This window comes from Bradyrhizobium sp. 147, from assembly GCF_023073935.1.
In the GTDB taxonomy this organism is placed as follows: Bacteria; Pseudomonadota; Alphaproteobacteria; order Rhizobiales; family Xanthobacteraceae; genus Bradyrhizobium.
The window spans coordinates 173,015-349,452 of sequence record NZ_JADPKL010000077.1 but is presented as its reverse complement, the minus strand read 5'-3'; the positions used below and the strand labels follow the sequence as shown (position 1 = coordinate 349,452).

Genomic DNA, 176,438 nt, shown 5'->3' with positions numbered 1-176,438 from the left:
GGCGGCGTCGCCCTGCTCCGTGCCTCCGAGCAGCTCAAGGGCCTGCGCACCAAGAACGACGACCAGAAGACCGGCGTCGAGATCGTGCGCAAGGCGCTATCGGCGCCCGCTCGCCAGATCGCTATCAACGCCGGCGAAGATGGCTCGGTGATCGTCGGCAAGATCCTGGAGAACAAGGCCTACAATTACGGCTTCGATTCCCAGACCGGCGAATATGCCGACCTCGTCAAGAAGGGCATCATCGACCCGACCAAGGTGGTCCGCACCGCGATCCAGAACGCAGCCTCGGTGGCCGCGCTCCTGATCACCACGGAAGCCATGGTCGCCGAGCTGCCCAAGAAGGGCGGCGCCGGTCCGGCGATGCCGCCCGGCGGCGGCATGGGCGGCATGGACTTCTGATCGGCCGTTCAGGCAGACAACTCATGCGAAACCCCGGCAGCGATGCCGGGGTTTTTGTTTGGGGCAACTCCCCGCCACCATCATTCCGGGGCGCGCCCTCTTGGGCGCGAGCCTGGAATGACGAGCGGACGGGGCGCAGCGCAATCCGGCCACGTACACCGTCTGGATGCTGGCAGCCTCACTTCACCTTGCCCAGCCGCTCCATGTGCGGCTCGCCGTCTTCGTCGAGCGACCAGAAGATCCGCGTCACCTTGCCGACGAGATTGTCCATCGGCACGAAACCGAACGTCGACATCATGCGGCTGTCGGTGGAATTGTCGCGTTGTCGCCGAGCACGAAGAAGTGGCCCGGCGGCACCGTGAAGACATCCGTAACGTCCAGGAAGCCGTTATCGATGCAGTCATAGGTCACATAGGACACGCCGCTCGGCAGCGTCTCGCGCCAGCGCTTGACCTTGAAGCTGCCATCCACACCGCAGGCGATGCCTGCGAGCCCGTGCTCGAGCGCGACGCGCGTCACAGGAGGATCGTTGAGGATAAGCTGACCCTGCCGCACGCGGATGCGGTCGCCGGGCAGCCCGACCACGCGCTTGACGTAATCGACCGAACTGTCCTTCGCAGTCCGGAACACGACGATGTCGCCATATTCGGGTTCAGCGGCGAACACGCGGCCCGAGATCCAGGACGGCGCGAAAGGAAAGGAATAGCGGCCGTAGCCATAGGCATATTTCGCGACGAAGACGTAGTCGCCGACCATCAGCGTCGGGACAATCGCCTTCCATTCACGCGACTGCGCCGACGACCGCGGCCGGAATGTTTCCTGAATGGTCATGCACCTGCCCTGATCAAGTCCGTAGCCGTCGCGAGACTACGCAACTTTCGCGCGCGTGCAATCCCGGCTCTCGGTCGCATAGGCGCGGCCACGCATTCATCGCAAGGGCGACACAACGGATATGTGAAGGCCGCCCATGGGCAGCCTTCGGGTTTTCACACGCTCTCGGTTATCCCCGCGCAGGTTCGGTGAAACACGCCCGCAGCCAATCGATCGTCACGCGTGTCGCGGCGTCGCGCTTGAGATGGTTTTGCACGAGCAGCCAGACGTCGCGGCGTTTCGGCAGCAGCGTGGCGCGCAGGCGGCGATCGCCGAGCAAGTCGGTGCAGCTGTGCTCCGGCAACACGCCAGCGGCCTGATGCGAGCGGATCAGGGCGCGGATGACGCGGACATTGTCGGTCACGCAGCGAGGGCGGATTTTCTTCGTCCGCAGGAATTGCATCTCGGGAATGGCGCCGAGCTCGTCCGGATAGGCGCATAGCACCGGCTCGCCTTCAGTCGCGACCGGTTCGAAATAGTAGATGCGGATATCGCCGAGCCTGGAGATCGAAAAGTCGCCCTTGTCGGGCTTGCGCAGGCGGATCGCGAGATCGGCCTCCCAGCGCGAGAACCTGACGTTCTCGCTCGAGGTCAGGAATTGCAGCGTTAAGCCGGGATTGGCGCGCAGGAACTCGCTCGCATGCGGGGACAGCACCTCCTCGGCGACCGCATTGGTCGCGGCGATGCGCAGCCGCCCCACCGGGCCGGGCATCCTCTCACTGATGCGACCGATCTCGGCGGCATGCGCGGCCATGGCTTGGACGTGCGCCAGTACCGCCTCGCAATGACGGGTCGGCTTGCGGACACCGTCGGCAGCCTCAAACAGGCGCAGGCCGAGCGCATGTTCGATGCGCGCCAGCCGACGTCCGACCGTGGTCTCGTCGATCCGCAGCCGCGCGCTGGCGCCGGCATAGGTGCCCTCGTCTCTGACCGCGGCGATGATGCGAAGGTCGTCCCAATTCATGGCTTCAAGGCTACATCGACTGGCATTGGCCTGCAATATCGCAGCCATCGGCTGCAATTTCCCTGCATATCGGCAGGCTGCCGACGAGCTATGCTCGGCCAACCTTACCGCTTGGAGATTCTGAAGATCATGATGCCCGCAAAGACCCTGCTGCAGCTCGCCGGTGCGGACCTCACTCCGCCGCGTCTTGACGACGTCGCGCTGGTGCTGATCGACATCCAGAATGAATATCTCGCAGGTCCCCTCGCCCTGCCGGACGCCAAGCCTGCGATCGCGCGGGCGAGCGTCCTGCTGGCGCGGGCGCGCGAGCGCGGATCTGCGATCATCCATATCGCCCATCGCGGCAAGCCCGGCGGCCTGTTCGATCGCTCTGCCGATCGCGGCGCTATCGTTGCCGAGCTCGCGCCGCTTGCGGACGAGCGCGTGATCGAGAAGGAGTTGCCGAACGCTTTCGCCGCCACCGGCCTGCAGGCGCAGCTCGCCGCGAGCGGACGCAAGAACATCGTGTTGGCCGGATTCATGACGCACATGTGCGTCAGCTCCACCGCCCGCGCCGCACTCGACCTCGGTTTTCGCACGACCATCGAAGCCGATTCCTGCGCCACGCGTGATCTGCCCGACGGCCGCGGCGGTACGCTGGAGGCCCGGACCATCCACGAGGTCGCGCTGGCCGAGCTCTCGGACCGCTTCGCAATCATCGCGCGCGGTGATGCGCTGGCGTGAAGGAGTTCACGATGCTGCAGCTCTATTTCTTCCCGATGGCCTGCTCGCTCTCGAGCCGTATCGCGCTGATCGAGGCGGGCGTCGAGGCTCAGTATCACCTTGCTCATATCTGGACGAAGAGGGTCGTGGACGACGACACCGACTTCCGCGATGTGTCGCCGAAGGGCGCGGTGCCGGTGCTCGTCCTGGAGAACGGCGAGCGGTTGACCGAAAGCGCGGCGGTGCTGCAATACATCGCCGATGTGAAGCCGCAGGCGGGCCTTGCGCCCCGGTTTGGCGATCCCGACCGCTATCGCCTCCAGGAATGGCTGAGCTTCGTCGGCGCCGAGATCCACAAGGCGTTCCTGTTTCCGGCCTTCTGGTACAAGGACGACGGCTCGCTCGCCAAGCCGCGCGCTAGAATTGTGCAGACATTGTCGGTGCCATCAGCGCATCTGGCGGACCGCGAATTCCTGGTCGGTCAGCGCTTCACCGTTGCGGATGCGCATCTCACCTGGGCATTGCTGCTGCTCCGTCACGCAGGAATCGATATCGCGCAGTGGCCATCGTTGGCGGCCTATCTCGGGCGCATGCAGGCGCGGCCCGCCGTGCGTGAGGCGATCGCGACCGAGATGGCGCTGCGCAAGACGATGGCGAGTTGACCGCGTCTCACTCCACCCGCGCCAGCACCGCGAGCTTGCGGATGCCCTTGTTGCGGTAGGCGTCCAGGAACGCGTAATAATCCTTGAACGAGACGCAGCCGTTGGAATCGCCGTTCGGACCGAGCATGAAGGTGTGCGCGAGCAGGCCGTCGCGGCCGTAGATCGCGCTCTCGCCGCCGATCGGGGTCAGGCGCAGCGCCGGCACGCCGTGGAACAGCGCCTCACGCGGCTTCAACGTGTAGATGTGCGGCGGCGTCACACCGCGCATGCGCTGGCGCTGGGAGCGCGGATCGTCGAGATTGGAGCCGAGGCCGGAATGCGCCTCGAGCTTGGTGCCATCGGGCAGATAAACCGTCTTGGCGGTGATGTCGTAGACCGCGGTGTCGCGCTCATAGGGCGGCGCACCGCCAAACATCGGATTCTGCTCCTTCGGCGCGATGGACGCTGTGATGCTGGCATCGGCCGAGGCATACGCCAAGAGCCCGCCGGACGGCTCACGCTTGCCCCAGAGTTTCTCGACCATCGATTGGCGCGGACCGGTGATCGACATCACCGCGGCCTTGGCGCGATCGGCGAAGGATTTTGGTTTAGCCTCGGGCGCCGGCACGATCTCGGCCGGATCGGCCGAGGCCAGCTGCACACCTGCGTCAGCGCGCTTGGCCTTGGCAGCGTCCACGATCTTGGCCGAGCCCTGCGGCTTCAGCGCGTCCGCGACCTTCGCCATCACGTTCGGCTTCGCGGCTTCCTTCGACGCATCCTTGATGGCGTCCTTGGCCTCGGCAACGCTGATTGCGGGCGCGGCAGGCGCGGCGCTGGCCGCGTTCGAGGCCACGCCTTGCGTTGCAGCTGCGGCAAAGCGCTCGTTGAACATCTCGCGCGAGATCGGCGCGGCCACCTGCAACCGGTCCGGCAGGAGCGCGAAGGTTTCCTTGACCGCCTCGCCCGCCTCGCGCAGCACCACCTTGGGTGCGCGCTTGATCACGGGCTCGTCGTAGCGGCTGTTGCCGACGGTCGGATAGACGCTGGCGCCGAGGATGTTGTTGTAAATGGTCCAGCCGGCGCCAATCACGATGCAGCCGATCGCCGCGGCGCCGAGCCAATTACGGGTGGTCATTTTCCGGGAAGATTTCCGCGAATAATTCTTCGAGAATTTCTTGGACTTCCGTGCCGCGTTACTCTGCGCAGCGATACTCGTACTCATTCGCCTTGCGTCCAGGACGGTGTCACTCAGTCCCCCTTCGAAGCGCCGCTGGTCACGATCCGGGACCAGCATCTCGCAGAGGGTCGGAGCGTCATTAAGGCGACTTTTAGTTAAATGCAGATTAAGTTCAGGCGGATGTGGGGCAACTCGTTAACGTCGTCCCATTTCGGGAAAAAATCCCGCAGAATTACGGTCTTAGCCGAAGTTGTTAACCATGATTCTCGACCGGTTCAGGCCGGCCACCCGACGCCTCCGCCCGCAGCCAAGACGCACCCAACAACGCCCTTTTCGTGATCATCAAAACTGGGTCTGACCATAGCGCCGAAGGGTTGCGAGGCTGGTGGCCTCCCGCCGCGCCCAAGCCGGCCAGTCGCGGCAACGGCTCATGCAGGTCACGCACCGCGGACGGAGGTGCTCACGCGCCGTGACTTAAAGTTGATCGCGCCGGCCTGGAAATCGCCCCGACGAGAAAATAGCTCCTAACCCAGTACTTTTCGGCAGCCTCTGCGTGTGATACGGTACCGTATCAACATCGCCTTGAACTGTGCCGAGCACGCAAACGGAGGCAGGCATGAGAGGCTTTTCGCGCGCCGGGTTTTGCGCCCTGGCGTGTTTATTGTTGTTGATTGGGTTTGCAAAGGCACAGTCTGCTGCCAATGCGGGCTGTACGGCATCGCCGTCGGCCGCGGGCACGCAAGTTTGGCGCTGCGACAACGGCATCACGATCGTTGCGGAAAACGGCGCCCGATTTGAACTAAAGGACGCCAACCGCGACGGACATATAGACTCCGTGGAGTTGAGCAGCAAAGCCCTGCTGATCGAGGTGCCCAAGAAGCCCGGCGGCAATCCCTTCAAGGTGCTGACCCCGCAAGCTATCGCAGCGGTGCGCGGCACGAAATGGGCGGTCGATGTCGCGGACGCCAAGACCTCCGTGTTCGTCGCTGGCGGCCGCGTCGGCGTGACCCGCAGGGCTCGTGGACGCGGTGTCGTGCTCGGACCTGGCGAAGGGGTCGATGTCGAGGCAACCGGCCCGTTGACCGTCAAGACGTGGGGCCAGCCGCGCGTCGACGCGCTGATGGCACGACTCGGACAATAAGGGCTGGGTCGATAAGGCTCAGCTCAATAAGATTTGGACAGTAGAAGATTGCAAACCGACCGCATGCGTAGCCGACGCGTTCAGATCCTGGTGGCACTCGTTCTCACCGCGCTATGGGGCGCGGGCATCTTTGCCGCGCACGCCAACGGCCATCTGCGCTTTCTCGACCGCCTCGAAGCGACGTTGACGGATTGGCGGACCCAGGTCCGCGGCGTGCAGCGCCCGCCCGATCTCGTCACCATCGTCGCGATCGACGATACTGTGGTGAAGCGCGGCGGCAGCTATCCGCTGCCCCGGGCCGATCTCGCCCGCGTCGTCGACACCCTTGTGCAATTCAAGCCGAAGGTCATCGCGATCGACTTGCTGCTGGTCGACCGCAGCGCCGCGATCGGCGATGCGACCCTCGCCAACACGCTCGCCACCGGTCCGGTGGTGCTCGCGGCGGCGGCGATCTTCCCGACCGACAGCGAGACCGTAGCGCCGAGCAGCGAAGGTCCCCTTGCGGTCCTGCCGCAGGCCGAGCGCTTCCTGCTGCCGCTGCCCGCCTTCGCCGAGCATGCCGAGGTCGGCGTCGTCAACGTCGCGACGGGACAGTCGGGCTCGCCGCTCTCGGTGCCGATGCTGTTCCGGACGGCCGACAAGGTCGAGCTGTCGTTTCCTTTGCGCGTGGCGGCCCGCGCGCTCGACAAGCCGCTGACGATCGCGCCGGATCATCTCAGGCTCGGCGACCGCGTGGTGCCGACCGATACCGATTTCGCGCTGCCGATCACCTATTACGGCCCGCGCCGCACCATCCGCACCGTCAGCGCGCAGAGTATTTTCGACGGCACGCTCAACCGCGCCGCCATCGAGAACCGGATCGTCGTGATCGGCGCCGCGGTCGCCGGCGGCGGCGACTTCTACCCGACGCCGTTCGATTCGCTGATGCCCGGCGTCGAGGTGGTCGCGACCGCAATCACCCACCTCGTCGCCGGCGACGGCATCGTGCGCGACCGCAGGGTGCATGCCGCCGACGCATTCGGCGCGATGCTCCTGCCAATGCTGTTGGTCGGCCTGCTTGCCTGGCGGCGCAGCGCGCTCGGCATCATGGCGGCGGCCGCGGTGGTGATCGCCTGGGCCGGGCTGAACCTGTTCGCGTTCACCCACGGCGTCTGGCTGAATGCCGCGAATACGCTCGCCGCGGCCGTGCCGCCGGTTGCGGTCTTTGCCGGCGTGCAGCTGTGGGCGGGAGGCCGCCGCACGCAATATCTCGCCGCCAAGAGCAGGTCGCTGGCGCAATTCCAGGCGCCGGCGGTGCAGGACTGGCTGGCGCACGATCCGAATTTCCTGTCCAAGCCCATTCGGCAAGACGCCGCCGTGGTTTTCATCGATCTCTCCGGCTTCACAGGCTTGAGCGAACGGACCGATCCGGACGCGCTCCAGGACATCCTGAAGGCATTCCACGCGCTGCTGGACAAGACCGCAGCCGATTGCGGCGGCTTGATCACCGGCTTTCTCGGCGATGGCGCCATGATCCTGTTCGGACTGCCGCGCGCAATGCCCGATGACGCGGCGCGGGCGCTGAAATGCGCGATCGACCTGCATCGTGGCGTCGAGCGCTGGATCGCCTCGTTGGCGCCTGCCATCGGACATCAGCTCGGCTTCAAGATCGGCGCGCATTTCGGCGAGATCGTCGCCTCCCGCCTCGGCGAAAGCCACCAGCACATCACGGCGACCGGCGATACCGTCAACGTCGCTAGCCGGCTGATGGAGGTCGCCGCCCGGAACTGCGCGCGGCTTGCGCTGAGCGATACGCTGCTGAACACCGCCGACTTCCACGGCGCTCCCGACGGCATCCTGTCAGGCCCCCTGCTCACGCAAGTCCGCGGCCGCTCCGGCGTCGTGACCGTCTGGTTCTGGCGCGATCGGGACGTACCGGGCCAGGCCGCCACCAAGGCCGAGATGATCGGCTGAAGCCTTACCGCGCTTCCGGCGGCGGGGAGCGGTCGAGCACGTCGCCCTTGGCGCCTTCCAAGAGGTCGATGCCGTAGGTCTCGACCACCAGCGGTCCGCGCTTGCGCTGCAATTGCGCAATCTGCGTCACGGTCGCGAAGAGGTCGTTGAGGGCGGGATGACCATCGCTGCGCAGCTCGTCGACATAGAGCAGCTTACCGGCGAGGAGCTTGGGATCGGGCTCGGGCATGTTGACCCAGCGGATGCGCTGGGTCTGCTGGGCCACGCAGGTGCCGCGCGGCAGATAAAAGGCCAGCCAGCCCGTGGTGCCGTAGTCCTGCGCGAGCACACAGGTCGCGCCACTGCGCGCGCGCACCGCTTCGATCTGCGCGGCAAGCTCACGCCAGCCGACGCCGACGCTGCGCACAGTGGCATCGCGGCGATAGCCGGACAGCCAGCCGGTATTGGCCTGCACGATCAGGGCCGCAAACATCACGATGCCGACCGGCGCGGCCCACCGCAGGCAGAAATCCACCAGGCGCCGCTGGCGCGGCTTCCACTGCACGAGGTTGGCGGCGGCGGCCGCGGCGACGACGAAGGGCGGGTAGACCGGCGCAAACCAGTTGGCCTCGACGCGGGCGTGTAGCGAATGCCAGACGAAATAAGCGACGATGGTCCAGAACATCGTCGCGATCAGCACGCGCGAGGCCAGCGCGCCGGCCCGGTGCCAGGTCAGCGCATGCAGCCCCATCGCGCCCAGGATGAAGACGAACGGGGTCGCAAACGCGATCTGGGTCGGGATCAGCTCGGCGATGAAGACGGGACGGAAGTCCTCGATTCTGGCGCGGCCGAGCTGCTTTGCGAACGACACCCAGTGATGGTCCGCATTCCAGAGGATCACCGGCGAGAACAGCGCGAGGGCCACGAGACCGCCGAAATAGGGCCAGGGCGAGAGAAACCAGTGCCGCAGTTTCGGGACGAAAGCGAGCCAGATCAGGATCGCCAGCCCAAAGAACATTGCGGTGTATTTCGACAGCAGCGCCGCACCGACCGCCGCGCCGGCCGCAAGCCACCATGCTCCGCGTCCGGTCTCGAGCACCTTTGCGAGGAAGAACAGCACGAAACTGGAGGCGACCAGCAGCGGCGCATCCGGCGTGACGATCAGCGTGCCGACCGCGGCCATCATCGTCACGTTGAGCAGGATGGCGCTGATGGCGGCCACGCGCGCGCCGCCGAACAGGATCGCGGCCGAGCGGTAGACCGCATAGCTCATCGGCAGCGCCAGCAGGATCGAGACAAGGCGAACGCCGAGCTCGGTGTCGCCGGCAATCATGGTGCCGGCGCGGATCACAGAGGCCACCATCGGCGGGTGGTCGTAGTAACCGCCCGCCAAATTTTTCGACCACATCCAGTAATAGGCTTCGTCGAAGGTGATCGGCGTGAAAGCGGCGGCGACCAGCCGCAACACGACCAACGCAAGAATCGTGAGCGCGGTGTTGCGGACGATCCGCGCGTCAGCTCCGCCCATATCGTGCTATTTCTTGCGCCAGACGAACAGTCCGGACATTGCGTAATTCCACACCACGCCCATCAATGCACCAGCCATGCCGGCCAGCCACCAGATCGGCTCCTGGTCGTAGACCGAGAAAGCGACGCCGACATTGGCGAGCAGACCGACGCTGCACACAATGTAGAAGGCGATCAAGCCGCGCAGCAGCGCAAAGCCCTTCAGCCGCTGGTCGCGATAGGTGAGGAAGTTGTTGAGGATGAAATTGCTGGTCATGGCGACGATGGCGCCGGCGGCCTGCGCTTCCGCGAACGGCGCCTTGAACAGCTGAAGCGCGATGAAGAGCGTGGTGAGATGCACCACGAGGCCGATGCCGCCGACCATCGCGAACAAGATGAAGCGCAGCGAGACGATGTCGTTGCTCAGCTTGGCCAGCACGAGGCCAAGAAAGTCCAGCGCGACCATGGAATCGAGCTTGCTCTCGCCGTGCTGTCGGGCGCCGAAAGTGTAGGGAATCTCGACCGCACGTAAGTTGCCATGCGCGGTCGCGACCAGGTCGAGCAGGATCTTGAAACCGTGCACCGACAGCTTTGGCGCGAGCTGCTCGAAACGATCGCGGCGGATCATGAAGAAGCCGCTCATGGGATCGGCGATCTCGACCCGCAGCATCTTCCGGGCGAACTCGGTCGCCAGCGCGCTGGCCCCCGCGCGCTGCTTGTTGAAGCCCTCGCTCTTGTAGCCCTCGATGTAGCGGCTGCCGACCACGATGTCGGCTTGATCGCTCGCGAGCAGCAACAGCATCTTCGGCAGTTGCGTCTCGTCATGCTGAAGGTCGGCGTCGATCACGGCCACATAGGGTGCGCTCGAGGCGAGGATGCCCTCGATGCAGGCGCCCGACAGGCCGCGGCGGCCGATGCGGCGGACACAGCGCACACGGCTGTCGCGCTGCGCCAGTGCACGCACAACGTCCCAGGTGCCGTCGGGCGAATTGTCGTCGACGAACACGACTTCCCAGGCGACGCTGGCGAGCGTCGCCTCCAGCCGCCGGTACAGCACCGTGACGTTGTCGCGCTCGTTGAAAGTCGGAACGATCACCGACAGTTCCGGCCCCTCTTGAGCCTGCGGCAGGTTGTCGGCGCCCGGTCTGATCGCTTCATTCATGACGGAGCGTATAGCCGCCGCGTCTGGCGCTGCCAAGTTGTTGCGCTACCAAGCCGGGGGTTGTGTGGGCAACGGCCCAAAAGAGGCCCTAAAATGCCAACGACCCCGGAACGGCGGGCCGCACGTACATCCGGCGCAGGCCTGAGCTATTCCAAGGTCGTTCCAACGACGGAGAACGTCACTCAACGTCGCCGTTAGAAGTTAGATAGGAATGGCGAGGCCGCTCCGCAAGGGCCCCTTCAGGGCACTTTCCGCCTCCTATTGGTTCGGCACTTCCCGAATCACTGGCCCTCGGGGCGCCGGCGCGGCCGGGGCGGCGGGTGCCGCGGCAGGGGCTGATTCGACTTTTACCGGCTTGGGCGGCTTGCCGTACTGGCCAATCGGGCCGAATACGACGGCGACCGCAAGCACGGCCGCCGCGACGATCGCGCCCAGAATGCCCCCCACTGACTCAGACGACATGGACCCATCCCTGTTCCAGATGCGCCCAGTGATATCATGGATGACCGCGCAGCCGGAAGGGTTCGCCGGGCCGCAACGCTCAATGGAGCTATTTCTGCGGCGGCCGGTGCTTGATGTAGGCCATCACAATGTCCTTCTGCGCCGACTCCACCGCCCTGTTTGCGGTAGCGAGATGGGCGCCGGCATCGATGTTGGGGTACTGCGTGGTGAGATAATCGAGCAGCACCACGCGGTAATATTGCCGCTCCGATGGACAGGCGCCCGCGACCGAACGGCCAAAATCCTGTTCCGACAGGCCCTGATTAGAGTCGCGGGAATATTCCCGCGCCAGGCAATGCCAGTAATCGTCGCGGCCCTGCTGGGCAAGTTTCTGTGCGCTTTTGGCGTCGTCGTCATCCGCCAAAGCAGAGCATGTCATGGCAGCAGATGTCATCATGACGAGCGCGGCTCCCAGCAACAGCATCCGCATCTTGTTCTCCTTTTTTCGCGGGTCCAGGCGCGAGCTTAGACAGGGCCGGCCAACTGGCCAATCACAACTGGTTTGATTAGGATGAGGTCCCTCCCCGTCGATGCGAGATCCTTCCGTGGCCAAAGCAAAAACCGCGTCAAAAAAATCCGGCAACATTTTCATCGGCATCGGCGGCTGGACCTTCGAGCCCTGGCGCGGCGTGTTCTATCCGGAGAAGCTGACGCAGGCCAAGGAGCTATCGTACGCCGCCTCGAAGCTGACCTCGATCGAGATCAACGGCACCTATTACGGCTCACAGAAGCCGGAGAGCTTTCGCAAATGGGCGAGCGAGGTGCCCGAGGGTTTCGTGTTCTCGGTGAAGGGACCGCGCTTCGCCACCAATCGCCGCGTGCTCGCCGAGGCGGGCGATTCCATCAAGCGGTTCTACGATTCCGGCGTGCTGGAGCTCGGCGACCATCTCGGGCCGGTGCTCTGGCAGTTCGCGCCGACGAAAAAATTCGACGGCGCCGATTTCGGCAAGTTTCTGGAGCTGCTGCCGCGCCAGCTCGACGGACGCGCGCTGCGCCATGTCGTGGAAGTGCGCCATGACAGCTTCTGCACGCCGGATTTCGTTGCGCTGATCCGCGAATTCGAGACGCCGGTGGTGTTCGCCGAGCACGGCAAATATCCGGCGATTGCCGACGTCGCCGGCGACTTCGTCTATGCAAGGCTTCAGAAGGGCAATGACGAGATCAAGACCTGCTATCCGCCGAAGCAGCTCGATGCCTGGGCCGCGCGCTTTCGGGCCTGGGCTTCTGGCAGTGAACCTGATGACCTGCCGAAGATTGACAAGGCCAAGCCGAAGAAGGAGCCGCGCGACGTGTTCGCCTACGTCATCCACGAGGGCAAGGTGCGCGCACCGCATGGCGCCATGGAACTGATCGCGCGGGTGAGCTGAGGATGGGTCCATGGCGAAGGCGAAAAAGCTCTTCACCATCGGCTATGAGCAGACACCGCCCAAAGCGGTTCTCGACGAGCTGGAGCAGGCCGGCGTCAAGCTCGTGGTCGACGTGCGCGCGGTGACGTCCTCGCGCCGGCCGTGCTTTTCCAAGAAGCAGCTGTCCGCGGGCCTCGATGAGCGCGGCATCGGCTATATCCACCTCGCCGCGCTCGGCACTCCGAAGGAAGGCCGGCTCGCCGCGCGCAGCGGGCAATACGACGTGCTGGAAAAGATCTATTCAAAGCACCTGAAGACGCCGCAGGCGAGGGAAGAGATGGACGAGCTCTCGGCGCTGGTGAAGAAGGCCGGCCCGGTGTGCCTGCTCTGCTACGAGCGCGACCACACCCATTGCCACCGCCAGATGATCGCGGAGATCATCGAGGAGCGCGATGGCGTGGCGGTGACGAATCTGGTGGGGCGGCAGGTGTAGCGCTTCGCCATTCCGGAGCGTGCGTCAGCGCGAACTACGGTGCGCAATTGCGCACCTGAGAATCCAGCGGGCGGCAGAGTTGGTGGACGGCTTCCGGGCTCAGCGCTACGCGCTGTCCCGGAACGACAAATCAGCCCTCCCCCGCAAGCTTGAACGTCCCTTCCATCATCTGCACGCAGCTGCCACCGACATGGGCGGAGCGGATCTTGCCGTTTTGCTTGCATACGCGCGTCAGCAGCAGGCTCGGACGGCCCATGTCAAAACCTTGACCGACCGTGAGCTTGAATTCGCCGTCGCGCGCGGGGTCGAGCTCGGCGAACAGCGCGGCCGCCGCGACCGTGGCACTGCCGGTGGCAGGATCCTCGGCGAGACCGCCGGCACCGCGCATGAACATCCGCGCTTGAAGCTCACAGGGCGCCTCCGCCGCGGGCACATCGCGCGTATAGAACCAGGCCGAGACCGCGCCGTCGCGCGGAAATACCCGGCCGAAGGCCGCCGCATCGGACCTCGCCCGCTTGAGCGCATCGCGCGAATGCAGCTCGATCACCAGAAATGGCGTTCCAACGCCGACAACCTGCGGCATGTGACGCTCGACCTTGATATCCTCCGCGCTGAGCGAAATGCAGCTCGCGGCATCCAGGGCAGACAATTGCGACAGCCGGGACAGCGGCTGCGGCGCGGTGAGCTCGGTGCTCACCACGCGCCCCTGCTCCCGCCGGATGTCGACCGGCACGAGTCCGGCCTTCTCTTCAAACAGCAGGCGCGGCTTCGGCTCCTTGGCGATCGTCGCCAGTACGAAGGCCGTGCCGACATTCGGATGACCCGCAAAGGGCATCTCCCTGACGGGGGTAAAGATGCGCACCTCGGCATCATTCGCCTTGTCGCGCGGCGGCAGCACGAAAGTCGTCTCGGAGTAGTTGAACTCGGTGGCGATCGCCTGCATCTGCCCAGTGGAGAGCCCGCCGGCATCGAGCACCACGGCGAGCTGATTGCCGCCAAAGGCGCGGTCGGTGAACACATCGACGGTGATGTAGCGGCGCTGCATCTTTCGTTTCCCCATGCAAGTCGAGGCCGCAACCGGCCGCGTCTTCGGCAACACTACAGGCCGGCGGCATCGCCCGTCATGCCCCAAAATTCGGAGCAATCGGAGCATTCGCGGAGGAGACGGTGAGCGCGCCTTGCCTACGCCCCATTCCAGACAGCGCTCACCCCAGCTGAAACACCGCGACCGGCCGCTCATAGCCGCGCACCTCGACCTCGCCCAGCGCCACGGCATCGCTGCCGTCATCGCCCAGCACTTCGCGGACGGCTGCGGAAATCAGGAGCTGGGAGCCGAACTCCTTGTTCAGCGCCTCCAGCCGCGAGGCGAAGTTCACGGTATCGCCGATGACCGTGTATTCCTTGCGCCGGGGCGAGCCGATATTGCCGGCGACAACCTCGCCGAAGTGGATGCCGATGCCGATCCGCAGCGGCCAGCTGGTTTGCGCGTTGATGCGATTCATTGCGGTCAGCATCTCGCGGCCTGCGGCGACCGCGCGATGCGCGGCGTCGGAGGCTTCCAGCGGCGCGCCGAACAGCGCGAGAAAGCCGTCGCCCAAGAACTTGTTCACGATACCGCCGTGGCGATCGAGAATGTCGACCAATATTGCGAAGGCGCCATCGAGCCGGTCGACCACCTCCCGAGGCGTGCGCGACTGCGCGCCGGCCGTGAAGCCGCGGAAGTCGACGAACATCACCGCGACGCGGCGGAGATCACCGCTGGCGCTCGTTCCCGCCGTCATCAGCCGTTCCACCACCTGCGGGGAGACGTGTTGGCCGAACAGATTAGTCACCCGGTCGCGCGCGGTCGCCGCCGCGATGCTCGCGGCAAATTGCCGCCGCAGCTGCGCGCCGACGGCGCCGGCGAGCACGCCGCAGATCATGATGACAAGGCTGCGCACGGCGTGGAAATAGATCTGGGGCTCGCCGGCTTCGCTCGCCGAATTGTAATAAAGCGCGACGGTCAGAAGTCCGGCGGCGGCCACGAAACCCGTGAAGGTGGAGAGCCAGAAATCGAGCCGCAGGGTCGAGAGGATAACGAAAATGAAGTACATCAGCGGCACCGCGAAGCCGAGCGCCTGGCTCGCGCCCATGGTCCGGATTTGCAGGATGAGAATCGCCGTGGGCAGCGAGGTCTCGATCAGCGTGCCGATATAGCGCCTGATCACCGGCAGGTCGCGATCGAGGCGGAGGTTCTTCCTGATCTGGGTGTGGACCCAGACTTCGAACAGGATGAAGCCGGCCAGAAGGCCATAGACCTCGATCAGCCCTTCCGTTCCGCGCCAGACCCGGTTCACGACAGCCGGATCGATCAGATAGATCGCGGTGAGGAACAACATCATGACGCAGCCCGTCATGATCAGCGCGCGCACCCGCAACAGCTCGGTGCGCAGCACCTCCCGCGTCAGCTCACGCTCGAAATCGTCCGATAGCACGGCATGCTGCCGCGTCTTCCTGCTCGCAAATTTCGCCATTCCGCCCCTCGATTTCGGGGGCATCTTGCCTCAATCCAGCGTGCGGCGGAAGCGCGTCACGGCGATGGTCATGGCAAGCAGCATCAGGGCCGCCAGCGCCATCGTGTCGAAGCGCAGGTTCTGCATGGTCGCGCCCTTCAGCATGATGGCGCGGACAATGCGCAGATAATGGGTCAGCGGCAGGCCCTCGCCGAGATATTGCGCCCAGGCCGGCATGCCCGCGAACGGGAACATGAAGCCGGAGAGCAGGATGCTGGGCAGAAAGAACATCATCGACATCTGCATGGCCTGAAGTTGGTTCTGCACCAGCGTGGAAATCGTGTAGCCGATCGACAGATTCGTGGTGATGAACAGCGTCGAGAGCAGCGCCAGCAGGAACAGATTGCCAAGCAGGGGCACGCCGAACAGGCCGACACCAATGCCAATGATGAGGAAGGCCTGGAGGAAGCCGACCAGGACGTAAGGCACGATCTTGCCGAACATCACCTCGATTGGCTTGATCGGCATCGACAACAGGCTCTCCATGGTGCCGCGCTCGACCTCGCGCGTGACCGACAGCGCGGTGAAGATCAGCATGGTCATGGTGAGGATGGTGCCGACGAGGCCCGGCACGATGTTGAGGCTGGAGGCCGCGGCCGGATTGTAGCGGGCATGGGCGCGGATCTCGAACGGCATCTCCGGGGGATCGCCGATATAGAGATCGTGCTTGAGCGCGGTCTGCACCACCATGCCGAGCGAACCGATCGCCGAGCTTGCCGCAACCGGATCGGTGGCGTCGGCCGCGACCAGCAGCGCCGGCCTGTCGCCGCGCCGCACCGCCCGCTCGAAGCCGCGCGGGATCTCGACGCCGAACAGCACCTTGCCGGATTTCAGCAGATTGTCGAAATCGTCGACATCGTGCACTTCATAGAGGAAGCGGAAATAGGCGGTGTTCTCCAGCGCCTTCAGGATCGAGCGGGCGAGATCGGAGTCCTCCTGGAGCAGCACCGCGCTCGGCAGGTTACGTGGTGTGGTGTTGATGGCATAGCCGAACAGCATGAGCTGCATCACCGGCAGCATCACGATCATGGCGAACGAGACGCGGTCGCGCCTCAGCTGGATGAACTCCTTGACCAGCATCGCATAGGAGCGCTTCCAGAAGCCGAAGCGTTCCCGGATTTCGTGGGCGGGCGCGGGATGATCGACAGCGCTCATTGGAAATGGTCCTTACTGGAAATTGTCCTTGGAGCGGCTCATCAGCTCGATGAACACGTCTTCGAGCGATGGCGACGATTTCTGCCAGTGCAGGCCGCTTCTCTCGCGCCACGGCCCGATGCTGGCCTCGAGCGCAGCGACGTCGCGCCCCGAAACGTGCAGCGAGGTGCCGAACGGCGCCACCATGTCGATGCCGGGCTTGCCCGTGAGCGCGGCCGCGAGCTCATTGAGGTCTTCGCCCGTGACCGTGTAGGTGGTGAGCGCGGATTTCGCGATCACCTGCTCCACCGTGCCATGCGTCAGGAGATGACCATAGGCGATATAGGCGATCTCGTGACAGCGCTCGGCCTCGTCCATGTAATGGGTCGAGACCAGCACGGTGAGGCCGTCGGCGGCGAGCGCGTGAATCTCGTTCCAGAAGTCGCGCCGCGCCTTGGGATCGACGCCGGCGGTCGGCTCGTCGAGCAGCAGGAGTTGCGGATTGGGCAGCGTGCAGGCCCCGAGTGCCAGGCGCTGCTTCCAGCCGCCGGAGAGCTCGCCGGCCAGCTGCTCCTCGCGGCCCGACAGTCCGAGCCGCTTGATCATGTCTCGCGCAGCGCCGCGCGCGTCAGTGAGGCCATAGAGCCGCGCGACGAATTCGAGGTTCTCGCGCACCGAGAGGTCCTGATACAGGCTGAAGCGCTGGGTCATGTAGCCGACCTGGCGCTTGATCTTTTCGGCATCGCGGCGGATGTCGTAGCCGAGGCAGGTGCCCTCGCCGCTGTCGGGCGTGAGCAGGCCACAGAGGATGCGGATGGTGGTGGTTTTGCCCGAGCCGTTCGGCCCGAGGAAGCCGTAGATCGAGCCGCGCCTCACCTGCATCGACAGATCGTGCACCACCTCGCGGCCCCCGAACGACTTGCTCAGGCCCTTGACGTCGATCGCGATGCCGTTGCCGCCGCTCATCGCCTGTCTGCCACCGGTGTCTTCGGATCGAGGTAGACGTTGATCGGTTGTCCGACGCGCAAGGCGTCGGGGCGCGAGGGCCGCGCCTGGATCAGATAGACCAGCTTGTTGCGCTCATCGAGACTGTAGATGACGGGCGGGGTGTATTCGGCCGAGGTCGCGATGAAATAGATCTTTGCGGTGAGATCGGCCGCGCAATTGTCGCAGGCGATGCGCACCGTGTCGCCGATCGCGAGCTTCGGCAACTCAGTCTCCGGCACGAAGAAGCGCAGCTTCATGTTGCCGGGCGGCATGATCGAGAGCACCGGCCGCTGCGCCGCCACCATTTCGCCCTCGCGGAAGTAGATCTGCTGGATGGTGCCGGCGACCGGCGCAAAGCCCTTGCGGCGCGCTAGCCGCGTCTCCGAAGTCGCCACCCGCGCTTGCGCCACCCGTAAAGCCGAAACAGCAGAATCGAGGTTGGCCTGCGTGCCGGAGCCGGTTTTGCTCAGCGAGGCCGCCCGGTCATAGGTCTGCTGCGCATTCGCCAGCGTCGCCTTCTGCTGGTTGAGATCGGCAAGCTGGAGGTCGTCATCGACGGAATAGAGGTGATCGCCGACCTTGACCTCGTCGCCCTCGCGGACGTTGAGCTTGGTCACGCGGCCGGCTTCGTCCGGGCTGACGAAGATCATGTCGGCCTCGACCCAGCCCTGGAAGCCGGGATCGCGCTTCTCCTGGCAGCCGGCAAGCGAGGTTACGATCGCCAGCACCACGATCGAGCAAAGGCGCGACAGCTGTCGCTCCCTGACCCTGAGGAGCCGCCAACGGGTCCGCGCGGAGCGCGGCCCGATGACAGGCTCCGCGGCGTCTCGAAGGGCGAGGAGCCACAGCCGAGCCTGCATCCTTCGAGACGCGCCTTCCGCGCTCCTCAGGATGAGGTGAGACATGATTTGTGACGACCTCATGTCGTCCTCCGTTCGCCAAAAATCAAATCGAGATGGACGCGCAGCATCTCCTGCGCGTCGAGCGGCGCGTGCCGTGCGAACAAGCTCTGCCAGATCACTGCGATCATGGCGGGCGCAACCATGATCTGGGGAAACCGCGCGAGATTTTTCTCGCGGATCTCGCCACGGGCGATGCCGAGCTCGATCAGCGCGCGCATGCCCGCAATTCCGCGCGAGACGACCTCGCGGTAGTAGAAATCGGCGACGGACGGAAAGCGCGGCCCCTCCGCCACGATCAGGCGCACGAGGTCGCCGCGCCTGGTGCCGATGACCTCCTTCAGAAAGTTGCTGGCAAAGGTCTCGACAAGGTCGCGGACCGTTCCGGTCGGCGGCGGCAGCGTCGTGAGGCGTGTGACCACCGGCACGATCACGGTGCGCACCAACTCCTCGAACATCGATTCCTTGTCCTTGAAGTGCAGGTAAATCGTGCCTTTGGCGACGCCGGCCCGTTTGGCGATGTCGTCGAGCCGGGTCGCGGCAAAGCCGCGGGCGATGAACTCGTCCATCGCCGCCTCCACGATCGCCGCGCGCCGCTCCGCGGCCCGGGCGGCCCGATTTGAAACGCGGGGCTCGGCCTCAGCGCCGACTTCGGGTGTCTGGCTCGCGGCTTGAGCCGCGGATGCGATCGTTCTGGCTGGCTTCTTCGTCATGGTTAGCTTATGACTGACTAGTCAGTCATTGTCAACAGGTGGAGGAATAGTGCCGCGCGCGACAAATTAGTGTTTGCTAATTGATTAGCGTGTGCTAATGCGTCTCTCATGATGGAAGCCACCCCCAATCCCGTAACGGCCGTGATGCGCGCCCTCGCCGATCCAACCCGCCGCGCCGTATTTGAACGCGTCTTCGACAGCCGGGAAATCAGCGTCGCCGAGCTGACACGCGGCAGCGGCGTGACCCAGGGCGCGATCTCGCAGCACCTGAAATCCCTCAAGCAGGCCGGCCTCGTCGCCGAGCGCGCCGAGGGCCGCAATGTCTACTACCGCGCCGCGCCGCAAGGGCTCGAGCCCCTGGTCACCTGGATGGACCATTACGGCGTGTTCTGGCGCGAGCGCTTCCAGAACCTGCGTGACCTCTTGAAGGAGATCGATCCGTGAGTGCAGCCGAGTTGAAAGCCGAGAGCCAAGATATCGTCCGGGACATCGTCGTTGACGAAGTGCTCCCTCATGCGCCGGACACGATCTGGAAGGCGCTGACCAGTGCCGAGTTGATCGGGCGTTGGCTGATGAAGCCGACCGGCTTCGAGCCGGTTGAAGGCAACACCTTCACATTCCAGACCACCCCGGGCGGTGCCTGGGACGGCGTCATTCATTGCCGGGTTCTCGAGGTGGTGGCCAACAGGCGTCTTGTCTACGCCTGGAAGGGCGGCGATGAGCGCAACACCGGTTACGGCGCGCCGCTCGACACTGTCGTGACGTGGTCCCTCGCCCCGGTCGAAGCCGGCACGCGGATCCGCCTGATCCATGCGGGCTTCGTCATGCCGAGGAACGAGTCGGCCTACAACGTGATGAGCGGCGGCTGGAAAAAGGTCGTCAGACAGCTCGACGAGATCAGCGGCGAGACGTGAGGAAATATCGCGATGGACAAACCCTATACCGGTGGCTGCGCCTGCGGCGCGATCCGCTATTCAATTGCCGGCGAGCCGTTGTTCAGCAACCACTGCCAGTGCCGGGACTGCCAGCGGGAAAGCGGCAGCGGGCATGGCTCGTACGCGACGTTCGCACGCGCCGGCGTCACGGTGACCGGCGAGGCTAAGCATTGGGACATGGTCGCCGACAGCGGCAACGTCAAGACGCGTGGTTTCTGCACGCAATGCGGCGTGCCTGTGTACATGACCTTCGCGGCACAGCCCGACGTCTTCACGATCCGCGCCGCAAGCCTCGACGAGCCCGCCCGCTACAAGCCGCAGGCGGTCACTTTCGCCGCGCGCGGCCATGACTGGGACGGCCTCGACCCCAGCCTGCTAAAGTTCGATGGCATGCCGCCGGGGTGAGGTGCGTTCCCTCTCCCGCTTGCGAGCGGGAGAGGTGAAACACCAGCAGCTAAATTCAACTGTGAAACTTCAGACCGTCGACGATCTTGTCGATCACCTTGCGCTCGGCACGCATCGCGATGCCGACGAGATTAAGCTCGGCGCGCGCCACGCCCCTCACCGCCTCGCGATTGGCGGCATCGTGCGTGGTCTTGAACATGTCCTCGGTATAGACCGCCGGCTTGACGTTGCGCGTCAGCGCCCGGTCGAGCGCGCGCGATAATGCCGGACCATCGGCGCCATAGATCAGGATCGGCTGGCCGATCAGCGCGTGATATTTCGTGCCCGAGGCGTCTTCATAGTCTTCGCCGATACATTCCGGAAAGGCCGCGGCGATGCCGCTGGTGAGGAAAGACGCGACGTTGAGCTTCTGCCAGGCCTGGAGATCGGTGCGGATCACGATGGCGATCTTGGTGTCGAACTGCATGTGTATTCCTAACTGTCATTCCACGCGCGATGCTACGCATCGCCCCGGAATGCCAGCAAGAAGATTCAGCGCTCGAGGGATCAACCCTTGGCGTCGCAGGCCCAGGCGCGGATCACGCATTCCTTGCCGCCGTATTTGTAGCATTCGCGCGTCGCCGCATTCAGCGACGCCGAGATCTTCGGCTTGACGGCATAACCATAGGCGCCGCACGGGTTGGCGAGATCGACCGACATCGCAGCACAGGCGCGCTTCATCGTGACGGTGGTGCAATCACCCTTGCACTGCTTCTGTGCCGCGGCCCGGGCCTCGTGCTCGGCGCCGTAATCATAGGCATGGCCATAGGCGCCGCACTTGCCGACCGCGATGGCACCGGCGGCGTGAGCTTCGGTGATGTGACGGGCGCCGGAGACACAAACCGAGAGCGCAAAGAAAAACATCGCGCAACGGCGCGCGACGACGTTCGAAGCCATGGAAAAACCCCTCCCCCCAAGGCAGGCGAAGGCGACTCTAAGCGGCGGTCGTTTCCAGATGGTGAACGGGTGGTTGAAATGGGCGACTTGCGAGGGTTGCTACGACACTGTCATCCGCGCCGTGCCGCTTCCAGGGCCTGCGGGGTGTCGATGTCGAGGAAGGCGCTCTCGCCGTCGACGGGCACTTCGGCCACCGCTTCGGTGTGCTTGGCGATCAAGTGTCGCGCGCCAACGTCGCCATCGAGCGTCATCAACTCCTTGAAGAAGCGACGCGACCACAGCACCGGGTTGCCGCGGCGGCCTTCGCTGACGGGCACGACAATGAGGTTGCCGCGGTCCGGCGCAAAGCCGTCGATGAGGCGGTCGATCAGGCCGGCGTCGATCAGCGGCATGTCGCCGAGGCAAACCACGGCGCCATCGCAGGCCTCGGGCACGGCCGCGATGCCGGCCTTGACTGAGCTCGCGATGCCGCCGGCGAAATCCGGGTTGCGGACGAATTTGACCTTCAGGCCTTGCAGCGCCTGCTCGACCAGCTCGGCCTGGTGGCCGGTGACGACGATCACCTCGGATGCCCGGGAGGCCAGTGCCTGCTCGGTGGCGATCCGCACCAGCTTCTTGCCTTCGAACTCCGCGAGCAGCTTGTTCGGTCCGCCCATCCGGGTGGAGCGGCCCGCCGCCAGCACGATGGCGGCGACCTGACTGTTGCCCTCGGTGTCGGGTTTTGCGCGCGGCTGCGGCCGCGTCACGATCTCCATCAGGAGGCCGCCGACGCCCATGCCCATCAGCTCGGACCGCGTCACCTTGATGCCGGCGAGCAGTCGCATTAGCACCCAGTCAAAACCGTTCTCGACCGGCGAGCGCGCGCAGCCGGGTGCGCCCAGCACGGGGACTTCGCCGGCGCGGGCGATCAGCAGCAGATTGCCGGGATCGACCGGCATGCCGAAATGCTCGATCTCACCACCGATGCCGGTGACGGCCGCCGGAATCACGTCGCGGCGATCGGCGATGGCGGACGCGCCGAACACGATCACGAGCTCAGCGCCCAGCCCGAGCAACTCCTTGATCGCAGGCGACAGCGCCTGCTCCTCATGCGGGACCCGCCGCTCGGCGATGATGCTGGCGCCGGCCGGTGCAAGGCGCTCGGCAGTGACGCGCAGCGTCTTGTCGATAACCTTGGAAGACAGGCCCGGCAGGAGAGTCGAGACCACCCCAACACGCTTGATGACGTAAGGGGCGATTCTGAGAACGTCCTTGCCGGCGGCCTTCACCGCGGCATCGCGCAAACTCTCCCCGATGCCAAACGGGATGATCTTGACGGTGCCGACCATCTCGCCCTCGACCACCGGCTTGAACGCCTGCAGCGTGGCAAAGGTGATGGCCTCGTCGACATTGTTGATGCGGTCGACCGCGGCGCGGTCGATCACCAGCACGCCCGCCCGCGCGGCGAACAAATTGGCGCGGCCGGTGAAGGCGCGCTCGACCTGGATGCCCTCGCCGCCGACGGCAAGCGCGATGCTGGCGGCCGCAACGTCCTCGGAGACGTCGCCCGGCTCCATGCGCACCACGACAATCTCCTTGATGCCGGCGCGCTCCAGCGCTTCGACCTCGGTGGGGCCGATCGTCGTGCCTTTCTTGAGCACCAGCGGTCCCTGCCGCAGGGTGTGGACGGTCACCCCACCGATCGCATCCCTCGGACTCGCCGGGCCGAACTTCATGCCGCTTCTTCTTTTTCTTTCGGAGGCAGGCGCAACACCGCCGTGATCTCGGCCATGATCGCCACCGCGATCTCGGCCGGCGAGACCGCGCCGATCGCCAGGCCAATGGGCGCATGGATGCGCGCGATGTCGCTTTCTTTCGCGCCCTGCGCCCGCAGCCGGTCGCCGCGCTTGGCGTGCGTCTTCCGCGAGCCGAGCGCACCGATGTAGAAGCAATTGCGCTCGAAGGCGTGCAGCAGCGCGGGATCGTCGATCTTGGGATCGTGCGTTACCGCGACGAAGGCGGTGTAGGCATCGACATTGAGCGGCGGCAGCGCGGTGTCGGGCCATTCGGCGATCAGCGGAATATCGGGGAAGCGCTCAGGGCTTGCAAATGCCGTGCGTGGATCGACCACAGTGACGTCGTAGCCGAGCGAGCGCGCCAGCGGCGCCAAGGCCTGGCTGATATGCACCGCGCCGACGATGACGAGCTTGGCGGTCGGCGCATAGACGTTGAGGAACAGCTTCTTGCCGCCGGCCTCGACATTGGCGCTCTTGCCCGTGCGAAGCTGCTTTTCCAGCTCTGCGCGCAGCGGATCTTTGGCAAAGTCCTTCGCCTTCACCAGGCGCTGCTCGCCGCTTTCGGTGTCCGTCACCAGAATAACCGGCCGGCGCGCGGCGCGCTCGGCGTTGAGTTCGTGCAGGATCGCGAGCTTCACGGCTAGCCGACCTTCTCGACGAAGACGCGGATGGTGCCGCCGCAGGACAGCCCGACATTCCAGGCGGTCTCGTCGGCCACGCCAAACTCCAGCATCTTGGGCTTGCCACTCTCGATCACGTCCATGGCTTCGGTGACCACGGCGCCCTCGACGCAGCCGCCGGAGACGGAGCCCAAGAACGTGCCCTCGTCATTGATGACGAGACTCGAGCCCGCCGGACGCGGCGCCGAGCCCCAGGTCTCCACGACGGTGGCGAGCGCAACGCCACGGCCCGCCTTCTGCCAGTCCTCCGCCGCCTTCAGAATATCCTCGTCGCGATCGAGCATGGGTGGCCTCTCAAGCTGCGGAGCGGATCAGGCTGCGGTGATGCGGCGGCAGCGGCTTCGAGAGCGTGGTGATCAGCTCCTGGATCGAACTCAAATTATGTACCGGGCGGAATTCGTCAACGTGGGGGAGCATCATTTTGATGCCCTGCGCCTTGGCCTCGAAACCGCCGAACCGGAGCAGCGGGTTCAGCCAGATCAGCCGCCGGCAGGACCGGTGCAGCCGGTCCATCTCGAAGGCCAGTTTGGAATCGGCCTCTCGCTCCAGCCCGTCGGAGATTAGCAGCACAATGGCACCCTGGCTCAGCACGCGCCGCGCCCACAATTTGTTGAAGTTGTGCAGCGAGGCAGAGATCCGCGTGCCACCGGCCCAATCCTCGACCGAGGCCGAGCAGCTCGCCAGCGCCTCATCAGGGTCGCGCTGGCGCAGGGCGCGGGTGACGTTGGTCAGCCGGGTGCCGAACAGGAATACCGAGACGCGCTTGCGCGCATCGGTGATGGCATGGAGAAAATGCAGGAATAGGCGGGTGTATTCGTTCATCGAGCCCGAGATATCGAGCAGCGCAACGATCGGCGCGGGCTTCTCGATCCGTCCAAGGCGATGGATGTCGATGATGTCGCCGCCAGTGCGTAAAGATGCTCGGAGCGTGCGGCGCAGGTCGAGGCGTAGCCCGCGTGCATCGGGCCGGCGCCGGCGCGTCAGGAGCTCGGCTTGCGGCAGCCGCATCCGCTCGACGGCGCGAAGCGCCTCAGCGATTTCGGCCGCGCTCATCTGCGCAAAGTCCTTCTTCTGGAGGATCTCCTTGTCGGAGACCGACAGGCGCAGATCCTGCTCCTGGTGCTGCGGCGTCTCCGTCATGCGCGGCTGCGACATCGCCTCCTGCACGCGGCGGGAGCCTGCCTGCGGCTTCTTCCTGGCCTGCTCCGGCAGCGGCACCGAATCCAGCATGTGCTTCCACTCCTCGGAGGCGCGGAAGAACAGGTTGAAAGCCTGCTTGAAGATCAGCGCATGCTCGTGGCGCTTGACGAAGATGGCCTCAAGCGTGGCGAAGACATCGGTGCGGCTGCCGATATCGATCACCTGGAGCGCGCTCATGGCATCGATGACGGCGCCTGGGCCCACCGGCATTCCCGACGCACGCAGCGCGCGGGCAAAACCGACGATATTGTCGGCGAACTGCTCGGTCTGCTCGGGGGCAAGATGGTTGATAGCCATGGCCTAATCCCTCTCTCCGTCATTCCGGGGCGCCGCTCAAGCGGCGAACTCGGAATCCAGAGATTGCGGCGCGAGATTCCGGGTTCGCGACTGCGTCGCGCCCCGGAACGACGGCCCCTACGACTCGCTCGTGGCGTCCTTCAGCACCTTCTGCATGGCATCGCCCTGCATCCGGGTGATGTCGTCCTGGTATTTGAGCAGCGCGCCCAGCGTATCACCGACCACTTGCGGGGTCAGCGAGCGGGCGTCGAGCTCCGATAAAGCGGTGGCCCAATCGATGGTCTCGGCGACACCCGGCGACTTGTAGAAGTCCTGGTTGCGCAGCGCCTGGACGAAGCGTACGACCTGCTGCGAAAGCTTCGCCGAGATGCCGGGCACGCGCGTCTTGACGATCGCGAGCTCCCGCTCGGCGGCGGGATAATCCACCCAGTGATAGAGACAGCGCCGCTTCAGCGCGTCGTGGATCTCGCGGGTGCGGTTGGAGGTGATGATGACGATCGGCGGGTGCGGCGCCCTCACGGTGCCGAATTCGGGGATCGTCACCTGGAAGTCGCTGAGGATTTCGAGCAGGTACGCCTCGAACGCCTCGTCGGCGCGGTCGAGTTCGTCGATCAGCAGCACCGGCGGACCCGCGACGTCGGGCTCCAGCGCCTGGAGGAGCGGCCGCTTGATCATGTAACGGTCCGCGAAGATGTCGCTCGATAGCTGGTCGCGATCGGTGTCGCCGGCCGCTTCCGCCATCCGGATTGCGATCATCTGCGCGGCGCTGTTCCACTCATAGACCGCGGAGGAGACGTCAAGGCCCTCGTAGCACTGAAGGCGGATCAATTTCCGCCCCAGCGCCGCCGAAAGCACCTTGGCGATCTCGGTCTTGCCGACGCCGGCCTCGCCTTCCAGGAACAGCGGCCGGCCCATGCGCAGCGACAGATAGGTCACCGTGGCCAGCGACCGCTCGGCGAGGTAGCCGCGCGAGGTCAGGAGTTCGAGCATCGCATCGACCGATGCCGGCAAAGCACCGGAAGAATTGGCCGCTGAAGTCATGAAAAAGCCAGTCTCACTACGCCCTCACCGGGGACAGTTTGGGCCGCGGAATGAGGTCAGCTCATTCCTTGGCATTGGCGGCATCGACGGCGCGGCGCGTCAGCACGCCGATGAGATGCGCACGGTACTCGGCGCTGCCGTGGATGTCGCTGTTGAGGCCTTCGGGCGGCATCACGATGCCGTCAAGCGCCTTCGACGAGAAGCGCTTCTTCAGGGCCTCCTCGAAGGCGGTGACGCGGAACACGCCTTCGGAGCCGGCACCGGTGACGGCGACGCGCACGTCCGACGGACGCCGCGCCACGAACACGCCGACCAGCGCGTAGCGCGAAGCCTGGTTGCGGAATTTGACATAGGCCGCCTTCTTCGGCAGCGGAAACATCACCTTGGTGATGATCTCGTCGGCTTCCAGCGCGGTCGAGAACAGGCCCTGGAAATACTCTTCCGCCTTCAGGCGGCGCTTATTGGTGACGATGGTCGCCCCTAACGCGAGGACCGCGGCCGGATAATCCGCGGTCGGATCGTTGTTGGCGAGCGAGCCGCCGATCGTGCCCTTGTGACGCACGGCGGGATCGCCGATTCCGCCCGCAAGGTTGGCGAGCGCCGGGATCGCCTCGCCGACGATCGGGGAGCTTGCTACCTCGGCATGCTTGGCGGTGGCGCCGATCACCAGCGAGCGCCCCTTCATCTCGATCGTGTCGAGCCCCTCGATATGAGAGAGGTCGACCAGATGCGGCGGGCTGGCGAGGCGCTGCTTCATGACGGGAATCAGCGTGTGGCCGCCGGCGATCACCTTGGCGTCTTCGTTCTTCACCAGGAGATTGGCCGCCTGGCGCACGGTGCCCGGGCGATGATATTTGAATTCATACATGGGTGTGTCCTGATCGCGGAATGCGCGCGTGGTCTACGCGAGATCGGATTTGGCCATCGCCTTCGCACCGGCGGTGATCGAGGCGACGATGTTCTGATAGCCGGTGCAGCGGCAGAGATTGCCTTCCAGCTCTTCGCGGATAGTGTGGTCGTCGAGCTCATGGCCCTTGCGATGCACGATGTCGATTGCGGTCATGATCATGCCGGGCGTGCAGAAGCCGCACTGCAGGCCATGATGTTCGCGGAAGGCCTCCTGCATCGGATGCAACGGCGCGCCATCCGCGGCGAGCCCCTCGATCGTTTTGACCTCGTGGCCATCGGCCATCACCGCCAGCGTGGTGCAGGACTTCACGGCCTTGCCGTCGAGATGCACGACGCAGGCGCCGCACTGCGAGGTGTCGCAGCCGACATGGGTCCCGGTCAGCCGCAGATTCTCGCGCAGGAACTGCACCAGAAGGGTGCGGGGATCGACATTGGCCGTGACCGGATTGCCGTTCACGATGAGGGAGATTTTTGCCATAAGCACTCTCTATCAGCGCCCCGACGGGTCCCATCGAAGCGGTTCTTATAATTATTCCGACCCATCATATGGGCCATTATGCCCGGGGGCAACATCGCCCCGGACGCAAGGCGCCATGTCCAAAGGCGATAGCCTTCAGCCCTGTACCGCCTTGGCGAAGTTCGCGAAAAATTCGTCGGCCAGCTTCTTGGCGGCGCCATTGATCAGGCGCTGGCCGAGCTGCGCCAACTTGCCGCCGATCTGCGCCTCGACGTCGTAGGAGAGCAGTGTGCCGCCGTCCTTCTCCGCGAGCCTGACGGCCGCGCCGCCCTTAGCGAAGCCGGCCACCCCGCCCTCACCCTCACCGGAGATCTTGTAGCCGTTGGGCGGGTCGAGATCGGAGAGCATGACTTTGCCCTTGAAGCGCGCGGACACCGGGCCGACCTTCATTTTCGCCGTTGCGCGAAAGCCGCCGTCGTCGGTCTTCTCCAGCTCCTCGCAGCCGGGGATGCAGGCCTTCAGCACCTCGGGGTCGTTGAGCTTGTCCCACACGGCCTCGCGCGGCGCCGCAAGCTGGACTTCGCCGTTCATCGTCATGGCCATGGGTGCCTCCCGGATCGCACAACTATAATGCTGCTCAAGTAACGCACGAACGCCGTAAAGGAAAGGGCGGCCCCCGGTCACGTGCAATGCATATTCGCAACTGCAAAAAGCTTGCGCCGATGGTTTGGGATTGGCACAGGCGGGCCATGGTGGTTAGGTCCCGCACAATATGAGCACATCCCTCTCCCCCCTGCTCGCGCCGATGCTGTCAAGCGCCGCCATGCGCGCGGTCTGCGACGATCGGTCGACCCTCCAGAACATGCTCGATTTCGAGGCAGCTCTGGCACGGGCCGAAGCCGCCACAGGTGTGATTCCCCCATCCGCGGTGGAGCCGATCGCGTCCGCCTGCAAGGCTGATTCCTTTGATATGGCAGTCCTGGCCGAGGCCGCGACGCGATCAGGCAATCTCGCGATTCCGCTGGTCAAGGCGCTGACCGCCAATGTCGGCAGGGCCGATGCGGAGGCCGCGCGTTACGTGCATTGGGGCGCGACCAGCCAGGACGTCATCGACACCGCGACCATGCTCACGCTGCGCGCCGGCATCGGTGCGCTGGACGCGAACCTCAACCGCGCCATCAAGGGTCTTGCCGCATTGGCGCGCGCCCATCGCGCCACCGCAATGGTCGCGCGCACCTGGCTCCAGCACGCGCTGCCGATGCCGTTCGGGCTGAAGGCTGCCGAATACGCCGCAAGCCTTGCCCGCAGCCGCTGCCGCCTCAGGCGGCTCTCCCGCGAGGGTCTCGCGCTGCAATTCGGCGGCGCCGCTGGCACGCTCGCCGCGCTCGGCGACAAGGGACTCGCTGTTGCAGAGCGGCTGGCGCAGGAGCTGAACCTGCCATTGCCGGATGCGCCCTGGCACACCCATCGCGACCGCATCGCGGAAGCCGCGTCCTGCCTTGCGATTCTCGCCGGCAGCTGCGGCAAGATCGCTCGCGACGTCTCGCTGCTGATGCAGACCGACGTTGCCGAAGCGTTCGAGCCCGCCGGCGAAGGCCGCGGCGGCTCCTCGACTATGCCGCACAAGCGCAACCCAGTCGCCGCCGCCAGCGCGCTCGGCGCGGCGACCATGGCCCCGCAACTCGCCGCGACGATTTTTGCCGCGCAGGTGCAGGACCACGAACGCAGCGCCGGCCCCTGGCATGCGGAATGGCCGACGCTGCCGCAATTGATGCTGGTCACCTCGGGCGCGCTTGCCGCCGTCGTTGATATCGCCGAGGGCCTTGACGTCGACACCGCGCGCATGCGCAGCAATCTCGATGCGACGCACGGCCTGATCATGGCGGAAGCGGTCACCTTTGCACTGGCAGAGAAGATCGGCAAGAGCGATGCCCATCATCTCGTTGAGGCCGCCAGCAAGCGCGCGGTCGCCGAGAAGAAGCATTTGCGCGAGGTACTGTCGGCTGATTCGCTTGTGACCGCTCATCTGCCGCCGGAAAAAATTGCGGCATTGTTCGAGCCGATGGCCTATCAAGGAGCTTCCCAAGCGCTGATCGACCGGCTGCTCGACAGCCTCGATCGCGAATAAGCACCGCGAATCCGACGGAGACGCCGCATGCCCATGATCGATGCCGACGGTTGCCTGCTCAACGTCTCGGTCGAAGGCCGCGACGGCGGCCCGACCTTGATGCTCTCCAACTCGCTGGGCTGCACGCTGCAAATGTGGGAGCCGCAGATGAAGGCGCTGACGCAGGTGTTCCGCGTCATCCGCTACGACCGCCGCGGCCATGGCAAGTCCAACGTTCCGCCTGGTCCCTACACGATGGAGCGCTTCGGCCGCGACGTGCTCGCGATCCTCGACGATCTCAACATCGAGAAGGTGCATTGGTGCGGCCTGTCGATGGGCGGCATGGTCGGACAATGGCTGGGCGCGAACGCCCCGGAACGCTTCGGCAAGATCATCCTCGCCAACACCTCCTGCTATTATGCCGAACCGACCAAATGGCTGGAGCGCATCGACGCTGTGAAGAAGGGTGGCATCGCGGCGGTCGCCGATGCCGTCATTGCAGGCTGGCTGACCCAGGACTTCCGCGAGCGCGAGCCCGAGATCACCGCGACGATGAAGTCGATGCTGCTTGCTTCGCCAGTCGAGGGCTATCTCGCCTGCTGCGAGGCGCTGTCGACACTGGACCATCGCGCGCTGCTTCCCAAGATCAAGAGCCCGACGCTGGTGATCGCCGGCCGCCATGACATGGCGACGCCGATCTCGGCGGGCGAGCTGATCCGCTCGAACATTCCCGGCGCCGGCATGACCATCATCGATGCCGCCCACATTTCCAACGTCGAGCAGCCGCACGCGTTTACAGATGCCGTGGTGGGATTTTTGACGCAGCGCTGATCTCACCACGCGTCATTGCGAGCGCAGCGAAGCAAATCCAGACTGTCTCCGCGGAAAGATTCTGGATTGCTGTCGCTGCGCTCGCAATGACAGAGAGGAGGATAGATATGGACGACCAGAACCGCCGCGATGCCGGCATGAATGTACGCCGAAAGGTACTGGGCAATGCCTGGGTCGAAAAGTCGATCGCCAGCCGCAACGCCTTCAACACCGACTTCCAGGACCTGATCACCCGCTACGCTTGGGGCGAGATCTGGACGCGGCCGCATTTCGACGAGCGCACGCGACGGGTGCTGGTGATCGGCACCATGGTCGCGCTCGGGCAATGGGACGAATTCCGCCTGCATGTGCGTGCGGCGCTGGCCGAAGGCGGCTTCACCCCCGACGACATCAAGGAAATCCTGCTGCAGCAGGCGATCTATTGCGGCGTCCCGGCGGCGAACCACGCCGTGAAGGAAGCCTCAGCGATTGTGCAGGAGCTCGGCCTGCTCAAGACCTAGGGGAGCGGCGATCTCGACCGTCTTCGGCGCTGCCGCCGGCTTCTCGACCACCACGACGATGGCCGCGCCGAGCAGAAGCAGAAGCTCGGTCGCGTGCAGCCGGAGCGCGGCCATCTCGCCGACCTTCGAGGCCATCACCATGCTGGCAAACGAGATCAGACTGCCGATCGCCAGGGCAATGCCGAGCGCCTCGTCACTGCCGCCATTCTTCCGCGTGCGGCGGATGCAGAGCAGCGCGAGATAGATCAGAAAGAACGCCACGACGGTCAGCCGTCCCAGGGCCAGCAGCCAGGCGGCCCGCACCGTGCTCATCCCCGCCATGTCGAGATGGTCGCTGAGGAACAGGGCGACCGCGACGCTCGGCCGCTCGTAGAGGCCGTGCACCGGTGCGACCATGATGTTGAAGGCCACCAGCGTCCAGGCCGGGATGAAGTAGGCCGCCAGCAGCGCGCCGTTGACCGAGCCGATCCGCCAATTCCTGAACATGCCGCTTCCCGCTTGCTTTGCCGAAGGCCCTCAACGGAAGGCAATGGCTTTGCCGGAGCTAACTCGCATCAGAGTGTGGCGGCAATTTAAACCCTTTGTTTACCTTAACCGCCCGGCGGACCGGGCGCCCACAAAAAAGGCCCCGCCTTACGGCAGGGCCCCTCTTCACGTCTGGGCTCCAAACTACTTGTCCTGACCCTGTTGCTGACCGGGGCGGTCGCCCTGGCGCATCGGATCCTGCTGCTGCTGTCCGGGTTTCTGGCCGCCGCCTTGCTGTTGCTGAGGCGTGCGCTGGCCGGGGTTCTGACTCTGCTGACCCGGATTCTGGTTCTGCTGCTTCGTCATTAGGGGGAACTCCCTTGTTGAACGTCAGAGGCGAGACAACGGCCGCGCTCCATTTTGGTTGCTCAGGAACCCGATTCCTCGCTGTTCGAGGGAGCCGAAGGCGAAAATGACCTCTGTACAAGCCTGGATGTCGAGATCTGGCCAGTTGCAGCGTCCAGTTCCCTCCTGTTACAAACTGGAAGAACGCTCAAGGGCTGCCGGGGCCCGAGGAGAACTTGCGACCTCTCTCTCGAAGAGCTCCCTTTGAGCCGCGTCAGGTTTGGTAACGGCAGCCCATGGATTATTTCGCCCAGCAGCTTATCAACGGTCTCGTCCTGGGCTCGATTTACGGCCTGATCGCGATCGGCTACACGATGGTCTACGGCATCGTCGGCATGATCAACTTCGCCCATGGCGACGTCTTCATGATCGGCGGCTTCATTGCGCTGATCACCTTCCTGATCCTGATCTCGCTCGGCCTCACCGCAATCCCGGTGATCCTGCTCGTGGTTCTGCTGGTCTCGATGGTGATCACCGCGCTCTACGGCTGGACCATCGAGCGCATCGCCTACCGGCCGCTGCGTCATTCCTTCCGCCTCGCCCCGATGCTGTCGGCGATTGGCATGTCCTTCGTGCTGACCAACTACTCGCAGGTGGCGCAAGGCGCGCGCGTCAAGCCGATCCCACCTTTCATCACCGGCGGCTACACGCTGCATGAGAGCCCGGACGGCTTCGTCATCCAGCTTTCCAACATCCAGATCATGGTGGTCATCACCACCATCGCGCTGCTGGCGATCTTCACCTGGCTCGTCTCACGCACCCGTCTCGGACGCGACATGCGCGCCTGCGAACAGGACCAGACCATGGCGGCGCTGCTCGGCGTCGACGTCGACCGCACCATCTCCATGACCTTCGTGATCGGCGCCGCGCTCGCCGCGGTCGCAGGCCTGATGTACCTGCTCTATTATGGCCTGGTGGATTTCTTCATGGGCTTTGTCGCCGGCATCAAAGCCTTCACTGCCGCCGTGCTCGGCGGCATCGGCTCGCTGCCCGGCGCCATGCTCGGCGGACTTGCGATCGGCCTGATCGAGACGTTCTGGTCGGCTTATTTCTCGGTGGAGTACAAGGACGTCGCCGCGTTCTCGATCCTGATTGTCGTGCTGATCTTCATGCCGACCGGCCTGCTCGGCCGTCCCGAAGTCGAAAAAGTCTGACGGACCGGCCCGCGTGACGACTCCCTCGACCATGTCCGACCATCGCCCAGCAGGCATCTCCTACATTTTGAAGAAATCCTTCCTTAGCGCGCTGATCGCACTCGTGCTGTTCTCGCTGATGGTCGGCGTGCGCACCGAGGCAGGATCCTCCGGCCAGCTCACCTATTGGACGCGATTCGGCGAGGTCGCCTCGCTCGTCGCCGTGGTGTTCGGCGGCTCGATCGTGATGGAGCTATTGCGGCAATGGATCGGCTCGAGCGGTGCCGAGAAGCTGGTGCCCCCGGCGGTGCAGAGCGGCATATCCTTCATCGGCCGCTACCTCGCGCCGGCGCTCCTGATCTTCACGCTGCTGGTGCCCGTGATCTTCTATAACCAGCGCTACATCCTCGACCTCGCGATCCTCGTGCTCACCTATGTCATGCTGGGCTGGGGGTTGAACGTCGTGGTCGGCCTCGCCGGCCTGCTCGATCTCGGCTACGTCGCCTTCTATGCCGTCGGCGCCTATTCCTACGGGCTGCTCGCCACCAATTTCGGCTGGTCGTTCTGGATCTGCCTGCCGCTCGCCGGCATCCTCGCCGCATTCTGGGGCGTGCTGCTCGGCTTCCCCGTCCTGCGCCTGCGCGGCGACTATCTCGCGATCGTGACACTCGCCTTCGGCGAGATCATCCGCCTCGTCATCATCAATTGGCAGGAGCTCACTGGCGGCCCCAACGGCGTCTCGGGCATTCCACGGCCTTCTTTCTTCGGCATCCCGCTCGACAACAGCGACGACGGGCTAGCTGCCAAGCTCGGCATCGAATATTCGCCGACCCACCGCATCGTCTTCCTGTTCTATCTGATCCTGGCGCTGGCGCTTCTCACCAACTGGGTCACGATTCGCCTGCGCCGCCTGCCGATCGGGCGGGCCTGGGAAGCCTTGCGCGAGGACGAGGTCGCCTGCCGCGCGCTCGGCATCAACACCACGACCACCAAGCTCACGGCATTTGCGACCGGCGCCATGTTCGGCGGCTTCGCCGGCGCGTTCTTCGCCACGCGCCAGGGCTTCATCAGCCCGGAATCCTTCACCTTCCAGGAATCGGCGCTGGTGCTCGCCATCGTCGTGCTCGGTGGCATGGGCTCGCAGCTCGGCGTCGCGCTCGCGGCGCTCGCCATGATCGGCGGCTTCGAGCTGTTCCGCAGCCTTGAGACTTACCGCATGCTGGTGTTCGGCATGGCGATGGTGCTGATCATGATCTGGCGGCCGCGCGGCCTGATCGGCCATCGCGCCCCCACCGTGTATCTGACAAAGGCGCACGCGATCTCCTCCGATCTCGTCAAGGAAGGGCACGGATGAGCGGCGACCAGATTCTCAGCGTCGACCGGCTCACCATGCGCTTCGGCGGCATCGTCGCCGTGCAGGACCTGTCGCTCTCGGCGGAGCGAAAGAAGATTACCGCATTGATCGGCCCGAACGGCGCCGGCAAGACCACCGTCTTCAACTGCATCACCGGCTTCTACAAGCCGAGCGGCGGCAGCATCCGCCTGAAGCATGACGACGGCAAGCTGATCGCACTGGAGAGCCTGAACGATTTCCGCATCGCCAAGCAGGCCAAGGTCGCGCGCACCTTTCAGAACATTCGCCTGTTTCCCGGCATGACCGCGCTGGAGAACCTGATGGTGGCGCAGCACAACGCGCTGATGCGCGCATCCGGCTTCACGCTCCTCGGTCTCCTCGGCGTGCCCGCCTACCGCGACGCCGAAAAGCGCGCGATTGATCTCGCCACCGACTGGCTCCGGCGGGTCAACCTGCTCGAGCGCGCCGACGACGCTGCCGGCAATTTCGCCTATGGCGACCAGCGTCGGCTCGAGATCGCCCGCGCGATGTGCACCGAGCCCGCGCTATTGTGCCTGGACGAACCCGCCGCTGGCCTCAATGCACGCGAGAGCGCGGCCTTGAGCGAGCTCCTGCTCTCGATCCGCGACGAGCTCGGCACCTCGATCCTGCTGATCGAGCACGACATGTCGGTGGTGATGGAAATCTCCGACCACATCGTGGTGATGGACCATGGCGTCAAGATCGCGGAAGGCTCCCCGCGCGACGTCCGCGACGATCCCAAGGTGATCGCCGCCTATCTCGGCGCCGACGAGGACGAGGCGGTGGCTGTGATGGAGGGCGGGACGTGACGTCTGCGCCCACTCCCCTGCTCGCGATCCGCAGCCTTCGCGCCGCCTACGGCAAGATTGAGGCGCTGAAGGGCGTCGACGTCGAGATCAATGCCGGCGAGATCGTTGCCCTGATCGGCGCCAACGGCGCCGGCAAGTCGACCCTGATGATGACGATCTTCGGCAAGCCGCGCGCCCGTGCCGGCCAGATCCTGTACGAAGGCCGCGATATCACCGACGTTCCCACCCACGAGATCGCGCATTTGCGCATCGCGCAATCGCCGGAAGGCCGCCGCATCTTCCCGCGGATGAGCGTTGCGGAAAACCTTCAGATGGGAGCGGATGCCACTGAATGCACGGATGTGGAGCGCGAGGTGACGCTCCAGCGCGTGTTCACGCTGTTTCCGCGGCTGAAGGAACGCAATGCCCAGCGCGGTGGAACCCTGTCCGGCGGCGAGCAGCAGATGCTGGCAATTGGCCGCGCGCTGATGAGCCGCCCCCGCCTGCTCCTGCTCGACGAGCCCTCGCTCGGGTTGGCTCCGTTGATCGCCCGTCAGATTTTCGATGCGATCCGCACCCTGAACCGACAGGATGGTCTGACCGTTCTGATCGTCGAGCAGAACGCCAACCATGCGCTCAAGCTCGCCCATCGCGGCTATGTCATGGTCAATGGCCTGATCACCCTGGCCGGCACCGGCGCCGAGTTGTTGCAGCGCCCCGAGATTCGCGCCGCCTACCTCGAAGGCGGCCGGCGCGGCTGACGCCGGCCGAAGCCGGACAAGGGCAGACCCACGTGCGGGCCGAATGTGGCGAGATATCTCCGCCGATGCCCGTATTTTGCCGGTGACTTCTCCTCAAATTCATTCGAGAATGGCGCCGGTTTGAACCGGGCAAGCCCGGCAACTTCCACAGGCGACCACCCGCGAGGTATCTCATGAAATCACTGAAGCTCATCGGTCTGGCATTCGGCGCATCGCTCGCGCTCTCGAGCGCGGCATTCGCGCAGGATGTCACCGTCGCAGTCGCAGGCCCGATGACCGGCGGCGAGTCCGCCTTCGGCCGCCAGATGAAGAATGGCGCCGAGATGGCCGTGGCCGACATCAACGCCGCCGGCGGTCTCAACGGCAAGAAGCTGGCCCTATCCGTCGAGGACGACGCTTGCGATCCGAAGCAGGCGCGCTCGATCGCCGAGAAGATCGCCGGCGCGAAAATCCCGTTCGTGGCCGGGCACTATTGCTCGTCCTCGTCGATCCCGGCTTCGGAAGCCTATGCCGACGGCAACGTGCTCCAGATCACGCCGGCCTCGACCAACCCGCTGTTCACCGAGCGCAAGCTCTGGAACGTGGCGCGCGTCTGCGGCCGCGACGACCAGCAAGGCCTGATCGCGGCGCAATACATCGCCAAGAATTACAAGGGCAAGAACATCGCGATCCTCAACGACAAGACCACCTACGGCAAGGGTCTTGCCGACGAAACCAAGAAGGCGCTCAACAAGGCCGGCATCACCGAGAAGATGTACGAGTCCTACAACAAGGGTGACAAAGACTTCAACGCCATCGTCTCACGCCTGAAGCGCGACAACATCGATCTCGTCTATGTCGGCGGCTATCATCAGGAGAGCGGCCTGATCCTGCGTCAGATGCGCGATCAGGGCCTCAAGACCGTGCTAATGGCCGGCGACGCGCTCGCCGACAAGGAGTACGCCTCGATCACCGGTCCGGCCGGCGAAGGCACGCTGTTCACCTTCGGCCCCGATCCGCGCAACAAGCCGACGGCGAAGAAGATCGTCGAGGCGTTCAAGGCCAAGGGTATCGATCCCGAGGGCTACACGCTCTACACCTACGCGGCGATGCAGGTCTGGTCGCAGGCGGCCAAGAAGGCCGGCACCACCGACGCCAAGAAGGTCATGGAGACGATCAAGGCCGGCAAGTGGGACACCGTGATCGGCCCGATCGAGTATGACGCCAAGGGCGACATCAAGCAGATCGACTACGTCGTCTACAAATGGGATGCCAAGGGCGGTTACGCCGAGATCAGGGGCAACGGCACCTAACCCCGCCGGTGGCCTCAGACCGACCAATCATCACCACGCCCCGGCTCGCCCCGGGGCGTTCTTCTTGCGTGAGGTCAGACGGCGGCCGGCAGTTCGCCGCCGGGCGCCGCCTCGGCCTTTCGCAGAGCTTGCAGGAGATCATTCGGTCGAAACGGCTTTTGCAGGCAGACCACATTGGCGAGGTGGGGCGATTGGTCCATGAAATCGAGCGTCGTCACTCCGGACACCGCAATGACGGGGAGCGCAGGCGCGCGCTCGCGCAGGGTCGCGATGACATCCAGGCCGTTGGTATCACCGAGGAAGATGTCGACGATCGCCGCGTCAAAGGGGCTTTCCGCGAAGGCTTTCAGCCCGGCCGCACCGCTTTCGGCCTCCACGACCTCGAAACCATTGACCCGAAGCACGATCGCGACCATCGCGCGGACGTCCTTTTGGTCGTCGATGACGAGAACGCGGCGCATGGGACAACTCTCGATATCGAAATCAAATCGTCTGATTTAAACTTGGAACCCGCCGCGGCGGAGGGGCATTATGACACCGTCCAGTAAAGCGCATCTTACCCATCCCTGCTCCGCGTTCTCTCCAGAATTAAGTAAGCTGTAACCCTCGGTTGAGTCGTAAACCGGTTCCATTCACGATGAGCGCCAGAACCCCGCTACCATGAACGGGCTCGCAGCCGAATGAGACCAGCGGAGATGCTCAAGACCCAGCTCAAGACCGACCAGCACAAGACCGACCAGCTCAAGATCGACTTGCGAGAGGTGGACGTGCCTGCAACGATCGACCGAAGCACATTTCTTTCGACCCTGCCGGCCACCTCGACCGACCGCGCTGCGGCATTGACGATTGTCGGCGTGTCCTCGATCCTGTTCGCGGCGGCTGTGCCCTACGCGGGTATCCCGCTACTGCCGGTCCCCGCCTTCGTCGCGAGTTACCAATCGGCGCTCGCCGTCAGCGACACCGTCACGGCAGTGCTGCTGCTGTCGCAATTCGCAGTCTTGCGGACTCGTGCATTGCTATGGCTCGCGACCGGTTATCTCTTCACCGCCGCGGCGGCACTGGTCCATGCCCTCACCTTCCCCGGCCTGTTCACACCGACCGGGCTCTTCGGCGCGGGCCGGCAAACCACGGTCTGGCTCTACATGGTCTGGCACGGCGTCTTCCCGCTATGTGTGCTGGGCTATGCCTGGCTGAAGGAAAAGGACGGGGGCCCCCAGGTTCGGGGTGCGACGAGCAGTGCGATCTATGCCTGCGTGCTCGGAATCATCGTCGCGATCGCCGTCTTCACCTGGATCGTCACCGCGCAACACGATGTGTTGCCGGTCCTGCTGCGCGACGGCCACTACACGCCGACCATGATCGGCGTCGTGTCCTTCGTGTGGTCGCTGAGCTTTGCCGCGCTTGTCTCGCTCTGGTTCCGCAGACCGCATACGGTGATCGACGTCTGGCTCATGGTCGTCATGTGCGCCTGGCTGTTCGACATCGCGCTGTCGGCGATCGTCAACGTCGCGCGCTTCGACCTCGGCTTTTATGCCGGCCGGCTCTACGGCCTCGCCGCAGCAACCTTCGTGCTCGCGGTGCTCCTCATCGAGAATGTCCGTCTTCAGGCGCACACGATGGGCCTCGTCGGCAGGTTGCGCCAGCAATCGGCTTCGGAACGCGACTATTACGGCAAGCGCCTCGCGCTGTATGGCGCGGTGATCGAGTCCTCCAACGACGCCATCATCACGAAAACGCTCGACGGCATCATCACAGGCTGGAACAAGGCCGCCGAACATCTGTTCGGCTATTCCGCTGCGGAGGCCGTCGGCCAGCCAATCGACATCATCGTGCCGCCGGACCGCAAGGGCGAAGTCAGGAGCATCCTCAATCGTGTCGCCAGCAACGAGTCGATCGCCCAGCACGAGACGGTCCGCATCCGAAAAGACGGACGCCCACTCGACGTCGTCCTGAATATCTCCCCCCTGCGCACAGATCAGGGCGAGATCATCGGCGCCTCCAAGATCGCCCACGACATTACCGAAGAGAAGCAGGCGAGAGAGAAGCTGCGCCGCGAGACTGAAGAACGCCAGCGCATCTTCGAGACATCGCAGGACCTGATCCTGGTCACCGACGGCTATGGCAATTTCGTCCAGGTCAGCCCGAGCGTGAAGAACATTCTCGGCTACAGCCCTGAGGACATGGTCGGGCACAGCGCGACCGAGTTCATCCATCCTGACGATCTCGAGAAGACGCGGAGCGAGATGCGCGCAGCCCGGCGTGGCGCGGTCAAGCGCAGCTTCGAGGCGCGCTACTACCATTACGACGGTCACGAGGTCACGCTGAACTGGATGGGCACCTGGTCGGAGCCGGTGAAACGCCATTTCTTCATCGGCCGCGACCTCACCGACAAGCAGGCCGCCGAGGCCCAGCTCCGGCAGGTCCAGAAGATGGATTCGATCGGCCAGTTGACCGGCGGCGTCGCTCACGACTTCAACAACGTGCTGACCGTCATCACGGGCACGATCGGCATTCTCAGCGACGCCGTCGCCGACAGGCCGGAGCTTGCCGCCATCACCAAGTTGATCGACGATGCGGCTGAACGCGGCGCGCAACTGACCAAGCACCTGCTCGCCTTCGCGCGCAAGCAGCCGCTCCAACCGCGCGAGATCGACGTCAATGCACTGGTGCTCGAAGCTGCCAAGCTGCTGCATCCGACCCTGGGCGAGCAGATCACGATCTTGCCGCAGCTCACCGAGGACGCCTGGCCCGCGCTGGTCGATCCGGGCCAGCTCTCCACCGCGATCCTGAATCTCGCATTGAACGCGCGCGATGCCATGCCCGACGGCGGCACCTTGGTGCTGGAGACGCGCAACATCTTCCTCGACGACGGCTATGCCAGTATGAATCCCGACGTGGTCGCCGGCAATTACGTAATGATCGCCGTCAGCGACACCGGCAGCGGAATTCCGCCGGACCTGATCGACCGGGTATTCGATCCCTTCTTCACCACTAAGGAGGTCGGCAAGGGCACCGGCCTGGGCTTGAGCATGGTGTTCGGCTTCGTTAAGCAGTCGGGCGGCCACATCAAGATCTACAGCGAGCAAGGCCACGGCACCAGCGTGAAGATCTACCTGCCGCGCTCGACCGGAGTGCAGGAGACCGCGTTCGAGGCGCTCCAGAATGCGCCGATCGCAGGTGGCAATGAGAAGATCCTGATCGTCGAGGACGACGCCCTGGTGCGGCAATATGTTGTGACGCAGGTCAGAAGCCTCGGCTATACCGCGCTCGAGGCCGCCAGCGGCGCCGAGGCCCTCGCCATCATCGACAGCGACAAGACCATCGACCTGCTCTTCACCGACATCATCATGCCGGGCAACATGAACGGCCGCCAGCTTGCCGACGAAGCGCACAAGCTCCGCCCCGACCTGAAGACGCTATTCACCTCGGGCTACACTGAGAACGCCATCGTCCATCACGGCCGGCTCGATTCCGGCGTGCTGCTGCTGGCCAAGCCCTACCGCAAATCCGAGCTCGCCAAGATGCTCAGGGCGGCCCTCGCCAGTTGAGCCTGCGACGTCTCTGCGCTATCGCAGATGCGAACTCCTCTCAGCTCGCGAGGCCAGTTTGAAGAATCTCCTCACAGACGTTGCCGGCGTCCGCGTCGGCCATGCCGAAGACGCAAAAGTCGCCTCTGGCGCGACCGCGGTCATCTTCGATTCTCCCGCGATCGCCGCGATCGATGTTCGCGGCGGCGGACCCGGCACACGCGAGGAGGCATTGCTCGATCTTGCCAACACCATCGAGCGCGTCGACGCCATCGCGCTGTCGGGCGGTTCCGCCTTTGGCCTCGATACCGGCGGCGGCGTGCAGGCCTGGCTCGCCGAGCAGGGCCGCGGCCACCGGGTTCGCGAAGCGCTGATCCCGATCGTGCCGGGCGCGATCCTGTTCGACCTCCTCAACGGCGGCGACAAGGCCTGGGGTCGCTTCTCGCCCTATCGCGAGCTCGGCTACGCCGCGGCAGCCGCCGCCGACACGGACTTCGCGCTCGGCAGCGTCGGCGCCGGCCTCGGTGCCACCACCGCGACGTTCAAGGGCGGGCTGGGCTCGGCCTCGGCGGTGACGCCCGAGGGCGCCAAGGTCGCGGCGATCGTCGCCGTCAACGCGGTGGGCAGCGTCACCGTCGGCAACGGACCGTGGTTCTGGGCGGCGCCGTTCGAGGTGGACGGCGAATTCGGCGGACGCGGCCTGCCGGACAAGTTCACCGACGACATGCTCCGCATGCGCATCAAGGGCGGTCCTGCCGCGAGCGCGCGCGAGAATACCACGATCGGCATCGTCGTCACCGACGCGGTGCTGACCAAGCCCCAGGCCAAGCGGCTGGCGATGATCGCGCATACCGGCTTTGCCCGCGCGATCTATCCGGTGCATGCGCCGACCGACGGCGACGTGCTGTTCGCCGCCGCGACCTGCGTGAAACCGATCGAGCCCCTGGTCGGCCTCACCGAACTCGGCACGGTCGCAGCCAACGTGGTCGCGCGCGCCATCGCCCGCGGCGTTTACGGCGCGACGGCCCTGCCGTTCGCCGGGGCGCAGCCGGCGTGGAACGATCGCTTCGGAGAGCAACGAAACGACTGAGATAGCGTTATTCCGACGGGCCAAGGTGCACCGTCATGCCGTCGTCAGTGATCCGCTTCTTTCGCTATGCGCCCGATACGCGTGAAGGTGACTTTCGTCAGCGGTCGCCTGTATGTCTACGAGGACGTTCCGGCCGATGTCGCGGCCGCGTTCAGTCAGGCCCGCTCAAAGGGGTCGTTCTTCAACCGCGAAATCCGCGATCGCTATGCCTATCGTGACATTACCCACGAATACGCAGGCTAAAGCGCGATGAGATCAGGATGAATCGTCATTGCGCTTTGGGTTATTGGTTGAGCATGATCTATTCGGAGAACCGCTACACGCTTTCCCAGATCATGCTCTAGCCTGGATCCCGCTCACACGCTCATTGACGTCGAGGAAGCGGTGGACGCGGTCTGCGCCTGGCGCTGCATCATCTGCCCCAACCAGTCATACGGCGAATTGCCGCCACCATTCGCGGTTGACGAGCGGGACGCGCCAGGGACCATCGTCGACATCTTGAAGCCGTCCGCATAGGTGACGGTCGTGATGGTCGAGCCATCGGCATTGGTCGTCGTCGAGGTCGATCCTCTGCTTGCCTTCGACGAGGACTCCGATCCGCCGCCCGACGCATCGCCCGATCCGCTGGCGCCTTGCGCCTGATGGCGGCCATGACCGCTCGTCAGCGCCTTCGTCATTTCGCCGAGGTTGATGCTGCCATCCGAATTTGCATCCATCTTCGAGAACACGTCATCGGCCTGTGCGAGATTGGTGCCGCCGGCACTGAGCGCGTCATCGAACTCGGCCTTGGTGATCTTGCCGTCGCCGTCCGCATCGATCTGCGAGAACAGATCTTTCAGCGCCGCCTCCCGGCCCTTCGAGGTCGAGTGCGCCGAACTCGATGAGGTCGAACCGGTCGCGCCGCTCGCACCATCGGTCGACTGACTCTGCGCGGCGAGCAGCGCCGTCATGGTCACGGGCGCGATCTGTGGCGGACTGGCTGAGCCGACCAACGAGGTCGTCATGCTGCTGCTGTCGATCGCGAACGGGTTGGTCGCGCCTTGCGAAGTTCCGATCTTATGCGTCGACCCGGCCTTCTGCGTTGCCGACGACGACTTCGAGTTCGTCAACGACTGGATCGCGTCGAGCGCACTCGATACCGCGCCAAGGGCAAACAACATTGCACAACTCCAAGCGATGCGGCATGCCGCGGCCAATGTTCCGACGACGTCAGCAAGCGTCGTGCCAGCGTGAAAAGCTCAACAAAATCCGCCTTCGCTGCGCCTTGCACGGCCCGGGAACACCGGCAATTCGTGCCGGTCGCGGCAGAAATTTCCGCCCACAGGAAGCAGCCTCCCCCTGCATTGCCCGCCGCAGAGGCCCATGTTAGGCGAGGCCATTCTTCTTCGGCCGCCACCCGGAAAACGCGCCATGACCCAAGCTTTCGCCCCCCGTCCCCTGGCCATCGCGCCCTCGATCCTGGCCTCCGACTTCTCAAGGCTCGGCGAGGAGGTGCGCGCGGTGGACGCGGCAGGCGCCGACTGGATCCATCTCGATGTGATGGATGGACACTTCGTTCCCAACATCTCCTACGGTCCCGAGGTCATCAAGGCGATGCGCCCGCATACGAAGAAGATCTTCGACGCGCATCTGATGATCTCGCCCTGCGACCCCTATCTTGAGGCATTCGCGAAAGCCGGCTGCGACCACATCACGGTGCATGCGGAGGCAGGTCCCCATCTGCACCGTTCACTCCAGGCCATTCGCGGCCTCGGCAAGAAGGCGGGCGTGTCGCTCAACCCAGGCACGCCGATCAGCGCGCTCGAATACGTCCTCGACCTGGTCGACCTCGTGCTGGTGATGTCGGTCAATCCCGGCTTCGGCGGCCAGGCCTTCATCCCCTCCGCGATCGGCAAGATCCGCGACATCCGCGCGATGATTGCGGGACGCCCGATCGACATCGAGGTCGATGGCGGTGTTGGTCCTGACGTTGCCGGCGCGCTCGCGGCCGCCGGCGCCAACGCCTTCGTCGCCGGCACCTCCGTGTTCAGGGGCGGCACGCAGGAGGCCTACAAGACCAACATCGCGGCCATCCGCAACGCGGCTGCAGGCGCACGCGGCGAAGCGATTTGAGCTGGATCGGGAGTCCGCAAACCTGCGGCTCCCAACTCTTGCGGCGGGCAATGCCCAAAACGGAAATCTTGATCCGTACTCATCCGGACTTCCCTGATTCGCGCAAATCACCGCAAGTGACTCCTGCCTGCTTTTGACGGGAGCACATCATGACGACGACCCTGGTTTGGACTGGCGTAGCGTTATGGTTTGGATTGAATGCTGCGATTGCAGCTCGCAGCCTCTACATGGCGCGACCGGTGAAGGCCGCATCCTCTGCCCGCATCATTCACCTTCAGCGTCGCCGGGAGTGATGCCATGCAGCTCGCACTCGTGAAACGTCAGCCGAAGCGCAGGTGCCGTATTCCGCGGCGACCGCATCCGAATCTCGACTACTTCTTCGGCCGCCTCGAACGCGCCGATCGCACGCGGAACGACGATGCCCGGCCCGACAATGCGGACGTCGACCATTCGCTTGCCGCGCAGCGCAGACACTGAGATCTCCTTTTCTGGACCGTCCCATGAGACCGCATTGCCCGAACTGCCTGAAGGAAATGACCAAGGCATCCGCGTCGCGTAACCTGTTCAATTGCGAACCCTGCCGCGAGATCATCCAGTATTTCGGCGGCAGCGCGGATCAGGGCGAGGCCGGCCCGCAATTCTCCTGGCCCATCCGCCGTAAGCACGCGGCTCACACCGCCCACGCGGCCTGATCCGCCGTTTGAAGGCGCAGCCCTATCCGGCCGCCTCACCGTCATCCGCTTCAGCCACATCCCCCGCCATGCGCGGCGGCCGCACAATGGTGACGGTACAGCTCGCCTCCGAGGCCACCTTGGCCGAGACGCTGCCGAGCAAGGTGCGCCTGAACGAGCCTTGCCGCGCGCCGATGATGACATGGTCGACATGGTTGACCTCGGCGAACTCCAGGATCGCAGCGGCGGGATCGACGGCCTCCAGCACATGGACCGACAACCGGCTCTCGTCCAGCTTGAGCGGCGCCGCCCAATGCCGGAGCGCCACCAGGCGGTCGATATGCTTGTTGGAGCCCTGCTCGTCGAGCGTCCGATCGATCGCGATGCGATTGAGCTTGAGCACGTTGAGGCAGGCCAGCCGCGCCGAGGGCAACGTGGCGAGAATGCGCTCGGTCGTCACGCGCAGTGCCTCGTTTAGCTCCGGTGCGCCCTCCACCATGTCGAGCGCGATCGCAAGAATTGGGCTCGACGCGATCTGCGCCGCGACATCCGATTTCGCTCGTGGCTGCATGACGCCTTGATTGAAGCGGCGCCGCCACACCACGCCAAGGGAATCACGCTTCAGCCGTTCCGCGCGCGCGGTGAGCTTGACCTGGTCCGGATGGGTGAGATCGAAGGCGAACTGGGACGCCGTCGGATAACGCCACACCGGCTCGATCTCGAGGCAGCGCAGCACCACCTCCTGGAGCCAGGGCGGATAGTCGGCGCGCAATGCGCGCGGCGGATAGGGATCGCGCCACAGCCGGCGCCGCATCGCGCGCAACGTTTCACCCTCGCCGAAGGGACGCTCGCCCGTGGTGAAGAAATAGAGCAGCACGCCGAGCGAGAACAGGTCACTGCGCGGATCGTCGCGCACGCCTAGCAGCCGCTCGGGTGCCATGTAGGGCGCGGTTCCGTAAGGCAGACGAAATTCTTCCTGCAACAGGTCAGGCAGATGGTTGTGGTGCGACAGGCCGTAGTCGATCAGCACCGCCTCGCCACTGTCGCGGAACATGATGCTGCTCGGCTTGATGTCGTGATGAATCACGTTCTGCCGATGCAGGTCGGCGAGCGCGGCCGCGATCTTCGCCACGAGCTGCCGCGCCTCGTCATAAGGCAGCGGCAAGTCCGGCAGTCGCTTGTAGAGCGTCGCCCCGGGGATACGCTCGATCACGACATAGGCCTGATGCGCGAAATCCCCGGTGCCGAAGCAGGCCGGCACGTGCGGCCCCGCAACCCGCGGCAGGATCATCATCTCCATCTCGAACGAGACGATCGCCGCGGGATCCTCACCTTCCGACACCCGCGGGATCTTCATCAGCAAGGGCATGTCGATGCCGGGATGAGTGACGGTCCACAACGTCGCCATGCCGCCGGCATGAACGCATTCGCCGATGGTGAAACCGTCGATCTCCGCACCTGATCTGACCAGGGATTTCGGCATCGCCGTCAGCGCCCCTGCGACAGGCGGTCGGCCAGCCAATGCGGCAGGCCGTTGTCGCGGATCCTGCCGGCCGCGGTCGCGACGTCATAAGGCGCGCGGCAATAGGTGATCTGGCACGAGACCGTGTCGAACAGCACGAAGGCCGCGGACGGATCGCCGTCGCGGGGCTGGCCGACCGAACCGAGCACGGCAAGCCATTGCCGCCCGCGCAGGAGCTGCACGGAGACATCGGTCTTCGGCACGAAGCTCGTCATCTTCGCCGTCACCGACATCGAATAGAGCGCAGGTCTGTGGATGTGACCGCAGAAGGTGATATGCGCGGGTGTCGCGATCAGGCTCTTGGCGGCATCCGCCGTCGACCGGACATAGTGCCAGCGCTGCGGGCTGGAGGCTTCCGAATGCACGAACAGGCGGCCGTCGTTCTCCACCAGCATCGGCAATTCGGCCAAAAACCGACGCTGCGCGCTGTCGAGCCGGCCGCGAGTCCATTCGATCGCAACCTGCGCCTCGGCGTTCATGGTCTCCGCCGAGGAATTGACCGCCTGGTCGTGATTGCCGCGCACGGCGATGGCGCCGCCGGCAACGAGCTCCATCGCGGTGTCCACGACCCATTCCGGATCGGCGCCATAGCCGACGAAATCACCGAGCAGGATGAAGCGCTCCGCGCCTTTCGCGCGGGCCATCTTCAGGCACGCCTCGAACGCCTGCCGGTTGCCGTGGATATCCGAGAAGATAGCTAGGAGCACGCACCCTCCACCCTCAAAATCTTATCGGAAGCCGATAAGGCCAAATTGAGGGACGTCAAGAACATGCGCCGGCGCGTGCCGGTTTTCCAGCGGGACGCTGCCGCGATGGTGAAGGGCCTATTGCTCGTCCTTTGGCGGCATCCGCGGCGGCGGCAGCGGCGTGAACACGACGCCCTGCGCGCCGGCCGGCGGGGCGTTGAACTCGCCGGTCGAAGAATCGCCGCCGCTGGTCTCCAAAATCGTCTTCGGCGTCACATATTCTCGCACCATGTCGATCAGGCTGCCGTCACCGCCGCCGAAGTCGGCGGCGCGCCCGCCCTGCGGATGCCCAGCCGCGATCTCGTTCTGCGCTGCATGGGTCTTGTCGGCCAGCCTGTCGTCATAGGGCACCCGGAAGGCCCGCGGAATGCCGCTCGGCCGATTGTCCTCGTCGAGCGCCTCGACCCAGAGATAGATCGAGCCGGGATCGCCCTCCAGCGAATGCGGCTCGACGATACGGGCCTGGAGCAGCTTGAAGGCGGTCGGCATCCGGTCGGAGCTGGCCCAGCCGAGCAGCCCGCGCATTTCGGTGAAGCTGACTATATAGAAGGCGCTGGTGATGACGACGGCCGTCGCCTTCAGGACCCAGTGCAGCCGCGCATAGACCAGCACCACCAGCAGCAGCGCGCCGATCACGGCATAGGCGACCGACAAGGTGAGGATGACCGTTTGCAGATTACTCACGGCGCACCCTCACCCGGGTCTTCGGATCGACATCAGCGCCGTTGCGCCAGCTGCTGCGGAACGTCTCCAGCAGCGATTTCGGCCGCTGGTCCACATTGACGACCTTGCCTTCGGCATCGAGCCGGAACCGGACCGCGGTCTTCTCGTCGCCGGTGTGATCGAGCGTGAACTTGTTGTCGAAGACGACCTGCGCGGTCGGATTGAGCTTCTGCACCTTCACATTGGCAGTCACGGGCTCGCCGGTCGTCGCCACGAAATGCGAGACGTTGACGGTGTATTCGCCGGCGACGATGCCCCGCACCGTGACAATCTCCTCGCGGATGGGCGAGGCGATCTTCTTGCCGTTGACGATGATGAAGTCATTCGCCCCGCCGCGGTCGTCGCGATCGAGGGTGAGGAAGCCGGCCTCGCGGTGGCGATACCAGGCGATGTTGCCGGCGGGGTCCTGCACGAACAGGTCGAGATCATCGGGGTGGTTGTCCGGCCAGTCCAGCGTGATCATGAACTCGGCCTTGGAGTCGATCTTGCCCTCCTTGGCGTCCGGGGAGACCGCGAGCAGCGCCAGGAAAAACAGGAAGGCGATCACCTGGAGCGCCTTGAACAGCATCACGCCGAGCGGATCGAACGGCTCCTCGCGCGGATAGAGACCGAAATCATCCATCATGACGGCGATCCAGCACCCTTGTGCTCCAGGACCGGCGTCACATAGGTCTCGGTCAGCACCACCGCATCCGAGAACACACGCTGGGTCGCGGCATCGAGCATGTAGTACTGGATGCGGACCAGGATCGAGCCGACGAGGCCGGCCAGCGTCGTGTACATCGCCACCGCCATGCCGTCGCTCATCAGCCCCATCGAGGACCGCATCGCGGCCTTGTCGGCGGCATCGAGACCCGCGATGGGCGCCAGCATGATGATGAAGCCGATGATGGTGCCGAGCAGGCCGAGCTTCATCAAGGTGTCCGAGACGAAGGCGCCAAAACCGTTGGAGCCGCGCAGCCGGTCGGCGAGCGTCCGCAGCAGCAGCGTCTGGTCGACCGGCCGGTAGCCTTGCGCAGCGGCCTTGGTCACAAGGCTCTCGATGTGATCGCGCACCAGGCCGCGCGGAAGCGCTGTCGCGCTAGTATCGAGCGCCTTGCTGCCGCCGGCGGCCGACAGCACCGCCCGGCAGCGCCGTGCCGCTGCTCCCTCCCGCGCGATCGCGCGCGTCCGCAGGAAGCAGTGGCCGCAGGTGACGACGTAAAGCACCGCGATCACGCTCGAAATGTAGGTGCGGTCCGAGGTCAGCATCAGGTGAATCAGTCCGAAGCGCCACAACAGCACGATGGCGAAGATCGAGAGCCCGGTGAAGATCATCCAGAACAGCAGCGCGCTGCGCTCGGTCGGGTCGGCAGCGTGGCCCGCGATCGGCCCAATCGTCATCGAACTCATGCTGCACTGCTCCTGGCTTGCGACGATTGGCCAAGAAAGATTGGCCTAGAAGGATTCTTCGGCCGATTAGATCAAAACCGCCGCGCCAGGTCCAAAGAGCCATGCCCAATCCGGCTTGGGAAATTTGCCCGAGCTGCCATCCTGCCGTTCCCCGCAATTGGCAAGGCGCGGCGGCGTTGTTAGGCTGAGCTTACCAAAGGTTGGGGGTGATCGCATGCGCCTCGTGCTTCAGCTCGTCGCCCGTCTGCTGCTCATCGTGGCGCTGTGCCTGGGAGCAGCGACGGTATGGGCGACGTTCGACGCCTATCGCAGCATCGACCGGGCGACCGCGGCTTCCGCACAAAGGGTCGCGCAGGCGCTTCAGGCGCTATATTGGCGCGAGCTCTTGTTGCGCAGCAGCAGAGCACGTGAACATCTGTTGCCGGTTCCGGACTGGCGTTCGCTGGAGACAATGAAGCTGATATCGCCCGGTGTCTGCGTCGAGTTCCAGCCGGCTACGGCGTTCGAGAAGCCGCTCTGCGGTCAGAGCCAAGGCATCGGCAAGACACCGCCGCATTGGTTCGCATCGATCGTGCCGACCTTCCTCGGCAGCCATGCCGAGGTGGTGCGGCCCGTTAGTCCGCGCGCGGCGGCCGCCGGCACGGTGGTTGCAACGCCGGACGCCGCCGCCGCGATCTCGCTCGCCTGGGAGTACATCCTCAACGTGATCGACGTTGCGCTCTTGATGGCGGCGGCAATCGCGCTGCTGGCTTCGCTCGCGATCGCGCACGCGCTGGCGCCGGCACGCACCATCGTCATCGCGTTGCAGCGCATGGCGCGCGGCCAGTATCGCACGAAGCTGCCGCGCTTCCGCTCGATGGAGCTTGCGATGATCGGCAGCGCCGTCGATGCGCTCGGCGGCCGGCTGGAGGAAGCGACCGAGCAGCGCGCGGCGCTGACGCGGCGGCTGATCGAGATCCGCGACGACGAACGCCGCGCGCTCGCCCGGGAGCTGCACGACGAATTCGGACAAAATCTCTCCGCCATCCTCGCCTTCGCCAACACCATCGAGACGGCGAGCGCGAAGGATAACAGGGATAAAGGCATCGCGCAGGATGCGCGGATGATCTCACAGGCCACCCATCATCTGATGGCCTCGCTGCGCGATGCGCTGAAGCGGCTGCGCAATCCCCTGCCCGAGGAGCTCGGGCTCGAGGCAAGTCTCGTAAATTTGGTAGATAGCTGGCGTTCGCAGAGTGCGGCGCGGCCGACAATCCAGCTCGACCTCAGGGGCGATCTTACCGATATCAGCGGCCCGGCGGCCATCACCGCCTATCGCGTGGCGCAGGAATGCCTGACCAACGCCCTGCGCCACAGCTCCGCGCGCGAGATCTCGCTACGCGTTGAGCGGCGCGCGGGCGAGCACGACGCGCTCCTGATCCGGGTCGAAGACGATGGCGGCGGCGATGCCAAGCGCGTCGCGCAATCGGCCGGACTCGGCCTCACTGGCATCCGCGAACGCCTTGCAGCCGCCGGTGGATCACTCTCGATCCTGCCTGCGAATCGCGGCCTCAGCGTGGCCGCCACCATCCCGCTCGCCGCATGAGGCCGACGTGAACGATGTCGCGGCAACAGGCATCTCCGTGCTACTGGTCGACGACCACCCGATCGTGCGGCAGGGCTACCGGCGCGTGCTGGAAAGCCAGGGCGATCTTCGTGTCGTCGCGGAAGCCGACAACGCTGCGGACGCCTATAGCGCCTTCAAGGCGCATGACCCCGACGTCGTCGTGCTTGATATCTCGATGCCCGGCGCGAGCGGGCTGGAAGCGATCCGCAACATCCGCGCACGCAGCCCGCGGGCGCGGATTCTGGTTTTCACCATGCACAACGAAGCCGTGCTGGTGAAAGCCGCCTTCGGCGCCGGCGCCTCTGGCTTCGTCACCAAGAGCAGCGAGCCGTCCGCGGTCGTGAATGCGATCCGCAGCGTGGCGCGCGGCGAGCGCGCCATGAGCGACGACATCGCGCATATTCTCGCCGAGGACAGCCTATCGCCGACGGGTTCAGCGCTGGATCAGCTGGGCGAGCGGGAGATCGAGATCCTACGCCAATTCGCCGGCGGCGCTACCACCGAGCAGATTGCAGCGCATCTCAATCTCAGTGTGAAAACAGTCCAGAACTACCATTATCTGATCAAATCAAAGACCGGCGCACGCACGGATGCACAGCTCGTGCGGCTCGCAGCAACGTGCGGACTGACGAGGATCTAGCAGCAAAGCTGCCGCACTCCGTCTTGAAGCTCGTCAATCTGCCGAACGAATTGGAACGGAGCCCATCCGGCTCCGGTTAGTACGGCAGAAGGAGTAAAGGGTCATGAGTAAGGGTCATCACAACGCAGTCGACCATCCCCCGATCATCACTGTAGGCGAGCTCATCGACGAACTCTGCCGTCTGCCGGACACCGCCGTCGTCCACTTCCGCTGCCCCATGCTCGATCAGGAGCTAACCTTCTACCGCCTGCGCAAGCGGTCAAAGGACGCCGTCGAAATCGCAGTCAATGCATACCCGGAAAGTCCCCCGGTGGTGCCATCGTCCGACCCGAACTTCCATGCGCGGAGACGCTCGGCTTCGGCGCCCCCGGCTCGCAATGGTAGCTTTCTTCACAAGGCGAGAGGTTGATGGCCCTCGCGCCAATTGGGCAGGTGGGTGGCCTAACCCGCCTTCAATCCGCGCAGCAGTAGCGCCAGCGTTGCATCGACCCGCGCGGAAAGATCGGCGTCCTTCCACTCGTCGGCATGGGCCGGATGGTGGAAGCGGACGGTGGCATCGAAAATGGCGCGCGCGGTCGTCTTGACGTCGTCCACCTCGAATACGCCCTGCTTGATGCCGTCGGCCAGGATCGCCGCGATCTGGTCGATCATGGTGTCCTTGTGACATTTGACGGCTGCGCAGGCCTCGCGCGCCAGCGTCAGATAAGTCTGGAACATCTCGGGGTCGTCGAGGACGCGCGAACGCTTGGCGGCGAACAGCGTGCGCAGCCAGCGGCTGAGCCTATCAGGCGCGGGGCCCTGCTCCTCGGCGATCGCGCGCAACGGCGCGTCGATGCGGTCGAGCCAGCGTTTGGCAACGGCTTCGCGCAGCGAGGCCTTGCTCGGGAAATGGCGATAGACGCTGCCGTGGCTCACATCGAGCGCACGGGCAACGTCGACCACGGTGGCCTTGGCAAGTCCGAAGCGCCTGAGCACGTCCTCGGTGACTTCGAGAATTCGCTCCGGCGTCAAGACAACAGCATCATTCATGCCAGCACCATTGTTCCCGTTCAGGGCTCAGTTACCCGGCAGTAGGGCTGTTTCCGAAGCGCCCTCGCCGGTCGTTTCGGAAAGCCTATGCCTTAATGAGGCAGTTTTGCAGCCTGCGCCGCGATCTGGCGCGCCACCAGTAAATTGAGCCAATGCCCAATCATGCCGGTGAAATTGAGGATTTCGGTCGTCATGTCTTAAGTCTCCATTCGTCCGCTTTCCCCGTTCTTCAATCGGCCCTCCGATCCGAGCTTGCTTCGGATGTCGGGCTCCCCGGGGCTTATCGCGGGACGCCCAATCGGAGCGTCCGGAGACGGATATACACATAGCGCTGACAGATTTCAATATCTGTCAGTCAATGATCCGTGATTGATAGCTGATCTTTGGTCCGGCGCGGGCCGGCTTCGCCCCACCGGTGGATAGTTGCCCCGTACCCGGGCCCGGATCGTTTGTTTCGTCCTCCCCGCTCTGCTAAATCGCGGCGTAAAAAGCATTTTGGCCGGAGCCCGCGCCCCCAGATCCCCAGGGGTGTCCCGCCCACCTCTTGGAGCCGTCAGATGATCCCCCGCTATACCCGCCCGGAAATGGCCTCGATCTGGGAGCCGCAAACCCGGTTCAAGATCTGGTTCGAGATCGAGGCGCACGCGGCGGACGCGCTCGCCGAGCTTGGCACCATCCCCAAGGAGGCTGCCAAGACGGTCTGGGCCAAGGCCAAGGACGCCATTTTCGACGTCGGCCGCATCGACGAGATCGAGCGCGAGACCAAGCACGACGTCATCGCCTTTCTCACCCACCTTGCCGAGATCGTCGGTCCCGAGGCACGCTTCGTGCACCAGGGCATGACCTCCTCCGACGTGCTCGACACCTGCCTCAACGTCCAGCTCACCCGCGCCGCCGACCTGCTGCTCGCCGACATCGACAAGGTGCTGGCCGCCCTGAAGAAGCGCGCCTTCGAGCATAAGATGACGCCGACCATCGGCCGTAGCCATGGCATTCACGCCGAGCCCGTCACCTTCGGCCTCAAGCTCGCTTATGCCTATGCCGAATTTACGCGCGCGAAGGAACGTCTGGTCGCGGCGCGCAAGGAGGTCGCGACCTGCGCCATCTCCGGCGCCGTCGGCACATTTGCGCAAATCGATCCGCGCGTCGAAGAGCACGTGGCCAAGGCCATGGGCCTCGTACCGGAGCCGATCTCGACCCAGGTGATCCCGCGCGATCGCCACGCGATGTATTTCTCGACCCTCGGCGTGATCGCCTCTTCCATCGAGCGCATCGCCGTGGAGATCCGCCACATGCAGCGCACCGAGGTGCTGGAGGTCGAAGAGTTCTTCTCGGAGGGGCAGAAGGGCTCGTCCGCGATGCCGCACAAGCGTAATCCGGTGCTGTCGGAAAACCTCACGGGCCTGTCGCGCATGGTGCGGGCCTATGTAACGCCGGCACTGGAGAACGTCGTGCTCTGGCACGAGCGCGACATCTCGCACTCTTCCGCCGAGCGCATGATGGGCCCGGACGCGACGGTGACCCTCGACTTCGCGCTGGTGCGCCTCGCCGGCCTGATCGACAAGCTCGTGGTGTACCCCGCCAACATGCAGAAGAATCTCGACCGCCTCGGCGGCCTCGTGCACTCCCAGCGCGTCCTGCTGGCCTTGACGCAGAAGGGCGCCAGCCGCGAGGATTCTTACAAGCTCGTGCAGCGCAACGCGATGCCGGTCTGGCGCGGCGAAGGCGACTTCCTTCAGCTTCTGAAGAAGGACACTGAGGTGAAGAAGTATCTTACCGACGCCGAGATCGAGGAGCAGTTCGACCTCGGCTATCACCTCAAGCACGTCGACACGATCTTCAAGCGCGTGTTCGGACAGAGCTGAATTTTCTTCGTCATTCCGGGGTACGCGAAGCGTGAGCCCGGAATTTCGCGCTACAATCTCCAGATTCTCTGGTGCACAGATGCGCACCATAGCTCGATGCTTCGCATCCCCCCGGAATGGCAAGAACCCACAAGAGACGGATCCCTCATGCCCATCGTCAATCGCGTTGCCGCCCTCTCCGACGAAATGGCCGCCTGGCGCCATGACTTCCACGAGAATCCGGAGCTGCTCTACGAAGTCCACCGCACCGCCGGCATCGTCGCCGATAAGCTGCGCGAGTTCGGCTGCGACGAGGTGGTGACGGGCATCGGCCGCGCCGGCGTGGTCGGCGTGATCCGCGGCCGCAAGTCGGCGTCTGGCAACACGATCGGCCTGCGCGCCGACATGGACGCGCTGCCGATCATGGAGACCTCGGGCGTGCCCTACGCCTCCAAGGTCCCGGACAAGATGCACGCCTGCGGCCATGACGGCCACACCGCCATGCTTCTCGGCGCTGCCAAATATCTCGCCGAGACGCGCAATTTCGACGGCACGGCCGTGTTGATCTTCCAGCCGGCCGAGGAAGGCGGCGGCGGTGGCAAGGCCATGGTCGAGGACGGGCTGATGACGCGCTGGAACATCCAGGAGGTCTACGGCATGCACAACATGCCGAACCTGCCCGAAGGTCATTTCGCAACTACCCCTGGCGCGATGCTCGCCTCGTCCGACAACATCCAGATCACCGTTCACGGCAAGGGCGGTCACGCCGGCGCGGGTCCGCACAAATCGATCGACAGCGTGCTGATCGGCTCGCAGATCGTGGGTGCGCTACAATCGATCGTCGCCCGCAACGTCGATCCGCTGAAGTCGGCCGTCATCTCGATCACGCAATTCCACGCCGGCACGGCCTTCAACATCATCCCGGAGGTCGCCGAGCTCGCGGGCACCGTGCGCACGCTCGATCCAGAAGTGCGCGATCTCGTCGAGCGCCGCATCGGCGAAGTCGCCGACAGTGTCGCCCGCGCCTATGGCGGTTCGGCCGACACGAAGTACACGCGGATGTATCCGGTGACGATGAACCACGCACGCGAGGCCGGCATTGCCGCCGACGTCGCCCGCGACATCGTCGGCACCGAGCGCGTCAACGACAAGTTCATTCCCATAATGGGCGCCGAAGATTTCTCATTCATGCTGGAAGCCCGCCCCGGCGCGATGATTTTGGTCGGCATGGGCGACGGCAACGAGTGCCACCACCCGGCCTATGTCTTCAACGACAACATTTTGGGCCACGGCGCCTCGTTCTGGGCGCGGCTGATCGAGACGCGGCTGCCGGCGTAGAGTCTGTAGTGGACTAGCCGAAGGCGTAACCCACCATTTTTCTGTCGACGCGGACGTAAAGTGGTCGGCTACACTTGCTAACTCACCCGACTCAATCGCAGACGTCTCTCGTCCGGCCAACCCTCACTGAACTCGCATCAGCGGTGCTAGCGCGCTCCATTCTGCATCCGTTGCCGACAAGCTGGCAGCATTGCCTCAACCTGGGCGCGCTCGGCAACGAGCCTCACCTTCTCCTGCTCGGCCGCCTTCGCCTTTTGCTCGGCTGCGGCACGCGTGTCTTCCGGCAGTGCTCTTCAGCACATCATCGCGCACGAAGCCAAACGCTTTGCGCAGGTCCAGGCCGAGAGCTCTAAGCGCGACGAGTACGCTCGAAATGAACGCTTGATCATCAGTTGCATATTTCGGCAGGTATTTTAGACGCCGGATTGGAAGGATGATTGGCCGTCCCGAGCCGGCACCCTTTGGCAATCGGCCTGCACCCGGCCGCGTTGCAGATCACCTGACCAGATGCCTGCGGCGCTGAGGGCGCGGCTTCCGTTTGTTTTCGGTCCCGATCCCGCCTCTTCGAATCCTCGCGCGTCGCAACCGGCTTCTTCTCCGGGATCTTCTCGCACTCATTGTCGTCACCGACGCGATAGCCGGCACGGCAGGTGATCTTCACGCATTGGTCGCCGTCGGCCTTGAAGCCGAAATTGCACACCAGCGGGCAGACGCGCCCCGGCTTCGCCTTCAGCGCATCGAGTGCGTCGCTGCTTGCGAGCTTCACGTCGAACTGGGTGCCGGCATATTTGTTGAACAGCGTCAGCGAGCGCTGCGCGGCCGAAGTCCACTCGCCCTCTGCAGCCGAGGTGAGGCAGCCGACCCGGCGCATTTCGCTCTGCACCGATTTGGCGAGCTCAGCTGCGGATAATGTCGAGGTCGGTGCAGGCGAGAGCGCGGCCACCTTCTGGTTCTCAACTTCGGGAATCTGCCGGTCGGCCGCCGGCTTTGCGGCCTGCTCCGCTTTCCCTGCCGCCTGCTTTGCAGCGAGTTCGGCCTTGGCTTTCTCCGCTGCTTGCTTCTCGGCCAATGCCTTCGCCGCCGCCGCTTCGGCCACCTTGCGCTGTTGCTCGGCGGCCTCGGCCCTCGCCTGCTCGATCTGCTTCTGCTTCTCGGCCGCAATCCGCGCCTCCTCGGCGGCCTTGGCCGCCGCGGCCGCCTTCTCCTGCTCGGCCTTCTGGGCGCGCTCGGCAACGAGCCTCGCCTTCTCCTGCTCGGCGGCCTTTGCCTTCTGTTCGGCCCCCGCGCGCGTCTCCTCGGCGGCGATCTTGTTCAACTGCCCCTTGGCGAGGTTGGCGTAGAAGCCGTCCGGATACGCCGCCAGAAACGCTTCCCAGCCGTCGCGCGTGCCGAGTTGGAGCGCCAGCTCGTAATCCCTGCGAACGGCCTCCTGCGGGTTAGCCTGCGGACCGGTCGCGGCCGGCTTGACCGCGACTAACGGCACGTCGTCGCCGCCGAGTGAGCCGTAGACATAGGGCTCCTGCTTGTAGCTGGTCGCCTTGAGCACGTCGTCGCGCACGAAGCCGAAGGCCTTGCGCAGATCAAGACCCGGCTTCGGCAGGTGCTCGACCAGCGCGGCGGCGAACGGGCTGTTTCGGGAATCGCCATCCGATGCCGTCGATCCTGCTTTGGCGGCGAATGCGATCATCGTATTCGGGCTGGTGGGCTCGACCTTGGCCAGGCCGCGCCCGACCGCGCGCGAGGCCAGCGTGCGCTTCATCGTTTTCGCAAACGGATTGTCCCGGCACGCATCCAGGATGATCAGGCGCAGCTGCTTGGCCGGCTCGACTGCGAACAATGCCCGCTCGACTGGGATGGTCTCGTCGAGAACGTCGCCGTCCGTCTCCAGCGTGGCGTCGGTCGGAATGAGATAGTTGTTGCCGTCGAGCTCGATACCGTGGCCGGCGTAATAGATCACCGCCATCTCCGCATCACGCGACCTGCCGGCAAATTCGCGCAGCATACGCCGCATCTCGCTGGCGCTGAGGTCGAGCCTGACGTCCACAGAATCGAAGCCAGCCTTCTTGAACATGCCGCCGACCAAGGTGGCGTCGTTCACGGGATTGCCGAGCTTCGGTGCGCTCTTGTAGGCGGAATTGCCGATGACGAGCGCGACCCGGCGGTCGGCATGCGCCGGTCCGCAGGCAAGGCCCATCGCAAATATCAAAAAAGCAAACAGCCGAAACGGAATCACTTGCGTCCCCCCGGATGCAATTCCCTGAGACTATTCGGTAGCGTCGCCGATTGCTAATTCTTCCTATGTGATACCGGTCACAGAGAGGTCCTCAAAACAGGGGTATGGATAATGCGGCGAAGCGTCGCCCTGCTGCCCAGCTGACCCCGCGGCCTTTCGGGCCGCTACGCTTGCACCACCTCGTGGCGCATCACGAATGGTGCCAGCAGCGCGTGCACCTCGCCCGCGACCGCTTCGCGCTGGCCCGCCGGCAAGCCGGTCAGCGTCACGATGGCGATGGAGCCGTGGCTGCCGTGCGGACCGACCTTGACCTTGCAATCGATGCCGCGCTCGACCAGCGGTGCCAGCACCTTAGTGAACACACGCTGCGCTGCGTCCCAGCGCAGCTGCGGCTTGAACACTTTGCCGACGCCCGTCAGCGGCATCGGATCGATCGGAATGACCTGCACCGGCACGGCGGCGCGCTCCGGCGTGCGCTCGCGCACCCACGCTTCGAGCTCGCCCGGCTCGACGCTCGCGCCGGGCTTCAACTGCACGTACCCCACCGGCAATTCGCCAGCATAGGCGTCGGGCTGGCCAACCACGGCGGCGAAGCCGACGGCGGGATGTCTGAACATGATCTCCTCGATCGGCGCCGGATCGATGTTGTGGCCGCCGCGGATCACGAGGTCCTTGGCGCGGCCCGTGATCCAGAGATAGCCGTCAGCATCGAGGCGACCGAGATCGCCGGAATTGACCCAGACCTCGTCGATGAAAGCGCCCTTGTTGTGCTCGTCGTTGAGATAGCCGCCGAACACGCCGGGCCCGGCCATGATGACGACGCCGATCTCGTCGGGCGCGCAATCGCGGATCAGGCGTCCCTCGGCATCGAGCTGCACGATGCGCACGCGCGCGTAAGGCATGGGAAGGCCGACCGAGCCAAGCCGGATCGGCCGCGACGGATAGGCCAGCGTGTGCACGCTCGAGGTCTCCGTCATACCGTAGACCTCGATCACCGGCAGCTTCAGTTTCTCCTGAATCGCCGAGCCGACCGCGACCGGAATCGCCGAGCCGCCACCTGCCGCATATTTCAGGCTCGAAATATCCGCGTTACCCGGCGGCACCGCCAGCGCGGCAGCGAGCACCGTCGGCACGCTCGACAGCGCCTCGGGCTTGAAGCGCTCGACCAGCCCCCAGATGTTCTTCACCGCATTCGGATTGCGCCAGCCGCTCGGCGACAGCACGACCAGCGAGCCGCCGCTTGACAGCGTCAGCAACGCCTGTGTCAGCGAGCCCCCGACGTGGAACAGAGGCATGCCGAACAGCAGGTTTGCGCCGGGCTTGGGCTTCAGCAGCAGATTGAGCGCCCAGGCCTGATAGACCTGGTTGGCATGGGTGTGCCGCACCAGCTTCGGCGTGCCGGTGGTGCCACCGGTGTGGAAATAGGCGGCGATGTCGCTGCCCAAGATCTTGCGGCCGCTGATAAGCCGGTCCGCCGGTTGCTGCTTGATCAGGTCGCTGAAGGTAAAGATGCCATTCGCCGGATCGCCGCCGCCGAACACCTGCACGATTGCCTTGAGATGCTTGAGTTGCGGCCGGATCTGCTCGACCTTCTGCCAGATGTCGGTGCCCGGCATCGGCCCAAGCGCCACCAGGATTTTCGTGTTCGCAGCCTCCAGGATCTCCGCGATCTGGTGCGGCTGGAGCAGCGGATTAACGGGATTGGCGATGCCGGCGGCTTCGGCGCCGAACAATGTCACGAAGGCGTCCGGCACCAGCGGCAGCATGAAGCTGATGACGTCGCCCTTCTCCGCGCCCAGCGCGTGAAACATGTTGGCGGCCTGCGTGACGCGCGCCATGAAATCGCGATACGTGACCACGACCGGCGTGTCGGCAGGATCGGCGTTTTGCAGGAACTGGATCGCCGCCCCGTCGGGGTTGCGCGCTGCACCCAGCCGGATCGCGTCATACGTGCTCTCGGCTGCGACGCGATCGGCGTAAGGAACCTGCTCGAAGGCCCGGACCTCCGCGTCCGTCAACAAATCCGGATAGTCGTTGCCGATGAGCCGATCGAGCGCATGGATGCCCGCCATGGATTTCCGTCCTCCCTCAGATGCATGTCCCCACCCTTCTTGTGACATTTTGGTTCGGCGGGGCCTCGACCGATGACCCGTCGAGCGCGGACAGAATGATGGATGATTTGGCGTTCGTCCATGGCCGATGCCATTGGCCACACGCTGCGACCCGCCGTTGTCCCCTTGAGGAGTTACGGGCGGTCGGGCGTCCAGCCCACCGCGTTGAAATCGGCTGGAGCCGGCATCACTTCCGGCTCGGCAGTCGGCTTTCGCAGGATTGCATTCGCGAGGTCCGAATCTGCGACCTCGAGCGGGACGCTCGCCTTGCTTACGGCAAGTATCCCGATCAGCTCCGCCGGCGCGGCCATCACGTAGCGGTCCGCAATTTCAATCAGACGAAGCACCTCGTCACGAATGAAAGGCGCCGACCATTCCGACGGCAGGCCCCTTACGGCGGCAAATTCCTCGGCCGGGATCGACAACGCATGCCGACGGACTTCTTCGATGGTTCGACGCGGAGAGAAATTGGGCGGCTTGCCCGCCGCAGCGAGCACGAGCGGCCCGAGCGGACAGTAGTCGCGACCGATGGCCACGAGATCGGCGATGTCGCGCGCCTTCGAACGACCTGCGGCGGCTAGCACCTTGTTGACGGCAAGATCGGCTTGATGAAGGCGGGCCCCCCATTCCTCATCTCGAATGAGCGGAAAGAATCGGAGCTTCGTCTCGGCGAACCATTGAATGATTGTCGACTCGCCATCGCGCGAAACGGTTGCATCGACGCAGCCATAGATGATGAAGTCCCGCTGCGCCTTGAAGCCGGCTGCATCGAGGGCGGCCAGATCGGACTTTGCCGCCTCGGTCACTTCCTCATCGCTGTCGTGGAAAATGTCGATGCCGTCGGATCGTCTCTGCCAATCCTTGTTGAGCATCAAACCGCCGGCAAGATAGCTGCTCTCTGAGCGGTTCTTGGCAAGAAGCCGCAGGATGTCGCTCTGTAGCTTGCTTAGAGCCATCTTAGTCCTCGCACGCGTTGACCCGATCCAGCATCTTCCTGCCCATCGCAAACGCCCTTGCGTCGCCGCGATCGATCATTGCGCGGGCAGCGACCGCGGCACGTGACCGGAGATCGGGAAGCCGATCGAGATCGACATTGTCGAGTATGCGCGGTCCATACAGACGAAGCGCATTGTCGAGGAGTGATTGGAGCTCTTTGGTCAGGCGATATTCCGCCCGCATGCGCGAGGCCATCACCAGAAGCTCGTTGCGAGCAGTCGGCGGAATCAGGACCTCGACACGCACCAGATCTGCGGCGCCGCCTTCGCTTCGGTATTTCCTAACACGCTTGTTCGCGGGAACCACGTCGGCCTTGCTCCTTTGAACAAGATCTATCACGCGTATCCCGGTTACGCAACTTCGCAACCTGGTTACGTCATCAAGTATTTGAGATGCTGATGAAAAGTGCGAGCTGCGATGAACCTCCTCGACCGATTGCGGGACCAAGAATTGCCCCGACCGCAACACGCGAGAACATTATGCCTGCGCATCTGCGGAACCGCATCACAAGGCTGCTCGTCGTGCTCGCGATGGCATCGGCGATCGTGCTGCCTCGCGCGGCGTTCGCCGACACTCAATTCGACAAGATGCGCGCCAAGGTCGCGGCTTTCGTCGCCGACACGATGGAGAAGCTGGGCGGATCCCGCATCATTTACAAGGTGGACACCGACGCTCTGCGCGAGGCGGTCGTCACGGATCTGCGCGACGACGTTTACAAGATCCTGCGCGAGGGCCGGATCGCCTTCTCCGGCCTTGCGATCCGTGACGGCGGCGTCGAGGTGAAAATCCCGGACGCGAAGGGCCGCGAACAGCTCATGCGCAAGCTCGCATCGGCGGCGGAGGGGCTGGCCACGCAAGCGCTCACCGTGACCGATGCCGGAGACGGACTGATCAGGCTCGCGCCCACCGACGCCGCATCTGCCGCACGGCTGCACGACCTCGTCGAAGATTCCATCGCCATGATCGAGCAGCGCCTCAAGGACGCCGGCATCACGCTCGCCAGCGTCCAGGCTGAGGGAACAGACCGCATCCGCATCTTCCTGCCGGGCACGATGGAGCCCGAGCGCATCACCGCGTCTTCGCCAAGAAGGTGCGGGTCAGCTTCCGCCTGATCGATCTCTCGATGTCGCCGGAGCAGGCGCAATCCGGCACGCCGCCCGCTGGCACGGAAGTCCTGCTCGGCTTCAAGGACAAGCTCCCCTATCTGGTGAAGGCCAGCGTGCTCGACGGCGACGACATCAGCTATGCGGGACCGGGATTTGCGAGCAGCACGAAAGAGCCGATCGCCTCGTTCCGTTTCAACGGCCGCGGCACGCGGCGTTTCGCCCACCTCACCGCAGAGAACGTCGGCAAGCCCTTCGCCATCGTGCTCGAAGACAGGGTGCTCTCCGCCCCCGTGATCCGCGAGCCCATCACCGGCGGCTCCGGCCAGATCTCCGGCAACTTCAGCCTCGAAGAGGCCAACAGCATCGCCATGCTGTTGCGCGCGGGCTCGCTGCCCGGACGCCTTGGCCTCGTCGAGCAGCAGGTCGTGCAGCCCGCCGCCAGGCCCTGAGGCGGAGATCGGGCGGCCCCGCCTTGTTGCGGCGCGCGGGTCCATCCCCAGCACCAAAGCCCGCCCCAGGCCTCGAATCATCGGCCAGACGCGCAAACCAACGAGCAATTGCCGAAACGCCCGATCAAGCTAAAATTTGCCTCTTGCGGCGTGACGGCCAAAGGCTTCATTTCAGCCGGCCGTCATTCGATTTGGGCTACACGTGTCGAGCATACCGACCAGGACTGAAGGCCTTACGCGGGGTTAGTATCATGCCGTCCGGCAGCGCAGACGTTTCGTCGATCCTCGACCGCATTCTCGATGCGGCAACGGACAATCTCAGGATCGCGAAGATCCTGGTCCAGATGGGCCTCGATCCAAACAACGTCACCTACGACGCCATCTTCAATCGGCTGCTGGAGATCTTTGTCCAGAACATCACGCTGGCCAATCTGTTTGCCGCGGTCGGCGCCGGCTTCTTCGTCGCCACCCTCTTGATGCGGACGATGGTGCCGCTGCGCGTCGCGAACATGGTCGGCTGCGCGTTGTTCGCCGTTTTCGGCGCGCTCTCCGCCAACGTCGCGACGTTCCTGCTGTATCTTCTGTTGCTTCCGATCAACGCCCTGCGCCTGCGGCAGATGCTCAAGCTGGTCAAGAAGGCGCGCCATGCCGCCGAAGGCGACATGTCGATCGAATGGCTCAAGCCGTTCATGACCGAACGCAAATACCGCCGCGGCGACATCCTCTTCAAGCTGCGCGACCCCGCTAACGAAATGTTCCTCACGGTCACCGGCAAGTTTCTGGTCAAGGAGATCAACGTCGAAATTTTGCCCGGAGCTCTGATGGGTGAACTGGGCTTCCTCACGCCGGACAACCGGCGCACCGGAACGGTCGAATGCATCGAAGACGGACACGTGCTGACGATCACCTATGACCGGCTGCTCGAGATTTATTTCCAGGATCCGCAGTTCGGCTATTACTTCCTGGTGCTGACCAGCCAACGCCTCTTGCAAAACATCGAGCGTCTGCAGAGCCAGCTCGCGGCCGAGCGGGCGGCAACGACGAACAGGATTGCGTGATCGCTGCGCCGTCCCCGCCGATACGAATGGCAGTGACACATCTACTCCGTCGTTGAGCGTGCCACATTTCCTCCTGCGCCGGACGCAGCGCAGCGCTTCAGCGGTGCCCCCGGAATTTTGCGGATGTGTGCCCTCCGCGGCGCATTCATCGATCCAGATCCGCCCCAAGCGGCCCCGCCGCAATACCGCCCTAAAAACAGATTGGTAACCATGGCGCCTTAGGATAATGACGTGACCAATTCTCCGACGATTCTGGTGTTCGATTCCGGCCTTGGCGGACTCACGGTGCTCCGTGAGGTCGTCGCCGCACGCCCGGACGCGCATTACGTCTATGTCGCCGACGACGCCTTCTTCCCCTATGGCCACCATGGCGAGGACGAGATCATCGCCCGCGTGGTGCCATTGATGGGGGAATTGATCGGCACGCATGATCCCGACCTCGTCGTTATCGCCTGCAACACGGCATCCACCCTGGTGCTGTCTCACTTGCGCGCCGCTTACTCCCTGCCCTTCGTCGGCACGGTGCCGGCCATCAAGCCGGCCTGCGCGCAGTCGAAGACCCGCCGCGTCTCGGTGCTCGGCACCAAGGGGACGGTGAAGCGCGAATATACGAAAGCTTTGATCCGCGAGTTCGCGCAGGGCTGCGAGGTGACGCTGGTCGGCTCGCCCGAGCTTGCCTCGCTGGCTGAAGCCGAGCTGAGCGGCGTTCCGATCAGCGACGAGGCCATCCTTGCCGAACTCGCTCCTTGCTTCGTCGGCGACGCCGGGGATGCGACATCGCGCACCGACACGGTGGTGCTCGCATGCACGCATTATCCGCTGCTGCTCGACCGACTCAAGCGGCTGGCGCCGTGGCCGGTCGACTGGATCGACCCGGCGCCCGCGATCGCGCGCCGCGTCTCGGATCTGCTTGGCCCGCGGATCGTCGGCATCGCGCAGTCCGGCGCCGAGATGATCTTTACTTCGAACCGCGTGCATAGCCTTTCGGCGATGCTGACGCCGTTCTTCGGCGGCCGCGCCCTGGCCTGACTTTGCGCAGCAACGGCGCGCTGCTAGGCTTTGCCGTCGTCACCTTGCCGCAGGCCTTTCCATGTCGGTCCCGTCCACACCACTCAACCGTCTTCGCCAGCTCTGGCGCGAGGGGCGACCCGCCTTTGGCGCGATCGCGACGATCCCGAGTGTGCAGATGGTGCAGATCATGGCGCGCTCGCTCGACTGGATCATCGTCGATCTCGAACATGGCCCGATTGGATTGACCGAAGCACATGCGATGATCGCCGCGACCACAGGCACGCCGTGCACGCCGCTGGTTCGGATTGCCGCGAACGAGCCATGGCTTGCGAAAGCACCGATGGACATCGGTGCCTTCGGCATCAACTTCCCGATGATCACCAACCGCGATGATGCCGAGAAAGCGGTGCGCAGCGTGCGCTACCCGCCGCGCGGCGATCGACTCTGGGGTCCCTTCCACGCGCCATTCCGCTGGGGACAGTCGATGCCGGACTATATGGCTACAGCCGACGACGAGATGATCTGCATGATCACCATCGAGCATGTCGATGCCGTCAACCGCATCGACGAGATCATGGCGACGCCGGGCGTCGACGTCGCGGTCATCGGTCCCGGCGATCTCGCCACCTCCATCAACAAGCGCGGTCAGATGGACGATCCGGAGCTGCTCGAGCTGGTCGCCCGTGCGGAAGCCGGCATCCTCAGAAGCGGCGTGCCGATCGGCGGCGTGGCCCGCACCGCCGACCAGGCCAACGCTCTGATTGACCGTGGCTACCGCGCGATCGCGCTCGGCTTCGACTGGTCGCTGTTCCAGCGCGGCATCATGGCGGCGTTCGACGGGGTCAGGCGCTAAATCGCCGATACGGCCTTGCTGGGCACCGCGGCGCTGCTAGGGTCGTCGGCTCCAGGGAGGAAAAACCATGCTCAGAAAGACTTTGCTTGCGCTCGCTTTCACTGGCATCGCCGTCGCGGCCTCCGCCCAGCAATCCGGCATCAAGCGCACCCCGCTCCAGAAGATCGACTTTCCGGAGGGCTACACGACCGTGACCGCCATCGCCGAAGTGCCGGCCGGCGGCGCCGCCGGCCGGCATACCCATCCGGGGATCGAGACGGGTTATGTCCTGGAGGGCGAGCTCGACCTCCTCATCGAGGGCCAGCCGGACAAGCGCCTGAAAGCCGGCGATTCCTGCCAGATCCCGGCGGGTGCCGTGCACGACGCCAAGACTCATGGTGACAAATCATTGAAAGTGCTTGGAATTTACGTCGTCGACAAGACCAAGCCGCTGGCGTCGCCGGCCCCCTGATGCGGCGAACCGACTGGGTCCAAATCCGTTGGTTCGTGCTAGAGCACGCGGCGAGCGGACGACCGCTCGCTGCACATATTTTAATCCTTGATCCCCAGGACCCGGAGACCAATGCGCGGGACGCCCAAGACCATCTCCCTGCGGCGCCGTCTGATCTGCGACCTTATGCATGCTTCGATGGGTGTGCCCTTCGTCTCGCTATCCCGTTCGCTCAATGTCCGCCCTCTGCTGGAAGCTCGCGCGGGCGCAACGGCGCCCGCCGGCTGGGCAGCGATGTTCGTGAAGGCTTTCGCTCTGGTCGCAAGGGAGGAGCCGATCCTCCGCACGGTCTACGCCAAATGGCCCCGGCCAGCCCTCTATGAACTGCCCAGGAGCGTGGCACTGGTGGCGGTCGCCCGCGTCGAAGATGGCGAGGAATGCGTGATGCCGCAGCGGATTGTGGCCCCCGAGGCCATGACGCTGGCGGCGGTCGATGCCGAGATCAGGCGTGCCAAGACGGCACCGGTTGAGGAGGTTCCCATGTACCGCAAGATCATGCGGGCGACCCGCCTCCCGTTGCCGCTGCGACGCCTGTCCTGGGCGGTGGGGCTGAATTTCGGCCGGCAGCGCGGCAACTGGTTCGGCAGCTTCGCGGTGAGCTCGGTGGCCGCCTATGGCGGCGGCGAGCTCCACCCCATCACACCGGGACCCTTCATCGTCAGCTATGGGGTGGTCGAGGCCGACCAGACCATCCATGTCGTGATCCGCTGGGACCATCGGGTGACGGATGCCGCCCCGATCGCTCGGGTCCTGACCCGGCTGGAACAGGTCCTGAACACTGAAATCGCTAGCGAATTGCGTGCGGCCGGGCCAAAGCCGGTCCGGGCGGTGGGTACCTGATTCCGGGTCCATTCGCATTGACAGCGAGCCCCAAACTCCCCTAAAAGCCGCCTGCTCGCGGGCCGATTTCGGCCCGCGAAGCGTTTCGCGACCCGTGGTCCTATCCCCCCGCTTTGGGGATCGGACCTGTCGGTGCCGGGATCTCCCCGTCACACAGGAGGGCGCGTTTCCTCAAACCATGTACCTGAAGAGGACGCGATGACTAAGCGCAGTGAGGCGAAGTACAAGATCGATCGCCGTATGGGCCAGAACATCTGGGGCCGCCCGAAGAGCCCCGTGAACCGCCGCGAATACGGCCCTGGCCAGCACGGCCAGCGTCGCAAGGGCAAGCTCTCCGACTTCGGCGTGCAGCTGCGCGCCAAGCAGAAGCTGAAGGGCTACTACGCCAACATCAGCGAGCGCCAGTTCCACGGCATCTACGTGGAAGCCAGCCGCCTCAAGGGTGACACCGGCGAGAACCTGATCGGCCTCTTGGAGCGCCGTCTCGACGCGGTCGTGTACCGCGCCAAGTTCGTCTCCACCATCTTCGCCGCGCGCCAGTTCATCAACCACGGCCACATCAAGGTGAACGGCCGCAAGGTCAACATCTCGAGCTACCAGCTCAAGGTCGGCGACGTCGTTGAAGTCAAGGAAGCCTCCAAGCAGCTCGCCCATGTGCTTGAAGCCAGCCAACTCCCCGAGCGTGACGTGCCCGACTATCTCGAAGTCGACCATGGCAAGATGACCGCGAAATACACGCGCATCCCCAACCTTTCCGACGTGCCGTTCCCGGTGCAGATGGAGCCGCATCTGGTCGTCGAATTCTATTCGCGCTAATCGTTTCGGCAGATCGAAGTTCAAAGGCCCCGGTTTCCGGGGCCTTTTTCGTTCAGGCAGCCACTCCGATGTCTCAGCCTATCCGCATCCTTATGCAGGACGGCAGACCACGCGTGCATACGTCCGTCGCTTGCCGCTCAACGCTTATCCTCATCTGATCGATTATCGTGTGACCGAGACAGAAATCGCTATTATGCGGTTTCGTCACGCCGCCGGCGTCCACCTAGAACTCGCTGACCGCGAGTGAATGCCAATCCCTCAGGGAGCAAGTTGATGCTCTACACCCCTCCCCCCATCGACCCGAAGGCACCCCCGGTGCACATCAATCTGCTCTCGGACACCCAGACCAAGCCGACGGCTGCGATGCGCGAGGCGATGGCACGGGCGGAGGTCGGCGACGAGCAGGTCGGCGACGATCCGACGGTGAACGCGCTGTGCGAGCGCGTGGCGGATCTGCTCGGCAAGGAAGCGGCGGTCTACATGCCCTCGGGCACGATGTGCAACGTCACCGCGACGCTTGTGCATTGCCGTCCCGGCGACGAGATCCTTGCGCACGAGACCGCGCACATCATCGCCCGCGAAGGGGGCGCGCATGCCGCGATCGGCGGCTTTCAGGTGAGGCAGCTCAAGGGCGCCAACGGCCAGTTCACGCCGGAGACTCTCCGTCAGGCGCTGCATCCACGCACGCGCTATCAGCCGCCGCAGACCGTCGTCAGCGTCGAGCAGACCGCCAATATCGGCGGCGGCACGATCTGGAAGAAGGCGGCGCTCGACGAGATCGTCGCGATCGCCAAGCAGCACGGCCTCATCACGCACATGGACGGCGCGCGCCTGCTCAACGCCACCGTGGCGAGCGGAATCTCGCCGCGTGACATGACCGTGGGATGGGATTCGGCCTGGATCGACTTTTCCAAGGGCCTCGGCGCGCCGATTGGCGGCGTGCTTGCAGGCTCACGCGTCTTCATCGACGCGGTGTGGCAATGGAAGCAGCGCCTCGGCGGCTCGATGCGGCAGGCCGGCATCTGCGCGGCCGCCTGCATCTACGCGCTCGACCATCACGTCGAGCGTCTTGCCGACGATCACGCCAATGCACGCGCGCTCGCCCGCGGGCTGTCGCAGATCGCAGGCATCGAGGTGCAGGAGCCCGAGACCAATCTGGTGTTCTTCAAGCCCGACGGCGCCGGCATTCCCGGCGACAAGATGGTCGCAGCGTTGCGCCAGCGCGGCGTGACGCTTGCGATGATGGACGGCCGCATCCGCGCCTGCACCCATCTCGATGTCAATGCGCACCAGATCGAGGAGACGATCGGACACGTGCGCGAGATCGTGCGCGGGGCGTAAAGTCGCGTAGATGGAGTAACGGGCCGACCAACCAACGCTCGCGATCATCGCCCCATTGCTTGATAGATCAGCGTCTTCAGCGCCAGCTGGATCCGGCCGCGCTGCGAGGGGGTCTGCACCATGAAGATCCCGAACAGATCGTCTTTGGGATCGATGAAGAAGAATGTGCCGCCGACGCCGTCCCAGCGATATTCGCCAAGCGGCCAGGAAGTACCCGACGGCACTGCGGTACGTACGGCGAAGCCGAGGCCGAATCCGCTTGTGGCGCCCGGGTAATAGTTCTGGTCGCGCGCGATCTTCGTCTCAGGTCCAATGTGATCGGATGCCATCAGCGCGATCGTCTCGGGCTTGAGATAACGCCGTCCCTCATATGTGCCGCCACTGAGCAGCATCTGCGCGAAACGGGCGTAGTCGCCGACCGTGCCGACCATGCCGCCGCCGCCCGATTCCCACTTCGACGGCCGCCTGATGTCGCGAACCGGCGTGGTCGGGTCGATGTTGCGATCCTCCGGCATCGGCTCGGCAATGCGCGGGAATTTGGCGGGATCGGCGACGAAGAACGCGGTCTCGGTCATGCCAAGCGGATCGAGCAGCCGCTCTTTCTCAAACTGAAGCAGGGTCTTTCCCGCGACCACCTCGATGACGCGGCCGAGCACGTCGGTGGAAAAGCCGTAATCCCACGCGGTGCCCGGCTGCTCGACCAGCGGCAGCGTGGTGATCTTCGCGACGAAGTCGGCATTGCTGAGATTGCTTTGGAACAGATTGGCCTCGGCATAGAGCTCCCGCACCATGCCGCCACCATAATAGCCATAGGGCAGACCCGACGTGTGGCGAAGCAGGTCCTTGATCGTGACGGGACGATTCTGCGCTTCCAACGCCAGCGCGACCTTGCCGTCCTCGGCCTTCTTCTCGACGCCGACCTTCATCTTGGCAAAGGCCGGAATGTATTTCGAGACGGGATCGTCGAGCGAAAGCTTGCCCTCCTCGACCAGCATCATCGCCATGACAGAGGTGATCGGCTTCGACATCGAATAGAGCCGGAAGATCGTATCCGCGCTCATCGAGATCTCGGTCGCGACGTCGCGGACGCCGAAATTTTCGTAATAGACCGGCTTGCCGTGCTGCTGAAGGAGCAGGATGGCGCCGGGGATCTTGCCGGTGGCGATCTCGTTTCGGATGTAGTCGGAAACCTTCGCCAACCCTTCGCGCGAGAAGCTGCGCGCGGCCCGTCCCTCAGAGCCGGCCTTCGCACCGCAGGCACCGACCAGAACAACGAGCCCCGCGATCAGCGCGCGGCGCCCGCGCACTTCACTTCTCCATGGCTTCATAGACCAACTGCTTCAATGTCCGTTGCACGCGCTGGCGCTCGGTCGGGGTTTGTTCCAGGAGGACGAAGAACATGTCCTGCTTGGGGTCGATCACGAAATAGCAGCCGGAGGCGCCGTCCCACTTCAATTCGCCGAGATTGCCCGGCGGCGGCGGCTTGGCATTGCCGGGATCAGTGCGGACGGCAAGGCCGAGGCCGAAGCCAAACCCGTCACCGGGAAAGTAGAAGTAGTCGCGCTCGACGCCGGAGCCTGGTCCGACCTGATCGGTCACCATCAGCTTGAAAGTCTCGGGTTTGAGAATGGTCTTGCCATGGAGGCTGCCGCCGTTGAGTAGCATCTGCGCAAAGCGCTCATAGTCGGCCATGGTCGTGACCATGCCGCCGCTGGCGAATTGGATCTTCTTGACGACTGTTGGATCGTTGATACGGCCGACCCGGAAATCGCCGTCGTTCGGCACCGGCTGCGCTAGCAGCTTCTGCTTCTCCGGGTCGGTGACGAAGAACCCGGTATCGACCATGCCGAGCGGATCGAGCAGCTTTTCCCGCATGATATCGATCAGCGGCTTGCCGGCCGCGATCTCCATCACGCGCGCCAGCACGTCGGTGGAATGGCCATATTGCCAGAGCGCACCCGGCTGGTTGTGCAGTGGCAGTTTTGCGATCCGCTCGGCGAACTCGGCAAGATCGAAATCGCCGGCATAGATGTTCGCCTCGCGATAGGCTTTGCGCACCAGGCTGTCGCCATAGAAGCCATAGGTGATGCCCGAGGTGTGGCGCATCAGGTCGAGCACCGTCATCGGCCGGTTGGGCGGCACCAGTTCGAGCGACCTGCTGCCGTCCTCGGCCTTCTTCTCGACGCCGACCTTCACATTGGCGAAGGACGGGATGTATTTCGCGACGGGATCGTCGAGCTTGATCTTGCCCTCCTCGACCAATTGCATCGCGACCACTGAGGTAATCGCTTTGGTCATCGAGAACAGGCGGAAGATCGTCTTATCGGTGATCGGCGCCTTGCTGACCACGTCCTGAACGCCGAACGCTTCGTGAAAGACCGCCTTACCGTGCTGCTTGATCAGCACGGTTGCGCCGGCGATCTTGCCGGTAGCGACTTCGTTCTTGAAGAACTCGCTGATCCTCGCGAGCTTGTCCTGGTTGAGATGCGCGCCGGCTGGAATCTCGTAGGTGCCCTCCGCCCGCGCCAGCGACACGGGGCCAAGCGACATCAGCGCGCCGCAGACCAGCGCACGCAATCCTGATTGTGAAATCATATCCCCTCCCCGGAACATGGCCCGCGGAGTGTACCGACCGCGTTGTCAGGCACAAGGGCTGCCGTATCGCGCCAGAACGGCCGTGTGAAGAGCGGCGCTTATCTCCGAGAAACAACAGAATATGACGCGGGTGACCGAGGGCGTGGCCGGCAGCGTGTCGATGGTCGTATGAACTGCAATCGTCGCGGCCTGGTCGGCCGGGAAACGATACACGCCGGTGGAGATCGCGGAGAAGGCCAGCGAAGTCAGCCCGTTGGCCTGACAGAGCTCGAGCGCGCGCCGATAGCACGAGCGCAGCGCCTCCGCCTCGCCGCGGCCGCCGCCGTGCCAGACGGGGCCGACCGCATGGATCACATGCCGCGCAGGCAGAAGATAGCCCTTGGTGATCTTGGCATCGCCGGTCGGGCATCCTCCGAGCGTCCGGCACTCGGCGAGAAGCTCGGGACCGGAAGCGTCGTGGATCGCCCCGTCGACGCCGCCTCCACCAAGGAGAGACGAATTTGCGGCGTTGACGATGGCGTCAACGCCGAGCGTGGTGATGTCGGCAACGATGACCTCGAGCTCGGCGCCGCCGATCCGGCGCGTCAGCTGGGCCATGCATCAAGCCGCGACGACGACGCCCTTCTCAGAGAGGAGCTGCTGCAATTCGCCGGCCTGAAACATCTCGCGGACGATATCGCAGCCGCCGACGAACTCGCCCTTCACATAGAGCTGCGGGATGGTCGGCCAGTTCGAGTATTCCTTGATGGCGTTGCGCAGCTCGGCGGATTCGAGGACGTTGAGGCCTTTATAGCCGACGCCGATGTGGTCGAGGATCTGGACGACCTGGCCGGAGAACCCGCATTGCGGAAATTGCGGCGTGCCCTTCATGAACAGAACCACGTCGTTCGACTTCACTTCGTTGGCGATGAATTCCTCGATGCTCATATCCGTGTCCTTCTGGGGCGGAGCCCTTCTTTCACGTCGGGCCGGCTCAGCCGATCTAACCCGATATCTGTCATATATGTAGCCCAAACCGTTGTGCATCCAAAGCAAAATGGCGCCGAACGGTCGGCGGCGGCCGGTCTGAACCGCCCCCGGTGCATAGGCTGATGACAACAATATCATCGCCGGGGAGGACTTTCATACCGTAACGGAGCCCCTATCTAGGACGAACCCTGGTCATGGAACCGGGAAACGCGAACAACGTTCTCTTGTCCTGTCTGGAGAAAACCGTGACGAAACCAGCCTCCGCTACGGCCGCCCCTCAGCTTTCGTCGCTGTCCTCCGACCCGGGCAAGTTCGCCCAGCGGCTTCAAGACGCGTTTCTGACCGTACGCGACGAGACCGAGCGCCGTGCCGCCCCGCTGTCGCCGGAGGACCAGCAGATCCAGTCCATGCCCGATGCGAGCCCGACGAAATGGCACCGGGCGCATACCACCTGGTTTTGGGAGCAATTCCTGCTCGGCGAGCACTGTCCTAATTACCGGCCCTTCCACCCCGATTTCGCGTTCCTGTTCAATTCCTATTACGTCAGCGCCGGCGCGCGTCATGCCCGGCATCGCCGCGGCGACATCACGCGTCCCAACGCCGACCAGGTCGGCGCCTATCGCAGCTATGTCGATGCAGCCGTCGTCAAATTCTTCCGCGAGGCCGGCTGGGACAAGCTGCGCGAGATCGCACCGCTGGTCGAGGTCGGGCTCAATCACGAGCAGCAGCATCAGGAATTGATGTTCACCGACATCCTGCACGCCTTCGCGCAAAACCCGGTCTCGCCGGCCTACGATCCGAACTGGCGTTTCCCGGCCGCGACCCGGGGCGGCGAGGACTGGCTGACGCTGAACGAGGGCATCCACACCGTCGGCCACGTCGACGACAGCTTCCATTTCGACAATGAGAAGCCGCCGCATCGCGCCCTCGTCGGCCCGGTCAAGATCGCCCGCCATCTCGTCACCAACGGCGAATGGCTCGCCTTCATGCGCGACGGCGGCTACCGGACCGCAACGCTGTGGCTGATGGACGGTTTTGCCACCGTGAGCAATGAGGGCTGGGACGCTCCGGGCCATTGGCGCGAGGTCGATGGCGCCTGGCACGTGATGACGCTGGCCGGCCTCAAGCCGATCGATCCGAACGCGCCGGTCTGCCACGTCAGCTATTACGAGGCGGATGCGTTCGCGCGCTGGGCCGGAAAGCACCTGCCGACCGAGATAGAATGGGAGGTCGCGGCCCGCACGGGCCAGCTCAACGATGCTTTCGGCATTGTCTGGCAATGGACCCGCTCTTCATACGCGCCCTACCCCGGCTACCGCGCCGTCGAAGGCGCGCTCGGCGAATACAACGGCAAATTCATGGTCAACCAGTTGGTGCTGCGCGGCTCCTCGCTTGCAACTCCCGAAGGCCACAGCCGTATCACCTATCGCAACTTCTTCTATCCGCACCACCGCTGGCAGTTCACGGGGCTGCGGCTTGCCGACTACGAGTAAAAAAACTTCCGACGACAAATGCGCGCCGGACAGCGCGTTCAGGAGAGTATCATGAATGTGCACGCCAGCGCTTTGGCCGAAGCCCATCTCCCCGACGAGCAGACGACTGCCTTCGCCCGCGAGGCGATCGAGAATCTCTCGCAGCAGCCGAAAAAGCTGTCGCCGAAATATTTCTACGATGCGACCGGATCGGAATTGTTCGAGGCGATCACGCGCCTGCCGGAATATTATCCGACGCGCACCGAGCTATCGATCCTGAAAGAGCGCGGCAGCGAGATCGCGAAGATCATCCCAGAGCATGCGGCCCTGGTCGAGTTCGGCGCCGGCGCGACCACGAAGGTCCGGCTGCTGTTGAACCACTGCAAGTTTGCAGCCTATGTGCCCGTCGACATCTCCGGCGATTTCCTGAAGGCGCAGGCAAACGGCTTGAAGCGGGATTTTCCCGCGCTCGGCATCCACCCGGTGGCGGCCGACTTCACCACGCCGTTCGAGCTGCCCAGGGCGGTCGCGTCCATGCCCAAGGTCGGCTTCTTCCCTGGCTCGACCATCGGCAATTTCGAGCCGCAGGAAGCCGAGGGCTTCCTGAAGAGCGCACGCAAGATCCTCGGCCGCGGCGCGCAGATGATCATCGGCGCCGATCTCGAGAAGGACGAGCGGGTGCTCTTTGATGCCTATAACGATGCCGCCGGCGTCACTGCGCGCTTCAACCTCAATGTGCTGGTCCGCATCAACCGCGAACTCGGCGGCAATTTCGATCTCTCCGCGTTCACCCATCGCGCCATCTACAATCGCGAGCGTCATCGGATCGAGATGCACCTGATCAGCAAGAAGAGCCAGATCGTGCGCCTGCTCGGCACCAGCTTCTCGTTCCGCGCCGGTGAGAGCATCCACACCGAGAACAGCTACAAATACAGCCTCGAGCGCTTTGCTGCGTTGGCGCAAGACGCAGGCTGGCGCGTGCGCGAAAGCTGGACCGATGCGGCCAAGATGTTCTCGGTGCACGCGCTGGAGGTCGCCGACTAGGCCTCCGCGCTTAGGCCTCGGTTGCCGACCCGAGCGACACCGATTCCCACACCGCAACGACAATCATGATCACGGACGTCGCGACCGACAGCCAGAGCGGCGAGAGGTCGGCGGCGAACCACCACAGCACCAGCAGCAGGATGATGCCGATGCCGTGGGAGAGCTGAAGGAAGCCGCGAATGGCGTGCTTGAACAGGATGGTGCCGACCAGGAATACCAGCGGCCCGCCGATCGTGCTCAGGATGATCCGCAGGTCGGAATGACCGGTGGGATGCTTCAGCACCAGTTCGTCCGAGACCGCGGTCAGGATGATGCCGGCGACGATCGGCATGTGCAGATAAGTGTAGGCGAGCCGCGCCAGCCGCCCGGATTCGGTGGACTTGGAGATGCGCTCGGAGCCGGCCTCCGCGCCCTTGTGGAAATAGACCCACCACATCGCGATGGCGCCGACCAGGGCCGAGACGAAGGCGAGGATGTTGCCCGCGGTCCAGGTCAGCTCAGCAAAAGTGGCGCCGTTGACGACGACGGCTTCGCCAAGCGCGATGATGACGAACAAAGAGCAGCGCTCGGCCATGTGCGCGCCTTCGACGGCCCAGGCCTCGACCGACGAGAAGCCCAGCTTCGGGACCCAGAAGCGTGCGGCCGGCGAGATGTACTCCCAGGTCACTGCTGCGATCCACAGCCATAGCCGGGTGTCTCCCTCGGACAAGCCGCCTGCGATCCACAACACAGCGGAGAGCGACAGCCAGGTCAGGATGCGAATGGCGTTGTGCCGCACCGCGGTGCGATGATGGGGGGTCGCGAACAGCCAGAACGCCGTGCGTCCGACCTGCATGGCCGCATAGGCAATCGCAAACCACAGGCCCCGGCCCTCGAAGGCGGTTGGGATGGTCGTCGACAGCACGAGGCCGCCCAGCATCATCGCAAACAGCAGGATGCGGACCGGCGTCAGCTCGGGATTGAGCCAGTTGGTGACCCAGGCGGTGTAGACCCACACCCACCACACCGCCAGAAACAGCACCGCGACATGGACCGCGCCGAGCGGCGTGAAATGGTGCAGCAGCGTGTGGGAGATTTGCGTGACGGCAAAGACGAAGACGAGGTCGAAGAACAGCTCGGCATTGGTGACGCGGCCGTGCTGGTTCGGACCGATGACGCGAAACATTGCGCCGCGCGGGTTGTCCGCAGCCATCATCGTCCCCCGTCGCGCCGAGATCAGGTGCCGTTCAGATCAGGTGCCCGGCGCCCCGGGTCCGCCAGGTACCCCGGTTTGCAGCGCCAGGGCGTGCAGGACGCCGCCCATCTGCCCGCGCAGGGACTGATACACGATCTGGTGCTGCTGGACGCGGGACTTGCCGCGGAAGGATTCAGAGATCACGGTCGCGGCATAGTGATCGCCGTCGCCGGCGAGGTCTCGGATGGTCACCTCGGCATCGGGGATCGCTGCCTTGATCATCGCCTCGATATCGTGGGCGTCCATGGGCATTTCGGGTCTTGCTCCTTCTGGTCTCGAATCGCTTGCCGGGGTCCCCTCACCGGCTCGGCCAAACTTAGCGTGAACGGCCTTCACCGTCACGCCGTCCGGCACTATATCCCTGATCGCAACAGGAAGGCACGATAAAGTGCCGCGCGCGGCAGGTTGATCGAAAAGGCGTGACATCATGAAGCTTCCAGGGCCCGACCACCCCATCACCATCACCCAAAATCCCCGGCGCGTCCGCGTGTCGGCCGGCGACATCGTGATTGCCGAGACCAGCAAGGCGCTGACCCTAAAGGAGGCCAAATATCCGGCGGTACAGTATGTACCGCGGGAGGACACCAATATGGCGCTGCTCGAGCGCACCGACCGCGTCACCCACTGCCCGTACAAGGGCGACGCGAGCTATTACAGCATCAAGGCCGATGGCAAGACGCTGGACAATGCGATCTGGACGTACGAGACGCCCTTCCCCGCGATGACGGAGATTTCCGGCCATCTCGCCTTCTATCCGGACAAGGTGAAGATCGAGGAAGTGGGCTAGCCCTGGCTAGACGCCGCCGTCACGGCCGGGCTCGTCGCCGGCCATGACGAGTGTAAGCATGGATGCCGCAGGGCTACGCCCTGAAGATCGTGAGCCCCAATATTAGCAGCACCAGGAAGATCACGACGAAGACGTAGAACAGGAAGCGGGCGATATCGGCGGAGGCGGCCGAAATGCCGGTGAAGCCGAGCACACCGGCCACGATCGAGACAAGTAAGAAAATCAGCGCCCACTTCAGGATCGTCATCGCCGCCTCCGAATTGGTGCCGCCCCCTCGCGGCCCTCACACCTTTTTCGCGAACGCTAACTTCGCTGCGCGGAACTGGTTCCTAGGTGACCCAAAGGGCCCTTGATGAATCTGGTTCCCGGCGGCACAGTCCGCACCGGGAGCGGGAGCGCGGGGCAACGATGATCACGATGTCACATTCAGCGACGATCGGCGCGGAGGCGCATGCTGCGCCCAAGAGCAAGGCGCGCAATTTGTCGCTCGATCGCGCCCGCACCTTCCTGACGCTGGTCGTGCTGCTGCATCACGCGGTGATCCCCTACACGCATTTCGGTCACACCGATCCGGCCTCCTGGGCCGGCTTCGACGTGATCGTGCTCGCCACCGACAGCTTCTTCATGGCGATGTTCTTCTTCCTGTCGGGACTGTTCACCTGGCCGGGCATCGCGCGCAAGGCGCCGTCAGTCTTTCTCCGCGACCGCCTGTTGCGCCTCGGGCTGCCGTTCGTGATCGCGGCCTTCACCGTCATTCCGCTCGCTTATTACGCGATCGCGCTGCGGCAGGAGCCGGAGCTGACCTTCGCTTCGTTCTGGTGGAAGACGGTGACGGCGGGCCCGTGGCCGAGCGGCCCGATCTGGTTCGTCTGGGTGCTGCTGGCGTTCGACCTGACGGCGAGCCTGCTCTACCGGGTCTCGGCGCATCTGGTCGATCCGGTCAACCGCATCTCGGTGCGCGGTTTCGAGCAACCGGCCCTATTCTGGCTGCTGCTCGCGGCCATCAGTGTCATCGTCTACGTGCCGGCGCTGGTCTATTTCGGGGCCAACAAGTGGTTCGAGTTCGGGCCGTTCTCGGTGCAGGCGAGCCGCATCCTGCTCTATTTCGCGTATTTCTTCATAGGGGTCAGCGTCGGTGCGGCGAACTTCGACCGCGGTGTGCTCAGCGCCGAGGGCCAGTTGCCGAAAACCCGCTGGCTGTGGGTGGTCGTCACGCTGATCCCCTACTGCCTGATGTGGGGCATGATCTATGTCAAGCGTGAGATCCTCGGGAATCCGGATCCGCTGCCGCACTGGTATCATGTGTTCTACGGCACGTTTCTCGTGCTGTTCTCGGCCTCGATCCTGCTCGCGATTCTCGCCTTCTTCCTGCATTCGAAGGCGCCAGGGCCGACCCTGCTCGATCGCATGCAGGCGGATGCCTACGGCATGTTCCTGGTGCATTATCCGATCGCGCTGTGGATCCAGTACGCTCTGTTCGACTATGCGTGGCCTGCGATCGCGAAGGCGGCGATCGGCTTCGTGCTCACGGCGATCCTGAGCTGGGGCCTGACTGCGGCGTTGCGGAAGATTCCGGGCGCGTCGCACGTGTTGTGAAGCGTAATCCGGGTCTGAGTATGCGGAAGCCGCTCAGGCCACCTTCCCGCCCATATACTCCGGCAGCCAGCGCTCGAACGACTGACGCAACACGTCGATCGCCACCGGCGCTTCACCTGAGATCGCAACCGCATCGCCACCAGTGGTGCCGATGCGCACGCAGGGCACCTCGCAGCCGCGCATCTTGGCGAGCACGCGGCCGGCCTCCGTTTCCGGCACGGTGACGAGATAGCGCGCCTGGTCTTCGCCGAACCAATAAGCCTGCGGAACGAGCGCGGTCGGTGCTGCGAGCAGTCTTGCGCCGATGCCGCTCGCCATCGCCATCTCGGCGAGCGCGACCAGCAGACCGCCATCGGAGAGATCGTGCACGGCCGTCGCTGTGCCCGCATGGATCATGCCGCGCACGCAATCGCCGTTGCGCTTTTCGGCGCTAAGATCGACCGGCGGCGGGGCGCCCTCCTCGCGACCGCAGATGTCGCGCAGGTACACCGACTGGCCGAGCCAGCCATGGGTCTCGCCGATCAGCAGGATCGCTTCGCCCTCGGCTTTGAAGGCCAGGGAGGCAGACTTGGTGAAATCGTCGAGCAGACCGACGCCGCCGATCGAGGGCGTCGGCAGGATCGCCCGGCCGTTGGTCTCGTTGTAGAGCGAGACGTTGCCGGAGACGACCGGGAAGTCGAGCGTACGGCAGGCTTCCGAGATGCCCTGCAGGCAGCCGACGAACTGGCCCATGATCTCGGGCCGTTCAGGATTGCCGAAATTGAGGTTGTCGGTAATCGCCAGCGGCTTGCCGCCGACCGCGGTGATGTTACGCCAAGCTTCCGCCACCGCCTGCTTGCCCCCCTCGAACGGATCGGCTTCGCAATAGCGCGGCGTGACATCGACGGTGAGCGCCAGGCCCTTCGGCCCGTCCTGCACGCGCACCACGGCGGCATCGCCGCCGGGACGCTGCATGGTGTTGCCGAGAATGACGTGGTCGTACTGCTCCCAGACCCAGCGCTTAGAGCACATGTCCGGCGTGCCGATCAGCTTCTCCAAGGCCGCACCCAGGCCCATCGGCGCCGGCACGTCGCGGGCGTGCACGATCGGCGGCGCGGCGGAGGGGACATGCGGGCGGTCATAGACCGGCGCCTCGTCGCCGAGCTCCTTGATCGGCAGATCGGCCATGACGTCGCCGCCATGCTTGACCACGAAACGCTTGCTCGGCGTGGTGTAGCCGACGACAGCGAAGTCGAGCCCCCACTTCCTGAAGATCGCCTCGGCCTCTTTCTCCTTCTCGGGCTTGAGCACCATGAGCATGCGCTCCTGGCTCTCCGAGAGCATCATCTCGTAGGCGCTCATGCCGGTCTCGCGCGTCGGCACCGCATCGAGATCGAGATCGACGCCGAGGTCGCCCTTGGCGCCCATCTCGACCGCCGAGCAGGTCAGGCCCGCCGCGCCCATGTCCTGGATCGCGATGACGCAGCCCTTCTCCATGATCTCGAGGCAGGCCTCGAGCAGCAGCTTCTCGGCGAAGGGATCGCCGACCTGCACGGTCGGGCGCTTCTCCTCGGACTTATCGTCGAACTCGGCCGACGCCATCGAGGCGCCGTGAATGCCGTCGCGGCCGGTCTTGGAGCCCAAATAGACGATCGGCATGTTCACGCCGGAGGCAGCCGCATAGAAGATCTTGTCGGCATCGGCGAGGCCCACGGCCATCGCGTTGACGAGGATGTTGCCGTCATAGCGGGTGTGGAAGCGCACCTGGCCGCCGACCGTCGGCACGCCGAAGGAATTGCCGTAGCCGCCGACGCCGGCCACCACGCCGGACACGAGGTGCCGCGTCTTGGGATGTTCCGGCGCGCCGAAGCTCAGCGCGTTGAGGCAAGCGATCGGACGCGCGCCCATAGTAAAGACGTCGCGCAAAATGCCGCCGACGCCGGTGGTCGCGCCCTGGTACGGCTCGATGTAGCTCGGGTGGTTGTGGCTCTCCATCTTGAAGACCACAGCCTGCCCATCCCCGATATCGATCACGCCGGCATTCTCGCCGGGCCCCTGGATCACCCAGGGCGCCTTGGTCGGCAGGCCGCGCAAATGGATGCGTGAGGACTTGTACGAGCAATGCTCGTTCCACATCGCCGAGAAGATGCCGAGTTCCGTGAAGGTCGGCTCCCGCCCGATCAGCTTGAGGATGCGCTCATACTCGTCGGGCTTGAGCCCGTGGGCGGCAACCAGTTCTGGGGTGATCTTGGGTTCATTCTTCATGGATTGGGGGCTTTCGGCAGCGTTTGGCCGTTCTTAGGAACATCGGGGGCTCACGAAAAGCCCTTTATGGCGCATTTTCCCGCTGTCCCACGTTTTGCGGCAGGCGAGCTGCGGGAACAGGAATTGCACGGCGCGGACGGATCGGATTTAAGGGCTAAAGACCCGCAATTGAAGGCCCACGTCCGTGCACGAATTGACCAAAGCGCCCCCGCTCCGCCGCCCCGACCTCCACGTCGCCACAGACGGCGAATTCAAGGGCTGGCGGACCTGGATTCGCGACAGTTTTGAATCCCATGTCGGCCCCTTCTGGCACCGGATCGAGGCGGACGGCAGCGTCCGCTGCGCCTTCCGGGTGGAGAGGAAGCACCTCAACGGCTCCGGCAACGTCCATGGCGGCTGCTTCATGGCCTTCGCCGATTATTGCCTGTTTGCAATCGCCACACATGAGTTGGATGGACCTGCCGTGACCACCAATTTCGCCTGCGACTTCCTCGATGCAGCACGCGAGGGCGAGTTGATCGAATGCGTGGGCGAAGTGTCTCGCGCCGGCGGCTCGCTGATCTTCCTGCGTGGCAAGCTGGCCTCCGACGGACGGCCGCTGTTCACCTTTTCCGGGACGATCAAGCGGGTGAAGCGGAAGCCGCAGCCCCAGCCAAACGCATAGCTCGAGGCCTTCCCTTTTCACGCTCCCTCGCCCAGAGTTGGTCAAGCGCTTGTGCGCCGGGGAGCAAGAACAAGGTGCCGCACAGCACATCGGAGGCGGGTCGCACGACGGCGTCCGCATCAACGTTGCCGTCAATCGCCACCACCGGCGCACGCAGCTGGCGCGACTTCGCGCTGCTGCTGGCGCTGGCCTGCTGCTGGAGCTCGACCTATCCGCTGGCCAAGCTGGCGCTGGACACGATCCCACCCATCACCTTCATCGCGGCGCGCTCGCTGATCGCGGCCGCCTTCCTGTTCGCGATCCTGTGGATGCGCGGCGTCACGATCCCGACCGACGCGAAAGCCTGGAAGCTGTTCGCGACCCAGCAATTGATCAACTCGACCTTTCCGTTCCTGATCATCACCTGGTCGCAGCAATATGTGCCGGCGTCGAACACGGTGGTGCTGGCTTCGACGACGCCGATCTTCGCCTTCCTGATCACGTCGCTGATCACGCGGCACGAGCCGGCGACGCTGCTCAAGCTCGCGGGCGCGATCCTCGGGCTTGCCGGCACGATTCTCATCGTCGGCCTCGATGCGCTGCGCGGGCTCAGTCGCGAGATCATCGCGGAGGTCGCGATCCTCTTCGCCACCATCTCGTTTGCCTGCGCCACGATCTTCGGCCTGCGCCTGTCCGATTACGACCCGATGGTGGTGGCGGCCGGTTCGCTGCTGTTCGGCGGCATCATCCTGCTGCCGCCCTCGCTTCTCATCGACCAGCCCTGGACGCTGCACCCGACCCGACCGCGATCACCGCCACCATCGTCATGGGCATCGTGTCGAGCGCATTGGCTTGATGCTGTTCTATGTTTGCCTCGGGCGGCTCGGCACGCTCACGACGAACGCCCAAGGCTATTTGCGCATCCCGATCGGCGTCGGCCTCTCCGTGCTGCTGCTCGGCGAGAGCGTGCCGTCGAACCTCGCGCTGGGTCTGCTGCTGGTCATGGCCGGTGTTGCGGCAATGACGGTGCCGACCGAACGGCTGAAGCTGCGCTAGAGCGGGATGAGATGGGGCGTAGCGGCCGCCACGAGGAAGATGCGCCCCCTTCTTCCGCTCCATTTTTGTGACGAGCCCGACCCCTCCTGATTGAGCTGACTTTCGGTCTGGCGCCACTGATGCGCAACCATAGCTGCGCCGCCTGCAAACAAATGAATGATTGTCGATCGAAGGCTGGCCGCTACTTGGCGTCGTCCGCGAGCATTTTCCGGTATTTTTCCACGTCGCGCGTCACGAGCTTTTGCAGCACTTCCGGCGTGTGCTCGTCGGGATCGGGCGCAACGGTCGAGAGGTCAGCGAAGCGCTTCTTCACCGCGTCGGATTCCACAGCCGTGCGCGCGGCGGCATTCAGCTTGGCGATCACGGCCGGCGGGGTGCCCTTGGGCGCGAACAGGCCGTTCCAGCCCTGCGCCTCGAATTCGGCTAGGCCGGCTTCGGCTGATGTCGGCAGATCGGGCAACGAGGCCAGCCGCACGGTCGAGCCGACCACGAGGCCCTTTACCAGCTTGTCGTTGATTGCCTGCGAGACGGAGGCGGCCGCATCGCAGACGCCGTCGATCTGGCCGCCGATCGCATCGGTCAGCGCGGGCGCGGCACCGCGATAGCCGACCAGCGTCGCGTCGATCCCGGCGGCGGTGACGAAGCTCTTGCAGATCAGATAGTTCGAGGAGCCGACGCCGGCATGGCCGAGATTGATCCTGCCTGGATTGGCCTTGACGTAGGCGATGAACTCTTTCAGGTCCTTGGCCGGAAAATCCTTGCGCACGGCGACGACGCCGAACGTCTTCGCCACCATGGCGATCGGCACGAACGATTCCGGCGTGAACGGCAGCTTTGGATAGATCGTGTAGGTCGCCGCGTTGGTGCCGGCATTGCCGATCGCGATGGTGTAGCCGTCGGGCTCGGCGCGGGAGGCGCGTGCCAGCGCCGTCGAGCCGCCGGCGCCGGCGACGTTCTCGATCACCATGGTCTGGCCGAGCGCGATGCCCATCTGCTCGGCCACGGTCCGCGCGATCACGTCCGAGGTGCCGCCGGCCGCGAACGGCACGATCATGGTGATTGGACGCTTGGGATAATCCTGCGCGAACGCAACGCTCGCGAACGACAGCGCCGCGAGCGCGGCGAGCGACCGCTTCAGCACGAACCAGATCACGCGGCTTTTTCCAGATGCTGGACGAGGCCGGCGAACAGGCCGCGGCCGTCAGTGCAGCCCATGATGTCTTCGACGTGGTTTTCCGGATGCGGCATCATGCCGAGCACGTTGCCCTTGTCGTTGACGATGCCGGCGATGGAATGCGCCGCGCCGTTGATGTTATGGGTCTCATCAACCACGCCCTCAGGGGAGCAGTAGCGATAGAGCACCCGCCCCTCGCCTTCGAGCCGCTTGATAGTCTCTTCGTCCGCCTCGTAATTGCCCTCGCCATGCGCGACGGGCACGCGGATCACCTGCCCGGCATTGTAGCCGCGGGTGAACGGCGTGTCGGAACGCTCGACCCGCAGATGCACGTCGTGGCAGATGAATTTCAGCCGCGCATTGCGCATCAAGACGCCCGGCAACAGGCCGGATTCGCAGAGGATCTGGAAACCGTTGCAGACGCCGAGCACGAGGCCGCCCTTGGCTGCATAGTCGCGCACCGCGTCCATTACGGGCGCGCGCGCCGCGATCGCGCCGCAGCGCAAATAGTCGCCATAGGAGAAGCCGCCCGGCACCACCACGAGGTCGGTGCCCGCAGGCAGTGAAGTCTCGGCGTGCCACACCATCGCGGGCTCGCGGCCGGAGATCAGCCTCAAGGCACGCGCCATGTCGCGCTCGCGGTTGATTCCGGGAAAGACGAGGATGGCGGCTTTCATGGCGTAAGGTTCCGACGGTGGCTGGAATCGAGATGGCAGGGAGGGCCAATTCGCCAAGAGACATAACCATTTGACGGGGATTTTACCAGTGCTAGCCTCGGCAAAGGGCCTTGTACACAGGCCATGGCCGCATGCGGTTTGGCCGCTCGAATTGCCCGGGATTGAAGCCATGAACGTCCCGTCGCTGTCCGCATCTCCTGCCGAACCGGTGTCCGCCGAGGGCGTCGTCGCGGCCGGCGCCTATGTCGACGGCCGCCGCGTTGCCAATATCGCCATCAGCGAGGCCTCGAGCTGGCGGGCCAAGCCCGGACACGTGGTCTGGATCGGCCTGCACGAACCCGACATGGCGCTCCTCGGCGCCGTGCAGAAGCAGTTCGATTTGCACGAGCTCGCCATCGAGGACGCCAACCACGCCCATCAGCGGCCCAAGATCGAGCAATATGGCGAGGCTCTGTTCATCGTCGCGCGCACCGCGCAATTGATCGAGGGCCGCATCGCCTTCGGCGAGACGCACATCTTCGTCGGCGAAGGCTATCTGGTGTCGGTGCGCCACGGCGCTTCGACCTCCTACACGCCGGTACGCGAACGCTGCGAAAGCTGCCCGCGGGCGCTGGCGCGCGGCGAGGATTACATCCTCTACGCCATCCTCGATTTCATCGTCGACAATTACTCGCCCGTGCTCGAAAGCATTCACGATGAAGTCGAGGCCATCGAGGACGACGTGCTCTCCAAGCCGATCAGCAAGGCGCAGATCGAGCGGCTTTACATGCTGCGCCGCGACCTGTTGCGGCTCAGGACCGCGATCGGCCCGCTGGTGGAGGTTTGCCGCCGGCTGGAGCACGACGAACTCGCCATGGTGCGCCAGGCCATGCAGCCGCTGTTCCGCGACGTCACGGACCACGTCCGCAACATCCAGGAGCGCATCGATTCCATGCGCGAGGTGCTGGCCTTCGCCTTCGAGGCGAGCCTGCTGGTCGGCCAGGCGCAGGAAACGGCGGTGTCCAAGAAGCTCGCCTCCTGGCTCGCGATCATCGCCATCCCGACTGCCCTCGCCGGCATCTACGGCATGAACTTCAAGCACATGCCGGAGCTGGAATGGGAATACGGCTATTACATGCTGCTCGGCGTGATGCTGACGGCATGCGGCGCGCTGTACTGGCGTTTTCGGCGTGTCGGGTGGCTGTGAGCGGCGCGCGCGTTAGACGATCTCGACCCGATAATTCTCGATCACGGTGTTCGCCAGCAGCTTGTCGGCGGCTTCCTTCAGCGCGGCTTCCGCCTTGGCCTTATCGGCGCCGGCGAGCTCGATGTCGAACACCTTGCCCTGCCGGACGCTGGCGATACCGTCGACGCCGAGCGACTTCAGCGCGCCTTCGATGGCCTTGCCTTGCGGATCGAGGATACCCGTTTTCAAGGTAACGGTAACACGTGCCTTCACGTCAAAGATCCTCTTTCAGCTTTTCACCAGCACCGGGCCGGAGCCCTGCGGACGCTCGTTCTCCATGAGGATGCCGAGGCGCTTTGCGACTTCGGTATAGGCCTCGAGCAGGCCGCCGAGATCCCTGCGGAAGCGGTCCTTGTCGAGCTTCTCGTTCGACTTGATGTCCCACAGACGGCAGGAGTCCGGCGAGATCTCGTCGGCGACGATGATCCGCATCATCTCGTTCTCGAACAGGCGCCCGCACTCCATCTTGAAGTCGACGAGGCGGATGCCGATGCCGAGGAAGAGCCCGGTGAGGAAATCGTTGACGCGGATGGCGAGCGCCATGATGTCGTCGATCTCCTGCGGCGTCGCCCAGCCGAACGCAGTGATGTGCTCTTCCGACACCATGGGGTCGTTGAGCTGGTCATTCTTGTAGTAGAACTCGATGATCGAACGGGGCAGTTGGGTGCCCTCCTCGATGCCGAGGCGCTGCGACAGCGAGCCGGCGGCAACGTTCCGCACCACCACTTCCAGCGGCACGATCTCGACCTCGCGAATCAACTGCTCGCGCATGTTGAGCCGGCGGATGAAATGGGTCGGCACCCCGATGTCGTTGAGGTGCTGAAACAGGTACTCCGAGATCCGGTTGTTGAGGACACCCTTGCCCTCGATCACCTGATGCTTTTTCGCATTGAACGCGGTGGCGTCATCCTTGAAGTGCTGGATCAGGGTACCGGGCTCCGGGCCTTCATAGAGAACCTTTGCCTTGCCTTCATAAATGCGACGCCGACGGCTCATTGGGATGTACCGTGTTTTGTTGAAATCCATGAATCTGGTGTGCTCCGGTTGACTAGGATTACGACCCACAGCGGAGCTGCCGTGAACGGCGTGGAACCTCTGGAAACAGAACAGGAACCAAACCTTCAGGCAACCTATCCGATTGGCTGTCCCAGCACAATCGATCCGGTCCATCCGACGCCGACTTATACCGCCTTGACTGCGGCTTAACGGCCCGTTGTTTTGCCGATATGTGCTATCTATGTAGGCATGCAGTCGGGGCGCCGCAACGGAAGGCTCCCGCTCCATTCAGAGGGATTTGGAACAAGGCATGAGCGAGTTCGACAAGCGGCAGGAAGGTTTCGAGAAGAAGTTCGCCCTCGACGAGGAGCAGAAATTCAAGGCAGAGGCCCGTCGCAACCGGCTGCTCGGCCTGTGGGCGGCGGAAAAGCTCGGCATCACCGGCGATGCCGCCACTGCCTATGCCAAGGAGGTGGTCGCGGCGGATTTCGAGGAGGCCGGCGATGCCGACGTCCTGCGCAAGATCATGGCCGATTTCGCCGCCAAGAACGTCACCGTCACCGAGCAAACGATTCGCGCCAAGATGAGCGAATTGCTCGCGGTGGCGGCCGCCGAGGTGAAGGCGGGGAAATAAAATAGGCGAATAGGGAGTGGCGAATGGCGAATTGGGCGTCCCCATTCGCTACTCGCAATTCGCCACTCGCCTCTATCACTCCTCCCTAAATCCGTATTCCGGCACGTTGCCGCTGGCGCCGTAATATTTGTACGGCAGGAACTTGCCGCTCATAGTGATCTTGACGCGGTCGCCCTTCGGGTTCGCAACGCGCTCGATTCCCATGTCGAAGTCGATCGCCGACATGATGCCGTCGCCGAACTCTTCCTCGATCAGCGCCTTCCAGGCCGGGCCGTTCACCATCACCATCTCGTAGAAGCGGTAGATCAGGGGATCGGTCGGCGGCATCGGCGTGCCGGTGCCGCGCATCGGCACCTCGTTGAGCATCGCAACTTCCGCCTTCGACAGACCGAACAGCTCGCCGGCGTTGGCGGCCTGCGGTTTTGTCAATTTCATCTGGCCGAGGATCGCGCCCGTAATCAGCACTTCGGAATAGCCGCCGATCTTCTCGCAGATGTATTTCCAGCTCCAGCCGTTTTCGCGCTTGATGTCGAGCAGCTTTTCGGTGAGGTCTTCGCGTTTCATGCCAGGGTCTCCTTTTGGTTCGGCATCGTGCCGGCCTGCCGCTTTGGGAGGCACGAAGCGTGCCAATAAATGAGGCTAGCGCTTCACACCGGCGCCTCGCCTCGTGACGGCAAAGTCCGAGAACTGCCCGACCGCCCGCTCGTCGATGATGTCCCTCCCCGCGCGTTCTCCAGCGTCTGCGACAAGAGCAACGTTATCGCGAAGACACTGCTCGACGAAGGCAGCCAATAGTCTTCATTCGACGGTGGCACCCAGTCTGAGGTTACCTGCTACGAAGCGCTCGATCCTTCCGACATCATTCCCTGCAGCCGCACCAGCTCCGCCTCCATATCACGCTCCACATCGGCCGCCCGGATCTCCAGCACGCGATAATCCCGCGCCTCGAGCCAAGCCCGCCGCGACGCGCGATCTGCCGCGATGGCTTCCCCCTCGCCCGCGTTGACGAGCTCGATCGCGATCCGGTGCGGGAACGAGACGAAGTCGGGAATGTGCCGCCCCACCGGGGTCTGGCGCTTGAACTGGCCGGCGAAGCGGCGGTCGCGGGTCAGCGCCTGCCACAGCAGGCGCTCGGCGTCGGTCGGGTTGCGGCGGAGCAGGCGCGCGAGCCCGCGCACAGTCGAGCCGCTGTCAGGCACGCTGCCGCCCTGCCCGTGCTCGGCCAAGACCGCGCGCAGGCGCGTCGCCTGCTCGCCGTCGAGCACGCCGCCCTTGGCCGGGCCCTTGCGGCCTTCCGCGATCGCCATCACCACGCCGTGCAGCGTGTGCATGTCCTGCTTGGTCGGCTCCATCCGGGTGAAGATGTTGCGCAGATTCACCAGCATGGTGTCGCGCTTCTCGGCCGGGCGCAGGAATTCGACCTTGTCGAGCTCGCGCACGAGGTTGTCGAAGAAGGCCTGCATCTGGTGCTGCGAGGCGCGCTCGGAGCGCTCGGGCATGCCGTGCGGCAGTTCGCCTGACGTGGCGCGCTTGAACCATTCATAGCCGACCAGCAGCACGGCCTGGGCGAGGTTGAGCGAGGCAAAGCCAGGATTGACCGGGAAGGTGATGATACGGTTGGCGAGCCCGACCTCCTCGTTGGTGAGGCCCCAGCGCTCCCGGCCGAACAGGATACCAGCCTTGCCCCCTGTGGCGATGTGACCCGAGATCTCGGCCGCTGCCGCCTCCGGCCCGACCACCGGCTTGGCCTGGTCGTGGGCGCGCGCCGTGGTGGCGAACAACAGATCGAGATCGGCGACGGCCTCTTCCACCGTCGCAAACAGTTTGGCCTTTTCCAGAATGTGGTCGGCGCCGGCCGCGGCGCGCTGCGCGGCGATGTTGGGCCAGCCGTCGCGGGGATTGACGATGCGCAAGGCGGCAAGCGCAAAATTGCCCATGGCGCGCGCGGCCATGCCGATGTTTTCCCCGAGCTGCGGCTCGACCAGGATCACGATGGGGCCGTCGAGGGAAAGCCCCGCTTTGCTCTTGTCAGTCCCCGACATCTCACTTCGCTTTCACGCTGTCTCTCAAGGCCTTGCAGAGGCCGCTTCAGGAGTTGATTCAGGCCGGCCCAGCGGACCGGCCGCATCGCCGCTTGTCGTTTGCCTGTCCTGACAGAATTCTCAAGGGAAATAACGGGTTGGATTCGACTTTTGAATCTCGCCTGGAACGTCAGTCCCCGCCCGGCCGGGAGCCGGCTGCCGCTTCCCATCTGCGGAAGCTGGATGGGCTAAAAGTGCATAATCCCTTGGCTTTCGCCCGCCGCGCGGCGGTGCTAAGAGGCGCCGGATATACCCGTGGCGCGCCCAAAGCGCCGTTTCCAAGAGGCTTCCCCGATCATGGCAAAAATCAAGGTATCCAATCCCGTCGTCGAACTCGATGGCGACGAGATGACCCGGATCATCTGGCAGTACATCAAGGACAAGCTGATCAACCCGTTCCTTGACGTCGAGCTGCTCTATTTCGACCTGGGGATGGAATACCGCGACCACACCAACGATCAGGTCACCATCGACGCCGCCGAGGCGATCAAGAAGGTCGGCGTCGGCGTCAAATGCGCCACCATCACCCCTGATGAAGCCCGGGTGAAGGAGTTCAATCTCAAGCAGATGTGGAAGTCGCCGAACGGCACCATCCGCAACATCCTCGGCGGCGTGATCTTCCGCGAGCCGATCATCTGCAAGAACGTGCCGCGTCTCGTTCCCGGCTGGACCAAGCCGATCATCATCGGCCGCCACGCCTATGGCGATCAGTACCGCGCCACGGACATCAAGTTCCCGGGCAAGGGCACCCTCTCGCTGAAGTTCGTCGGCGAGGACGGTACCGTGATCGAGAAGGAAGTGTTCAAGGCACCGGGCGCCGGCGTCGCCATGGAGATGTACAATCTCGACGACTCCATCATCGACTTCGCCCGCGCCTCCTTCAATTACGGCCTGCTGCGCGGCTACCCCGTCTATCTGTCGACCAAGAACACCATTCTGAAAGTCTATGACGGCCGCTTCAAAGACATCTTCCAGGACATCTTCGACCGCGAGTTCAAGAAGGAATTCGACGCCAAGGGCCTGACCTACGAGCACCGCCTGATCGACGACATGGTGGCCTCGGCGCTGAAATGGTCCGGCGGCTATGTCTGGGCCTGTAAGAATTACGATGGCGACGTGCAGTCCGACACGGTTGCGCAGGGCTACGGCTCGCTCGGCCTGATGACCTCGGTGCTGCTCACCCCCGACGGCAAGACGGTGGAAGCCGAAGCCGCCCACGGCACGGTGACCCGCCACTACCGCGAGCACCAGAAGGGCAAGGAGACCTCGACCAATTCCATCGCCTCGATCTTCGCCTGGACGCGCGGCCTGTCGCATCGCGCCAAGCTCGACAACAATGCCGAGCTCGCCAAGTTCGCGAACACACTGGAGAAGGTCTGCGTCGACACCGTCGAAGCCGGCTACATGACCAAGGATCTCGCGCTCTTGGTCGGCGCCGACCAGCGCTGGCTCTCGACCACCGGCTTCCTCGACAAGGTCGCCGAGAACCTCACGAAGGCGCTGGCAGCGTAAGCCGGCGTCTCGCCTCAACCGTCATTGCGAGCGAAGCGAAGCGATCCAGACTGTCTCCACGGCGGACACTGGATTGCTTCGTCGCATCAGCGCAAATTTGCTCTGCAATTTTGTCGCGAGCTCCTCGCAACGACGAGACCTGTGCCCGAGGAAGCATCATGCGGGGGGGGGACACGGGGTTTTAAGCGCCTGCCATCGCCTTTTCGATCGCCGAGAGCGCCGCGGCCGCATTGGCGCCGTCAGGGCCGCCGGCCTGCGCCATGTCGGGCCGGCCGCCGCCGCCCTTGCCACCGAGCGCTTCGGACGCGATGCGCACCAAGTTCACGGCGTTGAAGCGCGCGGTCAGATCCTGTGTCACGCCGACCACGACACCGGCCTTGCCGTCCTCGGTGACGCCGACGATAGCGACGACGCCGGAGCCGATCTGCTTCTTGCCGTCGTCGGCAAGGCTCTTGAGATCCTTCATCTCGATGCCCTCGACCGCGCGCGCCATCAGCTTGACGTCGCCGACCTCGCGCACGCCCGCCGCCGCGCCGTTGCTCGATGACGCGCCGCCGCCCATCGCGAGCTTCTTGCGTGCGTCGGAGAGCTCGCGCTCGAGCTTCTTGCGTTCCTCCATCAGCGCGGCGATGCGCGCCGGCACGTCGTCGATGGAGGTGCGCAGCTCGTTCGCCGCAATCTTCGCCAGCGCCATGGTGTCATTGGCGTGCTTGCGCGCATAATTGCCGGTCAGCGCCTCGATGCGGCGCACGCCTGAGGCGACCGCGCTCTCGCTCGTGAGCGTGATCAGACCGATGTCGCCGGTCCGCTTCACATGCGTGCCGCCGCAGAGCTCGACCGACCAGCCGAGCGTGTTGGCGCCGCGCTCGCGTGCGGTCCTGCCCATCGAGACGACGCGGACCTCGTCGCCATATTTCTCGCCGAACAGGGCGCGCGCCCCCGCCTCACGGGCTTCATCGACGCCCATGATACGCGTGGTGACCTCGTCGTTCTCCAGCACCACGTCGTTGGCGATGTCCTCGACGCGGGCGAGTTCCTCCGCCGTGATCGGCTTCGGATGCACGAAGTCGAAGCGCAGCCGGTCGGGCGCGACCATCGAGCCGCGCTGAGCGATGTGGTCGCCGAGCACCTGGCGCAGCGCCTCGTGGAGGAGGTGCGTCGCCGAGTGGTGGGCGCGGATCGACGCACGACGCGAATGATCCACCTCGAGCTGGAGCGCGGTGCCGAGCTTCACTTCGCCGCTCTCGACCGTGCCGATATGGACGAAGAGATCGCCGAGCTTCTTCTGCGTGTCGGTGATGCGGACCTTGATGCCGCCCTCGCCGAGCAGCACGCCGGTGTCGCCGACCTGGCCGCCGGATTCCGCATAGAACGGTGTCTGGTTCAGCACGATCGCGCCGGTCTCGCCGGCCTTGAGGCTGCCCGCCTCCTTGCCGTCCTTGACCAGCGCGGAAACCACGCCTTCGGCGCTCTCGGTCTCGTAGCCGAGGAATTCGGTCGCACCCAGCTTCTCACGCAGCGGGAACCAGATCGCTTCGGAAGCCGCCTCGCCAGAACCCTTCCAGGACTCGCGCGCCTTGGCCTTCTGACGCTCCATCGCATCAGAGAACGCCGCCTGGTCGACGCCGATACCGCGCGACTTCAGCGCGTCCTGCGTCAGGTCCAGCGGGAAGCCGTAGGTATCGTACAGCGTGAAGGCGACGTCGCCGTCGAACATGTCGCCCTTCTTCAAGGACGCGCTCTTCTCATCGAGGATGGCAAGTCCGCGCGACAGCGTCTTGCGGAAGCGGGTCTCTTCCAGCCGCAGCGTCTCCTCGATCAGCTTCTCTGCGCGGACCAGTTCCGGAAGGGCCTGGCCCATCTCGCGCACCAGCGCCCAGACCAGGCGATGCATTAGCGGTTCTTTCGCGCCCAAAAGCTGGGCATGGCGCATCGCGCGGCGCATGATCCGGCGCAGCACATAGCCGCGGCCCTCGTTCGAGGGCAGCACGCCGTCGGAGATGAGGAAGGCCGAGGAGCGCAGATGGTCGGCGATGACCCGGAACGAGGCGACGGTCTGCTCGTTCGGCCCGCTGCCGAGTGCGGACGCCGCCGCGTCGATCAAATTGCGGAACAGGTCGGTCTCGAACACGCTCTCGACGCCCTGGAGAATGCAGGCCATGCGCTCCAGGCCCATGCCGGTGTCGATCGAGGGACGCGGCAAGCCCACGCGCTCCTCCTTCGTCACCTGCTCGTACTGCATGAAGACGAGATTCCAGAATTCGAGGAAGCGGTCGCCGTCCTCCTCGGGCGAGCCCGGAGGCCCGCCCCAGATGTGCTCGCCGCGGTCGATGAAGATCTCCGAGCACGGGCCGCACGGGCCGGTGTCGCCCATCGCCCAGAAATTGTCCGAAGTCGGAATCCGGATGATGCGGTCGTCGGAGAAGTCGGCGATCTTCTTCCACAGGCCCGCCGCCTCGTCGTCGGTGTGGTAGACCGTGACGAGCAGCTTGTCCTTCTTCAGCCCGAACTCGCTGGTGATCAGTTTCCAGGCGAGCTCGATCGCGCGCTCCTTGAAATAGTCGCCGAACGAGAAGTTGCCGAGCATCTCGAAGAAGGTGAGATGGCGCGCGGTGTAGCCGACATTGTCGAGGTCGTTGTGCTTGCCGCCGGCGCGCACGCATTTCTGCGAGGTGGTGGCGCGCTGATAGGGCCGCTTCTCGACGCCGGTGAAGACGTTCTTGAACTGCACCATGCCGGCATTGGTGAACATCAAGGTCGGATCGTTGCGCGGCACGAGTGGCGAGGACGGCACAATCTCGTGGCCGTTCTCGGCAAAGAAGTTCAAAAAGGTCGACCTGATCTCGTTGACGCCGCTCATGTTCATCCAATCGGGTATGCTTGGGCCCGCTTCTCGCCATCCAAACAGACGCTAAAGGCTGATATCTGCGGGCCAAAGCGCTTTTAGACAAGGCCAGCTTCGCTGTCCAGAAACTGTGCAAGGAGATGTGCAAGCAGATCAGTAGGTTGCCGCGGTCGCGCAATCCCGGTTGAAAGCCGATGCCGGCCGCGTTGACAGGCTTGGCCAGGCTGTGGTCTTTACATATCTCTATCGTACGGCCACGTCGGGAGAGACCGGCTTTAGGCAGCCGGCGCCGAAGGAGCAACCGCCCCGGAAACTCTCAGGCAAAAGGACCGCGTGGCTTTGACGACATCTGGAAAGAGGCGCCGACGGGGTTAAGACCCGGACAGCGTCCGCCGACGGGATAATACTCTCAGGCACAGCGACAGATGGGGCTTCGATGGGTTGCTGCCGGGGAATCGTCCCCGGGGAACCGCCGAGGGCCCCTGTAATGCCTGCACCCGACGACCACGATTCCCTCCGACACACCCCGCTCCACGCCCTGCATGTGTCCCTGGGCGGCAAGATGGTGCCGTTCGCGGGCTATGACATGCCCGTGCAGTACCCCGCGGGCGTGCTGAAGGAGCATCTCCACACCCGCGCCTCCGCGGGCCTGTTCGACGTCTCCCACATGGGACAGATCGCGCTCCGGCCGAAATCCGGCAAGGTCGAGGACGCCGCCCGCGCGCTGGAGCGGCTGGTGCCGCAGGATATCCTGGCGATTGCACCGGGACGGCAGCGCTACGCCCAGTTCACCAATGCGGATGGCGGCATCCTTGACGATCTGATGGTTGCCAATTTCGGCGACCACCTGTTCCTGGTCGTCAACGCCGCCTGCAAGGACGCGGACGAGGCGCATCTGCGCGCGCATCTCTCCGACGACTGCGTGATCGATCCGCTGGACGGCCGCGCGCTGATCGCGCTCCAGGGCCCGAAGGCGGAAACGGCGCTGGCGAAATGGTGTGCAGAGGCGCCGTCCATGAAATTCATGGATGCCGGCCCGCGCGAGGTCGCCGACCTCCCCTGTTTCGTCTCGCGCTCGGGCTATACCGGCGAGGACGGGTTCGAGATTTCCGTGCCCGCTGGCGATGCCGAGCGCCTCGCCAAGACGCTGCTCGAAAACCCGGACGTGCTGCCGATCGGGCTCGGGGCCCGCGACAGCCTGCGGCTGGAGGCCGGGCTCTGTCTCTACGGCCACGACATCGACACCACGACCACGCCGGTCGAAGCCGCGCTGGAATGGTCGGTGCAGAAGAGCCGCCGCAGCGGTGGGACGCGCGCCGGCGGCTTCCCCGGCGCCGAGAAGATTCTCGCCCATTTCGACCAGGGTGCATCCCGCCGCCGCGTCGGCCTGCGCACTGAGGGACGCGCGCCGGTGCGGGAGGGCGCGCTGCTGTTTGCGGATGCGACGGCGGGCGAGCCGATCGGCAAGGTTACATCGGGCGGCTTCGGCCCGAGCCTGAATGCGCCGGTGGCGATGGGCTATGTGCCCACGAGCCAGAGCGCGCTCGGCACCAAGCTGTTCGCCGAGGTGCGCGGCCAGCGCCTAGCCGTCGAGGTCGCCGCCATGCCCTTCGTGAAAAACACCTACAAACGCTGAGGATTCGACCATGACCACGACGCTGTACACCTCCGACCACGAATGGCTCGCCATCGAGGGCGACATCGCCACCGTCGGGATCACCGATTACGCGCAGCAGCAGCTCGGCGACGTCGTGTTCGTCGAGCTGCCCAAGATCGGCCGCGTGCTGAAGAAGGCAGAAGCCGCCGCGGTCGTGGAATCCGTCAAGGCCGCCTCTGACGTCTACGCGCCCGTTACGGGCGAGGTGCTCGAGACCAATCCCGCACTCGCGGCCGAGCCCGCGCTGGTGAACACGGATGCGCAGGGCGCGGCCTGGTTCTTCAAGATCAAGATTGCCGACAGAAACGAGCTCGGCGGCCTCATGGATGACGCTGCGTACAAAGCGCATACGGCGTGAGATGAAGCAAGTAGCCGCCTCACACTCACTGTCATGCCTCGCGAAGGCGGGACATCCAGTCGACGCAGCCGCTTCGGCTAGAGCCGAGGGGCCACGGCGTACTGGATCGTCCGCCCCTGTGCGCAAGTGCGCACAAGACGGACGATGACAGCAACTCCTAGCGAGGACCCTATGATGACCGCGCACCGCAAATCCAACGGCGACACCGCCGCCAACTTCGTTCGCCGCCACATTGGCCCCTCGACGCGCGACGTCACCGCAATGCTCGAGGCCGTCAGCGCCAAAAGCGTTGATGCGCTGATGGGGGAGACGCTGCCGGCCTCGATCCGGCAGGCCGCCCCGCTCGATCTCGGCAAAGCCTTGAGCGAAACCGAGGCGATCGCGCATATGGGCGAGCTCGCGCGGCAGAACAAGGTCTTCACCTCGCTGATCGGCCAGGGCTATTCCGGCACGATCCTGCCCGCGGTGATCCAGCGCAACATCCTGGAGAATCCGGCCTGGTACACGGCGTATACGCCCTACCAGCCCGAAATCAGCCAGGGCCGGCTCGAGGCGCTGCTCAATTTCCAGACCATGATCTGCGACCTCACCGGGCTCGACGTTGCCAACGCCTCGCTGCTCGACGAGGCGACCGCGGCGGCCGAAGCCATGGCGCTCGCCGAGCGGCACTCACAGGTGAAGGCAAAAGCCTTCTTCGTCGACAAGGACGTGCATCCGCAGACGCTCGCGGTGATGCGCACCCGCGCCGAGCCGCTCGGCTGGAGCCTGATCGTCGGCGATCCCCTCACCGATCTCGCTAAGAGTGACGTGCTAGGTGCGCTGCTGCAATATCCGGGCTCGTCGGGCGCGGTGCGGGACCTGCGTCCCGCGATCGCGACACTGCGCGCCAAGGGCGCGCTCGCGATCGTCGCCGCCGATCTGCTGGCACTGACGCTGCTCGCCTCGCCCGGCGAGCTAGGGGCCGACATCGCGATCGGCTCGGCGCAGCGCTTTGGCGTGCCGATGGGCTATGGCGGACCGCATGCGGCCTATATGGCGGTGCGCGACGCGCTGAAGCGCTCGCTGCCCGGCCGCATCGTCGGCCTCTCCGTGGATTCGCGCGGGATGCCGGCCTATCGCCTCGCCCTCCAGACCCGCGAGCAGCACATCCGCCGCGAGAAGGCGACCTCCAACATCTGCACCGCGCAGGTGCTCCTCGCCGTGATCGCCTCGATGTACGCGGTCTATCACGGCCCCGAGGGCCTGACGCAGATCGCGCAAGATGTGCATCGCCGCGCGACCGTGCTCGCCACCGGCCTGCGCAGGCTCGGCTTTGCGCTCCAGTCGGAGACCTTCTTCGACACGCTCAGCGTCGATGCTGGCGCCAAGCGTGCCGAGATCATTGCGCGCGCGACCGCCGAGACAATCAATCTCGGCATCAGTGAAACCGCGCTTCGCATTGCGCTCGACGAGACCACGACGCCTGCAACGGTGGAAGCGGTTTGGCGCGCCTTCGGCGGCACACTTGCCTATGCCGAGATCGACGCCGAGACGCGCGAGGCGCTGCCGGACGACTTGAAGCGCACGACCGCTTTCCTCACCCATCCGGTGTTCCATGCGCATCGCTCGGAGACCGAGATGCTGCGCTACATGCGCAAGCTCAGTGATCGCGACCTCGCGCTCGACCGCGCGATGATTCCGCTGGGATCCTGCACCATGAAGCTGAACGCGACCACCGAGATGATGCCGCTGACCTGGCCGGAGTTTGCGACGCTGCACCCGTTCGCCCCGCGCGAGCAGGCCGCCGGCTATCACGCGCTGTTCGCGCGGCTTGAAAAGTGGCTGTGCGACATCACCGGCTATGATGCGATCTCACTGCAGCCGAATTCCGGCGCGCAAGGCGAATATGCCGGGCTGCTCGCGATCCGCGGCTATCATGCCGCGCGCGGACAGAGCCACCGCAAGATCTGCCTGATCCCCTCCTCCGCTCATGGCACCAACCCGGCCTCGGCCGCGATGGTCGGCATGGACGTGGTGGTGGTCGCCTGCGAGAAGAACGGCGACGTCGACGTTGGTGATCTCCGCGCCAAGGCCGAGAAACATTCGAACGACCTCGCCGCTGTGATGATCACCTATCCCTCGACGCATGGCGTGTTCGAAGAGCACATCCGCGAGATTTGTGACATCGTCCATGGCCATGGCGGCCAGGTGTATCTCGACGGCGCCAACCTCAACGCGCAGGTCGGGCTGTCACGGCCCGGCGATTACGGCGCCGATGTCAGCCACCTCAACCTGCACAAGACCTTCTGCATCCCGCATGGCGGCGGCGGCCCCGGCATGGGCCCGATCGGCGTAAGAGCACATCTCGCCCCGTTCCTGCCCGGCCATCCCGCGACCAAGGCGGATGCACCGGTCGGCCCGGTGTCGGCCGCGCCGTTCGGCTCGGCCTCGATCCTCACGATCTCCTACATCTATATCTTGATGATGGGCGGCGAAGGGTTGAAGCGCGCGACCGAGATTGCGATCCTCAACGCCAATTACATCGCGGCAAGGCTCGATCCGCACTTCCCGGTGCTCTACAAGAACGCCAAGGGCCGTGTCGCGCATGAGTGCATCGTCGATCCCCGGCCGCTAAAGACGACCTCAGGCGTCACCGTCGACGACATCGCAAAACGCCTGATCGATTATGGCTTCCACGCGCCGACCATGAGCTTCCCGGTGCCGGGCACACTGATGATCGAGCCGACCGAGTCGGAATCGAAGGCGGAGCTGGACCGCTTCTGCGACGCCATGATCGCGATCCGGAAGGAGATCGCCGAGGTCGAAGCCGGCCGCTTCAAGATCGAGGCCTCGCCGCTGCGCCACGCCCCGCACACCGTGCACGATATCGCCGATGATGCATGGAATCGCGCCTACACCCGCAGCGAGGGCTGCTTCCCCGCGGGCACCTCGCGCAGCGACAAGTACTGGAGCCCGGTGGGGCGCGTCGACAACGTCTATGGCGACCGTAACCTCGTATGCTCCTGCCCGCCGGTGAGCGATTACGCGGAAGCCGCGGAGTAGCGGCTTACGGCGCGATCAACGAACGGGCATCGGCGTCCCAACGCCAGAGCCGTTCGTTGGTCAGCTCGGTACCACCCCACCAACGTGTGAGCGGGTTGTGGCGCCACAAATCGTCTTCGCGGGCTACAAGTGAACGCCCGAGCTCTGTCAGCGTGACCTTCCACTCGCTCTCGCCGCGGTACTGCCGCTCTCATCGCCGCAACGGTCAAGCAGCCACAGCAAAATCAACTGCGCATTCGGCTCAGGTCCTGTCCATAATTCGACCGATTCGCATTCCGCCATCAGCTCGATCAATCCACGCCCCGTCATCCCCGAGTTTTCAAGACGCCAGGATGGTGTGTCGTCCAGCCAATGGAGGCTATGCGGCTGCGTTGTGCGTGGCGCAAAGAACGCCTCGAGTTCGGCATCCGACGGCAGCGGTCCCCAGACCAGCCGACGCTCGATCGCAATGACGAGATCGGCGAGACCGGCGCGTTGTATCCCGCCGGCAGTGGACGAGTCTGTTGTCACAATGAACCGCGTCATGCCTCAGGGCCTCGTCAAACCAGGGCCGTACCGCCACAGCCGGTCGTTGGTCAGATGCGTGCCGCCCCACCAGCGATCGATCGGATTGTGGCGGCTGAAATCATCCTGATGGGCCAGGACGGCTTTACCGAATTCGGTCAGCGAAAGGCGGCTGCGCAGATAGACTTTATGCCGAGCCCTCAAATTCTTAAGGTCGATTGTGCGCAGTTCCTCGCCCAAACCGGCCACTGCGGGATTGGGGCCGAGCGCCCGCCCCTCGAGCAACCAAGCCAACTCGGTCTCTCCGAACACGAACGTGCGCCGATGCGAGCGCAGGTGAAACAACGAATTCGTGTTCGCAAACCCTCTGGAAAGAAGTTCCAGAAATCGCATCTCCGTCGCACCAAGCCCTGTCGAGGGTGACGGCAGTTCTGGCAGCAGATTGAGCAAAGCCGGCCTCAGCATCGGTAATGCACTGAGGTCGCTGTGGAGGAGATTGACGCAGCTTTCCGGTGTCGGTTCGCAATAGGCCCGCCACGCCGCCTCGGCGGTCCCGAATTCCCTGGCAGAGACATTAAAGGCGGGAATATGCGACGCAGACTTTCGCAGGTTTTCGCCCCTCATCGCGATCAGATCGTCCACCACAAGGCGCACTTTGAGTTTTTGCGCCGGCCAGGAATGAGATCTGAGGTGATCGAGCAGCCAAATAAGTTGCAACTGATCCTCGGGATTTGGATCGAACCAGAGTTCGATCGCATCGTAAGGTTCGCAGAAATCGACAAGCGACAGATCTTTGCGACGACTCATGGCGCGAGGCCAATGGATGCCCCAGTCCGACCAGTGATCACCCGGCCCAAGACTCTCCGAACGTGCCGCAAAATAGGCCGCACGCATTTCAGGTGGAGGCACGGGTCCCCACTGAAAGCGAAACGAGAACATTATGACGAATTCGGCCAGTCTCGATCTTGCGAGAGCAAAGCCCGACGAACTGGTCAGGACCAGACGCTTCATCACACTACCGATCACGACAACGCAAAACGAAACGGGCGCTGACGACGTCGGCAACTCAACGTCCTCAGCGCCCGCTCCTCGCGAAAATTCTTCGCGGTAAGTCTTACTCCTCCGTCGGCTCCTCGCCGTCGGCGTCGCGCTCGGGGGTGCCGGCGAGAATCTGCTCGGCGATCAGGCCGGAGTTCTGGCGGATCGAGGTCTCGATCTTGGCGGTGATGTCGGGATTGGCCTTCAGGAACGCCTTGGCGTTCTCGCGGCCCTGGCCGAGGCGCTGGCTGTCATAGGAGAACCAGGCGCCGGATTTTTCGACGATGCCGGCCTTGACGCCGAGATCGAGGATCTCGCCCATCTTGGAGACGCCCTCGCCGTACATGATGTCGAACTCGACCTGCTTGAACGGCGGCGCCAGCTTGTTCTTCACCACCTTGACGCGGGTGGTGTTCCCGACGACTTCGTCGCGCTCCTTGATAGCGCCGATGCGGCGGATGTCGAGGCGGACGGAGGCGTAGAACTTCAGCGCGTTGCCGCCGGTCGTGGTCTCGGGCGAACCGTACATCACACCGATCTTCATGCGGATCTGGTTGATGAAGATCACCATGGTATTGGACTTGTTGATGGAGGCCGTGAGCTTGCGCAGCGCTTGGCTCATCAGGCGGGCCTGCAAACCCGGCAGCGCATCGCCCATCTCGCCCTCAAGCTCGGCCTTCGGCACCAGCGCTGCGACCGAATCGATCACCAACACATCGACCGCGCCGGAGCGCACCAAAGTATCGCAGATCTCCAGCGCCTGCTCGCCGGTGTCGGGCTGCGAGATCAGGAGCTCATCGATGTTGACGCCCAGCTTGCGGGCATAGACCGGGTCGAGCGCGTGCTCGGCGTCGATGAAGGCACAGATGCCGCCCTTCTTCTGCGCTTCCGCCACCGTATGCAGCGCCAGCGTGGTTTTGCCCGAGGATTCCGGCCCGTAGATCTCGACGATGCGCCCCTTGGGCAGGCCGCCGATGCCGAGCGCGATATCGAGCCCGAGCGAGCCCGATGACACCGCCTCGATGTCCATGGACCGGTCGTTCTTGCCGAGCTTCATCACCGAGCCCTTGCCGAACTGACGCTCGATCTGGGAGAGCGCGGCGGCCAGAGCTTTACTCTTGTCCATGGAAGATCCTTCGACGATACGCAAGGCAGTGGCGGACATTGGGTCGTGCTCCTTATGGCGAGGATTCGCTAGGGGGACAAACGATTGAGATGCGGGCCGGCAATAACAGCAATGTACCCCATTTGTTCTAGGTTCGCAATATGTTCTTTCCGAGAGTCCCTAATTCACTCACCGCCTGAATCGAAAAGGGGCCGCCTTTCAGCGACCCCTTGCCGGTTACAATCTCGTTTCGGGATGAAATGCCAGCCCCGACGGGAGCCATCGTACCGGTACCCCGATGCCAAGTGGATTCCGGGCAACTACCGTTCGTATCACTGTCCTATCTGCCCAGGATCTCTCGCTTAGCCGTCACAATCCTTAATCCTGAGGCACCGAACCTTTTCGCGGTCTATGGCCTTCTTCGGGAGGAGACTGCACCTCCGGAGCCTCTGCCATGACTGAAGACGCACACCGAGACGTCATCGGGCGCAATCCACTCCTGAGGCCGCGCAGGAGGAGAGATGATCAAGTTCGAGCGCAAGGAGAACGCGTTCCGCAAGAAGGACCGCGACGAGCGCGCCGCCGAGCTGCGGCTGCCCTGGGACGAGGTCAAGCTCCACTAGCGCTCGCCAGGGCCCGCTGCGCACGGCTGCCGTGAACCCGAGGGAACCAACATCGCGCGTCGGGGTGCGCTTCTCGCTCGATTAAGGTGTCACGATACCTCCGGTAAGTCATTGATGGAATGACGAAATCATCCCAGAGCCTACTGTGCATGGGGTTGTTTTTCCATTTTTGAAAGACAAAGCGCCGGTTCATCATCGGCAAACCGCGACGATACGGACCCCGGTCGCTCCCGCACCTGCGCTTGCGCTGCCTTACAGCACCGCCAGCAGCACGAGGCTGATCACCAGCACGACGAAGCCAGCCGCCGTCGCGGCGGCGAATGACCGCTCTACGTTATCCATGATGCCACCCCGTTGCCGCCGCGCCACGTTCCCCCATGGCCGCGCCGGACGGTGTGGAATCTTGCCGACCCGTGTGTCGCCAGTTGTGCGGCCGGATGTCGAAATTGGGACGGGCGCGGGGCCAGTCTGCGGCCTCGCGACCGCGACTTTCACTGACACCCGTCAGGCGCGTGTCAGCCTGATCGCCTATTCTCGTCGTGCTCGGTGGACCAACACTGGGCCTCCATACCCAGCCGACGACCCCGCTCCCCCGAGCGGGGTTTTCTGTTTGCGGCCCATGGACGAAGGCGATTGCCGACGCGGCTTCGATTTGGCCCTGTCAGGCTGTCGTAAGCCGAACCGGCTAGGGTCGCTTGGCTATGGTGTTGCAGCCCAGCACCTCAGCCTCCAATAACTTTCTCCCCGCTTGGCTCTCCCCAGGCGGGGTTTTTTTCATGCCTGCCGGCCGGGTCGCAGGTCCTTCTCCTCGCGCGTCAGCCGCAGCGAGACGGCGCGGATCGCGGGCGCAGCCAGCAGCACGATCGGCAGCATCGCGGCCCATGCGATCAGCCACGAAACCATCCAGTGCCCGAGGAAGGCCATCGCGCTCCCCGCGGGAACGCTGGCGATGCCGGCCGCGATCAGCGAGGTCAGTCCGGACTGGATGATGCCGAAGACGAAATGGGAGTAGCGGCGGGGAATGCCGAGCATGAGGCGCCCATGGTTTGCCTGCCGTCATGAGGCCAAGCAAGGCACATGCCGTCGGCGCGATGGACTCCGTGGTTCTCCGACCATGAACAGAGTTCCCTTCCCGCGCGCGAGGCCACGATGGGTTTACCGGCAGATTTTGCTTGTCCCCCGGAATATGACGGCGCCCAACATGCTGCAGGCATGGAAAGTGAGTCGTGGGAGGTGACCATGAATCACAGGGGTGTCGAATTCACCGTCGCCAGGACGGCAATTCCCGGAATCTGGCACTGGCGATTCCGCATCGGTGAGCAGATCAAGATCGGCCGAACCTCGATTTGTTGGCGATTCGACGGGTGCAGCTGCGCATCGACCGCGAGCTCAAGGCGATCGAGCGCAAGACGGCCTGAGCAAGACCGCCGGTGAGATCAAGCGGCTAGTGCGGCGCCTCGCCAGGGGCGTATCCCGTAGCCGCCCGGAATTGATCTGATCGGGGTTTGGGATTGCACTGCGCGCCCGTGGCCTTGGGGGTTGGGCCGTCACGCGTGATCGGTGCCAGCCATGCCGCTCTACTTCTTTCGAATCCGGAACGGCCGTTATTCCGGCTGCGCGGACCAGGCGAGCGAATTTGCCGATCGCGACTCGGCCTGGAAGGAGATGACCAGCGTCTGCGCCGACATGGCCGCCGGGATCGCCCGCAAGCTCCAGGAAAATTCCGAATGGCACATGGAGCTGCTGGACGAGGCCAAGGAGCCGGTATTCCGGATCCGCATCGTCGCAGAAACGCTCGAAAAGGTGAGACCCTAATCCGCGCTGGGCAGCCGCCGCATGGTGAATTCGATGTCGCCGCCGGGCAATTCGCGCCAGCTCTCGACCGCGCTCATATAGCCCGCCTTGGGGTAGCGGGCGAAGAAGGCCTCCGCCCTCGCCCGTGCCGCTGCGCGTGGCAGCGTGAAGGTCTCGCGCAGATAGCCGTCGCCGGTCGCGTGGTCCGGCTTGCCGCCCATCTTGCGCCGGCGCGCCATCCGTTCGGCGAGATCCCGCGGACGATCGGCCATGTCCCGCCCTCCTCTACGCAAATACGCTCTTGCGAGATGTAAGAGGCCTGTGGGGCAAAGAGGAGTCCCCGGCCGGAGGCGTCCACCGCCTCCGATCGGCGGAAAGGTCAATTGGCAGCCGTGCCGGATTTCTTCTTCGGCGCACTGGTCGCGGCCGATGCCTTCGGCGCCGCCGACTGCTTCGGCGGATCGGAGCGCATGCCGCCCCAGGGATCGTTGGAGGCCTTGGAGTCCGGAATCTTCTTCAGCGTTTCCTTGTAGGCCTTTTCACGTTCGGCTTCCGCAGCCTTCTCCTCGGGGCTCTTGCTCGGACCGTCCTGCAGCAAATTGAGATTGGGCATTTGCGCATAGGCCGGTCCCGCCAGCACGGCCAGCACCGCGGCCATACGGAAAAGCTTCATCATTCGCTCCTTGATCATCCACGAAGCGCGGATCGCCCGCGCCTTGTCGTCCTTGTGGCGGCCGACCGCAAGCTCAGGGCCGCATAGCCGCTAGATCCGGTCCGATCTGCATGATTTCGGCGCATGTAGCCAGTCGTCCCAGATCGGGCCGCATCTGGTGCAGCCGTTCAGCGCAAGGGCGAGCGCGGCCAGACAAAAGACCAGGACACATCGACGCAACATCATCCACCCTACCCAAGCAAGGCCATCATATCGGGCAAAGTCGGGCATTTTCAAGCCGACGCGGCCGGCAGCAGACCGGGTGACTTTGCCGCGCCGATGCGCGCAGAATGAGACCAAACATCCGGCAACAATGGAGGGAACGACAGCAATGCAAACGCAGCCAGACGTCGAGTTCGGCATCACCGATGCGCAACGCATCCTCGGCGAGGTCTTTGCACCCTGGGTCCAGGATCTCGACCTCTCGGTCGAGCGCATCGAGCACGCACAGCCAGCGAATGCGCCGGACTGGCAGCCGGGCGCGCTCTTGCGCATGCCGTTCTCGGAACGGCTGTGCCGGAACGGCGGCGTGGTCTGCGGCCAGGCGCTGATGGCGCTCGCCGACACCGCGATGGTGATCGCGATCCTCGCCGCCAATCGCGGCTATCGTCCGATGACCACGGTCGACCAAACCACGCATTTCATGCGCGCAGCCTCCTCGTCGGACGTGCTGGCGGACGCGCGCGTGGTGCGGCTCGGCCGCACCATGAGCTTCGGCCGCGTCACGCTGCTCTCGGCCTCCGACAACAAGCCGGTTGCGATGGTGTCGAGCGCGTTCGCGATGCTGCCGGGGTGAGCACGCGCGATGTGAACGATCGTTCGCATCGCCTCCATAACACGATCATGATCGCGTGACACGACGGCGGTGGCGCCAGCGCAGGCCCGTGATCACAAGCGCGACGACCGCGAGCGCGATGGCTGAGAACGCCGCAAGAAAACGTCCACCGGGACGATCGACGGTGCGTGACCACAACGATGGCCCCTCGCCCGGCCGCGCCAGACGAAACGCAACGACGCTGTCGCCGATCGACGTGCCTGCCTCGGAGTGGCCGCCGGCGCCGATCGCGACATATTGCTCCCCCTGCCAGAGATAGGTCATGGGGTTGGCGACGCCCGGGACGGGCAACCGGCCCTGCCATAGCTCCCTGCCGCTCTGCGCATCGAATGCGCGCAAATAGGCGTCCATCGCTCCGGTGAAGACGAGCCCGCCTGCGGTGACCGCGAGCCCGTTGACGAGCGGCGCGCCCCAGGGCAGCGGCACGCCGAGCGGCGCAAGATCCTCGGTGGTGCCGACCGTCGAGCGCCAGAGGATTTTTCCGGCCTTCAGATCAACCGCGACCATCTCGCCCCATGGCGGCTTGTTGCAGAGCAGGCCGAGCGGCGACGTCACCATGGCGCGCGTCATCGCGAACGGCGTGCCACGCTGCTGGCCGAAATCGTGACCGGGCGGCGGATTGAACCCGACGGCGTCCGCGCGCGGAATCAGCTTGATGAGATGAACGGCGCGGCTGGTGTTGGCGTAGAGGACCTGGCTGACCGGATCGAAGGCCGCACTGCCCCAGTTCACCCCGCCACCGGTGAACGGAAACAACAGCGTGCCCTGCACGGAAGGCGGCGTGAACAGGCCCTCATTGTGAGCCTCCGCGAATTGGCGCTCGCAGGACGAGCGACGCAGTGCAGGTATTAGCGAGAGCGCATCGTCGGTCGAGATCGTCTGCGACGTTAGTGGCGGTACATGCGTCGGGAATGGCTGCGTTGGTGATAGCGCTTCACCTTCCGCGCCGCCCTGCGGCACGGCGCGCTCCTCGACGGGCCACACCGGCTTGCCGGTGTCGCGATCGAGCACGAAGACGAAACCCAGCTTGGTCGGCTGGATCACGACGTCGCGCTCGCCATCACCAATGTCGAGGCGCGCCAGCGTCGGTTGCGCCGGCAGATCGTAGTCCCAGACGTCGTGATGCACGGTCTGAAAGGCCCATACGAGCTCGCCGGTCTCAATCTGCAGCGCGACTACCGAATTGGCGTGCTCGTTATTGCCCGGCCGCCTACCGCCCCAGAAATCCGGCGAGGGCGACGACGTCGGCAGGAACACGAATCCGCGCCTGTCGTCGACCGACATCGGCGCCCAGACATTGGCGTGACCGGCTTCGATGCCATCGCGCTTGAGCGGCTCGAAGGTCCAGCGTGGCTGGCCGGTTCGCGCATCGAACGCACGCACCTGGCCGCTCGGCGCGTCGACGCGGCGGTTGTCACCGATTGCAGACCCGACCACGACGACACCGCGGCCGACCGCCGGCGGCGAGGTGATCTGGAATTCGCCCGGCCATTCCAGGGTCATTCCGATATCGAGCTTGATCTGCCCGCCATTGCCAAAACCGGCACAGGGAACGCCTGTCTTCGCATCGAGCGCGATCAGGCGGACGTCGTTCGTGCCCATGAAGATGCGCGCGCGGCAGGCAGCATCCGGCGGCGCCGTGTCGTCGACCCAATAGGTGACGCCGCGGCAGACATAGCGATTGGCCGGCCGCTGGTTGATCGCGATCTTCGGATCGTAACGCCATTTCTGCACGCCGGTGCCGGGATCGAGCGCGATGACCTCGTTGAAGGGCGTGCAGAAGATCAGGCTGTCTTCAACGAACAGCGGCGTCGCCTGGAATTTGGTTCGCCGCATCAGCTCGGGCGCGCGTGCTGTGAGATCGCCCGTGTGATATTCGAAGGCGCGGACGAGTTGGCCGATATTGCCGGGCGAAATCTCCCGCAATGGCGAGAAGCGCGAGCCGCCGGGATCGCCGCCCCAGCTCTCCCAGGCGAAGCATGGCGGCACGGCAAGCAGCAGGAGCGTAACGAATGCGACCGCAGCGCGCAGGTGGATCCGCAACGCCCGCCCCGTTCTATTTCGGCTTCTTGGTGGGCTCGCCAGGGCGGGCCCCGCCCCACGGATCGTACTTTTCCTTGGGCTCGGGAATGCGCTCGAGCGCAGCCTTGTAGGCCTTTTCGTCGATCTTGGGTTTGGTGTCAGCCGGCTTTGCACCCTCACTGGGCTGGCGCCGGCCCTGCGCCTCCGCCGATCCAGCCGCCAGCGCCAGCACCGCGGCCGCGATGACCAAAATCCTCATCCGTGCAATCCCCCTGATGTGGGATACAAACTAGCCCGCAATCCCGTATTCGCAAATGCCCCGGTTTCCGCGTCTTCAGCAAATTTTGAACGGAGCGGACTTCGCCGGATCGCATTCGTGCCTATCTGTTGGCCCGCAGGGGACCTTCAAGGGATGTTGCGGATCATTGCTCATGCGGCGCTGCTCGCCGGCGCGCTCGCGCTCGGTGCCTGTGGCTTTGCCGACAGCCGCGCGCCGGTGCCGGAGTTCATGCGCATGAAGGAGGCCGAGCAGCCGCCGCCCGAGCCGCCCCCGGACGTCAAGCGCCTGGTGCGCGAGCAGATCGACGTCGTCTTCCTCGCCACCTCCTATCCGCGCGAGGTGCACGTCGCCCCGCCTCATCGCGAGCTGCGAGGGCCGGGCTGGACGGCCTGCGTCCGCGCGCAGCTCACCTCCGCGACCGGCACGCCGCTTGGCGCCCAGACCTACATCGTGACCATCAACGCCGGAAAGGTCGTCGACCGCCGGCGGGCGGACGCCGACGACATCTGCGGGACCGAGACTTACGAGCCGATCTAGGAACAAATCGCTGTAACGAAGCTGCGGTTCCGGGAAAAACCAGCATCGCGGACGGGAACGATCACCGCCTCCCCTTCTTGTTACCGCCGAGGGCAGTTTCGAGGAGGACATGATGAGGATGTTGACTATTGCGCTGTTGGCGGGTGTCGGTGCTTTGGCAGCCGCATCGGGTGCGAAGGCTTCCGATATCTATACGAGCAGCGAGTACACCAATCCGGATCTCGTCCAGCAGGTACGACTTGTCTGTGACGACGCTGGCCGCTGCTATCGGACGCGCGGCGGTTCGCGCGTGATCGTGCGGGATTCCTATAACTACATGCCGCGCGAGCGCTATTACGAGCGTCGGACCTATCATCGCGATTGGGATGACGGACCGCGCGCCGGCGTCGGCATTCGCGCACCTGGCGTCAGCGTCGGCGTCGGTGTCGACGACCGCTGGTAATCCATGAACGCTTGATGGCCGGGACCGGACGAGACGACTCGCCCGGTCCCTTCATATCAGGTTTCGTGCGGATCGGCCGGCGTCATGACGCGCGCCCTCGATGGCAAATGCGCGGTGAACGGCGCAAGCAACATGCCGGCAAACATCGCCGCGGCGAAAATGAGGGCGGAGCTCGAGCCAAATCCGAGCGCCGTCAGCGCCGGTCCCGGGCAGAACCCCGCCAATCCCCAGCCAATGCCGAAGATCGCCGGACCAACCACTATTCTCCGATCGACGTCTGCTCGCGTGGGAAGATAAAATCGCTCGGCGAAAAATGGACGTCCCAGCCTCAGGACGCGATTGAAGCCGACGAAAGTCACGGCCACAGCGCCGGCCATCACGAACGCGAGGCTCGGATCCCACGTCCCTGCCGGGATGCCGGCGGCATCGAGGAAATTCAAGACCTTTGCTGGATTCGACATTCCGGAGACGATGAGGCCGACGCCGAAGATCAGGCCGATCGCGAACTGAACGAAAATTGCCATCGCCGTCAGCTCCCGTGCCGCATCACGAAGACGGTCGCCATGCCTGCCGCCATGAAGATGATGGTCGCGACCAGCGAGCGCACCGACAGCCGCGACAGGCCGCAGACGCCATGGCCGGACGTGCAACCGCTGCCCCACACTGCGCCAAATCCCGTCAGTAATCCCGCAACGATCAGCACCGGCGTTCCCGCCAGTATAGTCTGCTCGGGCAGGCCTCCGGTGGTGAATCGAACCAGCACAGGCGCGAGGATGAGACCCGCGACGAAGGCGAGCCGGCCGGGGAATTCGCGATCCTCATAAGGCGGGAACAGCCGCGCCGCGATGCCGCTGACGCCGGCGATTCGTCCCGTCGCCCACATTAGAAGCACCGCGGACATTCCGATCAGCGCCCCGCCCAGAAGCGAAGCCAGCGGCGTGAAAGGTGTGGCGATCATCTTAATCCCTCCGGTCGAGCACCCCTCGCCCATCCGCTACAACCGGCGCAGTGCCGCCGGAATGTCAACGAGACGTTAACACGACCGCTCGAATTGACGCAGCATCCCAACGGTATCTTTCCAATCGTTGCGCTAAGCATGGCCGTAACGCGGCCTTGGCCTGCGTGAACGGGGAACGACGGGACGTGGTCGACATCGCGCAGCAGGCAGCGGTCAAGCCGGCATCGGCAAGGGATGCTGTGGCCGCGCGCGCGCTCGTTCCGCTCACCTCCATTGACCCCGGTCAATGGCGCGCGCTCGCGCAGCGGGCGGTCGAGCCGAACGGCTACTACTTGCCCGGCTGGGAGCTTGCCGTCAGCGCAACCGCGCGCGGCCGCAGCTCGGCCTCGGCACTGCCCGCATTCGACGGATCTTCGGCGCGGCTGATCGGACTGATGCCGGTGATCTCGCTCTGGCGCGCCTGGAAGATTCCCCTGCCCGCGCTGGTGAGCGCGCATCCCTATGGCACGCTGTGTAGCCCGCTGATCGACCGCGACGCCCCGATCGAGGCCGCTATGCGTCTGTTGCAGCAGGCGCGCGAGGCGGGAGCCCATGCGCTGGTGCTGAATGACGTTGCGCTCGATGGCGCTGCGATGATCACCCTCAATCAGGTTCTCAATCGCGACGGCCTGAGACCGCGCGTGCTCAGCTCCTACATCCGTGCCAGCCTCGATGCGACGCAAGACGGCGATGCGCTGCTGCGCGAAGCGCTCGGCGCCAGGAAGCTCAAGGAGCTGCGGCGCCAGCGCCATCGGCTCGAAGAAAACGGCGCGGTCGTGTTCGAGGTCGCGCGAGGGCGCGACGAGATCGGGCCCGCGCTGGAAACGTTCCTGCAGCTCGAGGCCAGCGGCTGGAAGGGCAAGCGCGGCACCGCGCTGATCCAGCATGCGGGCGATGCGACCTTCATCCGCCGCGCCGTCGCGGCGCTGGCGGAAACCGCGCAATGCGAGATCATCACGCTGCGCGCCGGCACGACACCGGTCGCCGCCGGCGTCGTGCTGCGCCATCAGGACCGCGCCTTCTTCTTCAAGCTCGGCATCGACGAGCGCTTTGCAAGATATTCGCCGGGCGTGCAGCTCACGCTCGACCTCACTCGCCATCTCTGCGCTGATCCGGCCATTGCCAGCGCGGATTCGATGGCCAGCGCCAACCACCCCATGATCAACCCGATCTGGCGCGGGCGCTTCGCAATCGGCGACGTGCTGGTCCCGCTGCGGCGGAATGATCCGGTCGTCGCGCTCATTCATGCCGCGCTGGCCGGCCTCAACGTCGCGCACCAGGCCGCGCGAGGCGTGGTCCATCGGCTCCGCAAATAAGAGAAAGCTACTCCGCCGCCTGCGCGTTGACCTCCGCCGAGACCTGGCGGATGGCGCGCGCGAGCAGGTTCGGATCCTGCGCGCCGGAGACGGCGTATTTCTGTGCGAACACATAGGTCGGCACGCCGGAGATGCCTTTCTCGGCGGCCTCCTGTGCGTCCGCCGAAACGCGCGCGACATCCTCGTCGGTGGCAAGGCGCTTGCGCACGTCGTCGGCATCGAGGCCAACATCGGCGGCCGCCTGCACCAGCACGTTGACGTCGGTGAGGTCGCCGCCGTCGCGGAAATAGAGCTCCATCAGGCGCTGCTTCATCTCGGGCGCCTTGCCGATCGCCTCGGCCCAGAGGATCAGGCGATGGCAATCGGTCGTGTTGGGCTGACGCGCCACGAGCTCAGGCCGGTAGACGAGCCCCTCCTCGCTTGCGGCCGCGACGACGCGCCCGGCAATGCCCTTATAGGCCTCGACCGAGCCAAACTTCTGGGTGAGATAGTCCTCGCGGCTGATGCCCTCGCGCGGCACCCAGGGATTGAGGAAGAAGGGCCGGAAGTTGAGCTTGACCGGAACATCAGGCACGAGCGCCAACGCGCTCTCGATGCGGTGTTTGCCGATATAGCACCAGGGGCACACCACGTCGGAGACGACGTCGATCTGGAGCGGTTTCAGCGTGCTCATGGCGGCGCTTCCTTCGGGCAGTCTACGGGTCCATCGGAAGATAAGCCGAACCAGAGGCCGCGCAAGGCGCCCGTCCCGCATGGCTCACGACTTCACCTCTGCGGTTATTGTAGGAAACGCAACCCGCCCCGATACTCGCTGCACGATCGAGCCAGCGGGAGACTGCAATGACAGCCATTTTCAGGCCGGAAGGTCATCAATTTCGGGCTACGGAGCATGCCGGCGGTCCGTGGTCGCCGGACATGTTGCAGGGAAGCGCTACCACCGCGCTGATGGCCCGTGAGGTCGAGCGGCTCGCAACCGAATCGGGCTTTGCGGTGCGGCGCCTGACCTTCGATCTCTGGCGACCGGCAGGCCTGCGCGCCTTCAGGACCACCGCTGAACTGCTGCGCGACGGGCGCAAGGCCAAGACCGCGCAAGTGCGGCTGATGGACGGCGAGACCGAGATCGGCCGCTGCACGGCGCTGCTGACGGCGCAGAGCGGAAAATCGCCGGTCGATCCCTTCGCGGCGCCCGCAGCGCTCGACCAGGCGCCCGAGGCAGGCACGCCGCCGCCGGCCTTCGCGCAGAAATGGAGCCGCTATTTCCAGAATGTGACGGTGCGGCTGATCGAGGGCGCACTGGAGAAGCCGGGTCCGGCCGCCGCCTGGATGCGGCTCGACGCCGCGCTGGTCGAAGGCGAGCCGAACACGCCGCTGCTCCAGGCGGTGCAGGCCGCTGACTTCTCCAGCGGCGTCGCGCAGATCGTCGATATGCGCCAATGGACCTTCATCAATCCCGAGATCAGCCTCTATTTCGTCCGGCCGCCGGAGGGCGAATGGATCCTGATCCGCGCGGCGACGGGCGTCGGCGCCAACGGCGCGGGCCTGACCACGGCGACGCTGAGCGATCGCAACGGTCCGTTTGCCGAGGTGATGCAGGCCCTGAGCTTCGAGCGGCGTGAGGCCGTGCAGGCTCAGGCGTCCTGAGACGCAAGCGCGATCAGCGTGGTCTCGGACCCTGCATCCGCCGGCATGAACATCTCGACACGAAGCTCCTGGAGCGTGACGTCCTGCGGCGTGCCGAGCGTCAGGACCGCACCGATCAGGCCGATGCCGACCTCACCTTTGCGCAGGCGCACCTCGCACAACGGCCCCGGCACGGCCTCGTCCTCGAGTTGAGGCGCCGGCAGCTCCGGCAAGCGCATCAATTCGCGCCAGGTCGATTGCAGGGCATCGTCGAGCGGGGCGGCCATCGCTTCATGACGCGCCCGCGACAACAGCGCTGCCGCGACAATTGGCCAGTTCTCGACGAACGGCTTGAGCTCGTCCGGCGCGAGGAACATGCGCATATGGTTGAGCGGACGCTGCATACGTTCAGAGCCAAGCAGCATCGTCATCAGACGCGAGGCGGCGCGGTTGGCCTGTTTCACGTTCCAGCGCCGGTCGGTGACGATCGCGGGAAATGGCTCGTGACGGCTGAGCAGAAGATCGATGGCACGCCGCGCATCGGCAAGCTCGGGCGCGGCGAGGTCGCGCTCGCCATATTGCCGCGCGAAGCCGCCGGCCTCGAGCAGCGCATTGCGGTCGCGCAGCGACAAATCGAGCGCGGAGGCGAGCTGGAGGAGGATGTCCCGACTGGCCGCCGCCTTGCCGGTCTCGACATGACTGAGATGCTTGACCGAGATGCCGGCCTCGAACGCCAGCTCCGCCTGGCTCAACTTACGGCGCATGCGCCAGGCGCGCAGGAGATTGCGGACCGGATTGGCCGGCCGCAAGGACCGGGACGAGCGTGTATCCATCCGCCGATTATGCGGGCCCTCGTGCACCCTGTAAACGCGGCTAAGAAAGTGTGGCCGCCATCTGCTTCAGCCGCTCGGCAGTGCGCTCGTCCGCCGGGAAGAAGGTCTCCAGCGCCAGCTCCGACAGAGTGATGTCGACGGGCGTGCCGAACACCATGGTGGTGGAAAAGAAGCTCAGGATCTCACCCTGGTGGCGCAGCTTGAACGGGATCGCGACATTGTCGCTCGGCAGCGGCGCCGCACGCGCCGGGATGGGGTAGCTTTTTAGATCGTTATACAACTTGATCAGTTCAGGATCGGCGGTCGCCTCGCATTGCCGGTGCAGCCGCTCGAGCAGATGCCCGCACCATTCCGCAAGATTGACGGTACGCGGCGCCAGCGCCTCGGGATGAAAGGCAAGTCGCAACACGTTCAAGGGCTGGCCGAGCAGATGCTGCGGGATGCCGTCGAGCAGCGGCGCCATCATGCGGTTGGACGAGACCAGGTTCCAATGCCGGTCCACCGCCAGTGCCGGATTGGGCTCATGTGCCTTGAGGACGAGGTCGATCGCCTGGCGGGCTGATGTCAAGGCGGGATCCTCCAGCGGGCGCTGCGGGAACGCCGGCGCATAGCCGGCCGCGACCAGCAGCACGTTGCGTTCGCGCAAGGGCACGTCGAGGCGCTCGGCGAGCCTGAGCACCATGTCGCGCGAGGGCGCGGCGCGGCCGGTCTCGACGAAGCTCAAATGGCGCGCGGAGATCTCGGCCTCGCCGGCGAGATCGAGCTGGCTCATGCGGCGGCGCTGCCGCCATTCTCGCAAATGGTCGCCGATATGGACCGGTTGGCTGCGTTCAGTACGTGCCGTGGATGCATGTGCCTTCATGATCGAAAACCTAGCATGCGAATTTCGGCCCTTCCATTACCCGCGAGGTAATCGAATTGAGGCGCGGACGCGCGCATCGTCGGTCGCAACAGGAGATGACCATGATCGCGCTGCTGCTCTACCGGACCATCGCTGACCACGTCTTCCCCTGGGCCATGGCCTTCGCAACCCGGATGCTGGCGCGCAGCCTCAACGTCCCGGAGCCGCTCGTGCATTCGACCGGCGACTATGTCGTCGCGCAGGTCATCGCCTTCGAGCACGGCGTCGGCAGGAGCCTGTGCCCGTTCCGCCTCGCCCGCCTCGTCCGCGCCTGGTGGCGCGGATTGCGGTGATGTCCCTCGACCTCAACCAAGGAGAACCACGATGATCGAAGCGTCCACTTTCCTGCGCCGTGCACTGCTCGCCGATGCCGTCTTCAGCGGCGTCGCCGCGCTGGGTTTCACTTTCGGCGCGAGCACGTTCGCCTCGCTGTTCAACCTTCCCGAAGCGCTGCTGGGTGAGACCGGCCTGTTCCTGATTGCCTACACCGTACTGGTCGGCTGGCTCGCCGCGCGTGCATCTGTTTCCAAGGCGCTCGTGCTGCTGGTCGTGATCGGCAACGCGGCCTGGACGGTCGGCAGCATCGCGCTGCTGCTTTCAGGCGCGGTGTCGCCGAACCTCATGGGCGAGCTGATGGTTGTGGCGCAAGCCATCGCGACCGGCGTGTTCGCGGAGTTGCAATATGTGGGGTTGCGGAGGAGCGCGAGTGCGGTGGCGGCGTGACCTACCGATCACTGCCATTCCGGGCTGGTGCGGCAGCACCAGACCCGGAATCTCGAGATTCTCAGGTGCGCAAGGGCGCACCGTAGTTCGCTGCGCACCGCCCCGGAATCTTGGATTCCTACGCCCGCGCGCGGCCGTTCGTCTTGGCGGCGGCGTGACCGTTGAGCTGGTTCTTTTTGGGAGCCTTCTTTTTCGCACTCTTGGCGCCCGCCTTCGCGGCCTTGCGCTCGGCCCGCGCCTTCGCCTTGGTGCGTTGGGCCCGCGCCTCGGCGCGCAGCTTCTTGCGCTTCTTCTCGCAGGAATCGCACTTGCAGCCGATCGGCTTCAGATAGGCTTTGAAATAGTCGGTGCCGTAGTCGTAGTTGATCTCGTCGCCCGGCTCGATGTTCTTGATGGCGCGGATGAAGACCTTGCGCTCGCGCGGGCGGACGTCGGACTCGGCGTTGGGCCGGCAGGAATGATTGATGTAACGGGCGAGATTCTTGCGCACCGATCCGTCGATGGTCCAGCGCCCGTTGAGCTCGAACAGATATTTGTTCTCGATCTCGTCGTGCGCCGGAATCCGCGAGTCCAGGATCGGCCCGAAATAGCGGATGATCCGGGTGCCCTTCTTGATCGGCTTGGTGGCAAAGAGGCCGAGCCCTGTCTTGGAACGGCCGACGCGATAAGGTTTGTTCGAGGATATGGCTGGCATGATCAAGAGAACGAGGACGCGAACGGGGCCGGAGCGGCCCAGGCGAGCCGCTCTTCTAGAACGATTCCGCGCCGCTGTCAGGTGCCTGGAGGCGCTTTTGAACCTTGCCCACAGTCAAGACGTCTGATGCTACGAAGTTCCAGCTGCATCGAAGCGTCATCATGATCCGCATCGTCACCACATGCCTATCCGTGTTGCTGATATGCGCCGCCGTCAATTGGGCCTGCGCCGAGTCCGTGGGCGGCATCTACACCTCGACCGCGCCGAAAGATTGCCGCCAGATCGGTAAGCCCAGCGCGCTCGACGGCAGCACCATGCGGGTCTGTCCGGGCAAGTCCGGCCTCGTAGTGCTGATCGCCGAGGATGATCTTCGCGAGGTCGTCTCGGTCGGCCGCAATCGCAAGGAAGCGGCCGAGGAGCCGGCGGCCAAAGTTTGGTTCGCTCCCTTCAATTCATCGGACACGACTGTCGAATGGCGAGCTGCGGGCGCCAAGCCATTTGCGATCATTCAGCGCTGGCACATCGCCGACAGCAGCGATCCCGACAAGCAGGGGCGGCCGAACACCAAAGCCATGCTGGTCGTGACCCGGCTGCCGCCGGGTCCGGTCTGTCACGTCGCCTATGTCGATGCGATCGCGAATCCCACCGCCAATGAGCTCGCGCGCAAGGCCGCCGACGATTTCGCCCGCGGCTTCAGGTGCGGCAAGGACGAGGTCAAGATCATCGGCACAAGAGGCCGCGCCGTCGAGCTCGCGACCATGCGCTAGGTCTTCGCCGGGGGCAAACAGCCGCCAGGCGGCAATTTCGTGGTCACGGGCGACGTCAGCATCGCCTCGAGCAGCCGTTCGGCCGTCGTTCCCTCGGGCAACCTCTCCAGGATATCTTCGAGCCGGCCATCGAGCAGCAGCATGGTGAAGCCGTGCACCAGCGACCAGGCCCGCGCGATCGCCGCGCCCTGGTTCAAGGTCAGCGCATCGCCGCTGATCTGCTCCTGGCGCATCATGCCGACGGCATTGGCGAGCCCGGCAAAGGAGGCTTCGGCCGCCTCGCGCAGCGAGGGCCTGGAATAATCGAGCCGCTCGGTGCGAAACATGATGCCGTACATGCCGGGATGCGCCTGCGCATAGGCAACATAGGCTTTCGGCCGCGCCAGTGCGTGTTCAAGCGGCGTGGACGCGGCATCGGATGAAGCTGCCATCGCCTCGTTGAATTGGCGGAAGCCGACCGCCGCGAGCTCGCTGAGCAGGCCCGTGAGGTCTCCGAAATGATGGGTGGGAGCGGCGTGCGAGACGCCCGCCTCGCGTGCCACCGCACGCAATGTCAGGCCGGCAAGCCCGTCGCGCTCCAGCACCCGTTCGGCGGCCTCGAGCAACGCCTCCCGCAGAGCGCCGTGATGATAGGGTGTCTCAGCCTTCGCAACTGCCGGGCGCCGCGCGAGACGCGGCAAGACGTGCGAGGTCGACGATGTCTTCTTCGGGGGGCGCAGGCCGCGCGCCGCCCTGGTTTCGCTTTTGCCCATGCACAAGCTATAAGGCGCCATATTGACAGTGTAAAGATTTCCCTTGACCGCAACGGCAATCGGCACTATCTGATCTTTACGATGTAAAGATAGGGAAGGATACGCCGTGCAGCAGGACGTCGTCACCGAGCAGCGCAACAATATCGCGCCGATTCCCTTCGAAGCCGACGCGGCGTACCTCAAGCTCATCGGCGAATTGCCGCGCGAGTTGAACGGCACGCTCTATCGCAACGGCCCCAATTCGCAGTTCTCGTCGCCCGGTGCGCACTGGTTTGTGGGCGACGGCATGCTGCACGCCTTCCACCTCGAGAACGGACGCGCGAGCTACCGCAACCGCTGGGTCCGCACGCCGAAATGGCTGGCCGAGCACGACGCCGGCCGCGCTTTGTTCGGCGGCTTCGGCCGCAAGCTGCCGGATGCCCCGGCGGATCTCTCTGACGGCGGCGTCGCCAACACCAACATCATCTTCCATGCCGGCAAGCTGCTGGCGCTGGAAGAAGCACACCTGCCGACCGAGATCGAGCCGGGTACGCTGGCAACGCGCGGCTATCACAACTACCAAGGCCGCATCGCCGGCAGCTTCACGGCGCATCCGAAGATCGATCCTGTGACCGGCGAACTCGTATTCTTCGGGTACAATGCGGCCGGACCGCTGACCCCTGCCCTCTCCTACGGAGCGATCGATGCGTCAGGACGGGCGACGCGCTTCGAGCGTTTCGAGGCGCCCTATGCCAGCATGGTGCACGACTTCATCGTCACCGCGAACCATGTGCTGTTTCCGATCCTCCCCATCACCGGCAGCATGGAACGCGCGATGAGCGGACGGCCGCCCTATGCCTGGGAGCCGGACAAGGGCGCCTATGTCGGCGTGATGAAGCGCAACGGCACGGCAAAGGACATCGTCTGGTTTCGAGCTGAGGCCTGCTACGTCTTCCACGTCATGAATGCGTGGGAGGAGGATCACCGCATCATCGCTGACGTCATGCAGTTCGAGGAGCCGCCGTTGTTTCCGCATCCCGACGGTCGGCCGACGGATCCGGAGAAGTCGCGCGCCCGCCACTGCCGTTGGACGTTCGATCTTTCGGGAAAAACCGACCGCTTCCAGCAGACTTATCTCGACGATCTCGCCGGCGAATTCCCCCGCATCGACGATCGCCGCGCCGGACTGAAGAGCCGCCATGGCTGGTACGCCTGCGCCAATCCACGGCTGCCGATGTTCGACGCGCTCTCAGGCATCGTCCATGTCGACGGCAGCGGCCGACGGCTCGGCCATTATCTGCTGCCGGCCGGCGACACCATCTCCGAGCCGGTGTTCGTCGAACGATCGAAGGATGCGGCCGAGGGCGACGGGTGGCTGCTCGCATTGGTCTGGCGCGCGCGGGAGAACCGCAGCGACCTCGCCGTGTTCAACGCCACCGATGTCGAGGCCGGTCCCGTCGCGCTTGTCCAGCTCGGCCACCGCGTGCCCGACGGCTTTCACGGCAATTGGGTGGGGGCGGCGTAACGCCCTCCTCGTCATTCCGGGCGCGCATTCACGCGAGTCCGGCATGACGGCGCGGATGCATCACCAAGAGGTTCCACATGCACATGCCCTCGATCACAGCAGCCTGCCTCGCCGTCCTCGCTCTCTCCTGCGCCGCGCTCGCATTCGAGATGATCCGACTGAAGCGAAGCAGCCATACCATCTTCAACGGCGGCATCTTGCTCGCCGCGGCTCTTTTGAGCGCCGCAGCGGCGCCGATCCTGTCGCGCCTCCCCTGGGCGGAATTGGCCGAGGAGGCGTCCGAACAAGCCACTGCAGCAATTCATCTTCTAGAGGCCGCCTTCGTCATTTTGACACTGTAAAGATTTCGCTTGACCCAATTTTGGCGTTCGGCTACGTATCTTGACGTTGTAAAGATTCGGCCTGACCGAGGTGGCACATGGCGATTTTCCTGATCCTCGCGCCCTACGCCGTCTTCGCGTTGCTGATGCTGGTGACCTCGGCGACGATCAGCGTGTTCGCGGCCTCCGCGATCTGCCTCGCCACCGTTGCAATCGATGTCGCGCGCGGCCGCTCGGTGAAGATCCTGGCCGCAGGCTCGGCGGCCGTGTTCGCCGCAATCGGCCTCTATCTCGCACTGGTCCATCCCGGGCTCGGCACGCTCAGTGTCAAGCTGTCGGTCGATATCGGCATCTTCGTCATTTCACTCGGCTCGATGCTAGCCCGCCGTCCCTTCACGCTGCAATATGCGCTTGAATCGGTCCCGGCCGAAACCGCGGCGATGCCTGGCTTCCTTTACGCCAATTACGTCATAACCGGCGCCTGGACCGCAGCCGCGCTGTTGATGGCCGCCGCCAATCTCGTGCTGCTCTACGTCCCCGGGCTGCCGCTCTGGTCGAGTGTTGCGGTCGCCTTCGCCGCGCGCAACAGCGCAATCTACTTCACAAAGTGGTATCCCGAGTATCGCCAGATCAAGTACGGTACGCCCGCCCGCGCATTACGCAGCGCCCGCTGAACAGGGATCGACGATGAAGGACGTATTCGCTCGCCTCGCCTCCGACCTCTTTTCCGCCATCGTCTTCCTCGCCGTCTACCTCATCACCGACAACGTCATCCTGGCGACATCGGTGGCGATCGCCGGCGCAATCGCGCAGGTGATCTATGCCCGCGTCAAGGGCCAGCAGCTCAACTACATGACTTATGCGAGCCTCGCGCTCGTTGTTGGACTGGGCGCGATCACACTCTTGACCAATGATCCCCGCTTCATGCTGGCAAAGCCCGCGATCGCGCATTTCGCGATCGGCCTCATCATGCTCAAGCGCGGCTGGATGCTGCGCTACCTGCCGCCGATCGTCGTCGAGACCGTTCCGGAATATGTGACGGCTGCGGGCTATGCCTGGGCGGTGCTGATGTTCGTGATCGGGATCGGCATGATCGCCGTCGCATCGACCGGCGATCTGAAGCTGTGGGCGTTCTATCTCACCGTCGTCGCAGGCGGCGCCAAGATCCTGGCCTTTGCCGTGCAGTACGTCGTGCTGCGCCTCATCGTCACCAGCCGCCGGCGCGGCGCTGCCCGCGCCTAATTGCCCCATCGGAGCGTTAGGCAGGAGCTGCGAGTTGGGTTATAGGCTCGCCACAGGACTGGCCGCGGATCGTCGCGGCCCGCCGGGCTTTGTTTGGGAGACGGGAATGGCCGTGGACGGCAACTGGAATCTGACCATGACGACGCCGATGGGCGAGCGCCAGGCGACGCTCAGCCTGAAGGCCGCGGGCGGCACGCTCACGGGCACGCAGGGTGCCGAAGGTAGTACCGCCGAGATTTTCGACGGCAACGTCAGCGGCGACAACGTCTCCTGGAAGGTCTCGATCACCAATCCGATGCCGCTCACGCTCGAATTCACCGGCACCGTCTCGGGCGACAGCATCAGTGGCGAGATGGGCATCGGCCCGATGGGTAGCTTCCCGTTCACGGGCACGCGCGCTTAAGGCCGGTCTGCCGTCCGCTGAGGGCGACAGGGCGCGCCTAAGCTTTTCCGCATCGTCATGGCCGGGAATGCTCGGCCATCCACGGGCTCGCAGCAGCAGAAGGTCCGTGCAATCCCGGGCATCACGGACTTGCGTAAGAGCACATGCACGCTCACCGGCGCCGCAAGCGAGGTGAGGCCGCTAGCCCAAATTCAATTCCTTGAAGAAATCATTCCCCTTGTCGTCGATGATGATGAACGCCGGGAAGTCGACGACTTCGATGCGCCAGATCGCTTCCATGCCGAGCTCGGGATATTCGAGCACCTCGACTTTCTTGATGCAGTGCTCGGCAAGGTTCGCGGCGGCGCCGCCGATCGAGCCGAGATAGAAGCCGCCATATTTCTTGCAGGCCTCGCGCACGGCCGGAGCACGGTTGCCTTTCGCCACCATCACCATCGAACCGCCCGCAGCTTGGAACTGGTCGACGAAGGAATCCATGCGGCCTGCGGTTGTCGGGCCGAACGCGCCGGAGGCATAGCCTTCGGGCGTCTTGGCTGGCCCGGCGTAATAGACCGGATGGTTCTTGAAATAGTCCGGCAGCGGCTCGCCCCTCTCCAGCCGCTCGCGCAGCTTGGCATGCGCGGAATCGCGCGCGACGATCATGGTGCCGGTCATCGAGACCCGCGTCTTGATCGGGTACTTAGAGAACGTCGCCAGAATGTCCTTCATGGGCTGGTTGAGATCGATCTTGACGACCTCGCCGCCGAGCGACTGCTCCACCTGCGGCAGGTATTGCGCCGGGTTGTGCTCGAGCTCCTCGAGATAAACGCCATCCTTCGTGATCTTGCCGAGCACCTGGCGGTCGGCCGAGCAGGACACGCCAAGCCCGATCGGCAGCGAGGCGCCATGACGCGGCATCCGGATCACGCGCACGTCGTGGCAGAAATATTTTCCGCCGAACTGCGCGCCCACTCCCAAGCTCTGCGTCATCTTGTGGATTTCCTTCTCCATCTCGACGTCGCGGAAGGCATTGCCGTCGGGCGAGCCGTGGGTCGGCAGCGCGTCGAGATAGCGGGCGGAGGCAAGCTTCACCGTCTTCATGCAGAGCTCGGCCGAGGTGCCGCCGATCACGATGGCGAGGTGATAGGGCGGGCACGCCGCGGTGCCGAGCGTCAGGATCTTTTCCTTCAGAAACGCGAGCAGCCGGTCCTTGGTCAGGACGGACGGCGTGGCCTGGAACAGAAAGCTTTTGTTGGCGGAGCCGCCGCCCTTTGCCATGAACATGAACTTGTAGGCGTCGTCGCCCTCGGCGTAGATCTCGCACTGCGCCGGCATGTTGTTGGCGGTGTTCTTCTCTTCAAACATCGAGAGCGGGGCGACCTGCGAGTAGCGCAGATTGCGGCGCAGATAAGCATCGCGCGCGCCCTCCGAGAGCGCCGCCTCGTCGTCGCCGTCGGTGATGACGTTGCAGCCCTTCTTGCCCATAATGATCGCGGTGCCGGTGTCCTGGCACATCGGCAGCACGCCGCCCGCGGCAATATTGGCGTTCTTCAAAAAGTCGAGGGCAACGAACTTGTCATTCGGGCTCGCCCCGCCGTCCTCCAGGATCGCGCGAAGCTGCTTCAGATGGCCCGGCCGCAGGTAATGGTTGATGTCGCCGAAAGCCGCCTCCGACAACGCCCGCAGCGCCTCGCGCGACACCACCAGCATGTCCTTGCCCAGCACCTTCTCAACCCTGATACCCTCGGACGAAATCTTCTTGTAGGGCGTCTCGTCCTTGCCCAGCGGGAACAGCGGGGTGTGCTTGTAGGGCGGAACGGGTTTTGACTGGTCGGGAAAGGCGGTGGGAGCGTTCATAGCGGATCTCGGGGTTTGGGGCCTCGTGGGCCCTCGGCATAGAAGCGTTCTAAGCCCATTTTGGACGGAAAAGAAAGGGACCGGGGCGCATGGGAGAGGGTGGCTAGGGGCTCGGGAAGGCATTGGCACGGCACGTGGAAAGGCCGGCGCCCACCCTTGCGCTTCGCGCCCGCCGACGCTTGAATGCGCGCCGCAAGAGGCTTTTCATCATGACATTGAACTTGAACCTCCGCGGCGCGATCCTGGTCGCCGCCGCCATCACCGGCCTTGTGGCCCTCACCTTCCCCGCGCGCGCCGACCGCTGCGACGACAGCGCCAAGGAGCTGGCGAACCAGGTCGATCGGCTCAAGGTGAATTTCCGGGCCGCCAACATCGTGTATTTGACGCACCCGGCGGCCAAGGAGCTGTCCGTTGGCTGCCGCGGCGACAAATATTCGATCGAGCTCTATGCCAAGGGCGATCGCAAGCCCAAACCAGAGTTCTATGCGCTGGTGGGGTCGATGGCGGCGATCGTCTTCACCGTGACGAAGGACGACACCACGACGGGCGCGACACGCTGCCTGAAGCGGATGGGCCTGCTGCGCGGCGATAAGATCAGCATGCGCTACCGGCGGCTCAACATGGAATGCACCCGCACCAAGTCGGACGCCTCCATCGCGATCACGCGCGGCAAAGACGAATAGGAGCCTTGCACGTTCTTGCCGCCGCGGTGCGAGCATCACGATGTTGCTCGCCGCATACGTCGTCATTGCGAGCCAACGGCGTCCGCGCCCCTTTCAAATCTTGCACTCGCGGAAGCAAAGAGAGCGCATCCACCGCGCCAATTCCCTCGCATTTTAGCAATTGCCTTGAAGGAAATTTCGCTCCTCACAGGGCAGGCTCGATTGCTTCCATGTGTGAGGATTGCGGATGAAGGTTTCCACCGTTGCGCCGCCGCCGATCGCGATCGTGGTTCCGAACTACGACACGACCAAGCAGCAGGACGATCAGGCCAAGGTTAAGGACGAGGATCCGACCTATAAGCCGCAGCCGCCCGCGCCGCTGCCGCCCGGTCAGGGTACGCGGATCGATCAGCTCGCCTGATCAGGCTTGCCAAGGCTGAAGCGCCCGATCCGGTCGATCGGGCCTTTGGTGCATCCGGCCGCATCTTTGCCGGATAGCGGGACCATGATCGTGCGGTCATCCCGGGATCCTGCGCATGATCGCACGCTTCCTGTTGCAGAACACGATCGTCGTCGTCGGCATGGGCGCGCTGTTGTTCGCCTCCGCCGGAACGTGGCACTGGCCTTCGGCCTGGGTGCTCCTCGCCACCTCTGCCCTGCTCGGTCCGCTCTGCGGCTGGTGGCTCTACCGGATCGATCCGGCGCTGCTCGCCGAACGTCTGCGGCCGGTTCTGCAACGGGATCAGCCCGTCGCCGACAAGATCTTCGTGACTGTCTTTGTCATCACGATGCTCGCCTGGCTGGCGCTGATAGGATTTGACCGACGCATTGGGTCCTCCGAGATGCCGGTTGCGTTCCAGGTCCTCGGCCTCGTGTTGTTCCTGGCCTCGACGCTGTTCACGATGTGGGTCTTCCGCGAGAACTCCTTTGCCGCCCCCGTGGTGAAGCTCCAGGCCGAGCGCGCACAGCGGGTGATCTCGACCGGCCCCTACGCCCACGTCCGCCATCCCATGTACAGCGGCATGATCCTGTTCTTCACCGGCGTGCCGCTGCTGCTGGGGTCGTGGTGGGGACTTGCGATGCTGCCGCTTTTCGCCGCTTTGTTTGCGGTCCGCATCGGGATCGAGGAGCGCACCTTGCGCGACGGCCTGCCGGGCTATGCCGACTATGCGGCGCGGGTGCGCTATCGCCTCGTGCCGGGGCTCTGGTGAGGGCAATCCCACTGCCGTCCGACCGGCTAATTATCCAGCTCGCGATAGCGGCGGAAGATGCCCTGCTCGTTGAAGGGAATGCGGCGGTCGCTTTCGAGATAGGCCTTGATGTTCGGCCGCGCAGCGATGCGGTCGTGCAGGCCGACCAGGCCCGGAATATCCGTCTCGAACGCCTTCATGCGCCTGGGGAAGGCATAGCGCAGCCCCGCGACGATCTGGAACAGCGAGAGGTCGACATAGGTCAGTCGGCGGCCGGTGACATAGGTGCCGCCACTCTCGGTGAGAATCTGCTCGAAATAGCCGAGATATTTCGGCACGCGCTCGCTCCAGAAATCGGCGGTGCGCTTCTTCGCCGCTGGCTTCTGGTCCTCGTAATAGAGCGAGGGTCCGAGCGGATGATGGGTGTCGTGGATCTCGACGACGAGGTCGGCGACGGTGAGCTGGAGCTGGTGCACCCAGAGCCTGCCGCCTTCGGTCTTCGGCGCAAGGCCATGGCGGGCACCGAGATAGAGCAGGATGTTGGCGGTCTGGCCGATGACGAGCTTGCCCGCTTTCAGGAACGGCGGGGCAAAGGGCGGCGTGCCTTCACGCGCATTCATCATCTTCATCATCGCAGCCGTTCCGCCCGGCCCGCGTACGACGTCGACATAAGCGGCGCCCGCCTCCTCCAGCGCCAGCCGCACATATTCACCGCGGCCCTGGATCTCGGGCCAGTAATAGAGCTCGTATTTCATGGAGACCGTCCGTGATTGCGTTGCGGCAAGTGCAGTACGCAACCACGAACGCCATGACGTGAGAAGGAGTTCCGCGCCTCAATTCGCCGCAAAACAATAGAACAGGCCGTCGCCGCCGGTGCTCTTCAGATCGGCCTGCGAGCAGCCGCCGTCGGGACCGCGGGACGGGTGAGAGCTGTTCCACGATTTCGAGGCCTCATCGTCGCGCAAGCCTCGTCGATCGAGATGGCCGACCATCGCCGCGCCTTGTGTGCTCGATGTCCAGTTCTTGCAGGTGCGATCGTCCGGACCGCCAAACGCGGTGCCGTCTGGTTGCGATCCCGTGAGGACGTCATGCCGGTTTGGCTGGTCGCCAACACCATTGATCCCCTCGCCCTTCTCGCTGAGGGCGGTCTGCTTGGTGAGGTTGTTGGCCGGGCTGTGCAGATCGGCAACGTCCTTCGCAATCACCGCGCCCTTGGCGTTCTGCCACGGTCCCTTGCCGATGCGGTCTCGGGCGTTGATTGCCGGCTTGCCGTCGGCGGCCTGGGTCGAGAGATAGGCGCGCCAGGTTTTGTTGCCTGCGCCGGCGGCCTGAGCGAGCTTCTGGCAGTGCGCGTCGGCTCCCTCGAGGCCGCCGAGATCGGCGCCCTTGCCGAGGCCGCTTGAGGTCACGAAAAAGGTCATGTCGGCCGATTGTGCCAGCGCCGATGGGGCCGCAAGCAAGGCCAATACGAGTGCGAGGCCTGAAATCGCCAGGGATTTCTCGGTGCGGATCATGGTGTCCTCCTGTTGTGGTTGTCGTTGGCCGCCTGATTTCAACCCGACGCACGCCTGCTTATTCCGATGCGGCGATGCGAGGCGCCGCAAAGAAGAGACGCGCAAAAGAAAAGGCGCCGTGCCGGAGCACGACGCCTTGGTTTCTCATGTCACGAGCGATCAGTTGGTCTGCTGGATCGCCGACAATTCCCAGCCGGTGCCCGGCCGGCGGGCGAACGTCCAGATTTCGGTCGCCTCGCCCGGCTGCTCGCTGCCGGCAACGACTGCGCCGGTGTTGCGGTCGACCGTCTTGTCGGTGAGAGCGAAGCGCAGCGCCACCGTGGCGTAGTCCGTCTCGCCTTCGCGCCAGGCCTCCGCGAGGTCGCCCTGCAACAGCTTGACGTTGGTCACCTTGTTGACGACGTTGCGCGCGCGGTTCTGGGCGAGGTCCTGCTCGAAGTAGGAGACCATCTCCGGCGTCGCGAGCGTGTGCAGCTTGGCGACGTCCTCGTTCGACCATGCGGTCTGGACTTCGCCGAGCAGGCGCTCGAATGCTTCATAGTCGTCAGGCTTGATCTCGAGCGGCGCGTTGTTGGCGCCGAAGCCCAAGCCACCGAGACCGCTGCGATAGTTCGGCTGGGGTCCGGGACCTGCGCCCGCATCAGCATTGGCATAGGCCGCCTGCGGCGAGTGACGGCGCTGCCACCAGGACATCGCCAGCCGCACCACGAGCACCACCAGCGCGATCTGGATGATCAGGCCCAGGATCGAGGACAGGCCGCCGAGGCCGCCGAACAGACCGCCGCCGAACAGCATGCCGAGCAGGCCTGCGCCGAGGAAGCCGGCCGCAAGGCCGCCCAGGAAGCCGCCGCCGCGACCGAACAGGCCGCCGCGCGCCGGCGCGGTCGCGGCCGAATTCATGCCTGCGCCCGGCTGGGTGTAAGTGCGGTTGAACTGCGAGGTCGAGCCCGGCGCGGTCGTGGTCGATGGCGGCGCCGAATACGTCCGCGAGCCGCGCGAACCCGAGGAGAAGCCGCCGCCGGCGCGGGCGTCGGCAGACGAGATCGCCAGCGCGGTCGGCAGCGCAAGCGCCAGCACGACGGCAATCGCCTTGAAGACACTGCGGGAGCGTTGCGAGAAAGTCATGTGCGTTTCCCAAATCCCCGGCATGGGGACGTGCGCTTAAGATGGGCAGACTTCCCGAAAAGTGAAGCGGGTTTCGGAACCTGTGGCTGCGGCCCTCAGTCGCGGGGATGTGGCAAAAGCCCATATTTGGCGAGGGTTTGGCCGGGTAAACGGGAACGGGGGGTCGCCGGATACCGGCGGTTTGCAATGCGATTTCCGCTTTCTCCCTCGTCATTGCGGAATGACTGGAGAGGGCGCGCCTCACCCCGCCTTCGTCATCGTCTCCTTCACCGCCGCCACGAGCTGGCTGAGCGTGAACGGTTTTGGCAGGAAGTCGAACTGCTGGCCTTCGGGGAGGCTCTTCTCGAACGCATCCTCGGCGTAGCCGGAGACGAAGATGAACTTGATATCCGGGTTCTTCTCCCGCATCGCCGTCAGCAGCGTCGGGCCGTCCATCTCCGGCATCACCACGTCGGAGACGACGAGATCGATCGCGCCGCTCTGCTCCTCCAGCACCTCCATGGCCTCGACGCCGTTCTCGGCCTCGACCACCGTGTAGCCGCGCGAGCGCAGGCCGCGTGCATTGAGGGCGCGCAGGCCCTCTTCGTCTTCGACGAGAAGGATGGTGCCCTGGCCAGTGAGATCGGTGCGCGGCTTGGCCTCCGCCACAGGTGCGGCGTCCTTCGCGGCGCCATTGCTCGCGCTGACCACGGCTGCGGGCTGCTCGACCTGTAGCTCCGGCTCGGCATGATGGCGCGGCAGGAAGATATGGAACGAGGTGCCCTGCCCCGGTTCGGAATCGACGTAGATAAAACCGCCGGTCTGCTTGACGATGCCGTAAACGGTGGAAAGCCCGAGGCCGGTGCCCTTGCCCACCTCTTTCGTTGAGAAGAACGGCTCGAAAATCTTGTCGCGGATATCGGCGGGGATGCCTGTGCCGGTGTCGGCGACCTCGATCCGGACATAGTCCGCGGCCGGCATGCCCTTGTAGGCGAGCTTGCCGGCATCGTCGCTGGTGACGTTGGCGGTGCGGATGATCAGCTTGCCACCATCAGGCATGGCATCGCGCGCGTTCACCGCGAGGTTGACGATCACCTGCTCGAATTGAGAGACGTCGACCTTTACCGGCCACAGGTCGCGGCCGTGGACGAGATCGAGCTTGACCTTCTCGCCGATCAGCCGGCGCAGCAGCATGGTAAGATCGCTCAAAGCATCGCCGAGATCGAGCACCTGCGGCCGCAAAGTCTGCCGACGCGAGAACGCCAGCAGCTGCCGCACCAGGGTGGCGGCGCGCGTCGCGTTCTGCTTGATCTGCATGATGTCCTGGAACGACGGATCGGTCGGTTTGTGCGCGTTCAGCAGGAAATCGTTCGCCATCATGATGGCGGAGAGGACGTTGTTGAAGTCGTGGGCGATGCCGCCAGCGAGCTGGCCGACGGTCTCCATCTTCTGCGACTGGTTGATCTGGTTCTCCAGCGCGCGCCGCTCGGTGGTCTCGAGCATGTGCACGATGGCGGCTTCCGCGTCATTCTCGGCCGAATCGACCGGCGTGACGAAGAACTGGCCCCAGCGCTCCTTGGTCCCTTCCAGCGCCACTTCGACCGGCGCGACGTCGGCCTGGCCTTCGGCGGCCTGGTTGATGGCCGCGATCAAAAGGTGCCTGTCGCGCGAACTGACCGCGCGGAAGATCGACTTGGAGGCGCTGTCGAGCCCCAAGGCCTGCCCAAGCTTGGCGTAGCGGGCGTTGGCGCGCACGACGTTGCCGGCGCGGTCGACGGTCGCGATTGCCATCGGCGTGTGGTCGAAGAAGCGCATGAAGCGCACTTCGGCGGCGCGGTCGGGATCGCTGCGCTCGTCGCGGGCACGGCTGATCACGAGCGTGCGCGACGGCCCCGGCGTGCCGTCGGCGCCGAAGGCAAGCTTGTGATAGAGCCGCACCGGCATGGTCTTGCCCGTGCGCATGCGCAGGTCGATATCGAAGACCTCGATCTTCACCTCGCCGGGTACCGCCACGATCGAGGTCAGCAGCGAGGCGCCGTCGCCGGAGACGATGTCGGTAAGCTTCAATCCGCCCGAGCCGATCTCGGCGAGGTCGTAATCGAGCCAGTTCGCCAGCGTCGCGTTGACATAAGCGAGCTCGCCGGCTGGATTGACCGAGAAGAAGCCGCACGGCGCGTGATCGAGATATTCGATCGCGTGCTGGAGCTCCTGGAACACGTCCTCCTGGCGCTCCCGATCGCGGGTGATGTCGGCGATCGACCACACCGCATATTTCGCTTCGCGTTTGCCGGTGCCGAGCGGGCGCACCCTCATGCGCAGCCAGCGGCCCTGGTTGCCGTCATGACCGGAGATGCGCACCTCCTCCTGCTGCCGCTTGCCTTCGCGGGCGGCTTTGAGCAGGCGGAACACGGCTTCGGAGACGTCGGGGTTGCCGATAAAGACGCGCTCGACCGGACGCACGTCCTGTGGACCGGTGGCGCCGGTCAACGTCAGATAGGCCGCGTTGGAATAGACCACATGGCCGCGCGCATCGGTGACCGCGAGCCCGTCGAACGCGTGATCGGAGATGCGGCCGATGATGGGATCGTCGAGATTGCGGTCAGCGAAGCGGATGATGCCGGCGGCGAAAGCGAACAGGTTGAACAGGCCGACCATCGCCAGCACGGCGAGGATGCCGAGAATATAGGGCTGCGCCTGCGCGCGCCCGAGCGTCATTAGCCCGACGGCGACCGCGACGAGCCCGGCGGCCACCAGCAGCACGAGCGCGATGCTGCCCGAGCGCGGCGACGGCTCATGCGCCGCAACGGGCTCGCGTGACAGGTCGTGGTCGGTCTCAGCAGTCATTTCACGCTGGCGTAGCCTGTCGGCAGAGAATCAACGCGCTACAGGGCGCGCAGGGTCCTCCCTGCCTGAATCGGACCCGAAGGCGCAAGGGCAGCAGGGGCGAAAGGTACGCTGATTCCCAGATTACGGCCATTCCCGGTACTTTCCGCGCATTTTATCCCCGCCCGACGCTGAATCCGCGCTTCAGCCGCATCACGTAGCCGATGACTTCGGCGACCGCATGGTAGTGCTCGGTCGGGATTTCCTCATCGATGTCGACAGTAGCGTAGAGCGCGCGGGCGAGCGGCACGTTCTCGACGATCGGAATGTCGTGCTCGCGCGCGATTTCCCGGATCTTGAAGGCGAGGTTGTCGACGCCCTTGGCGACGCAGACCGGCGCCGACATGCCGCGCTCGTAGGACAGCGCCACCGAATAGTGCGTCGGGTTGGTGATGATCACGGAGGCCTTGGGAACCGCCGCCATCATGCGCTTCTTGGCGCGCTGCTGCCGCAGTTGCCGGATCTTGCCCTTGATGTGCGGGTCGCCTTCGGACTGCTTGTACTCTTCCTTGATCTCCTGGAGCGACATCTTCTGCCGCTGGAACCAGCTTCGGTACTGGAAGAAATAGTCGGCGATGGCGACGATCGCGAGCGCCGCCACCACTGCCCCGAGCAGATGGATGGTCATGCTGGTGGTGGCTCCGAGCATGGCGGCCGGATCGAGCTTGACCATCGCTTCCATGCGGTGCCGCTCCGGCCACAGGATCATGGCCATGACCACGCCGAGCCCGATCAGCTTGCCGAGACCTTTCAGGAAGTTCGCCGCCGCCTGCTTGCCGAAGATGCGCTTGAAGCCAGCACCGGGCGAGATTTTGCTGAATTTGGGTTTCAGCGATTCGGCGGACCACACCAGGCGATGCTGGAGCATGTTGCCGGCAATCGCCGCCAGTATCAGCATCAAGAGGGGCACGCCGATCGCGGCGAGCACGGCGAACTCGATCTGCTGCATCAGCGCGAGCAGAGCCCTGCCGTCGGTCTTGATCATCCAGGAATTGGCGAGCAGGTTGCGCATCGGCGTCAAGAGCCCGCTGCCGACCGAGGCCGAGAAGGTCGAGACCACGAGCGTGCCGCCCGCCATCATGAACCAGGTGTTGATCTCCTGGCTCTTGGCGACGTCGCCGCGTTCGAGTGCATCGTCGAGGCGCTTTTGCGTCGGGTCTTCTGTTTGACTCTCGGGATCGTTGTCGTCCGCCATCGATCGATCCCTATTACTTGAGCGGCATCATCTGGTGCATGACACCGATGAAGTAATCCAGATACGTACCCATCATCGCCGTGAGCACCACGGCGAGCACCAGAAAGCCCGCGAAGATCGACAGCGGCACGCCGACGAAATAGACCTGCATCTGCGGCATCAGCCGCGCCAGCACCCCGAGCCCGATGTTGAAGACGAGGCCGAACACCAGAAACGGTCCGGAGAGCTGCAAGCCGAGGCGAAACGCGGCGGCGAAGGCCCGCGTTGCCAGCGAGGCGACATCGCCGCTCGAGACGGTCTCGCCCGGTGCGAAGATCGTGTAGCTGTCGTTCAGCGCCGCGATCACCAGATGATGGCTGTCGGTGGCAAACAACAATGTCACGCCCAGCATGGTCAGGAAATTGCCGACCAGCACGCCCTGCTGTCCCTGCGTCGGATCGACCGAGGTGACGAAGCCGAGTCCCATCTGCTGCGCGATCACGGAGCCGGCGACTTGCAGGGCCGAGAGCGTCACACGAGCGGTCGCACCCAGCACGATGCCGATCGCGATCTCATGCAGCATGAGCACCAGGAGCGGCGCGAGCGAGCCCATGTCGACCTGGTAGGCATTGCGATGCAGCGGCAGGATGATCAGCGTGAGCAGCAGCGCGATCGACAGCTTGATCCGCGTCGGAATGTTGGTCTCGCCCAGACCCGGCAGCAGCATCACCATCGCACCGACCCGGGCGAAGGCGAGCATGAAGGAAGCGGCAAGCGCCGGCAGCAGCGAGATGTCGATGCGCATGACCGACGCATTGTGCCTCAGCCGCCGATGATTCGCGACGAGATCCGCAGCATGTGGGCATGGAGCGAGTCGGCCATGAACGGTAGCGCCAATAGCATCGTGGCGAAGATGGCCAGGATCTTCGGCACGTAGATCAGCGTCTGTTCCTGGATCTGCGTCAGCGCCTGGAACAGCGACACGATGACGCCAACCACGAGGCCGACCACCATCAGCGGTGACGACACGATCACGATGGTCCAGATCGCATCGCGCGCGACGTCGAGGGTTTCGGGTCCGGTCATGACACAGTTCCTTTGTTCAAGTCTCATCCTCATCATTCTGACGGGACGGAATGTTCTCTCCCCGTCATTGCGAGCGTAGCGAAGCAAATCCAGACTGCCGTCTGCGGAAAGATTCTGGATTTGCTTCGCTGCGCTCGCAATGACGACGGAGGCCGAAATCAGATCGGCATCTTCATGATGTCCTCATAGGCCGCGATCACGCGATCGCGGACCGAAACCAGCGTGGACACCGCGACGTCGGTGTCGGCAACCGCCGTCACTACGTCCATCACGTTGGCCTTGCCAGCGGCCATCGCCACCGTCTGCGCGTCGGACTTGCGGCCGGACTCCATGACGCTGCCGACCGCGTCTTTCAGCAGTGAAGCGAAGGATTGCCCGCTGGGCTCGCTGCCCTTGCCGGCGCCGCTGTTCTCCAGCACGCGGGCGAGATTGGCGTAAGCATTGGCGGCGATTGTCGGTGATGCCATGACTCAGATGTCCTGTTCAGCTCTTGAGGATGTCGAGCGTGCGCTGGATCATCCGGCGCGTCGCACTGATGATGTTGAGATTGGCCTCGTAGGACCGCTGCGCGTCACGCATGTCCGTCATCTCGACCACCGAGTTCACGTTGGGATATTTGACATTACCGCTCGCATCGGCGGCCGGATTATTCGGCTCGTATTTGACGCGGAAGCTGGACTGGTCCGGCTTGATCCTGCCGAGGGTGACAACCTGCGCGTCGAGCGTGCGGTCGAGCGCGGACGAAAAGGTCGGCACCTTGCGCCGGTAGGGCTCGCCGCCAGCGGTCTGCGAGGTCGAATCCGCGTTCGCGATGTTCTCCGAGATCACCCGCATGCGGCCGGCCTGCGCCCGCAGGCCGGAGGTCGCGATCGCCATCGAGCGGGCAAAGTCGCTGCTGTCATTCGCCATGATGCGTCTCTAGCTCTTCCGTTCCGGGATCATGCTCTAGCCCTTGCCGATCGCGGTCTTGAGCAGACGCAGGCTCTTGGAATAGAGCGAGGTCGCCGCCGCGTAGTCCATCTGGTTGCTGGCGGCCTTCATCATCTCCTCTTCAAGATTGACGGCGTTGCCGGCAGGGCGAGTCTCAAAACCCGCATTCTTGTTCTGGTCGAATGCGGAGGCCGCCCCTAGCGGCGTCATGTGAGAGGCGCTGGTGCGGGCCAGGGCCAGCGGCCCCATCGAGCCCGTGACGGCGCCGGTCCTGTCGAACTTAGGCTCGACCAGGTCGCGCGGCCGGAATTTGGGGGTATCGGAGTTGGAGACGTTCTCGGACAGGACGCGCTGGCGCTCCTGGTGCCACTGCATCTTGGTCCGAAGCGCTGACAGCACCGGGAGGTCGTTAATGGACATCGTTGCGGCTCCTTCCGCCCCTTGCGGACCTTGAGATCCGAAGCTAGGCAGAATTTGCCGCCTGTATGGTTAACAGCTGGTTAAAGATATCACAGGCACCGGTTCCCCGATGGACACGACAGGCGGGCAGTTCCGATTCGGCCTTTCCAAAAGTGGCATTAACCCAACCATTTGGCGGCGCGTACACGGGCCAAGAAGTCGTTTTGGATCGAGCGATTCATGGGTTATTAAGAGTTGGGGACGGCAAAACTTGCCGTGGAACGTTAAGAGATCGCAGTTTGGGGCATCGTATGCCGGTGGTTGGCGCGTCTGACCACGGGCACGAGAAAAGCGCCATTTGTCGGGGACAAGTATGCAAGGCAGCCCTATCACCTTCATCGTCGCGTTCATCGTCGTTCTGGCGTTGATCGGCGTCGCTGCATGGCTGGTTCGCCGATTCGCCAGCAGCCGGCTGGGCGCCAACACCCAGCGCGGCAGGATGCCCCGGCTCGCCGTGATCGATGCCGCCGCCGTCGACGGACGGCGGCGCCTAGTGCTGGTCCGGCGCGACAATGTCGAGCATCTCCTGATGATCGGCGGCCCGACGGACATCGTTGTCGAGCCCAATATCGTTCGCGCCGGGTCCGGCCGCGACCAGTTTCCGCAGCGCTCCAGCGCTGCCGAAGCGCCGCGCCTCGCCCCCATGCCCGATTCCGGCGCCTGGGCCGACGAAGCGCCGCGACCCGAACTGCTCGATCACCCCGAGCCGCAAATGCCCGAGCCGCCGCCACGGCCCGCGCGGCCGTCCTTCGTCGACGAGGTGCGCCGGCCCGCTCCCGCGCCGGCCGAACGCCGCAGCGATCCCCTGGCCGGCTTTCCGCCCGAGCCGATCGCGCCACGGCCCGAGCGCGAACCACGGCCCGAGCCGCTGCCGCCGCGCATCGCCCGCAGCGAGCCGCCGTTGATGCCGCGTCCGCCGCGCCACAACGACCCGGGAAAGGTGCCGCCGGTGCGCGCCGAGCGTGCGGCGCCGCCGCCACCGATTCCGCAGGCGGCTCCGCCGGCCCCTGCCCCGGCCGCTACGCCCTCGAGCGCCGAGCAGAATCTCGCCGAAATGGCCCAGCGGCTCGAAGCTGCGCTGCGACGCCCGGCTGGCGAAACGGTCGCGCCTCCGGTTGCGCCGGAGCCACCGGCCGCTCCCCCGCGCGCGGCACGCAGCGAGCCGCCGGCGCCACCGGCCCCGCCGGCAAAGCCCGCCACGGAAAAGACCAGCTTTGAAAATCTCGAAGACGAGATGGCGTCCCTGCTCGGCCGTCCGAAGCCGTCTTCGTGAGGTTGCCGGCCCTCCCGCGTAGAGTTCTTTTTCTTTCTGTCCTGATCGGCGCGGTCTCCCTCGCGAGCCTTTCGCATGCGCAGGACGTCAGCATCAATCTCGGCGGAGGTCCGGGTGGCGGCGGCGTCACCGAGCGGGCGATCCAGCTCATCGCCCTGCTCACGGTGCTGTCGATCGCGCCGTCGATCCTGATCATGATGACGTCGTTCACGCGCATTGTGGTCGTGCTGTCGCTGCTGCGCACCGCTATGGGCACGGCGACCGCCCCGCCGAACTCGGTGATCATTGCGCTGGCGATGTTCCTCACCTTCTTCGTGATGGGGCCGGTCCTGCAGAAATCCTACGACGAGGGCATCCGGCCGCTCGTCGCCAACCAGATCGGCGTCGAGGACGCACTCCAGCGCGCCTCGGTGCCCTTGCGCGGCTTCATGCAGAAGAACGTGCGCGAGAAGGACCTCAAGCTGTTCCTGGATCTCTCCGGCGAGGCCCTGCCGGCCACGCCTGACGATCTCGCACTGCGCATCCTGGTCCCCGCCTTCATGATCTCCGAGCTGAAGCGCGCCTTCGAGATCGGCTTCCTTTTGTTTCTACCCTTCCTGATCATCGACCTCGTCGTTGCCTCAGTGCTGATGTCGATGGGCATGATGATGCTGCCACCAGCAACGATCTCGCTGCCGTTCAAGCTGATCTTCTTCGTGCTGGTCGACGGCTGGTCGCTGGTGGCGGGAAGCCTGGTGCAGAGCTACGGGGGATGATGGGGCGTTCGGCGGCAGCTTCGCGCGACGGATCCTCTCCACTCCAGCGCTGGCCTCTCCCCGTCATGTATGGACGGCCCCCTCTCGGCAAGGGCTTTTTGCTGCTTCGGCAAACGGATCGGGGAGCGGTCATGTATATGGCCTCGAGATGCGGCCATTGACCGCGGGCCCTGATGGAGATCGCAGATCGAATTCCAATCATTGCGGCGCGCTGTAACGCGCGATGACGGCGCGGAGTGTTTCGATCTCGGTTTCCTGACCATTTGCCATCACACCTTAAGTGCCCTTCCGATAGGCGTGGAGCGCGAGCGCGGCGGCTGTTGCCCCTCAACTAGGCCGCAGCCGGCGCGCTCGCGCGGTCTCGGTAAGCTTCTCCTTTGACCAGCATGGCCCAGATGATCCGGGCGGTTTTTGCGGCGAAGGCCACCATGGCGACCTTGTAAGGCCGCCGCGCCAGCAGATCACGCAACCACGGATCGGTGACGCCGCGCGCCTTCTGCTGTCGCAAATGGGCACTGGCTCCGCTGATCAGCAGCGCGCGCAGCACGCGGTCGCCCCGTTTGGAGATGCGCCCCGGGCGATGCTTGCCACCGGTGCCATGATCCTTGCCGGTGATCCCGATCCAGGCCGCAAAGTCACGCCCAGAGCGGAACACTGTTGCGTCGGGCACTTTGGCCAGGACCGTGCTGGCGATGATCGGGCCGACGCTTGGAACATCCATGAGCCGCTTGGCGTCGCGATCGCAGCGGGCAGCCTTGGCGATCTGCCGTTCGAGCCCCCGTTCATCGGCATTGAGCGCCTGCCAGTGCTTGGCCAGCATCAACAGGGCGCCGCGCATCATCTCCGGAACCTCCTCGCTCGGTTCTTCGAGCCGGGCCATCAGCTCACACAGCCCCTGATATCCTTGCGCAGCAACGATCCCGAGTTCACTCAGCGCGGCTCGCAAGGCGTTTGCCACCATCGTCCGCTGCCGGACCAGCAAGGCACGCGCGCCATGAACCGCCAGCATCGCCTGTTGTGCGACGCTCTTCACCGGAACAAACCGCATCGTCGGTCGGGTCACAGCTTCGCAAATCCCCTCGGCGTCACGACCGTCGTTCTTGTTGCGCTTGAGTAGAGTCGAGGAGAGGCGCGGTGATGCGCTTGTTGCGCGTTCCGTTTCCTCTCCCCGCTCATCAAACCGGACGTGCAGTTTTCCCGCATCCGGCTTTCCGACAGGTTTCGTCACAAGCCGCACGTCGGCGACACTTTGCGCACGCGGTTCAGCACGAGTACGCCAGGGTTCCCATAGATCTGATCAGAGAACCGTCTGACGCCACGTCCTGGCGTCTTATGTCGTCTGCGCAGAAAGGCGAGCACGCGGTCGAAGACGTGTCGATCAACGGCCTGATGAGCCGTAGCAAGAGAGCCATAGCTGAAGTAAGCGGACCAGCCGCGCAGAAGGCGGTTCAGTCGCGCCTGTACTTCGGGCCAAGCGCCCTTGTTGCCCGGCGTCAGCAGCTCGCTGACCTTCCTCTTGATCCGCAGCACGCTTTTCTTGGACGGAGCCGCGCCAAGATACCACCGTCCCCCATTGCGGAAGCGGCGGGGTCCGAGCGTGTACCCAAGAAAGTCAAAGCTTTCCAATCGGGCATTCTTCACCGAGGTTTTAGTCTCGTTGAGCGTCAACCCAAGCTTGGTCATCACCGCTTTCGTCCACGTCAATGCCTCCTCCGCGTGGCCGCGGCTGAGAATGACGAAGTCGTCGGCATAGGAGATAACCTGGGCATGGAATGCTTCACGCCGACCGCTGAGACGCCAATGTTTCAGGAACCGGTTCATGTAGATGACGGAGAGCAGCGGACTGATGACACCGCCCTGTGGCGTGCCACGCTTGTTGCTCTTACCGCCGCTCATGCGCCGTTTCCCATCGCTATCCCGCTCCTCGACCGGTACTCGCAGCCATAACTTAATCATCCGCAGCACATTCCGGTCGACGATGCGTCGGGCCACCGATTTGAGGAGGTCCGAGTGCGGAATCGTGTCGAAATATTTCGACAAATCGGCGTCAACAACGTCCGTGTAGCCCCGGCACACAAGCCGGTGCACTTCCTTGACTGCATCGACCGCGCTGCGACGCGGGCGATATCCATAAGCACCGTTCTCAAAATCCGCCTCGAAGATCGGCTCCAACACGATCTTTGCGGCAGCTTGGACGACCCGGTCCCGGATTGTTGGGATACCGAGTGGACGTTCGCCGCCGCCGGGCTTCGGGATCATCACCCGCCGCACCGGATCGGGCCGGTAAGTCTTCGTGACGAGTTCATCGCGCAGGCCGGCCAACCATGCTTCGAGTCCCGACGCGTCGATTTGCTCGAAAGTTGTTCCGTCCACTCCTGGCGCACCCGCGTTGGCGCGGGCCAGCTTGTAGGCATGGTTCAGAATGTCCTCGCGGCAGATCTTGTCGTACAGCACGTAGAAGCGGAAGGCAGGCTCCGCCTTCGCCTTGCAATAAAGCTTTCTCTGAAGGCTCCTGATCTTATCGGGCGTTTCAAGGCTCATCGCCAATCGACCCTTCCCCTCGCCATCTTCAAAAGCGCACCTGAAGTCAGGGTCCTTTCCTCCACCGGAATTACCCGGTTTCATCGGTACCTATGACCCTGTCCGACTCCCATCCGGTCCATCGACTACTCAATGCTGAAGGCGCGACCTTCGACCAAGACGGGTCTCCCCCGATTACCCGCACTACCTTTCCAGCGTGCCATGCCCATTACCCCGGTGAACCAGACAGGTGCATGTGTCGATTGCTTCCCTGTCCACACGGCCTTCCCCGCCATACGATCGGGTCGGCATTCACATCGTAACTTTCGAGGCGTGCTCAGACTTCACTCACGTTACGGCCCGCTGGATTGCTCGGCCGCCCAAGGCGACCTTTGTCACGAGGCTTCGGTCCGTCCGATTGCTCGTCCAAACCGCTCGTCAGCTACCAGATCAATCGACAATTCTCTGGGTGGATCCTTCCTCCACTGGTAATACGCGCCGTCGGGGCGCACCATAGGGCTTCACATACGCCGGCGGCATCAGCCGCACCTCATGGCCATAGCGGCTGATGACGCGCGCCCAATGATGAGCGCTGCCGCAAGCCTCCATGCCCACCAGGCAAGGCGGCAACTGCGCGAAAAACCTCTCGACCGCGGCTCGCTCAAGCTGGCGCCTCACCACCACAGCTCCCGACGCATCAACCCCATGAACCTGAAAAACGTTCTTCGCCAGATCCAAACCAATTGTGCTAATCTTCGACATGGACGGCTCCCTTTGTCTGGTTCGACTCAACATCACCAGTCTGGCACATCGATGCCGTTCGGGGGCCGTCCACCCCATCATTGCGAGCGTAGCGAAGCAATCCAGTCTATCACCGCGGAGGACTCTGGATTTGCTTCGCTGAGCCTGTCATCGGACCGCGCTTCGCGCGGGCCCGTGGCTCGCAATGACGGAGAATGCGGCGCTCTCACAGGCCGCGCTTCGCGCGGCATCAGTCCCCTACCGCGCCATCTTGATCTGCCGCACGACCGGGATCGTGGGCAGCGAGCCGGTGTGGTCCGTCTCGTCCTTGGCCTGCGGCGCGCTAGGTGCGCGGGCGGTGGCGTCGGGGAAGCGCTGCTTCATCTCCCGCAGGAAGCCGTCGAGCGTATCAACGCTGGCGGCAAGCTTGGCGATCTCGGCGAACTCGGCGCTCGAGGCCGCGGCGGGCTTGCTGGCGATATCGAAGGCGAGACGGTCGGCGCTCTCGCTCATCAGCGGGGCGTATTTCTCGCGGAAGCGCGACAGGCCGATCGAATCGTCGGCGAGCGCGTAGCCGACTGCGGCACGGATGATGTCGCTCTTCTCGACCGCATTGAGCGGCTTGAAGTCACGGAAGCGCTCGCCGTAATAGAGCTCGATCTGCTCGGCGGATTCGCGCCAGCGCCGCGCGGCCCAGAAGATATCGGAGCGCAGGCGCAGCACTTCGCGCCCGGAGACATTGGAGACGATGTCGAGCGCGAGATCGTGACGGCCGACGTCGCTCTGCGCCCGCCCTTCCAGGAGGAGGCGCTGCTGCCTGAGCTCACCGGCGAGATCGCTGATGCGGCTCGCGCGCAGCGCGGTGATCGCCATGTCGGGCTTGCGGTTGGCGAGATAGATCATGGCAAGGCGCGCGGCGACCTGGGCGCGGGCGGCGCCTTCGAGGCGGTGATCGACCTGGTATTGCAGAAGCTCGGCGGCCTGGTCGAGCAGATCGACCGAGGCGAGACGATCGGCGAGACGGCGGATCAGCTCGTCGCCGCGGCGGCCGATCGGTGTGAGCTCGCGGAACTCGTAGAACATCCCGAGCGCCTCGACCGGCGGCAGATCGTCGCCCTTTGGTCCTAAGAAGATCTGCGTGAACAGGTCGGAGGCGAGATCCTGCGCCTGGCGCGAGGCTTCCGCGTTCGGCTGGAGCTTCGTCGCGGTGCGCGCCGCCGTGAGCGCGTCCCGGTAGCGCCCGTTCTCGGCATAGAGCTGCGACAGCATCTGCAGCGTCTTGACCTCGATCGCATCGCCGCGCCAGGTCATCGATAGCGTCTCGAGCTCGCGCAGCGCTTCTTCCTTGCCGATCTCGTCACGCTTCTGGCGCAGCGCGACCTCGAGCTGCTTGGCCTCGGCCGCTGCCGGTCGGTCGCTCGAGGCAACCGCGTATTTGTAGTCGTCGAGCGCATCCTTGTCGTGGCCGAGTGCCTCGGCGAGCCGGCCCCGCAGCACGGCAAAGCCGGGCGCAGCTTCGGGCGAGACGCCGACCACCTCGAGCTCGCTGCGGCGCTTGGAGGCGCCGGCATAGTCCTTCACCTCGAGCGCGGCGCGCATCGCGTCCATCGTCACGATGCGCTGGATGTCGAGCGGCAGCGAGGCGATGGCGAACTCGACGTTCTTGAATTTCTCGCGCGCGTCCGCCCATTTGCCCTGGCGCGCATAGGCGAGCGCCTTCCAGAGCTGGGAATCGTGGCTGTTGCCGATCACGGGACTGGCGAGGTCCTTCAGGCCCTGCGCCGGCCGGCCGATCAGGATGTTCGCGATTGCATGCATGATCAGCGCGCCGCTCTCCTCCTTGTTGAGGGGATCGCTCAGCATCAGGTCCGTCACGGCCTTGGCTTCGTGATACATGGCCCGCGACATGTAGAACTGCGCGAGGTCGAGCCGCGGCAGCGAGCGCAGCGCGGGCTCGACCGCCGAGATCGCCGTCGTCAGCTCGCTCTGGCGGGTCCAGAAATTCTCCGACTGGCCCTTGCGCCAGCCTTCAGGACTGAAGATCGGGCGCACCGCGGTCGGGGCGCGCTCGGCCGAGATGTCCACCGGCGACAGCGTCAGCCCGCCCTTTTTGCCCAGAATGACCTTGTCGGCGCCGACCTCGACGCCGACCTCGTCGGAGTTCGGCCGGATCGCGATGCCGTGCGCGGATTCCAGCAGCGAGAGATCGACGAGGTCCTGCCGCTTGATGAAACCGCGCACCGGCCGCTGCGCGGTGACGACATAGAGCGTATCGCCGGCATCAGGGTCGGTGAGCTTGTGGAGCAGGCCCGGATTGGCGAAGGGGATCGCGATGTTGGCAAGCGCAGGATCGGTGATGTTGCGCGACATCATCAGCGGCAGCGGCGTCGCCTGGATCTTGTCGGCGAGCGTCAATAGCCAGTTGGTCTCCTTGCCGACCTCCTCGCTCGTCAGCGAGTAGACCAGCGGACGGGTGAGGCGGATGCGAACCGCCTGCCCCTTGTCGAGCGGCACGCAACCGACCTCGCCAATCATCGCCCCGCCCTTGCTGCGGATCGCCTCGACATCGATCGGCCTCAGTGTATCGAACACCAGCCAGACCGTATCGCCGCGGCGGAACGCCGCCGCAGGCGTTGCGACCTGAAGCGGGAACGTGACGCGCAGGCCGTCGCTGTCACGGCGCAGATCGACGCCGGCAATACCGGGCTGCACTGCCGCCGGCGCCTGCGCAGCAGCAGCTTTCGGAGCTTCCTTGACGGATTCCTTGGCCGGCTCTTTCGCAGCTTCCTTTACAACCTCTTTCGGTGCTTCGGCAGGGGCGGCTTCGGCAACGTGCGGCGCCGGCTTCGAGGCTTCCATGGGCGCTGCAGGAGCGTGCGCAGCCTCAGTCGCGTGCACCGGTTTCGGCCCTTCGACCGTCGGCATCGCGGCGAGCGCTTCCGGCTTCACCTCGGGCTTGACGTCGGGCTTTGCCTCTATTCTGGCTTCAGGCGCGATCGTCTCGGACGTCGGCGGCGCGATCTCGCGATGAGCGTCCTTCGGCTTCTCGGCCGCCGGCTTTTCAGACGCAGGCGCAGGTCCGTGAGGTGCGGGCTTGACCTGCGCGATCGCCGCCTCGGGGGTCGCCGCCGCTCTGCCCCTGTCCGGCTGGAAGGCGATGTCGACGATATAGTTCTTCTCGTCGCGGAACGAGTGCACGTCGGAATCGCCGATCAGAGCGATCTCGACACTGGTCTGGTCGATGTCGGCCTTCTGCTTGATCGAGGCGACGTTCGGCGGCGCAGCAACGACCGCATCCGCCAGATCGAAATTGAGGTTGGCGTTGAACGCGAGCGTGAGCTTCTGCTCGTTGAGCACGGAGGACACGCCGACGCCGTCGGGCATCTCGAACACGAAGCGGACGAAGGTCGGCTGCACCGAGGCGCGGACGCGGATCTGCGGACGCTTCTTGGCCTCGGCCGCGGCGCGCTGGGCGCGCAGCGCACGTTCGGCGACGCGCGCGCGCTCGGCCAGCTCCTTGACCACCTCCATCGGCAGGCTCGGCGGCGGCCCCTTCCAACCCTCCGGCAACAGGTCGATGAAGGTGCGCTCGCCGGCATTCATGGTGTTGACGGTGACCCGGCGCGCCAGCGACAGGCGGATGGCGCCGCCATCGGGATCGCGCCGGGCGGAGTTGACGTAGTCGGGCGCGCCTTCCGGAACGCGGTCGACGGGAACGTCGACGGACCGGTCGAAACGGATCACGAGAATGGAGCCGGCCGTCGTCACCTCGGAGGGAACGTCCTCGCCGAGCTTGATCACGAGACGGGCAAAACCGCCACCGGCCGAAAAGCTCGCTTCGCCCCTGACAGGATCGGCCGCCCGGGCGGGCGCAGCGAAACCGATCAGCAGGCAGGCCGCGAGCACCGCGTTGCGGATATGACGCGACAGCCCCAGCGCCAGGGCGCGGGCTCGCGATACAAATCCAGCGGCAGCCTTTCGCGCCATTGGCGGCATTTCTTCCGGTCTGACAATCCATGCCGGCAATCGCGCCGGCCGGTGCCGTCGACTGTAGGTCTCGCCAATTAAGGACTTGTTAATGCTATATCTTGATTTGCTTTGGAGAGAGCACGCCTCGTCAAATCGAGCGTGGGCGGTCCGCCAGCTTTGGATTTGAGACGCAGGCGGTTAAGGAATTGTTCACACCTGCACAACTGCGCTGCCGCCACCAGTCAATCGTTCGAGGGCACTCCATAGCGGGCAAAGTCCTCGCGGACTCCAGCGTCGATTCTTCTTGCCGCCGAAATATCGCTATCGCCGCCAGCTCTGTCGCCGAGCTTGAGTCTGGCAACCCCGCGGCCGTAGAGCGCGCTCGCAAGCTTGGGCATGAACCGCAGCGCCGAGTTGTAATCATCGATCGCCGCGGAGAGTTGCCCCATTTTCAGCTTTATCAGAGCTCGCGAATCGTATGTTGCGGCGTTGTTTGCTTCGAATCGAAGCGCTCTGTTGCAGTCTTCCAGCGCAGCCTGCAAAGCCCCGAGGACGGCCCGGGCCCAACAGCGTCCGCTCCACATCGCCTCGAGATTCGGATCGAGGCGAATTGCCTCGTCATAGTCCTGCGCTGCACGGTCGTACGCATTCCTCTTCAGGTAGGCCGCCGCACGGTTGGCAAAAGCAGCGGCATAGTTCGAGTTGAGCTTGAGCGCCTCCTCAAAAGCGCCAAGGGCCAGGTCGTACGCGCCCGTTCTTAGATAGGCCACGCCGAGGTTGTTGAAGGCTTTCGCATAATTCGGGTTAAGCCTGGTCGCTTCAACGAAATCCTTGATCGCGCGTTCATAGTTGTTTTTGGCGCTGTAGGCATTGCCCCTGTTGTTGTGGGCGACAGCGAAGCCGTTCGCGGTCCCATCGCCCGCATCGATAAAGGCCGTGCAAGCATCGATCCGAGCTTCGGGCGACACGCGGTCTGAGCCGTTACACAGTTCAACATTCTTCAGGGAGCTGCCCTTCTTCTTCTGCGCCCAGCCCGACGAACCGGACAGCACAAGAATAACAATGAGCATCACGGCCTTGATGAAACTGGCTCTTGCGGTCATTTCCACACCAGGCGTCCGACTCCGACAGCGAGCGAAGCGCTAATCCTGATCTCTCTGCCCGGCCGGCGCTGCGCGCGCATTACGCGGCCTCGGGCCAAGCAAAGTTCTCAGCATCCCCGACAGATGTTGAGCCTGCGATTGCTGCTTCGATCAGGCTCCGGCGCCGCGGATGTCGCCGGCTTCTTCAGGAGCTTACTTTTGCCCTCTTCGATCAGGGTCGAAAACTTGACCGACCCATCATCCGAAATCTCGATATGCGGCGTCGTGCCTCGGATTCCCAGCGTGGCGACGGGAGTCTCGACCTTCATGTCGCCGGTCTTTGCGACACTGCCAGCAACGAACGTGAACGTGCCCCTGGCGAGATTGAACAGGGTTGCATTGGAATTGCCGGCCGGCTCATACACATAATGATCCAACACCATACGGGCGTTGCTCGATAGATTGAACGAGCTGCCGTCGGTGAAGTTGATTCCCACTCGGCCATCGGCCCCGGTCAACACCACATCACCGAGATATACAGGATCACCGGTGTTGGCCCGGCCGGGCTCACTCGAGACATTCGCCTGAACGACCACTGCGCTCGCATGCTCGATGGTGACCGAGCCTGTGGCCACCACCACCTTTCCAATCGGTTTCGATGACGAGGTAGCAAGGGCGGGCTTGGCGGAATCGATTTGCCCTCGAGCCGCACTCGGCAAGAAATTGGCAAGCGCCAAAACAAGGCCGGTTGCCAAAGCGACCATCGTAGGTTTGCACATGATCCCCCCTTTCTGAGAAGATCTTGTCGGCATCGGCGGCGCATTGAAGCCGCGAACTCAGCACAACAAATATAATTGTTGTTTAATTCGTTTAATTGACTTAATTTATATCCAATATTGCGAAAGCGCCACCAATTTAAATCGTTTGTCAATGCAATCACTTTGGCGGGAGGGGCATGTCGGGAATGACAGTACGGCATCGCCGTCCCCGAGAATGCGTCTCTCTCTAGAGCGGATTTGATTCTTTCGGCGGGCAAGCCTCGGCTGCCAGCGCCTAGGATATCTGTCCCTTGGCGAGGGTCGCCCTGACAAGATCATGGCAGCACGCCGAGCCTGAATCGATCACCCAGGCGAGGTCGAGCCATGTTAGTTGCATCCGGCATCGAGGTTGGTAACGGGCCCGCCGTGGCCCTGCCCGTCGAAATCATCGGCCATATTCATAAAGTGATCGGTTGCGGTACGCTTACGCGAGCGACCGGCATCGCCACACAGGCGGCAGCTGGTGCGCTTGTCTACCGGGGCGACGCGCTGGAGACCGATGCCGACGGACAGATCACAATTGGCTTCCTCGACGGTACTTTCTTCAACATCGCCTGCGGCACTCGCGTCGTGCTGAGCGAGTTCGCCTTCGACGTCGAAGGCATGTCACCTGCAGCCTTGTTCGAGGTGACCCGAGGGAGCTTCAGTTTCGTACCAGGCCGGCTCGTAGAAACCGGGTCATTCCAGCTGGATACGCCCATCGCAGCCATTCGCGCCCGGAGCCACGCGGGCGGCTTCGGGATGCTGACGCTTGCAGCATTGACCTTCTCGACCGCGCACAATGCCGAGGCCGCGGATCCTGATGTCACATTCTTGGATGACGATTCCATCACTTACAAGGACCTCGCGCACGGTGCATTTGAGCTCGTGACCAAGGAACCGATCCCGCGCCACATCATCGTCGAGGATCCGGGCGAGACGATCGTCCTCAAGAAGGTGGGATCCACCATCAGCGTCAATCAGGTCGCGAACACGGCCGCTCGCATGGACGAGTTGCGCGCCGCGCAACAGGATGTGCTCGCCAATCTCACACAAGGGCAAGGGCCGCATGGCTCGAGCACCCCTCCCTTCGTCAAATCCCAGCCGCTGCAGCCGATCAACTTCGTTCCGCCTGATACGCCGGAGCTGCAGACTTTGCCGACTGTGTTGCCCTTCGCCACTCTGGAGCCTGTGGGACGTCTACCGCCGACGCTCAGCACCGGGGCTGGGCCAGCTGAACGCGACACGGTGGTGTTTGACACATTCACTGCGACAACAGGAACTTTCAGTGCCAGTAGCACCAACGGCGGCGGCCAGCTGACTTTCGGCGTCATCGGGGCGAACGCCGCTCAGACGGTCCTGGATGGGGTGACGTACGATCTGTCGAAGACAAGCCCCTACGGGATACTCTACGTCAACAGCACAAGCGGCGCCTATACGTTCGTGCCTAACGACGCTGCGATCAACGCGCTGAAGGCGCCCACGACTGACGGTTTCGTTATCACGGTCTCTGATGGATTCACCTCGGTCAATCAGACGTTCACGGTCACCATTAACGGTGTCAACGACGCTGCAGTCATCTCCGGCACCACGACCGGTTCGATCATCGAGGCTGGCGGAATCGCGAATGGAACGCCCGGCACGCCGATTGCGACCGGCACCCTTTCCGATACCGACGTCGACGATCCGCCCAACACGTTCACGGCCGTGAGCTCGCCAACGACGAGCGCCGGCGGCTATGGCACTTTCACGATGACGGCGGCCGGCGTGTGGGTCTACACCTTGGACAACGCCAACGTCGCTGTGCAAGCGCTCAATGCCGGCGAGACGCTGATCGACAGCTTTACGGTGACTACGATCGGAGGCACCGCCCAGGTAGTGACGATCACCATCCACGGAGCCAGTGACGCGGCGGTCATTTCCGGCACGACGACCGGCGCAGTGATCGAGGCTGGCGGCATCGCCAATGCAAATCCCGGCACGCCCACCGCGACCGGCACGCTCACCGACACCGATGTCGACACGACCGCAAATGCTTTCACGGCAGTCGGCTCGCCAACAGCGAGCGCAGCCGGCTACGGCAACTTCACCATGACGGCAGCGGGCGTGTGGACCTACACGCTCGACAACACCAACGACGCGGTGCAGGCGCTCAATGCCGGCCAGACACTGACCGACACGTTCACAGTGACCACGCTGGACGGATCCGCCCAAGTGGTGACGATCACCATCCACGGCAGCAACGATGCTGCCGTCATTTCCGGCACGACGGCCGGTTCGGTGACCGAGGCCGGAGGCGTTGCCAACGCCACACCCGGCACGCCGAGTGCAACAGGCACGCTCGTTGCCATCGACGTCGACAATACGTCCAATACCTTCACAGCTGTGAGTTCGCCCAAGGCAAGCACGAATGGGTATGGCACCTTTACGATAACCGCCGCCGGCGTGTGGACCTATACGCTCGACAACGCCAACGGCGCGGTGCAGGCCCTCAATGTCGGCGGCGCGCTCACCGACAGTTTCTCTGTCACAACCCTCGACGGCACGCCGCAGGTGGTGACGATCACTATTCAGGGCAGCAACGACGCGGCTATCATTTCCGGCACCACGACCGGCTCAGTGACCGAGGCAGGAACTTTCTCACCCGGCATTCCGATCGCGACCGGCACGCTCACCGATACAGACGTGGACAACGCGCCGAACACGTTCACCGCAGTCTCCTCGCCTGCTCCGAGCGACGATGGATATGGCACGTTCACCATGACGGCGGCCGGCGTATGGACTTACACCCTCGACAACAACAACAGCGTGGTTCAGGCGCTCGAGGTCGGCGACACGTTGACCGACACTTTCACCGTAACTGCCATGGACGGTACCACGCAGGCGGTGACCGTCGCGATCCATGGGGCCAGTGACGCAGACCCGAATGACTTTGATTATCTGGCCACCGGATCTGTCGTGATCTCCGATCCACCCAACGTGTATGGGACGCCGGGGCCCGAAACCATCGCGGGCGGCGGCGACACAGGTCAGATCATCTACGCGGGGGCCAGCGATGATACCGTCAATGGCACCGGCAAAGCGGACGTTCTCTATAGCGGCTCCGGCAATGACACGATCAAAGGTAACGACGGCGATGACGCCATCTACGGGGGCTCGGGCAACGATACAATCAACGGCAATAACGGCGGCGACACCATAACTGGTGGATTTGGTGCGGACCAACTCACCGGCAGCAATGGGAAGGACCGTTTCGCTTATTTGTTCGTAGCCGATTCCAACGCAAGCCAGTTCGACACCATCACCGATTTCGCATCGGGGTCCGACAAGATCGACTTGACCGCTCTTGGCGCGCTTGGGTTCGTCATCTTGGCCTTGAGCTCAACCAGCACGGCCGTGCCGGCACATACGATCGCCTGGCTCTATGACAGCGCGGCGAATGAAACCATCGTGTACGTCAATCCAACGGACCAGACCCTGCACATCGGCGATTCCGGTCTGCTCGAAATCCATTTGCAGGGGATCGCAACCATCGACGCGTCAGACTTCCTCGTGGCGCCGGTTGCGGCACCTGTGATGGCGGCTGCCAGCGAACCGCTCGACCTCACCGCAACCGCGCAGAGTGACGCGACCGCCGTGATGATCGCCACTTCCGAGGTCTCGTCCGATTCCGCAAGCGGCGACGGCACGCTATCCGCCCATGGGAGTTCCACAATCCCCTCAAGTGAGGCGACCTACAGCCTGCATTGGAGCTGGGACCAGATCGGACCGACCGAATATTCCAGCCTCTCCAGTTCAGACGACGTGCAAACGCACCTGACCGAACCGCCCCGCAATGACGCATTAGCTCCCGCAGCCAGCGGACTGTCTACGATCTTGCACCACATGGCCGCACCGACGGAGGTCACTTTTATCTTCGATCAGATCGATGTGGCCGACACAGGGACTATCATTGGCAAGAATGGCGAGCTCGCCGGAAGTGCCCACATGCCTGATGTTGCTCTTGCAGCACTGGACATGGCCCACAACCCCGCTGAACAGCACGCCGGGCTTGCGCTGGGGAGCGTTGCCGGGAATCATGGCGCCGCGAGGTCGGAAAACGCTGACAATGCCGCTCTTGCTCACGGCCACACCGGCCATGACGGCGTAGGCACGACGCCCAACCCGAGCCTGCTGAAATCGGCTGGCGGCGTCAATCATTCGCCCTCAAGTAAAGCGGCCGACGAGCAGCATGATCCGCACCATGCACCGTCTGGGTCAGCGCCTGCCGATCCCCAGCAGCTCGGCGAATCATTCGAATTCAAGGATGACACTTCACACGGCCGGCGGTTACTGCCCAACGCAGAGCTCGATGATCTTTCTAACCCGGCCGATCATCACGACCACGCTGGAGGGGCCCACGGATCCGAGCTGGTGGCTATGCCTGAACTGTCCCCGCCAAATGTTGATCCAACTGACCGGGCAGGTACAGCTCACGGCCACGTGCTGCACGATCTGATCGTGTGACGCCCAACTGCGTCTTCAGTGCTGTTTTCCGCTGCCATCCGGCGCGGAGGAGTTCTGTTGATCGGGAGAAGATTCATCATCGTTGCCGTCGTCTCCTTCGGGCGGCGCTGCATGCTGATGGCTTAGCGCCGATATCCAGGCGGACGTCATCGCCGCTATGAGGACCCGGTTGACGGCCTCAATTACGCGTTCTGCTGCGGACGAGTAGTTCATGGCCTCCTGCTCCCGCGCTGCTGATTGCGAATGGCCCAAGCCTACGACGATCCCTCGAGTGCCACTGTCCGCTGCTTCACACCCGCGCGCGTCAACTCACCGCAGTCTCAGAAGATGCCGCGTGCGGCAGCTGCAGCCGCGACGGGAGCTTGATGTTCTGCATTGATGAGTTGCTGAGCGCGCGCACTCACAACCTTGGGGGCGTTGCGCTTCGCACGCGACTCTGAATCAGATGTGATCTCGGCGATGCGAATCGATTGGTTAGCTTTGGGGGTAATCAATGAGCGGAGAAGCCGGTTGCATTGTGTGTAGCAGGGCAAGAGCGGTCGTAGCGATCGTTCCGATCGCCAGAGGATATGCCCTGAAAGTATATGAATGCTCCTGTTGTCATAGCACGCTGCAGCTCGTGACTCGCGTCACGAAGGCCGCGCTGATCAAGCAGCAGCTCAATACTCTTCCTCGCGTTGAGAAGCAGTTGCGCCCGCCTGTTCGCAGGGTGCAACAGGCGCTTGCAAACTAACCAAGCAAGGGCGTCTCGCTGGGCTGCAGTCGGACAACCGCGCGAACGCAGGTTGCCAAGGCACGCTTCGCCTCGCGCCCTCAATTCGGCTTTTGCGTCGGCTTGCCGTCGATCTTGGGCAGATCGCCGGCCGAGGCGGACTGATCTCCGCCGCCATTGGCCCGCCGGGCCATCTCGACGGTGAGCCGCTCGGCCGCCTCGGGCGACATCAGTCCGAGGATGTCCGACATCTTGCGCGGCGCGATGGCCGAGGCGATCTCGATCAGCACGCCCATCTCGAGCCGGTCGAACACCCGCGCGGCATCCTTCGGCTTCATGCCCTCATACATGGTGACGAGGCCCTTCATGCGCTGGGCTTCGGCCGCCTTCTGCTCGGCCTGGGTTGCGGAGATGCGGGTCTCCACCGCCTTCATCTCCTCGACCTTGTTCTCGATGCGCTTCTCGGCCGACTTCAGCAGGCTCTCGCGAATGTCGATCTCGCGCTGGCGGGCCTCGATCTCCTGGCGGCGCGCCTGCAATCGCTCGAGGATCGCGCGCTCGGCGGCCGAGACCTGCGGCTGGGCCTCGTCCATCTTGATCACGGTGCCTTCGGGCTTGCTTTCGGGAGCAGCCGGCTTCGGCGCCTCCTTGGGCGCGCCATGAGTCGATCCGGTGATGTCAGGATCCTCGCGACCGGTTGGGAAGTTCAGATTCTCCTGCGCCCAGGATTTCTTGGCTTGGTTCGGCTTGTAGTCGAACACATAGCCGCCATTGATCGCGAGGCCCGCGACCTTCAGCGTGGCGAGACCTGCGACGGCCACCAGAACGACGGGGATGACGCGGATGTTACGAAAGGACTTCATACCCCTGACTTCATGCGGCAAGGCCGTTGGATCGCCGGCGCTCGGAGAAAGCTTCAGCCGCCGCCGCGACCGCCTTCGCCGTCGTAGGCTTGGCCGCGGGGACGGCAACCGTTTCCTGATTGGTGACGGGACGCGCGGCGATCGCGATCTTGGACAGGCGCCGCACCACGTTGTCGGCCTCGCCGAGCTGCTTGTGGAGCTGGTCAGACATTTGCGTCGCTGCTGCGAGCTGGCTGCCGAGGTTCTCGTTGACGTCGCGCACGGCGAGCTTCAGTCCGCCGATCGCGCGCTCGGCGATTTCAGTCGCGGTGATCAGCTCGCCGATTACCGCCTTCAGCGAATGCTCGTCCGCCTTCAGCCGCGTCAGCCGCTTGTTGAGCATGACGCAATAGACGATCGTCAGCATCAGCAGGATAGCCACCAGCGACTCGATCGCCATTCCCAGGGAGTGGTTCATGGGGCCTCTATCATCTTGTTCTGCTCGTCAACCTTCTCGAACATCGCAAGTGTCGTACTTGGCTTGCGCAGGGGTTTCGTCACCCGGATCGCGACCCGGTCGCCGACCCGGCCCATCCGTCCTTCGGTCAGGGTGACGCTGCCGCAGCGCACCGACACGTTGGCATCCGCGCGCATCTCAAGCGGCAGCGTGTCGCCGACCTTGAGCCGCATCAGCTGCTTAAGCGGAATGTCGGCCTCGTAGAGCACGGCGTCGACGGCGATCTCGGCCTGCACGATCTCGGTGGCGAAATGCCCCTCCCACACCGGGTCGCGGCCGAACTTTTCGCCCATGAACATCTGGAGCAGGACGCCCCGGATCGGTTCGATGGTCGCGTAAGGCAGCAACAGCTCGATGTTGCCGCCGCGGTCTTCCATGTCGATGCGCAGGCGCACTAGGATCGCGGCGTTGGCGGGACGGCTGATCGCGGCGAAACGCGGATTGGTCTCGAGCCGGTCGATCGTGAAGGTCACCGGGGAGAGTGGCCGGAACGCCTGCTCGGCATCGGCCAGCACCACCTCGACAAGCCGCTTGACCAGCTCGGTCTCGATCGTGGTATAGGGCCGCCCCTCGATGCGGAGCTGGCTGGTGCCGCGGCGGCCGCCGAGCAGCACGTCGATCATCGAGTAGATCAGGTTGGAATCGACCGTCGCCATGCCGAAGTTTTCCCACTCCTCGGCCTTGAACACCGAGAGCACGGCCGGCAGCGGGATCGAGTTCATGTAGTCGCCGAAGCGCACCGAGGTGATGCGATCGAGCGAGACTTCGACGTTGTCGGAGGTGAAATTGCGCAAGCTCGTCGTCAACAGCCGCACCAGGCGGTCGAAGACGATTTCGAGCATCGGCAGACGCTCGTAGGAGACCATCGCCGAATCGATGATCGCGCGAATGCCGGAATGATCGTCGAGCGTGACATCGCCGACGGTGAAGCCGAGGAGATTGTCGATCTCCTCCTGCGACAGCACCCGCTCGCCGGAGTTCTTGCCGCTGCCGAGATCGCGGCTGCCGTCCTCGACCATCGCCGCCCATTGCAGGGCCATGGTCTCGGAAAGTTCGTTCTCGGCGGCAGCCTTGGCGGCCTCCGCCGGATCCTCCGAATCGAGCGAGGCCTCCCATTGGGCGGCAATCGCATCCTGGTCCATCTGCTCGGTGCCGGCCATGGCGCTAGCTCATTCCCCTCACTGCACCACGACTTCCTTGAACAGCACCGCGCTGACCTGGATCGGGGCGACCGCCGCGTTGACGCGCTTGGTCAGTTCCTCCTTGAGGCGGAAGATGCCGGCGGAGCCGCTGAGGTCGGAGGGGCGAAGCTCGCGCACATAGGTCTGGAAGATGTCGGTGACGCGCGGCATCGTCGGCTTGATCGCCTCGATCTGCTTTTCTTCCTTCAGCTCCAGGACGATCTTCAACCGCAGATATTGCACGCGCTCGCCGGGCGCGCCGGCGAGGTTGACCATCATGTCGGGAACGTCGACGAAAGCCGGCGGCTTCGGCGGCGGCGCCGCCTCGGCATGGTGCTCGTCGTCGCCATGACGGAAGAAGAAGAACCAGGTCGCAGCACCGCCGCCGAGGACGGCGAGCAGGCCGACGGCCATGATGATAAGCTTGAGCTTGTTCTTCGGCGGAGCCGCTTCCGCGCCGTCAGCGGCTGCGCCGCCTTCCGCTTCATTCTCTGCCATGATCGCCGCGCCCGGATCTCTCAAAGGGGTCGAAAGAGCGAAGCCTCAGACAGTGACGCGATACAAATGCCCCAGCGCGATGCGCTCCTCTTCATGGCAAACGCTACGGTAATAATGGTTAACGGAACCTTTCGATTGGGCGTCCGCTAGGAAAAATCTGCCGGGCAAACATGGCTAACAGAACCTTTCTGCCGCCCTCCCGCACCTCTCAAATTTCACCAAGTGCTTTAAATAACACGACTTTTAGAGTTGGCACGGCTTTCGCTGAGAAAGGGCCGAGACCCGACGGTTTGGGAGAACCAGACGGTCTCGTTCACGGGGTCCGCCAAGGCGCTTGGGAGAGCGAGGTGGCAGATCTCACTCAGGGGAGAATTCCGATGCAGAACGCGCTTCTGATCGGCTTGTCACGGCAGATGACGTTGGAACGGCAGATGGATGTCATCGCCAACAATGTCGCCAATGCCAATACCAACGGCTTCAAGGCCGACCATTCGCTGTTCGAGGAGTACCTCAACTCGAACGCGCGTGAGGACAATTTCCTCGGCTCCGACCGCCGGGTCTCCTATGTGCAGGACCGCGGCACCTTCCGCGACGTCGGCCAGGGGCCGATGGAGCCGACCAACAACCCGCTCGACATGGCGATCGACGGCAACGCCTATTTCGCGGTGCAGGCCAATGGCGGCGAGCGTTACACCCGCGACGGCAAGTTCTCGCTCAACAGCACCGGCCAGCTCGTCACCTCCGACGGCAACCTCGTGCTGGGCACCGCCGGCCCGATCACCTTCCAGCCGACCGACCACGACATCAACGTTGCACCCGACGGCACCGTCACCGTGCTCGAGGGCACGGCGAAGACCGACTCCATCCGCGGCAAGATCCGCATGGCCTCGTTCGACGATCCGGCCAAGCTGACCAAGCTCGGCGCCAACCTCTATGACATCGGCTCCGCCGTCCAGCAGGCCGACACCAAATCCAGCGTGCGCCAGGGCTACGTCGAGAAGTCGAACGTCAATGCGGTCGGCGAGATGAGCCGCATGGTCGAAGTCATGCGCAGCTACACCGCCATCGCCAGCCTGCTCCAGCAGCAGAGCGACCTCCACAAATCGGCGATCGAAAAGCTCGCCGACGTTCCGGCCTGATTGAAGGAGAACTGACATGCAGGCGCTTCACACCGCAGCGACCGGAATGGCGGCACAGGAACTCAACGTTCAGGTGATCTCCAACAACATCGCCAACCTCCGCACCACCGGCTTCAAGAAGCAGACCGCGGCGTTTCAGGACCTGATCTACGAGCACGTCCGCCGCGTCGGCGCGCAGTCATCCGACCAGGGCACCATCCTGCCGGTGGGCGTCGACATCGGCGGCGGCGTCAAGACGGTCGGCACGCCGCGCAGCATGACGCAAGGCACGCTGTCGCAGACCGGTAACGATCTCGACCTCGCGGTCTCGGGCGACGGCTTCTTCAAGATCCTGATGCCCGACGGCACCTACCAGTACACCCGCGACGGCACCTTCCAGATGGACAATCAGGGCCGCATTGTCACCGCACAGGGCAACCCGGTGCAGCCGACGATCACGATCCCGAACAACGCCTCGGGCCTGACCGTCAACGTCCAGGGCCAGGTCTCGGTGACCCTGCCGGGCTCGTCGACCTCGACCATCCTCGGCCAGATCGGCCTAACTCGCTTTATCAATAAGGCCGGCCTCCAGCCCGTCGGCAGCAATCAGTTCACCGAGACACCCTCCTCCGGCCCGCCGCAGGACGGCACCGCGACGGCCGAAGGTTACGGCAATATCACGCAAGGCAGCCTCGAGCAGGCCAATGTCGACGTCGTCTCGGAAATGAGCGACCTGATCGCGGCCCAGCGCGCCTACGAAATGAACGCCAAGGTGATCAGCGCCGCCGACCAGATGATGCAATCGACGACGGCGCTGTTCCGCTGAGGTGATGACCATGATACGGACCACCCTCGCCACGATCTTCGCTCTGCTCGCGCTGGCGCTGCCGGCAGCTGCGGCCGACGATTTCATCGCAGCGCCGACGCTGCGCGCGAGCATCACCGTGACCGCGGACGTGGTGCGGGTCGGCGATCTCATCGACAATGCAGGATCTGCCGCGCTGATCCCCGTCTACCGCTCGCCCGATCTCGGCACCACCGGCGCACTGCCGGTCGCGCAGGTGTTGTCGGTGCTCCGCGCAAAACAGGTGATCGGCGTCATGACCGGCGACATCAAGGAGGTCCAGGTCACCCGGCTCGCCCGCACGCTCGCCAGCAAGGACCTCGAAACCGCGGTCGCCTCCGCGCTCGAGCGCCGCTTCGGCCTTGGGGAAGCCGCCAACATTACCGTCACGTTCGATCGCGGCATCGCCGACGTGCGGTTGGATGCCTCCAACACCGGCGCGCTCCAGCCGGTTGCAACCCGCTATGACGCCCGCAGCGGCCGTTTCGACGTCGCCTTCGAGATCAACAACGACAACAATCCGACGCCGACTAAGCTGCGCTTCACCGGCACCGCGATCGAAACGGTGGAAGTGGCCGTGCTGACGCGCGACATCGACCGCACCGAGCTCCTGAAATCCTCCGACGTCGCGCTGGAGCGCCGGCCGAAGGCCGAGGTCACCGGCGAGCCCGCCTCGCGCGACCGCACTGTCGGGATGCAGCTGCGTCGGCCGATGCGGGCCGGCATGCCGATCCGCATCGCCGACATCGTAAAGCCTGATTTCGTGGTGCGCGATCAGACCGTCACCATCATTTACCAGGTGCCCGGCCTCCACCTCACCACGCGCGGCAAGGCGATCGAGAACGGCGCCGAGGGGGACACCGTCAGCGTGCTCAATTTGCAATCCAAGCGTACGCTGACGGGAACCGTCACCGGCCGCGGCCAGGTCACCGTCCAGGGCGCCAGCCAGTCCGCACCGATGACGCCCGCGATCGAGCAGACCTCGTCGATCAAGCGTGACGACGTGCCGGCGGCCGCAGCCCTGGCGCAGAGCCTGATCCAGGCGCCGGCGTCTCCCGCCCAGATCGCCCAAGCCCAGATTCCGCAAGTTCGCGTCTCGCAAGCTCCAGCCAAGTCAGAGTAAGTCATGTCTCCGTTCAGTTCGGCTTTCCACCTTCGTCGCATCGCGATCTCTGCCCTGCTGCTGGCGACTTGCGCCCTCGCAACCGGCTGCTCCTCGATCGACCGCCTGTCGCAGATCGGCGAGCAACCGAAATTGTCGGCGATCGACAATCCGACGACGCAGCCCGGCTACAAGCCGGTGCAGATGCCGATGCCGAAGCCGGAAGTCGCCTCCTACAATCCGAACTCGCTGTGGCGCAACGGCAGCCGCGCTTTCTTCAAGGACCAGCGCGCCCGCCAGGTCGGCGACCTCCTGACGGTGACCGTGAACATCACCGACAAGGCCAACCTCTCCAACGAGACCCAGCGCAGCCGCACCAACCAGGAAAACTCGGGCATCGACGATTTCATCGGCGCGAAGACCCTCGGCGTGCAGGCGCAGAAGGTGCTGCCCGGCCGCATCTTCGCCGCCGACTCGACGGCCTCCAGCGATGGCAAGGGCTCGGTCAACCGCCAGGAAGCGTTGCAGACCAACGTCGCCGCGGTAGTCACGCAAGTGCTGCCGAACGGCAACCTCGTGGTCGAGGGCAAGCAGGAAATCCGCGTCAACTACGAGATCCGCGAGCTCGTGGTCGCCGGCATCGTCCGCCCCGAAGACATCCAGAGCGACAACACCATCGACTCCACCAAAATCGCGCAGGCCCGCATCGCTTATGGCGGCCGCGGCCAGATCATGGACGTGCAACAGCCGCGCTACGGCCAGCAGGTCATGGACGTGCTGTTGCCCTTCTAAGCTTCTTTAAGAGCTCCCACATCGTGTTCGCGAACCTAGGCGCGAACGACGATGTACGACGCGGCCTCCGGTAGCTCCCCTGCCGGAGGCCGCATGTATTTTGGAGGTGGATGCTGGCGGGCTGTGAGTCAGGTCGCGCCATAGAAACGACGCCGCTGCCTCAAACACCGTTGCAATGACGAGCTTGGCCGGGTGCTATCTACTCTCCCCCCTGTCATCGTCCGCGAAGGCGGACGATCCAGTACTCCGAGGCCCTCGTTGCTAAATCGATGCGGCGCGGCGTACTGGACTCGCCGCCGTCGCGGGGAATGACAGCATAGAATGCCGTAGCCCCCTCACGTAAACTCCGCCTCCACCGTCCCCAATCCGTCCAGCTCCATGCGCACCTTGTCGCCGGCCTTCAGCCAGAGCGTCTTCACCAGGCTGCCGGTGAGCACGAGCTGTCCCGCATCAAGGCTCTTGCCTTCGGCCGCGAGATGGTTGGCGAGCCAGGCGAGTGCGTTGTGGGGATGACCGAGCACGTCGGCGCCGGTGCCTTGGCTCACCTCCTCGCCGTTGACGATGGCCCGCCCCTTCAACGCGTTCAGATCCGGCACCGACGAGCGCGGAACCAGGGGTCCCAGCACGCAGCCCGCGGCGAAGAAATCGTCGGCGATCAGCGTCGGCGCCCCCATCGTCTCCCACTTCACGTAGCGATCGTCGACGATCTCGATCGCGGGATGGTAGGCGTCGACGGCCTCGCCGACCCATTCGGCCGTGAACGGCGCCTCGCCGGCGGCAAGATCGCGCTTCAGCCGCACCGCGATCTCGCATTCGACGCCGACGCGGACATAGTTGGAGGCGGCGAGCTTGGCGCCGCTGTCATGGACGCCGTTCTGGAACACGCCGCCGCCGCAAGGGTGCGGGATACCGATGTAATCCTGCATCACCTGGCTGGTGCAACCGATCTTGTAGCCGACGAGCGGCCCGATATGAGGCAGCAGGAGATCGTGCAGCGCGCGCTGGACTTGATAGCCTTCGGCTTCGTCCGTAGGGGGGCGCTTCAGCGCCGCGAGCGGCGCATGGTTGCGGCGCGCCTGCGCGATCGCCTTTGCGGCTTCGAGAATCCTGTCCATCGGCGCCGCCTCCCACGCTACGCATTCGAGGGCGGCACTTCAGCATCCCCGCTCCGGCCTGACAAGCACGGCTGGCGGGCAGATTACGGCCTCGTGCCGGCGTTTAAGGAAATATTGATTTGGTCCAGGCTTCATGGGATGCACGCCCCATGGCGTCGCAGCAGGCCTGACCGCAGCGATGCTTGATGCAGCTCGATCAGCGCTTCAGCAAGCGAGTCGATCTCGTTGATGCGACTCGCAAAACCTCCCGCGCCTAAATTGAAAGCTGTTTCTCATCCGAACTCACGTGAGCTTGGAGGAACTGAGTCTAGCCCATTGAGCGCGATTCACTTTTCGCGATTGCGCAAGCGCGTTGAGGCGCGCGGCTTTCAAGCGCGAGGCAAAACGCCGACCACGACGCCAAACGGCGCGTTGCCTCCAAAAACAAAGAGCCGCAACTCTGCGGCTCGGGCTCTATTCGTCGCGATAGACCTTCTCGCGCTTCTCGTGGCGCTCCTGCGCCTCCACCGAGAGCGTCGCGATGGGCCGGGCCTCGAGCCGCTTCAACGAGATCGGCTCGCCGGTTTCCTCGCAATAGCCGTAGGTGTTGTCCTCGATGCGCTGAAGCGCGGCGTCGATCTTCGCGATCAACTTGCGCTGGCGGTCGCGGGCGCGGAGTTCGATGGCACGGTCGGTTTCAGACGAAGCCCGATCGGCGAGATCGGGGTGGTTCACGTTCTCCTCCTGCAGGGCTTGCAGGGTGAGCTTGGACTCTTTGAGGATCTCATCCTTCCAGGCGAGGAGCTTCAGACGAAAGTACTCCTTCTGCCGGTCGTTCATGAAAGGCTCTTTGTCGGTCGGACGGTAGTTTTTCAACTTTTCCAAAGGGCGGCCTATCTGTCTAAGCAACGACTCGCAAACGGAACGGGGTCCGTCGAGCGGGGCGTTATATAGCGGCCTCCTGTGACAGACAATATTTCCCTGCCGCCTCGGTCGCCGCCCCCAAGCCCTTGCACAGGAAAGGTTTATCCGCAAACGCTCGGGGGCGGCTGACGGCTCAGTAGCCGACCGTGAAACGCTGCCTCGGATGGGCCGGCCGCTCGATCTCGTCGGCGAGCGCAATGGCGTAGTCGGCGAAGGTGATCCAGCTCTTTCCGTTCGCATCTGCGAGAAGCTGGTCGGTCCCGAGCCGGAACTTGCCCGTCCGCTCGCCCTCGACGAACAGCGCCGACGGCGAGATGAAGGTCCAGTTCAGGTCCTTTTCCTGCCGCAACAGGTCCAGAAAGGCCCCGCCCTTTTCCGCCTCGGCCTTGTACTGGGCGGGAAAGTTGGAAGTCGTCACCAGTTTCACGCCCGGCGCCACTTCCAGGCTGCCGGCGCCACCGACAACGAGGTAGCGGCCAACCTTGGAGTCCTTCGCAGCGCCGATCAGCCTGGGGGGATCGCTGGCCAGGAAATGCACGGAACTCACGGCGACGTCGTGCCCAGCCCACAGCTTGGCAAGGCCGGCCTGATCGAGCACGTCGCCCTTGGTGGGCGTGACGTTCGGCAGGGCCGCGATCTTTTCGGGGTTGCGAGCAATGGCGGTGACGCTATGGCCGCGACGAGACAATTCCCTGGTGATTTCCGATCCGGCCCGGCCCGAGGCGCCGGCAACTGCGATTTTCATGGAGGCTCCTTTGCTTGGTTAGTAACTAGTGGCGACTAGATATCGCAAAGAATGCTGGTGTTAAGAGAGCACTTTGTGCTTACCTGATAACGCTGGAGTAACCGCCAAGCATATTCGCAAAGCACCAGGAAGGAATCCGAGGACTCGACGATGAAGCCAGACGTCTATGCAGCGAACTGTCCGACGCGCCAGATCCTCGATCGCGTCGGCGACAAATGGGCGGTGCTGATCCTCTTGCTGCTGCGCGAGCAGCCGATGCGTTTCAATCAGTTGCGCCGCACGATTGAAGGCATTTCACAGAAGATGCTGAGTCAGGTTCTCAAATCGCTCGAACGCGACGGCCTGATCAGGCGCCGCGCCATCGCGACGGTGCCTGTCACGGTGGAATATTCGATCACGCAGCTCGGGCTGACGCTGGCGGCGGCGGTCGATCCCCTGCGCGATTGGGCCGAGCAGAATCTGAAGGACGTGCTCGCCGCCCAGCGCCGCTACGACGCACAACAGAAACAACAGAAGGAGGAAGCGGCGGCCTAGGCGCTCTCGCAGGAGCGCGCTCTGCACCCCAACCTCTTTTGCTAGAGTGTTACGACGACCGATTGAATCCGCCCAGTACGCCGCGGCTTCTTGAATCAACAACGTCTATCTCTGGAATACTGGATCGCCCGCTTCGCAGGCGATGATAGCCTGCCTGACTTACGCCCGGCCGGCTTTCGCCAGTTCGACCTCCACCCGCAGCTCGATCTCTGAGAGTACGGAATCCAGTCCGGGATCGCCCGAAGACGATTTCAGGTTCGCCGCCGCGTCGCGCAGCCGCATCACGGTCGAGGCGTCGAGATTGCCGGACAGGAGCCCCATCTTGAGATCGTCGAGCACGTCGAGCGCAGTCTTGCCGCGCGCGACCGAGCGCTTGCGGCGCGCGACCGGATCTTCTTCGACGCCTTGCAGTGCGAGCAACGCATCGATGTTGGCGGCGGCTTTCGGCGCGGCAGCGCTGCGCGTCTCCTGCGCCAACGAGGTGTCGGGCAGGACGAAGGTGCCGGAACCCGTCCGCCGGGCCTGACTGGCCGGCGTTCCAAGCGTGGTGCCGTTCGGTCCGTAGATGCGCATCGCAGCAATCCGGGTGATCGATGCCTCACCTTCGCCGCTTTATGGTTAACGGCGCGTAAACGGCTCGGCAAAATCTGCCGACAGACGGCAGTTTCGCACCTGAAGGCGAACGCCGGCTGACACCGGTCGGAACAGATTTATTCAACCTATTCAGCCACCTACCCTGCTGCCCTCGCTTGGCACGGCGCTCGCAAGGAAAGCGCCGGACCAGCTCGTCATGGGAGTGTCGCAGACGGTCCTTTGATTTGAGGAGCCCTTTTTAGGGGACCTTTGGGGAGCAGAGGATGCCAGGCGTTCGTTGGGTGAGGATTGTTGGGGTGGCCTGTGCCGCGCTGTCGGCGCTGGCGCTCTCGGTCACGCCTGCAAGCGCGACGTCGCGCATCAAGGACCTCGCCAATATCGAGGGCGTGCGGCAGAACCAGCTCATCGGCTACGGCCTCGTCGTCGGCCTCAACGGCACCGGCGACACGCTCAACAACATCCCCTTCACCAAGCAATCGCTGCAGGCGATGCTCGAGCGCATGGGCGTCAACATCCGCGGCGCCACCATCCGCACCGGCAACGTCGCCGCTGTGATGGTGACGGGCAATTTGCCGGCGTTCGCCACCCAGGGCACGCGCATGGACGTCACCGTCTCCGCGCTCGGGGACGCCAAGAACCTCCAGGGTGGCACCCTGCTTGTCACCCCCCTGCTCGGCGCCGACGGCAACGTCTATGCGGTTGCGCAGGGCTCGCTCGCGATCTCCGGCTTCCAGGCCGAGGGCGAAGCGGCGAAAATCGTGCGCGGCGTGCCGACCGTCGGGCGCATTGCCAACGGCGCCATCATCGAGCGAGAGATCGAGTTCGCGCTCAATCGCCTGCCGAACGTCCGCCTGGCGCTGCGCAATGCCGACTTCACCACCGCCAAACGCATCGCGGCCGCCGTCAATGACTATCTCGGCGTCAAGACCGCCGAGCCGATCGACCCCTCGACGGTGCAGCTGTCGATCCCGCCGGAGTTCAAGGGCAACGTCGTCGCCTTTCTCACCGAGATCGAGCAGCTCCAGGTCGATCCCGATCTCGCCGCCAAGATCGTCATCGACGAGCGCAGCGGGATCATTGTGATGGGCCGCGACGTCCGCGTCGCCACGGTGGCGGTGGCGCAGGGCAACCTCACCGTGACGATCTCCGAGAGCCCCCAAGTGAGCCAGCCCAACCCGTTGTCGCGCGGGCGGACCGTGGTTGCGCCGCGCAGCAGCGTCACCGTCACCGAGGACGGGAAAAAACTGGCCGTCGTCAAGGACGGCGTATCGCTCCAGCAGCTCGTCGACGGCCTCAACGGCCTCGGCATCGGTCCCCGCGACATGATCAGCATCCTCCAGGCGATCAAGGCCGCCGGCGCGATCGAAGCCGACATCGAGGTGATGTGATGCAGATCGGCGCAATCAACACCCCGCGCGTCGCCAACGCTTCGGCCTTCTCGGTCGAGAGCCGCAACGGCCGGCCGGATTTCGAGCTCGCGAGTGCCTTGCAAAAGGTCTCGCCGCAACAGCAGGCCAAGGCGCAGAAGACCGCCACCGATTTCGAGGCGATGTTCCTCAACAGCATGTTCTCGCAAATGACCTCCGGCCTGAAGGGCGAAGGCCCATTCGGCGACACGCCTGGAACCGGGGTGTGGCGCTCGATGCTGACGGAGCAATATTCGAAGAACTTCGCCAGGGCCGGCGGCGTCGGCGTCGCCACCGAAGTCTACCGCACCCTGATCATGCAGCAGGCGAAAACGATCCGCACGGCATAAGGTCAACCGAGATGAACCATTCCCACGCCTCACGTCAGCCAGTGCAAGCGCAGCGCCCGAGCCCCGCGCATGGCAGCGCCGAGGCACGCAAGATCGGCGAGAACCTGATGGATGCAATGAGCGCCCTGCTCGGACTGATCGAGCGCGAGACCGAGCTCGTCCGCGCCGGCAACGTCCGCGAGGCGATGACGCTCGAGGGCAAGAAGCAAGAGTTGTCGCGCAACTATGTTGGCGCTGTCAGCCAGCTGAAAGCGAACCAGGCCCAGCTCGCCAAATCCGCGCCCGAGTTGCTCTCGACGTTGCACCGCCACCACGATGCGTTCCGCGCCATGCTTCAGGTCAACCTCACCGTGCTCGCCACCGCACACGCGGTGTCCGAGAGCGTTGTGCGCGGCGTCAATGCCGAGATCCAGAAGCGCAACGTGCCGAACACCTATACGGCTGCGGGTCGTCGCGCGGCCCCCGGCCCGCGCCACATCACGCCGCTCGCGGTCAGCCGCTCGCTCTGAGCGCCCGCAAGAACAAGAGACAATTTTACGAAAAAGCGCGCGGCGATGTCGTCGCGCGGTTAGGCACGTTTGCTTACCCGGTCTTCAGTCCTGGTGTTCCATGCTTGCGCAATGAGAGGGGTTGGGATTTGACTCAATACTAGGCAACCAGGAGGCTGCCAATGAGTACAGATTTCAGCATCAGGCCGGTGGGGATCCCGGCCCCCGTGCAGATCGTACCGACGTCCAACGCGGCGGCGAACGAGGCTGTGCAAACTGATCTTCCGGTGCGGCAGACGGTCGCCGCCAGCGATACGGGCGCGCCCGTGCGCAATGATCCGCCAAACCACGAGAACGTCTCGCGCCAGGTCGTGTTCGACCAGGCGGCCGCATCCTTCGTCTTCCAGGTCGTCAACGACAAGACCGATGCGGTGGTCAACCAGTTCCCCGATGAAGCGATGCTGCGCCGGCGGGCCTATTTCCATGCGCTGGATCTGAAGTCCGAACCCTCGCGCCCGCTCAGCACCGACCGCAGCGCCTGACGATCAAGCGTCGAGCGGCGTAACGGCAATATCGAAATAAGATCTGGCTTGCCACATCTGTCGGCGTGACCTTGGCCCGCACTCGACAGATTGCTCGACTGACGCAGGCGGCTTGCTGTCACGGCCTTCCGGACAGACCAGCTGCGATATTGCGGTTGATCTCGATCAGCGGACGGAAGTGATCGAACTGCGGGCTCATCTGCAGCGCGGCGGTCTGGCTCAGCACGAACACGCTGATGTTGGCGATCTTCTGCCGGACGTCGATCGGCTGCGGATTGTTGTCGCGCATCGCCTCGCTCAAGAAGATGGTCCAGAGCTTGCGGTTGAACATCAGGGCCTGCATGGTCTGCTCGCTAAGCGGATCGGCGTTGTTCACCGCATCCTGAAGCTTGTTCGCGGCCTTGAGCAGGGTTTGCGCCTCGATGTCGCGAGGAGATGCAGTGGTCGTTGCAACACGCGCGTAGGCCGAGGCAGCGGAATTCGACATCAATCACACCCTGGAGGTTACCTAGCGCGTTGAACACGCTTAAGGATTTCTTTTCCGACCCTAGGCAGCACCGCTTAAGATTTTGCTTACGTGACGAGTGGAAGGACTCCGGATTATTACGGTCGCGGAGTCCTTCGTCACCGCAAGGCTAGATGCGCGCACGCATGCTGTAAACACGCCTCGCACGACGCGCATCAATCTCGGCTAATCCTGCCTTAGCGATCTCCATAAAAAAGGCGGAGCGTGAGCCCCGCCGTGAAATCTTGAATGGCGATCTTGCACCGTGAATTAGCGGAGCAGCTGGAGCACGCTCTGCTGCGACTGGTTGGCCAGCGATAGCGCGGAGACTGCGATCGACTGCCGGGTCGACAGCGCCTGGCTGTTGGCCGCTTCCTCGTTGGTATCGGCGAGCGTCAGGTTCGACGAGCCGGTCTGGAGCACGTTGATCAGGTTTTTGGAGAAGTCCTGACGCACCTGCACGATCGAGAGGTTCGAGCCGAGAGCAGAGCCTTCCGAGCGTAGCGTGCTCGAGGCCGCATTGAGGCTCGCGAGCACCCTGTTGGTGGCGCCGTTGTCGATGAAATCGACGCCGTTGACGAGATTGGACAGGCCGAGGCCCGCCGCGTTGAACACGACGCCATTGATGCCGAGCGTCGAGCTGCCGGTCTCATTGAAGATCAGCTTCAGCGTGTCGCCGTTGAGCAGGTTGACGCCGTTGAAGGAGGCGTCCTGCGACGTCGTGTCGATCTGGGCCAGGATGTTGTTGAACTGGTTGACGAGGTTCGAGCGCGCCGTCTGCGCGACCGGATCCTGGATCGGCGGCTGGGCCGTCGTAAAGGCAACCGTACCGGTGATCGTACCACCGACGACGCCGCCGGCCGTCACCGAGCCGAGCGTCGAAGACGCGTATTCGTTCACGGTGGTGATCGTGAGCACGCCGTTGGCGTCGATTGTCGCCGTGAGGTGATTCGCCTGAAGCTGCGAGTTCAGCTGATCGAGTGTCTTGACGGTGCCGTTGGTGCCGTCGCCGAAGGTGACGTTGACCGCCGTGCCGCCGTTGAAGGAGGTAAACGTCAGGGTCTTGCCCGAGATGCTGCCTACTCCCGGCGCGCGTCCCGCGGTGAAGGCCGTGCCGGTGCCCGTGGGACCGGTCAGACCGAACGAGGACAGCGCGTTGCCGGTTCCAGTGATCGACAGATCCGCCGTGGTGCCGGTGCTGAGCTTGAGAGCGCCATTCACGACCGAGGACAGCGACGAACCGCTCGCCGCAACCACGGCGCCGCCGCTGACGATGCCGGCCCCCGAAGCCAGATCGATCGCGTTCAACGAATCCTGAACGTTTCCGCCCTGGAGATACACGACGGAGTTGCCGTTGTTGTCCGTCACGATGTTGCCGATCTTGGTGAAGCCTGTCGGCGCGGCAGCAGGAGCGGCCGCATTCTTGAACGTGACCGTCTTGCCATCCACATTGAGCGTGGAGCCGTCCTGAACGAGAGTGCCGAGCGTCGCCGAAGTCGTCAGGCGCGCCTTGGTCACATTGACATTGCCGGACCCGGTCGCGGTCGTCAGACCGAGTGCCTTGAGGAAGTCGGCCTTGCCGGTGATGCTGAGGTCGGCGCCGGTACCAGTGGTGAGGGTGAGAACACCAGAGGTGATGGAGGCGTTGGCGCCGGACGAGCTCGACAGCGTCGCGGTGCCGCCCGTGATGGCAGCCTTTTGCACGCCACTTGCAAGGTCGATCGCATCCATCACGTCCTGGACGGTTGCGGCCGGAGCGGCGTTTGTCCCGAGATAGACAGTCGAGTTGCCATTGCCGTCGGTGACGACGTTGTTGTTCTTGCCGGACCCGGCAGGAACGTTGGCCACCGCGGGCGCAGCGCCGGCCCTGAATGTGATGGTCTTGCCGTCCACGACGAGCACATCACCATCCGACGGAGCACCGTTCGCCGCGATAGTGCTCGCGCTGGGCGTGCCGAGCAGCGTCAGACCCGCAGCAAGGCTGGCGGCGGTGCCGGCACCATCAGGAGCAGCCGAACCGACCAGCGACTGCGAGATGCCGCCGAGCGTGGTCGTGGTGGTCGCCGGTGTCGTGCCGCCAGCGGTACCGTTGGTGACCACATTGCCGGTTGCCGTTGCGTATGTATAGCTCGTGGTGCCGCGCAGATCAGCCGGCGTCGCGCCAGGGATCGTGGTCGAGATGTTCGACTTGGTCGAGTAGCCGACTGTGGTCTGGAGCGCCTGGTTGGCGATCGACTTGGCGCTGTCGATCAGCTTTTGCAGCGAGGTGATGCCGGTGTTGGCGGCCTGCAGCACCTGCACACCGTTGTTGATGCCGTCGAGGAGATTGCTGATGTCGCTCGCCCGGTTGTCCAACCCCTGCGCGGTAAAGAAGTTGGTCGGGTTGTCGAGCGCGGTGTTGACCTTTTTCCCGGTCGAAAGGCGCTGCTGCGTCGTGGACAGCAGGTCGGCCGTCGACTGCAGCGACAACAGGTTCTGGCGAACCGACGCCGAGAGAACGATGTTGGACATTGGCGGGTCTTCCTTTTGAACCGGATACGAATCGTGGCTCGCCGATCTGGAAAGCGGGCTTTTGTCCAGTTTTAGGGGCTGTCCTTTAAAGTAAGGTTAACGCCGGTTTAAGGGACAAGGTTAATGCCGGGTTAGCGCCCCTCCCGGCTCGGAGCACGGGTTCGATCGAGCCCTTGCACGAACGAAAAAAGCGGCGGGGCCGAAGCCCCGCCGCCGGTTTTAGTTCCGTGATTTCAGTCGCTTATTAGCGAAGCAGCTGGAGCACGCTCTGCTGCGACTGGTTGGCGAGCGACAGCGCCGAGACTGCGATCGACTGGCGGGTCGACAGCGCCTGGCTGTTGGCCGCTTCCTCGTTGGTATCGGCCAGCGTCAGGTTGGACGAGCCGGTCTGGAGCACGTTGATCAGGTTCTTGTTGAAGTCCTGACGCACCTGCACGACCGAGAGGTTCGAACCGAGCGTCGAGGCTTCCGAACGCAGCGTGCTCGAGGCTGCGTTCAGCTTGGCCAGGACCCTGTTGGTCGCGGAGTTGTCGATGAAATCGACACCCTGCACCAGGCCAGCCAAACCCAGACCCTTCGAGTTGAAGGTCACGCCGGTGATGTTCAGGCTCGATTTACCGGTCTCGTCGAACACCAGCTTGAGTTGATCGCCGTTCAAGAGGTTCACGCCGTTGAAGGAGGAGTCCACCGACGTCGTGTCGATCTGCGACATGATGTTGTTGTACTGGGCAACCAGGTTCGAGCGGGTGGCCTGGGCAACTGCGTCGACGATCGGGGTCGTCGCGTTCGTCCAAGTCAAGGCTGTCGTGATCGTGCCGCCGATCGCACCGCCCGCGATGACGGATCCGATCGTCGAGGACGCATAGTCGTTGGTCGCAGACACAGTGAGCAAGCCGTTGGCATCGATCGTGGCCGTCAGGTTGTTGGCCTGAAGCTGCGTGTTGAGCTGATCGAGCGTCTTGACCGTGCCGCCGGTACCATCACCGAACGTGACGTTGACCGCCGTGCCGCCATTGAAGGAGGAGAAGGTCAAGGTCTTGCCCGAGATGCCACCCGACGCCGCGGCGCGGCTCGCCGCGAAGGCAGTGCCGGTGCCGGTGGAGCCAGTCAGGCCGAGCGCGGACAATGCGTTGCCCGAACCTGTGATCGACAGGTCCGCGTTCGCACCGGTCGAGAGGTTGAGCGCACCGGCCACGATCGACGAGTTCTTGGCGCCTGCGGTCGTCTGCAGAGCACCGGAAGCACCCGCCGTCTTGACGGTCTGCACACCGGTCGCGAGATCGATGGCATTCAGAATGTCGTTGACGTTGCCGGCCTGAAGGTAAACGGTCGAGTTGCCGTTTCCATCCGTGACCAAATTGCCGACCTGGGTGGAACCCGTTGCGACGGTGGTGGGCGTCTTCGCGTTCGAGAACGTGATCGTCTTACCGTCCACGTTCAGCGTCGATCCGTCCTGGATCAGGGTCCCGAGCGTGGTCGAAGCGGTCGAACGCGCCTGGGTGACGGTGACCTGGCCGCTGCCGGCCGCGCCCGTCAGGCCGAGGGCCTTCAGAAGGTCGGACCGGCCGGTGATGCTGAGGTCAGCGCCGGTACCCGTGTTCAGGGTAACCTTGCCGGCGGCGATGCTGTTAGCAGTGCCGCCGCCGCTCAGGGTAGCAGCGCCACTGGCGATCGAGACCGTCTGAGCTCCGCTGGCAATGTCGATGGCATTCAGCAGGTCCTGCGCAGTACCCGTCGCAGCCGTAGCGCCAAGATAGACGGTCGAGTTACCGTTACCGTCCGTGAGGACATTGCCGACGGTGCCGGATCCCGACGGGATATTCGTCCCGGTCGGAACGTCCGCGGCCTTGAAAGTGATCGTGTGGCCATCGACGGTCAGCGTTTCGCCATCGGTAGGTGCCGCGTTGGCAGCGATGGTCGTCGCACCGGCGGTACCGGCCAGCTTCAAGGCGCCGCTGAAGGCGGTCGTACCGTCGCCGGCAACTGCAGCCGAGCCGGTCAGCGCAGCCGAGACACCGCCGAGCGTCGTCGTTCCGCTCGCAACGGTCGCGCCGCCGGCAGCGCCGGAGAACAGCACGTTGGAGAGCGCGGTCGTGCTGGTGTAGGTCGTGGTGCCGCGCAGGTCGGACGAGGTCGCACCCGCGATCGTGGTCGAGACGTTGGACTTGGTCGAATAGCCGACCGTGGTCTGCAGCGCCTGGTTGGCGATCGACTTCGCGGAGTCCAGCAGCTTCTGCAGCGAGGTGATGCCGGTGTTGGCGGCCTGCAGCACCTGCACGCCGTTGGCGATGCCATCGAGCAGGTTGTTGATGTCGCTGGCGCGGTTGTCGAGCGACTGGGCGGTGAAGAAGTTGGTGGGGTTGTCGAGCGCCGAGTTCACCTTCTTGCCGGTCGACAAACGCGACTGGGTGGTGGCGAGGAGGTCGGCGGTGGACTGGAGAGAGAGCAGGTTCTGACGAACCGACGCAGAGAGAACAATACCGGACATAACTCTTACCCTTCTGGTTTACGCGTCTTCGTTCGATCGCTTCGGATCGAGTGACACGCGAAGGGTGCGTCGACATGGCTAACAAAGAGTGAAACGCAATCACGAACCGCGAGCGCCGGTTCACCATAAGGCGGCAGGAGCGCGTCGGCACAGGTGCCGATGGGCCTGAAACTACTCGCCTTTTCCTGGCGTTTGCTTCCGGTTAACCATAACCGGCGGTTACTTTCGGGAGCGGCCTGGTAGCCTCTCGATCGCCGGCGGCAAAACGGCGGGACCGAAGCCCCGCCGCCATGACTTGATTGCGATGTCAGCCGCTATTAGCGGAGCAGCTGGAGCACGCTCTGCTGCGACTGGTTGGCCAGCGACAGCGCCGACACCGCGATCGACTGGCGGGTCGACAGCGCCTGGCTGTTGGCCGCTTCCTCGTTGGTGTCGGCCAGCGTCAGGTTCGACGAACCGGTCTGCAGCACGTTGATCAGGTTCTTGTTGAAGTCCTGACGCACCTGCACGACGGAGAGGTTCGAACCCAGCGTCGAGGCTTCCGAACGCAGCGTGCTCGAGGCCGTGTTCAGCTTGGTCAGCACCTTGTTGGTCGCGGCGTTGTCGATGAAGTCGGTGCCCTGCACCAGACCAGCCAGACCCAGACCCTTCGAGTTGAAGGTCACGCCGGTGATGCTCAGGTTGGACTTGCCGGTTTCGTCGAACACCAGCTTGAGCTGGTCGCCGTTGAGCAGGTTGACACCATTGAACGACGCGTCCAGCGAGGTCGTGTCGATCTGCGACATGATGTTGTTGTACTGGGACACTAGGTTGGTACGGGTGGCCTGGGCAACAGCATCAGCAACAGGCGCGGTCGCGTTCGACCAAGTCAGGGTCGAAGTGATCGTGCCGCCGATCGTGCCACCAGCGGCGGCCGATCCGATCGTCGAGGACGCATAGTCGTTGGTGGCCGATACCGTGAGCAGGCCGTTGGCATCGATCGTGGCCGTCAGGTTGTTGGCCTGAAGCTGCGTGTTGAGCTGATCGAGCGTCTTGACCGTGCCGCCGGTGCCGTCGCCGAAGGTGACGTTGACCGCCGTGCCGCCGTTGAAGGAGGAGAAGGTCAAGGTCTTGCCCGAGATGCCACCCGACGCCGCGGACCGGCTCGCCGTGAAGGCGGTGCCGGTGCCGGTGGAGCCAGTCAGGCCGAGCGCCGACAGCGCATTCTTGGTGCCGGTGATCGACAGGTCCGCGTTCGCTCCAGTCGAGAGGTTGAGCGCACCGGCCACGATCGACGAGTTCTTGGCGCCTGCGGTCGTCTGCAGGGCACCGGAAGCACCCGCCGTCTTGACGGTCTGCACACCGGTCGCGAGATCGATGGCATTCAGAACGTCGTTGATGTTGCCGGCCTGAAGGTAAACGGTCGAGTTGCCGTTGCCATCCGTGACCAAATTGCCGACCTGGGTGGAACCCGTTGCGACGGTGGTGGGCGTCTTCGCGTTCGAGAACGTGATCGTCTTACCGTCCACGTTCAGCGTCGATCCGTCCTGAATCAGGGTCCCGAGCGTGCTCGTAGCGGTCGAACGCGCCTGGGTGACGGTGACCTGGCCGCTGCCGGCCGCGCCCGTCAGACCGAGGGCCTTCAGAAGGTCGGACCGGCCGGTGATGCTGAGGTCAGCGCCGGTACCCGTGTTCAGGGTAACCTTGCCGGCCGCGATGCTGTTAGCAGTTGCGCCGCCGCTCAGGGTAGCAGCGCCACTGGCGATCGAGACCGTCTGAGCTCCGCTGGCAATGTCGATGGCATTCAGCAGGTCCTGCGCAGTACCCGTCGCACCCGTCGCGCCAAGATAGACGGTCGAGTTACCGTTACCGTCCGTGAGGACATTGCCGACGGTGCCGGATCCCGACGGGATGTTCGTCCCGGTCGGAACGTCCGCGGCCTTGAAAGTGATCGTGTGGCCATCGACGGTCAGCGTTTCGCCATCGGTAGGTGCCGCGTTGGCAGCGATGGTCGTCGCACCGGCGGTACCGGCCAGCTTCAAGGCGCCGCTGAAGGCGGTCGTACCGTCGCCGGCCACTGCAGCCGAGCCGGTCAGCGCAGCCGAGGTACCGCCGAGCGTCGTCGTTCCGCCCGCAACAGTCGCGCCGCCGGCAGCGCCGGAGAACAGCACGTTGGAGAGCGCGGTCGTGCTGGTGTAGGTCGTGGTGCCGCGCAGGTCGGACGAGGTCGCACCCGCGATCGTGGTCGAGACGTTGGATTTGGTCGAATAGCCGACCGTGGTCTGCAGCGCCTGGTTGGCGATCGACTTCGCGGAGTCCAGCAGCTTCTGCAGCGAGGTGATACCGGTGTTGGCGGCCTGCAGCACCTGCACGCCGTTGGCGATGCCATCGAGCAGGTTGTTGATGTCGCTGGCGCGGTTGTCGAGCGACTGTGCGGTGAAGAAGTTGGTGGGGTTGTCGAGCGCCGAGTTCACCTTCTTGCCGGTCGAGAGACGCGACTGGGTGGTGGCGAGCAGATCAGCGGTGGACTGGAGGGAGAGCAGGTTCTGGCGAACCGAGGAGGAGAGAACGATACCGGACATACTGTTACCTTTCTGGTAGCTACGCGTCCTGTCTGACCGAGATTGATCAAACGACCGGCGGACGGTGCCTCCGAGCCTCTAACAATCCGTGAAGTGAAACCTCGGGTTTGTCCGCGTCGCGCGCAAAATGTCCTCGGGCGAACTTTCGAACCTCTCCCTTGTCATCGCGCACAGTATTGACATCATTCGGCTTTTTAGCGCAGAGGTCGGTGTTTACGATCCGTTAACCACATTCGGCAAGGATTGGACCCAAATCAGAGCCGGCAGCCGCCCTGACTGGGCGCGCGCGCCACTCGGTTACAAAAGCGTTGATGGAGAACAGGCATGGCCCTCAAGGTCGAGCTCAGACCGCACGAACGCATCATCGTCGGTAACTGCGTGATTACCAACACCGACCAGCGCGCCCGCCTCCTGATCGACGGCGACAACGTGCCGATCCTGCGCGAGCGCGACATCCTCACGCCGGAGACGGCAAACACGCCCGCCAAGCTGGTCTATCTGGCGGTCCAGCTCATGTACATCTCGCCGGATCCGCAGACCCAGCACGGCACGTATTTCAACCTCGTCCGCGACATCGTCACCGCGGTGCCGAGCGCCTGGCCGATCATCGAGGGCATCAACAACAACATCATGAGCGGCGATCTCTATCGGGCACTGAAGGAAGCCCGCAAGCTGATCGCCTACGAAGACAAGCTGCGTGAGCAGTTCGAGGCCACCCATCCCAAGGACGAGGTCAAGGGCGATGTCAGCTCGGCCGCCTGAGCGCTTCGCAACATCTGAAGCAAAAACGCCCCGGACCAGGTCCGGGGCGTTTTGTTTTGAAGGTTCCTGATGCTACTGCGCCGTGAGCGGCGGCGCCTCCACCTCGATCACGCCGCCACTGCGCCGAGCGCCGAACTCCAGCACGGCCGCGACCAGCGCATCGATGTCCCTCTCATCGGTGCGGTGATTGACGATCGCGGCACGGATCGCAAACCTGCCATCAAGCGTCGTGCTCGACGGTGCCGCGACGCCCGACTCCTGGATGTCGGCGACGATCTCGCGATTGACCGCGTCATCGGCGCGATAGCGGAAGCAGACGATGTTGAGATTGACCGGCGCCAGCAATTCCAGCCGCGGCTCGGCCAGGATGCGCGCCTCCAAATATTTTGCGAGCGCGCAGCTTCGCGCGATCACCGCACCGAGCCGATCGGTGCCGAACGTCTTCAGAGTGAACCAGGTCTTCAGCGCACGGAAGCCGCGCGACAGATCAGGTCCGAGATCGCAGGGCCAGACCGCACCCGCCGCAAGTCCCCTCGCCTCCCGGCGCAGATAGGCCGCGGGCTGCGCAAACGCCTGCCGATGCTGCTCGCCGTCGCGCACCAGCAGGAAGCCGGCGTCATAAGGCACTTGTCCCCATTTGTGGAAGTCGAGCGCAATGGAATCCGCGAGCTCGATGCCGCCAAGCAGCGGTGCGAGCTCGGGTGACATGATCGCGAGCGCTCCGAAAGCACCGTCAACGTGAAACCAGATCCCCTCCTCGCGGCACAGCTCCGCGACGGCCTTGAGATCGTCGATCGCGCCGACATCGACCGCGCCCGCCGATGCGACCACCAGGAACGGCTTGAATCCGACTTCGCGATCAACAGCGATCTGCGCGCGCAGCGCGGCAACATCGATGCGATGATCGGCATCGACACCGATCTTGCGTAGCGCGTCCGTACCGAGCCCGGCAATGTCCATCGCCCGCGGGATGCAGCCATGTGCGGCGTGCGACGTATAGGCCGTGAGCAGCGCGCCGTCATTGCCGATACCATGCTGGCGCGCGAGCGCGCCGAGCGCGTTCGTACGTGCCACTAGCACCGCCATCAGATTGGCCATCGACGTGCCCGTGACGAAGATGCCGCTCGCGTCGTCCGGAAACGCGAACAGGCGGCGCATCCACGCGACGATCTGGCGCTCAACCTCGATCGGCATGTGGTCGCGTCCGCCAAGATTGGCATTGAGGCCGGCTGCGAGCATCTCCGCGAGCATGCCGACCGCCGTGCCACCACCATGGACCCAGCCCATGAAGCCCGGATGGACGTTGCCGGTCGCATAGGGCGCGACATGCTCGGCAAAATCGCGATAGACATCGGGGAGGCCGCTCGCCTGGCGCGGCACGTCGGCCTTGAATGCCGCGCGGACCTCGTCGGGGATCGGCTGCCAGACCGGACGCGCCCGAATGTTGGCGACGCCGTCGATCGCCTCGTCCAGCATGCGATGGGCCAGCGCGCGAAACTCGCTCCAGTCCTGCGGATCGAGTGATGTGTGGGTGACCGAGCCGGGCGTGTTGCGGATGATCTCGTTCATGCTGCGCTCTCCTTGCCCGCGCATGCATGCCGCGACAGCATCGCCGTGAACGCCGCAAATATCTTGCGCATCTGCGGCGGCTTGTAGGGAAACACGACCGGCGAATCCATGTTGTGCACGACGGCGGTGTTGTCGGCTTCGAAGACCAGGAGCTCACGGTCCTGGTTCTCGGCGCAATCGACGATGAAATAGTCGAGCCCGACGCGTCTGCTCATCTCCTCGAGCGCGCTCCTGTGGCGCACCGCGAAGGTGTGGTCGAAGTCGAGCATGAAGATGGCCTCCTCGGCCCGCTTCTCCTCGCTGAATGCCATGTAGGCGTTGAGATACCAGATGTCCCAGCGATCGGCGATCGCCATGTGGCAAGCGTAAGGCTTGCCGTCGATCATGGCGAGGCGATATTTGCGATAGAGCCCGTCGGGGCTGACATAGTCGACGAAGCGTGCGACGAAGAAGTCCTCCTCCTGCCGTTCGCCGAGATAGGCCGATAGCGCCGCCGCATCAGCGAGCTTGGCGAGCCCGACGCCGGCATGCGAGCCGCGCGGTCGCGCGATCATCGGAAAGTGCAATTCTTCCGCGATGGAATTGCAGGCGATCCGCCCCAGCGCGAGCTCCGACAATTGCGCGCGCGTGGCGTGGAGGGTCGCGGGAATGTCGAGGCCGGGCACACCCGTCAGCAGCCGGTACAGCTTGTCGCGATCGAGGTTGCCGATGAGATCGGGGCGATTGAGCAGCGGCCGCGGCCAATGTGGCGCGGCCTTCTCGATCAGCGCGAGCGCGTCCCGGCATTCCTCGGAATCGGATGCAACCACGATGGCGACGTCGTGCTCGGGCAAGTTCTCCGGCAGACCGACGCCCTTGACCACATAGAGCGTCAACAGCTCGATGTCGGACCCTTCGAGCAGGAAGTCGATCGGCGTGTTGCCGCCCATGTCGATGTCGGCTGCAAGCGCGAGCACGCGCAAGCCCGGCTTCGGGGCAGCGCTGGGCGTACGAAACAACTGATGGAAGGTCAGCACCTCCGACTGGATCGCAAGCCCTGCCTCCTTGTCGCCAAGAAGCTGGACGATCAGCGACAGATCCAGGCCTTCGCCCGCCTGCGCCGTCCCCTCTCTGATCCGGACCACGAGCTGGTCGCGCAACGGCTGCAAATCGACACCTTCGAAAGCCTGGCGCGTCAGCTGCGCAAAGCCGATACGGTCGGCGTACGCGCCGGCGCTCATCCCGAAAGGCTCACGCCGCATGGGCCGCCGCCGCTGTGGGCGCCGGCGCGAATTGCGAGGCGATATCGCCGTGGAACACCGACGGTCCAACGTGATCGAGCGAACTCTGGATGTCGGCCCAGATCTCGCCGCCGATGTCGGTCCAGCGCTTGCAGAAGGCGAAGTCCTCGGACAGATACGTTCCGGTCGCTGGATCGATCATGCATTCGAACAGCGCGAACCGGTTCAGGCTCGCCGCCAGCGTATCGTGCGAATGCTCGCGGAAGAATTGCAAGTTGGCGTAGTCGGGGTGGCGGCACATCGCTTCCAGCACGTGGCGCCGGATCATCAGGAAGCCGGTGCCGGCATAGCGCACGCGGGTGAAGCCGTTAACAACCACGATGCGGTCGGGATCCTCGATCTCCAGCACATAGTCGAGCGCGGCCGCCGGCACGTCAGCGCGGCCGGCCTCAATCGCATGCTTCGCCTTGTCCCAGTTGACCCGCTTGATCGGATAGCAGCCGGCCACGACGTCGGCGCCGCATTCGATCAGCCGGAACACCTGCTCCGGCCTAAAGCCGATGTCGGCATCGATGAACAGGAAATGCGTCGCCATGGGATCGTCCAGGAACAGAGCGACCAGATTGGCCCGCGCGCGCGTGATCAGCGCGTCGCCGTCGCGGAAGTGCACCTTGAGCTCGAGATTGGAGATGCCGTGGACGGCGCGCTGGAGCGCGAAGATCGAGCTCGCATAGATGCTCGACACCTGCCCGCCGAAGCATGGCGTGGCCACCACCAGTTGCATCTTGTCCGACATCCCCAGCTCCGCCCCGCTCCAATCCTCACCAAAAGGTAAAGAGGCATGGTTAACGGCGCCTTAACGCGTCCTTACAGGAACTTGACGAGCGAGAGCTGCGCCAGGTTCGAGGTCACCTGGTAGGACGCCTGGAGCGCATTCTGCAGCGCCAGGATCTCGCTCGCGACCTGGTCCGGCGAGGCCGACTCCGCCTGGTCGATGATGCTCTGGAGCTGCGCCTTGGCCTGGGTCTGGCGCGTGGACGCATCCTTCATCGTGTTCTGGGCCATCGCGATGTCGGTCTGGATGTCCTCGATGCGCTGCTGCCCGGGCTGCTGGGTCAGCGCCTGCGTCACCCGCAGGCTCAGCGCGGAAACCTGCCCGCCCGAATATTGGCCGGTCGGCGAGGTCGAGAAAGTCCCGAACACCGCGATCGCCTGCAATTGCCGGCGGATCGCATCCTCATTCGCCTGGGCGCCATATTGCACCGTCACGGCATCGTCGACCCGCGCCATCGCGGTCG

Annotated in this window: 177 protein-coding genes, 5 pseudogenes and 1 riboswitch (1 of these 183 cut by a window edge); of the genes and pseudogenes, 81 read left to right on the top strand and 101 right to left on the bottom strand. The window is 64.3% G+C overall.

From position 1 onward, the window contains the following. On the top strand, nt 1-399 hold a 399-nt coding region (locus tag IVA87_RS18405), incomplete at its 5' end, for a TCP-1/cpn60 chaperonin family protein (protein ID WP_035681572.1). A 178-nt stretch (nt 400-577) separates the two neighbouring features. On the opposite strand, the pseudogene lepB reads toward IVA87_RS18405, so the two are convergent. Continuing rightward, a pseudogene (gene lepB, locus IVA87_RS18400) lies at nt 578-1,155 on the bottom strand (signal peptidase I). A 244-nt stretch (nt 1,156-1,399) separates the two neighbouring features. Further along, nucleotides 1,400-2,233 (bottom strand): LysR family transcriptional regulator, encoded by an 834-nt coding sequence (locus IVA87_RS18395; protein WP_247296707.1) that lies wholly within the window; start codon nt 2,231-2,233, stop codon nt 1,400-1,402. 129 nt (nt 2,234-2,362) lie between these two features. Between IVA87_RS18395 and IVA87_RS18390 the strand changes: the two genes are divergently transcribed. Both IVA87_RS18390 and IVA87_RS18385 read left to right on the top strand, forming a co-directional pair. Continuing rightward, the gene (locus IVA87_RS18390) at nt 2,363-2,956 is read left to right on the top strand and encodes a cysteine hydrolase family protein (RefSeq protein ID WP_247334511.1); all 594 of its coding nucleotides are present in this window, start codon (nt 2,363-2,365) and stop codon (nt 2,954-2,956) included. Between the two features lie 11 nt (nt 2,957-2,967). Continuing rightward, nucleotides 2,968-3,597, top strand: a complete 630-nt coding sequence (locus IVA87_RS18385) for a glutathione binding-like protein (protein ID WP_247296694.1) — start codon at nt 2,968-2,970, stop codon at nt 3,595-3,597. Nucleotides 3,598-3,604: 7 nt separating this feature from the next. Here the strand turns inward: IVA87_RS18385 and IVA87_RS18380 are convergent, their stop codons facing one another. Beyond that, nucleotides 3,605-4,711 carry a DUF2778 domain-containing protein gene (locus IVA87_RS18380; protein ID WP_247334509.1) on the bottom strand — a complete coding sequence of 369 codons (1,107 nt, stop codon included), beginning with the start codon at nt 4,709-4,711 and terminating at the stop codon, nt 3,605-3,607. 658 nt (nt 4,712-5,369) lie between these two features. Between IVA87_RS18380 and IVA87_RS18375 the strand changes: the two genes are divergently transcribed. After that, a complete protein-coding gene (locus tag IVA87_RS18375) occupies nt 5,370-5,894 on the top strand; it encodes a FecR domain-containing protein (RefSeq protein WP_247296690.1) in 525 nt (174 codons plus the stop codon). A gap of 63 nt (nt 5,895-5,957) precedes the next feature. Further along, complete coding sequence (locus IVA87_RS18370; protein WP_247334508.1) at nt 5,958-7,847, top strand: adenylate/guanylate cyclase domain-containing protein; 1,890 nt, start codon at nt 5,958-5,960, stop codon at nt 7,845-7,847. Nucleotides 7,848-7,851: 4 nt separating this feature from the next. Here IVA87_RS18370 and IVA87_RS18365 read toward each other — a convergent pair whose 3' ends face one another. The 4 genes from IVA87_RS18365 to IVA87_RS18350 form a co-directional block, all read right to left on the bottom strand. Further along, the gene (locus IVA87_RS18365; RefSeq protein ID WP_247334507.1) at nt 7,852-9,354 is read right to left on the bottom strand and encodes a glycosyltransferase family 39 protein; all 1,503 of its coding nucleotides are present in this window, start codon (nt 9,352-9,354) and stop codon (nt 7,852-7,854) included. Between the two features lie 6 nt (nt 9,355-9,360). Further along, on the bottom strand, nt 9,361-10,494 hold the full coding sequence (locus IVA87_RS18360) for a glycosyltransferase family 2 protein (RefSeq protein WP_247296684.1): 1,134 nt from the start codon (nt 10,492-10,494) through the stop codon (nt 9,361-9,363). Between the two features lie 258 nt (nt 10,495-10,752). Continuing rightward, nucleotides 10,753-10,956 carry a hypothetical protein gene (locus IVA87_RS18355; RefSeq protein WP_247296682.1) on the bottom strand — a complete coding sequence of 68 codons (204 nt, stop codon included), beginning with the start codon at nt 10,954-10,956 and terminating at the stop codon, nt 10,753-10,755. An 88-nt stretch (nt 10,957-11,044) separates the two neighbouring features. After that, nucleotides 11,045-11,425 carry a hypothetical protein gene (locus tag IVA87_RS18350; RefSeq protein ID WP_247296680.1) on the bottom strand — a complete coding sequence of 127 codons (381 nt, stop codon included), beginning with the start codon at nt 11,423-11,425 and terminating at the stop codon, nt 11,045-11,047. A gap of 100 nt (nt 11,426-11,525) precedes the next feature. On the opposite strand from IVA87_RS18350, the gene IVA87_RS18345 reads away from it, so the two are divergent. Together IVA87_RS18345 and IVA87_RS18340 are read left to right on the top strand one after the other, a co-directional pair. Beyond that, the gene (locus IVA87_RS18345) at nt 11,526-12,362 is read left to right on the top strand and encodes a DUF72 domain-containing protein (protein ID WP_247296678.1); all 837 of its coding nucleotides are present in this window, start codon (nt 11,526-11,528) and stop codon (nt 12,360-12,362) included. A gap of 10 nt (nt 12,363-12,372) precedes the next feature. Continuing rightward, the gene (locus tag IVA87_RS18340; RefSeq protein WP_247334506.1) at nt 12,373-12,834 is read left to right on the top strand and encodes a DUF488 domain-containing protein; all 462 of its coding nucleotides are present in this window, start codon (nt 12,373-12,375) and stop codon (nt 12,832-12,834) included. A 130-nt stretch (nt 12,835-12,964) separates the two neighbouring features. Here IVA87_RS18340 and IVA87_RS18335 read toward each other — a convergent pair whose 3' ends face one another. From IVA87_RS18335 to IVA87_RS18310, 6 genes are all read right to left on the bottom strand, one after another. Next, nucleotides 12,965-13,879 carry a PhzF family phenazine biosynthesis protein gene (locus tag IVA87_RS18335; protein ID WP_247334505.1) on the bottom strand — a complete coding sequence of 305 codons (915 nt, stop codon included), beginning with the start codon at nt 13,877-13,879 and terminating at the stop codon, nt 12,965-12,967. Between the two features lie 160 nt (nt 13,880-14,039). After that, a complete protein-coding gene (locus tag IVA87_RS18330; protein WP_247296672.1) occupies nt 14,040-15,347 on the bottom strand; it encodes an adenylate/guanylate cyclase domain-containing protein in 1,308 nt (435 codons plus the stop codon). Between the two features lie 30 nt (nt 15,348-15,377). Beyond that, a complete protein-coding gene (locus tag IVA87_RS18325; RefSeq protein WP_247334504.1) occupies nt 15,378-16,541 on the bottom strand; it encodes an ABC transporter permease in 1,164 nt (387 codons plus the stop codon). Between the two features lie 12 nt (nt 16,542-16,553). Then, nucleotides 16,554-17,486 carry an ABC transporter ATP-binding protein gene (locus IVA87_RS18320; protein WP_247334503.1) on the bottom strand — a complete coding sequence of 311 codons (933 nt, stop codon included), beginning with the start codon at nt 17,484-17,486 and terminating at the stop codon, nt 16,554-16,556. Continuing rightward, nucleotides 17,483-18,430, bottom strand: a complete 948-nt coding sequence (locus IVA87_RS18315; protein WP_276576813.1) for an efflux RND transporter periplasmic adaptor subunit — start codon at nt 18,428-18,430, stop codon at nt 17,483-17,485. The genes IVA87_RS18320 and IVA87_RS18315 overlap by 4 nt, the downstream gene beginning before the upstream one ends. Next, a complete protein-coding gene (locus IVA87_RS18310) occupies nt 18,427-19,119 on the bottom strand; it encodes a TetR/AcrR family transcriptional regulator (RefSeq protein ID WP_247334502.1) in 693 nt (230 codons plus the stop codon). Before IVA87_RS18310 ends, IVA87_RS18315 begins: the two co-directional genes overlap by 4 nt. Before the next feature lie 108 nt (nt 19,120-19,227). Here IVA87_RS18310 and IVA87_RS18305 point away from each other — a divergent pair, with 108 nt between their 5' ends. From IVA87_RS18305 to IVA87_RS18295, 3 genes are read left to right on the top strand one after another with little or no spacing between them, the layout of a single operon-like run. After that, entirely contained in the window at nt 19,228-19,563 is a 336-nt protein-coding gene (locus tag IVA87_RS18305; RefSeq protein ID WP_247280742.1) for a metalloregulator ArsR/SmtB family transcription factor, read from the top strand. Next, the gene (locus IVA87_RS18300; protein WP_247334501.1) at nt 19,560-20,033 is read left to right on the top strand and encodes an SRPBCC domain-containing protein; all 474 of its coding nucleotides are present in this window, start codon (nt 19,560-19,562) and stop codon (nt 20,031-20,033) included. The genes IVA87_RS18305 and IVA87_RS18300 overlap by 4 nt, the downstream gene beginning before the upstream one ends. 12 nt (nt 20,034-20,045) lie before the next feature. Further along, the gene (locus tag IVA87_RS18295; protein WP_247296659.1) at nt 20,046-20,459 is read left to right on the top strand and encodes a GFA family protein; all 414 of its coding nucleotides are present in this window, start codon (nt 20,046-20,048) and stop codon (nt 20,457-20,459) included. Nucleotides 20,460-20,514: 55 nt separating this feature from the next. On the opposite strand, the gene IVA87_RS18290 is transcribed toward IVA87_RS18295, so the two are convergent. The 10 genes from IVA87_RS18290 to IVA87_RS18245 form a co-directional block, all read right to left on the bottom strand. Next, nucleotides 20,515-20,925, bottom strand: coding sequence for a DUF2000 family protein (locus IVA87_RS18290; RefSeq protein WP_247296657.1), 411 nt, complete (start codon nt 20,923-20,925; stop codon nt 20,515-20,517). Between the two features lie 80 nt (nt 20,926-21,005). Beyond that, on the bottom strand, nt 21,006-21,395 hold the full coding sequence (locus IVA87_RS18285; RefSeq protein ID WP_247334500.1) for a DUF4189 domain-containing protein: 390 nt from the start codon (nt 21,393-21,395) through the stop codon (nt 21,006-21,008). A gap of 110 nt (nt 21,396-21,505) precedes the next feature. Further along, nucleotides 21,506-23,110, bottom strand: coding sequence for a molybdopterin-binding/glycosyltransferase family 2 protein (locus IVA87_RS18280; RefSeq protein WP_247334499.1), 1,605 nt, complete (start codon nt 23,108-23,110; stop codon nt 21,506-21,508). Then, nucleotides 23,107-23,808, bottom strand: a complete 702-nt coding sequence (locus IVA87_RS18275; RefSeq protein WP_247296653.1) for an XdhC family protein — start codon at nt 23,806-23,808, stop codon at nt 23,107-23,109. Before IVA87_RS18275 ends, IVA87_RS18280 begins: the two co-directional genes overlap by 4 nt. Nucleotides 23,809-23,810: 2 nt before the next feature. Continuing rightward, complete coding sequence (locus IVA87_RS18270; RefSeq protein ID WP_008564652.1) at nt 23,811-24,134, bottom strand: XdhC family protein; 324 nt, start codon at nt 24,132-24,134, stop codon at nt 23,811-23,813. Nucleotides 24,135-24,144: 10 nt separating this feature from the next. Beyond that, nucleotides 24,145-25,347: a VWA domain-containing protein gene (locus tag IVA87_RS18265; protein WP_247334498.1), complete on the bottom strand. Its 1,203-nt coding sequence runs from the start codon at nt 25,345-25,347 to the stop codon at nt 24,145-24,147. 117 nt (nt 25,348-25,464) lie between these two features. Further along, nucleotides 25,465-26,388, bottom strand: a complete 924-nt coding sequence (locus IVA87_RS18260) for a MoxR family ATPase (RefSeq protein ID WP_247296649.1) — start codon at nt 26,386-26,388, stop codon at nt 25,465-25,467. A 61-nt stretch (nt 26,389-26,449) separates the two neighbouring features. Continuing rightward, entirely contained in the window at nt 26,450-27,256 is an 807-nt protein-coding gene (locus IVA87_RS18255) for a xanthine dehydrogenase family protein subunit M (protein ID WP_247334497.1), read from the bottom strand. A gap of 33 nt (nt 27,257-27,289) precedes the next feature. Beyond that, entirely contained in the window at nt 27,290-27,775 is a 486-nt protein-coding gene (locus IVA87_RS18250) for a (2Fe-2S)-binding protein (RefSeq protein WP_247280731.1), read from the bottom strand. A gap of 135 nt (nt 27,776-27,910) precedes the next feature. Continuing rightward, nucleotides 27,911-28,357 carry a carbon monoxide dehydrogenase subunit G gene (locus tag IVA87_RS18245; RefSeq protein WP_247280730.1) on the bottom strand — a complete coding sequence of 149 codons (447 nt, stop codon included), beginning with the start codon at nt 28,355-28,357 and terminating at the stop codon, nt 27,911-27,913. A 169-nt stretch (nt 28,358-28,526) separates the two neighbouring features. Here IVA87_RS18245 and IVA87_RS18240 point away from each other — a divergent pair, with 169 nt between their 5' ends. From IVA87_RS18240 to IVA87_RS18230, 3 genes are all read left to right on the top strand, one after another. Beyond that, nucleotides 28,527-29,882 carry a 3-carboxy-cis,cis-muconate cycloisomerase gene (locus IVA87_RS18240; protein ID WP_247296643.1) on the top strand — a complete coding sequence of 452 codons (1,356 nt, stop codon included), beginning with the start codon at nt 28,527-28,529 and terminating at the stop codon, nt 29,880-29,882. A gap of 27 nt (nt 29,883-29,909) precedes the next feature. Beyond that, entirely contained in the window at nt 29,910-30,692 is a 783-nt protein-coding gene (pcaD, locus tag IVA87_RS18235) for a 3-oxoadipate enol-lactonase (protein WP_247296641.1), read from the top strand. A gap of 107 nt (nt 30,693-30,799) precedes the next feature. Continuing rightward, nucleotides 30,800-31,192 carry a carboxymuconolactone decarboxylase family protein gene (locus IVA87_RS18230; protein WP_247296639.1) on the top strand — a complete coding sequence of 131 codons (393 nt, stop codon included), beginning with the start codon at nt 30,800-30,802 and terminating at the stop codon, nt 31,190-31,192. Here the strand turns inward: IVA87_RS18230 and IVA87_RS18225 are convergent. Both IVA87_RS18225 and IVA87_RS18220 read right to left on the bottom strand, forming a co-directional pair. Next, complete coding sequence (locus IVA87_RS18225; RefSeq protein WP_247296637.1) at nt 31,154-31,678, bottom strand: hypothetical protein; 525 nt, start codon at nt 31,676-31,678, stop codon at nt 31,154-31,156. The two genes, IVA87_RS18230 and IVA87_RS18225, sit on opposite strands and share 39 nt — an antisense overlap. A 183-nt stretch (nt 31,679-31,861) precedes the next feature. Next, the gene (locus tag IVA87_RS18220) at nt 31,862-32,023 is read right to left on the bottom strand and encodes a hypothetical protein (RefSeq protein ID WP_164934786.1); all 162 of its coding nucleotides are present in this window, start codon (nt 32,021-32,023) and stop codon (nt 31,862-31,864) included. A gap of 275 nt (nt 32,024-32,298) precedes the next feature. On the opposite strand from IVA87_RS18220, the gene IVA87_RS18215 reads away from it, so the two are divergent. From IVA87_RS18215 to IVA87_RS18195, 5 genes are all read left to right on the top strand, one after another. Continuing rightward, on the top strand, nt 32,299-33,216 hold the full coding sequence (locus IVA87_RS18215) for a branched-chain amino acid ABC transporter permease LivH (protein ID WP_247296635.1): 918 nt from the start codon (nt 32,299-32,301) through the stop codon (nt 33,214-33,216). 31 nt (nt 33,217-33,247) lie between these two features. Further along, nucleotides 33,248-34,549 carry a high-affinity branched-chain amino acid ABC transporter permease LivM gene (livM, locus tag IVA87_RS18210; RefSeq protein WP_247280767.1) on the top strand — a complete coding sequence of 434 codons (1,302 nt, stop codon included), beginning with the start codon at nt 33,248-33,250 and terminating at the stop codon, nt 34,547-34,549. Continuing rightward, nucleotides 34,546-35,379 carry an ATP-binding cassette domain-containing protein gene (locus IVA87_RS18205; protein WP_247296632.1) on the top strand — a complete coding sequence of 278 codons (834 nt, stop codon included), beginning with the start codon at nt 34,546-34,548 and terminating at the stop codon, nt 35,377-35,379. The genes livM and IVA87_RS18205 overlap by 4 nt, the downstream gene beginning before the upstream one ends. Then, nucleotides 35,376-36,119, top strand: a complete 744-nt coding sequence (locus tag IVA87_RS18200; protein WP_247334494.1) for an ABC transporter ATP-binding protein — start codon at nt 35,376-35,378, stop codon at nt 36,117-36,119. Before IVA87_RS18205 ends, IVA87_RS18200 begins: the two co-directional genes overlap by 4 nt. A 173-nt stretch (nt 36,120-36,292) precedes the next feature. Then, nucleotides 36,293-37,411 (top strand): branched-chain amino acid ABC transporter substrate-binding protein, encoded by a 1,119-nt coding sequence (locus IVA87_RS18195; protein ID WP_247334493.1) that lies wholly within the window; start codon nt 36,293-36,295, stop codon nt 37,409-37,411. 74 nt (nt 37,412-37,485) lie between these two features. On the opposite strand, the gene IVA87_RS18190 is transcribed toward IVA87_RS18195, so the two are convergent. Further along, nucleotides 37,486-37,872, bottom strand: coding sequence for a response regulator (locus IVA87_RS18190; RefSeq protein WP_247296625.1), 387 nt, complete (start codon nt 37,870-37,872; stop codon nt 37,486-37,488). A 234-nt stretch (nt 37,873-38,106) separates the two neighbouring features. Between IVA87_RS18190 and IVA87_RS18185 the strand changes: the two genes are divergently transcribed. From IVA87_RS18185 to IVA87_RS18175, 3 genes and pseudogenes are all read left to right on the top strand, one after another. Further along, nucleotides 38,107-40,959, top strand: coding sequence for a PAS domain S-box protein (locus IVA87_RS18185; RefSeq protein WP_247296623.1), 2,853 nt, complete (start codon nt 38,107-38,109; stop codon nt 40,957-40,959). Between the two features lie 58 nt (nt 40,960-41,017). Further along, nucleotides 41,018-42,028, top strand: a complete 1,011-nt coding sequence (locus IVA87_RS18180) for a P1 family peptidase (protein WP_247296621.1) — start codon at nt 41,018-41,020, stop codon at nt 42,026-42,028. 35 nt (nt 42,029-42,063) lie between these two features. After that, nucleotides 42,064-42,271: pseudogene (locus IVA87_RS18175) on the top strand (KTSC domain-containing protein). A gap of 113 nt (nt 42,272-42,384) precedes the next feature. Here the strand turns inward: IVA87_RS18175 and IVA87_RS18170 are convergent. Continuing rightward, a complete protein-coding gene (locus tag IVA87_RS18170) occupies nt 42,385-43,032 on the bottom strand; it encodes an EF-hand domain-containing protein (protein WP_247334491.1) in 648 nt (215 codons plus the stop codon). Here IVA87_RS18170 and IVA87_RS18165 point away from each other — a divergent pair. The 5 genes from IVA87_RS18165 (at nt 43,031) to IVA87_RS18145 (ending at nt 44,832) form a co-directional block, all read left to right on the top strand. After that, entirely contained in the window at nt 43,031-43,261 is a 231-nt protein-coding gene (locus IVA87_RS18165; RefSeq protein ID WP_247296709.1) for a hypothetical protein, read from the top strand. The two genes, IVA87_RS18170 and IVA87_RS18165, sit on opposite strands and share 2 nt — an antisense overlap. Nucleotides 43,262-43,438: 177 nt before the next feature. Then, nucleotides 43,439-44,140, top strand: coding sequence for a ribulose-phosphate 3-epimerase (rpe, locus tag IVA87_RS18160; protein ID WP_247296618.1), 702 nt, complete (start codon nt 43,439-43,441; stop codon nt 44,138-44,140). A 149-nt stretch (nt 44,141-44,289) separates the two neighbouring features. Next, nucleotides 44,290-44,433: a hypothetical protein gene (locus IVA87_RS18155; protein ID WP_247334490.1), complete on the top strand. Its 144-nt coding sequence runs from the start codon at nt 44,290-44,292 to the stop codon at nt 44,431-44,433. A 4-nt stretch (nt 44,434-44,437) separates the two neighbouring features. Then, a complete protein-coding gene (locus tag IVA87_RS18150; protein WP_247334489.1) occupies nt 44,438-44,617 on the top strand; it encodes a hypothetical protein in 180 nt (59 codons plus the stop codon). A 23-nt stretch (nt 44,618-44,640) separates the two neighbouring features. Continuing rightward, complete coding sequence (locus IVA87_RS18145; protein WP_247334488.1) at nt 44,641-44,832, top strand: hypothetical protein; 192 nt, start codon at nt 44,641-44,643, stop codon at nt 44,830-44,832. 22 nt (nt 44,833-44,854) lie between these two features. Here the strand turns inward: IVA87_RS18145 and IVA87_RS18140 are convergent, their stop codons facing one another. From IVA87_RS18140 to IVA87_RS18120, 5 genes are all read right to left on the bottom strand, one after another. Further along, the gene (locus IVA87_RS18140; RefSeq protein WP_247334486.1) at nt 44,855-46,294 is read right to left on the bottom strand and encodes a bifunctional serine/threonine-protein kinase/universal stress protein; all 1,440 of its coding nucleotides are present in this window, start codon (nt 46,292-46,294) and stop codon (nt 44,855-44,857) included. 5 nt (nt 46,295-46,299) lie between these two features. Further along, nucleotides 46,300-47,040 carry a metallophosphoesterase family protein gene (locus IVA87_RS18135; RefSeq protein WP_247296610.1) on the bottom strand — a complete coding sequence of 247 codons (741 nt, stop codon included), beginning with the start codon at nt 47,038-47,040 and terminating at the stop codon, nt 46,300-46,302. 117 nt (nt 47,041-47,157) lie between these two features. Next, nucleotides 47,158-47,763, bottom strand: coding sequence for a hypothetical protein (locus IVA87_RS18130; protein WP_247296608.1), 606 nt, complete (start codon nt 47,761-47,763; stop codon nt 47,158-47,160). Then, nucleotides 47,756-48,427: a hypothetical protein gene (locus tag IVA87_RS18125; protein WP_247296606.1), complete on the bottom strand. Its 672-nt coding sequence runs from the start codon at nt 48,425-48,427 to the stop codon at nt 47,756-47,758. Before IVA87_RS18125 ends, IVA87_RS18130 begins: the two co-directional genes overlap by 8 nt. Continuing rightward, on the bottom strand, nt 48,424-49,194 hold the full coding sequence (locus tag IVA87_RS18120; RefSeq protein WP_247296604.1) for a MotA/TolQ/ExbB proton channel family protein: 771 nt from the start codon (nt 49,192-49,194) through the stop codon (nt 48,424-48,426). The genes IVA87_RS18125 and IVA87_RS18120 overlap by 4 nt, the downstream gene beginning before the upstream one ends. Before the next feature lie 214 nt (nt 49,195-49,408). Here IVA87_RS18120 and IVA87_RS18115 point away from each other — a divergent pair, with 214 nt between their 5' ends. From IVA87_RS18115 to IVA87_RS18105, 3 genes are all read left to right on the top strand, one after another. Continuing rightward, complete coding sequence (locus IVA87_RS18115) at nt 49,409-50,779, top strand: histidine kinase (protein WP_247296602.1); 1,371 nt, start codon at nt 49,409-49,411, stop codon at nt 50,777-50,779. A 7-nt stretch (nt 50,780-50,786) separates the two neighbouring features. Next, nucleotides 50,787-51,440 carry a response regulator transcription factor gene (locus IVA87_RS18110; protein ID WP_247296599.1) on the top strand — a complete coding sequence of 218 codons (654 nt, stop codon included), beginning with the start codon at nt 50,787-50,789 and terminating at the stop codon, nt 51,438-51,440. 103 nt (nt 51,441-51,543) lie between these two features. Next, the gene (locus IVA87_RS18105; protein ID WP_247334485.1) at nt 51,544-51,849 is read left to right on the top strand and encodes a hypothetical protein; all 306 of its coding nucleotides are present in this window, start codon (nt 51,544-51,546) and stop codon (nt 51,847-51,849) included. A gap of 32 nt (nt 51,850-51,881) precedes the next feature. Here the strand turns inward: IVA87_RS18105 and IVA87_RS18100 are convergent, their stop codons facing one another. Further along, on the bottom strand, nt 51,882-52,469 hold the full coding sequence (locus IVA87_RS18100) for a TetR family transcriptional regulator (protein WP_247334484.1): 588 nt from the start codon (nt 52,467-52,469) through the stop codon (nt 51,882-51,884). A gap of 557 nt (nt 52,470-53,026) precedes the next feature. On the opposite strand from IVA87_RS18100, the gene purB reads away from it, so the two are divergent. Both purB and IVA87_RS18090 read left to right on the top strand, forming a co-directional pair. Then, entirely contained in the window at nt 53,027-54,334 is a 1,308-nt protein-coding gene (gene purB, locus IVA87_RS18095) for an adenylosuccinate lyase (RefSeq protein ID WP_247334483.1), read from the top strand. Nucleotides 54,335-54,481: 147 nt separating this feature from the next. Next, nucleotides 54,482-55,651 carry a M20 aminoacylase family protein gene (locus tag IVA87_RS18090; protein ID WP_247334482.1) on the top strand — a complete coding sequence of 390 codons (1,170 nt, stop codon included), beginning with the start codon at nt 54,482-54,484 and terminating at the stop codon, nt 55,649-55,651. Nucleotides 55,652-56,039: 388 nt separating this feature from the next. Here IVA87_RS18090 and IVA87_RS18085 read toward each other — a convergent pair whose 3' ends face one another. From IVA87_RS18085 to IVA87_RS18070, 4 genes are all read right to left on the bottom strand, one after another. After that, nucleotides 56,040-57,845 carry a caspase family protein gene (locus IVA87_RS18085; protein WP_247334515.1) on the bottom strand — a complete coding sequence of 602 codons (1,806 nt, stop codon included), beginning with the start codon at nt 57,843-57,845 and terminating at the stop codon, nt 56,040-56,042. A gap of 203 nt (nt 57,846-58,048) precedes the next feature. Then, entirely contained in the window at nt 58,049-59,956 is a 1,908-nt protein-coding gene (locus tag IVA87_RS18080; RefSeq protein ID WP_247334481.1) for an acyl-CoA synthetase, read from the bottom strand. Nucleotides 59,957-60,129: 173 nt separating this feature from the next. Next, nucleotides 60,130-60,867, bottom strand: coding sequence for a hypothetical protein (locus IVA87_RS18075; RefSeq protein ID WP_247334480.1), 738 nt, complete (start codon nt 60,865-60,867; stop codon nt 60,130-60,132). Between the two features lie 85 nt (nt 60,868-60,952). Beyond that, nucleotides 60,953-61,438, bottom strand: coding sequence for a hypothetical protein (locus tag IVA87_RS18070; protein ID WP_247334479.1), 486 nt, complete (start codon nt 61,436-61,438; stop codon nt 60,953-60,955). 32 nt (nt 61,439-61,470) lie between these two features. On the opposite strand from IVA87_RS18070, the pseudogene IVA87_RS18065 reads away from it, so the two are divergent. The 8 genes and pseudogenes from IVA87_RS18065 to IVA87_RS18030 all read left to right on the top strand — a co-directional run bounded on the left by IVA87_RS18065 (nt 61,471) and on the right by IVA87_RS18030 (nt 68,955). Further along, nucleotides 61,471-62,546, top strand: a pseudogene (locus IVA87_RS18065) (preprotein translocase subunit SecD). Between the two features lie 251 nt (nt 62,547-62,797). Continuing rightward, nucleotides 62,798-63,604 (top strand): cyclic nucleotide-binding domain-containing protein, encoded by an 807-nt coding sequence (locus IVA87_RS18060; RefSeq protein WP_247280699.1) that lies wholly within the window; start codon nt 62,798-62,800, stop codon nt 63,602-63,604. A 231-nt stretch (nt 63,605-63,835) separates the two neighbouring features. Next, nucleotides 63,836-64,633 (top strand): glutamate racemase, encoded by a 798-nt coding sequence (gene murI / locus IVA87_RS18055; RefSeq protein WP_247296587.1) that lies wholly within the window; start codon nt 63,836-63,838, stop codon nt 64,631-64,633. Nucleotides 64,634-64,694: 61 nt separating this feature from the next. Beyond that, nucleotides 64,695-65,468: an aldolase/citrate lyase family protein gene (locus IVA87_RS18050; protein ID WP_247296585.1), complete on the top strand. Its 774-nt coding sequence runs from the start codon at nt 64,695-64,697 to the stop codon at nt 65,466-65,468. Nucleotides 65,469-65,535: 67 nt separating this feature from the next. Next, a complete protein-coding gene (locus IVA87_RS18045; protein WP_247334477.1) occupies nt 65,536-65,919 on the top strand; it encodes a cupin domain-containing protein in 384 nt (127 codons plus the stop codon). A 111-nt stretch (nt 65,920-66,030) separates the two neighbouring features. Beyond that, nucleotides 66,031-66,798, top strand: coding sequence for an acyltransferase (locus IVA87_RS18040; protein ID WP_247334475.1), 768 nt, complete (start codon nt 66,031-66,033; stop codon nt 66,796-66,798). 198 nt (nt 66,799-66,996) lie between these two features. After that, complete coding sequence (rpsD, locus tag IVA87_RS18035; RefSeq protein ID WP_247296581.1) at nt 66,997-67,614, top strand: 30S ribosomal protein S4; 618 nt, start codon at nt 66,997-66,999, stop codon at nt 67,612-67,614. 273 nt (nt 67,615-67,887) lie between these two features. Continuing rightward, complete coding sequence (locus IVA87_RS18030; protein WP_247296579.1) at nt 67,888-68,955, top strand: threonine aldolase family protein; 1,068 nt, start codon at nt 67,888-67,890, stop codon at nt 68,953-68,955. Between the two features lie 44 nt (nt 68,956-68,999). On the opposite strand, the gene IVA87_RS18025 is transcribed toward IVA87_RS18030, so the two are convergent. Genes IVA87_RS18025 through grxD form a run of 4 tightly spaced genes read right to left on the bottom strand, consistent with a single transcriptional unit; the run spans nt 69,000 to nt 72,477 of the window. Beyond that, nucleotides 69,000-70,262 (bottom strand): serine hydrolase domain-containing protein, encoded by a 1,263-nt coding sequence (locus tag IVA87_RS18025; protein WP_247296577.1) that lies wholly within the window; start codon nt 70,260-70,262, stop codon nt 69,000-69,002. A gap of 1 nt (nt 70,263) precedes the next feature. After that, a complete protein-coding gene (locus IVA87_RS18020) occupies nt 70,264-71,550 on the bottom strand; it encodes a serine hydrolase domain-containing protein (protein WP_247296575.1) in 1,287 nt (428 codons plus the stop codon). A gap of 45 nt (nt 71,551-71,595) precedes the next feature. Further along, nucleotides 71,596-72,147 (bottom strand): O-acetyl-ADP-ribose deacetylase, encoded by a 552-nt coding sequence (locus IVA87_RS18015; RefSeq protein ID WP_247296573.1) that lies wholly within the window; start codon nt 72,145-72,147, stop codon nt 71,596-71,598. A 3-nt stretch (nt 72,148-72,150) separates the two neighbouring features. Continuing rightward, nucleotides 72,151-72,477 (bottom strand): Grx4 family monothiol glutaredoxin, encoded by a 327-nt coding sequence (gene grxD / locus IVA87_RS18010; RefSeq protein ID WP_247296571.1) that lies wholly within the window; start codon nt 72,475-72,477, stop codon nt 72,151-72,153. 236 nt (nt 72,478-72,713) lie between these two features. Here grxD and egtB point away from each other — a divergent pair, with 236 nt between their 5' ends. Then, entirely contained in the window at nt 72,714-74,012 is a 1,299-nt protein-coding gene (gene egtB, locus IVA87_RS18005; protein ID WP_247334474.1) for an ergothioneine biosynthesis protein EgtB, read from the top strand. A gap of 51 nt (nt 74,013-74,063) precedes the next feature. After that, nucleotides 74,064-75,035, top strand: coding sequence for an L-histidine N(alpha)-methyltransferase (gene egtD / locus IVA87_RS18000; RefSeq protein WP_247296566.1), 972 nt, complete (start codon nt 74,064-74,066; stop codon nt 75,033-75,035). 10 nt (nt 75,036-75,045) lie between these two features. Here egtD and IVA87_RS17995 read toward each other — a convergent pair whose 3' ends face one another. Then, nucleotides 75,046-76,227, bottom strand: a complete 1,182-nt coding sequence (locus tag IVA87_RS17995) for a low temperature requirement protein A (protein ID WP_247280766.1) — start codon at nt 76,225-76,227, stop codon at nt 75,046-75,048. Nucleotides 76,228-76,266: 39 nt separating this feature from the next. Continuing rightward, nucleotides 76,267-76,521, bottom strand: coding sequence for a BolA family transcriptional regulator (locus IVA87_RS17990; protein ID WP_028137365.1), 255 nt, complete (start codon nt 76,519-76,521; stop codon nt 76,267-76,269). Between the two features lie 175 nt (nt 76,522-76,696). On the opposite strand from IVA87_RS17990, the gene IVA87_RS17985 reads away from it, so the two are divergent. Then, entirely contained in the window at nt 76,697-77,056 is a 360-nt protein-coding gene (locus tag IVA87_RS17985) for a DUF427 domain-containing protein (protein WP_247296564.1), read from the top strand. A gap of 73 nt (nt 77,057-77,129) precedes the next feature. Here the strand turns inward: IVA87_RS17985 and IVA87_RS17980 are convergent, their stop codons facing one another. Continuing rightward, on the bottom strand, nt 77,130-77,303 hold the full coding sequence (locus tag IVA87_RS17980; RefSeq protein WP_007612121.1) for a DUF1328 domain-containing protein: 174 nt from the start codon (nt 77,301-77,303) through the stop codon (nt 77,130-77,132). 161 nt (nt 77,304-77,464) lie between these two features. On the opposite strand from IVA87_RS17980, the gene IVA87_RS17975 reads away from it, so the two are divergent. Further along, nucleotides 77,465-78,652 (top strand): acyltransferase, encoded by a 1,188-nt coding sequence (locus tag IVA87_RS17975; protein ID WP_247334473.1) that lies wholly within the window; start codon nt 77,465-77,467, stop codon nt 78,650-78,652. Between the two features lie 33 nt (nt 78,653-78,685). Here the strand turns inward: IVA87_RS17975 and purL are convergent, their stop codons facing one another. Beyond that, nucleotides 78,686-80,896, bottom strand: coding sequence for a phosphoribosylformylglycinamidine synthase subunit PurL (gene purL / locus IVA87_RS17970; RefSeq protein ID WP_247296560.1), 2,211 nt, complete (start codon nt 80,894-80,896; stop codon nt 78,686-78,688). A gap of 184 nt (nt 80,897-81,080) precedes the next feature. Between purL and IVA87_RS17965 the strand changes: the two genes are divergently transcribed. Both IVA87_RS17965 and IVA87_RS17960 read left to right on the top strand, forming a co-directional pair. Beyond that, nucleotides 81,081-81,560 (top strand): PaaI family thioesterase, encoded by a 480-nt coding sequence (locus IVA87_RS17965; protein WP_247334472.1) that lies wholly within the window; start codon nt 81,081-81,083, stop codon nt 81,558-81,560. A gap of 74 nt (nt 81,561-81,634) precedes the next feature. Then, nucleotides 81,635-82,595: pseudogene (locus tag IVA87_RS17960) on the top strand (DMT family transporter). A gap of 181 nt (nt 82,596-82,776) precedes the next feature. Here IVA87_RS17960 and IVA87_RS17955 read toward each other — a convergent pair. Both IVA87_RS17955 and purQ read right to left on the bottom strand, forming a co-directional pair. Continuing rightward, on the bottom strand, nt 82,777-83,748 hold the full coding sequence (locus IVA87_RS17955; protein WP_247334471.1) for a tripartite tricarboxylate transporter substrate binding protein BugD: 972 nt from the start codon (nt 83,746-83,748) through the stop codon (nt 82,777-82,779). After that, nucleotides 83,745-84,446 (bottom strand): phosphoribosylformylglycinamidine synthase subunit PurQ, encoded by a 702-nt coding sequence (purQ, locus tag IVA87_RS17950; RefSeq protein WP_247296546.1) that lies wholly within the window; start codon nt 84,444-84,446, stop codon nt 83,745-83,747. Before purQ ends, IVA87_RS17955 begins: the two co-directional genes overlap by 4 nt. 169 nt (nt 84,447-84,615) lie before the next feature. Here purQ and IVA87_RS17945 point away from each other — a divergent pair, with 169 nt between their 5' ends. After that, nucleotides 84,616-85,632: a magnesium and cobalt transport protein CorA gene (locus IVA87_RS17945; RefSeq protein ID WP_247296544.1), complete on the top strand. Its 1,017-nt coding sequence runs from the start codon at nt 84,616-84,618 to the stop codon at nt 85,630-85,632. Nucleotides 85,633-85,644: 12 nt separating this feature from the next. Here IVA87_RS17945 and purS read toward each other — a convergent pair whose 3' ends face one another. After that, entirely contained in the window at nt 85,645-85,884 is a 240-nt protein-coding gene (gene purS, locus IVA87_RS17940; RefSeq protein WP_247280678.1) for a phosphoribosylformylglycinamidine synthase subunit PurS, read from the bottom strand. Between the two features lie 15 nt (nt 85,885-85,899). Then, nucleotides 85,900-86,667, bottom strand: a complete 768-nt coding sequence (purC, locus tag IVA87_RS17935) for a phosphoribosylaminoimidazolesuccinocarboxamide synthase (RefSeq protein WP_173015815.1) — start codon at nt 86,665-86,667, stop codon at nt 85,900-85,902. Nucleotides 86,668-86,977: 310 nt separating this feature from the next. Between purC and IVA87_RS17930 the strand changes: the two genes are divergently transcribed. Then, complete coding sequence (locus tag IVA87_RS17930; protein WP_247296542.1) at nt 86,978-87,301, top strand: DUF1476 domain-containing protein; 324 nt, start codon at nt 86,978-86,980, stop codon at nt 87,299-87,301. Between the two features lie 75 nt (nt 87,302-87,376). Here IVA87_RS17930 and cynS read toward each other — a convergent pair whose 3' ends face one another. Beyond that, complete coding sequence (gene cynS / locus IVA87_RS17925; RefSeq protein WP_247334470.1) at nt 87,377-87,865, bottom strand: cyanase; 489 nt, start codon at nt 87,863-87,865, stop codon at nt 87,377-87,379. 269 nt (nt 87,866-88,134) lie between these two features. Further along, nucleotides 88,135-89,343 (bottom strand): TrmJ/YjtD family RNA methyltransferase, encoded by a 1,209-nt coding sequence (locus tag IVA87_RS17920; protein ID WP_247334469.1) that lies wholly within the window; start codon nt 89,341-89,343, stop codon nt 88,135-88,137. A gap of 336 nt (nt 89,344-89,679) precedes the next feature. Between IVA87_RS17920 and IVA87_RS17915 the strand changes: the two genes are divergently transcribed. Next, on the top strand, nt 89,680-90,894 hold the full coding sequence (locus IVA87_RS17915) for an NADP-dependent isocitrate dehydrogenase (protein ID WP_247280674.1): 1,215 nt from the start codon (nt 89,680-89,682) through the stop codon (nt 90,892-90,894). A gap of 181 nt (nt 90,895-91,075) precedes the next feature. On the opposite strand, the gene alaS is transcribed toward IVA87_RS17915, so the two are convergent. After that, entirely contained in the window at nt 91,076-93,754 is a 2,679-nt protein-coding gene (gene alaS / locus IVA87_RS17910) for an alanine--tRNA ligase (RefSeq protein ID WP_247296535.1), read from the bottom strand. A 235-nt stretch (nt 93,755-93,989) separates the two neighbouring features. Further along, a riboswitch (glycine riboswitch) is annotated at nt 93,990-94,080 on the top strand. A 146-nt stretch (nt 94,081-94,226) separates the two neighbouring features. Here alaS and gcvT point away from each other — a divergent pair. The 3 genes from gcvT to gcvP all read left to right on the top strand — a co-directional run bounded on the left by gcvT (nt 94,227) and on the right by gcvP (nt 98,796). Further along, nucleotides 94,227-95,375, top strand: a complete 1,149-nt coding sequence (gene gcvT, locus IVA87_RS17905; RefSeq protein WP_247334468.1) for a glycine cleavage system aminomethyltransferase GcvT — start codon at nt 94,227-94,229, stop codon at nt 95,373-95,375. A 10-nt stretch (nt 95,376-95,385) separates the two neighbouring features. Beyond that, on the top strand, nt 95,386-95,754 hold the full coding sequence (gcvH, locus tag IVA87_RS17900; protein WP_247334467.1) for a glycine cleavage system protein GcvH: 369 nt from the start codon (nt 95,386-95,388) through the stop codon (nt 95,752-95,754). A 174-nt stretch (nt 95,755-95,928) separates the two neighbouring features. After that, nucleotides 95,929-98,796, top strand: a complete 2,868-nt coding sequence (gcvP, locus tag IVA87_RS17895; protein ID WP_247296530.1) for an aminomethyl-transferring glycine dehydrogenase — start codon at nt 95,929-95,931, stop codon at nt 98,794-98,796. A 147-nt stretch (nt 98,797-98,943) separates the two neighbouring features. Here gcvP and IVA87_RS17890 read toward each other — a convergent pair whose 3' ends face one another. The 4 genes from IVA87_RS17890 to IVA87_RS17875 all read right to left on the bottom strand — a co-directional run bounded on the left by IVA87_RS17890 (nt 98,944) and on the right by IVA87_RS17875 (nt 103,098). Further along, nucleotides 98,944-99,321: a hypothetical protein gene (locus IVA87_RS17890; RefSeq protein WP_247334465.1), complete on the bottom strand. Its 378-nt coding sequence runs from the start codon at nt 99,319-99,321 to the stop codon at nt 98,944-98,946. Between the two features lie 3 nt (nt 99,322-99,324). Further along, a complete protein-coding gene (locus tag IVA87_RS17885) occupies nt 99,325-100,311 on the bottom strand; it encodes a hypothetical protein (RefSeq protein WP_247296526.1) in 987 nt (328 codons plus the stop codon). 103 nt (nt 100,312-100,414) lie between these two features. Next, on the bottom strand, nt 100,415-101,503 hold the full coding sequence (gene recA, locus IVA87_RS17880) for a recombinase RecA (RefSeq protein WP_247280668.1): 1,089 nt from the start codon (nt 101,501-101,503) through the stop codon (nt 100,415-100,417). A 1,337-nt stretch (nt 101,504-102,840) separates the two neighbouring features. After that, nucleotides 102,841-103,098: a DUF2798 domain-containing protein gene (locus IVA87_RS17875; protein ID WP_247296524.1), complete on the bottom strand. Its 258-nt coding sequence runs from the start codon at nt 103,096-103,098 to the stop codon at nt 102,841-102,843. A 537-nt stretch (nt 103,099-103,635) separates the two neighbouring features. Here IVA87_RS17875 and IVA87_RS17870 point away from each other — a divergent pair. Then, complete coding sequence (locus tag IVA87_RS17870; protein ID WP_247280664.1) at nt 103,636-103,881, top strand: hypothetical protein; 246 nt, start codon at nt 103,636-103,638, stop codon at nt 103,879-103,881. Here the strand turns inward: IVA87_RS17870 and IVA87_RS17865 are convergent. Further along, nucleotides 103,878-104,132 (bottom strand): hypothetical protein, encoded by a 255-nt coding sequence (locus tag IVA87_RS17865; protein ID WP_247280663.1) that lies wholly within the window; start codon nt 104,130-104,132, stop codon nt 103,878-103,880. The two genes, IVA87_RS17870 and IVA87_RS17865, sit on opposite strands and share 4 nt — an antisense overlap. A 107-nt stretch (nt 104,133-104,239) precedes the next feature. After that, nucleotides 104,240-104,533, bottom strand: a complete 294-nt coding sequence (locus IVA87_RS17860) for a hypothetical protein (RefSeq protein ID WP_247296522.1) — start codon at nt 104,531-104,533, stop codon at nt 104,240-104,242. Nucleotides 104,534-104,903: 370 nt separating this feature from the next. Between IVA87_RS17860 and IVA87_RS17855 the strand changes: the two genes are divergently transcribed. Then, the gene (locus tag IVA87_RS17855; RefSeq protein ID WP_247296521.1) at nt 104,904-105,368 is read left to right on the top strand and encodes a PaaI family thioesterase; all 465 of its coding nucleotides are present in this window, start codon (nt 104,904-104,906) and stop codon (nt 105,366-105,368) included. Nucleotides 105,369-105,413: 45 nt separating this feature from the next. Here IVA87_RS17855 and IVA87_RS17850 read toward each other — a convergent pair whose 3' ends face one another. Both IVA87_RS17850 and IVA87_RS17845 read right to left on the bottom strand, forming a co-directional pair. After that, nucleotides 105,414-107,408 (bottom strand): pyrroloquinoline quinone-dependent dehydrogenase, encoded by a 1,995-nt coding sequence (locus tag IVA87_RS17850; protein ID WP_247296703.1) that lies wholly within the window; start codon nt 107,406-107,408, stop codon nt 105,414-105,416. Nucleotides 107,409-107,463: 55 nt separating this feature from the next. Continuing rightward, nucleotides 107,464-107,688, bottom strand: a complete 225-nt coding sequence (locus tag IVA87_RS17845) for a hypothetical protein (RefSeq protein WP_247296518.1) — start codon at nt 107,686-107,688, stop codon at nt 107,464-107,466. 153 nt (nt 107,689-107,841) lie between these two features. On the opposite strand from IVA87_RS17845, the gene IVA87_RS17840 reads away from it, so the two are divergent. Both IVA87_RS17840 and IVA87_RS17835 read left to right on the top strand, forming a co-directional pair. Then, nucleotides 107,842-108,246 (top strand): hypothetical protein, encoded by a 405-nt coding sequence (locus IVA87_RS17840; RefSeq protein WP_247296516.1) that lies wholly within the window; start codon nt 107,842-107,844, stop codon nt 108,244-108,246. 109 nt (nt 108,247-108,355) lie between these two features. Then, on the top strand, nt 108,356-108,688 hold the full coding sequence (locus tag IVA87_RS17835; protein WP_247280659.1) for a hypothetical protein: 333 nt from the start codon (nt 108,356-108,358) through the stop codon (nt 108,686-108,688). A 56-nt stretch (nt 108,689-108,744) separates the two neighbouring features. On the opposite strand, the gene IVA87_RS17830 is transcribed toward IVA87_RS17835, so the two are convergent. Both IVA87_RS17830 and IVA87_RS17825 read right to left on the bottom strand, forming a co-directional pair. Beyond that, nucleotides 108,745-109,212 (bottom strand): YeeE/YedE family protein, encoded by a 468-nt coding sequence (locus tag IVA87_RS17830; RefSeq protein WP_247334464.1) that lies wholly within the window; start codon nt 109,210-109,212, stop codon nt 108,745-108,747. Nucleotides 109,213-109,217: 5 nt separating this feature from the next. Further along, on the bottom strand, nt 109,218-109,646 hold the full coding sequence (locus IVA87_RS17825; protein WP_247296508.1) for a YeeE/YedE family protein: 429 nt from the start codon (nt 109,644-109,646) through the stop codon (nt 109,218-109,220). Nucleotides 109,647-109,831: 185 nt separating this feature from the next. On the opposite strand from IVA87_RS17825, the gene IVA87_RS17820 reads away from it, so the two are divergent. Continuing rightward, nucleotides 109,832-111,001: a GNAT family N-acetyltransferase gene (locus IVA87_RS17820; RefSeq protein WP_247334463.1), complete on the top strand. Its 1,170-nt coding sequence runs from the start codon at nt 109,832-109,834 to the stop codon at nt 110,999-111,001. 7 nt (nt 111,002-111,008) lie between these two features. On the opposite strand, the gene IVA87_RS17815 is transcribed toward IVA87_RS17820, so the two are convergent. Beyond that, complete coding sequence (locus IVA87_RS17815) at nt 111,009-111,674, bottom strand: DsbA family oxidoreductase (RefSeq protein WP_247296502.1); 666 nt, start codon at nt 111,672-111,674, stop codon at nt 111,009-111,011. A gap of 167 nt (nt 111,675-111,841) precedes the next feature. On the opposite strand from IVA87_RS17815, the gene IVA87_RS17810 reads away from it, so the two are divergent. Beyond that, the gene (locus tag IVA87_RS17810; RefSeq protein ID WP_247334462.1) at nt 111,842-112,642 is read left to right on the top strand and encodes a thioesterase family protein; all 801 of its coding nucleotides are present in this window, start codon (nt 111,842-111,844) and stop codon (nt 112,640-112,642) included. Here IVA87_RS17810 and IVA87_RS17805 read toward each other — a convergent pair. After that, nucleotides 112,630-113,454, bottom strand: coding sequence for a helix-turn-helix domain-containing protein (locus IVA87_RS17805; protein WP_247334461.1), 825 nt, complete (start codon nt 113,452-113,454; stop codon nt 112,630-112,632). The genes IVA87_RS17810 and IVA87_RS17805 overlap by 13 nt on opposite strands. 40 nt (nt 113,455-113,494) lie before the next feature. Further along, entirely contained in the window at nt 113,495-114,316 is an 822-nt protein-coding gene (locus tag IVA87_RS17800; RefSeq protein ID WP_247296496.1) for a helix-turn-helix transcriptional regulator, read from the bottom strand. Nucleotides 114,317-114,417: 101 nt separating this feature from the next. On the opposite strand from IVA87_RS17800, the gene IVA87_RS17795 reads away from it, so the two are divergent. Beyond that, entirely contained in the window at nt 114,418-114,648 is a 231-nt protein-coding gene (locus tag IVA87_RS17795) for a hypothetical protein (RefSeq protein ID WP_247296494.1), read from the top strand. A 31-nt stretch (nt 114,649-114,679) separates the two neighbouring features. Continuing rightward, a complete protein-coding gene (locus IVA87_RS17790; RefSeq protein WP_247280650.1) occupies nt 114,680-115,078 on the top strand; it encodes a hypothetical protein in 399 nt (132 codons plus the stop codon). A 118-nt stretch (nt 115,079-115,196) separates the two neighbouring features. Here the strand turns inward: IVA87_RS17790 and IVA87_RS17785 are convergent, their stop codons facing one another. Then, the gene (locus IVA87_RS17785) at nt 115,197-115,772 is read right to left on the bottom strand and encodes an SET domain-containing protein (protein ID WP_247296493.1); all 576 of its coding nucleotides are present in this window, start codon (nt 115,770-115,772) and stop codon (nt 115,197-115,199) included. A 161-nt stretch (nt 115,773-115,933) separates the two neighbouring features. On the opposite strand from IVA87_RS17785, the gene IVA87_RS17780 reads away from it, so the two are divergent. After that, nucleotides 115,934-116,539 (top strand): hypothetical protein, encoded by a 606-nt coding sequence (locus tag IVA87_RS17780; protein ID WP_247280648.1) that lies wholly within the window; start codon nt 115,934-115,936, stop codon nt 116,537-116,539. On the opposite strand, the gene IVA87_RS17775 is transcribed toward IVA87_RS17780, so the two are convergent. Then, nucleotides 116,536-117,291 (bottom strand): TetR-like C-terminal domain-containing protein, encoded by a 756-nt coding sequence (locus IVA87_RS17775; RefSeq protein WP_247334460.1) that lies wholly within the window; start codon nt 117,289-117,291, stop codon nt 116,536-116,538. The genes IVA87_RS17780 and IVA87_RS17775 overlap by 4 nt on opposite strands. Nucleotides 117,292-117,397: 106 nt before the next feature. Between IVA87_RS17775 and IVA87_RS17770 the strand changes: the two genes are divergently transcribed. From IVA87_RS17770 to IVA87_RS17750, 5 genes are all read left to right on the top strand, one after another. Beyond that, nucleotides 117,398-118,795: a carotenoid oxygenase family protein gene (locus tag IVA87_RS17770; protein WP_247296490.1), complete on the top strand. Its 1,398-nt coding sequence runs from the start codon at nt 117,398-117,400 to the stop codon at nt 118,793-118,795. A 149-nt stretch (nt 118,796-118,944) separates the two neighbouring features. Continuing rightward, nucleotides 118,945-119,136, top strand: a complete 192-nt coding sequence (locus IVA87_RS17765; protein WP_346275317.1) for a hypothetical protein — start codon at nt 118,945-118,947, stop codon at nt 119,134-119,136. Between the two features lie 77 nt (nt 119,137-119,213). After that, the gene (locus tag IVA87_RS17760) at nt 119,214-119,789 is read left to right on the top strand and encodes a hypothetical protein (protein ID WP_247296487.1); all 576 of its coding nucleotides are present in this window, start codon (nt 119,214-119,216) and stop codon (nt 119,787-119,789) included. 13 nt (nt 119,790-119,802) lie between these two features. Beyond that, nucleotides 119,803-120,357 (top strand): septation protein IspZ, encoded by a 555-nt coding sequence (locus IVA87_RS17755; protein WP_247334459.1) that lies wholly within the window; start codon nt 119,803-119,805, stop codon nt 120,355-120,357. Nucleotides 120,358-120,463: 106 nt separating this feature from the next. Beyond that, complete coding sequence (locus tag IVA87_RS17750) at nt 120,464-120,760, top strand: hypothetical protein (protein WP_247280643.1); 297 nt, start codon at nt 120,464-120,466, stop codon at nt 120,758-120,760. 180 nt (nt 120,761-120,940) lie between these two features. On the opposite strand, the gene IVA87_RS17745 is transcribed toward IVA87_RS17750, so the two are convergent. After that, nucleotides 120,941-122,596 carry a fumarate hydratase gene (locus IVA87_RS17745; protein WP_247296483.1) on the bottom strand — a complete coding sequence of 552 codons (1,656 nt, stop codon included), beginning with the start codon at nt 122,594-122,596 and terminating at the stop codon, nt 120,941-120,943. Nucleotides 122,597-122,805: 209 nt separating this feature from the next. Between IVA87_RS17745 and IVA87_RS17740 the strand changes: the two genes are divergently transcribed. The 3 genes from IVA87_RS17740 to IVA87_RS17730 all read left to right on the top strand — a co-directional run bounded on the left by IVA87_RS17740 (nt 122,806) and on the right by IVA87_RS17730 (nt 124,469). Continuing rightward, complete coding sequence (locus IVA87_RS17740) at nt 122,806-123,279, top strand: hypothetical protein (protein ID WP_247296481.1); 474 nt, start codon at nt 122,806-122,808, stop codon at nt 123,277-123,279. A 226-nt stretch (nt 123,280-123,505) separates the two neighbouring features. Beyond that, nucleotides 123,506-123,679 (top strand): hypothetical protein, encoded by a 174-nt coding sequence (locus IVA87_RS17735; protein ID WP_247278050.1) that lies wholly within the window; start codon nt 123,506-123,508, stop codon nt 123,677-123,679. A 115-nt stretch (nt 123,680-123,794) separates the two neighbouring features. Next, nucleotides 123,795-124,469 (top strand): isoprenylcysteine carboxylmethyltransferase family protein, encoded by a 675-nt coding sequence (locus IVA87_RS17730; RefSeq protein WP_247334456.1) that lies wholly within the window; start codon nt 123,795-123,797, stop codon nt 124,467-124,469. A 26-nt stretch (nt 124,470-124,495) separates the two neighbouring features. On the opposite strand, the gene IVA87_RS17725 is transcribed toward IVA87_RS17730, so the two are convergent. From IVA87_RS17725 to flgB, 10 genes are all read right to left on the bottom strand, one after another. Next, nucleotides 124,496-125,203: a glutathione S-transferase gene (locus tag IVA87_RS17725; RefSeq protein WP_247334453.1), complete on the bottom strand. Its 708-nt coding sequence runs from the start codon at nt 125,201-125,203 to the stop codon at nt 124,496-124,498. A 78-nt stretch (nt 125,204-125,281) separates the two neighbouring features. Next, nucleotides 125,282-125,962 carry a lectin gene (locus IVA87_RS17720; RefSeq protein WP_247296474.1) on the bottom strand — a complete coding sequence of 227 codons (681 nt, stop codon included), beginning with the start codon at nt 125,960-125,962 and terminating at the stop codon, nt 125,282-125,284. Nucleotides 125,963-126,121: 159 nt separating this feature from the next. Further along, nucleotides 126,122-127,111 (bottom strand): Tim44 domain-containing protein, encoded by a 990-nt coding sequence (locus tag IVA87_RS17715; RefSeq protein WP_247296472.1) that lies wholly within the window; start codon nt 127,109-127,111, stop codon nt 126,122-126,124. 216 nt (nt 127,112-127,327) lie between these two features. Next, nucleotides 127,328-129,910, bottom strand: coding sequence for a PAS domain-containing protein (locus tag IVA87_RS17710; RefSeq protein WP_247296471.1), 2,583 nt, complete (start codon nt 129,908-129,910; stop codon nt 127,328-127,330). Between the two features lie 154 nt (nt 129,911-130,064). Then, the gene (gene flhB / locus IVA87_RS17705; RefSeq protein WP_247296469.1) at nt 130,065-131,144 is read right to left on the bottom strand and encodes a flagellar biosynthesis protein FlhB; all 1,080 of its coding nucleotides are present in this window, start codon (nt 131,142-131,144) and stop codon (nt 130,065-130,067) included. 13 nt (nt 131,145-131,157) lie between these two features. Continuing rightward, entirely contained in the window at nt 131,158-131,928 is a 771-nt protein-coding gene (gene fliR / locus IVA87_RS17700) for a flagellar biosynthetic protein FliR (RefSeq protein WP_247278056.1), read from the bottom strand. Between the two features lie 17 nt (nt 131,929-131,945). Then, nucleotides 131,946-132,209, bottom strand: coding sequence for a flagellar biosynthesis protein FliQ (fliQ, locus tag IVA87_RS17695; protein WP_011088555.1), 264 nt, complete (start codon nt 132,207-132,209; stop codon nt 131,946-131,948). Nucleotides 132,210-132,367: 158 nt separating this feature from the next. Then, nucleotides 132,368-132,676 carry a flagellar hook-basal body complex protein FliE gene (gene fliE / locus IVA87_RS17690; protein WP_122402438.1) on the bottom strand — a complete coding sequence of 103 codons (309 nt, stop codon included), beginning with the start codon at nt 132,674-132,676 and terminating at the stop codon, nt 132,368-132,370. 16 nt (nt 132,677-132,692) lie between these two features. Beyond that, the gene (flgC, locus tag IVA87_RS17685; RefSeq protein ID WP_247296466.1) at nt 132,693-133,118 is read right to left on the bottom strand and encodes a flagellar basal body rod protein FlgC; all 426 of its coding nucleotides are present in this window, start codon (nt 133,116-133,118) and stop codon (nt 132,693-132,695) included. 36 nt (nt 133,119-133,154) lie between these two features. Further along, nucleotides 133,155-133,559 (bottom strand): flagellar basal body rod protein FlgB, encoded by a 405-nt coding sequence (flgB, locus tag IVA87_RS17680; protein ID WP_247296463.1) that lies wholly within the window; start codon nt 133,557-133,559, stop codon nt 133,155-133,157. A 352-nt stretch (nt 133,560-133,911) separates the two neighbouring features. On the opposite strand from flgB, the gene IVA87_RS17675 reads away from it, so the two are divergent. Together IVA87_RS17675 and fliP are read left to right on the top strand one after the other, a co-directional pair. Further along, nucleotides 133,912-134,871, top strand: a complete 960-nt coding sequence (locus IVA87_RS17675; RefSeq protein ID WP_247296461.1) for a flagellar biosynthetic protein FliO — start codon at nt 133,912-133,914, stop codon at nt 134,869-134,871. After that, nucleotides 134,868-135,626 carry a flagellar type III secretion system pore protein FliP gene (gene fliP, locus IVA87_RS17670; RefSeq protein WP_247296458.1) on the top strand — a complete coding sequence of 253 codons (759 nt, stop codon included), beginning with the start codon at nt 134,868-134,870 and terminating at the stop codon, nt 135,624-135,626. Before IVA87_RS17675 ends, fliP begins: the two co-directional genes overlap by 4 nt. A gap of 331 nt (nt 135,627-135,957) precedes the next feature. Here fliP and IVA87_RS17665 read toward each other — a convergent pair whose 3' ends face one another. From IVA87_RS17665 to IVA87_RS17640, 6 genes and pseudogenes are all read right to left on the bottom strand, one after another. Then, nucleotides 135,958-136,854, bottom strand: a complete 897-nt coding sequence (locus IVA87_RS17665; protein WP_247334450.1) for an IS110 family transposase — start codon at nt 136,852-136,854, stop codon at nt 135,958-135,960. After that, nucleotides 136,851-138,167: a group II intron reverse transcriptase/maturase gene (ltrA, locus tag IVA87_RS17660; protein ID WP_247334514.1), complete on the bottom strand. Its 1,317-nt coding sequence runs from the start codon at nt 138,165-138,167 to the stop codon at nt 136,851-136,853. The genes IVA87_RS17665 and ltrA overlap by 4 nt, the downstream gene beginning before the upstream one ends. Before the next feature lie 492 nt (nt 138,168-138,659). Beyond that, nucleotides 138,660-138,908 (bottom strand): annotated as a pseudogene (locus IVA87_RS17655) (IS110 family transposase); the annotation flags it as partial. A gap of 237 nt (nt 138,909-139,145) precedes the next feature. Next, nucleotides 139,146-142,874 carry a tetratricopeptide repeat protein gene (locus IVA87_RS17650; protein ID WP_247334448.1) on the bottom strand — a complete coding sequence of 1,243 codons (3,729 nt, stop codon included), beginning with the start codon at nt 142,872-142,874 and terminating at the stop codon, nt 139,146-139,148. Nucleotides 142,875-143,098: 224 nt separating this feature from the next. Then, complete coding sequence (locus IVA87_RS17645; RefSeq protein ID WP_247334446.1) at nt 143,099-143,959, bottom strand: tetratricopeptide repeat protein; 861 nt, start codon at nt 143,957-143,959, stop codon at nt 143,099-143,101. Nucleotides 143,960-144,066: 107 nt separating this feature from the next. Continuing rightward, nucleotides 144,067-144,702: a FecR family protein gene (locus IVA87_RS17640; protein ID WP_247300222.1), complete on the bottom strand. Its 636-nt coding sequence runs from the start codon at nt 144,700-144,702 to the stop codon at nt 144,067-144,069. A gap of 378 nt (nt 144,703-145,080) precedes the next feature. On the opposite strand from IVA87_RS17640, the gene IVA87_RS17635 reads away from it, so the two are divergent. Beyond that, nucleotides 145,081-149,241 (top strand): VCBS domain-containing protein, encoded by a 4,161-nt coding sequence (locus IVA87_RS17635; RefSeq protein ID WP_247300073.1) that lies wholly within the window; start codon nt 145,081-145,083, stop codon nt 149,239-149,241. A gap of 15 nt (nt 149,242-149,256) precedes the next feature. Here the strand turns inward: IVA87_RS17635 and IVA87_RS17630 are convergent, their stop codons facing one another. The 5 genes from IVA87_RS17630 to fliL all read right to left on the bottom strand — a co-directional run bounded on the left by IVA87_RS17630 (nt 149,257) and on the right by fliL (nt 152,991). Then, nucleotides 149,257-149,454 (bottom strand): hypothetical protein, encoded by a 198-nt coding sequence (locus tag IVA87_RS17630; RefSeq protein WP_247300075.1) that lies wholly within the window; start codon nt 149,452-149,454, stop codon nt 149,257-149,259. 600 nt (nt 149,455-150,054) lie between these two features. Next, nucleotides 150,055-150,816: a flagellar protein FlbB gene (locus IVA87_RS17625; protein WP_247278067.1), complete on the bottom strand. Its 762-nt coding sequence runs from the start codon at nt 150,814-150,816 to the stop codon at nt 150,055-150,057. 10 nt (nt 150,817-150,826) lie between these two features. Continuing rightward, nucleotides 150,827-151,273 (bottom strand): DUF6468 domain-containing protein, encoded by a 447-nt coding sequence (locus tag IVA87_RS17620; protein WP_247278068.1) that lies wholly within the window; start codon nt 151,271-151,273, stop codon nt 150,827-150,829. Continuing rightward, nucleotides 151,270-152,472, bottom strand: a complete 1,203-nt coding sequence (gene fliM, locus IVA87_RS17615) for a flagellar motor switch protein FliM (protein ID WP_247278069.1) — start codon at nt 152,470-152,472, stop codon at nt 151,270-151,272. Before fliM ends, IVA87_RS17620 begins: the two co-directional genes overlap by 4 nt. A gap of 18 nt (nt 152,473-152,490) precedes the next feature. Next, the gene (fliL, locus tag IVA87_RS17610) at nt 152,491-152,991 is read right to left on the bottom strand and encodes a flagellar basal body-associated protein FliL (RefSeq protein ID WP_247334444.1); all 501 of its coding nucleotides are present in this window, start codon (nt 152,989-152,991) and stop codon (nt 152,491-152,493) included. 377 nt (nt 152,992-153,368) lie between these two features. Between fliL and flgF the strand changes: the two genes are divergently transcribed. The 4 genes from flgF to flgH are packed head-to-tail and all read left to right on the top strand — an operon-like array spanning nt 153,369 to nt 156,847. Then, a complete protein-coding gene (flgF, locus tag IVA87_RS17605; RefSeq protein WP_247278071.1) occupies nt 153,369-154,130 on the top strand; it encodes a flagellar basal-body rod protein FlgF in 762 nt (253 codons plus the stop codon). Nucleotides 154,131-154,146: 16 nt separating this feature from the next. Then, nucleotides 154,147-154,935, top strand: a complete 789-nt coding sequence (gene flgG, locus IVA87_RS17600) for a flagellar basal-body rod protein FlgG (protein ID WP_247278072.1) — start codon at nt 154,147-154,149, stop codon at nt 154,933-154,935. Nucleotides 154,936-154,945: 10 nt separating this feature from the next. Continuing rightward, nucleotides 154,946-156,076, top strand: a complete 1,131-nt coding sequence (flgA, locus tag IVA87_RS17595) for a flagellar basal body P-ring formation chaperone FlgA (RefSeq protein ID WP_247334442.1) — start codon at nt 154,946-154,948, stop codon at nt 156,074-156,076. 3 nt (nt 156,077-156,079) lie between these two features. After that, entirely contained in the window at nt 156,080-156,847 is a 768-nt protein-coding gene (gene flgH / locus IVA87_RS17590; protein WP_247334440.1) for a flagellar basal body L-ring protein FlgH, read from the top strand. A 335-nt stretch (nt 156,848-157,182) separates the two neighbouring features. Here the strand turns inward: flgH and IVA87_RS17585 are convergent, their stop codons facing one another. The 3 genes from IVA87_RS17585 to IVA87_RS17575 all read right to left on the bottom strand — a co-directional run bounded on the left by IVA87_RS17585 (nt 157,183) and on the right by IVA87_RS17575 (nt 159,610). Then, on the bottom strand, nt 157,183-157,962 hold the full coding sequence (locus IVA87_RS17585) for a fumarylacetoacetate hydrolase family protein (RefSeq protein WP_247334438.1): 780 nt from the start codon (nt 157,960-157,962) through the stop codon (nt 157,183-157,185). 453 nt (nt 157,963-158,415) lie between these two features. Continuing rightward, nucleotides 158,416-158,781 (bottom strand): RNA polymerase-binding protein DksA, encoded by a 366-nt coding sequence (dksA, locus tag IVA87_RS17580; protein WP_085966600.1) that lies wholly within the window; start codon nt 158,779-158,781, stop codon nt 158,416-158,418. A 217-nt stretch (nt 158,782-158,998) separates the two neighbouring features. Continuing rightward, the gene (locus IVA87_RS17575) at nt 158,999-159,610 is read right to left on the bottom strand and encodes an NAD(P)-dependent oxidoreductase (protein ID WP_247334436.1); all 612 of its coding nucleotides are present in this window, start codon (nt 159,608-159,610) and stop codon (nt 158,999-159,001) included. Nucleotides 159,611-159,760: 150 nt separating this feature from the next. Between IVA87_RS17575 and IVA87_RS17570 the strand changes: the two genes are divergently transcribed. Next, on the top strand, nt 159,761-160,144 hold the full coding sequence (locus tag IVA87_RS17570; protein WP_247334434.1) for a helix-turn-helix domain-containing protein: 384 nt from the start codon (nt 159,761-159,763) through the stop codon (nt 160,142-160,144). Nucleotides 160,145-160,303: 159 nt separating this feature from the next. Here IVA87_RS17570 and IVA87_RS17565 read toward each other — a convergent pair whose 3' ends face one another. Then, on the bottom strand, nt 160,304-160,717 hold the full coding sequence (locus tag IVA87_RS17565) for a flagellar assembly protein FliX (protein ID WP_247334431.1): 414 nt from the start codon (nt 160,715-160,717) through the stop codon (nt 160,304-160,306). 284 nt (nt 160,718-161,001) lie between these two features. On the opposite strand from IVA87_RS17565, the gene IVA87_RS17560 reads away from it, so the two are divergent. The 4 genes from IVA87_RS17560 to IVA87_RS17545 all read left to right on the top strand — a co-directional run bounded on the left by IVA87_RS17560 (nt 161,002) and on the right by IVA87_RS17545 (nt 163,524). Next, nucleotides 161,002-162,126, top strand: a complete 1,125-nt coding sequence (locus IVA87_RS17560; RefSeq protein ID WP_247278668.1) for a flagellar basal body P-ring protein FlgI — start codon at nt 161,002-161,004, stop codon at nt 162,124-162,126. After that, complete coding sequence (gene flgJ / locus IVA87_RS17555; RefSeq protein WP_247334427.1) at nt 162,126-162,494, top strand: flagellar assembly peptidoglycan hydrolase FlgJ; 369 nt, start codon at nt 162,126-162,128, stop codon at nt 162,492-162,494. Before IVA87_RS17560 ends, flgJ begins: the two co-directional genes overlap by 1 nt. Nucleotides 162,495-162,505: 11 nt before the next feature. After that, entirely contained in the window at nt 162,506-163,003 is a 498-nt protein-coding gene (locus IVA87_RS17550; RefSeq protein WP_247334425.1) for a hypothetical protein, read from the top strand. Nucleotides 163,004-163,164: 161 nt separating this feature from the next. Then, nucleotides 163,165-163,524 (top strand): hypothetical protein, encoded by a 360-nt coding sequence (locus tag IVA87_RS17545; RefSeq protein ID WP_247334423.1) that lies wholly within the window; start codon nt 163,165-163,167, stop codon nt 163,522-163,524. 118 nt (nt 163,525-163,642) lie between these two features. Here IVA87_RS17545 and flaF read toward each other — a convergent pair whose 3' ends face one another. From flaF to IVA87_RS17525, 4 genes are all read right to left on the bottom strand, one after another. Beyond that, complete coding sequence (gene flaF / locus IVA87_RS17540) at nt 163,643-164,011, bottom strand: flagellar biosynthesis regulator FlaF (protein ID WP_008554779.1); 369 nt, start codon at nt 164,009-164,011, stop codon at nt 163,643-163,645. 288 nt (nt 164,012-164,299) lie between these two features. Continuing rightward, a complete protein-coding gene (locus tag IVA87_RS17535) occupies nt 164,300-166,540 on the bottom strand; it encodes a DUF1522 domain-containing protein (protein WP_247334421.1) in 2,241 nt (746 codons plus the stop codon). A 244-nt stretch (nt 166,541-166,784) separates the two neighbouring features. Beyond that, complete coding sequence (locus IVA87_RS17530) at nt 166,785-169,028, bottom strand: DUF1522 domain-containing protein (RefSeq protein WP_247334420.1); 2,244 nt, start codon at nt 169,026-169,028, stop codon at nt 166,785-166,787. A gap of 317 nt (nt 169,029-169,345) precedes the next feature. Further along, complete coding sequence (locus IVA87_RS17525) at nt 169,346-171,589, bottom strand: DUF1522 domain-containing protein (RefSeq protein ID WP_247334419.1); 2,244 nt, start codon at nt 171,587-171,589, stop codon at nt 169,346-169,348. A gap of 324 nt (nt 171,590-171,913) precedes the next feature. Between IVA87_RS17525 and flbT the strand changes: the two genes are divergently transcribed. Continuing rightward, nucleotides 171,914-172,351, top strand: coding sequence for a flagellar biosynthesis repressor FlbT (flbT, locus tag IVA87_RS17520; protein WP_247334418.1), 438 nt, complete (start codon nt 171,914-171,916; stop codon nt 172,349-172,351). 72 nt (nt 172,352-172,423) lie between these two features. Here flbT and IVA87_RS17515 read toward each other — a convergent pair whose 3' ends face one another. The 4 genes from IVA87_RS17515 to IVA87_RS17500 form a co-directional block, all read right to left on the bottom strand. Continuing rightward, nucleotides 172,424-173,920, bottom strand: coding sequence for an aspartate aminotransferase family protein (locus tag IVA87_RS17515; RefSeq protein ID WP_247334417.1), 1,497 nt, complete (start codon nt 173,918-173,920; stop codon nt 172,424-172,426). Further along, nucleotides 173,917-175,140, bottom strand: a complete 1,224-nt coding sequence (locus IVA87_RS17510) for a hypothetical protein (RefSeq protein ID WP_247334416.1) — start codon at nt 175,138-175,140, stop codon at nt 173,917-173,919. The genes IVA87_RS17515 and IVA87_RS17510 overlap by 4 nt, the downstream gene beginning before the upstream one ends. A 10-nt stretch (nt 175,141-175,150) precedes the next feature. Then, the gene (locus IVA87_RS17505) at nt 175,151-175,936 is read right to left on the bottom strand and encodes a hypothetical protein (protein ID WP_247334415.1); all 786 of its coding nucleotides are present in this window, start codon (nt 175,934-175,936) and stop codon (nt 175,151-175,153) included. Between the two features lie 71 nt (nt 175,937-176,007). Then, a protein-coding gene (locus IVA87_RS17500; protein ID WP_247334414.1) for a flagellar protein crosses the window boundary here: on the bottom strand, nt 176,008-176,438 show its end. 1,453 nt of this gene lie beyond the right edge of the window; only the last 431 of its 1,884 coding nucleotides appear in the window; its start codon lies beyond the right edge, outside the window; the stop codon is at nt 176,008-176,010.

Coding starts and splice junctions, on each gene's coding strand:
- IVA87_RS18395 (WP_247296707.1), bottom strand. CDS start 2,233: ATGAATTGGGACGACCTTCGCATCATCGCCGCGGTCAGAGACGAGGGC.
- IVA87_RS18390 (WP_247334511.1), top strand. CDS start 2,363: ATGATGCCCGCAAAGACCCTGCTGCAGCTCGCCGGTGCGGACCTCACT.
- IVA87_RS18385 (WP_247296694.1), top strand. CDS start 2,968: ATGCTGCAGCTCTATTTCTTCCCGATGGCCTGCTCGCTCTCGAGCCGT.
- IVA87_RS18380 (WP_247334509.1), bottom strand. CDS start 4,711: ATGACCACCCGTAATTGGCTCGGCGCCGCGGCGATCGGCTGCATCGTG.
- IVA87_RS18375 (WP_247296690.1), top strand. CDS start 5,370: ATGAGAGGCTTTTCGCGCGCCGGGTTTTGCGCCCTGGCGTGTTTATTG.
- IVA87_RS18370 (WP_247334508.1), top strand. CDS start 5,958: ATGCGTAGCCGACGCGTTCAGATCCTGGTGGCACTCGTTCTCACCGCG.
- IVA87_RS18365 (WP_247334507.1), bottom strand. CDS start 9,354: ATGGGCGGAGCTGACGCGCGGATCGTCCGCAACACCGCGCTCACGATT.
- IVA87_RS18360 (WP_247296684.1), bottom strand. CDS start 10,494: ATGAATGAAGCGATCAGACCGGGCGCCGACAACCTGCCGCAGGCTCAA.
- IVA87_RS18355 (WP_247296682.1), bottom strand. CDS start 10,956: ATGTCGTCTGAGTCAGTGGGGGGCATTCTGGGCGCGATCGTCGCGGCG.
- IVA87_RS18350 (WP_247296680.1), bottom strand. CDS start 11,425: ATGCGGATGCTGTTGCTGGGAGCCGCGCTCGTCATGATGACATCTGCT.
- IVA87_RS18345 (WP_247296678.1), top strand. CDS start 11,526: ATGCGAGATCCTTCCGTGGCCAAAGCAAAAACCGCGTCAAAAAAATCC.
- IVA87_RS18340 (WP_247334506.1), top strand. CDS start 12,373: ATGGCGAAGGCGAAAAAGCTCTTCACCATCGGCTATGAGCAGACACCG.
- IVA87_RS18335 (WP_247334505.1), bottom strand. CDS start 13,879: ATGCAGCGCCGCTACATCACCGTCGATGTGTTCACCGACCGCGCCTTT.
- IVA87_RS18330 (WP_247296672.1), bottom strand. CDS start 15,347: ATGGCGAAATTTGCGAGCAGGAAGACGCGGCAGCATGCCGTGCTATCG.
- IVA87_RS18325 (WP_247334504.1), bottom strand. CDS start 16,541: ATGAGCGCTGTCGATCATCCCGCGCCCGCCCACGAAATCCGGGAACGC.
- IVA87_RS18320 (WP_247334503.1), bottom strand. CDS start 17,486: ATGAGCGGCGGCAACGGCATCGCGATCGACGTCAAGGGCCTGAGCAAG.
- IVA87_RS18315 (WP_276576813.1), bottom strand. CDS start 18,430: ATGAGGTCGTCACAAATCATGTCTCACCTCATCCTGAGGAGCGCGGAA.
- IVA87_RS18310 (WP_247334502.1), bottom strand. CDS start 19,119: ATGACGAAGAAGCCAGCCAGAACGATCGCATCCGCGGCTCAAGCCGCG.
- IVA87_RS18305 (WP_247280742.1), top strand. CDS start 19,228: ATGATGGAAGCCACCCCCAATCCCGTAACGGCCGTGATGCGCGCCCTC.
- IVA87_RS18295 (WP_247296659.1), top strand. CDS start 20,046: ATGGACAAACCCTATACCGGTGGCTGCGCCTGCGGCGCGATCCGCTAT.
- IVA87_RS18290 (WP_247296657.1), bottom strand. CDS start 20,925: ATGCAGTTCGACACCAAGATCGCCATCGTGATCCGCACCGATCTCCAG.
- IVA87_RS18285 (WP_247334500.1), bottom strand. CDS start 21,395: ATGGCTTCGAACGTCGTCGCGCGCCGTTGCGCGATGTTTTTCTTTGCG.
- IVA87_RS18280 (WP_247334499.1), bottom strand. CDS start 23,110: ATGAAGTTCGGCCCGGCGAGTCCGAGGGATGCGATCGGTGGGGTGACC.
- IVA87_RS18270 (WP_008564652.1), bottom strand. CDS start 24,134: ATGCTCGATCGCGACGAGGATATTCTGAAGGCGGCGGAGGACTGGCAG.
- IVA87_RS18265 (WP_247334498.1), bottom strand. CDS start 25,347: ATGGCTATCAACCATCTTGCCCCCGAGCAGACCGAGCAGTTCGCCGAC.
- IVA87_RS18260 (WP_247296649.1), bottom strand. CDS start 26,388: ATGACTTCAGCGGCCAATTCTTCCGGTGCTTTGCCGGCATCGGTCGAT.
- IVA87_RS18255 (WP_247334497.1), bottom strand. CDS start 27,256: ATGTATGAATTCAAATATCATCGCCCGGGCACCGTGCGCCAGGCGGCC.
- IVA87_RS18250 (WP_247280731.1), bottom strand. CDS start 27,775: ATGGCAAAAATCTCCCTCATCGTGAACGGCAATCCGGTCACGGCCAAT.
- IVA87_RS18245 (WP_247280730.1), bottom strand. CDS start 28,357: ATGGCCATGACGATGAACGGCGAAGTCCAGCTTGCGGCGCCGCGCGAG.
- IVA87_RS18240 (WP_247296643.1), top strand. CDS start 28,527: ATGAGCACATCCCTCTCCCCCCTGCTCGCGCCGATGCTGTCAAGCGCC.
- pcaD (WP_247296641.1), top strand. CDS start 29,910: ATGCCCATGATCGATGCCGACGGTTGCCTGCTCAACGTCTCGGTCGAA.
- IVA87_RS18230 (WP_247296639.1), top strand. CDS start 30,800: ATGGACGACCAGAACCGCCGCGATGCCGGCATGAATGTACGCCGAAAG.
- IVA87_RS18225 (WP_247296637.1), bottom strand. CDS start 31,678: ATGTTCAGGAATTGGCGGATCGGCTCGGTCAACGGCGCGCTGCTGGCG.
- IVA87_RS18220 (WP_164934786.1), bottom strand. CDS start 32,023: ATGACGAAGCAGCAGAACCAGAATCCGGGTCAGCAGAGTCAGAACCCC.
- IVA87_RS18215 (WP_247296635.1), top strand. CDS start 32,299: ATGGATTATTTCGCCCAGCAGCTTATCAACGGTCTCGTCCTGGGCTCG.
- livM (WP_247280767.1), top strand. CDS start 33,248: ATGTCCGACCATCGCCCAGCAGGCATCTCCTACATTTTGAAGAAATCC.
- IVA87_RS18205 (WP_247296632.1), top strand. CDS start 34,546: ATGAGCGGCGACCAGATTCTCAGCGTCGACCGGCTCACCATGCGCTTC.
- IVA87_RS18195 (WP_247334493.1), top strand. CDS start 36,293: ATGAAATCACTGAAGCTCATCGGTCTGGCATTCGGCGCATCGCTCGCG.
- IVA87_RS18190 (WP_247296625.1), bottom strand. CDS start 37,872: ATGCGCCGCGTTCTCGTCATCGACGACCAAAAGGACGTCCGCGCGATG.
- IVA87_RS18185 (WP_247296623.1), top strand. CDS start 38,107: ATGCTCAAGACCCAGCTCAAGACCGACCAGCACAAGACCGACCAGCTC.
- IVA87_RS18165 (WP_247296709.1), top strand. CDS start 43,031: ATGCTGCTGCTGTCGATCGCGAACGGGTTGGTCGCGCCTTGCGAAGTT.
- IVA87_RS18170 (WP_247334491.1), bottom strand. CDS start 43,032: ATGACGACCTCGTTGGTCGGCTCAGCCAGTCCGCCACAGATCGCGCCC.
- rpe (WP_247296618.1), top strand. CDS start 43,439: ATGACCCAAGCTTTCGCCCCCCGTCCCCTGGCCATCGCGCCCTCGATC.
- IVA87_RS18155 (WP_247334490.1), top strand. CDS start 44,290: ATGACGACGACCCTGGTTTGGACTGGCGTAGCGTTATGGTTTGGATTG.
- IVA87_RS18150 (WP_247334489.1), top strand. CDS start 44,438: ATGCAGCTCGCACTCGTGAAACGTCAGCCGAAGCGCAGGTGCCGTATT.
- IVA87_RS18145 (WP_247334488.1), top strand. CDS start 44,641: ATGAGACCGCATTGCCCGAACTGCCTGAAGGAAATGACCAAGGCATCC.
- IVA87_RS18140 (WP_247334486.1), bottom strand. CDS start 46,294: ATGCCGAAATCCCTGGTCAGATCAGGTGCGGAGATCGACGGTTTCACC.
- IVA87_RS18125 (WP_247296606.1), bottom strand. CDS start 48,427: ATGATGGATGATTTCGGTCTCTATCCGCGCGAGGAGCCGTTCGATCCG.
- IVA87_RS18120 (WP_247296604.1), bottom strand. CDS start 49,194: ATGAGTTCGATGACGATTGGGCCGATCGCGGGCCACGCTGCCGACCCG.
- IVA87_RS18115 (WP_247296602.1), top strand. CDS start 49,409: ATGCGCCTCGTGCTTCAGCTCGTCGCCCGTCTGCTGCTCATCGTGGCG.
- IVA87_RS18105 (WP_247334485.1), top strand. CDS start 51,544: ATGAGTAAGGGTCATCACAACGCAGTCGACCATCCCCCGATCATCACT.
- IVA87_RS18100 (WP_247334484.1), bottom strand. CDS start 52,469: ATGAATGATGCTGTTGTCTTGACGCCGGAGCGAATTCTCGAAGTCACC.
- purB (WP_247334483.1), top strand. CDS start 53,027: ATGATCCCCCGCTATACCCGCCCGGAAATGGCCTCGATCTGGGAGCCG.
- IVA87_RS18090 (WP_247334482.1), top strand. CDS start 54,482: ATGCCCATCGTCAATCGCGTTGCCGCCCTCTCCGACGAAATGGCCGCC.
- IVA87_RS18085 (WP_247334515.1), bottom strand. CDS start 57,845: ATGGGCCTTGCCTGCGGACCGGCGCATGCCGACCGCCGGGTCGCGCTC.
- IVA87_RS18080 (WP_247334481.1), bottom strand. CDS start 59,956: ATGGCGGGCATCCATGCGCTCGATCGGCTCATCGGCAACGACTATCCG.
- IVA87_RS18075 (WP_247334480.1), bottom strand. CDS start 60,867: ATGCTCAACAAGGATTGGCAGAGACGATCCGACGGCATCGACATTTTC.
- IVA87_RS18060 (WP_247280699.1), top strand. CDS start 62,798: ATGCCGTCCGGCAGCGCAGACGTTTCGTCGATCCTCGACCGCATTCTC.
- IVA87_RS18050 (WP_247296585.1), top strand. CDS start 64,695: ATGTCGGTCCCGTCCACACCACTCAACCGTCTTCGCCAGCTCTGGCGC.
- IVA87_RS18045 (WP_247334477.1), top strand. CDS start 65,536: ATGCTCAGAAAGACTTTGCTTGCGCTCGCTTTCACTGGCATCGCCGTC.
- IVA87_RS18040 (WP_247334475.1), top strand. CDS start 66,031: ATGCGCGGGACGCCCAAGACCATCTCCCTGCGGCGCCGTCTGATCTGC.
- rpsD (WP_247296581.1), top strand. CDS start 66,997: ATGACTAAGCGCAGTGAGGCGAAGTACAAGATCGATCGCCGTATGGGC.
- IVA87_RS18030 (WP_247296579.1), top strand. CDS start 67,888: ATGCTCTACACCCCTCCCCCCATCGACCCGAAGGCACCCCCGGTGCAC.
- IVA87_RS18020 (WP_247296575.1), bottom strand. CDS start 71,550: ATGATTTCACAATCAGGATTGCGTGCGCTGGTCTGCGGCGCGCTGATG.
- IVA87_RS18015 (WP_247296573.1), bottom strand. CDS start 72,147: ATGGCCCAGCTGACGCGCCGGATCGGCGGCGCCGAGCTCGAGGTCATC.
- grxD (WP_247296571.1), bottom strand. CDS start 72,477: ATGAGCATCGAGGAATTCATCGCCAACGAAGTGAAGTCGAACGACGTG.
- egtB (WP_247334474.1), top strand. CDS start 72,714: ATGGAACCGGGAAACGCGAACAACGTTCTCTTGTCCTGTCTGGAGAAA.
- egtD (WP_247296566.1), top strand. CDS start 74,064: ATGAATGTGCACGCCAGCGCTTTGGCCGAAGCCCATCTCCCCGACGAG.
- IVA87_RS17995 (WP_247280766.1), bottom strand. CDS start 76,227: ATGGCTGCGGACAACCCGCGCGGCGCAATGTTTCGCGTCATCGGTCCG.
- IVA87_RS17990 (WP_028137365.1), bottom strand. CDS start 76,521: ATGCCCATGGACGCCCACGATATCGAGGCGATGATCAAGGCAGCGATC.
- IVA87_RS17985 (WP_247296564.1), top strand. CDS start 76,697: ATGAAGCTTCCAGGGCCCGACCACCCCATCACCATCACCCAAAATCCC.
- IVA87_RS17980 (WP_007612121.1), bottom strand. CDS start 77,303: ATGACGATCCTGAAGTGGGCGCTGATTTTCTTACTTGTCTCGATCGTG.
- IVA87_RS17975 (WP_247334473.1), top strand. CDS start 77,465: ATGATCACGATGTCACATTCAGCGACGATCGGCGCGGAGGCGCATGCT.
- purL (WP_247296560.1), bottom strand. CDS start 80,896: ATGAAGAATGAACCCAAGATCACCCCAGAACTGGTTGCCGCCCACGGG.
- purQ (WP_247296546.1), bottom strand. CDS start 84,446: ATGAAAGCCGCCATCCTCGTCTTTCCCGGAATCAACCGCGAGCGCGAC.
- IVA87_RS17945 (WP_247296544.1), top strand. CDS start 84,616: ATGAACGTCCCGTCGCTGTCCGCATCTCCTGCCGAACCGGTGTCCGCC.
- purC (WP_173015815.1), bottom strand. CDS start 86,667: ATGAGCCGTCGGCGTCGCATTTATGAAGGCAAGGCAAAGGTTCTCTAT.
- IVA87_RS17930 (WP_247296542.1), top strand. CDS start 86,978: ATGAGCGAGTTCGACAAGCGGCAGGAAGGTTTCGAGAAGAAGTTCGCC.
- cynS (WP_247334470.1), bottom strand. CDS start 87,865: ATGAAACGCGAAGACCTCACCGAAAAGCTGCTCGACATCAAGCGCGAA.
- IVA87_RS17920 (WP_247334469.1), bottom strand. CDS start 89,343: ATGTCGGGGACTGACAAGAGCAAAGCGGGGCTTTCCCTCGACGGCCCC.
- IVA87_RS17915 (WP_247280674.1), top strand. CDS start 89,680: ATGGCAAAAATCAAGGTATCCAATCCCGTCGTCGAACTCGATGGCGAC.
- alaS (WP_247296535.1), bottom strand. CDS start 93,754: ATGAGCGGCGTCAACGAGATCAGGTCGACCTTTTTGAACTTCTTTGCC.
- gcvT (WP_247334468.1), top strand. CDS start 94,227: ATGCCTGCACCCGACGACCACGATTCCCTCCGACACACCCCGCTCCAC.
- gcvH (WP_247334467.1), top strand. CDS start 95,386: ATGACCACGACGCTGTACACCTCCGACCACGAATGGCTCGCCATCGAG.
- gcvP (WP_247296530.1), top strand. CDS start 95,929: ATGACCGCGCACCGCAAATCCAACGGCGACACCGCCGCCAACTTCGTT.
- IVA87_RS17890 (WP_247334465.1), bottom strand. CDS start 99,321: ATGACGCGGTTCATTGTGACAACAGACTCGTCCACTGCCGGCGGGATA.
- IVA87_RS17885 (WP_247296526.1), bottom strand. CDS start 100,311: ATGAAGCGTCTGGTCCTGACCAGTTCGTCGGGCTTTGCTCTCGCAAGA.
- recA (WP_247280668.1), bottom strand. CDS start 101,503: ATGTCCGCCACTGCCTTGCGTATCGTCGAAGGATCTTCCATGGACAAG.
- IVA87_RS17875 (WP_247296524.1), bottom strand. CDS start 103,098: ATGCTCGGCATTCCCCGCCGCTACTCCCATTTCGTCTTCGGCATCATC.
- IVA87_RS17870 (WP_247280664.1), top strand. CDS start 103,636: ATGCCGCTCTACTTCTTTCGAATCCGGAACGGCCGTTATTCCGGCTGC.
- IVA87_RS17865 (WP_247280663.1), bottom strand. CDS start 104,132: ATGGCCGATCGTCCGCGGGATCTCGCCGAACGGATGGCGCGCCGGCGC.
- IVA87_RS17860 (WP_247296522.1), bottom strand. CDS start 104,533: ATGAAGCTTTTCCGTATGGCCGCGGTGCTGGCCGTGCTGGCGGGACCG.
- IVA87_RS17855 (WP_247296521.1), top strand. CDS start 104,904: ATGCAAACGCAGCCAGACGTCGAGTTCGGCATCACCGATGCGCAACGC.
- IVA87_RS17845 (WP_247296518.1), bottom strand. CDS start 107,688: ATGAGGATTTTGGTCATCGCGGCCGCGGTGCTGGCGCTGGCGGCTGGA.
- IVA87_RS17840 (WP_247296516.1), top strand. CDS start 107,842: ATGTTGCGGATCATTGCTCATGCGGCGCTGCTCGCCGGCGCGCTCGCG.
- IVA87_RS17835 (WP_247280659.1), top strand. CDS start 108,356: ATGATGAGGATGTTGACTATTGCGCTGTTGGCGGGTGTCGGTGCTTTG.
- IVA87_RS17830 (WP_247334464.1), bottom strand. CDS start 109,212: ATGGCAATTTTCGTTCAGTTCGCGATCGGCCTGATCTTCGGCGTCGGC.
- IVA87_RS17825 (WP_247296508.1), bottom strand. CDS start 109,646: ATGATCGCCACACCTTTCACGCCGCTGGCTTCGCTTCTGGGCGGGGCG.
- IVA87_RS17815 (WP_247296502.1), bottom strand. CDS start 111,674: ATGAGCACGCTGAAACCGCTCCAGATCGACGTCGTCTCCGACGTGGTG.
- IVA87_RS17810 (WP_247334462.1), top strand. CDS start 111,842: ATGACAGCCATTTTCAGGCCGGAAGGTCATCAATTTCGGGCTACGGAG.
- IVA87_RS17805 (WP_247334461.1), bottom strand. CDS start 113,454: ATGGATACACGCTCGTCCCGGTCCTTGCGGCCGGCCAATCCGGTCCGC.
- IVA87_RS17800 (WP_247296496.1), bottom strand. CDS start 114,316: ATGAAGGCACATGCATCCACGGCACGTACTGAACGCAGCCAACCGGTC.
- IVA87_RS17795 (WP_247296494.1), top strand. CDS start 114,418: ATGATCGCGCTGCTGCTCTACCGGACCATCGCTGACCACGTCTTCCCC.
- IVA87_RS17790 (WP_247280650.1), top strand. CDS start 114,680: ATGATCGAAGCGTCCACTTTCCTGCGCCGTGCACTGCTCGCCGATGCC.
- IVA87_RS17785 (WP_247296493.1), bottom strand. CDS start 115,772: ATGCCAGCCATATCCTCGAACAAACCTTATCGCGTCGGCCGTTCCAAG.
- IVA87_RS17780 (WP_247280648.1), top strand. CDS start 115,934: ATGATCCGCATCGTCACCACATGCCTATCCGTGTTGCTGATATGCGCC.
- IVA87_RS17775 (WP_247334460.1), bottom strand. CDS start 117,291: ATGGGCAAAAGCGAAACCAGGGCGGCGCGCGGCCTGCGCCCCCCGAAG.
- IVA87_RS17765 (WP_346275317.1), top strand. CDS start 118,945: ATGATCCGACTGAAGCGAAGCAGCCATACCATCTTCAACGGCGGCATC.
- IVA87_RS17760 (WP_247296487.1), top strand. CDS start 119,214: ATGGCGATTTTCCTGATCCTCGCGCCCTACGCCGTCTTCGCGTTGCTG.
- IVA87_RS17755 (WP_247334459.1), top strand. CDS start 119,803: ATGAAGGACGTATTCGCTCGCCTCGCCTCCGACCTCTTTTCCGCCATC.
- IVA87_RS17750 (WP_247280643.1), top strand. CDS start 120,464: ATGGCCGTGGACGGCAACTGGAATCTGACCATGACGACGCCGATGGGC.
- IVA87_RS17745 (WP_247296483.1), bottom strand. CDS start 122,596: ATGAACGCTCCCACCGCCTTTCCCGACCAGTCAAAACCCGTTCCGCCC.
- IVA87_RS17740 (WP_247296481.1), top strand. CDS start 122,806: ATGACATTGAACTTGAACCTCCGCGGCGCGATCCTGGTCGCCGCCGCC.
- IVA87_RS17735 (WP_247278050.1), top strand. CDS start 123,506: ATGAAGGTTTCCACCGTTGCGCCGCCGCCGATCGCGATCGTGGTTCCG.
- IVA87_RS17730 (WP_247334456.1), top strand. CDS start 123,795: ATGATCGCACGCTTCCTGTTGCAGAACACGATCGTCGTCGTCGGCATG.
- IVA87_RS17725 (WP_247334453.1), bottom strand. CDS start 125,203: ATGAAATACGAGCTCTATTACTGGCCCGAGATCCAGGGCCGCGGTGAA.
- IVA87_RS17720 (WP_247296474.1), bottom strand. CDS start 125,962: ATGATCCGCACCGAGAAATCCCTGGCGATTTCAGGCCTCGCACTCGTA.
- IVA87_RS17715 (WP_247296472.1), bottom strand. CDS start 127,111: ATGCCGGGGATTTGGGAAACGCACATGACTTTCTCGCAACGCTCCCGC.
- IVA87_RS17710 (WP_247296471.1), bottom strand. CDS start 129,910: ATGACTGCTGAGACCGACCACGACCTGTCACGCGAGCCCGTTGCGGCG.
- flhB (WP_247296469.1), bottom strand. CDS start 131,144: ATGGCGGACGACAACGATCCCGAGAGTCAAACAGAAGACCCGACGCAA.
- fliR (WP_247278056.1), bottom strand. CDS start 131,928: ATGCGCATCGACATCTCGCTGCTGCCGGCGCTTGCCGCTTCCTTCATG.
- fliQ (WP_011088555.1), bottom strand. CDS start 132,209: ATGACCGGACCCGAAACCCTCGACGTCGCGCGCGATGCGATCTGGACC.
- fliE (WP_122402438.1), bottom strand. CDS start 132,676: ATGGCATCACCGACAATCGCCGCCAATGCTTACGCCAATCTCGCCCGC.
- flgC (WP_247296466.1), bottom strand. CDS start 133,118: ATGGCGAATGACAGCAGCGACTTTGCCCGCTCGATGGCGATCGCGACC.
- flgB (WP_247296463.1), bottom strand. CDS start 133,559: ATGTCCATTAACGACCTCCCGGTGCTGTCAGCGCTTCGGACCAAGATG.
- IVA87_RS17675 (WP_247296461.1), top strand. CDS start 133,912: ATGCAAGGCAGCCCTATCACCTTCATCGTCGCGTTCATCGTCGTTCTG.
- ltrA (WP_247334514.1), bottom strand. CDS start 138,167: ATGAGCCTTGAAACGCCCGATAAGATCAGGAGCCTTCAGAGAAAGCTT.
- IVA87_RS17650 (WP_247334448.1), bottom strand. CDS start 142,874: ATGGCGCGAAAGGCTGCCGCTGGATTTGTATCGCGAGCCCGCGCCCTG.
- IVA87_RS17645 (WP_247334446.1), bottom strand. CDS start 143,959: ATGACCGCAAGAGCCAGTTTCATCAAGGCCGTGATGCTCATTGTTATT.
- IVA87_RS17640 (WP_247300222.1), bottom strand. CDS start 144,702: ATGGTCGCTTTGGCAACCGGCCTTGTTTTGGCGCTTGCCAATTTCTTG.
- IVA87_RS17635 (WP_247300073.1), top strand. CDS start 145,081: ATGTTAGTTGCATCCGGCATCGAGGTTGGTAACGGGCCCGCCGTGGCC.
- IVA87_RS17630 (WP_247300075.1), bottom strand. CDS start 149,454: ATGAACTACTCGTCCGCAGCAGAACGCGTAATTGAGGCCGTCAACCGG.
- IVA87_RS17625 (WP_247278067.1), bottom strand. CDS start 150,816: ATGAAGTCCTTTCGTAACATCCGCGTCATCCCCGTCGTTCTGGTGGCC.
- IVA87_RS17620 (WP_247278068.1), bottom strand. CDS start 151,273: ATGAACCACTCCCTGGGAATGGCGATCGAGTCGCTGGTGGCTATCCTG.
- fliM (WP_247278069.1), bottom strand. CDS start 152,472: ATGGCCGGCACCGAGCAGATGGACCAGGATGCGATTGCCGCCCAATGG.
- fliL (WP_247334444.1), bottom strand. CDS start 152,991: ATGGCAGAGAATGAAGCGGAAGGCGGCGCAGCCGCTGACGGCGCGGAA.
- flgF (WP_247278071.1), top strand. CDS start 153,369: ATGCAGAACGCGCTTCTGATCGGCTTGTCACGGCAGATGACGTTGGAA.
- flgG (WP_247278072.1), top strand. CDS start 154,147: ATGCAGGCGCTTCACACCGCAGCGACCGGAATGGCGGCACAGGAACTC.
- flgA (WP_247334442.1), top strand. CDS start 154,946: ATGATACGGACCACCCTCGCCACGATCTTCGCTCTGCTCGCGCTGGCG.
- flgH (WP_247334440.1), top strand. CDS start 156,080: ATGTCTCCGTTCAGTTCGGCTTTCCACCTTCGTCGCATCGCGATCTCT.
- IVA87_RS17585 (WP_247334438.1), bottom strand. CDS start 157,962: ATGGACAGGATTCTCGAAGCCGCAAAGGCGATCGCGCAGGCGCGCCGC.
- dksA (WP_085966600.1), bottom strand. CDS start 158,781: ATGAACGACCGGCAGAAGGAGTACTTTCGTCTGAAGCTCCTCGCCTGG.
- IVA87_RS17575 (WP_247334436.1), bottom strand. CDS start 159,610: ATGAAAATCGCAGTTGCCGGCGCCTCGGGCCGGGCCGGATCGGAAATC.
- IVA87_RS17570 (WP_247334434.1), top strand. CDS start 159,761: ATGAAGCCAGACGTCTATGCAGCGAACTGTCCGACGCGCCAGATCCTC.
- IVA87_RS17565 (WP_247334431.1), bottom strand. CDS start 160,717: ATGCGCATCTACGGACCGAACGGCACCACGCTTGGAACGCCGGCCAGT.
- IVA87_RS17560 (WP_247278668.1), top strand. CDS start 161,002: ATGCCAGGCGTTCGTTGGGTGAGGATTGTTGGGGTGGCCTGTGCCGCG.
- flgJ (WP_247334427.1), top strand. CDS start 162,126: ATGCAGATCGGCGCAATCAACACCCCGCGCGTCGCCAACGCTTCGGCC.
- IVA87_RS17550 (WP_247334425.1), top strand. CDS start 162,506: ATGAACCATTCCCACGCCTCACGTCAGCCAGTGCAAGCGCAGCGCCCG.
- IVA87_RS17545 (WP_247334423.1), top strand. CDS start 163,165: ATGAGTACAGATTTCAGCATCAGGCCGGTGGGGATCCCGGCCCCCGTG.
- flaF (WP_008554779.1), bottom strand. CDS start 164,011: ATGTCGAATTCCGCTGCCTCGGCCTACGCGCGTGTTGCAACGACCACT.
- IVA87_RS17535 (WP_247334421.1), bottom strand. CDS start 166,540: ATGTCCAACATCGTTCTCTCGGCGTCGGTTCGCCAGAACCTGTTGTCG.
- IVA87_RS17530 (WP_247334420.1), bottom strand. CDS start 169,028: ATGTCCGGTATTGTTCTCTCTGCGTCGGTTCGTCAGAACCTGCTCTCT.
- IVA87_RS17525 (WP_247334419.1), bottom strand. CDS start 171,589: ATGTCCGGTATCGTTCTCTCCTCCTCGGTTCGCCAGAACCTGCTCTCC.
- flbT (WP_247334418.1), top strand. CDS start 171,914: ATGGCCCTCAAGGTCGAGCTCAGACCGCACGAACGCATCATCGTCGGT.
- IVA87_RS17515 (WP_247334417.1), bottom strand. CDS start 173,920: ATGAACGAGATCATCCGCAACACGCCCGGCTCGGTCACCCACACATCA.
- IVA87_RS17510 (WP_247334416.1), bottom strand. CDS start 175,140: ATGAGCGCCGGCGCGTACGCCGACCGTATCGGCTTTGCGCAGCTGACG.
- IVA87_RS17505 (WP_247334415.1), bottom strand. CDS start 175,936: ATGTCGGACAAGATGCAACTGGTGGTGGCCACGCCATGCTTCGGCGGG.